This window comes from Anaerotignum faecicola, assembly GCF_003865035.1.
Taxonomy (GTDB): Bacteria; Bacillota; Clostridia; order Lachnospirales; family Anaerotignaceae; genus Anaerotignum_A; species Anaerotignum_A faecicola.
Genome location: NZ_BHVZ01000002.1, coordinates 169,220 through 339,559 on the forward strand (window position 1 = coordinate 169,220; position 170,340 = coordinate 339,559).

The 170,340-nt window shown below is 48.1% G+C and carries 156 protein-coding genes, 9 tRNA genes, 4 rRNA genes, 2 pseudogenes and 3 other annotated features (1 of these 174 running past the window's edge); of the genes and pseudogenes, 26 read left to right on the forward strand and 145 right to left on the reverse strand.

The window, feature by feature from the left end; genetic code table 11:
• The 8 genes and pseudogenes from EJE48_RS06625 to EJE48_RS06650 form a co-directional block, all read right to left on the reverse strand.
• A protein-coding gene (locus EJE48_RS06625; protein ID WP_243107977.1) for a glycyl-radical enzyme activating protein crosses the window boundary here: on the reverse strand, positions 1-259 show its 5' portion. 638 nt of this gene lie to the left of the window's left edge; the window shows 259 of its 897 coding nt (coding positions 1-259); its start codon is at positions 257-259; the stop codon falls past the left edge of the window.
• 61 nt (positions 260-320) lie between these two features.
• Entirely contained in the window at positions 321-770 is a 450-nt protein-coding gene (locus EJE48_RS12935; protein WP_408608185.1) for a glycine radical domain-containing protein, read from the reverse strand.
• A 30-nt stretch (positions 771-800) separates the two neighbouring features.
• A pseudogene (locus EJE48_RS06630) lies at positions 801-2,692 on the reverse strand (pyruvate formate lyase family protein); the annotation flags it as partial.
• 59 nt (positions 2,693-2,751) lie between these two features.
• Positions 2,752-2,910 (reverse strand): cupin domain-containing protein, encoded by a 159-nt coding sequence (locus tag EJE48_RS12550; protein WP_243107978.1) that lies wholly within the window; start codon positions 2,908-2,910, stop codon positions 2,752-2,754.
• The gene (locus tag EJE48_RS06635; RefSeq protein WP_243107979.1) at positions 2,900-3,307 is read right to left on the reverse strand and encodes a helix-turn-helix transcriptional regulator; all 408 of its coding nucleotides are present in this window, start codon (positions 3,305-3,307) and stop codon (positions 2,900-2,902) included. The genes EJE48_RS12550 and EJE48_RS06635 overlap by 11 nt, the downstream gene beginning before the upstream one ends.
• Before the next feature lie 257 nt (positions 3,308-3,564).
• Complete coding sequence (gene coaBC, locus EJE48_RS06640) at positions 3,565-4,767, reverse strand: bifunctional phosphopantothenoylcysteine decarboxylase/phosphopantothenate--cysteine ligase CoaBC (RefSeq protein ID WP_118579269.1); 1,203 nt, start codon at positions 4,765-4,767, stop codon at positions 3,565-3,567.
• Positions 4,768-4,890: 123 nt separating this feature from the next.
• The gene (locus tag EJE48_RS06645; RefSeq protein ID WP_124984429.1) at positions 4,891-5,670 is read right to left on the reverse strand and encodes a DUF4397 domain-containing protein; all 780 of its coding nucleotides are present in this window, start codon (positions 5,668-5,670) and stop codon (positions 4,891-4,893) included.
• Positions 5,671-5,803: 133 nt separating this feature from the next.
• Complete coding sequence (locus EJE48_RS06650; protein ID WP_160117329.1) at positions 5,804-6,730, reverse strand: hemolysin family protein; 927 nt, start codon at positions 6,728-6,730, stop codon at positions 5,804-5,806.
• Between the two features lie 183 nt (positions 6,731-6,913).
• On the opposite strand from EJE48_RS06650, the gene EJE48_RS06655 reads away from it, so the two are divergent.
• Positions 6,914-7,627 carry a beta/alpha barrel domain-containing protein gene (locus EJE48_RS06655; RefSeq protein WP_118579278.1) on the forward strand — a complete coding sequence of 238 codons (714 nt, stop codon included), beginning with the start codon at positions 6,914-6,916 and terminating at the stop codon, positions 7,625-7,627.
• Between the two features lie 51 nt (positions 7,628-7,678).
• Here the strand turns inward: EJE48_RS06655 and EJE48_RS06660 are convergent, their stop codons facing one another.
• The 4 genes from EJE48_RS06660 to EJE48_RS06675 form a co-directional block, all read right to left on the reverse strand.
• Positions 7,679-7,867, reverse strand: coding sequence for a FeoB-associated Cys-rich membrane protein (locus tag EJE48_RS06660; RefSeq protein ID WP_118579281.1), 189 nt, complete (start codon positions 7,865-7,867; stop codon positions 7,679-7,681).
• 12 nt (positions 7,868-7,879) lie between these two features.
• Positions 7,880-9,034, reverse strand: a complete 1,155-nt coding sequence (locus EJE48_RS06665; RefSeq protein ID WP_124984431.1) for a radical SAM protein — start codon at positions 9,032-9,034, stop codon at positions 7,880-7,882.
• Positions 9,035-9,099: 65 nt separating this feature from the next.
• Positions 9,100-9,279, reverse strand: a complete 180-nt coding sequence (locus EJE48_RS06670; protein WP_016408032.1) for a hypothetical protein — start codon at positions 9,277-9,279, stop codon at positions 9,100-9,102.
• Between the two features lie 80 nt (positions 9,280-9,359).
• Complete coding sequence (locus tag EJE48_RS06675) at positions 9,360-9,995, reverse strand: lactate utilization protein (RefSeq protein WP_118579290.1); 636 nt, start codon at positions 9,993-9,995, stop codon at positions 9,360-9,362.
• Positions 9,996-10,115: 120 nt separating this feature from the next.
• On the opposite strand from EJE48_RS06675, the gene EJE48_RS06680 reads away from it, so the two are divergent.
• The 3 genes from EJE48_RS06680 to EJE48_RS06690 all read left to right on the forward strand — a co-directional run bounded on the left by EJE48_RS06680 (position 10,116) and on the right by EJE48_RS06690 (position 12,664).
• Complete coding sequence (locus EJE48_RS06680; protein ID WP_118579293.1) at positions 10,116-10,901, forward strand: TrmH family RNA methyltransferase; 786 nt, start codon at positions 10,116-10,118, stop codon at positions 10,899-10,901.
• 84 nt (positions 10,902-10,985) lie between these two features.
• Positions 10,986-11,696 carry a copper amine oxidase N-terminal domain-containing protein gene (locus EJE48_RS06685; RefSeq protein WP_016408035.1) on the forward strand — a complete coding sequence of 237 codons (711 nt, stop codon included), beginning with the start codon at positions 10,986-10,988 and terminating at the stop codon, positions 11,694-11,696.
• A 386-nt stretch (positions 11,697-12,082) separates the two neighbouring features.
• Positions 12,083-12,664, forward strand: a complete 582-nt coding sequence (locus tag EJE48_RS06690; RefSeq protein WP_016408036.1) for a TetR/AcrR family transcriptional regulator — start codon at positions 12,083-12,085, stop codon at positions 12,662-12,664.
• A gap of 33 nt (positions 12,665-12,697) precedes the next feature.
• On the opposite strand, the gene EJE48_RS06695 is transcribed toward EJE48_RS06690, so the two are convergent.
• Entirely contained in the window at positions 12,698-14,050 is a 1,353-nt protein-coding gene (locus tag EJE48_RS06695; protein WP_016408037.1) for a radical SAM protein, read from the reverse strand.
• A 344-nt stretch (positions 14,051-14,394) separates the two neighbouring features.
• On the reverse strand, positions 14,395-15,186 hold the full coding sequence (locus EJE48_RS06700) for a polysaccharide deacetylase family protein (RefSeq protein ID WP_016408038.1): 792 nt from the start codon (positions 15,184-15,186) through the stop codon (positions 14,395-14,397).
• 184 nt (positions 15,187-15,370) lie between these two features.
• Between EJE48_RS06700 and EJE48_RS06705 the strand changes: the two genes are divergently transcribed.
• Positions 15,371-16,009 (forward strand): HAD family hydrolase, encoded by a 639-nt coding sequence (locus EJE48_RS06705; protein ID WP_118579434.1) that lies wholly within the window; start codon positions 15,371-15,373, stop codon positions 16,007-16,009.
• Between the two features lie 69 nt (positions 16,010-16,078).
• On the opposite strand, the gene EJE48_RS06710 is transcribed toward EJE48_RS06705, so the two are convergent.
• Genes EJE48_RS06710 through polA form a run of 5 tightly spaced genes read right to left on the reverse strand, consistent with a single transcriptional unit; the run spans position 16,079 to position 22,538 of the window.
• Entirely contained in the window at positions 16,079-17,038 is a 960-nt protein-coding gene (locus EJE48_RS06710; RefSeq protein WP_118579437.1) for a galactose-1-phosphate uridylyltransferase, read from the reverse strand.
• Between the two features lie 2 nt (positions 17,039-17,040).
• Positions 17,041-18,636, reverse strand: a complete 1,596-nt coding sequence (locus EJE48_RS06715; RefSeq protein ID WP_124984432.1) for an ABC transporter substrate-binding protein — start codon at positions 18,634-18,636, stop codon at positions 17,041-17,043.
• On the reverse strand, positions 18,633-19,256 hold the full coding sequence (locus EJE48_RS06720) for a lytic transglycosylase domain-containing protein (RefSeq protein ID WP_124984433.1): 624 nt from the start codon (positions 19,254-19,256) through the stop codon (positions 18,633-18,635). Before EJE48_RS06720 ends, EJE48_RS06715 begins: the two co-directional genes overlap by 4 nt.
• Positions 19,257-19,272: 16 nt before the next feature.
• Positions 19,273-19,863, reverse strand: coding sequence for a dephospho-CoA kinase (gene coaE / locus EJE48_RS06725; RefSeq protein ID WP_118579446.1), 591 nt, complete (start codon positions 19,861-19,863; stop codon positions 19,273-19,275).
• A 17-nt stretch (positions 19,864-19,880) separates the two neighbouring features.
• The gene (gene polA / locus EJE48_RS06730; RefSeq protein ID WP_124984434.1) at positions 19,881-22,538 is read right to left on the reverse strand and encodes a DNA polymerase I; all 2,658 of its coding nucleotides are present in this window, start codon (positions 22,536-22,538) and stop codon (positions 19,881-19,883) included.
• Positions 22,539-22,722: 184 nt separating this feature from the next.
• Between polA and EJE48_RS06735 the strand changes: the two genes are divergently transcribed.
• Positions 22,723-23,727, forward strand: coding sequence for an ABC transporter substrate-binding protein (locus EJE48_RS06735; protein ID WP_124984435.1), 1,005 nt, complete (start codon positions 22,723-22,725; stop codon positions 23,725-23,727).
• 186 nt (positions 23,728-23,913) lie between these two features.
• Here EJE48_RS06735 and EJE48_RS06740 read toward each other — a convergent pair whose 3' ends face one another.
• Together EJE48_RS06740 and EJE48_RS06745 are read right to left on the reverse strand one after the other, a co-directional pair.
• On the reverse strand, positions 23,914-25,392 hold the full coding sequence (locus tag EJE48_RS06740; protein WP_124984436.1) for a S1C family serine protease: 1,479 nt from the start codon (positions 25,390-25,392) through the stop codon (positions 23,914-23,916).
• Positions 25,393-25,568: 176 nt separating this feature from the next.
• Positions 25,569-25,652, reverse strand: a tRNA-Leu gene (locus tag EJE48_RS06745).
• Between the two features lie 138 nt (positions 25,653-25,790).
• Between EJE48_RS06745 and EJE48_RS06750 the strand changes: the two genes are divergently transcribed.
• Complete coding sequence (locus EJE48_RS06750; RefSeq protein ID WP_016408387.1) at positions 25,791-27,011, forward strand: DUF4317 domain-containing protein; 1,221 nt, start codon at positions 25,791-25,793, stop codon at positions 27,009-27,011.
• A 42-nt stretch (positions 27,012-27,053) separates the two neighbouring features.
• Here EJE48_RS06750 and rbr read toward each other — a convergent pair whose 3' ends face one another.
• The 13 genes from rbr to EJE48_RS06815 all read right to left on the reverse strand — a co-directional run bounded on the left by rbr (position 27,054) and on the right by EJE48_RS06815 (position 38,824).
• A complete protein-coding gene (rbr, locus tag EJE48_RS06755; protein ID WP_016408386.1) occupies positions 27,054-27,650 on the reverse strand; it encodes a rubrerythrin in 597 nt (198 codons plus the stop codon).
• 205 nt (positions 27,651-27,855) lie between these two features.
• Positions 27,856-29,820, reverse strand: coding sequence for a complex I subunit 5 family protein (locus EJE48_RS06760; protein ID WP_243107980.1), 1,965 nt, complete (start codon positions 29,818-29,820; stop codon positions 27,856-27,858).
• Between the two features lie 15 nt (positions 29,821-29,835).
• Positions 29,836-31,314 carry a complex I subunit 5 family protein gene (locus tag EJE48_RS06765; protein ID WP_016408384.1) on the reverse strand — a complete coding sequence of 493 codons (1,479 nt, stop codon included), beginning with the start codon at positions 31,312-31,314 and terminating at the stop codon, positions 29,836-29,838.
• Between the two features lie 19 nt (positions 31,315-31,333).
• On the reverse strand, positions 31,334-32,803 hold the full coding sequence (locus tag EJE48_RS06770) for a complex I subunit 5 family protein (RefSeq protein WP_016408383.1): 1,470 nt from the start codon (positions 32,801-32,803) through the stop codon (positions 31,334-31,336).
• A gap of 21 nt (positions 32,804-32,824) precedes the next feature.
• A complete protein-coding gene (locus tag EJE48_RS06775) occupies positions 32,825-34,342 on the reverse strand; it encodes a complex I subunit 5 family protein (RefSeq protein ID WP_118579470.1) in 1,518 nt (505 codons plus the stop codon).
• Between the two features lies 1 nt (position 34,343).
• On the reverse strand, positions 34,344-34,718 hold the full coding sequence (locus tag EJE48_RS06780; RefSeq protein ID WP_016408381.1) for a sodium:proton antiporter: 375 nt from the start codon (positions 34,716-34,718) through the stop codon (positions 34,344-34,346).
• A 2-nt stretch (positions 34,719-34,720) separates the two neighbouring features.
• Positions 34,721-35,626, reverse strand: coding sequence for a hydrogen gas-evolving membrane-bound hydrogenase subunit E (mbhE, locus tag EJE48_RS06785; RefSeq protein ID WP_118579473.1), 906 nt, complete (start codon positions 35,624-35,626; stop codon positions 34,721-34,723).
• Positions 35,627-35,630: 4 nt separating this feature from the next.
• A complete protein-coding gene (locus tag EJE48_RS06790; protein ID WP_016408379.1) occupies positions 35,631-35,894 on the reverse strand; it encodes a hydrogenase subunit MbhD domain-containing protein in 264 nt (87 codons plus the stop codon).
• Positions 35,891-36,202, reverse strand: coding sequence for a cation:proton antiporter (locus EJE48_RS06795; protein ID WP_016408378.1), 312 nt, complete (start codon positions 36,200-36,202; stop codon positions 35,891-35,893). Before EJE48_RS06795 ends, EJE48_RS06790 begins: the two co-directional genes overlap by 4 nt.
• Positions 36,193-36,519, reverse strand: a complete 327-nt coding sequence (locus tag EJE48_RS06800) for a monovalent cation/H+ antiporter complex subunit F (protein WP_016408377.1) — start codon at positions 36,517-36,519, stop codon at positions 36,193-36,195. The genes EJE48_RS06795 and EJE48_RS06800 overlap by 10 nt, the downstream gene beginning before the upstream one ends.
• Positions 36,520-36,523: 4 nt before the next feature.
• Positions 36,524-36,988: a Na+/H+ antiporter subunit E gene (locus tag EJE48_RS06805; RefSeq protein ID WP_118579476.1), complete on the reverse strand. Its 465-nt coding sequence runs from the start codon at positions 36,986-36,988 to the stop codon at positions 36,524-36,526.
• 25 nt (positions 36,989-37,013) lie between these two features.
• Positions 37,014-37,346: a hypothetical protein gene (locus tag EJE48_RS06810; protein WP_118579479.1), complete on the reverse strand. Its 333-nt coding sequence runs from the start codon at positions 37,344-37,346 to the stop codon at positions 37,014-37,016.
• A 149-nt stretch (positions 37,347-37,495) separates the two neighbouring features.
• Entirely contained in the window at positions 37,496-38,824 is a 1,329-nt protein-coding gene (locus EJE48_RS06815; protein WP_118579482.1) for an APC family permease, read from the reverse strand.
• 569 nt (positions 38,825-39,393) lie between these two features.
• On the opposite strand from EJE48_RS06815, the gene EJE48_RS06820 reads away from it, so the two are divergent.
• On the forward strand, positions 39,394-40,929 hold the full coding sequence (locus EJE48_RS06820; protein ID WP_016408374.1) for a putative polysaccharide biosynthesis protein: 1,536 nt from the start codon (positions 39,394-39,396) through the stop codon (positions 40,927-40,929).
• A gap of 24 nt (positions 40,930-40,953) precedes the next feature.
• Here the strand turns inward: EJE48_RS06820 and EJE48_RS06825 are convergent, their stop codons facing one another.
• Positions 40,954-42,228: a methionine gamma-lyase family protein gene (locus tag EJE48_RS06825; protein ID WP_016408373.1), complete on the reverse strand. Its 1,275-nt coding sequence runs from the start codon at positions 42,226-42,228 to the stop codon at positions 40,954-40,956.
• A gap of 115 nt (positions 42,229-42,343) precedes the next feature.
• The gene (locus EJE48_RS06830) at positions 42,344-44,491 is read right to left on the reverse strand and encodes a DNA topoisomerase III (protein ID WP_118579488.1); all 2,148 of its coding nucleotides are present in this window, start codon (positions 44,489-44,491) and stop codon (positions 42,344-42,346) included.
• Positions 44,492-44,731: 240 nt separating this feature from the next.
• On the opposite strand from EJE48_RS06830, the gene EJE48_RS06835 reads away from it, so the two are divergent.
• Positions 44,732-45,616 carry a DegV family protein gene (locus tag EJE48_RS06835; protein WP_118579491.1) on the forward strand — a complete coding sequence of 295 codons (885 nt, stop codon included), beginning with the start codon at positions 44,732-44,734 and terminating at the stop codon, positions 45,614-45,616.
• Positions 45,617-45,742: 126 nt separating this feature from the next.
• Here EJE48_RS06835 and EJE48_RS12365 read toward each other — a convergent pair whose 3' ends face one another.
• The 6 genes from EJE48_RS12365 to EJE48_RS06860 all read right to left on the reverse strand — a co-directional run bounded on the left by EJE48_RS12365 (position 45,743) and on the right by EJE48_RS06860 (position 52,608).
• Positions 45,743-45,910 (reverse strand): hypothetical protein, encoded by a 168-nt coding sequence (locus tag EJE48_RS12365; RefSeq protein WP_170158617.1) that lies wholly within the window; start codon positions 45,908-45,910, stop codon positions 45,743-45,745.
• A gap of 58 nt (positions 45,911-45,968) precedes the next feature.
• Complete coding sequence (locus EJE48_RS06840) at positions 45,969-46,286, reverse strand: hypothetical protein (RefSeq protein ID WP_118579497.1); 318 nt, start codon at positions 46,284-46,286, stop codon at positions 45,969-45,971.
• Positions 46,287-46,333: 47 nt separating this feature from the next.
• Complete coding sequence (locus EJE48_RS06845) at positions 46,334-47,074, reverse strand: DUF2089 domain-containing protein (RefSeq protein ID WP_118579500.1); 741 nt, start codon at positions 47,072-47,074, stop codon at positions 46,334-46,336.
• Positions 47,075-47,268: 194 nt separating this feature from the next.
• Positions 47,269-49,668: a phenylalanine--tRNA ligase subunit beta gene (gene pheT, locus EJE48_RS06850; protein WP_124984437.1), complete on the reverse strand. Its 2,400-nt coding sequence runs from the start codon at positions 49,666-49,668 to the stop codon at positions 47,269-47,271.
• A 228-nt stretch (positions 49,669-49,896) separates the two neighbouring features.
• Entirely contained in the window at positions 49,897-50,916 is a 1,020-nt protein-coding gene (pheS, locus tag EJE48_RS06855; protein ID WP_016408368.1) for a phenylalanine--tRNA ligase subunit alpha, read from the reverse strand.
• Positions 50,917-51,000: 84 nt separating this feature from the next.
• Positions 51,001-51,223: a binding site (T-box leader), on the reverse strand.
• Between the two features lie 65 nt (positions 51,224-51,288).
• Positions 51,289-52,608 (reverse strand): replication-associated recombination protein A, encoded by a 1,320-nt coding sequence (locus EJE48_RS06860; protein WP_124984438.1) that lies wholly within the window; start codon positions 52,606-52,608, stop codon positions 51,289-51,291.
• A 191-nt stretch (positions 52,609-52,799) separates the two neighbouring features.
• On the opposite strand from EJE48_RS06860, the gene EJE48_RS06865 reads away from it, so the two are divergent.
• The gene (locus EJE48_RS06865) at positions 52,800-54,122 is read left to right on the forward strand and encodes a sodium-dependent transporter (RefSeq protein ID WP_124984439.1); all 1,323 of its coding nucleotides are present in this window, start codon (positions 52,800-52,802) and stop codon (positions 54,120-54,122) included.
• A 53-nt stretch (positions 54,123-54,175) separates the two neighbouring features.
• Here the strand turns inward: EJE48_RS06865 and queA are convergent, their stop codons facing one another.
• The 5 genes from queA to EJE48_RS06890 are packed head-to-tail and all read right to left on the reverse strand — an operon-like array spanning position 54,176 to position 57,644.
• A complete protein-coding gene (gene queA, locus EJE48_RS06870; protein ID WP_118579512.1) occupies positions 54,176-55,213 on the reverse strand; it encodes a tRNA preQ1(34) S-adenosylmethionine ribosyltransferase-isomerase QueA in 1,038 nt (345 codons plus the stop codon).
• Between the two features lie 12 nt (positions 55,214-55,225).
• Positions 55,226-55,495 (reverse strand): hypothetical protein, encoded by a 270-nt coding sequence (locus tag EJE48_RS06875; RefSeq protein WP_016408364.1) that lies wholly within the window; start codon positions 55,493-55,495, stop codon positions 55,226-55,228.
• A gap of 12 nt (positions 55,496-55,507) precedes the next feature.
• Complete coding sequence (locus EJE48_RS06880) at positions 55,508-55,810, reverse strand: hypothetical protein (RefSeq protein WP_016408363.1); 303 nt, start codon at positions 55,808-55,810, stop codon at positions 55,508-55,510.
• Positions 55,811-55,812: 2 nt separating this feature from the next.
• Complete coding sequence (locus EJE48_RS06885; protein WP_118579514.1) at positions 55,813-56,073, reverse strand: hypothetical protein; 261 nt, start codon at positions 56,071-56,073, stop codon at positions 55,813-55,815.
• Between the two features lie 5 nt (positions 56,074-56,078).
• Positions 56,079-57,644 carry a SpoIID/LytB domain-containing protein gene (locus tag EJE48_RS06890; protein WP_118579517.1) on the reverse strand — a complete coding sequence of 522 codons (1,566 nt, stop codon included), beginning with the start codon at positions 57,642-57,644 and terminating at the stop codon, positions 56,079-56,081.
• Positions 57,645-57,838: 194 nt separating this feature from the next.
• Positions 57,839-58,095, forward strand: a binding site (T-box leader).
• 116 nt (positions 58,096-58,211) lie between these two features.
• Between EJE48_RS06890 and leuA the strand changes: the two genes are divergently transcribed.
• From leuA to EJE48_RS06920, 6 genes are all read left to right on the forward strand, one after another.
• The gene (gene leuA / locus EJE48_RS06895; protein ID WP_330548483.1) at positions 58,212-59,870 is read left to right on the forward strand and encodes a 2-isopropylmalate synthase; all 1,659 of its coding nucleotides are present in this window, start codon (positions 58,212-58,214) and stop codon (positions 59,868-59,870) included.
• A 45-nt stretch (positions 59,871-59,915) separates the two neighbouring features.
• The gene (gene leuC, locus EJE48_RS06900; protein WP_118579520.1) at positions 59,916-61,190 is read left to right on the forward strand and encodes a 3-isopropylmalate dehydratase large subunit; all 1,275 of its coding nucleotides are present in this window, start codon (positions 59,916-59,918) and stop codon (positions 61,188-61,190) included.
• Positions 61,190-61,687, forward strand: coding sequence for a 3-isopropylmalate dehydratase small subunit (gene leuD, locus EJE48_RS06905; protein WP_118579523.1), 498 nt, complete (start codon positions 61,190-61,192; stop codon positions 61,685-61,687). Before leuC ends, leuD begins: the two co-directional genes overlap by 1 nt.
• A 10-nt stretch (positions 61,688-61,697) precedes the next feature.
• Entirely contained in the window at positions 61,698-62,780 is a 1,083-nt protein-coding gene (leuB, locus tag EJE48_RS06910) for a 3-isopropylmalate dehydrogenase (RefSeq protein WP_016408357.1), read from the forward strand.
• A 196-nt stretch (positions 62,781-62,976) separates the two neighbouring features.
• Positions 62,977-63,417 (forward strand): MerR family transcriptional regulator, encoded by a 441-nt coding sequence (locus tag EJE48_RS06915; protein WP_118579526.1) that lies wholly within the window; start codon positions 62,977-62,979, stop codon positions 63,415-63,417.
• Positions 63,418-63,673: 256 nt separating this feature from the next.
• Entirely contained in the window at positions 63,674-65,080 is a 1,407-nt protein-coding gene (locus EJE48_RS06920) for a uracil-xanthine permease family protein (protein WP_016408355.1), read from the forward strand.
• Between the two features lie 198 nt (positions 65,081-65,278).
• Here EJE48_RS06920 and nudC read toward each other — a convergent pair whose 3' ends face one another.
• The 6 genes from nudC to EJE48_RS06950 form a co-directional block, all read right to left on the reverse strand.
• Entirely contained in the window at positions 65,279-66,148 is an 870-nt protein-coding gene (nudC, locus tag EJE48_RS06925) for an NAD(+) diphosphatase (RefSeq protein WP_124984440.1), read from the reverse strand.
• Between the two features lie 30 nt (positions 66,149-66,178).
• The gene (locus EJE48_RS06930) at positions 66,179-67,069 is read right to left on the reverse strand and encodes a LysR family transcriptional regulator (protein WP_160117330.1); all 891 of its coding nucleotides are present in this window, start codon (positions 67,067-67,069) and stop codon (positions 66,179-66,181) included.
• A 218-nt stretch (positions 67,070-67,287) separates the two neighbouring features.
• Complete coding sequence (gene ligA, locus EJE48_RS06935; RefSeq protein ID WP_124984442.1) at positions 67,288-69,240, reverse strand: NAD-dependent DNA ligase LigA; 1,953 nt, start codon at positions 69,238-69,240, stop codon at positions 67,288-67,290.
• 23 nt (positions 69,241-69,263) lie between these two features.
• Positions 69,264-71,507, reverse strand: coding sequence for a DNA helicase PcrA (pcrA, locus tag EJE48_RS06940; protein ID WP_124984457.1), 2,244 nt, complete (start codon positions 71,505-71,507; stop codon positions 69,264-69,266).
• A gap of 130 nt (positions 71,508-71,637) precedes the next feature.
• Positions 71,638-71,949, reverse strand: a complete 312-nt coding sequence (locus EJE48_RS06945) for a YerC/YecD family TrpR-related protein (protein ID WP_118579541.1) — start codon at positions 71,947-71,949, stop codon at positions 71,638-71,640.
• A 109-nt stretch (positions 71,950-72,058) separates the two neighbouring features.
• A complete protein-coding gene (locus EJE48_RS06950) occupies positions 72,059-72,778 on the reverse strand; it encodes a phosphatase (protein ID WP_118579544.1) in 720 nt (239 codons plus the stop codon).
• 162 nt (positions 72,779-72,940) lie between these two features.
• Here EJE48_RS06950 and EJE48_RS06955 point away from each other — a divergent pair, with 162 nt between their 5' ends.
• On the forward strand, positions 72,941-73,882 hold the full coding sequence (locus tag EJE48_RS06955) for a hypothetical protein (RefSeq protein WP_118579547.1): 942 nt from the start codon (positions 72,941-72,943) through the stop codon (positions 73,880-73,882).
• 94 nt (positions 73,883-73,976) lie between these two features.
• On the opposite strand, the gene EJE48_RS06960 is transcribed toward EJE48_RS06955, so the two are convergent.
• The 3 genes from EJE48_RS06960 to EJE48_RS06970 form a co-directional block, all read right to left on the reverse strand.
• Positions 73,977-75,419 (reverse strand): alanine/glycine:cation symporter family protein, encoded by a 1,443-nt coding sequence (locus EJE48_RS06960; RefSeq protein WP_118579550.1) that lies wholly within the window; start codon positions 75,417-75,419, stop codon positions 73,977-73,979.
• Positions 75,420-75,437: 18 nt separating this feature from the next.
• Positions 75,438-76,418 carry a homocysteine S-methyltransferase gene (mmuM, locus tag EJE48_RS06965; RefSeq protein WP_118579553.1) on the reverse strand — a complete coding sequence of 327 codons (981 nt, stop codon included), beginning with the start codon at positions 76,416-76,418 and terminating at the stop codon, positions 75,438-75,440.
• A 114-nt stretch (positions 76,419-76,532) separates the two neighbouring features.
• Positions 76,533-77,438, reverse strand: coding sequence for a LysR family transcriptional regulator (locus tag EJE48_RS06970; protein ID WP_118579556.1), 906 nt, complete (start codon positions 77,436-77,438; stop codon positions 76,533-76,535).
• A gap of 191 nt (positions 77,439-77,629) precedes the next feature.
• On the opposite strand from EJE48_RS06970, the gene EJE48_RS06975 reads away from it, so the two are divergent.
• Positions 77,630-78,964 carry a sodium-dependent transporter gene (locus tag EJE48_RS06975; protein WP_118580419.1) on the forward strand — a complete coding sequence of 445 codons (1,335 nt, stop codon included), beginning with the start codon at positions 77,630-77,632 and terminating at the stop codon, positions 78,962-78,964.
• Positions 78,965-79,229: 265 nt separating this feature from the next.
• On the opposite strand, the gene EJE48_RS06980 is transcribed toward EJE48_RS06975, so the two are convergent.
• The 8 genes from EJE48_RS06980 to EJE48_RS07015 form a co-directional block, all read right to left on the reverse strand.
• The gene (locus EJE48_RS06980) at positions 79,230-79,832 is read right to left on the reverse strand and encodes a hypothetical protein (RefSeq protein ID WP_118579559.1); all 603 of its coding nucleotides are present in this window, start codon (positions 79,830-79,832) and stop codon (positions 79,230-79,232) included.
• A gap of 56 nt (positions 79,833-79,888) precedes the next feature.
• Entirely contained in the window at positions 79,889-80,368 is a 480-nt protein-coding gene (locus EJE48_RS06985; RefSeq protein WP_118579562.1) for a hypothetical protein, read from the reverse strand.
• A 45-nt stretch (positions 80,369-80,413) separates the two neighbouring features.
• Positions 80,414-80,995, reverse strand: a complete 582-nt coding sequence (locus EJE48_RS06990; RefSeq protein ID WP_118579565.1) for a hypothetical protein — start codon at positions 80,993-80,995, stop codon at positions 80,414-80,416.
• Positions 80,996-81,020: 25 nt separating this feature from the next.
• A complete protein-coding gene (locus EJE48_RS06995; RefSeq protein ID WP_016408339.1) occupies positions 81,021-82,148 on the reverse strand; it encodes a M56 family metallopeptidase in 1,128 nt (375 codons plus the stop codon).
• Between the two features lie 13 nt (positions 82,149-82,161).
• Positions 82,162-82,569 (reverse strand): BlaI/MecI/CopY family transcriptional regulator, encoded by a 408-nt coding sequence (locus tag EJE48_RS07000; RefSeq protein ID WP_118579568.1) that lies wholly within the window; start codon positions 82,567-82,569, stop codon positions 82,162-82,164.
• A gap of 211 nt (positions 82,570-82,780) precedes the next feature.
• Positions 82,781-83,857, reverse strand: coding sequence for a M56 family metallopeptidase (locus EJE48_RS07005; RefSeq protein ID WP_016408337.1), 1,077 nt, complete (start codon positions 83,855-83,857; stop codon positions 82,781-82,783).
• Positions 83,841-84,221: a BlaI/MecI/CopY family transcriptional regulator gene (locus EJE48_RS07010; protein WP_016408336.1), complete on the reverse strand. Its 381-nt coding sequence runs from the start codon at positions 84,219-84,221 to the stop codon at positions 83,841-83,843. Before EJE48_RS07010 ends, EJE48_RS07005 begins: the two co-directional genes overlap by 17 nt.
• 137 nt (positions 84,222-84,358) lie before the next feature.
• Entirely contained in the window at positions 84,359-84,583 is a 225-nt protein-coding gene (locus EJE48_RS07015) for a hypothetical protein (RefSeq protein WP_118579571.1), read from the reverse strand.
• A 213-nt stretch (positions 84,584-84,796) separates the two neighbouring features.
• Here EJE48_RS07015 and EJE48_RS07020 point away from each other — a divergent pair, with 213 nt between their 5' ends.
• Together EJE48_RS07020 and EJE48_RS07025 are read left to right on the forward strand one after the other, a co-directional pair.
• Positions 84,797-85,750 carry a radical SAM protein gene (locus EJE48_RS07020; protein ID WP_243107981.1) on the forward strand — a complete coding sequence of 318 codons (954 nt, stop codon included), beginning with the start codon at positions 84,797-84,799 and terminating at the stop codon, positions 85,748-85,750.
• Positions 85,743-86,084 (forward strand): cupin domain-containing protein, encoded by a 342-nt coding sequence (locus EJE48_RS07025; protein WP_118579574.1) that lies wholly within the window; start codon positions 85,743-85,745, stop codon positions 86,082-86,084. The genes EJE48_RS07020 and EJE48_RS07025 overlap by 8 nt, the downstream gene beginning before the upstream one ends.
• A 36-nt stretch (positions 86,085-86,120) precedes the next feature.
• Here EJE48_RS07025 and EJE48_RS07030 read toward each other — a convergent pair whose 3' ends face one another.
• Together EJE48_RS07030 and EJE48_RS07035 are read right to left on the reverse strand one after the other, a co-directional pair.
• Positions 86,121-86,792 carry a hypothetical protein gene (locus EJE48_RS07030; protein WP_118579577.1) on the reverse strand — a complete coding sequence of 224 codons (672 nt, stop codon included), beginning with the start codon at positions 86,790-86,792 and terminating at the stop codon, positions 86,121-86,123.
• A gap of 125 nt (positions 86,793-86,917) precedes the next feature.
• Positions 86,918-88,216 carry a homoserine dehydrogenase gene (locus EJE48_RS07035; RefSeq protein ID WP_118579580.1) on the reverse strand — a complete coding sequence of 433 codons (1,299 nt, stop codon included), beginning with the start codon at positions 88,214-88,216 and terminating at the stop codon, positions 86,918-86,920.
• 287 nt (positions 88,217-88,503) lie between these two features.
• Here EJE48_RS07035 and EJE48_RS07040 point away from each other — a divergent pair, with 287 nt between their 5' ends.
• Positions 88,504-89,931 (forward strand): alanine/glycine:cation symporter family protein, encoded by a 1,428-nt coding sequence (locus EJE48_RS07040; protein ID WP_118579583.1) that lies wholly within the window; start codon positions 88,504-88,506, stop codon positions 89,929-89,931.
• An 88-nt stretch (positions 89,932-90,019) separates the two neighbouring features.
• Here the strand turns inward: EJE48_RS07040 and EJE48_RS07045 are convergent, their stop codons facing one another.
• From EJE48_RS07045 to EJE48_RS07055, 3 genes are all read right to left on the reverse strand, one after another.
• The gene (locus tag EJE48_RS07045; protein WP_016408329.1) at positions 90,020-91,366 is read right to left on the reverse strand and encodes an aminotransferase class III-fold pyridoxal phosphate-dependent enzyme; all 1,347 of its coding nucleotides are present in this window, start codon (positions 91,364-91,366) and stop codon (positions 90,020-90,022) included.
• Between the two features lie 133 nt (positions 91,367-91,499).
• Positions 91,500-92,600 (reverse strand): YkvI family membrane protein, encoded by a 1,101-nt coding sequence (locus EJE48_RS07050; protein WP_118579586.1) that lies wholly within the window; start codon positions 92,598-92,600, stop codon positions 91,500-91,502.
• Positions 92,601-92,822: 222 nt separating this feature from the next.
• The gene (locus EJE48_RS07055; RefSeq protein ID WP_016408327.1) at positions 92,823-93,380 is read right to left on the reverse strand and encodes a helix-turn-helix domain-containing protein; all 558 of its coding nucleotides are present in this window, start codon (positions 93,378-93,380) and stop codon (positions 92,823-92,825) included.
• 138 nt (positions 93,381-93,518) lie between these two features.
• Here EJE48_RS07055 and EJE48_RS07060 point away from each other — a divergent pair, with 138 nt between their 5' ends.
• Positions 93,519-94,424, forward strand: a complete 906-nt coding sequence (locus EJE48_RS07060; protein WP_118579592.1) for a LysR family transcriptional regulator — start codon at positions 93,519-93,521, stop codon at positions 94,422-94,424.
• Positions 94,425-94,470: 46 nt separating this feature from the next.
• On the opposite strand, the gene EJE48_RS12670 is transcribed toward EJE48_RS07060, so the two are convergent.
• The 34 genes and pseudogenes from EJE48_RS12670 to EJE48_RS07225 form a co-directional block, all read right to left on the reverse strand.
• Positions 94,471-94,599, reverse strand: coding sequence for a hypothetical protein (locus EJE48_RS12670; RefSeq protein ID WP_016408325.1), 129 nt, complete (start codon positions 94,597-94,599; stop codon positions 94,471-94,473).
• A gap of 153 nt (positions 94,600-94,752) precedes the next feature.
• Entirely contained in the window at positions 94,753-95,664 is a 912-nt protein-coding gene (locus tag EJE48_RS07065; RefSeq protein ID WP_118579595.1) for an AEC family transporter, read from the reverse strand.
• A gap of 82 nt (positions 95,665-95,746) precedes the next feature.
• Complete coding sequence (rplT, locus tag EJE48_RS07070; RefSeq protein ID WP_016408323.1) at positions 95,747-96,100, reverse strand: 50S ribosomal protein L20; 354 nt, start codon at positions 96,098-96,100, stop codon at positions 95,747-95,749.
• A gap of 56 nt (positions 96,101-96,156) precedes the next feature.
• A complete protein-coding gene (gene rpmI, locus EJE48_RS07075; RefSeq protein WP_016408322.1) occupies positions 96,157-96,357 on the reverse strand; it encodes a 50S ribosomal protein L35 in 201 nt (66 codons plus the stop codon).
• Positions 96,358-96,409: 52 nt separating this feature from the next.
• Positions 96,410-96,904 carry a translation initiation factor IF-3 gene (gene infC, locus EJE48_RS07080; protein WP_118579598.1) on the reverse strand — a complete coding sequence of 165 codons (495 nt, stop codon included), beginning with the start codon at positions 96,902-96,904 and terminating at the stop codon, positions 96,410-96,412.
• A gap of 297 nt (positions 96,905-97,201) precedes the next feature.
• Positions 97,202-99,109 (reverse strand): threonine--tRNA ligase, encoded by a 1,908-nt coding sequence (gene thrS, locus EJE48_RS07085; RefSeq protein ID WP_016408320.1) that lies wholly within the window; start codon positions 99,107-99,109, stop codon positions 97,202-97,204.
• Between the two features lie 83 nt (positions 99,110-99,192).
• Positions 99,193-99,398, reverse strand: a binding site (T-box leader).
• A 99-nt stretch (positions 99,399-99,497) separates the two neighbouring features.
• Positions 99,498-100,409 carry a magnesium transporter CorA family protein gene (locus EJE48_RS07090; protein WP_160117331.1) on the reverse strand — a complete coding sequence of 304 codons (912 nt, stop codon included), beginning with the start codon at positions 100,407-100,409 and terminating at the stop codon, positions 99,498-99,500.
• Between the two features lie 131 nt (positions 100,410-100,540).
• A complete protein-coding gene (locus EJE48_RS07095; RefSeq protein ID WP_016408318.1) occupies positions 100,541-101,224 on the reverse strand; it encodes a hypothetical protein in 684 nt (227 codons plus the stop codon).
• 14 nt (positions 101,225-101,238) lie between these two features.
• Positions 101,239-102,741, reverse strand: coding sequence for a DUF1538 domain-containing protein (locus EJE48_RS07100; protein ID WP_243107982.1), 1,503 nt, complete (start codon positions 102,739-102,741; stop codon positions 101,239-101,241).
• A gap of 523 nt (positions 102,742-103,264) precedes the next feature.
• Entirely contained in the window at positions 103,265-104,857 is a 1,593-nt protein-coding gene (locus EJE48_RS07105; RefSeq protein ID WP_124984443.1) for a WG repeat-containing protein, read from the reverse strand.
• Positions 104,858-105,058: 201 nt separating this feature from the next.
• Complete coding sequence (gene trpS, locus EJE48_RS07110; protein WP_124984444.1) at positions 105,059-106,060, reverse strand: tryptophan--tRNA ligase; 1,002 nt, start codon at positions 106,058-106,060, stop codon at positions 105,059-105,061.
• A 23-nt stretch (positions 106,061-106,083) separates the two neighbouring features.
• Positions 106,084-106,305, reverse strand: coding sequence for a PspC domain-containing protein (locus EJE48_RS07115; RefSeq protein WP_016408314.1), 222 nt, complete (start codon positions 106,303-106,305; stop codon positions 106,084-106,086).
• A gap of 33 nt (positions 106,306-106,338) precedes the next feature.
• Positions 106,339-107,013: a JAB domain-containing protein gene (locus EJE48_RS07120; RefSeq protein WP_243107985.1), complete on the reverse strand. Its 675-nt coding sequence runs from the start codon at positions 107,011-107,013 to the stop codon at positions 106,339-106,341.
• Between the two features lie 2 nt (positions 107,014-107,015).
• Complete coding sequence (locus tag EJE48_RS07125) at positions 107,016-107,486, reverse strand: DUF402 domain-containing protein (protein ID WP_118579610.1); 471 nt, start codon at positions 107,484-107,486, stop codon at positions 107,016-107,018.
• A 162-nt stretch (positions 107,487-107,648) separates the two neighbouring features.
• The gene (locus EJE48_RS07130; RefSeq protein ID WP_016408311.1) at positions 107,649-109,232 is read right to left on the reverse strand and encodes an acyl CoA:acetate/3-ketoacid CoA transferase; all 1,584 of its coding nucleotides are present in this window, start codon (positions 109,230-109,232) and stop codon (positions 107,649-107,651) included.
• 118 nt (positions 109,233-109,350) lie between these two features.
• Entirely contained in the window at positions 109,351-110,481 is a 1,131-nt protein-coding gene (locus EJE48_RS07135; RefSeq protein WP_118579613.1) for a 2-hydroxyacyl-CoA dehydratase subunit D, read from the reverse strand.
• A 20-nt stretch (positions 110,482-110,501) separates the two neighbouring features.
• The gene (locus tag EJE48_RS07140; RefSeq protein WP_016408309.1) at positions 110,502-111,767 is read right to left on the reverse strand and encodes a 2-hydroxyacyl-CoA dehydratase subunit D; all 1,266 of its coding nucleotides are present in this window, start codon (positions 111,765-111,767) and stop codon (positions 110,502-110,504) included.
• A gap of 18 nt (positions 111,768-111,785) precedes the next feature.
• A complete protein-coding gene (locus EJE48_RS07145) occupies positions 111,786-112,565 on the reverse strand; it encodes an acyl-CoA dehydratase activase (RefSeq protein WP_016408308.1) in 780 nt (259 codons plus the stop codon).
• 897 nt (positions 112,566-113,462) lie between these two features.
• Complete coding sequence (locus tag EJE48_RS07150; protein WP_118579616.1) at positions 113,463-114,554, reverse strand: patatin-like phospholipase family protein; 1,092 nt, start codon at positions 114,552-114,554, stop codon at positions 113,463-113,465.
• Between the two features lie 14 nt (positions 114,555-114,568).
• Positions 114,569-115,969, reverse strand: a complete 1,401-nt coding sequence (locus EJE48_RS07155) for a peptidoglycan D,D-transpeptidase FtsI family protein (RefSeq protein WP_118579619.1) — start codon at positions 115,967-115,969, stop codon at positions 114,569-114,571.
• A complete protein-coding gene (locus EJE48_RS07160; protein ID WP_118579622.1) occupies positions 115,962-117,350 on the reverse strand; it encodes an FtsW/RodA/SpoVE family cell cycle protein in 1,389 nt (462 codons plus the stop codon). The genes EJE48_RS07155 and EJE48_RS07160 overlap by 8 nt, the downstream gene beginning before the upstream one ends.
• Positions 117,351-117,355: 5 nt before the next feature.
• The gene (locus EJE48_RS07165) at positions 117,356-119,785 is read right to left on the reverse strand and encodes a U32 family peptidase (protein WP_124984446.1); all 2,430 of its coding nucleotides are present in this window, start codon (positions 119,783-119,785) and stop codon (positions 117,356-117,358) included.
• A gap of 128 nt (positions 119,786-119,913) precedes the next feature.
• Positions 119,914-120,327, reverse strand: coding sequence for a cell division protein ZapA (locus EJE48_RS07170; protein ID WP_124984447.1), 414 nt, complete (start codon positions 120,325-120,327; stop codon positions 119,914-119,916).
• A 138-nt stretch (positions 120,328-120,465) separates the two neighbouring features.
• A complete protein-coding gene (locus EJE48_RS07175; RefSeq protein ID WP_306307898.1) occupies positions 120,466-120,702 on the reverse strand; it encodes a hypothetical protein in 237 nt (78 codons plus the stop codon).
• Between the two features lie 180 nt (positions 120,703-120,882).
• Positions 120,883-122,121: a serine/threonine transporter SstT gene (gene sstT, locus EJE48_RS07180; RefSeq protein WP_118579631.1), complete on the reverse strand. Its 1,239-nt coding sequence runs from the start codon at positions 122,119-122,121 to the stop codon at positions 120,883-120,885.
• A 110-nt stretch (positions 122,122-122,231) separates the two neighbouring features.
• Positions 122,232-123,107 carry an L-serine ammonia-lyase, iron-sulfur-dependent, subunit alpha gene (gene sdaAA, locus EJE48_RS07185; protein ID WP_016408300.1) on the reverse strand — a complete coding sequence of 292 codons (876 nt, stop codon included), beginning with the start codon at positions 123,105-123,107 and terminating at the stop codon, positions 122,232-122,234.
• An 18-nt stretch (positions 123,108-123,125) separates the two neighbouring features.
• Positions 123,126-123,722 (reverse strand): annotated as a pseudogene (sdaAB, locus tag EJE48_RS07190) (L-serine ammonia-lyase, iron-sulfur-dependent subunit beta); the annotation flags it as partial.
• A 548-nt stretch (positions 123,723-124,270) separates the two neighbouring features.
• The gene (gene groL / locus EJE48_RS07195) at positions 124,271-125,893 is read right to left on the reverse strand and encodes a chaperonin GroEL (RefSeq protein WP_118579634.1); all 1,623 of its coding nucleotides are present in this window, start codon (positions 125,891-125,893) and stop codon (positions 124,271-124,273) included.
• Between the two features lie 54 nt (positions 125,894-125,947).
• Positions 125,948-126,235 (reverse strand): co-chaperone GroES, encoded by a 288-nt coding sequence (locus EJE48_RS07200; RefSeq protein WP_118579637.1) that lies wholly within the window; start codon positions 126,233-126,235, stop codon positions 125,948-125,950.
• A gap of 246 nt (positions 126,236-126,481) precedes the next feature.
• Positions 126,482-127,342, reverse strand: a complete 861-nt coding sequence (locus EJE48_RS07205; RefSeq protein ID WP_118579640.1) for an NAD(P)/FAD-dependent oxidoreductase — start codon at positions 127,340-127,342, stop codon at positions 126,482-126,484.
• A gap of 141 nt (positions 127,343-127,483) precedes the next feature.
• Positions 127,484-129,562, reverse strand: coding sequence for an elongation factor G (gene fusA, locus EJE48_RS07210; RefSeq protein ID WP_016408295.1), 2,079 nt, complete (start codon positions 129,560-129,562; stop codon positions 127,484-127,486).
• A gap of 274 nt (positions 129,563-129,836) precedes the next feature.
• Complete coding sequence (locus tag EJE48_RS07215) at positions 129,837-130,367, reverse strand: N-acetylmuramoyl-L-alanine amidase family protein (protein ID WP_118579643.1); 531 nt, start codon at positions 130,365-130,367, stop codon at positions 129,837-129,839.
• Positions 130,368-130,444: 77 nt separating this feature from the next.
• Positions 130,445-131,545 carry an iron-containing alcohol dehydrogenase family protein gene (locus EJE48_RS07220; RefSeq protein WP_118579646.1) on the reverse strand — a complete coding sequence of 367 codons (1,101 nt, stop codon included), beginning with the start codon at positions 131,543-131,545 and terminating at the stop codon, positions 130,445-130,447.
• 38 nt (positions 131,546-131,583) lie between these two features.
• Positions 131,584-131,838: a hypothetical protein gene (locus EJE48_RS07225; RefSeq protein WP_118579649.1), complete on the reverse strand. Its 255-nt coding sequence runs from the start codon at positions 131,836-131,838 to the stop codon at positions 131,584-131,586.
• 203 nt (positions 131,839-132,041) lie between these two features.
• Here EJE48_RS07225 and EJE48_RS07230 point away from each other — a divergent pair, with 203 nt between their 5' ends.
• Positions 132,042-132,818 (forward strand): 3'-5' exonuclease, encoded by a 777-nt coding sequence (locus tag EJE48_RS07230; RefSeq protein ID WP_118579652.1) that lies wholly within the window; start codon positions 132,042-132,044, stop codon positions 132,816-132,818.
• 300 nt (positions 132,819-133,118) lie between these two features.
• Here the strand turns inward: EJE48_RS07230 and EJE48_RS07235 are convergent, their stop codons facing one another.
• The 7 genes from EJE48_RS07235 to EJE48_RS07265 form a co-directional block, all read right to left on the reverse strand.
• Positions 133,119-133,712 carry a thiamine phosphate synthase gene (locus tag EJE48_RS07235; protein WP_118579655.1) on the reverse strand — a complete coding sequence of 198 codons (594 nt, stop codon included), beginning with the start codon at positions 133,710-133,712 and terminating at the stop codon, positions 133,119-133,121.
• Positions 133,705-134,958 carry a 2-iminoacetate synthase ThiH gene (gene thiH, locus EJE48_RS07240; RefSeq protein WP_016408289.1) on the reverse strand — a complete coding sequence of 418 codons (1,254 nt, stop codon included), beginning with the start codon at positions 134,956-134,958 and terminating at the stop codon, positions 133,705-133,707. Before thiH ends, EJE48_RS07235 begins: the two co-directional genes overlap by 8 nt.
• Positions 134,959-134,970: 12 nt before the next feature.
• On the reverse strand, positions 134,971-135,744 hold the full coding sequence (locus EJE48_RS07245; protein ID WP_016408288.1) for a thiazole synthase: 774 nt from the start codon (positions 135,742-135,744) through the stop codon (positions 134,971-134,973).
• A gap of 22 nt (positions 135,745-135,766) precedes the next feature.
• Positions 135,767-136,417, reverse strand: coding sequence for a thiamine biosynthesis protein ThiF (gene thiF / locus EJE48_RS07250; RefSeq protein WP_408608184.1), 651 nt, complete (start codon positions 136,415-136,417; stop codon positions 135,767-135,769).
• Positions 136,410-136,604 carry a sulfur carrier protein ThiS gene (gene thiS / locus EJE48_RS07255; RefSeq protein WP_016408286.1) on the reverse strand — a complete coding sequence of 65 codons (195 nt, stop codon included), beginning with the start codon at positions 136,602-136,604 and terminating at the stop codon, positions 136,410-136,412. Before thiS ends, thiF begins: the two co-directional genes overlap by 8 nt.
• 272 nt (positions 136,605-136,876) lie before the next feature.
• Positions 136,877-138,187, reverse strand: coding sequence for an SPFH domain-containing protein (locus tag EJE48_RS07260; protein ID WP_118579658.1), 1,311 nt, complete (start codon positions 138,185-138,187; stop codon positions 136,877-136,879).
• 12 nt (positions 138,188-138,199) lie between these two features.
• Positions 138,200-139,273 carry an FAD:protein FMN transferase gene (locus tag EJE48_RS07265; protein WP_118579661.1) on the reverse strand — a complete coding sequence of 358 codons (1,074 nt, stop codon included), beginning with the start codon at positions 139,271-139,273 and terminating at the stop codon, positions 138,200-138,202.
• A 252-nt stretch (positions 139,274-139,525) separates the two neighbouring features.
• Between EJE48_RS07265 and EJE48_RS07270 the strand changes: the two genes are divergently transcribed.
• A complete protein-coding gene (locus EJE48_RS07270) occupies positions 139,526-140,728 on the forward strand; it encodes an ATP-binding protein (RefSeq protein ID WP_118579663.1) in 1,203 nt (400 codons plus the stop codon).
• A 47-nt stretch (positions 140,729-140,775) separates the two neighbouring features.
• Here EJE48_RS07270 and ilvD read toward each other — a convergent pair whose 3' ends face one another.
• From ilvD to EJE48_RS07345, 15 genes are all read right to left on the reverse strand, one after another.
• Positions 140,776-142,434, reverse strand: a complete 1,659-nt coding sequence (gene ilvD, locus EJE48_RS07275; protein WP_243107986.1) for a dihydroxy-acid dehydratase — start codon at positions 142,432-142,434, stop codon at positions 140,776-140,778.
• Between the two features lie 86 nt (positions 142,435-142,520).
• Entirely contained in the window at positions 142,521-143,516 is a 996-nt protein-coding gene (gene ilvC, locus EJE48_RS07280) for a ketol-acid reductoisomerase (protein ID WP_118579669.1), read from the reverse strand.
• A gap of 80 nt (positions 143,517-143,596) precedes the next feature.
• Positions 143,597-144,133, reverse strand: coding sequence for an acetolactate synthase small subunit (gene ilvN / locus EJE48_RS07285; protein WP_016408280.1), 537 nt, complete (start codon positions 144,131-144,133; stop codon positions 143,597-143,599).
• A gap of 14 nt (positions 144,134-144,147) precedes the next feature.
• Positions 144,148-145,809, reverse strand: coding sequence for a biosynthetic-type acetolactate synthase large subunit (gene ilvB, locus EJE48_RS07290; RefSeq protein ID WP_124984449.1), 1,662 nt, complete (start codon positions 145,807-145,809; stop codon positions 144,148-144,150).
• A 382-nt stretch (positions 145,810-146,191) separates the two neighbouring features.
• Positions 146,192-146,404: a DUF3006 domain-containing protein gene (locus EJE48_RS07295; RefSeq protein ID WP_118579675.1), complete on the reverse strand. Its 213-nt coding sequence runs from the start codon at positions 146,402-146,404 to the stop codon at positions 146,192-146,194.
• A gap of 47 nt (positions 146,405-146,451) precedes the next feature.
• Positions 146,452-147,528 (reverse strand): ComEC/Rec2 family competence protein, encoded by a 1,077-nt coding sequence (locus EJE48_RS07300; RefSeq protein WP_118579678.1) that lies wholly within the window; start codon positions 147,526-147,528, stop codon positions 146,452-146,454.
• Positions 147,529-147,687: 159 nt separating this feature from the next.
• Positions 147,688-148,392: a ribonuclease III gene (gene rnc, locus EJE48_RS07305; protein ID WP_118579681.1), complete on the reverse strand. Its 705-nt coding sequence runs from the start codon at positions 148,390-148,392 to the stop codon at positions 147,688-147,690.
• A 2-nt stretch (positions 148,393-148,394) separates the two neighbouring features.
• Positions 148,395-148,637, reverse strand: coding sequence for an acyl carrier protein (locus EJE48_RS07310; protein WP_016408275.1), 243 nt, complete (start codon positions 148,635-148,637; stop codon positions 148,395-148,397).
• 129 nt (positions 148,638-148,766) lie between these two features.
• The gene (gene plsX / locus EJE48_RS07315) at positions 148,767-149,759 is read right to left on the reverse strand and encodes a phosphate acyltransferase PlsX (RefSeq protein ID WP_118579684.1); all 993 of its coding nucleotides are present in this window, start codon (positions 149,757-149,759) and stop codon (positions 148,767-148,769) included.
• 124 nt (positions 149,760-149,883) lie between these two features.
• Positions 149,884-150,063, reverse strand: a complete 180-nt coding sequence (gene rpmF, locus EJE48_RS07320; RefSeq protein WP_016408273.1) for a 50S ribosomal protein L32 — start codon at positions 150,061-150,063, stop codon at positions 149,884-149,886.
• Positions 150,064-150,065: 2 nt separating this feature from the next.
• The gene (locus EJE48_RS07325; RefSeq protein WP_016408272.1) at positions 150,066-150,572 is read right to left on the reverse strand and encodes a YceD family protein; all 507 of its coding nucleotides are present in this window, start codon (positions 150,570-150,572) and stop codon (positions 150,066-150,068) included.
• A gap of 48 nt (positions 150,573-150,620) precedes the next feature.
• Positions 150,621-151,817: an acetate/propionate family kinase gene (locus tag EJE48_RS07330; protein ID WP_016408271.1), complete on the reverse strand. Its 1,197-nt coding sequence runs from the start codon at positions 151,815-151,817 to the stop codon at positions 150,621-150,623.
• A 183-nt stretch (positions 151,818-152,000) separates the two neighbouring features.
• Positions 152,001-153,005, reverse strand: a complete 1,005-nt coding sequence (pta, locus tag EJE48_RS07335) for a phosphate acetyltransferase (RefSeq protein ID WP_124984450.1) — start codon at positions 153,003-153,005, stop codon at positions 152,001-152,003.
• A 185-nt stretch (positions 153,006-153,190) separates the two neighbouring features.
• Positions 153,191-153,544: a zinc ribbon domain-containing protein gene (locus EJE48_RS07340; RefSeq protein WP_124984451.1), complete on the reverse strand. Its 354-nt coding sequence runs from the start codon at positions 153,542-153,544 to the stop codon at positions 153,191-153,193.
• A 31-nt stretch (positions 153,545-153,575) separates the two neighbouring features.
• Positions 153,576-154,640: an ATP-binding protein gene (locus tag EJE48_RS07345; protein WP_124984452.1), complete on the reverse strand. Its 1,065-nt coding sequence runs from the start codon at positions 154,638-154,640 to the stop codon at positions 153,576-153,578.
• A 217-nt stretch (positions 154,641-154,857) separates the two neighbouring features.
• Between EJE48_RS07345 and EJE48_RS07350 the strand changes: the two genes are divergently transcribed.
• Together EJE48_RS07350 and EJE48_RS07355 are read left to right on the forward strand one after the other, a co-directional pair.
• Positions 154,858-156,081: a nucleotidyltransferase gene (locus EJE48_RS07350; protein ID WP_124984453.1), complete on the forward strand. Its 1,224-nt coding sequence runs from the start codon at positions 154,858-154,860 to the stop codon at positions 156,079-156,081.
• 86 nt (positions 156,082-156,167) lie between these two features.
• Complete coding sequence (locus EJE48_RS07355) at positions 156,168-157,262, forward strand: nucleoside recognition domain-containing protein (RefSeq protein WP_124984454.1); 1,095 nt, start codon at positions 156,168-156,170, stop codon at positions 157,260-157,262.
• 6 nt (positions 157,263-157,268) lie between these two features.
• On the opposite strand, the gene EJE48_RS07360 is transcribed toward EJE48_RS07355, so the two are convergent.
• The 20 genes from EJE48_RS07360 to EJE48_RS07455 form a co-directional block, all read right to left on the reverse strand.
• Positions 157,269-157,772: a hypothetical protein gene (locus tag EJE48_RS07360; protein ID WP_016408265.1), complete on the reverse strand. Its 504-nt coding sequence runs from the start codon at positions 157,770-157,772 to the stop codon at positions 157,269-157,271.
• Between the two features lie 10 nt (positions 157,773-157,782).
• Positions 157,783-158,262, reverse strand: a complete 480-nt coding sequence (gene coaD / locus EJE48_RS07365; RefSeq protein ID WP_016408264.1) for a pantetheine-phosphate adenylyltransferase — start codon at positions 158,260-158,262, stop codon at positions 157,783-157,785.
• Positions 158,259-158,819: a 16S rRNA (guanine(966)-N(2))-methyltransferase RsmD gene (rsmD, locus tag EJE48_RS07370; protein WP_118579699.1), complete on the reverse strand. Its 561-nt coding sequence runs from the start codon at positions 158,817-158,819 to the stop codon at positions 158,259-158,261. The genes coaD and rsmD overlap by 4 nt, the downstream gene beginning before the upstream one ends.
• A 103-nt stretch (positions 158,820-158,922) precedes the next feature.
• On the reverse strand, positions 158,923-160,965 hold the full coding sequence (recG, locus tag EJE48_RS07375) for an ATP-dependent DNA helicase RecG (protein ID WP_118580443.1): 2,043 nt from the start codon (positions 160,963-160,965) through the stop codon (positions 158,923-158,925).
• A 91-nt stretch (positions 160,966-161,056) separates the two neighbouring features.
• Complete coding sequence (locus tag EJE48_RS07380; protein WP_118580446.1) at positions 161,057-162,679, reverse strand: DAK2 domain-containing protein; 1,623 nt, start codon at positions 162,677-162,679, stop codon at positions 161,057-161,059.
• A gap of 61 nt (positions 162,680-162,740) precedes the next feature.
• Entirely contained in the window at positions 162,741-163,097 is a 357-nt protein-coding gene (locus tag EJE48_RS07385) for an Asp23/Gls24 family envelope stress response protein (RefSeq protein WP_016408260.1), read from the reverse strand.
• 159 nt (positions 163,098-163,256) lie between these two features.
• Positions 163,257-164,678 carry a DUF4179 domain-containing protein gene (locus EJE48_RS07390; RefSeq protein WP_118579702.1) on the reverse strand — a complete coding sequence of 474 codons (1,422 nt, stop codon included), beginning with the start codon at positions 164,676-164,678 and terminating at the stop codon, positions 163,257-163,259.
• Positions 164,662-165,198, reverse strand: a complete 537-nt coding sequence (locus tag EJE48_RS07395) for an RNA polymerase sigma factor (protein WP_118579705.1) — start codon at positions 165,196-165,198, stop codon at positions 164,662-164,664. Before EJE48_RS07395 ends, EJE48_RS07390 begins: the two co-directional genes overlap by 17 nt.
• Positions 165,199-165,367: 169 nt before the next feature.
• Positions 165,368-165,439 (reverse strand) — tRNA-Gln (locus tag EJE48_RS07400).
• Positions 165,440-165,468: 29 nt separating this feature from the next.
• Positions 165,469-165,540: transfer RNA gene (locus EJE48_RS07405), tRNA-Gln, on the reverse strand.
• A gap of 31 nt (positions 165,541-165,571) precedes the next feature.
• A tRNA-Gly gene (locus EJE48_RS07410) sits at positions 165,572-165,643 on the reverse strand.
• Positions 165,644-165,649: 6 nt separating this feature from the next.
• A tRNA-Leu gene (locus tag EJE48_RS07415) sits at positions 165,650-165,733 on the reverse strand.
• A gap of 12 nt (positions 165,734-165,745) precedes the next feature.
• Positions 165,746-165,818: transfer RNA gene (locus EJE48_RS07420), tRNA-Lys, on the reverse strand.
• A 7-nt stretch (positions 165,819-165,825) separates the two neighbouring features.
• A tRNA-His gene (locus EJE48_RS07425) sits at positions 165,826-165,899 on the reverse strand.
• A 33-nt stretch (positions 165,900-165,932) separates the two neighbouring features.
• Positions 165,933-166,050, reverse strand: a 5S ribosomal RNA gene (gene rrf, locus EJE48_RS07430).
• Positions 166,051-166,122: 72 nt separating this feature from the next.
• Positions 166,123-169,018: ribosomal RNA gene (locus EJE48_RS07435) — 23S ribosomal RNA — on the reverse strand.
• 158 nt (positions 169,019-169,176) lie between these two features.
• A tRNA-Ala gene (locus tag EJE48_RS07440) sits at positions 169,177-169,249 on the reverse strand.
• A 13-nt stretch (positions 169,250-169,262) separates the two neighbouring features.
• A tRNA-Ile gene (locus EJE48_RS07445) sits at positions 169,263-169,336 on the reverse strand.
• A gap of 6 nt (positions 169,337-169,342) precedes the next feature.
• Positions 169,343-169,460, reverse strand: a 5S ribosomal RNA gene (gene rrf / locus EJE48_RS07450).
• A gap of 231 nt (positions 169,461-169,691) precedes the next feature.
• Positions 169,692-170,340 (reverse strand): 16S ribosomal RNA (locus tag EJE48_RS07455); the annotation flags it as partial.

Below are 170,340 nucleotides of genomic sequence, written 5' to 3' on the forward strand. Positions count from 1 at the left end.
ATGCGCCGCAGCTGACGCATTTTTCCCGTTCTGCATTTAGGTCAATGCCGATTCCCTTGGGACAGACCGCCGCACACGCGCCGCAGCCGATGCACAGCCTTGCGTAAAAGCCGACAACAGGGTGCTGCCTCAGTCCCTCCGGATTCGCGCACCATTTGCAGTGCAGCGGACAGCCTGCCAGAAAAATCGTGGTACGAATCCCATCCCCGTCATTGACGGAAAACGGCTGCATCTGCATCAGATAACCCTTCATAGCCATTCCCTTTCTTTCTTTTTAATCGACAGCCGCAGACGCTTTGCATCTGCGGCAATTTTTTGTCTTAAAATTCCTCATGTGCGTTTCTTGCCATGATGGAATCCTGCATGGATTTCGACAGATTGACAAACTGTGTGCTGTATCCCGCAACACGCACAAGCAAATCTCTGTAATTTTCGGGGTGCGCCTGTGCATCCTTCAGCACCTCGTTGGAAATGGTGTTGAACTGTACATGGAATGCGCCCAGTGCGAAATAGGACTGGAGCATTGCGCCAAGGTTTGCACGCCCTCTCTTTGTTGCAACCAAATCGTGATTCAGACGCAGGTTCAGCAGTGTGCCGCCGCTGTGAATATCATGATTCAGCTTTGCGGAGGAACGCAGTGCCGCAAGGCAGGTAGAGGTATCTGTGCCGGTATAAGGAGAAACGCCCTCGTTGATAGGGTCCTTCGCCCTTCTGCCGTCTGGCGTTGCGCCAAGCACCTTACCGGTCGGCAGGTAGTTGGAAATACCCATGAACGCCGTTACGAAATGATGCCCGTAGATATCCTTATAGGATGTTACATCATGATAGAAATAATCTGCCAGCTTCTTCGCAATGCTGTCCACATAATCATCATCATTGCCGTATTTGGGTACCGCCTGCGCCTTTGCACGCAGGGCTTCATAGCCTTCCCAGTTGTTGTTCAGTGCATCAATCAATTCAGAAAGTGTTACGCTCTTTTCTTCAAACACCAGCTTTTTGATTACAGCCAGAGAGTTTGCCGTAACGGAAAGCCCAACGCCTGTGAATACAGGCCCGATGTTGTATTTTGCGCCGCCGTCCACCAGATCCTTGCCGTTTTTCACGCAATATTCATTGCAGGCGGACAGGAACGGACGGGGTGCCTGTTCCTTATGGATTTTCTGCGCAGTCAGCAGGCTGATCACGCCATGCTTTACCATATAGGAAAACTGTCTGAACAGTGCAGCCTCGATTTCCTCATAGGAGGTAAAGGTTTTCGGGTCTTTTTCGGGCAGTGCAACCTGTTCACCTGTCAGGCGGCTCTTGCCTTCATTCAGCGCAAATTCCAATGCCGCCGCAAAGCTGATATTGCAGGAGGAGGTCCATTCAAAGGTCTTTCTGGAATGAGGTACAACACAGCCGCAGTTATTCCAGTCTCTTGCGTCCTCAGGCTCATAGCCCAGATTGCGGAGCATTTCGTAGCCTGTTCTGTCGCTATGGATTGCAGGGAAGCCACTGCCTGTGGAAACAAGTTCTGTCACTGCCTCCATGAATGCGGGAGGACAATCCGCATGGATACGGCAGCTCAGGGTCGGCTGGTGGCATTTTGTTTCCTTCGTTGCCTGAATTGCCATATAGGAAATATCATTTGTGCCGTCCCTGCCGTCCTTTGTGGTGCCGCCGACGGTCAGATTTTCAAAGTTGGTATAGCCTGCGAAGAAGTCCGCTGTGTTTGCGGAAATCGTCCACGCCCATTCGCTGTATTTCAGCCACAGGCACTCTACCAGTTCCAGTGCGGTATCGTAATCAATTTTGCCTGCATCCAAATCTGTTTTATAATAAGGATAGATATACTGGTCGAAGCGTCCGGGGTTCAATGCCAGAGGGTTTTCGGAGATAATGCCGCCCAGCTGTACGAACCATGTGAACTGGATTGCCTCGCGGAAGGATTTCGGGGGATTTTCGGGAACGGCTTCACAGGTTGCCGCAATTTCCAGAAGCTCCGCCTTTCTCTCTTCGTCCTTTTCCTCTGCCGCCATTTCTCTTGCCTTTTCGGCATATCTGTTTGCCAGACGCACGATACCATCGCAAACCAGAACGATGGAACGATAGAAAATCAGCTTATCCTTTTCTTCGGGGATCGCTTCGTTCAGCTCTGCCATGTAGCCCTCTGCTTCCTTCTTAATGCCGCCGAAGCCCTTGGGGAACAGCTGATCCACATAGTCCGGGGACATTTCGCCGATGCCGTTGCGCCATTTGGAGTCGGTATCCACAAAGCCCGTATCTACGCCGATTTTCTTTGTTTCCGCGGAGGTGCGCGCCAGAAAAGCATCCTCAACGGATTTTCCCTTCCAATAAGGGAAGATATTTCTCTGATATAGGCTCTCTGCTCGTCCGTCATTTCATAGGGGTCCTGTGGACGGCTCGGAAAGTTATCCATTTCATCATCGACCCATTTCCACGCAAATTCGGGTGTCAAAATGCCGCATTTGCGATATTCGCCGCTTGCGCCGACAATCAGCTCGCCCTCAAAAATATTGACGCAAAGCTCATTACAGGTATCATAAAACGCCTGTGCGGTACGAATCTGCGCAGGCATGCCTTCCGTTCTTTTGAAGGATTCTGTCCAGATTCTTGCGCGTTCATAGGAAATGGACGGCTTGGTATTGATATAGTTCTGACGGATTTTCTCAATTCTGGGTGTAATGCTCATCTGATTCACCTAGCCCTTTCTTCGCTTCGGCGCAAAAAATCCGTTATAACGGTTATTTTTTATTTGTCATAATAAATGACCATACAGATTTTTGTCTTCTGCGTGCCGTGACATTCATAAATATGGGGCTTATTGGCAAGATAGCGAATCCCTTCGCCCGCCTCTACCACATATTCCACACCATCCACAGTCAGCCGCAGTGCGCCTTCAAAAAACAAGTACAAATTCCTCTGTTCCATCCTCATGGGGAACAGATTCCGAGCGAGTGCCCGGCTCCAGCTCAATGCTGAGCATTTCGAATCTTCTTTCTGCATCGTAGGGAAAAAAGGGAAACAGCCGAAACCGCCCCTCATCACTCAAAAGCGGGGAAACCTCACCCCTTCGGATGAGCTGGGTTTCTGTCTGCCTGCCCTCCAAAAGGGCGGTAAAGGAAATATGCAGCCCAGTCGCAATCTTCCAGAGCGTTGCCACCGTGGGGCTGGATTCCCCTCTTTCAATCTGCCCCAGCATGCTTTTGCTGACTCCCGTCTGCTCTGCCATGCTGTCAAGGCTGAGTTTCTTTTCCTTCCGAATCTGTCTGAGATTTTCCGAGATTCTGCTGCTCATCGCATCCATGTGTTTCCTCCTTGGTTCGAACCAACCGCCATCGAAGGTCAATGGCGCAAATGCGTGCGTTATGACGCATTTCTACTGTTACTGTATCATTTGCATTTGTCTTTGTCAATCCATTTTGACCGTTTTTACGAATAAAACAGACGTTATCGCATACAAAAATTCCGTCTCTTTTTTATGCAATCTGCCTATTTCGCAAGAAAAGCCCTGCCGCAGACCTTCCATGCGACAGAGCCATTCTATTTTCAGCCATTCTGTTTTCAGCCCTTTATTGCCTTCAATTTCAAAATTTCATCCAGAATCTTATGTGCAACCTCAGCCTTGCTCAGAAGCTCCAGCTGAATTTCCTCCTCCTTGGAAATCATCGTTACCACATTCGTATCCGTACCGAAACCACTGCCTGCAATCTTAAGGTTATTGGCAACCACCATATCAATATTCTTCTTATCCAGCTTCACGCGGGAATTTTCCAGCATATTCTGGGTTTCCATGGAGAAGCCGCAGTAGAACTGACCTTCTCTGCGATGCTCGCCCAGATATTTCAGAATATCCTGTGTTCTGTCCAATTCGATGGACATTTCGCCGTCCTTTTTCTTTGTTTTTTCATCACTGTAGCTTTTGGGCTTATAATCCGCAACCGCCGCCGCCTTGATGATGATATCATTATCCAGAAAACGAGACTTCATTGCCTCAAACATATCCCCTGCGCTCTTTACCTGCACATAATCCACAAACATAGGGGGCTCCAGATTTGTCACACCGCTGACAAGTGTTACCTCCGCGCCGCGCAGCATTGCCGCCTTCGCCAGCTCATAGCCCATTTTTCCTGTGGAGTGGTTTGTAATATAACGCACAGGGTCTACGCTTTCCTGTGTCGGCCCTGCGGTGACAATCACCTTCATGCCGGCAAGGTCTTTTTCATGCGCGATTTCACGCAGGATATGCCCCACCAGAACGTCCTCGGAGGGCATTTTTCCATCCCCGATATCCCGACAGGCAAGCAGTCCCTTTTCGGGCGCAATCACTGTAAAGCCATAGCCCTCCAGCTTTTTCAGATTATCCTGCAAAATGGGGTTATGATACATATTGGTATTCATGGCAGGCGCAACGATTTTTTGACAGGTGCAGGCCATAGCCGTTGTGGTCAGCATATCATCCGCAATGCCGTTTGCCAGCTTGCCAATCACATTTGCGGAAGCAGGCGCAACCAGAAGCACATCCGCCTTTTTCGCGATGGAAATATGCGCCACATGGAACTGGAAATTGCGGTCGAAGGTATCTACCATACATTTATTGCCGGTCAGTGTTTCAAAGGTAACAGGCGTAATAAACTGGCAGGCATTTTCCGTCATGATCACATGCACATCCGCATGCAGCTTCACGAGCATGCTTGCCACATTTGCCATTTTATACGCAGCGATGCTGCCTGTTACACCCAGAACAACAGTTTTCCCTTTTAACATGATGATTCTCCTTTATTCGGTTATACTGAAATTTATCGTGATTTTTCACGATAGGTATTGACAATAGTATAACAAAGGATAATCCATTCGTACAGGTTTTTTCAGAAAAAATCCATAAATTTCTCACTTCCCGAAGTCCAGATAGGTCACACCCTCAAGGGGAATCAGCACCTGCAGACCTGCCCTATCTGCACGGCTGCCAACCACATAAACCGTATACGCTTTGCCGCCCTTGAGGTTCACTTTGGGATGCTCCACAAGGATTTTGCCTGTGTCAGTCTCGCGCAGCTTGAGATTATGACTGCCGGGAGCCGTGGTGAGGTAGCGGCTGATTTCCTCATAGCGCAAATCGGAAAGCACCATGCGGTCATCCCAGTAAACATCCATAGCAGGAGCAGTCGGTGAAAGCTGCACAAAGCGGATATATGCCCGATTGGGGCTGAGGTAACGGTGGCTGTCCTCTATGGTCAGGGTAGAAATCGCATCTGCCAGACCTGTCACCGCAACGGTATAAATGCCGCCGGACTGCACCTGCAAGCGCAGAACGGTCAGAGGGTTTGTGGTGGTTCCTGCGCGGTAAATCGCAATGCGATACCACCCCGGAAACAGCTTCATATATTCCGTAAAATGCTGATAGCGCAAATCCGCAGCCACCATCCGCCCGTTGGCGTAGATATCCACGCGTGTTTCAACAGGGCTTGCATTCAGAAAGCGGATGTAGCCGAAAAGCGTAATCCCCGGAATAATGGGAATCACCGTCACATTTGCATTGCTCGGCAGAATCGGAAAGCGGCGTGCGGCGCTCTCCTCCTGCGTCAGCGTTTCCTGCATGGCTTCTTCCTTGGTCAGAGGCAGAGGCATTTGTAAAGCTTCACTTATTTCATACCGGTTATTGTTGGGCATCAGAAATTCATCCTTTCCTTGCGTTCTGCTTTTTATGTTCTACTTTAAGGTATGGATGGACAAAATCTTCTGTGCAGATTCTGTGCAGGCGCAAAAAAAGACACGACCGAAAAAATCAATCGTGTCCGTTTTTTTATTCCTCGTCAGCCTTTTCTTCTGATTCGGCTTCTTCCTTTTCCTCCTCCGGCAGCTTTGTTGCCAGAACCTTGAGGATACGCTTCTCCTCAAACAGCTCTACGCTAAAGAGCCAGCCGCAAAGCTTCATTTCTATCGTTTCACCCTCCTCAGGGATATGCCCCAGCTGCCCGATAAGATAGCCGCCAAGGGTATCGTAATCCTCATTTTCCTCGAAGGTAATCCCAAGCTGTTCCTCTACGTCCTGCAAATCGGTCGAGCCGTCAATGCGGTAAACACCCTCCGAAACCTCGGTGATGTCCTCTTCCTCTTCCTCATCATATTCATCGAAGATATTCCCGAAGATTTCCTCCATGATATCCTCCATGGTGACAATGCCTGCCGTGCCGCCGTATTCATCAATGACGATTGCCATGTGTACCTTCTTCACCTTCATTTCCGCAAGCAGCTCGTCCACCTTTTTGGAAAATGGAATAAAATAAGGCTTCATAAGGATTTCCTTCAGATGGAAATGCCCCTCCTCCACACGGGTTACGTCCGCAAGGATATATTTCACCATATCCTTCACATGGTACACCCCGACAATATTATCAATATTATCATCATACACCACGATACGGGAATATTTTTCCTCCGCCGTGACATTTTTGATTTCCTCCAGAGTTGCATCCACGGGAACAGCAACAATATCGGTTCTATGGGTGGCAATATCACCTGCGGAGCTGTTGCTCAGCTCAAAGATATTGTTAAGCATCTCCTTCACGTTTTCATCAATCGTACCGCTGTTGCCGCCTGCGTCCACCATCTGACGGATTTCCTCCTCCGTCACATCTTTTTCTTTTTTCTGTACGCGATACCTCCCAATCAGCACCAACGAAATGATGTTGAGCAAAGCGGAAAGTATCAGACCTATATAAGTCTCCAAGGTCATCCTCCTTTAAAAAAACTCTTATCCTTTTCTTTTTTACAGTTTAATGAAAAAGCGTCCTGCTGTCAAGTACGGCGACAGCCTTCCAGTTCCTTCCATATTTATTGACAAGTGTATTTTCTCTACCGTATAATATAGAAGAACGCTAGGAAAAATAAAATGCAGAAAGGAAGTGCCCCAATGAACCATATCAAGCTCGACCGTGAAAAAAAGATTCCCCACGTCAAGACAAAGCTGAGAAGCCACCATATCGTAACCATGCCGGATGAAATTTATGCCGCCAGTGGGATTGTGATTATGGGGCGACGCATCAAGTCCTTGATTTTTTCTACTGATATTGCCATCATTCGCAACTGCAACGCAGATGCTGTGCTTGCGGTGTATCCCTTTACGCCCCAGCAGATTATTGCAGATGCGATTGTTTCCACCTCCAGCCTGCCCGTTTTCTGCGGCGTAGGCGGCGGCACAACCACAGGTGCGCGCGTTGTCATGCTTGCAAAGGATGCCGAAGCCTTCGGGGCAATGGCAGTTGTGGTAAATGCGCCGACAACGAACGATGTCATCGCACAAATTGCAGATATCATTGATATTCCCATTGTTGTAACCGTTCTGGATGAAAATACGGACATCGATGCCCGTCTGGAAGCAGGTGCGACGATTTTCAATGTATCTGCCGCGGCACGCACGCCGGAGGTAGTGCGGATTCTGCGCGAACGCTACCCCGACCTGCCCATCATTGCAACAGGCGGTCCCTCGAAGGAAAGCATCCGCGAAACCGTAGCGGCAGGCGCAAATGCCATCAGCTTTACGCCCCCGACGGCAGAAGAGCTGTTCCACGGCTTAATGACGCGCTACCGCAACGAGCACGAAAGCAAAACAAAGGGAGAAGCATAAAAAAACACCTCAAGCTGACAGAAAAATCAGTTTGAGGTGATTCTTTTTTTCTTATAATTCTTTCTTCTCGGAATGACAGCTTTTGCTATGGGCGCAGCCTGCACAGCCTCCGCCGCATTTGCCTTCATGCTCCATTTTCATAATCTTCGCCTGCTTCTGCATTTTTCTGATGTTAAAGAAAACCAGAAAGAAGATTAAAATTGCAGGGATAATTGCCGTAAAAACTGTTTCTCTTGCCATTGCGGCACCTCCTTAAATATAATGATCCATGTAGGTATGGAGTTTCTTTTCCCAATCCTTTTCATCTACGATATTTTTCGCCAAATCCTCAACGATTTTCCGGTCGCTCTCGCGCATCCGCCAAAGCTGCTTCCAGTCCAGAGGGAAGCCCATGCGGCGCGCCATCTGATATTTTCTCTGCTCCAGCTTGGGCAGGGCAAGGAAGGAATCAATATATTCCAGCATCCAGGGCAGGTCTGTATCCATATCACCGTTGACCTCCTGTAAAAGGTTAATGATGTGGTCGCTTGTGATTCTGCCGTTTGCCTTTGTCGGGTCGATATGCGCTAAGAGCTTGCGAATTTCCAAAAGCTTATTCATATCGGTATCCTCCGTCCAGCCGCCGGCATCGCGCACCTCTTCCATCAGAGAGCCGGTACGCAGCACAAAGGTACGCAGGCGGACGAAATTCGGATTCACCGCATTGATAACCTTCGCCGTTTCAATGGCGTTGTCATCGGAAAGCTCTCTGCCGCCGACACCGGGCATAAAGTAGATAGAAAGCTCAATCCCTGCCTCTCTCACCTTTCTGCCGCCGATAATCTGTTCCTCCTGCGTGCAGCCCTTTTCAATCAGCGCAAGCACCTTATCGGAACCCGATTCGTAACCGGAATGGATACGGTCTAAGCCTGCCTCCTTGAGCATTTTATAATCCTCCGGGGTAATTTTCGCAAGCGTGTTTGCTCTGCCATAGGAGGTAATTCGCTTGATTTCGGGCAGCTTCACACGCACATAACGGATAATTTCCGCAAGCCAATCCGCACGCAGACACATCGTATTCGCATCCTGCAAAAAGATGGAATTGCAGTCTCCCTCCGTCATCCAGCGGAACACCATCTGATAGCACCAACGCTGATCGTCCGTTGTCAGGGTCTGATATTCGTTGTTAATCGCCTGAATATCCCAGCCGTTCGCCGTTTTATACTGCAAAATACGGTCACGCAGTTCCGCCATGGTGTCGATATCCTGCTTCACCTCCGCAACGGAACGGGTATGAAAATCGTATTTTTTATACAGCATACAGAATTTACATCTATTCCAAGGGCAGTTCACCGTCACGCGCAAAAGCAGGCTGTTTGCCTCACTGGGCGGACGAATGGGCCCAATCTGAAAAACCATTTCTTCCATTATTTTTTCTCCTTCGTAAATCGTACTCTCCTAACCTCATTATTGTAGCAGATTGGGGAGAAAAATCAAGGGTTCGGGCGTTCCAATTCGATTTCGCCCTGCTCCTTCTCAAATTCGCGAATACATTGATTGATGAGGTATAAAATCTGCCCGCTGGCGGAACGTCCGTTGTATCTGGAAACATAATGAAATTTTTTCAATACTTCTTCGTCTATACGAATACTGATATGCTTTTGCTTGTTCATTTGCAACCCTCTTTCCACTTAAAATGCCTTCCCACAAATGCGGAAAGGCTTAAAGGTGCGCCCGTTTTCAACTTAGCTTTTTAATATCCATATTCCTCGCCAATCAGAATCACCTTAATTCTGCCTGCCGGACGACAGACTCTTGTCACCAGAATCTGATTGCAGATACATTCCTCGGAAACGCAGTTATGGCAGGTGCCGTCCACCGCGCAGGGGGTTTTTCCCATGAAACGCATGCTGTTGACAGGTGCAACGTACCCTCTCACGCGCTTGATTGCCGCATCCACATCCTGTGCCACCTTGCTCAGGCTCGCCAGAACAATCACATTGTTCGGCCCGAAGCAGATGGACGCAACACGGTTGCCTGTCCCATCTATATTTACCAGAACGCCATCCTCGGAAATGGCATTGGTGCTGGTCAAATAGTAATCGCACAAGAGTCCCTGACGCATCATTTCGCGCATTTCTACAGGATTCGCCGCGGTATCTCTGTCAATCACGTTATAATTGCCTTCCTTTACCGCCTTTGTCAGCCCCATATCGCGAATGGTCATGGAGCCGCCCCATGTGATGCTGCTGCCTTCCGGAATGAGGGACAGCACCTTTTCGATGGCTTCTGTCGCTGTAGGACAGTAGTATGCTTCAAAATGGCGGCGTTCCAGCTTTTTCAACAGGGTTGCGCTCAAAAGCTCTTTTCTTTTTTCCTGTGGTGTCATAGGTAAAAACCTCCTTTTTCTGCTCTCTTTGCCCTGATTGTACCATATTTTCCCGTCGCTTGCATCCTTTTTCTTGCAAAGCAGGCGCTTCTCCTTTATCATAGAAAGCGAGGTGATACCATGAAACGAATCGAAAGCCGCGACAACAAATGGATCAAGCGGCTGAACGGCTTAAAAATAAAGAAAAATCGCGATAAGGAGGGGCTTTTCATTGCGGAGGGACTGCGCTTTATCCGCGAAATCCCGAAGAATTGGGAGGTGCTTGCGTATGCGGTCAGCAATGCCTTTGCCGCAGAAAACGACCTTTCCCTCTACGAAGAAAAGGCAGAGGTACTTTGTCTGACAGATGCACTCTTTGCCGCCGTCTGCGATACGGAAAACCCACAGGGAATTCTGGCGGTCTGCAAAAAGCTGGATTGGGATGCAGATGCGGTGCTTGCGAAAAAAACGCCCTTTCTCCTTCTGGCGGAAGAGCTGAATGACCCCGGCAATCTGGGGACGGTCATTCGTACGGCGGATGCCTGCGGCGCAGATGCCGTTTTTCTCAGCAAGGGCAGTGTTGATCTTTATAACCCGAAGGTACTGCGCGCCACCATGGGCAGTCTGTTCCATGTGCCTGTCTTCCAAAATATCGACCTGCATGCCCTTTCGGAAAAAATGCAGGCAAAGCAGATTCCGCTTTACGCCGCACATCTGAAGGGCAATCGCTATCCCTATGCTCTGCCCTTACAGGATGCCTGTGCCTTTCTCATTGGCAACGAGGCACGCGGTCTCAGTGAGGATGCCGCCGCACTCTGCGATGCGTGGGTGAAAATTCCCATGCCGGGGCAGGCAGAAAGCCTGAATGCTTCTGTTGCCGCAGGGGTACTGCTGTATGAGGTGGTGCGACAGAGACTGCCGAAATAAATCGACTTTCTCTGTTAAATTGTCATCTTTTGTGATATAATAAGGCTATATAGATTCGTTTTATCACAAAAAGAGGTGTTACACATGAAAAAATCAAAAAAATGGATTGCCCTGTTTCTGGCAGCGCTCTGTACCTTCACACCGTTGACTGCCTTTGCCGCCGATGTTAATATTGACCGCAAGCCCCTGCAAATGGATGTTTCCCCAACAGTAATCAATGGGCGCACCATGGTTCCTATGCGCTCTATTTTTGAAGGACTTGGTGCCGCTGTCGAATGGAACAACTACACCAGAGGCATCACCGCGCAGAAGGAGGATAAAACCATTACCCTCTATCTGAACGAAAAAAACGCCTTCATCAACGGTGTCAGCCACAGTCTGGATACGCCTGCCGTTGCCGTAAACGGGCGTACGATGGTGCCTGTCCGCTTTGTTGCGGAAAGTCTGGACTGCAAGGTGTATTGGGACAGCTATAATCAGTTGGTTTCCATCTTTACCGATAATGCGGATGCCGCCGCTTATGCCGCTGAACTGCAGAAACAGCAGGCAGCCAGAAAGGCAGAGGAAGAACGCCTTGCCGCGCAGAGGGCAGCACAAAAGGCGGAACAAGAACGCCTTGCTGCACAGAATAAAAACACACAGACGGTATCGAAAAAATCCACTACCGTCTATGTTACCCCCACGGGAAAACGGTACCACTATAGCGGCTCCTGCAATGGCGGTACCTATATTGCATCTACACTGGAGAAGGCACTCGCAAGAGGGCTGACCCCCTGTAAGAAATGCGTCGGATGATTTTTTATTTGAATGAAAACCACGATATTTAGTATGTACAAGAATGTTGAAAACTAAATATTGTGGTTCTTTCTCTTTTTTGGTACAATAATCCCATCTTCCTTTTCCACAGCAATAAATCTTCCCTATCTGCATACACAGGAAATGGAAATTGTCCTTCGTTTTACGGCTTCTCTTCATGCAGCCATGCAGCCGATTATCCATGCATCCGATTTTTCCTGTTTTTATCCCCCATACCATTTGCATTTCCCAATTCCAGCGATGTTTTCTTGTTTTCCAAAGCAATTTTTGTTATAATCCCATTATATTGTCTGCTATTGTAGAACGATGGAATAAAACAGGCAACTAATTTGGATGAACTCAAGCCGTATAGTCTGGAGGTTAATATGCGACGAACACGAGCTTCTATTATAGAGGCGTTTGCTCAGCTTTTAGAAGAACGCCCTATCAATAAAATTACAGTGAAAGATATCGTAAACCGTTGCGACATCAACCGGAACACCTTTTATTATCATTTTCCGGATATTCCCTCCCTGCTTTTGGAAATGATGGAGGAAAAGGTCAACGCTCTGATTGCGTACCATTACACACCGGGTCGCCCATTGGACTGCATTAAGCCTGTTCTGCAATATGGGGAGGCACATAAGCAAGCAATCCTTCATGTATACCGCGCAGTCCCCTTGGAAACCTTTCTGTTTTATATCAACCGACTGACACAGCACGCGGTCAATGCATATTTTGCCAGTATTTCCAAAACGATTTCCATTCCCGCAAGGGATGCCGAAATCCTGAATCACCATTATAAGTGTATCGTAGTCGGCTATTTACTGGATTGGCTGGATGCCGAAATGCAGTATGATCTGGAAACGGATATCGAACGAATCTGCTCCTTAATGGAGGGCGTAGAAACTCGCGCTCTACAAAAATCCATCGGGCAGACTGCCGTTAAGTCGGCTATAAAAGAATAAGCAAGCGCCGCAGTCTCCTGCGGCGCTCATCCTTTATATGTGCTTTTTTTCTTCCTGTTCAGCCCTCCAGAGCCGTTCAGCCTCCGGTGCCCAGCACTTCGCATAGGAATCACACTTCCCACACAGATGATCCGCCGTTTCCGGAGATTGCGGATCGGTGGAATGTGCGCCGGTTTCCGCAACCATTTTCCGCAGGCGTTCCGGGTTTTCCAGCATAGGGCAAGGTTGGAGCATATTATCATTAAAAGGCATATTATCATGATATGCCATAAAAATCGGGCTTTGCAGTGCCTCTAACAGCGTACATTCCCGAATGTTAGCGTTGGAATAATGCACGAACACGCAAGGATCTACATCCCCGTTTGCATTGATATGCAGATACCGCTTGCCTCCGGCAATACATCCGCCCACATATTCCGCATCATTTTGAAAGTCCATGGCGAACAAAGGCTTCGTGGCACGCAGATGGCGAATACGGTGATAAACGGTTTCACGCTGCTTGGGATTTGGCAGCAGTTCAGGCGCAGCATCATTGCCAACCGGCATATAATGGAAGTACCAGATGAAATAAGCACCCATGTCAATCAGACTGTTATAGTATGTATCCGATGTAATCTTCTCGTAATTCACGCTGGTATAACAAGAGGAAATGCCGTAGGGCAGCTTTTTCTCATGCAGCAACTTCATTGCCCGAACGACCTTCTGATAGGTTCCTTGTCCGCGGCGGCTGTCCGTGGAAACCTCGTCCCCCTCCAAAGAAATGGCAGGAATAAAGTTCTTCACGCGCAGCATTTCATCGGCAAACTTTTCATCAATCAATGTCGCATTCGTAAAGCAAAGGAATACACAATCATTATGCTTTTCGCACAGCCGAATCAGATCATTCTTTCTCGTCAGCGGCTCACCGCCGGTATAGATATACATATAGACACCCAATTTCTTGCCTTGCTGAATAATGCTGTCAATCTCATCAAAGGTAAGATTCAGCTTATTGCCATACTCGGCAGCCCAACATCCGGTGCAGTGCAGATTGCAGGCAGATGTAGGGTCCAAAAGAATCGCCCAGGGAACATTACAGTTATACTTTGCTCGGTTTTCTTCCTGCTTCGACCAGCCGATTAAGCTGGCATTGATGAAGAAATTAACAGCTAACGTTTTCATGACCTCCGGGTCGATATCATGGATGATATGCAGGATATAGTCATGGTAAGGGTGCGCAGGATTTTCTATTGCTTCCCGAATTGCCTTACGTTGGGATACAAATTCCCCATCGGAAAATTTGTCCGCCCAATTCATTAGCTTCAGCAGGTTGTTTTCCGGGTCTTTATACAGGTAATCAAACGCCTGTTCCAGACCCAATTTTTTGATGGTATTTGCAACGTTCATAGTCTTTCTTCCTTTCTTTCCGCTCTGTCCTCAGGTGATTTTATCCGCAGCAAATTGCTGTCGGAAGAATGCCGCCCCATTGGTACCGACCAAACCTCCGGGCTTCCCTCTGATGTTTTCATTTCAGAGAAACACTCCAACAGAGCCATCCATCCAAACCTCGGCATTGTAGGTGTGGACGAATTATTGTTTCATCATTTTTATCTTATAAAAAAAGTCCAAAGAGAACAATGGACAAACAAGGGGTGCAGTGTTCGAAATCGAACATTGCACCCCTGATTGCCTAAAAATACAGTATCGGAATACGCCTGTTGTTTATAACTTCTCTCGTATTCAGACTGATTTTATACATCTTTACCTTTCGGAATCTGCCGTCCCTCATGATCCATCTCGAAATTCTCCCGATGAATTAACTGGGAAATCGGCACAATCTCAAACCCCTTTTCCTTGATTCCCTTGAGAATCGTGTCCAATACCTTAGGGGTGTATTTCGCATCATTGTGGAACAGAATGATGGAGCCATTGCCCAGATGCTTATGCTCCAACACCTGCCTGATCTCCACCTCCGCTCCCTGTTCCTTCCAATCCAGACTGTCCACATCCCACTGAATGGTATAATACCCATTCTGCTCCGCTGTTTCAATCACATGGTTATCATATTCCCCAAAGGGCGGGCGAAACAGTTCCATCTCCACTCCCGTAAGCTTCTTCACATTTTCATGACACTTCTGCAATTCCTGTGCAATTTCCTCGGAGGAAATCCGGCTCATGTGCGGATGTGTAGCGGAATGGTTACCCAAATCGTGCCCTTCCGCGGCGATTTTCTTCACCTCCTCCGGATATTTTTCCACCCAATAGCCGCAAAGAAAAAATGTTGCCTTTACGTCATTTTCCTTCAGAATCCGCAGCAGCTCATCCGTATCATCGGCTCCCCAAGCCGCATCGAAGCTAACGGAAACCTGCGGCTTCTCCGTCTGCACGCAATAAATCGGCAGCCTTCTTTCCCCCTCTGCAACGGCAAAAACCTTCTCCGCCGCCCTTGGCACGCCCATATACGCCGCCGCAAGCAGCAAAAGCCCCAGCACGCCGCATGCCGCCCGTTTTTTTGTGATATGTATCCGTTTCCAAGCCTTCATACGAAATTCCCTCCGCGTTGTTTTTTCTAACAATATATTTCCAAAGGGAATAAATCAGAATCGCCATTTTTCGCCGCCCATCTCGCTCTTGTCAATTTCCACGAAAAATGCTAAAATTTTTGCAGGCGCATTGACCACCAACGAAAAAAATCGACAAATACAGATAAGAAAAGGAATTTTAAACATGAAGTATATTATTTTTGATTTAGACGGCACTCTTATTGATTCCATGCCCACATGGCACGGCACCGGCGCAGCTTTTCTGGAAAAACACGGCTTTGCAGTGCCGGAGGATATCCATGATGTTGTAAAAACACTGACGCTTTACCAGACGGCGGAATATTTCAGGAATGATTTAGGCGTTCCGTTTGACGCACAGCAGATTGTGGATGAAATTACATCCTATGTAACAGACGCATATAAATACACCATTCCCCTGCGTCCCTCCGCGAAGGAATATCTGGAGGCAATGGCAAAAAAGGGTGTGAAGATGTGCATCCTCACAGCATCCGAAGCAGGGTATATCCAGCCTGCGTTAGACCGTCTGGATATCCGCAAATATTTCGACTGCATCCTGACCTGCACAGAGCTGGGGGTTTACAAGGAGGACGGTAAGGCATTTCTGACCGCCATGGAAAAAATGGGTGGCACATTGGAGGAAACTGCCGTATTCGAGGATGCGCTCTATGCAGTAAGAGGCGCAAAGGCGGCAGGCTTCCGGGTATATGCCGTTCTGGATGAGGACTTTCGCGGACAGACGGATGTGGATAAAATCACCGCACTGGCAGACTGCTCCTTCCGCGATTACAAGGAATTACTGTAACAAAAATCACTCTAACCAAAAAGGACGCTTCTCTTTCTTTGAGAAACGCCCTTTTTCATTTTCTATTTTTTATTCTGCTTCCTCTTTCCGATAATACACCGCGGCATTTTCGGGGCTGACCATGCAGATATAGCAATCGGTCGCAAATTCAAACCCGGCAAAGCCGCCGATTCTTGGCAAAATCTCAATATGCCAATGGAAATCCGTATCTCTCGGGCCATCCATCACGCAAATGTTATAGCCAATATCCTCACGAATCCCCGTTACCCTTCCAAGCATCTTCCGCAAAAGTGCCGCAAGCTCCTGCCGTTCTTCCGCGCTCATTTCGCCAAAATCACGCTGATGTGCCTTCGGGGCAAGCCAGAGCTCATAGGCAAAGCGTCCGGCGTAGGGCGTAAGCGCAAGAAAATGCTCTGTTTCCGCCACAATACGCCTGTTCGTTTCCTTTTCGTAGGCAAGCATTTTGCAGAACAGGCAGTCCTCTCTGTGCATAGCCTCCGCCATGGTTGCCGCACGCTTCGGCACAACAGGCAGCCCCACCACCTGCCAATGCGAATGGTGCATGCTCATCCCTGCGGAGGGCCCGCAGTTTTTAAAAATCTGCACATACTGCGTATCTGCACGATTGCGAAAAAAATGCAGCCTATCCTGTAATACCTGCAAAATGCTTGCGATATGCGCCGCATCGAAGGTATCAATCGTAGCATCATGGTCAGGCGTATCCACCAGAATCTCATGCCTTCCCCTTCCTGCGGTCTGGGTATAAAACGGCTCCTCTGCCGCATCCGTGCAATCCTCTCGGACAGTCGGAAATTTATTCGGAAACACGCGCATCTGCCATGCCCCGTTGGGGCCATCCTGATAAATGGCATCCGGTGTCCATGCCTCATGTCCGCCGCAGAAGGGGCATTTCTCGCTGTTTGCATGTTTTCTTTCTGTATTATGGACAAATTCATAGGGGCGATTTCTTCTGTTCTCCGCATAAAGTGACATCTCGCCCGTAAAAGGATTTGTTCTGATTTCAGACATCCTTATTCCCCCTTCTGATACGTCCACGCTTCAATCCCACGGAACACATTGCTTTCCACAGGATGCACTTCTCCTCCGATATTTTTAGATGCAAAAACCGCCTGATTGCGGTAGGCAATGCTGATATAAGGCAGCTCCTCGGCAAGCTTTTTCTGCAAACTGCTATAAGCCAGGAGCGTCTGCCCTTCGCCGACTGCCGTCCTTGCCGCCGTCAGCAGGGTATCCATATCCGCGTCGCTGTAGCCGATATAATTCAAACTGCCGCCCGTGCCGAAAAACGGCGTTAAATCCGTCACCTCTGAGCATTTCCAGCCGCCCACCACAAGGTCAAACTGTCCGCTCTCCAATCTCTGCTGATAGGTTTCAAAGTCCACCTTGTCCAGTGTCACCTCAAAGCCGATTGCCGTCAGCTCCTCCTTCAGCTTCGAGGCAATCTGTACCCGCCCCGTATTTTCCTGATTTACCAGAATGGTCGCGCGCAGGCTCTGCCTTATGCCGCTGATTTCCTTTTCCAGCTTGCCATCCTTATCCGCATCCGTCCAGCCGCTGTTTTTCAGGAAGGTTGTCGCCATTGTGGGGTTATATTCATACGTCGCCACGTTTTCCTCGTAAAGCCAGCTTTTCGGGTTGATGGGCGTATTCGTCATGGCGGCATAATTCAGATACACGCTTTCCTTAAGGTTATCCCGCGGCACCGCATACGCAACCGCCTGTCTGACAGATTTATCCTTCCAAAGCTCCTTGCGGAAGTTGAAGCCGATAAAATCATACTGATTTGAGGTAAACTGGTGCATCCCCGAAACGCTTTCGTCTGCGTATTTGCCTGCATCCATGGCGTTTGTCACAAGCACATCCGTCATGCCCTGCTCAAACGCGTTGATATCCGTTTCCTCTCCGGCGGTCATCTTCACGCGAATTTCGGAAATCTGCGGCGTGCTCCCATAATAGGACGCACTTGCCTTCAGCTTCATTTCCGATGCCTGCTGATAGGATTCTATTTCATACGGGCCATCCCCGACAGGCTTCGTGCCCGTATCGCCCTGTCCGCTGTAATAGCCGGCAGGAATAACCGGAAATCGCAGCGCATCAATATTTGAGCTGAAGCTGTCGCGGAAGGTAATCACAACGGAATTCGTTCCCGTTTTGCTGCAGCCGCTCACATAATTCATCACCTGCTTATACACCGCATCCTCCGGAGCATTTCGCAGGGTATTGACGGAATAGACCACATCATCTGCCGTCAGTGCTGTTCCATCCTGCCATCTGATATTGCTGTTCAGATTCATGGAAAGGCTTCTGCCATCCGCCGAAAATTCCCAATCCTGCGCCACGGCAGGGCATGCCTTGCCGCTTTCGTCAAAATCAACCAGCGGAAGAAACAGCAGCTTGAGGATACGATCAACCGTTTCTTCTCTGTTCAGCAACGGATTCAGCGTTTCCGGAATCCGCATGGAAAGCGTCAGCATTGCCTCTTTGGATGCAACGCCCGTCTCCTCTGTTGCTGTCGTTTTCTTCTTCGTTTGCTCCTCCTTCTTGCCACAGCCGCCAAGCCCAAGGCAGAAAATCAGCAAAAGGAGAAAAATCCTTTTTTTCATCATTCTTCATTTCCTTCCAAATCCGCAGTTCTGTCTGCATACACACCAAGCGGAGTTTCCTCCAGATACGCTTGCAGGCGCAGCCGCAGCCGATATGCCTGCTCCGCCAGCTTCACTCGTTTCACATAGCTTTTCGTTTCCTCGTATGGAATTTCATCCAGCGTAATGCCGTCCCAGCTCATTTCCTCATCCGCAAGCCACCGCGCCACGCTGCCATGCCCTGCGTTATAGCCTGCCAGAACGGTTTCCGAAACACCGCCGAATTTTTCTGTCAGCCAGCTTAAATACCAGCAACCGATATGGATATTCGTATCCGGATCGGTCAGGTCAATGGTTGCGGGATCAAGTCCCATCTGTGCCGCCGCCCATTTTCCCGTTTCCTCCGTCACCTGCATCAGCCCAACGGCATCCGCAGAAGATATGACATCCGGCTCAAAATGGCTTTCGCAGAAAATCACACCATACACAAAGGCCTCCTCCAAGCCATATTCCGCCGCATACTGCTCCACAATATCCCGATACTGCAAAGGCAGCACACGCGGCAAAACCACACTATAGCCAAACGCCGCCAGCAGCACCAGAACCACCGCCAGCGTAAACAATTTCCTGATACATCGAATCATTGTTCCTTGCTTCCTTTTATATTGTTTTTAAAATTTCATCCAACTGCCCCTGTAAATAGGCAAGCTCTTTACTGTTATCAATCACAACCGATGCCGACTTCTTATATTCCTCCCAGCTTTTCTGGTTGGCAATGCGCGCCTTGGCAAGGTCATAGCTGACACCATCGCGTGCCATCACGCGTTTTGCGCGCACCTCCGGATCGGCATAGACCACCCAGACCATATCACAGCGGCTTTCCAGACCTGCCTCAAGCAGAAGCGGCGCATCCAGAATCACTGCCTTGGCGGTGTTTTCCTTCTCCGCCTTGGCAATCTGTCTGTCCACCTCCGCACAGATATATTTATGGGTGCATTGGTTCAAAAATGCCAGCTTTTCGGCATCATGGAATACAATTTCCCCCAGCCTTCTGCGGATGATATTTCCTTTTGCATCCAAAATTCCCGTTCCGTAATACTTCACAATTTCCTGATATGCGGGCTCGCCTTTTAAAATGATTTCATGTGCAATTTTATCCGCATCAATCACCACTGCGCCTGCCGCCGCAAGGCTTTTGCTGACAACGCTTTTGCCGCTGCCCGTGCCGCCTGTCAAACCGATTACCTTCATTTCGTTTCCCCTCTTTTTTATTTCGCCTCGAACCACGATGCGCCCTCATGCACATCCACATCCAAGGGAACCAGCAAATCCGCCGCATGCTCCATGTTTTCCTTCAGGATTTTTGCGACAGCATCCTTTTCTTCTTTATACGCTTCAATCAGCAGCTCATCGTGTACCTGCAAAATCAGACGAGAACGATAGCCGCCCTCCTGCAAGGCACGATGCACCTTTATCATGGCAAGCTTAATAATATCCGCAGCAGTGCCCTGAATGGGCATATTCATTGCCGCGCGTTCCCCTGCCGCCCTTTGCATGAAATTGCTGCTCTGCAATTCGGGCATATTTCTGCGGCGGTTCCAGAGCGTAGAGACATAGCCGTTTTTCGCCCCGTTTTTAATCGTATCCTCCATAAAGGTCTTGATTTTGGGATATCTCGCGAAGTAAGCATTGATGTACTCCTCCGCCTCCTTGCGGCTGATGCCTAAATCCTGCCCCAAGCTAAACGCGCCCTTGCCGTAGATAATGCCGAAGTTAACCGCCTTGGCATTGCTTCTCTGCAATGGTGTCACCTCGTCAAACGGCACATGGAACACCTGCGAAGCCGTCATGCGGTGAATATCCTGATTGCTTTTGAACGCTGCAATCAGGCTTTCATCTCCGGAGATATGCGCCAGTACGCGCAGCTCAATCTGCGAATAATCGGCATCCAGAAAGCAGAATTCCGCACTTTCGGGAATGAAAATTTTCCGAAGCTCTCTCCCCAGCTCCAGACGGACAGGAATATTCTGCAAATTCGGCTCTGTTGAGGAAATCCGTCCCGTTGCCGTAATGGTCTGGTTGAAGGTAGAATAAATCTTCTCCGTTTCGGCATCCATCACCGCCAGAAGTCCGTCCGCATAGGTGCTTTTCAGCTTCGCCAGCTGTCTGTAGTGCAGAATCCGCTCCACAATAGGATGCGCCGTCCGCAGCTTTTCCAGCACATCCGCCGCGGTGGAATAGCCCGTTTTGGTCTTTTTGCCGCCCTTCAGCCCCAGCCTTTCAAATAAAATCACGCCTAACTGCTTCGGGGAATTGATGTTGAATTTTTCCCCTGCCAATGCGTAAATTTCTTCTTCCATGCCGTCCAGACTTTCGCCCAGACGCTTCTGATACGCCAAAAGCGCCGCCTTATCCACCTTGATGCCGTATTTTTCCATATCCGCCAGAACATAAATCAGCGGCATTTCCATATCATAAAACAGGCTTTTCTGCTCATTTTCCGCAAGCCGCTCCTCCATCACTTTTCTCGCACGGAAGAAAATCTCCGCCTGCCTTGCGCCATAGGCGGTACGTTCTGCTTCGGGCAACGCCGCAAAGGCCTTTTTCGTTCTGCCCTTCCCGAAAACCTCTTCCTGCGAAGGATAGGTTTCATTCAGAAAGGTTGCCGCAATATCGTCATATTCGTAGGAGCTGCCTGTCGCATTGAGGATATACGCCCCGATAGCGGTATCAAATTCCGCCGTAAAGCCGTTATAGCCATAGCTGCGCAGAAAACGGATATCCTTCTTCACATCATGTCCGATTTTACGGTATGCGCTGTCCGCAAAAAACGGCTGAAATATCTCCAGAAGCTCCTGCATCAAAAATGCCATGGATGCTTCAATCCAGACACCGCCAAGCTGCTCCTGATAGAGCGCAAGCCCCTGTCCTTCCTCGTTTTCGTAAACAAAGGCATACCCGACCTCGCCCTTTTTGAGCGCGGCAAGCACCTCCTTCGCACCTTCCCTATCCGCAACAAAGCGATAGGTCTGCTCTGCCTGCTTTGGCGCGGAAGCACTCCCCTCAAAGTGGCTGAACATGCTCTTAAATTCCAGACGTTTTACCAATTCGTATGCCGTCTGGTTAAACATATCGCCGATTTTCAGGGACTCCTTATCCCATTCTAAAGGCATATCCCGCACAATCGTCGCCAGAAATTTACTCAATCTTGCCTGCTCCTGATACGCCGCAAGGTTTTCAGATGCCTTTTTCGGTTTGATTTCCGCCGCATGGGCAATCGCCGTTTCAATATCGTGATACTGCGTGATAATCTTCGCCGCAGTTTTTTCGCCAATGCCGGGCACGCCGGGGATATTATCGGAAGTATCCCCCATCAGCGCCTTCATATCAATAAATTCGGCAGGTGTCACGCCATATTTCGCCTGCACATCCGCCGCGTAATAATCCTCTGTTTCCGTGCGTCCGCCCTTCGTTTTTGGAATCCGCACCTTGAGGGTCTCCCCTGCCAGCTGCAAAAGGTCTCTGTCCCCCGAAACCACAACAGGCACAATGCCGTTTTTCTCCGCCAGAGCGGAAAGCGTCCCCAGAATATCGTCCGCCTCAAAGCCCTCCTGCTCGAAAATAGGGATGTGCATGGCCTGCAGCACCTCCTTCAAAAGGGGCATCTGTTCGCGCAGCTCCTCCGGCATGCCCTTTCTGGTTCCCTTGTAGCCGTCAAAGGTTCTGTGGCGGAAGGTAGGCGCGTGCAAATCAAACGCCACCGCCAGATAATCGGGCTGCTCCTCATCCAGAAGCTTAAATAAAATATTCAGAAATCCATATACCCCGTTGGTATAGCGACCCTCTCCGTTCGTCAGCAGCGGAACGCCGTAAAATGCGCGGTTCACAATACTGTTGCCGTCAATCAGCATGATTTTTTCAGCCATGAAAATAGCCTCCTGTCATCACAAAATTTATATACAAGGCGGTATAAGCCTAATTTTCCATATTAAAAATAATTATACTACAAAATCGCGAAAAAATATATCTGACACGAAAAAAAATACAGCACACCTTTTTCTGGGATATGGCATATCATAAATCAGAATCAGTCTCTTAGGAGGAACGGCTATGAAAAAGAAACTTTGCTTGGCTTTATCGGGGGTGCTCTGCCTATCCGCAGGAGTTGGCTGCGGCACAGAAACGGCAGAGGAAACGCTGACTCCCGTCCGTCTGAATGAGGTCGTCCATTCTGTTTTTTATGCGCCGCAGTATGTCGCACAGGAATTGGGCTTTTTCGAGGAGGAGGGCTTAGATGTGAGCGTTGCGGTCGGCAATGGCGCGGATAAATCCATGACTGCCCTGCTTTCCGATTCCGCGGATATTGCCCTGCTTGGCACAGAGGCAGGTCTGTATGTCTATGCCGAAGGGAAGGCAGATTACCCCAAAACCTTCGCCCAGCTGACCCAGCGCGCAGGCAATTTCCTTGTTTCCAGAGAGAAAGAACCCGATTTCCAATGGTCTGATTTGGAAGGAAAATCCGTCATCGGCGGCAGATTGGGCGGCATGCCGGAAATGGTTCTGGAATATGTCATCAAGGAAAACGGCATGACCATCGGTAAGGATATGGAAATCATCAACAACATTGATTTCACCTCCACCGCAGGCGCATTTCTGGGCGAGGTCGGCGATTATACCGTAGAATTTGAGCCTGCCGCAACCACGCTTGAACAGAGCGGCAAGGGGCATATTGTGGCATCTCTGGGTGAAGCAAGCGGCTATGTGCCTTACACCGTTTATATGGCACAGGATGCTTTCCTGCAGGCACATCCCGATGTCGTCGAAGCCTTCACCCGTGCCATTTATAAAGGGCAGCAATGGGTAGAAAGCCATTCTGCCGCAGAAATTGCAAAGGTAATTCAGCCGCAGTTTGCCGAAACCGACCTCGATACCCTCACCACCATCGTGGAGCGCTATCAGAAACAGGATACCTGGAAAACCGACCCGACCGTTTCCCCTGAAGGCTTTGTCCTCATCCAGAAAATCATGATGGAAGGAAAGGAGCTTTCGCAGGAAATCCCTTATGATTCCATTGTTGTGACGGAGTTTGCCGAAAAAGTCATGACAGGCAAATAAAAATATCCCCCCACAAAAAAACTCCTACTGCAAGCTGTCTACACTGTCTGCAATAGGAGTTTTTCTGATGCAAGTTTATCTATCTCATTCGATTTTTTCGGTCGTTGATAGGAAGAATCTATGTGAATGTATGTGAATCGGCATTTCAACCGCATTTTTTCTTAATTTTTATCTGTATGCACTGCTTTAGCTGTTTTTATCCGCAACGGTAAGCTGCAGCTTAATTTTATCCTTGTTATCTCTCACAACCGTCAGGTCAACCTTTTTGCCGATATCCGAGCTGTCCATTGCGTTCAGCAGGCTGTCCATATCCTTAATGGTCTTGCCATTGAACTGTGTGATAATGTCGCCGGATTGCAGCCCTGCCGCTGCCGCAGGGCTGTTGTTCTTTACCTCAAGCACCAGTGCGCCGACCTCAAGGTTATACAGAGATGCGTTTGTACCGGTAATGCCGATATAGGGCTGCGGCTGTGTGCCTGTTTCCAGCAGGCTTTCTACGGTTGGCTTAATCTGATTGCTGGGGATGGCATAGCCCATGCCCTCTGCCATAGAGGAATTATATTTTGCCGTATTGATCCCGATGACCTCGCCCTTGCTGTTTACCAGTGCGCCGCCGCTGTTGCCGCTGTTGATTGCCGCGCTGGTCTGCAAAACAGTCAGGGAATTGCCGTCTACGTTAATGGTCTGCTCCTTCATGCTGACAATGCCGTCCGTTGCGGAAAGCCCCATGCCCATGGCGTTGCCGATGGCAATGACACATTCGCCGACCTCAAGGTCATCCGAATCGCCGAAGGTTGCGGTTGTTACCTTTTTCACGCCTGCCTTTTTCAAATCAGACCAGGAAACAGAAAGCACCGCCAGGTCGGATTCGCTCTTTGTACCGACTACCTTCGCAGGTACGCTCTTATCGCCGTCCAGCGTCACATAAATGGAATTTGCACCCTCGATGACATGGTTATTTGTCGCAATGGCAATCTTATCATCATCCGAATAGAAGATCACCCCGCTGCCTGCGCCCTCTGCTTCGTATGGTACAGTGAAATGCCCCATATACTGTGTCACGCCTGTTGTGGTAGTGGAAACGCTGACAACAGAGGGCTTTACCTTCTTCACGATATCCACAGTGGAAAGCCCGTTCGTCAGATAGGATACACTTTCCGTATTGCTTGTGGATGCGGTCTTTGCACCGGTTTCCTTTCCGAAATGGCTCTGTGCCGCGCTGTAGCTGACCCCAATCGCAGAGCCGCCTGCGATGCTGCAAACCAGACAGGCTGCAATGAATTTCTTCCAGCCGTTTCCGCTCTGCTTTCTTTTCGGCTTTTTCACCTTTTCCTCATAATGATATTCTCTGACGCAGGGACCTGTATATTCCTGCTCTGCTTCTGCGGTTTCTTCCGCAAAGGCTTCTGCTTTCTCTGCGCCTTCCTCAGCAGTGGCTTCCGAAACGCTTTCCTGTTCAGAAAAGCCCTCCTCCTCGGAAAATTGCTCACCGGAAATTTCCTCTGTATATTCCTCGCCGGAAATCACCTCTGCCTCCATCTCTATGGATTCTCCGTCTACATGGGGTTCGTCTTCCATGCCGTCTGCGGAATAGTCAATGGATTCCTGCTCTGTTTCTTCATATTCATCTTTCTTTTTCGGATTGTACTCATCATATTCGTACATGCTCTATCCCTCCATATCTTTTATGGCTTTGTTTTATCTTATGCCGTTATTATACTGTTTGAATTTGAACGAAGTATGAACGTCAGGTGAATAATCCATGTTTTTCCTTAAAGAACGATTAAGATAAAATGAGAGCATAAAAAAAAGAACCTTGAAGCAATCAAGGCTCTAAAAAGTGCGGCTGGTGGGACTCGAACCCACACGCTGTCACCAGCGTCAGATTTTGAGTCTGATGCGTCTGCCAGTTCCGCCACAGCCGCAGAAATAAACTGCTTAAATATAATAGCATACCTTTTCCGAGATTGCAAGGGAAATTTTTCTTAATTTAAAAATTTGCTTTCCCCGAAAAAAGTATTTATAATAGCTTTTGAAATCAAAACGAAAGAAGGGAGCAACCCATGCAGAAAAAAGACATTTTGGAATTAAAGCGCCGCTTCAAAAAAGATGCCTGCACCTTTACGAAATTGCGCGGCTGTTATGTGGACAACCAAAAAAATATTCTCTTACATATCGACGAAACCTTTCTCAATCTGGAGGAGGATGAATTTTATAAATATCTGGAAATTGCAAAAAAGGCTCTTTCCGGCACAATCGGCAACAACCTTTTAGAGCTTTCCTTCCGCAGGGATGAAGCAGGAGAAGAAGCGCAGAAGTTCTTCCTTGCCCTGCGCGACAGTGCTTTGAAGCAGGATGGGCTGTTGGATTTGCTTTATGAGCGCATCATTCGCGAATATGATTTTGCAGGGAATTATCTGATTCTCCTGTTCCATGATGCTTATGATGTTATCACGAAAACAACCGACAACAATAAGCTGGACGAATCCGAAGAGGTTTATGAATATGTCCTCTGCGCCATCTGCCCTGTCGAGCTGACAAAGGCAGGCTTAGGCTATCATAAGGATAAAAACATCATCGCGCCTCGTATTCGTGATTGGGTGGTTTCCGTCCCCGAAACAGGGTTTCTCTTTCCTGCCTTTTCCGACCGCAGCAGTGATGTAAATGCCATGGGCTATTATGTGAAGGATGCCAAAAAGGCGCAGCCTGCGTTCATGCAGGAGGTTTTGGGCTGTGAAGCAAAGCGCACCGCCGCCGAGGAAAAAAAGACCTTCCATGGCATTTTAAAGGATGTTATTTCCGAGGAGGTGGAGGATGCGAAAACCGTCATTCTGGATATTCAGCAGGATTTGAATGATATGGTGGAGGAACACAAAAATGTGTTTGAAAACGAGCCTGTTCTCCTAACACCGCCTGCCATTCGGGAGGCTATGGCAGAAAAAGGTCTTTCCGAGGAAGTCATTTCCAAGGTGGAGGAAATTTGTGAGGAAGCCTTCGGCGATACCCCTCCCCTTGCGGAAAATCTGATTGACAGCAAGGCATTGCAAACGCACGCTGCCGCGAAAAAAGCGAATGTGCTGGCATTAGAGGTAGAAAGCCTGAAGCAAAAATTGGAGGAAAAGGAAGCCCTCCCTGAAAAAGAGGTCATTTTGCAGGTTTCTGCGGAAAAGCTGCCTGCCATCCAGACGGAATTTATCAATGGTAAAAAGTGCATTGTCATCCCCTTAGAAGAAGATGAACATGCCACCATCAACGGCAAGCATTGGGACAATGCGCCCTTTTAAAGGCTATGTATGGGATAAGGTAAATTTGCCTTATCCCCTTTTTTATGCCTTTGCCGTATAGGGTGCCAGCTCCAATCGAATGAAAAAGCCCCTGTCATGCTGACAAACAGGACATTCCTGCGGTGCCTCCTTCCCTTCAAAAATAAAGCCGCAATTTAAGCACATCCATTTACATTCCACAGAATTGATGAATAATTTATTTTCCTCCAATAAATCTGCAAGCTGTCCGAAACGGTCTCCATGTGTTTTTTCAATGCCTGCAATCTGATGAAAGGATGCTGCCACCTGCGGAAAGCCCTCCTCCAGCGCCTTATCCCCAAACGCCTGATACACCGGGTCAAATTCTTCATATTCGTTATGCTCTGCCGCACGCAAAAGCTCCGAAACGGATTCATAAATATCCACGGGATAGCCGCCGTCAATGTGAACCGTTTCCCCCGAAAGCTCCTTCAAATGCTGATAAAAAACCGCCGCATGCGCCTCCTCCTGCTTGGCAGTAAACCTGAATACAAATTCCACCACCTGCATTTTCTGTTCTTTCGCCTGCGCCGCAGCAAAGATATAACGGTTTCTCGCCTGACTTTCCCCTGCAAAGGCACGCATAAGGTTTTTCTTTGTTTCGCTCTGTTTAAAATCCATAGCTTTCCCTCTCCTTCTTTTTCTTTAGTATGGACGAAGATGAAGCAGCTATACCCTTCTTTTTTCACATTAAAAAAAGTCCCCATAAAAGGTGCGCCCGAATAAGAAGTCTTACATTCTGAAATGCTGAAAGCTACAGCTATTGCATTTTCTTCATGCTTTCTTATCGGAACACCCCTAATAGGGACTTTTCAAAATTTTTCCGTTAAACAATGATATAGATTACCGCAATCGTCAGACCCAGACCAATCAGCAGAATACTCTGCGCGAAGCCTTCGCGGTATACCTGATGGTCATTTTCATAATCCGTATAAGCAGAGAAATATTTATCCTCCGGCGGAACAATGCGTCCATTATCATTATTGAAGATAAAGATACGCAGCAATGCAATGATATCATCCATCAGATTTCCTGCGATACGGGCGAAGAAGCCACCCACATAAGGCAGAACGGTCAGCAGAATCGGGCGATATACCTTATCCTCCAGATTGCACCATGCAGGCCAGCGATCCACATAAACCAGATTGCCGTTTGCATCCTTCTGCATCAGCACCTTGCGGATGAACAGGAAATACACCACAATGCCCACACAGATGGAAATCACCGCACCCTTGAGGTTTACCCATGCGAAATAATGCACGGCATGCGCAGGGGTATGTGCATTCATGAAATGTGCGCCCATTGCCGCCAGAGCATCCTGTGTCTGGTGAGGGAAGATACCCAGAATCGGCAGGCAAATTGCAATCGCGCCCAGAATGACCGCCATCGGCTTGCTGATGTAAGGTGCGTTTTTGACAGGCTTCGGTGTGCCGTAGGGGTTATCCTCAAGGAAGATACATACGAAAATCTTCGTCATATAGGCCAGTGTCAGCCCACCGGAGAACAGGAACAGAATTTCCGCGCCCTTCATAAACGCGATGGACTGCCCTGCTTCCTTCAGCACCTCGATATATTCCACCATGCTCTCGTGAATCAGCGTTTTGGAGATATAACCGTTCCACAGAGGGATACCGCCGATACCCAGAATCGGCATCAGGAAAATCAGCTTCAGCAGCGGCTTATCCTTACCGTAGCCACGAATCTTATTCAGATTTAATTCTCTCAGGTTCATGAAAATCACACCTGCACCAAGGAACAGCAGCAGCTTGAACAGAGAGTGATTCAGGAAGTGCAGCAGTGTGCCGCTTGCCGCCAAGGCGTTATGCTCGCCCAGAAGTCCCTGCATCCCGATGGCGATGATGATAAAGCCAATCTGGGACATGGAGGAGCAAGCCAATGTGCGTTTCAGATTGACGGAGAATACCGCCAGAACCGCGCCAAGCACCATTGTGATAATGCCCAGAATCAGAATAAACTGCCCCCAAGCCGCATCATGCAGGAAAAGCTTGCAGCTGACGATAATCGTACCGAATACGCCTGTTTTTGTCAGCAGACAGCTGAGCAGCGCACTGGAGGGTGCCGGTGCAACGGTATACGCATTCGGCAGCCAGATATGCAGCGGAAACAGCCCTGCCTTCGCCGCAAAGCCAAACAGAATCAATACGCCGATGGCATAGAACTCCGCAGGGTTTTCCCTGCTCTGCATAAACGCGGTCAGCTCTGCCATGTTCAGCGTGCCTGCCTTCTGATACATCATAAACAGACCCATCAGTGTCACCAGACCGCCAATCACCGCTACCGCAAGGTAGGTCTTTGCGGAGCGAACCGTGAAGTCCTCCTCATCGTGCATAACCAGCACAAAAGAGGTAAAGGACATAATTTCAAAAAAGATAAAGGTGGTAAACAAATCAGCGGAAAGGAAAATCCCCATCGTTGCGCCCAATGTCAGGAACACAAAGAAATAATACCGATTTCTGTTCCGTTCAGCCGCCATGTATTCCTTGGAAAAGATGGTTGTAATCAGCCAGATTGCGCCCGTCAGCACGGCAAGAATCACGCCGAAGCCATCCGCCGCAAAGCTCAGCCCCAAGCCGCAGAAGCCGCGCAGGCTATAAACCGTTTCCTTCCCGATGAGCGTCAGACTCGCAATGAAAATCACCGCGGATAAAATCCAGCACCAGATATCCCTTGCGCCCTTATTGCTGCGCCCAATGATGTAGCTGATTACCGCACCCAGAAAAGGAAAGAACACCAGAAACGGTAAAATTATACTTGTTGTCATAGTTTCCATGCTTTCTCCTCTCCTTTACAGTATGCCCATAATCGCATCATTCATAATGCCCAGCAGTGTCGCAGGCATCAGACCCATCAGAATCGAAACAGCTGCCAGAACAATCAAAGGCACTGTCATATATTTATTCGGATCGGATACATGATCGTAATAGCCTGCAGGGTATTCCTTCTCCCGCGGGAAATATGCCCGAATGATGATGGAGAAGATATACAATGCCGTCAGCAGTGCAGACAAAATCAGCGCAACCACGCCGATATAGGTAACCGGGTTGCCGCTTGCGGTTGCCGCAGTTGCCAATGCCCATTTGCTGTGGAAGCCTGCAAAGGGCGGCACGCCAACCAGACCAATCCCCGTAATTGCCATTGTTGCAAAGGTAATCGGCATCAGCTTGCCGAAGCCCTCCACCTCGTAGAGATATTCTCTGTGGGTTTTATATAAAATCGCACCGGCAGTAAAGAACAGTGTAATTTTGATTACCGCATGATAAATCATGTGTAGCATCCCTGCCGCAAGCCCTATCGGTGTCATAATGGCAACGCCAAAAATGATATAGGACAGATTGGAGATGGTAGAATATGCAAATCTTCTTTTGATATGCGGTGTCCGCAGTGCAACGGTCGAGCCGAACACAATCGTAATCGAAGCTGCAATCAGCATCACATACTGCGCCCATGTGCCAATCAGAAATTCCGTACCGAAGGCGTAATACGTCAGACGGATGATGGCAAACACACCGGATTTTACGACTGCCACGGCATGCAGCAGAGCCGTAACGGGTGTGGGGGCAACGGATGCCTTCGGCAGCCAGCGATAAAACGGGAATACCGCCGCTTTTACACCAAAGCCGAAGAACGCCAGCACAAATACCAACCGCAGCATCTGTTCATTGCCTGCAATCAAATCGGGATTCAGCACACCACCGTAAACAAAATCTGTCGTTGTGCCGTAGAACAGCACAAACACGAACCCGATAAACGCCAGAGATGCACCGAACATCATATAAAGGACGTAGGTTTTCCCGGCGTGGCGCGCCTTATTATCGAACTGGTGCATAACGATAGGCAACGTCACCAATGTCAGAAATTCGTAGAACAGATACATCGTTAAGAAGTTATCCGCAAAGGCAATCCCGATAACTACGCCGAATGTCATGGTAAAGAAGGAGAAGAAACGGTCTTCATGTCCTTCATGTGTCATGTATTCAAAGGCATAAATCGTTGTGGGAATCCAAAGCAGAGATACCATCGTACCGAAAATCTTGGATAAGCCATCCACATGCAGTGCCAGAGACAATCTGTTGCTGAAGCGGAAAATTGTAATCGCGCCGCTGTCCGCAAAGAAGATGGCATACAATGCAAAAATCGCATTCAGCACAATAATCGGCAGAACCACCCTCTGGCGCGCCTTTCTGTCACTAAATTTTACCGGCAGCAGGCAGGCACCTGCAATGATCGGAAAGATCACCGGTAACAATATCGCAAATGCGTTCATAATGTTTCCTCCCTTTCCCTTAGAAAATCATTCCGCTGATACTGCGGATTGCCTGCATCAAAGGCGCAGGCATCATGCCAAAGCCGACTACAGCAATACTCAGCAGCACCAGAGGTACCGTCATTAAATAATTCGGCTCCTTCTTCTGCAAGGATGCGTAATCAAAATCCTTGCCGGGGAAGAACCCATTCACTACAATACTCATCAAATAGCCTGCCGTCAGCAGTGCGCTGACCATCAGCACCGCTACGCCAACCAGACCAAGCATCCCCGCCTGTGGCAGCAAGCCGCCCTGTGCCAGATACCATTTGCTCACAAAGCCGCTTGTGGGCGGAATCCCTATCAGCGAAAGTGCCGCAAGCGCAAATGTCCACATCACAATCGGCATTTCCTTGCCAATGCCCTTCAGCTCGGAAACGTAGGTCTTATGCGTCTTATAGATAATCGCACCTGCACAAAGGAAGAGGATATTCTTTGCAACCGCATGGAATACCACCTGCAGCAGCGCGCCCATAAATCCGGCAGGGCACATCAGCATCAGCCCGAACACAACATACGATACGTTTGAAACCGTGGAATACGCCAGCCGCTTTTTCAGCAGCTTTTCCTTATATGCCAGCATGGAGCCCATGAAAATCGTCACAATGGAAAGCACAAGCAAAGCCGTCTGCGCCCAAGTGCCGCGCAGAAAATCCACGCCAAACAGATAATATGTCACACGAATGATAGCAATGATACCGCCCTTCGTAATGATACCGGAAAGCACCGCGGATGCAGGAGAAGGTGCAACGGGGTGCGCCGTCGGCAGCCAAGCATGCAGGGGGAACATACCCGCCTTACAGCCAAAGCCAAGCGCCATCAGGAAGAACACAACCAGAAGCAGGTTTTCATGCCCTGCCACCATTGCCATATCCAGTGTGCCGCCGGGCATAAAAATGGTTGTTCTGCAATAGGTGTTCAGGAAGAAGAACCCCATCAGCCCTAAGCCTGCGCCGAAGAAGGAATACCCCAGATATTTCAAGCCCGCACGCGTTGCCTCAGGTGTACCCGTATGGATAACCAGTGGTGCTGTCAGAATTGTCATAAATTCATAGGACAGATACATCGTCATCATATTTTCGGAGAAGCAAAGACTCATCAATGCCGCCAGAGAAAACGTATAAAACATGAAGAACCGCGCCGGCTTATGCTCATGCTTCATATATTCCATGGAAAACACTGCCGCAATCAGCCAGATGGTACTGATGAGGCAGGCAAAGAATCTTGCCAATCCGTCCGTTTTGTAAACAAGTGCCAATCGGTCAGATATCCGCCAGAGCACGAAGGTTTGCATCTCTCCGCTGCAAAGATACCAGACCAGAGCCGCTTCCACAGCCATTGCAATAAATACCAAGATATTGCGCTGCTTTTCCTCCTTTTGGAAACCAATGATGAGACCAAAAATGAAGGGTAAAATCATCGGGAGCAGCAAAAGTACAGATCCGTTCATTTCTTTCACCTCATTCTCTCATCATAATGCAACCTGAATCAGCTCGATACCCATTTTCATGATTTCGATAATGGGACGATAGCCGATACCCAGCGCCAAATTGACTACAATAAACAGTACCATCGCCATTGCAAACAGCGGAGAGTTCTGCACTCTGACTGTTTTTTCCTTTGTCTCAGGGCGAGACCAGATTGCAATAACAGAGGGCAGGAAATACATCGCATTCAGAATCATGGAAATAGCCAGTGCCGCAAGAACCGGAACCAGACGTGTCCCCGTCATTTCCAATGCAGCCTCCGCAAAGTACAGCTTGGAGATGAACCCTGCAAACAGCGGCACACCAATCATGGACATAGCCCCAACGATGAAGGCAATCCCTGCCAGAGGGTTGCGGTAAGCCGCCCCCTTGAGGTTTTCCAGCTGCTCCTTGCCGCCGGCCTCCTCAATAAAGGTACCACAGCAAAGGAAAAGCATAGATTTTGTAACGGCGTGTGCCAGAACATGGAAGCAGGCTGCAAGCATCCCCGCCTCTGAGCCTAAGCCAATCCCCATAAAGATGTAGCCAATCTGTGCCACAGAGGAGTATGCCAGCATACGCTTCAGCCGGCTTTCCCGTACGGCATAGAAGGAGCCCATAATCATGCCCAGAACGCCCAGAACGAACAGAACGTCCGCAATTCTCAATTTAACCAGTGTTTCAATGGTAAATACTTCAAATACCAGCTTGATTGCCAGAATGATATATGCCTTCAGCACCAGACCGGACAAAATCCCGTTCGAGGTTGTCATCGTAGAGCCGTAAGCCGTAGGCAGTGCAGAATGGAACGGGAACAGACCGCTCTTGATGCCCAGACCCATAAACATCAGGCTGACTACAATCATCAGCGGGAAATGATACTGCCCTGTTTCCATCAGCATGGCAATCGTTTCCTTCATCTGCGGGAATAAGAGATGCCCTGTGATGCCATAAAGAATGCAAACACCCAGCAGAAACAGACCGGAGCCCATACAGCCGAACACCAGATAATGCGTTGTGCCGACAATCGCCTGCTTTGTCCCTCTTGCCAGAATCAGCGTGCAGGAGGCAATCGTCAGAATCTCAATGAAAACGTAGCCTGTAAACATATCGTTTGTATATGTCATTGCCAGCATTGCGCCATAGGTTGCATTCAGCATAATAAAGTAAAATTTTTGTTTTTCCGGAACAATTTCCTCAAAAATCTGCCTACTGCCTGCCGTGATGGTTAAAAACATAACCACACTGACCATAACCGCCAGCAACGCCTCCAGAGGCCCGATGCGCAATTCATTGCCCCAGGGTGCAGGAAAATGCCCCATCATAAAGGTATACGCTTCCTGATTTTTCACCACGCTCACCAGAAGCACAACAGAAAGCATGCCGACAAGCCCCACCATAAAGCCATGCAGATGGCGTGCCGCACGTCCGCTTTTGAGCAGAGGCGTAATGATGCCGCAGAACATCGCAAAAAAAACGCTGAAGAAAGGTATATTATGTACGAGATTTACATGATGTTCCATATTATTCCCCTTCCTCCTCTCTCATCATTCTCAGGATTTCATCCATATCCAACGAGCCGTAATGCTTATACAGCCGCAGAACCAGAGCAAGAGAGAACGCTGTTACAGATACCGATACAACAATACCCGTCAGAACCAGACCGGCAGGAATGGGGTTGATATAATAATCCGCATCAATAATGCCGTTTGTCAAAATCGGGGCAGTTCTGCCTGCCACATAGCCCTTCGCCGCCAGAAAAAGATAGGTAGCCGTATCCATAATATTCAGACCAATAAACTTTTTAATCAGATTTCTTTGCAGAAGCAGATTCATGAATCCAATGCCAAAAAGAATAACAGAAGCTGCTTCATAATAATTTGTCAACAGTTGACTCATAATCAGACTTCTCCTTTTGTAAATAACGCATAGAACCCATACATCGTACATGCAACAACCAGACCGACACAGATATTCAACGGCAAGATAAAGCCGGAGCTTAAAATTGCACCGGGTGTGCCCTTCGGTACCTCCCAGCCGACATGGTTTGCCCCTGTAAAGAAGGAATAGCTCTTACAGCCGCAATAGGTCAGCAGGCATGCCGCCGTTGTCACAGTCAGTGTTTTAATCGTAAAGAAGGTCTGCATCTTCTTATGTCCGAATGCCACGGAATACAGAATCAGACCTGCGCCGATGATAGACCCACCGGAAAAGCCGCCGCCGGGAGAAAGATGTCCGTTTAAAACAACATAGATTCCATACAGGATAACCACAGGAGCAAGGCATTTCGCACCCTTTTTCAGAATCAGCTTGGAATCCTCTGCATCCAGCATTTCGTCCTCCTGCATTTCCTGATCCTCTGCCGCATCAATGTTCTTTTTATCTCTTTGCAGCAGCATCAGCACCGCGATAACCGCCATAAACAGTACGTTGGATTCGCCAAAGGTATCAAAGGCACGGTAATCCAGAATCATGCCTGCAACAAAGTTGATTGCGCCTGTTTCCGCAATCCCTTTTTCCAAGTAGCGCGCCGCAACCTCGTTGTTGGTGATGCTGTTCGGGTCGCCAAACATCGGCAGCTCCATAACTACATGCAGCATAACTGTAATGAATACCACCGTAACGAAAACGGAAAGCACACAATACAGGGTTACATTGGAACGAATGTCTCCAATCGGGAAAAATCTTTCTTCATGAATAAACTCTTTTTTTTCTTTTTTGGAGATAATTTTATCTGCATCGAGAAGCACCTCGTCCCCGTCAATCCAGCGTTTCAATTTCTCCCAAAATGATTTTTCTTCTTTCATCTCATCACCCCTCCCTTGTGCCTTTCAGTGCGTGAACCTTCTTCAGCGTCAGGAAGAATAGTACCGTATCAATCCCTGCGCCAACAGCCGCCTCTGTAATAGCCAGGTCGGGAGATTCCAGAAAAAGCCACACAATTGCCATAACGGAGCTATACCCCATGAAAACGATAACCGCCATAAAAAGCTTTCTTGTTACAGAAACGCCGATGGCACTGGCAATGAGAAAAATAACCAAAATCATCTGAATGGTAACGCTAAAATCGCTCATCTGTCCTTCATCCTTTCTTCACAGTCTTTGTTTGTCAGAAGCTCTACCTTCGCAATCAGGTGTGTCGAAATGGGACTGGATAGCCAGAAAAACAGAATGATAAGGGCATATTTTGCCATGTGGAAAATATCCTGCCCTAAAATCAGAAGACCTAATACAACAAAGAAAATTCCCATGGTATCCCCTAAGGCTGCTGCGTGCATACGGTTCATCGCATATTTAAAGCGATAAATCCCCAGAATCGAACAAAGGAACACAAACAGCCCTATAAAAATGCAGATTGCTGCAATGATTTCTCTTATTGACATTTTTCCTCTGCCTCCTTTTCCTTTCTTGCCAGAAACAGCAGACGACCCTTATGATGCAGGGTAACGACGTGACACATCACCACTACCGCCAAGAAGCTCAGCAAGGAATAAACCAGAGAAACGTCCACCAGAGAGGTTTCACCCAGATAAGCGGAAAGAATCCCAATCATCACCGTCGTCATGGTACCAATCATGTTAATCGCCACAATACGATCCGTAAAACGAGGCCCTCTGACTGCACGGATAAACGCCAGAATCATGCCGCACGCCAGAACGAACATAGCGATTTCCAGTATAAAATGCATTGTATCGCTCATACGCTCATCCCTCCAACCTTCTCAACTGCTTTACAAAAACGGAATCCTCCAGACCCTCGCCGAATTTTTCCCGATCCAGTGCCTGCACAACATATTCTCCGTTTTCCAATTCCACCGTATAGGTGCCGGGGGTCAGTGTGATGGAGTTCGCCAGAGCAACCAAGGAGGCTTCACTTTTCAAATCCGTATGAAACCTTACAAGTGCAGGCTGAATCTCTGCTTTTTTCGGCGAAAAAATAATCTTGATGACATCCACATTCGCCTTGAAAATTTCCCAGAGCAAAACAAAGGCATATTTCAGATAAAGAGGAATGTTTTTCACAAGAACCTTCTCTCTCTGAAAGCTGTAGCCCATGTACTTGCAAATAAACCAATAAAGCCAGCCGCAGATCACTATCCCAAACAGGGCAACTTCCAACGTTACTCTGCCATTAAAAATAAACCACAGCAGTAACAATAATAAATACATTGAACCATCCTTCCCTCAAAAGCATTTACTTCCCTTCTGTTTCCATGAAAATGCCGTTTCCTTCTGCCGAAAAAGCCGAAATTCCTCCGGCTTTTGTTGAAAATTCAAGCTGAAACTGACATCTGCATTTACTCCAATACAATATATTATCAATGATTATCAAAAAATTGTCAAGACTGTTAGTGGTATCTGACGATATATTTTTTACCATTTTCTTAACATCCCCGTTTTTATTGTATATTTTGCATATTCTACCGCTCAATTTCACAGATAAGTCATACATTTTAGCAAAATTTTCAGCGTATTCTGTATTTGTGCAAAAGGGAAAAAGTTTTGGCTTCTTCGGTTTTATGGGCATTTCCTACCTTTTCCGTCTTCTCAGACAACTTTATTTTCACAAACAAAAGGCGTATCCCCTCCGAACCGTCTAGTTCAGAAAGAATACGCCTTTGAAGCCTTTCATAAGCAAATATTTTTAATTTATGGAACGAAATCGTTCAGACTGCCTTATGCCGCTTTCTTCTTTGTGAAGATTGCACGAACGGGCAAGCCAATCAGTACCAGAATGATACCGCCTACAGCAACCTTTCTTGCATCAGGACCTGCCATGAACAGCTGGTTCAGCAGAACATACAGACCGGAAATGATTGCGATGATAGGAATTACAGGGTATGCAGGTACCTTGTAAGTACGTTTCAGATCGGGAGCCTGTTTTCTGTAAGCCATAACTGCTGCAAATGTCAGTGTATAGAATACCCAGCCTACGAATGTACCAAGGTTTGTCAGCAGGTCGAACTGACCTGTCAGTGCATAAATTGCACCCAGAATACCAATCAGGAAAATGCAGTTGATGGGAACGCCTGTGCCGGAGATTTTGGACAGAGCCTTGCTGCCGGGCAGGTCACCCTGTTCTGCCATGTACAGTGCTGTACGGGAACCGGACAGGATAAAGCCGTTGCATGCGCCGCCGGCGGAAATCATAATACCAACGGATACGATTTTACCACCCATGTTGCCGAAGATCTGCATTGCTACTGCGGATGCAGGGGATTCCAGATTCATCATTACATCAGCAGGCAGTACCCACAGGTAAGCCAGGTTGATGATAATATAAACTGCCATAATCAGTGCTACGCCGCCAACAATCGCCTTAGGCAAATCTCTGCCGGGATCTTTCATTTCGCCCGCGATTGCACCTACGTTTGTCCAGCCTTCGTATGCGAACAGAACTGCAATCATCAGCTGCCCCAGAACGGAGCCGAATTTCAGCCCCTCACCCAGCATAGGGTCGAAGATGGGATTGCCGTTGCCTCTGATGAAGCCGAAAATCATAATCAGAACCAGAGGAATCAGCTTTGCTACGGTAAAGATCGTCTGTGCTGCACCGCCAACCTTAGCGCCCATGCAGTTCAGCGCAACCATGATGATGATACATACGATTGCCACAGGAACAACCATGCCGTCGCCCAGGAACAGCTTTGCCTGGTTTGCAACCGCTACTGCCAGTGCCGCAACCAGACCGGGATAGAATACAACAGTCTGCATCCAGCCGCAGAGATAACCAACCCTGTCACCGAATACCTTTTTCAGATATACGGGCATACCGCCTGTTTCGGGAATCAAGATTGCGATTTCGGCAAATGTCATTGCCGCACACAGGCAAACCAGAGAGGTTACCACCCATGCGATGATTGCCAGACCGGGCGCACCGCCTGTTGCTGTGTAGATTGCTGTGGGTTTGAAGAATACACCGGAACCGATTACGCAGCCGACTACTGTAGCCATAGCAGCGCCCATGCCGAGCTCCTTCTTCATTTCGTTGTTGTTGTTACTCATTTCTTCCTTCCTCCTTTTTAGGGTATGCGCTGAAACCATCGGTGCTTCTGTAACGCAGGCAATAAATAATACTGATAAAATAATTCCGTTTTTGCCTGCACAGAAATGCTTCCGTCAGTTTTCCAGCAAGTGAAGCACGTTCCGAAGCATCACACAAAAGCTTCTCTGCGGCAACCGGCTCTTGGGGAAAAACGGCTCTTTTTTCTCCCGTCCGCAGCAGAATTTCATTTGTTTTTGTAAAAAATGAATGAAATAAATTCACTTCTTCCTTCGGCTATATGCTCTTTGTGAGTAGATTATATCGCTCAAAGAAATTGTTGTCAATACATTTCAATGAATTTTTTTATCGCCCTTGCAAAATTGTTTATTATAACGTACGAAAATCATAAGAATATTTGTTTTTCAGTCTTTTTGACGGTTTATATGCGAAATATTCGTATCATTTTCTACCTTTTTCTTCCAAAAAAGCATTACTTTTGTTCAGTCAAATCCCCGTTTTCTCCTTGTTTCCCTTCTATTTCCTGTCCTCTTGTCATATAAGTAAAAGAACCCCCTTCGGAGGCTTTGCCATGAGCAGAAAAAATATCATCACCGGAACCCTTATCCTGACCTGTGCCAATCTCATCACAAAATGTATGGGTTTTTTCTATCGTGTTTTCATGTCAAACGCCATCGGCGCAGAGGGCATGGGGCTGTATCAGCTGATTCTGCCGCTGTATATGCTTGCATGGAGCATCACCTCTGCCGGCTTCACCACAACCATTTCCCACCTTGCCGCGCAGGAATACATCCGCGGACAGAATGGGAATATCGGGCGCATTGTCAAGCAGGCGGTCTGCCTTTCCCTCTGTGCAAGTGCGGCTGTCAGCTGTGTCCTGTTTTTCGGCGCGGATAGCATCGCCCTTTCTATGCTTAGGGATAGGCGCGCCGCTTTTTCCCTGCGCCTTTTGGCATTGGCTGTGCCGTTTATGGCAGCAAGCTCCTGCTTTCGCGGCTTCTTCCTCGGCATACAGGAAACACTCGTCCCTGCCTTTTCGCAGGTGCTGGAGCAAACCGTCCGTATCCTGACGATTTATTTTCTGGCAGGCATTTTTGTCCCGCGCGGGCTCAGCTATGCCTGCGGTGCCGCCGTCTGCGGCATCCTGTTCGGGGAGCTGCTTTCCTGCGGCTTTACCGTCTGGAATTATTTCCATTATAAAAGGAAACATAAATTCATACGCAAGCCCACGCTGTCCTCTCCTGCCGTCCTTGCCATGATTTTAAGCACCGCCCTGCCGCTTTCCGCAAGCCGCATTGCCGGCTCACTCCTTTCCACCGTTGAAAATCTCCTGATTCCCAGACAGCTGCAGCTCCACGGGCAGAATACCGTCCAAGCCCTCTCCACCTACGGTGAGCTGACAGGGATGGCAATGCCCCTTGTCCTTCTGCCCTCCGCCTGCCTGATGGCAGCATCCGTTTCCCTCGTGCCGGAAATTTCCGAGGCCTGCGCCGTCAAGCAGGATACCCGCATCAGCAAAACCGTTTCCGCCACCTTCCTTTTTACCTCTGTCATCGGGTTCGGGGCGGCGGCGCTGTTTGCCGTTTTTCCACACGAAATCTGCTATATCGTCTATGACCGCGCGGCATTGGGGCAGGTGCTGTTTCCGCTTGCCTTCCTCTGTCCCCTGCTCTATGCGCAGACCACCCTTCACGGACTTCTGAATGGCTTGGGAGAGCAGCTTTTCCTTTTCCGCAACAACATTCTTTCCTCCTGCATCAGCATTGCTGTCATCTGGTTCTGCATGCCTGCCTATGGCGTGGCGGCGTTTCTGGGCGGCTGGTTTCTCAGCCTGCTGTTTTCCGTCAGCTGCTCCCTGCACCGCCTCTGGAAGCGCACCGCCGTTCTGCCCTCCTGCCGCAGCTGCTTTTTCAAGCCTCTGCTTGCCGGTGCCGCCGCCGGGCTGATAACAAAATACTGTATCCGCATTTTTGCCCCGTCCAAGCTGCTGTTCCTCGGCTCGCTCTGCGGCATGGGCGTTCTGTATCTCCTGTTTCTTTTTCTGCTCGGCTGTCTGGATAAAAGGATGCTCTCCCTGCTTTTGGGCAAAAAAACAGGCGGTCGGTAAATCCGACCACCTTCTGATTTCGATTTATATCTTTACCAATCCTTTTTCGTACAGCTTCTGCAAGCTCATCAGAATCCCCGTTTTCGCATGGAACCATGTCAGTCCGCCCTGGAAATAAACGGAATAGGGCGCTCTGATTGGGCCATCCGCACTCAGTTCAATGGAAGAACCTTGGATAAATGCCCCTGCCGCCATGATAACATCGCAGTTATACCCCGGCATCGCATAGGGAATCGGCGTAACATAGCTGTCCACAGGTGCCGCCGCCTGAATCCCCTGACAGAATGCCTCCATTGCCTCTGCACTGCCCAGCTCCACCGCCTGAATGATATCATGACGGGACTCTGTGCCGTTGGGAATCACGCGGAAGCCCAGCTTTTCATACACATTCGCCGCAAAAACAGCCCCCTTCAATGCCCCTGCCGTAACCGTAGGGGAAAGGAAAAAGCCTTGATACAGCGCACGGTTCAGATCCAGAGAAGCACCGACCTCCTGCCCCAGACCGGGTGCGCTCAGACGGTATGCGCATCTGTCAATGCAGCTTTGCTTGCCGCAGATATAGCCGCCGATAGGAGCCAGACCGCCACCGGGATTTTTAATCAGCGAGCCGACAATCATATCTGCCCCCACGTTGGAAGGCTCAATCACATCCACAAATTCACCATAGCAGTTGTCCACCATACAAATCACATCAGGCTTTATTTCCTTAATAAATGCAATCAGCTCCCCAATCTGCTTCACAGAAAAGGTCGGGCGCATGGCATAGCCCTTGGAACGCTGAATCGTCACCAGCTTTGTCTTTTCATTGATGGCTTCTCTGATGGCAGGATAGTCAAATGTCCCATCCTCCATAAGCTCCACCTGTCTGTAGCTGACCCCGTATTCCATCAGAGAGCAGGCAGAGGGCACTGTCCCAATGACGTTTTCCAGTGTATCATACGGCTTGCCGACAGGGGAAAGCAGTTCATCTCCGGGCAGAAGGTTCGCACTCAGCGCGATTGCCAGTGCATGTGTGCCGCAGGTAATCTGGGGGCGCACCAGAGCCGCCTCTGTCCCAAAGCAGCGCGCATATACCTTTTCCAGCTTATCGCGCCCATTGTCATTGTAGCCATAGCCCGTCGAGCCCGCAAAGCAGGTACCATCCACGCGTTCCTCCTGCATGGCACGCAGCACCTTCGCCTGATTATATTCCGCCACCGCGTCAATTTTTTCAAAGCGTTCCTTTAAATCCTTTAAAACCGCATTGCCAAAGGCTTCTACCTCCGCAGAAATCCCCAGCATACTGTAAATCTGTTCCATGTTCTTCTCCAATCCTTACTATCTTTCCAATCTATTTCAGAAATTTTTTCTCACAATTTAAAATCATATCAAATCTTTTTTCTTCTTTCAACTCTTTCTTTCTCCTGATTTCGACTTAAGCGTTCTCTCTTGTAAAATCCATCAGCTCTATCTGTCCGCCCTTGTCCTTGTTCAGAATCAGAACCGCCGTTCCCTTCTCGCCCGTCTGCGGCAGTGTCACCGCCACGCGCTCGGATTTGTTCTTTTTCAGCAGCAGCTTCACCATACCGCCGTCCAGCTCCAGACCGTATGGCTTCAGGCTGTCCTTCCAGAGCGAAAATTTGCAGCCGCTTTTCCATCCTGCGCAATAAAAGGATTTTGAATTTTCCAGAATATCCCGTCCGCAGAAAGGGCATTTCCCAAAGGCATTTGTTTTGCGGCGTTTTCCGCGCACCTGCTCCTCAGGGAAGATAACATCCGCCCGTCTGCCCGATGCCGCATCCTGTATCAGAAACTGCACATAGCGGCGAATACTTGCCATAAAGCGTTCCTCCGTCATTTTGCCCTTTGCAATCGAGGAAAGTCCTTTTTCCCATTTGCCCGTGGTCTGCGGCGAGCGCATCTCCTGCGGCACAACCTCAATCAGCTTTCTGCCCTTTTCCGTCGGCAGAAGGGTTTTCCCCTTTCTCGTCAGATATCCCACCGTCAGCAGTCGCTCAATGATGGCAGCTCTTGTCGCAGGTGTGCCTAAGCCGCTGTCCTTCATCTGCTCCTTGAGTGCTTCGTCCTCCACAAACCGTCCTGCGTTTTCCATCGCAGAAAGCAGGCTGCTTTCCGTATAGGGTGCAGGCGGCTTCGTCTTTTTCCGCAGAAGCTCCATGCTGCGAATCGTCCGCACCTCGCCCTCCTGCAAGGACGGCAGCTTCTGCTCCTCCTCGTTCTTCGTCTTTTTCTTCTTCGTCGCAGTCGGCACCAGTGCCTTTTCCACTGCCTGCCAGCCCTCCTCCAGAACAACCGTCCCCTTGGAAAGAAAGCGTTCCTGCTCCGCCTCGGCGTAAACCTTCGTCACCTCATAGCGATAATACGGATAAAAAACCGCCAGAAAACGTGCCGCCACCAGAGAAAACACCTTTCTCTCATCCTCGGAAAGGCTTTCGGGACGCAGCTTCCCATCCGTCGGGATGATGGCATGGTGGTCTGTCACCTTCGCATTGTCAATGATACGCTTCGTGAATCGGATTTCCTGCATAAGCGGCTCCACATAGGGCGCGTATTCCTCCAACGCCTGCAAGCGGTGAATCGTACTTTTCACCTTTCCCTTCATGTCCTCGCTCAGGTAGCGGCTGTCCGTTCTGGGGTAGGTAATCATTTTTCGCTTTTCATACAGGCTCTGCGCGATATCCAGTGTCTTTTTCGCGGAAAAGCCGAACTTTTTGTTGCATTCCCTCTGCAATTCCGTCAAATCATAAAGCAGGGGCGGCGGCGTTTTCTTTTCTTCCTTTTCCACCTTTGTAATCGTGGCAGGCTTGCCGTTTGTTTTCGCAAGAATCGCCTGCGCCGCGTCCTCCCTGTCGATACGGGTATGCTCCTCCCTGTCAATCCAAAGCCCCGTATAGCCGCCGAAGTCTGCCTGTACTTCAAAATAATCCTCCGCCGTAAAGGCATCGATTTCCTTCTGCCGCTCCACAATCAACGCCAGTGTCGGTGTCTGCACACGCCCAATGCTCAGAAGCGCGTGATATTGCAGGGTATACGCCCGCGTGGCGTTCATCCCTACCAGCCAGTCCGCCTCACTCCTGCATTTCGCGGAGGTGTATAATAAATCGTATTCTCTGCCGTCCTTCAGCGCTCTGAAGCCTTCCTTGATGGCCTCCTCCGTCATGCTGCTGATCCAGAGCCGCTGAAACGGCTTTTTGCATTTCGTAATCTCATAAATATAGCGGAAAATCAGCTCCCCTTCTCTCCCACTATCCGTTGCACAGATTAAGCTGTCAATCTCCCTTTTGTGCATCCAGCTGTGCAGAATCTTTAGCTGGTCTCTCGTCTGTTTGATTGCTTTCAGCTGCATTTCCTCAGGAAGAATCGGCAGCGTGGAAAAATTCCATTTCTTGTATTTCTCGTCATATTCCTCCGGCTCCGCAAGCGTCACCAGATGCCCGACCGCCCAGGAAACCACATAGCGCTCCCCGATAAGACAGCCTTCTCCCTTCTGCTTTGCCTGCAAAACCTTTGCAATGTCCCTTGCCACAGAGGGCTTCTCGGCAATGACCAGAATCTTTCCCATCTCTGTTTCCTCCCTTCCGTTTTCTTCATGCCTACAAATGATACCATCTTCTTCGGAAATTGGCAAATCCTACAATAAAAACCACTTCCGCACAGCAGAATAACACAACATCTGGTATGCTTTACTACGTCAGTGTGACAGTGTTTTTTATTGACAACGCCCAAAATACAAAGTAAAATAAACCGATAGAAAGACTAATTCAAAATCGATTTTATAGATTTCAAATGGAGGAATAGCTCTATGTCTACATATAAAATACTTTCCGATACCTCCTGCGATATTCCTGCCGCCGTGCTGGAACAGCTGGATGTAACCTACGTCCCCTTTCATGTTTCCTTTGATACGGTAAATTACCTAAAGGAATTGCAGGATATTACCCCCGATGAATTTTACGATAAAATCAATGCCGATAAGCTCTATCCGAAAACCTCTCTGCCCTCTGTGCAGGATTACATGGATGCCATGGAACCCGTTTTAAAGGAAGGTAAGGATGTTTTCTGTATCTGTCTTACGGCAAATTTCAGCGGCTCCTATCAGAGCGGCGTAAATGCGGCAAATATCCTCAGCGAAGCCTATCCCGAGCGCAAAATCATCGTTTTGGATAGTGCCTGTGTCACAGGCTCGCAGGGGCTTCTGGTCTACGAAGCATGCCGCATGCGCGATGCCGGCTATTCTATGGAAGAACTGCTTGCCGTTCTGGATAAGCAAAAATATATGACAAAAATCAACTTCACCGTCGATTCTCTGGATTATCTCCAGAAGGGCGGCAGAATCGGCAAAGCCGCCGCTCTGGCAGGCGCGATTCTGAATATTAAGCCGATTATCGTCATGCGCGATGGCGAACTGTATCCCGAAAGCAAGGTGCGCGGGCATAAAAAAGCGCTCAAAACCATCATGGATATGACAAGAAACGAAATCGACAGCGAGAAGGAACACTATCGCGTGCTGTTGGTGCGTGGGGAAAAGGAACGCCACGCCACCGTAGAAGAAATGCGCCAGACCCTCTTGGCAGAAGGCTTCGATGTAATGGATGAAATCTGGCCCGTCGGCATCACCATCGGCACCCATACCGGCCCCACCCCCATCGGTATCTGCTATATTAAAAAATATGAATATGTAAAATAAAATAACAAAAGCCCTCGGAAAGCACTCTCCAAGGGCTGTTTTTTCGCTCTTTTTCATTTCTTCTCTCGTCAGTAAAAAATCCTCTCCAAAAAACGCTCTCCGCTTTTCAGAATCCTGTCGGCAATCTCATTTTTCCTGATTCTCTATCGTATAAATCACGCAGGCAATTCCGGCAATCACGGAAAATAAAACCGCACCGCCCATTGCCTCATCTATTCTAATGCCCACGAAAAAACCAATCAAGCCCGCAATCAGCATCACAAAAATAGAAACAATCATTCTAAATAAACGCATACCTGCACCCCCTGCCGCCATTCCATTTCCTTTTACTATAAACCTACTTCATCACGCTTCAGCTCTCGGTAATTCCTAATACCATTTCACAATACGCAATTTCATCCGCAGTAAATAAAGAGCGGTATTCCTCCTTACAAACAGAATTTTCCATTGTCAAATCCAACCTATCGCAAAGATAAAGCGTAGTAAATCCATCTGATGTATTTCCGGTTTTTTGCGCCTGTGCAATCAACCTTTTTGCCGTTTCAACACCGCCATGGTTGTTAATCATCTGATGAAAGCGAGTCGGATTATAGTTGCACTCTTTTTTTGCAAGAAACATCTTATCTCTGATTTCTTCTTCAAATTTCAACTCTAAAATTGATTTTATCATAATCATCCCCCCACGAAAACCCTAATCTGCATTACCCGCTAACAATTTTACAGCATACTCTTGTATTCATTCGTAAGAATCAATTCCCCTCGACCATTTTCCGCAATGCCTGCCCATTCCAGCACCGCCGCCATTACAAAAACAGGATCATAAACGGATGCACCCAATTCATATCCACGATATACCGCAATCGCACCAACCACTGTATCCGTTTCACACCCTTTTTCACCCAGTTTATAATTTCGCCCATTTCCTTTTCTTGCTCTGCCGCCCTGCTCAAGTAAAAGGTCTACAATCACATCAAAAACCTTGTAATCATATCTATCGCTCACAGGAAGCTTATTACTGCTAAAGGTTTTCCCATCCGGCTCTGCCGTGATTTCGCAGGGAAGTCCCCTTGCGGTATACACTGTAACATGACCGCCGTTTTCTTTGATTTTCCCCTTGATGATTTCAGATACTTCCGTACTGCCCTGCTCCACCTTTAAATTGCTCATATCTACCTCTCCCCTTTTCTCAGTTGTCTCACTCAAATCCAACGCAACTAATAATTCTTCCAGTTTCTTTTTCGCCGCAGGATAAGAAAGCTGTAATTCTGCCTGCACTTCCTTTAAACTCCCTCTGCTTTTCAAAAATGTCAGAAGAAATTCATACTGTGCATCATCCAACCGATCGAAACGGCTCAATGAAAAATCATTTTTTAATTCCATACCACAATCAGGGCATTGCAGCTTTGCAATATGCAGCGTTCCCTGACATCCGGGGCATTTCGTTATCATTCGCTTCATATCTACCACCTCTATCCCTATTCTATCATTAGTATTCCACTTTGTCAATATTAGTTTTAATAATATTTATACTATTATATGAATAGTTATTCCCAGTAAATCTTTTTATAGGCGCACCTACGCCGTTCCTCTCATCAAAAAACCGCCACAGCATCCCTGCCATGGCGGTTCTTTCTCTCGGAAATCCCGATTCCTTATTTATCTCTCAGCTGTGCGCCCAGCTCCTCTGCCAAGCCCTTCAAAATCTTATCCATTGCATCTGCAATATCGGCATCTGCCAGTGTCTTTTCCGCACTGCGGAAGGTGATGGAATATGCCACAGATTTATAGCCTGCTTCAATCTGCGCCCCCTGATATACGTCAAAGAGCTTTGCCTCCTCCAGATATGCGCCGCCGTTTTTCTTGATGATATCCGCAATTTCCTTCACGGTTACATCTTCCTTCACCAGCATCGCAATATCTCTCGTCAGTGCAGGGAATTTCGGCAATGCCTGATAAACCACATCTCTGTTTGCATTCGCAATTACCTTTTCCATATCCAGAACAGCCAGATATGCTCTTGTACCAATGCCGTAGTTTTTCAGCACCGCAGGATGCACTTCACCCAGATAGCCGATGCTTTCGCCGTTTACGATCACAGAAGCCGTTCTGCCGGGGTGCATCCAGGGCAGTGCCTTTTCTGTCACATATTCTGCCACCTTGCTCATGCCAAGAACGTGCATCAGATGCTCCACAATCCCCTTCAAATCATAGAAATCCATATTTCCATACATCCCCATCGTCAGTGTGGGAATTTCGTGAGGCAGTTCTGTCAAAGGCAGTGCCTTGGGAATATAAACCTTCGCCACCTCAAACAAGCCTGCGCTTTCGTTTCTTCTGTTGTAGTTTGTTGCCAAGGAAGTGAGGATACCATTGAAGGAAACCGTTCTCATGATGGAGAAATCCTCGCCCAAAGGGTTGGAAATCACGATTGCCTTTCTCAGGTCGCTGTCCGCAGGAATCAGTAGCTTATCGAACACCTTCGGGCTTTCAAAGCTGTATGTCATTGCCTCACACAGACCGTTTGCAATCACAGTATCCTTCACCAGTGCGGTAATGCTCTGCGCATAGGTTCTCTTGCCAACCGTAGGTGTGCCGGAGGCCAGTGTTGCTTCAATCTTATTATAGCCGTAGAAGCGTGCAATTTCCTCTGCCAAATCTGCCTGTGCCTCCAAATCGGGACGGAAGGTAGGAATCGTTACAATATGGTTGACAGGGTCTACCTTCAGCTCGATTTTTTCAAAAATCTTCTGCATTTCTTCTTCGGAAATGTTTGTCCCCAAGAATTTGTTAATCCATGCAGGGTTATAGGAAAGCTGCCAAGGCTCTCTCTTGTTGGGGTATTCATCCACAACGCCGGGCACAACCTCGCCGGCACCCAAAAGCTCAACCAGCTGCACCGCGCGGTTCACTGCCTCCAGTGCCAGATTGGGATCCAGTCCCTTTTCAAACTTGCTGGATGCGTCTGTACGCAGACCAACCTTTTTCGCTGTGATACGCACGTTCGGCCCGTCAAAGTTTGCGGATTCAAACAGCACCGCCTGAGAACCTTCCACAATCATGGAATTTTCGCCGCCCATTACGCCTGCAATCGCAACTGCCTTTTCGGGGTCGGCAATCACAAGCATGGAGGGGTCAAGGCTTCTCTCCTGTCCGTCCAGTGTTGTAATGGTTTCGCCCTCTTTTGCGTTTCTTACAATAATATGGCTGTCCTTGATGGTTTCGATGGAGAATGCATGCATCGGCTGACCCATTTCAATCATCACATAGTTTGTGATATCAACGATGTTGTTGATGGGGCGCACGCCTGCCATACGCAGTCTTTTTCTCATCCATCTGGGAGAAGGCCCGATTTTTACATTCTTTACCACTCTTGCAACGTATCTGGGGCAAAGGGTAGGGTTCTCAATCGTTACCTTAACATAATCCTCTGCCTTACCTTCCGCCTTTTCTGCCACCTTGATTTCAGGGTAATGGAAGGGAATGTCATAGGTTGCGGCAGCCTCTCTTGCAATCCCCAGAACGGAGAAGCAGTCGGGTCTGTTGGAGGTGATTTCGTATTCCACCACTTCATCCTTCAAATCCAGCACCTCAACAATATCCTTACCCAATTCTACGGGTTCGGGGAAAATATAGATGCCGTATTCGGGTGCTTCGGGGAAATCATGTCTGTCGCAGCCCAGCTCCTCCACAGAGCAAAGCATCCCTTCGGAAACAACTCCGCGCAGCTCGCCTGTGTGGATTTCCTTGCCGCCTGCGATAACAGAATTGTTCAGCGCAACAGGTACATAATCTCCCACTCTCACATTGGGTGCGCCGGTAACAATCGTTAAGTCCCTGCCCTGCCCTGCATCAATCGTGCAGATGACCAGCTTATCGGCATCAGGGTGCTTTACGATTTCCTTGATATAGCCTGTCACTACGTTTTTAATTTCACCGGCTACGGTTGTGTAGCCCTCTACTTTGGAACCGGACAACGTGATATCCTCAATAAAATCCTTGATATCCGCTGTAACGGGTGCATATTCTTTCATCCAAGACATAGGTACGTCCATGAAATTAACTCTCCTTTCTTCTATTGAGGACGCTGTCCTCAAACTCCTGCAAGAGATTCCCCTCTTTGCAGGCAGATATACTCAACTTGAATCCTGTTTTTGTTCTCATCCCTTTCCCCTCGTGGGGTGTGGGTACGCACCGCCGAACAGATGCGGCGGTTGCCCGAAGGGCAAGGTTTGCGAAGCAAAGCCTGCTTGAATCAACGCCCCGCAATCCTTTGCGGTCTATTAGAACTGCTTCAGGAATTTCGCATCGTTTTCAAACAGCAGACGCAGGTCTGTAATGCCGTATCTCTGCATTGCTACACGCTCCAGACCCATACCAAATGCAAATCCACTGTATTCCTCAGGGTCAATGCCGCTCATTTTCAGCACCTTTGGGTGTACCATACCACAGCCCAGCAGCTCAATGTAGCCCTCGCCCTTGCATACACGACAGCCCTCGCCGCCACAAGCAAAGCAGGTTACGTCCATTTCCGCACTGGGTTCTGTGAAGGGGAAGTGATGCGGGCGGAAACGAACCTTTGTATCCTCACCGAACAGCTCCTTCGCAAACACAGCCAATGCGCCCTTCAAATCGCCCATGGTTACGTTCTTATCAATTACCATGCCCTCTAACTGATGAAATACAGGGGAATGGGTTGCATCCACCTCATCGGAACGATATACCGCACCGGGGCAGACCATACGAATCGGCAGCTTGCCCTTTTCCATGGTACGCACCTGCACAGGAGAGGTCTGTGTACGCAGCAGAATATCCCCATTGATATAGAAGGTATCCTGCTCATCCTTTGCCGGATGGTTTGCAGGAATATTCAGTGCCTCAAAGTTATAATAATCCTTTTCCACCTCAGGGCCGTCAGCCACCTCGTAGCCCATGCCCTTGAAGATATCGCAAATTTCGTCGATTACAATGCTCATGGGGTGCTTATGCCCTTCGGGTCTTTCCTTACCGGGCATGGTTACGTCGATTTTTTCTGCCTCCAGTCTGTGTGCCAGCTCTGCCGCTTCCAGACGTTTCTTGCTTTCCTCCAGCATTTTTTCAATGCTCTGTCTCACTTCATTCGCCATCTGCCCGATGACAGGTCTTTCCTCTGCGGAAAGCTTGCCCATTTCCTTCAGAATGGCGGTCAATTCGCCCTTCTTGCCCAGAAATTTCACCTTTAAATCATCTACATCCTTGATTTCTCTTGCATCCTGGAATGCGCTCAGCGCTTTTTGCTGGATTTGTTTCAGCTTATCCTTCATTTTTGCTTTCTCCTCTCTTTTGCAAGGTTTTTTTCAGATTTTTACGGGGTGGGGCACACCCAAAAAGAAAAAGCCTCCGTCACACAAAGGGACGAAGGCTCGCGGTACCACCCAAATTCCTGCTATCACAGGCACTCTGATGCGTAACGAGCACGAAACGGGCTTTCCTACTGCTCTGTTCAGAAAGCCGACTCCGATGGGAACTTCCGCAGCTTCACAGGCTAAGGGCTCTTTCAGCTCAGGTTTCCCCGAAAGCCCTCTCTCTGGAGATGGTTCACTGCGTACTTTTCATCTTCACAGTCATTCAAATCATAATAAATTTATTTTAACATATCAAATCGGAAAGTCAAGAAATTTCCAAGAAAAATCCTGTTACTCCCCCTTCAGCCGCCTCAGATGCTCCTGCATGCGCCGCTCCACGCCGTTCTCCGTCATTGCATAATATACCGTGCCAACCAATTCATCCGGCAGATATTGCTGCTTCACATAATGTCCGGGATAATCATGTGCGTATTTGTAGCCTACGCCATGCTCCAATTCCTTCGCACCGCTGTAATGGCTGTCCTTCAGGTGCGGCGGCACCGTCCGAATCCGAATATTGCGTACATCGCTCAGCGCCTTGTCAATCCCAAGATAGGCGGCATTGCTTTTCGGCGCACAGGCAACGTATGTCACCGCCTGCGCCAAGGGAATCCGCCCCTCCGGCATCCCGATAAAATTGACCGCCTGCATGGCAGAAACCGCCACCTGCAAAGCGTGCGGATCTGCATTGCCGACATCCTCCGATGCACAGATAACAACCCGCCGCGCAATAAATTTCGGGTCTTCCCCTGCATAAATCATCTTCGCCAGATAATACAAAGCCGCATCTGGGTCAGATCCGCGCATGCTCTTGATGAACGCGGAAATCGTATCATAATGGTTGTCCCCATCCCTATCATAATTCAGCGCGCGCTTCTGGATACACTCCTGTGCCTCCTCCAAGGTAATGTGAATCGTTTTGTCCGTCTGCGGCTCCGTTGTCAGCACCGCAAGCTCCAAAGCGTTGAGCGCGGCTCTCGCGTCCCCGTTTGCCGTATTTGCAAGAAAATCCATCGCGTCCGCATCCATCCTCGCATGATAAACGCCCATGCCGTTTTTCTCATCCGTCAACGCCCGCTCCAGCAGCCTTTTGATGTCCCTGTCCTCAAGCTGCCGCAGCTCAAAGACAATCGAGCGGGAAACCAACGCCTTATTCACCTCAAAATAAGGATTTTCCGTTGTCGCCCCAATCAAAATCAGCGTCCCGTCCTCCACATGCGGCAGAAGGGCATCCTGCTGGCTTTTGTTAAACCTGTGAATCTCGTCAATAAACAAAATCGTCTTTTTGCCGTACATCCCAAGCTCCGCCTTGGCATCCTCCACCGTTTCCTTAATCTCCTTTATGCCTGCCGTTGTCGCGTTAATCTGGCAGAATTTGCTTTTCGTGGTGTTGGCAATGATTTTCGCCAGAGTGGTCTTGCCTGTCCCCGGCGGGCCATAAAAAATAACAGAGCTGAGCCTATCGCTCTGAATGGCTCTGTAAAGCAGCTTGCCCTTCCCGACAATATGCTCCTGTCCGACAAAATCCTCCAGGCAGCTTGGGCGCATCCTTGCCGCAAGCGGTGCCTCCTTGCCGCCCTGCAAGCTGCGGTTATATTCAAATAAGTCCATTTTTCTCACCGACTTTCCCTAAACACTCCTTCTATTTTATAGTAGATTTTCCTTTATTTCAAGGAAAAGAATCTGCCCGCTGTTCCTCAAAAAAATCATCCGATTCTGCACAATTTTCCGTTTTATTCTGTCCTTCTCCCGAAAAAAATGGTATACTACACAGGCATTTATCATTTATAAAGGAGAAACTTATGAAAAAACGTGATTCTTTTACCAACAGGCTCGGCTTCATCCTTGCCTGCGTGGGTTCCGCGGTCGGCATGGGCAATCTCTGGATGTTCCCGACAAGGGTCTCCCTTTACGGCGGCGGTTCCTTTCTGATTCCTTATTTTATCTTTGTTGTGCTGATTGGCGCAACAGGTGTCATCGGGGAAATGGCATTCGGGCGTGCGGCACGCTCCGGCCCTGTCAATGCCTTCGGTATGGCTCTGGAAAGCCGCGGCAAGCGCAAGCTGGGGGAGGCATTGGGGCTGATTCCCATGGTCGGCGCACTGGCAATGGCAATCGGCTACACCGTTGTCATGGGCTGGATTCTGAAATACGCCGTCGGCACATTTACCGGTGCAACCCTTGCCCCTGCGGATGTCGATTCCTATGCGGCAGCATTTGGCGGCATGGCAAGCGCCTTCGGCAATAACGGGTGGCAGATTGCGGCACTGCTCCTCTGCATCCTGATTATGATGATGGGCATTGGGCAGGGCATCGAAAAAGCAAATAAAATCATGATGCCGCTGTTTTTTCTGCTGTTTGTCGGGCTTGCTGTCTATATTGCATTACAGCCCGGTGCAGTTGCAGGCTATCGCTATATCTTTCGTGTAGACCCTGTCGCACTGAAAAGCCCTATGACATGGATTTACGCACTCGGACAGGCGTTCTTCTCCCTCTCCATCGCAGGCAACGGCACCATCATCTATGGCTCCTATCTCTCCGATGAAGAAAATATTCCTGCCTCTGCGGCGCGCGTTGCCTTCTTTGATACTCTGGCGGCATGCCTTGCGGCACTGGTCATCATTCCTGCCATGGCAACCACAGGCTCTCAGCTGGATCAGGGCGGTCCCGGGCTGATGTTCATCTTCCTGCCGCATCTGTTCCACAGCATGCCCGGCGGCTCTCTGTTCGCCATCATTTTCTTTGTGGCAGTGCTGTTCGCAGGGATGACCTCTCTCCTCAATCTGTATGAAACGCCCATCGCAACCCTACAGGAAAAATTCAACTTTGCCCGCGTGCCTGCCTGCCTTACCATCGGCATCATCGGCATCGTTGTTTCCATCTGTATCCAAGGCATTGTTTCCGGTTGGATGGATGTGCTGTCCATTTATATCTGCCCCCTCGGCGCAGGTCTGGCGGCAATCATGTTCTTCTGGTTCTGCAAGCGTGAATTTGTGGAAGCAGAGGTCAATAAGGGACGGGATAAGCCCCTGTTCCCTTGGTTCTATCCGCTCTGTAAATATGTCCTCTGCCCCGTCTGCGTTCTGGTGCTGATTCTCGGCGCACTGAACGGCGGCATCGGCTAAGCAATAAAAAAGCCCTACTGTAAGCTAAGCTTACAGTAGGGCTTTTTTATTGCTCATTTTTCTTTTGCCAGAAACAGACACGCATCCCCGAAGCTAAAGAACCGATACCGCTCCTTTACCGCCTCGGCATAGCTTTCCATCACAAGCTCCTTCCCCATCAGCGCAGAAACCAGCATAATCAGCGTAGATTCCGGCAGATGGAAATTTGTCACAAGGCAATCCACCGCCTTGAAGGTGTATCCGGGATAAATGAAAATCTTCGTCCAGCCGCTTTTGGGCTGAATCACGCCGTTTTCATCCGTTACGGATTCCAGTGTTCTTGTGCTTGTTGTGCCGACGGCAATGATGCGGCCGCCGTTTTTCTTCGTTTCATTCATAATCGCCGCCTGCTCCGGCTCTACCACATAATACTCAGAGTGCATTTCATGCTCCAGCACATCCTCCACCTTCACGGGGCGAAAGGTGCCCAGACCAACATGCAGGGTAACATGGGCAATCCTTACCCCCATGTCTTCAATTTCCTTTAATAATTCCGGCGTAAAATGCAGACCTGCCGTGGGTGCCGCCGCAGAGCCCTCATGCTCCGCATAAACCGTCTGATAACGGTTTTTGTCCTCCAGCTTATGCGTAATGTAGGGGGGCAGGGGCATTTCTCCCAGCTCCTCCAGAATATTTTCAAACACGCCCTCATATTCAAATTTGATAATACGATTGCCGCCTTCGATGACCTCTAAAACCTCCGCAATCAGCTTGCCGCCGCCAAAGGAAATCCTGTCACCGGGGCGCGCTTTTTTCCCCGGGCGCACCAGAACCTCCCATGTATCCATATCCTTTCTCACCAGCAAAAGAATCTCCATCGCCGCGCCTGTGCCGACTCTTTCGCCGTATAATCTGGCAGGCAAAACCTTGGTATTGTTGATAACCAGACAGTCCCCTGCGCGCAGATACTCTTTAATGTCCCGAAAATGCCGATGCTCACGCTTTCCGCTGTCCTTATGCACCACCATCAGACGGCTGGATGCTCTGTCCGCAAGCGGCTCCTGCGCAATCAATTCTTCAGGCAGGTCAAAGTAAAAATCACTTGTTTTCATTTCTGTTCCTCTTTATCTTCTCAACATATAATCCGCCGCATATTTCTCACCGAAAATCCTCAGCATTTCCTTACGGTACATCCGCGTGGAATCATCGGGCAGATAATCAAACCCTTCTATATCATAATCATGCAGCACATAGCGTTCCTCCATATCCTGCGAATTGATAACCACCTCAGGGTCTGTCACCTTGCGGAAAATGCTCACAATTTCGCAGTCGGGGTCGGAAATGACACGCATAATCTGCAAAATTTCATCATCCTTGAGTCTTTTTACATACATATCCGTTCCCCCTTAATATTCCATCAGATATTTTACAACATACGGCTCACCGAACCATTCATACATCATTTTTCTGTAAATATAATCGGAGCCTGCACCTGCGCGATTCTTTCCTCTGATGAAATAATCATGCAGCTGATAGGTTTCAATATCCTCCTGAAATTTCGCCGTTACCTCCGGCACAGCGGAAACCGCAACCGCATCCTCAAAGCTTTTATCATAGGTACGGATTTTCAGAATCGTCAGTGCGCCGTCATCGGAAATGACATTCATCACCTTTCTGATTTGTTCCTCCGTCAGCTTTTCACAAAACATTTTTATGCCTCCTTTGCCCAATCGGCTGCTATTTTCTCCCAAAGCAGCTCCTTCCCGACACCGCAGAGTGTCTCTCTGACTGCCGCTTCGCTTGCCGCAATCCTGCGGTGCATGCCGCCGCAGCGCAGCCCCTCATCCAGAAACAGCCAAAGCCCATCCCCTGCCGTTTCCCCTGTCAGGTTCGTTTCGGAAAAAACAACCGTATTGCCGTTTTCATCCTGCCAGCCCGTTCGGGAAAGCAGGAAGGCTCTGAATTCCTTCATAAATATCAGCCCTCAATCGTAATGCCTGTATAGTAATGGCACAGAATTTCCTTATAATCATAGCCCATCTGTGCCATGCCCTGTGCGCCCTTCTGGCTCAAGCCGACACCATGACCGCTGCCGCTGCCGGAAAATACGAATTTTCCATTCGCAACGGTGCTGATGCTCACGTTGTAAACCGCATAGGCTCCGTTATCGGTATTCTGCGCAGGCTGTGCTGCATCCACATCAACGGAAAGCTTTTTCCCATTCAGATAGGAAAGCGCACCCTCTGTTTTTGCAACAATGCCCTGCCTTGCTGCCGCAGAAAGCAGACCGCCCTTCGCGCTTGTGCTCGTGCCGCCCGTTACCGTGCCGCCCTTGCCGTTAATTGTAAACATCTTGCTCGGCAGTGTGCCGCAGGCAGAGGAAAAATAGGTCCGAATGGCTTCCTTCGTCAGCGTTTTTGTACCGCTTGTGCCGACGATTTGCAGCTCCTGCACCCGCCCGCCTGTGGAAAGCTTCGTAATCACAATATCCTTTGCTGTGCCGATATTCTCACCCTTCGCCTGCAAAAGCGCAGTCAGCTCATCCAGTGTCAAAGTCTTTGTCCAGCTGTTATCGCCATATTCCCCCGGTTCGGGAACCGCACGCAGATACGGCACCGCCGTATTCCATACGTTTTCACTGCTTTCGGTATAGCCGCCTGTAGATGCGGAGAACACCGCTTCAATCGGGCTGCCGTTGTAGCAGGCAACCTCGCCTGCCGTTGCATCTACCGCCGCTGTGGTGGCATCCGACTCATTGCTGTAGCCCTTATAAACCTGACAGGCTGTGGTGTCGCAGAGCTGATAGCCGCTGCCCGTATGCGCGCCCAGCTTCGTCATGGCATAGGTGCGCGCCGCAACCGCCTGCGCCTTCAGCGCTTCTGCGTCATAGCTTTTCGGCATTTCGGAAGGCACCACGCCGTAGAGATATTCCTCTAAGCCAATGATATTCACGCCCGTCATGCTGCTGCCATTCACGGAAAACGTCAGCATTCCGCGGTAGGGCATGCTGTTGAGCTTAAAGGTATCTGCCACATTGCCGCCCATCATGACGGCATTCTCCGGCACAAGCACAGGGGCTTCGCCGCCCGTAATCGCAACGCCCTCAAAGGAAACGCGGCTTGCATTTTCATCTGCCGCAGCCTCCACAGCGGAAACAGAGGCATCCTTCACATAGACCGTCCAGTCCCCTCCGCTCAGGTACGCCGCATAGGTGTCCAATCCGCTTTTTTTCATGTCATTTGCCATGTCCAATGCGTCCGCACAGTCCATCGTTTTGTCCACTGCGATATAGTCCCCCACGGCAGGCCTTGCCGTAAACAGACCGCTTGAGGTAATCACGCCGCCCCTTTGAAAGCCATCGCCCTTCTGCATGCCAATCTGCAATTCCCACACACCGATGCTTGCGGATGCCACGTTTTTACAAACCGATTCCAGCCCGACACGCACCGTATCGGGTACTGTATATGCCATTGCTTCTACGGGTGCCGCACTCAAAAGCATGGCACACGCCAGAATCGAAGCAATTTTCTTTTTTCCCTTCATATCTATCCCTCCTCATGATTTTTGGAGCTGTTTCCTTCTTTTGTATGCTATCGTTTCATTATAGCACAACTTTCTTCTTTCTTACAGGGGAAATTCCGATTTCTTGTTTTTATATGAATACAAAAAACTTTCAAATTTTGTATTGACAAAAAAGCAATTTGGTGATTAAATTGTATTCATTCCAATACAACACAACAAACACAGGGAAGAGGAGTAGTAAAACCTTTGGATGTTTTCAGAGAGTCTGCGGCTGGTGCGAGCAGATAACGGAAGAATGTTTGAACTGGCCTCGGAGTGGTTCGCTGAACTGAACACAAGTAGGCGCAACCGGCGAGTCGGCCGTTATACCGACAGGATATTGGTTCTTACAGCCTGTATCTGGGAAAGTGTATTCCTTTTCGGGAATAAAAAAGAGTGGTACCGCGGAGATTTCTGGTCTTTCGTCTCTTAATGAGGGAGATGAAGGGCTTTTTCTTTTGCTCATCGCTCATTCTAACCACGCATACAAACGAACCAAAGATAAAATCAAACAAAAAACACACGCAGAATTTTAAGGAGGAACTACCAATGATGAACTACACAAAATACAGACCCTACCCCACAATGGACATGCCCAACCGCAAATGGCCCAATAACACCATCACAAAAGCACCCGTATGGTGCAGCGTTGACATGAGAGACGGCAACCAGTCCTTGGAAATTCCCATGAACCTGCCCGAAAAACTGAAATTCTTCCAGTTTCTGGTGGATACAGGGTTTAAGGAAATCGAAATCGGCTTCCCTGCGGCAAGCGATACCGAATTTGAATTTGCAAGATGCCTGATTGACAACAACCTGATTCCCGATGATGTTACCGTACAGGTGCTGACACAGAGCAGACCCCACATCATCCATAAAACCTTCGAAGCATTGAAGGGTGCAAAAAAAGCAATCGTACATCTGTATAACTCCACCTCCACCCTGCAAAGAGATGTTGTTTTCGGCAATTCCATGCAGGAAACCATTGATCTGGCAGTTGCAGGCGCAAAGCAGATTAAGGAAGAAGCAGCAGCTATCCCCGAAACGGAGTTTTTCTTTGAATATTCTCCCGAAAGCTTCACAGGCACAGAAATGCCCTTTGCCGTAGAAATCTGCAATGCGGTTCTGGATGTCTGGGAGCCCACACCCGACCACAAGGCAATCATCAACCTGCCCTCTACCGTAGAAATGGCGACACCCAATATCTACGCCGACCAGATTGAATACTGCTGTGAAAACCTGAAATACAGAAACAGCATTTACGTCAGCCTGCATGCACACAACGACCGCGGCACAGCCGTAGCGGCAACCGAGCTGGCTATGCTGGCAGGGGCTGACCGTGTGGAAGGCACACTGTTCGGCAACGGCGAAAGAACCGGCAACACAGACATCATGAATGTAGCCATGAACATCTTCTCTCAGGGCATTGACCCCGAACTGGATTTCAGCCATATTGATGAAGCCGTAAAGATTTACGAGGAATCCACAAGAATGAGCATTTCCCCCAGACACCCCTATGCAGGCTCTCTGGTTTATACAGCCTTCTCCGGTTCTCATCAGGATGCCATCAGAAAGGGTATGGAAGCAATGAAGCAGCATCCCGACCACTGGGAGGTTCCTTATCTGCCCATCGACCCTATGGATGTCGGCAGAAACTACGACCCCATCGTTCGTATCAACAGCCAGAGCGGCAAGGGCGGCGTTGCCTTCGTTCTGGAACAGAATTTCGGTCTGTATCTGCCCAAGGCCTTCCAGCAGGATTTCAGCACTGTTACCACAAGCATGAGCGACAGACAGCATAAGGATCTGACACCTGCTGATATCTACGAAGCATTCATCGACCATTATGTAGACGGCAGAGCCCCTCTGGAGCTGGTTACATATAAGGAAATCGTTCTGAAAAATCATGAGGACGTTGCCATTGAGGCAGAATGTAACTTCAACGGCAAGCCCCTTACATTGAAAGGCACCGGCAACGGCATTATTTCCGCTCTTTGCCATGCCATCGAGGACTACTTCCATATCGTGATGGAGGTTGTGGACTACAGAGAACATTCCATGTCCCACGGCACAAAATCCCGTGCAATCTCCTACATCCAGATTGCCGATAACGAAGGCGGCATATATTTCGGCGCAGGCACATCCAGCAATATCACAAAATCCGGTCTGCGTGCGGTAGTGAGCACAACAAACAAGATTATCAGATAAGAAAAGAGTAAGAGAGTACAAAAGAAATTTTTGGAGGATAGCATCATGGGAATGACAATGACACAAAAGATTCTTGCAGCCCATGCGGGGGAAGCAAGCGTAAAAGCCGGACAGCTGATTCAGGCAAAATTGGATATTGTTATGGGCAACGACATCACAACCGCCGTTGCTTTGAAGGAATTTCAGAAAACAGGCGCAAAGGAGGTTTTTGATAAGGATAAGGTGGTTATCGTTCTGGATCACTTTACCCCCAACAAGGACATCAAGGCGGCAGAGCAGTGCAAGGCCTGCCGTACCTTTGCTTATGATATGGAAGTGAAGAACTTCTTCGACGTTGGACAGATGGGCATTGAGCACGCCCTTCTGCCCGAAAAAGGGATTGTTGTTCCCGGTCAGGTTATCATCGGCGCAGATTCCCATACCTGTACCTACGGCGCATTGGGTGCGTTCTCCACGGGCATCGGCAGCACCGATATGGCAATCGGCATGGCAACCGGCGAAGCATGGTTCAAGGTGCCCAGTGCCATCAAATTCGTGCTGACAGGCAAGCCTGCAAAATGGGTCAGCGGCAAGGATATCATCCTGCACATCATTGGCATGATTGGTGTGGACGGCGCACTGTACCGCAGCATGGAATTTGTCGGCGACGGAATTCAGTATCTGACGATGGATGACCGCTTCTCCATGGCGAATATGGCAATCGAGGCAGGCGCAAAAAATGGTATTTTCCCCGTGGATGAAAAAACAATGGAATATGTAAAGGAACATTCCGCAAAAGAGCCTGTTGTTTACGAGGCGGACCCCGATGCGGAATATGACGAGGTTTATACGATTGATTTAAGCAAATTAAGACCGACCGTTGCCTTCCCTCATCTGCCCGAAAACACAAAAACGATTGACGAAGCAGGCGAGATTGCCATCGATCAGGTTGTCATCGGCTCCTGCACCAACGGCAGACTGAACGATATGAGGATTGCGGCAGAAATTCTCAGAGGCAAACAGGTACACCCCAAGGTACGCACCATCGTTATTCCTGCCACACAGCAGATTTATCTGGACTGCATCCGTCTTGGCTATGTAGAGGATATCGTAAAAGCAGGCGCAATTTTCAGCACCCCTACCTGCGGCCCCTGCCTTGGCGGGCACATGGGGATTCTGGCAGCAGGCGAACGCTGCGTATCCACAACGAACAGAAACTTTGTCGGCAGAATGGGTCATACAGAAAGTGAAGTGTATCTGGCAAGCCCCGCAGTTGCAGCAGCATCTGCCATCGCAGGCTATATTGCAGACCCCGAAAAGATTGCAGGAGGGATGGAATAATGGAAACAGCAAAAGGGAAAGTCTTTAAATACGGGGATAACGTCGATACAGACGTTATCATCCCCGCAAGATATCTGAACGTATCCAGCGGCGAGGAGCTGGCAAAATACTGCATGATTGATATTGATGCGGATTTCGTAAACAATGTAAAGGAAGGCGACATTATCGTAGCCACAAAGAATTTCGGCTGTGGCTCCTCTCGTGAGCATGCCCCTCTGGCAATCAAATGCGCAGGCATTTCCTGCGTCATTGCGTCCACCTTCGCCAGAATTTTCTACCGCAATGCCATCAATATCGGCTTGCCGATTCTGGAATGTGAGGAAGCCACAAATGATATTGATGCAGGCGATACCGTATCTGTTGATTTCAATACAGGCGTGATTACAAACGAAACAAAGGGCAAAACCTATCAGGCTGAGCCGTTCCCTGCATTCATGCAGAGGATTATGGCTGCGGGCGGTCTGGTAACATATACAAAGGAAAAAATCGAAGGTTAAGGTGAAGAAAATGGGTTCTTATCATATTACAGTATTAAAGGGGGACGGCATCGGCCCCGATGTTGTGACTGAAGCCATGGGCGTATTGGAATGTGTCGGCAAAAAATACGGTCATGACTTTGTATTCAATGAAAAGCTGGCAGGCGGCTGTGCGTATGATGCGTATGGCGAGCCCCTGCCTGAGGAAACCTTAGAGGCCTGCAAAAACAGTGACGCCATTCTCTTGGGTGCGGTTGGCGGTCCGAAATGGGATCATCTGCCTGCTAATCTCCGCCCCGAAGCAGGCGCTTTGCTGAAGCTGCGCAGCAGTCTGGGGCTGTATGCAAACCTGCGCCCTGCCATCATCCATAAGGCTTTGAGCGACGCAAGCCCCATCAAGCCCGAAATCATCGGCGACAGTCTGGATATTCTGGTTGTCAGAGAGCTGACAGGCGGCATTTATTTCGGGGAGCGCGGCTATCGTGAAGGCAAGCACGGCGAAGAAGCGTATGATGTTGAAGCATATAGCGAATTTGAAATCAAACGCATTGCCGTACAGGCCTTTGAAGCCGCTATGAAGCGCAATAAGCACGTTACCAGCATTGATAAGGCAAACGTTCTGGAAAGCAGTAAGCTGTGGCGCAGAACCGTGACAGAGGTTGCAAAGGATTATCCTGAGGTGGAATTGGACCACATGTATGTGGATAATGCCGCAATGCAGCTGGTGAGAAATCCCAAGCATTTCGATGTTATCGTAACCTCTAATATTTTCGGGGATATTATTTCCGATGAAGCAAGCCAAATTACCGGCTCTATCGGGATGCTGCCCTCCGCAAGTCTGGCGGACGGCGCATTCGGGATGTATGAGCCCATCCATGGCTCCGCCCCCGATATCGCAGGCAAGGATATGGCAAACCCCATCGCAACTATTCTTTCCGCCGCTATGCTGCTGAAATTCTCCTTCGGTCTGGTTGCAGAATCGCAGGCGATTGAGGATGCTGTCACAAAGGTATTGGATGCAGGCTACAGAACCCCCGATATCTACAGCGAAGGCACCAAAAAAATCGGCACAAAGGAAATGGGCAAGCGCATCTGCGATGCCATTAACGCATAAAGCGAAAATAACAAATACTGAAAAAGGAAAACCTTCTCCTATAAAAGCAGGCTCGATTATGACCCATAACCGAGCCTGCTTTTTTGCGGTTTTCTTCGCTTGACAGTCTCCTGCTCCTATGCTACGATTGCTTTAACACCTAAACCTGACTTTAGGTAAATATCAAATTTTATTTTCATGAAAGAGGGCGATTCTTATGTATACCATCGGTCAGGTATCCGAACTGTTCCAATTACCCGTTTCCACCCTGCGCTATTATGATAAGGAGGGACTGTTCCCCGAAATCAAGCGCAGCGGCGGCATCCGCCATTTTGATACCAAGGAGCTGGAAGCCCTGCGGCTGGTGGAATGTCTGAAAAAAACCGGCATGGAAATCAAAAACATCAAGCAGTTTATGCAATGGTGTACCGAGGGCAGTGAAACCTATCCCAAGCGTCTGGAATTGATTCAGAAGCAGAAGCTGGAATGTGAAAAGGAAATCAAGCGCATGGAAAAGGCGCTCGCCATGCTGAAATTCAAATGCTGGTATTACGAAACGGCTCTTGCGGACGGCAATGAGGACAGAATCCAGGAGCTGCTGCCAGACCGCCTGCCGGAAGAAATTCAGGCATACTATGATGCCTCACATACAGACTGATTCTGACAGAAATTTCTAAAAATCGTTTGATTTTACATTGTGCTTTCTCCTATAGCTATGGTATAATACCCACGGTTTTGTCCGTGGGTTAGCCGCTTACAGCGTCTATCTGCTGTTTTCACAGCAAATTCTACGATTCGCAGGCATAGCCTGCTCATATACACGGCTCTGTCCGTGGGTTAGCCACTTACAGCGTCTATCTGCCCCGACAGTCTATTTTGTTATCATCCATTATCATAACAGGAGGAAGTTTTTTATGAACGAAAACAACGGAATCATCCGCAACGCCTCGGTCTTAGGCGTTCCGAAAATGTTACTTTTAGGCCTACAGCACATGTTTGCCATGTTCGGCGCAACAATTCTCGTTCCCATTCTGGTAAACAGCTATTTTGGCGAGGACGTTCTGCATGTACAGGTTACGCTTATCTGTGCCGGTGTCGGCACACTGCTGTTTCATTTCTGCTCTAAGGGCAAGGTTCCTGCCTTCCTCGGCTCGTCCTTTGCATTCCTTGGCGGCTTTGCTACCATCTCTAAGCTGAACACAGGTGCTTTTGCCAATATTTCCAATGCCGAAAAGCTTTCCTATGCCTGCGGCGGAATTCTGGTGGCAGGACTTCTGTATCTGGTGCTTGCTCTCATCATTCGCCTAATCGGTGTAAAAAAGGTTATGCGTTTTCTTCCCCCTGTTGTAACAGGCCCGATTATCATCTGTATCGGTCTGAGTCTGGCAGGCTCCGCTGTCAGCAATGCCTCCACAAACTGGCTGCTTGCCTTTATCGCACTTGCAACCATCGTTGTTTTCAATATCTGGGGCAAGGGCATGTTTAAGATTATCCCTATCCTGATGGGCGTTGTCATTTCCTATATTGCGGCTCTCATTTTCAATGCAATGGGTATGACAAATGCAGACGGCTCTGCGATTCTGAATTTTACAAATATCACGGCTGCCCCCATGGTAGGCGTGCCCGAATTTTCTCTGTGCAAATTCAACATCTCCGCCATTCTGGTAATGGCACCCATCGCGCTTGCATCCATGATGGAGCATATCGGTGACATGTCCGCCATTTCCGCAACGGTCGGCGAAAATCTGATTGAAGACCCCGGTCTGCACCGTACCCTAATCGGGGACGGGCTTGCGACCTCCCTGTCCGCACTGGTGGGCGGCCCTGCCAATACCACCTATGGTGAAAACACAGGCGTTCTGGAGCTGAGTAAGGTGCATGACCCCAAGGTAATCCGCATTGCTGCGGTTTATGCCATCATCCTGAGCTTTATCCCCAAAATGGCAGAGGTGATTGGCTCTATGCCCTCCGCAATTATCGGCGGTGTCAGCTTCATGCTGTATGGTATGATTTCCGCAATCGGCGTGCGCAACGTAGTAGAAAACCGCGTGGATTTCACAAAATCCCGCAATCTGATTATCGCAGGTGTAATTTTTGTCTGCGGTCTGGGCTTCTCCGATGGGCTGACCTTCAATGTTGCCAACACAGATATCACACTGACCTCCCTCGCCATTGCGGCAATCGCAGGCATTGTGCTGAATGCTATCCTGCCGGGGAATGATTATCACTTCGGCAAAAACGCAGGCGGCGATGCAAACCGCGGCATTGATATGATTCCTAACTTTAACGAGGATACCCGCTACGGCGATAACGAAGATTAACGAAAGCATGAAAAAAGAGACTCCTTTCAGAGTCTCTTTTTGATTGCTTATTCGCCTTCAAAGAAGTGCTTTTTGTAATATCGCGAGGACATGGCAAGCTGCTCCTCAAAGGCATCATAGCCCATTTCCTCGACCAATGTTTTCTTTCCGGAGAACAGATTCGTGCCTAAGCCTCTCGTTCATTCGGCCTTCTCCTCGTTATTTCGGCTCTCTGCCTTCCTCAAACATGCGCATCATTTCTCTTGTAAGGCTGATGCCGTCATCGTGTGCAGGGAGGTTATTTCTCGGAAAAAATTCAGCCATCGCCAGCTCCTCTCGGTCTAGCGTGATATCCTCACCCTCTCCGTCCAGATCGCAGAAATACCCCAACAGCAAGCCGCCCGTTACACCCCAGGGCTGTGTTTTATAATAACGAATATTTTTTACCTTCAGACCGACTTCCTCCATAACCTCCCTCTGCACGGTTTTTTCCACCGTTTCGCCAATCTCCGTAAAGCCTGCTATCATGCCGTATCGGGTATAGCTGCGGTTGGCATATTTGCTCAGAAGCAATCTATCCCCATGCGTCACGCCGACAATGACAGAGGGCGCAATTTTAGGAAAAATCATGTTATTACATTCCGGACAGCGCATCATGCGTTCCTTCTCGTCATGCTTTGTTTTCGCACCGCAGCGTCCGCAGAAACGATTGCTGCGATACCAGTCAAACAAATGCCACGCCGTCATCATGGCATAGCAGATATTTTTGGATTTCACCTGACGCAATGTCATGGCAGGCTCATAGCAGAAGGACGTATCCGCAGGCGCACCTGCTTCGCCCATCCAGATGAAGTAATCCTCCTCCTGCATGCGGAACACATACTGTACCTCGTTTTCATACCAATGCGTCCAGCCTTTTTCCTTCGCCCATGCCATTACCTCCGCATAGGTTGGCAGAACCAATGTATCATCTTCCTTACGTTTCACCAATAGCCGGCTGCCCTGTGCGCAGACCACCTTCGCCGTGGCAACAGGTGCCGTATGGCGAAACTCGTTTTCTAATCTTCCGTATTCTAAATCCTGCAGCATTTCTATTTCCTTCCCTTAAATCCCGTTTGCTTATTTCTTTGCCTTTGTCCGCTGAATGGTGTAATCCTTGAATTTTTCCACCGCAGGCGGCAGATACCGATTCAGTACATACGCCATATAAACCATTCTGCGAGAATATGGCGTATCCAACTCCAGCTTGGTGACGTTATAGTTATGCAGTGCTTGGCTGTCCGTTACAATGGCAATCCCCTGATTCTTCTCAACCAACCCCGCCATGGAATTGACATCCTCAAACTGGCAAAGAATATTCGGCATAATCTGCGCCTTCGTAAACATATCATCAATGATACGGCGCATGCCGCTTTCCTTCGTATAGCTGATGAGCGGATACGGGCAGATATCCTGAATCGTTACCTTCTTTCTATCCTCCAAGGGATGCCCCTCCGGCAAAATAACCACAAGGCTCTGCTCAAAAACGGGAATAAATTCCACATCGCCCTCCGCCTCCACCATGGAGCAGAAAACCAAATCATACTTTTCTCGTTTCAGATTATACAACAGCGTTTTCGTGTTGCCCTCATAGCAGGAAAAAGAGATATTCTTATTCTGCGGATCATCCAGAAAGCCTGCAATCAGTCCGGGGACAAAGTTCGTCCCGACCGATGTCATATACGCCAGTCCGACGTGTCCGCCTCCTTCGGAAACCAGACGTTCAATCTGATTTTTTCCCAGCTCCAGCTGTGTCAGGGCGTTTTCCACATAGAACATATAAATCCGCCCATATTTTGTCAAAACAACATTTCTGCCCTGCTTTTCAAACAAATTTGCCCCCAGTTCCTTTTCCATGGAAGAAATGGAGTGGCTGAGCGTCGGCTGAGAAATATTCAGCTTTTCCGCCGCCTTAGTGTAATGCTCCAATTCTGCCAGCGTTTTAAAATAATACAACTGGTTTAAATTCATTGTCTTCCCTCCTATTCTCATGCAAAAAAGCGCATAAGAAAGCAGCAAATCAGGAATCCTTATCGCTGCTATTAAAATCCTAATGTATTTTTAATGAGTATAGCAAAATAAATAGAAAAAATCTATAGATTTAATAAACAAAAAAACAGCCGGATTTCGTGACAAATGACGACAAAAAGCGACTTTTTCTCCAAAAGCCGCCTTTCTATCCTATCTCATTATTTTAAAAATTTATCTATAAAATCCTGCTCACTGAGAATGGGAATCCCCAGCTCTGCCGCCTTTTTATTCTTCGAGGATGCAGAATGAATATCATTATTGATAAGGAAATTCGTCTTTTTGGTGACACTTCCCGTCACCTTGCCGCCACCCTTTTCAATGAGTGCCTGCAATTCCTTTCTGTTGGTGAATTGCTCCAAATCCCCTGTCACAACAAAGGTCAGCCCTGCCAGAGGGCTTTCGCCGACCTCTGCCTGCTCTGCCGCTTGGAAGGAAAGATACTGCAAAACATCCGCAAGCAATGCCAGATGCGCTTCCTGTCTGAAATAATAGGCAATGCTGTGTGCGATGATTTCGCCGAAGCCCTCTACCTGCACCAATGCGTCCTCCGTTGCCGCCTTGATTTTCTCCAAATCATAATCAAATTCCCTGCAGAGCAGCTTTGCATTTCGCAGCCCTACATGGTTGATGCCCAGTGCATAGATGAAGTTCGGCAGTTCGGCGGATTTCGCCTTTTCCACAGATGCAATCAGATTCTGATAGGATTTCTCCCCAAAGCCCTCCATGGCTGTAATTTCCGCCTGATGCTTTTCCAAGCGGAACAAATCAGGATAATTTTCCACAAAGCCCTTTTCCAGAAACTTCTTCAGGGTTTCCTCCGAAAGCCCTTCCATATTCATGGCATCTCTGGAAACAAAATGGCTGAGTGCCTGTATCCGCTGCGCGGAACAGTTCGGATTAGTACAATAAAGCGCTTCGCCGTCACGCAGCTTACGGATTTCCGTTTCCTCGCCGCAGACAAAGCAATGCTTGGGAATTTCCGCCGTGGAAACCGTTCCCGTCAGATTTTCCGCAATCTGAGGGATAATCATATTCGCCTTATAGACCTTAATCGTATCCCCGATGCTCAGCCTCAATTCCTTCAAAATGCTGACATTATGCAGGCTTGCGCGGCTCACCGTTGAGCCCTCCAGCTCCACGGGGTCAAACACCGCAACAGGGTTCATCAACCCCGTACGAGAGGTGTTCCATTCAATCCGCCGCAGAGTGGTTTCCGCCATTTCGTCCGCCCATTTGAAGGCAATGGAATCCTTGGGGAATTTTGCCGTTCTGCCAAGGCTTTGGCTATAGGCAATGCTGTCAAAGGTCAGAACCAGTCCATCGGAGGCAATGTCGTTCTGCTCGATTTTATCGCGGAATTCCTCCACCGCAGCGGCAACCGTTTCCGCCGTCACCATGCAGTGCTCCACCACATCAAAGCCCATTTCGGCAAGCCAAGCCATATTTTCCGCCTTGCTGTCCGAAAGGGTTCTGCCTGCGGCATGCACCAAGGTAAAGGCAATGAATTTCACATTTCGCTTTGCGGCAATCTCGCTGTTTAACTGCCGCACCGTGCCGCTGCAAAGGTTACGAGGATTTTTATATTGCTCCTCCTCGCCCAGCTCCTCATTGATACGGTAAAATTCGCTGTAAGGAATGACCCCCTCGCCACGCAGCACCAGCTCCCCCTGAAAGGGAATGGAAAGCGGCACATTGCGGAACACACGGGCGTTATGCGTCACATCCTCGCCAATTTCGCCGTTTCCACGCGTGACTGCCTGCTCCAGCTTGCCATGATTATATTTCAGCACAATCGTCAGTCCATCCAGCTTCCATGATAAAATCCCTGCTTTATCCCCCAGAAAGCTGACAAGCTTCGCCGTTTCCTTCGTTTTGTCCAAGGAAAGGATCGGGCTTTCGTGCGCCACCTTCACCAGATTGCTCAGCACCGTATAGCCAACCTTCTGCGTGGGGCTGTTCGCAAGAATCGTGCCTGTTTTCTTCTCCAGTGCAGCCAATTCGTCATACAGCGCATCATATTCCTGATTGGAAAGAATTTCTCTGTCCTCCTGATAATATGCCTTCGCCGCCCGGTTCAACTGCTCCACCAGTTGCTTTATTCTCTCTGTCATATCGCATCCCTCACCGTCTCTGCTTATTCGCTTACCTTAATCAGCTTCGACAAGCGCGCCATGAATTTCTTCGTTCCCTTTGCGCCAAAGGAAACGGTAACCTCGAAATCTGCGCCGCCGTTATTGATGGAAACCACTGTGCCAATGCCGTATTTCGGCGCACGCACCTTATCCCCCACGCCGTAGCTCAGCTTGAAATCCTTGGGCGCAGGCATCTCCTTTTTCATGCCGACCCCGCCGAATTTTGCTGTCGGGGGCAACACATTCTTTCTGCCGAGAGCAGGCTTATTCTGCGTCATGGCATCATATTTTTTCGCCATATCGGAAATCTGTCTGGTCGGCATATCTACCAAATCCGCAGGAATTTCCTTCAGGAAGCGAGAAGGCGGATTATACTGCGTAATCCCATGCTGCATGCGGCTTTTTGCGTGCGTCAGGTAAAGCTCCTCCTTCGCACGGGTAATGCCCACATAGCAAAGTCTGCGTTCCTCCTCAATTTCCTTTTCACCGCCATACATCACCGCGCGGAAGCCGGGGAAAATCCCCTCCTCCATACCGATAATGAAAACATAGGGGAATTCCAGACCCTTCGCGCTGTGCAGTGTCATGAGGGCAACGGTTTCCTCCCCCTCCTCATAGCTGTCAATATCCGCAACGAGGGCAACCTCCTCCAGAAAGCCCTCCAGCTTGCCTTCGGGGTTAGCTTTATCATATTCCGCCGCTTTATTCACAAATTCATCAATATTCTGGATACGGTTCAGCGCGTCATCCGTCCCCTCCGCCATCAGAAGCTGCAAATAGCCCGTCCGCTTCATGATGGCATCAATCAATTCGGAAACGGAAAGTCCATCCGCATCGGCGCGCAACTGTTGAAACAGACCATAGAAATCCTTGAATTTTGCCACTCTTGTTTTCAGCGTAGTGATTTCATCCAGACGGCTCAGTGCGCCGTAAAGAGAAAGCCCGTTTTCATCCGCAAAAGCAGCCAGCTTATCCAGAGAGGTTTCGCCAATGCCGCGCTTAGGTACGTTGATGATTCTTCTGAGAGCGATCGTATCCGCAGGGTTCGCAAGCACCTTTAAATAAGAAAGAACATCTCGGATTTCCTTTCGTTCATAGAAGCGCACGCCGCCGAACAGGCGATAGGGAATTCCGCGCTTCACCATCTGATCCTCCACCGCGCGGCTCTGTGCATTGGTGCGATACAAAACAGCCATCTGGTTTCTGGTCTTGCCCTGCTTTTCCAGCTCCAGAATTTTTTCTGCCACAAAGCGACACTCATCATATTCGTTATCCGCCTTATAGATATGCAGGATACTGCCGCTGTCATTTTCTGTCCAAAGCGTCTTATCCTTTCTGGTCTGGTTATGATGGATGACAGCATTCGCCGCCTCCAGAATTTTCTTCGTGGAACGGTAATTCTGCTCCAGCTTAATTACGGTTGTATCGGGAAAATCCTTTTCAAAATCCAGAATATTGCGGATATTTGCCCCACGCCAGCCATAGATGCTCTGGTCGTCATCCCCGACCACGCAGAGATTTTTATATTTTGCCGCAAGCATTGCCACTAGCTCATACTGGCTTGTATTTGTATCCTGATATTCATCCACCATAATATAGCGGAATCTTTCCTGATATTTTTCCAGAACATCGGGAAACTGACGGAACAACAGAACGGTTTTATAAATCAGATCGTCAAAATCCAGCGCGTTGTTTTCCTTAAGCATTTTCTGATAGGTCTGATATACCTTTGCGATACGCACCGCCTTCAGGTCATTTTTATCCACATGCTGTGCGTAGTCCTCCCAGCTTGTCATTTCCTCCTTCAGATGGCTGATGATGCTCATTGCCCCCTTAACGGAAAAGGACTTATCCGTTGTGCTCATATTCAGCCGCTTGAAGGCCTCGCGCATGATTTTTTCCTGATCGTCGCTGTCATAGATGGAAAACTGATTTTCATAATCCAGATGCTGAATTTCTCTGCGCAAAATCCGCACACAGGTGGAATGGAAGGTACTGATCCACATATCTCTTGCTGTATCCCCCACAAGCTTTTCCACACGCTCGCGCATTTCCTTCGCAGCCTTATTCGTAAAGGTAATCGCAAGAATATTCCAAGGCTTTACACCCGTTTCCAGCAGATGTGCAATCCGCACCGTCAAGGCACCGGTCTTGCCGCTGCCCGCCCCTGCCAGAATCAGCACAGGTCCTTCTGTCTGCAAAACTGCTTTTTTCTGCATATCGTTCAGTTTATCAAATCCAATCATGTCATTCTCTCCCATTTCTTTTCTGTTTCCGCTTTTTCCGCAGGATGCCAACATAAGAAAGGCTGATTTGGCAAAATCATCTTGTCAAACCAGCCCTATAATCTCTCTCAAATAAATCGATTCAAAAAGATTATTCGCTATCTTCTTTTTCTTTTTTTGCCTTCACACGGTCAATCGCCAGCTTATAGCCATCCGTGCCGTAATGCAGGCAACGATTGACACGGCTGATGGTTGCTGTGGAAGCGCCTGTTTTTTCCGCAATTTCCACATAGGTCCGCTTGGCATCCAGCATTGCCGCCACTTCCATTCTCTGCGCGATTGCCTGAATTTCGTTGATGGTACAAAGGTCTTCAAAGAGCTGATAGCACTCTTCCACGGTTTCCATGCTGAGAATGCACTCAAACAATTTATCGGTCAATTCATTTTTGATCTTTTTATTCATTCGGAACGCCACCTTCTCCTGTTATTTTTCATATTTCTATTAAAAATATTGTAACACTTTCAAGCATTAAAGTAAAGAGATTTTCCACGTTCTTTTCCGCATACATTTTTTATTTTCTGCCATGTCTGAGTCCTGCAAGAAATTTTTCCGGCGTATTATTGAGAATCAGCTCCTCCGGAAATTGCAGCTCCTTCAGCAAATCCTCCGCATAGGAAAAATCCCCCACATTCCGGTAAAAATGCGCATCGCTGCCCAGAACCACAGGCTGACCCTCCTCCATGCTCATCAGAAGGATTTTCTTAATATTCTCCCTGCTGCCCTCCCGAAAGCCGCCCGGTGTTAAAGAAGCATTATTGATTTCCAGAAGCGTGCCCGTTTCTTTCGCCACGCGGAACAGCTCCCGATAATCCACCGCATAGCGAGGGTCTCCGGGGTGTCCGATGATGTCCACATAGGGATTTTCCATCACCTTTAAAAACGCCTGTGTATTCTCCTTTTTCGTGCCGGGCTTAATGCAGGGCATGTGCAGGCTTGCAATCGCAAGATCCAATCTCTGCAAAACCGCTTCATCCATATCTATCGTGCCGTCAAAATCCAGAATATTCAGTTCAATACCCTTCAGCAGCCGCACCCCATGCAGCATTTCGGGCAAAACGTGCAGATTTGCAAAATAGGCATGACAGGTGGTATCCTTCATAGCAGGCGCATGGTCTGTCAAAGCGACCAGCTGCAAGCCCTGCTCTGCCGCCCATCTCAAGTTTTCATCCACTGTGCTGTAGGCATGCCCGCTTGCAACGGCGTGGGTATGAATATCCATCAATCGTTTCATTTCGATTCCTCACACTTCTAAGTGAAATTTATATGATTCATTAAATTTCATTATAGCATTGTTTCCGCAAGAAAACAATCCTTCTTTCCTGCATACGGTCACGCTTTCCTTCGTCTTTCATACTATGTTAAAAGAAACCACAACTTTAAAGGAGGCTGTCTTATGGGCGCTTTTGAATTTGATTCCAAGGCTGATTTAAGTGCAAGAAGCTGCAATTTCTGCGGAAACGGCAGCAACGAAAGCAACGGGCGGAACGAGGAAACCTGTATCATCGTGCAGAAGATTTTCGACCAGTGCCGCATCCAGAAATGCTTGGGCAGCAGTATTCTGGGCCCCGCTCGTGCCGCAAGGAGCGAAACCCCCAGCTGCAACGATATGCTCTGCGAGGGTGATATCATCATTCCTCCCTGCAACGCCGCCGATGTAACCATCCGCGATTTAGACCTGACCCGCATTGAAATTCTGCGGAAACGGCCAAATCCGCTGCAAAAGGGCTGCTGGGATATCGAGCTGAAATATGTATTCAATTATACACTGGAGTTTCGCCGCGCCGACGGCTGTTTTATCGGGACGATTGATGCCACCAACAGCCATCATTTGCGCGTAACGCTCTTCGGCTCTACCGAGGCAGATGTGACCACCGTAACCGATCAGTTCGAGAATGCCGCATCCAAGGGCGGACCGTTCATCATTGCGGAGGGGAAAGCAGTTGCGCTGAATGCAGAGCTGCGTTTCCCCGGCTGTAACACCTGCAATCCCTGCCATTCCTGCAATCCCTGTCATTCCTGCGACTGCGATTCCTCCCAAAGCAGCGGCGATGCTGCTCTCGGCGCACCCATTGCAGTTAATGTAACCATCGGGCTGTTTACGATTGTAAAGCTGTTCCGTACAGTCAATATCATGGTAAATTCTTTGGGCAGATGTGTCCCCGAGCGCTGTACTACAAATGCCACAAACAGTGACCCCTGCAACGGCTTTGAGGATATCCGTTTCCCCTTAGACCTCTTTTCTCCCACCGCAAAGCCCCGTTCCTGCTGCGGCTTCGGCACGGTTTTCGGTGACGACTGCGATACACGCAGAAGCAGAGAGGACTGTGACGCATAAAAAGCATCCATTCCACACATTTTTGTCCCTGCCATGGCAGGGACTTTTTTTGCATAAAAAAAGGCGTGTATCAAACACGCCAAATTTTATCCTGTTATTTTGTTGCTTTTGCACCTTCTCCTTCCAGTGCGCAGTCGAAGGAAACAACAGGAGGATTTTCCCCTCTTTCCTTCGCAGGCAGGAATCTCTTCCAGAAATCATCAAAGAGTGCAAAAATAACCTTGTGCTTTGCATAAATAAAGAAGATAGTAAGTGCTACATAGCAGGCAGAAAGAATATCTGTCAGTGCCCAGAGCACATCCGCCTCAATGTTATAGAAAATCACACAGGGCAGCATATAGTAAATAATATAAATCGGTATTGCTTTTTTATTTCTTTCGGTATCGCCAAAGGCATAGTTTACAGATTTTTCACAGGTATAGTACATCCCGATGATGGTTGTCCATGCGAAAACAGCGATTGCAATCGCGGTCAGCTTCGCGCCGACATGCCCATACGCCATGCCGAAGGCAATCGTTGTCAGCGCGCCGGATGTCGCATCACTTTGGAAATAAGAGCCTGTGATAATGATGGTAAACGCCGTAATGGAGCAGATGATGAGTGTATCCAGTGTAATTTCACCCCAGCCCCATACAGACTGGCGCACCGGATGATCTGTGATTGCCGGTGCATGCGCAATGATACCGTAACCGGTACCTGCATCATTGGAATAAATCCCACGCGCCACGCCGTATTTCACCGCATCTCTTACCGTTGCGCCGGCAAAGCCGCCCACAGCCGCCGTAGGAGAAAATGCAGATTCAAACACAAGAGCAACCGCCGCAGGAACCTGCTTGATATTCAGAATGATTACGCCAAGCCCCATCAGAATATAAAGCACCGCCATAATAGGAACCGCCTTGCTCATAACCTCAGAAATTCTTTTCAGACCGCCGAAAATCGTAACAATACAGGTAACACCGATGATTGTCACGCTGATGAGAGGTGTCACGCCGAAGGCCTGCTGCATGGAGCTGGTTACTGCCTCTGTCTGTACGCAACAGGTCCAGGGGCCAAGCACAAAGGCAAAAACCGCAAGCACAATGGCACCCCTTTTCCAGCCAAACGCGTTTTTCATGACGAAGGAACGGTCGCAGACATATTCATCCATGGAGTTTTTGTAATGCTCTCTGTAGCGCTGACCAAGAATGATTTCGCATGCCTTTGTAGACATCCCGAAAAATGCGGAAACCCACATCCAGACAAGTGCGCCCGGGCCGCCGCTTACGATTGCCGTTGCAACGCCGCTGATATTCCCCGTGCCGACCGTATTCGCAAGCCCCGTACAAGCCGCGCGGAAGCTGGATACCGTACCCACGCCCTCGCCTGCGGAGGTCATATTGCCAAAGGTATTTTTTATGTTAAATTTCAGCTTTCGCTGATAGCTGAAGCCAAACCGAAGGGACAGGAAAATGCCCGTACCCAGAACGATAACAACCATGGGTGTTCCCCAGAGCATGTCATCCACCATATAAAGAAAATCTACAATTGACTGCATATTTATAATTCCTTTCTGTTATCTTTCGTTTTTATCTTTTGTTGATACTGCCTGCGCGCGAAACGCATCCCGCGCCTTCACAACCTGTTCGATGTGGGTGCAGGTTGTGGTACAGCAGCCGCCGACCGCATCTGCGCCTGCTTCAAAATAGGAAAGCGCATTTTCCTCAAAGCTCGCACCGCCGCCGACCTTTTCCCATGTTTTTGTGGTGGGATCATAAATATCGCCGCTGTTGGGATATACGCCGACAGGCAAATTCGTTTCCTGCTTGATATCCCGAATCAGGCTTACGATATGCTCCGGCTTGGAGCAGTTCACGCCAACCATTTTCAGTCCGGGATGGTTCTCGGAAAGCACCCTTGCACATTCCGCAATGGTGTTGCCCTCATGAATATGATGCCCGTCCTTGCAGGAAAAGCTAATCCAGTAATCCGCTCCCATCTCCTCTGCAATTTCCGCTTCAATCAGAGCCTCCTGCAAAGAGGGCTGTGTTTCAATCAGGAGAATATCTGCGCCTGCGTTCCAGAGAATCTCCATTCTTTCCTTATGAAATGTACGCAGGGCTTCATCGGATACGCCATAATTCCCGCGGTATTCCGAACCATCCGCAAGATATGCGCCGTAAGGCCCGATTCCTGCCAGACAAAGAGGATACACGCGCCCCTGCGCCTTGCCCTCCGCATTCCACCATTCCTCTCTTGCTTCTAAAAACAGCTTTACGCTGTTCGCAACAATTTCTGCCGCTTCGTCATGGGTAAAGCCGTTTTCCATCAAGCCGGGAATCGTTGCCTGATAGCTGCAGGTAATGCCGCAATCCGCACCCGCCTTGAAATAGTCCGTATGTACCTTTTTGACCAGCTCCGGTGTATCCACCAATGCGCGTGCCGTCCAAAGGTTACAGTTTAAATTTGCTCCCATTTGCTCCAGCGCCGTGGACATCGATCCGTCAATAATCATCTGTCCGTTTTTTTCCAATAATTCCTTAATTTTGTCTGCCATGTTTTTCCCCCTTTTTTCTTTTGTATTGTTCTTATTTTAAAGCATTTCAAAAGTTTTCTTGCCATTATATCACAGATAATTCGATTTTCCTACCTTTATTTCTCCGCTATTCTGCTATTTTTCAGTCAAAATGCTGTTCTTTTGCATGACATCCTTATAAAAATCAAGAAATGCGTGAATGGCAGGGGAACGCCACTTATTTTTATGAATCAGAAGCTGTGTCCAGACTGTCTCCATGGAGTCCTCCACCGGCAATCGTGTCACCTGCCCCGTCCGCACATAGTCCTCCGTAACGAAATCCGGCAGAAAGGAGAGCAGATTGCTTTTTTTCACCAACTCGCAAATCTGAATCGGATTCCCAATTTCCAGAATCGGACGAATTTCCATGGATTTGGACGCAAGTGCTTCATCCAGAATGGCACGATAGCTCATTTTTCGCTCCGTCAGCACAAATTCATTTCCGCATAATTCCTGCAACGTCAGCCGCCGCTTCGCAAGGGGATGATCTGTCGCCGCGATGAAGTGCGCCTGCTCCTCCTGCTCCGCGCAGATGATAAAATCGGAATCATAAATATGCCTGTCCAATGTGAATACAATATCCGCCTCATTTCTCCGCAGCATATCAAACATCTGCTCCGTACCGCCCTCCTTGATTTCCGCCCGTATCCCCGGATATTTACGGCGAAACTGCAAAAAATCCTCTTTAAAATAGCGATTGCAGATGGAGCTTGACATCGCAAGGCGAATCTCTCCCTCAATCCGTTCCCCGAATTTCAGGGATGCCAGCATTTTTTCCTGCGCATTGAGGATATTTCGCGCCTGTTGTAAGACCAGAATCCCCTCCTCTGTCAGGCTGACTCTGTGATAATAGCGGTCAAACAGCCGCACCTGCAATTCTGCCTCCAGCTGCTTAATCTGCGAGGAAACCGTAGACTGCGTATAGCCCAATTCCTTTGCTGCCGCAGAAAAGCCCGCATGCTCGCAAACGGCAATGAACGTTTTCAAGCTGTTGGTATTCATTGTAACACCCCTTTTGATATAAACGATTTTTTCGTTAGTATACAGCAAAACAATCAATTTTACAAATATTATGTTTTTTTATATAATATTCTTTATGGATGTATTATCAATTTTTCATGAAAACAAGAACAAAAAATGTCCTGTTCTTTGCAAAGCAGACAGGATCGTGTAAAGGAAAGGGGTATTCTCTCGTGAAACGTGAACAACTCGGAAGCCGTTTGGGCTTCATCATGCTTTCCGCAGGCTGTGCCATTGGCTGCGGGAATGTCTGGAAATTTCCATGGATGTGTGGACAAAATGGCGGCGGCAGCTTCATGCTGGTCTATATTCTCTGTCTGATTCTTCTGGGGATTCCCGCGCTTGTTCTGGAATTTTCCATCGGGAGAGCAGCGCAGGCAAGCCCTCTTTTCATGTATAAAAAGCTGGAAAAGCCCGGACAGAAATGGGGCATCTTCGGCTGGTTCTGTCTGGCAGGGAATATCGCTCTGATGGCATTTTACACCGTTGTCAGCGGTTGGATTATCTATTATTTCTTCCGATTCCTCACCGGGAACCATGCGAGCCTCGGCTTCGGTGCCATGATATCCTCACCATCGGTCAATGTGCTGTTCCTGCTGATTACATTGGTTGTTGCGTTCTTTATTCTTTCCTTCAATTTGCAGGGCGGTCTGGAACGTGTCACAAAATATATGATGTCTGCCCTTCTGGTGCTGATGCTCGCGCTGGCAGTACATAGCCTGCTTCTGGGCGGTGCCGGCAAAGGGATGAGCTTCTACCTCAAGCCCGATTTTTCCAAAATCAAAGGCTCCGTTGTGGTTGGTGCAATGAATCAGGCGTTCTTCACCCTGTCCACAGGTATGGGCGGCATGGCAATTTTCGGCAGCTATATCGGCAAGGAACGCTCCCTGATGGGCGAAGCAATCCATGTCATTCTTCTGGATTCTCTGGTTGCCTTCCTCGCAGGCGTAATCATCTTCCCTGCCTGCTTCACCTATAACCTCGAAGTAACCGCAGGACCCAGTCTGCTGTTTGATACCATGGCGGCTGTTTTCAATAACATGCCCGGCGGTCGTGTCTGGGGCTCCCTGTTCTTCCTGTTCATGGTATTCGCGGCATTGTCCACGGTACTCGGCGTATGCGAAAATATCCTCGCCATGATTCGTGAGCTGACAGGCTGGTCTCGTCCTAAGGGCAGCGTCATCTGCGGCATCGGCATCTTCCTGCTCGCGCTGACAACGGCGCTGGGCTTCAGCATCATTCATTTTCAGCCCTTCGCAGAAGGTACAACATGGCTGGATTTCTGGGACTTCTTTGTTTCCAATAATATTTTGCCGCTTGGCTCTCTGGTGCTTGCTCTCTTCTGCTGTAATAAGTTCGGCTGGGGCTGGGATAACTTCCTTGCAGAAGCAAATAGCGGTAAGGGTCTGAAGGTGCGCCCTTGGATGAAGCCGATTTTCCGCTTTGTCCTGCCGGGGCTGATTGCCTTCATCTATATCTACGGCATGGCTACCTTCAACTGGCGTTAAAGTACATAAAAAGGTGTTGGATTTCTCCAACACCTCAATAAAATTTATATTGCGGAAGGGTTTGGGAAACAATCCGTTCATTACTTGCTACGCAAAGCAGGCTTTGCCTGCCACCCCTTCTTGGGTGGTAAGCAGTTTCCCAAATGGAATCCGCAGGAGGAATTCATTTCCGACGAGGAAAACCGTAGGTTTCAAGGCTTTTAGCCGATGGAACCTACGGTTTATTCGTCTGTCTAAACAAGTCGAAATCCTGATTTCGACTTAACTATTCCAGATATAATAGAGACCGCAGTGTGCCATCCTTATAGAACGTCAGCATGTAAATATGCCCATCCTCCATCACAAGCGTCACATCCACGGAATTATGCGGTGCGCCTTCCTCCGTATTATCAAAATACGCATCTCTGATTTCCCTGTCATCCCCCAGCTGCTCCGCAACCAGTGCCTTGGCAGAATCCAGTATTTCCTCACTCTCGATGATTTCCTTCATCTCCTGCGCAGAAATAAACTCCAACGGATACGCTTCGCCGCCTCTGACAAAGTGGATGCGGTTCTTGTCCTCCGTAATCCAGACGGCATAATCCCAATCCTCGTCATAAAGCTGCACAAACCAACCATCCGGCTGAATACTGCTGTCCTGATTATAGGATGCGTCCCCTGCCAGAGCGTATTTGTTCGCCCCGAATATCTTCTCTATGCCGTTCTCCGCAACGAAAATTGCGCTTTCCTTGCTGTTGCATTTCGCAATCTGCTGAGAGAGACTCATGCGACCTTTGCTGTCAGAAAGTGCCTTCGCCTCTCCCGCCGCACAGCCCGTTGTGATAGATAATAGAAGCATCACGCTCAGAATCATTTTTCTTTTCTTCATATCCCTGTCCCCTTTTTCTTTATCAAAATTTACCTCATGCAATTTCGATCATCGTTTTAATTGATAAAAATCTCTCTGATAGAAATCACCCTGCCATCTTCAAGCGCCTGTATTTCAAAAGGTGTTTTCCCAAGCTCTCCATTTCCCGCATCAAATTTCTTCAGAAACTCAGATACCTCTTGTGTTGTATACATACGGGTTTCATTATCTTCCGAAATAAATAAAGCACCTGTATCATAAAAATCGTATCTTGTTTCGTCATTTAATGTGAATGTGAGTTTCTCATCCGAAGGATTATAGATATAGTATCCATTCAGCATATCTTCCTCTGTTAAGTTTAAAGAATCTATCCAATACTTATCTGCTAAATCAATATACTTAATCTCATCAACAATCAGCTGATTATCCTTAACCGTCAGATAGCCTTCATATACATTGTATGCCCCGGTCATGTCCTGCTTCTGCGGTTCCTTTCCGCACCCCGTTGCACCAATCAGCAGTAAAACTCCAAGAAGCAAACCAATCTGTTTTTTCATCTGCATTCCCTCCATTTCTATATAGCATTTCTCACCTGTCCACGCTTACGATTCCCCCAGTGACACCACCTTCCATGCCGCTTCTGCATCCTCCTTCACCATATAAGCATTCCAATGATAATCCCCCGAAGCCTCTTTATCCTGCTGATCCTCATAATAGAAGCTCACATTATAGTAACGCCAGTCATAATCCTGCGCATCATAGTAAGGCGCATCCGCAGAAGGATTCTGATAAAACGACCGCGGCACCTCTGTCAGATTCAGAAATAGCACCTTGCCGTCCATTTCCTCTTTGATATAGTCTTTCAGCACCGCCTTCACCTCTGCATCCTCATCCTTTGTCGCGGCACTGTTCCCCCACAGCCCCAGACTCGCAACTGCCAGAATCAGAAAAACGAAATTGCAGATTTGCACCTTTCCGATTCCCTTTTTGCAGAAAAAGCTGCCATAGAAAAACAAAACCACACAGCAAAGCAGCAAAACCACCGCCATAAGCAGCAATGTCCGGCTCCGATAAATGCCGTAGTCCCGCGCATAGCCGTCCTGATAAGATAACACGCAAAACCATACAACCAGAAGCACCATCAGCACACCTAAAATAACCTTGATGATTCGATTCCTGTTCATGTGATTCCACCTCCGTCATCGTTTCTCATTTCTCGTCATTCTGCGCATCGTAATGCAATCCCAGATGTTCGATTTCCTCCACAGACATAAATATCATTTCCGGTTCATCCTCTATATAAAGCGTGTATACGCCATCTTCTCCATGCTTTATGATATAATCTGTTGTATAGATATAATCAAGATTCAGCCCCGGCGGTCTATATTCCGGCTGCAGCACGATACTATAAGAAAGGAAAAGCAGTGCAAAAATCATAAAATAAATACATTTTTCAATTTTTCTGTCCCTTTCAAACTGCATCATCACCGCAAACCGCTGTTTCAGATTCGCCTGTCGGAAAAACTGACTGCCGAACGGGTAGCTACGGCAGACAGCGCGCTCCCGTTTCATTTCCTGCAGCAGACACCCCAGATAATCGACCTTCTCCTGTTTGTTCAGCTTTCTGCTCACGCAGGAGTCGCAGTATACCTCAAGCAGCTGCGCGCAGGCATCTCTGAACAGATACACCAACGGATTCCACCAGAAAATGCACTCCAATACCATAACAATCAGCTTCATCCAGTTTGTCTTATTTGCGAAATGCTCCAGTTCGTGCAGGAAAATGTACCGCAGCTCACCCTCGGTATATGCCGCCTTCGGCAGGAAGATAATCTGCCTGAAATAGCCGAATTCCAGTATCGTTCGGATATTTTTATCCACAATCACCGTTGTTTCAAATGCATACCCGTTCTCCCGCTTGACCTCCTCCAGAATTTTCAGATAGCTTTCGTCGCAGATGCTCGGCAGATGTCCAAACCTGCGAACCAGCTGTCTGTAAAAACGAATCCTGCTCCACGCAATGCAGACCGTCCCCGTCATCCAGACCGCAAGCAGCAGCCACCGCACCTGCACCACAAAGCCGCCAATCGTAAACAGCTTTTTTCCCAGAAACGCGATAATCGCAGGATAAATCTGAAAGGAACTGATTTCTATTGTGCTTTCCACCTCTATCGGGAATAGAAGCTTCACCAGCAACGCCGCCCCCAGCAACGCAAATACCCGTAACGGAATCCGCAGCAACACCCTGTTGCTTCTGGATAAGCCTATAAAAAACAGAAAAAACAGATTGCTGAGCAGAATTGCCGTAATGAATGAATATCTCGTAACGAAAATCATACGTCTCCCCTATTTATACACTCTTTTTGCTGTAATCGTCCAACCAGTTTTCCAGTTCGGAAATAATTTTCTCGTCCTTTTCCTCATCGCCGCCCATCAGTCCGGATAAAAAGGAGGAAACATTGAACTTGTTCGTCTCATTTTCAAAAACCTCCGAAACCTGATTCGTGATGTAATCGGAAAGGCTCACCTTCGCCTCATATAAACGGCTGTTCACCTTCGCCACCCTCTGCGAACCGCAGACCACAATATACCCGTTCTCCAACAGCTTATTCAGCAGAGGATGAATGGAATTCGCCGCCCATGTGCCCTCTTTTCTGTGCTGTAGGATTTCCGATGCCGTCAGCGGTTTGTCCATGCTCCAGAAAATCGTCATAATTTCATATTCCTTTGGAGATAAATAATTCTTTTGTACCTTCACTTCGCTTCACCCTTTTTCGACTATATTTTTTTCTACTGTATTTTTTTACATTATATAATCTGCGTTTTTCCGTGTCAATCTGCAATCCTTCACAATTCTTTCTCGATTTCGACGCTTGTTTGACATCGTTTTTCGGTAATCTGATAAATTTTTTCGCTTCCTCTTATTTTGCATCACAATACATATTTATTATTTTAAAAATGTTCACATATCATGATATTTTGTCTACTTTCACTACTTCAAACTGTCCCCTCTCTGCAAATTTGACATTCCTCGAAAACAGCATATTCACCGGTACATCCGCCTCCTTCGCAACCGCGTTGCTGAAAAGCAGTATCCCCAGTGCCACGGCAAGCACTGCCGTTCTTCCTGCCCTGCTGTTCCTGCTATTTCTTTTCATAATTTTTATCATTCTGCTTTTATAGCTGTTGATGCTTGCCCCCATAAACCCAACGCTACAGAGTTCCTCCCCGTATCTACTCTGCTCCAGTTCCAGTATCTTAATCATCAGTTCGCAGTATTTCCGCCTTTGTCCCTTCGTAAAATTCCTTGTGACTTCCTCGTCACAGGCTGCCTCCGTCCATTCTGAAAGATTCTTCCGCAGCAGATAATACAACGGGTTAAACCAGTTCAGGCAATTCAAAAACAATCCCAGCAGCTTACGCAGCAAATCCCGATGCACCACATGATACCATTCATGTGCAAGGATAAATCTGATTTCCTCTGCATCAAAACCGGTAAGCATATAGGCAGGAATCGCGATATATTTCTTTCTTACGCCAATCGTGCATGGCGTAGCAATATTGCAGCACCCGACAAGGCGCACATCTGCAATACGCCTTTCCCCTTTTATCTCGCAGAATATGCCATGCCATATATCCTCCTGCACCGCAAACATGGATTTTCTGACTACCCGCAGCAGACGAATATAGCTCCACGCATAATAAAGGAAGAAAATAATTCCCCCAATCAGCCAGATTGTCGCAAAGTATTCCATGTGTATGCGTTCGCGCACACCGAATACAAAGCTGTCAAAGCCACTGTTCTCCGGATACACCAGTAAATGCATCTCACGAAACGCCTTCTCACTGCCATCCTTGATAGAAACCACAAAATACAGCGGTATCACAAACGAAAGCAATGCGATTGTGTTGATTGTCGCCATCGTCCTTGCGGAAGTCCATCGATATGCCAGCCTCTCAAAGGGCAGGAATATCGCACAGAATACAAACCCGCTGACGGACAGCAGTAAAGCTATCATAAATGCACGCTCAATCATCAAGTTCATCCAACCACGCCCTCAAATCCTTCATGTCATTTTTGCCGATTTTATCACTGCCCCGAAAAGCAACCAGAAAATTCTTCAGAGAGCCGCCGAATTTACTCTCCACAAACCCCTCCGCTTCTTTTTTTTCATACTGTTCTTTGCTTACCAAAGGGAAATAACAAAGCTTGTTTCCCTTCTTCGTTACCCCTAAAATCTCCTTCGCCGTCAGCCGTCTTAAAAAGGTTGCTACGGTCGGATAGGTCCATTCCTCGCCCTCCTTCTTCAGAATTTCCAGCACCTCCGGCACCGTTACCATCTCCTCCGCTTTCCAGATTTGATTCATAACCTTCATTTCCGCATTGGAAATACGCATTTTCTCGTCCATCGTTTCTTCCCCTTTCTGTTACATTTTGTAATTTTATTTTATTACACACCGTAACACTTTGTCAACCTGAAAATTTCCCTGTTTTCTCCAAACAAAAAAGCGTCCATCCATCCGATGAACGCCAAAATCTGCTGTTGCTATTTTTCTTCTATTTTAATCCGAAACCCTTCCGTCATTTTCCGATAACATTCCTCGCAAAGATCAAAGGCATCCTGCCTGCCATCCTGCTCGGAAAAATATCCCCATGTTTTTTCCGCATGGAAATAGTCCGCCCCCCTCAAGGGGATTTCCCTGCCGCAGCCATTGCAAACAACCTTAGAAAGAACCCGTTCTTCTCTCATACCTGTCTGATATTCTCTCATGCTCGTTTCCTCCCCATGCTCCTTCGCTTCTGCTTATCTCCTATCACCTGTTACAGACCATAGGATAGCATCTTTTTGTCGAAAAAGCAAAGGGGAATCTCTGGCAATGTCGTTCTCAAAAAACATCTCTTTCGTTCTTCTGTCGAAAAACAGTTGTCTTTTTCCGTTCCCCTATGATACAATCACAATAAGAAAGACAGAGGTGTACTTGCTATGGAAAAAATGAAAACCGCGTTATCCCATTGCGAAATCTGCCCCAGAGGCTGCGGCATTAACCGCACCGCAGGCAAAGCAGGGTGGTGTCATGCCCCCCTCCTGCCGAAGGTTGCTCTTGTCAGCGGACATCTGTGGGAAGAACCGCCCATCAGCGGCACAAAAGGCTCCGGCACAATCTTTTTCAGCCATTGCAATCTAGGCTGTGTCTTCTGCCAGAATCATACCATCAGTCAGGAGGGCTTCGGGCAAGAAGTCAGCATCCTCCGTCTGGCGGAGATTTTTCTGGAACAGCAGGAAAGAGGCTTTCATAATATCAATCTGGTTTCCGCGGTGCAGTTTATTCCGCAGGTGGCAAAGGCTTTGGAATCGGCAAGAGCGCAGGGTCTGCGGATTCCCGTTGTCTATAATTCCAACGGCTACGAATCCCTGACAGGCTTACGCATGCTGGATGGCTTGGTGGATATCTATCTGCCCGATTTTAAATATTGGAACAATGACCTCGGCGTTTCCTATTCCCATGCGCCGCACTACAGAGAAACCGCCGCAGCTGCCATTTTGGAAATGCGCAGGCAGGTGCCGCAGGATGTTTTTGATGCAGAGGGTCTCCTGCAAAAGGGGCTGCTTCTGCGTCATCTGATATTGCCCGGGCAATATCGCGACAGCATGCGAATTCTCGACTGGGTGCGGGCATCCCTCGGCGAAGAAACTCTTGTTTCTCTCATGAGCCAGTATACGCCCCTGTATCGTGCAAAGGAAATCAAGGCACTTTCCCGCAAACTGACTACCTTTGAATATGAAAAGGTAATTGATTATTTTTTTGAAATCGGCTTAAAAAACGGTTTTATGCAAAAACGATCTTCGGCAACTGGGGAATATACCCCAACCTTTGATTTATCGGGCGTTGTCGCCGCCGAAAGCTTTATGAAAAGAGAGGAGAATCATCATGATTAAAAAAGAGAGAGTTGTTACCGTAGAAGGTCTGAGAGATGGCAAGGGCAGTGTAGAAATCCATCACATTCTGGAAGGCGAGGATCTGATGGGGCATGGCACCATGTTCGCCCGCGTCATCGTAAAGCCTCATAGCTCCATTGGCTGGCATCAGCATGTCGGCAATACAGAGCCCTATTACATCCTCAATGGTGTTGGTACCTTCGTGGATAACGACGGCACAAAAACAGAGGTACATCCCGGCGATGTCTGCTCCATCAAGGTTGGTCAATGGCATGCCATGGAAAACAATACCGATGAAGATATGGAAATGATTGCATTCGTTATGAACGAATAAAAATAAGGCGGACAGTTTGTCCGCCTTTTTCTGTCTTTATTTTAAAATTGTAAGCTGCTCCGCAAAAATCGTCAGATACCCAAGTGTACCGTTGCTTTTTCTGAGCAAGATATGGTATTCCTTGCCGCCCTCCACAGTATAAGCCTCCTCTTTCAGCCATTTTGCCCCCAGAAGATAGCCTTCCTGCTTCAGAATTTTATAATTTTTAAAAACAGCCTTTTTCACATTGCCCTTCAGCGTCAGCGTCAATGTCGTTTCCTTCATTTCCACCCCCGTCAGCTCGCAGCCTGCGAAGGTCTCACTGCTCTCCTTCGTGCTGTCTACGGCATATTCTGCCTCCTTTGCGTCTGCAAGCTTTTTCTGCTCCTCGCACCATGCTTTCAGCTGATGGCGCACCTCTTTTGTCGCAATGTCCAGTGCCAGCACGCGCATATCCGCAACCGCAGCCTTAATTTCGATGGGCAGAATCCTCTCCATGCGCTTTACGGTTTCCTCATGATGCTTCATAAATGCAACCTCAGCCGCAATTTTGTCAAAGGCTTCTCCTTCTTCTTCCTTCATCTGTTTCACAAAGGCACGGCGGCGGCGTGTATACAAATCCTTATAGTATTCCTCGGAAAATTCCTCCGCATTCTTGGAAACTGCCATATTCAAACACCAATCGGCAGCCTGACACGCTTCGTACCATTCTTTTGTAAAATACTTCATGTTTCTTTTTCCCCCTCTTTTCTTCACAGGTTATATCATAACATCCCAAGAAAAGAAATGCCATTCATCATTCTTAACAAATTCAGACAGAAAAAGACAGACTATTTGTCTGTCTTTTCTAAAAATTATACGTTTCCAAGTGCATACACGCGAATAATGGAAGAAATTTCCTTTACCATTTCCATAGAGGAGAATTTTTTGATGGCATCCATAAATTTCTTTTCCGCCACCTCATGTGTTACCACAACGATTTCCGCATCGTTTTCAATCGTTTCCTTCTGCAAAAGAATCGCAATGCTCGCATCATTTTCCGCAAAAACACCTGCCATTGCCGCCAATGTACCTGCTCTGTCCTCCAGTCTCATGCGGATGTAATATCTGCTGGTTGTATCGCCAATCTGCTTGATTGGCAGGTTCTTGTAGCAGCTGCACCCAATGCGTCCGTTGCAGTGGAACAGCATGTTGCGCGCCACATCCATAATATCGCCCACAACAGCACTGCCGGTCGGCAAGGCTCCTGCACCGCGTCCGTAAAACATCGCATCATCCACCGCATCCCCATGTACAAATACGGCATTAAAGGAATCATTGACCGCTGCCAAGGGGTGGTTCTCAGGAATCATGGTCGGATGTACCTTTACCTCAATGCCCGTTTCCGTATTCTTCGCAATCCCCAGAAGCTTGATGCTGCAGCCCATTTCCTTTGCATAGCGCATATCCTTCGCTGTAATTTTCGTAATCCCTTCCGTAAAAACATCATCAAAGGTAACCGATGTATGGAACGCGATAGAGGCCATAATAGCAAGCTTTCTGCCGGCATCGTAGCCCTCAATATCCGCCGTAGGGTCTGCCTCGGCATAGCCTAAATCCGTTGCCAGCTGCAAAGCCTCGCCGAAGTCCATGCCATCCTCCTTCATCTTTGTCAGAATGAAGTTTGTTGTCCCGTTGATAATACCCATGATTTCTGTAATATTATTGCCTGCCAGGCACTGCTTCAGCGGGCGAATAATGGGAATTCCGCCTGCCACTGCCGCTTCAAACAGCAAATCGCAGTGGTGCTCTCCTGCCAGCTCCAGCAGCTCATGTCCGTGCATTGCCATCAGGTCCTTATTGGCTGTCACAACATGCTTGCCCTTTTCCAATGCCGCCTTAATGTATGTACGCGCAGGCTCAATACCGCCCATCACCTCAACCACAATGTCAATGCTGTCATCGCCGATAACATCCTCCCAGACATCCGTCAGCTTTTCGGCAGGTATCCTGTCCGCATATTTTGCCTTATTCCGCACCAGAACCTTCACAACCTCCAGTGCCGCCCCAATTTTAAAGGGCATTTCCTCTTTCTGTCTTTCAATAATTTCATATACGCCACCGCCAACAGTGCCCATGCCCAGTAAGGCGATTTTTCTAACTGCTTGCTCCATATTTTGTATCCTCCGTACACAATTTACCTTTAAAACCTTCGTCACTATTTTTTCGTGATAATAAAGATTTTAACAGGAAAATTTTGCTTGTCAATAGTTTTTGTCTTTTTTCTGCAAACATTTTTCCGTATCACAAAAACATTTCGTATGCAAATGAATAAAATCACCCGCTTTCAGAGATATTAACCCCACCTCCTCTCCGGCTCTGTTCTTTTTTTCATACTTATTTGACGAAACGCCTTCTTTCCTTTAATATAGTAGGAGTATTTTTTTGAAAGGAGTATTCTATGGAAGCATTTGCAAATATTATCAGCTTAATCAGCAGCTTTTTGTATAGCTATATTTTGATTGCCCTGCTCATCGCAGCAGGTCTTTATTTCACCATAAAAACAGGCTTTATCCAGTTCCGCCTGTTTGGAGAATCGATTCGCGTCATCGCGGAAAAAAGGGAGGACAGAGAATCCATTTCCTCTTTTCAAGCGCTTATGGTCTCCACCGCCTCCCGTGTCGGAACCGGCAACGTGGTCGGCGTAACGGGTGCTATCATTGCAGGCGGCGCAGGTGCCGTGTTCTGGATGTGGCTCATCGCCATCATCGGCAGTGCCTCCGCCTTTATCGAATCCACCCTCGCACAGATTTATAAGAAAAAGGGCGAGCATGGCTCCTATGGCGGCCCGGCCTATTATATCAAACAGGGGCTTGGCTCTCCGCTTCTGGGCGGTGCCTTTGCCGTTGCCCTCATCCTCACCTATATGGGCGGCTTTAATGCCCTTGCTTCCTTCAATATGACCGATTTCATCAAGGTCTATGTACCGGGCGAGCGGTCGTCCCTCTATATCGGTGCCATCGTTGCCGTTCTGGCAGGCATCGTCATTCTGGGCGGCGGCAAGCGCATCTCTCAGGTAACAGAGGTGCTCGTCCCCATCATGGCAGGTATTTATATTCTTGCAGCAGTCATTATCGTGCTCCTGCATATTCAGACTCTGCCCCTCGTCTTTGTCCGCATCTTCCGCGAAGCCTTCAGCGCGAAATCCGTCTTCGGCGGTCTTCTTGGTGCGGCAATGATGAACGGCATCAAGCGCGGTCTGTATTCCAATGAAGCCGGCATCGGCTCTGCCCCGAATGCCGCCGCTTCTGCCGATGTTTCCCACCCTGCCAAGCAGGGTCTGGTGCAGATGCTCTCCGTCTTTATCGACACTATCCTCATCTGCTCCTCCACCGCCTTCATGATTCTCTGTACGAATCTGGATGCCTCCGCCTATGTGGATGCCGCAGGAAATACCATGAATGCCGCCTATATTCAGGATTCTCTGGTCGCAAATTTCGGCCCCGCCGGCAGCGTTTTCATCACCGTTGCCCTCACGCTTTTTGCCTTCACCACGCTGGTCGGCAATTATTTCTATGCCGAAATGAATATCAGCTATCTTTACCCCAAGGCAACCAAAAATAAGCCCTTCATGCTGTTTTATCGCCTCTTGGCAGCAGTCATCATCTTCATGGGCGCGCAGTTCTCCGCAGGGCTTGCTTGGGACTTAGCCGATGTTCTCATGGGCATCATGGCACTGATTAACGTCCCCTCCTGTCTCATCATGGGAAAAACCGCCTGCAAGGCTCTGGTGGATTATCGGAATCAGAAAAGCGAAGGCAAAAATCCCGTGTTCCACGCCGCCGATATCGGTCTAAGCGGCACAGATTACTGGATCGAAACCGAATAATATCAAAAAAAGAAGCATCCGAAATGAAGGAATTTCCTTCTTACGGATGCTTTTTTCGACTTTATTTTTTATTTTATTTTATTTCAGATTACCAGCCTGCACGGAATTCCATTACAGAATCGGGAATATCTCCATTTACATAATCCCGAATGGAATCCTTCAGAATTGCAAAGCCCTTTTTCAGATTTTCGGGTCTGATGTTCAGAGGGGGCTGTACACGCAGAATATTTTCGGACAGAGAAATAATCAGCAAGCCTCTTTCATACGCTCTGTACAGAATCTTGAATGTCCCGTCGCCATCGGGTACGTCATTGCCGTTTTCGTCCTTCTTTGTCACAACCAGTGCGCAGGACATATCAATGCCCCTTCTGCCCGTGATAACATCGGGGAATGTCGCACGCAGGTCAGCAACACATTCCTCCAGCAGCTTTGTATTATCTGCCAGAATTTTCTGAAATTCGTCAGACTGCAAATAATCAAATGCCGCTACGCCGGCTGCACAGGCAGTCGCATTGCCGCCCAGTGTGAACAGGTGTGCAGGCGCAGGCAGACAATCCATGATTTCTGCTTTTGCCATAAAGCCGCCCAGAGGGAAGCCTGCACCGATGGATTTGCCCATGATGATACCGTCGGGGATGATATCATAATGCTCAATGCCAAAGAATTTGCCGGTACGATAGAAGCCCTGCTGAACCTCCTCGGAAATAAACAGGATACCGTTCTTTTTGCACAGGTCATACAGCTTTTTCATAAAGATAGGATGCCCTGCCAACAGCCCTGCATCGCCCTGCACAGGCTCAATGATGACTGCCGCAACCTCCTCCGCAGGCAGATAGGTTGCAAATGCTCTTTCGATATCTGCGATACATTCCTTCTCGCAGGTTTCATCATCATAGGATACATCATAAAACGGGAAGCAGTAAATATCAGGCAGCATAGGACCCATCTTTGCACGCATACGCGTTGTTACCATGGACATGGAAATAGAACCGTATGTGCTGCCATGATATGCGTTGATAAATGTGATAATCTTGCTTCTGCCGGTGTAAGCTCTTGCAAATTTCACTGCCGCATCATTCGCATCGGAACCGCAGTTGCCGAAAACGATTTTTGCAGGCACACCACCGGGGTAAACAGAAGTCAGCCGTTCCGCATATTCAATGCTCTTTCTGCCGTAGGTATAAGCAATCGTATATTGAGAATAATTGTCCAGCTGTTCCTTTACCGCCGCCGTAATGATGGGATTGCAGCTGCCCAGATTCAGGGAAGATGCACTGGAAAGGAAATCGATATACTGGTTATCATCTTCATCGTAAATAACATCCTGGTCAACCTTTTTGATTACCATAGGATAATAGGACAAATGCTGGGTAGGCGCAAAAACCTTTTTATCTCTTTCCACCCACGCATTACATTTCTCTGTATTCAATGCCATAAATACCACTCCTTACTTTAGGCCAATTCACCAATTTTCTCTTTTGTTTTTTGTTCATGTTTTTTTACAGAAACAACATGAACTAATTATATAACTCCAAAAAAATTTGTCAACCGCTTTTCAGCATTTCACGTTAATTTTTTTTAGCTTTTGAAATTTTGTAAATACCCAATGTCAGAATGGGAATTACATATACAATGAACATTACCCAAGCCAATGTACCGTATCCCTTCGCAATCAGCCCCGTCAGACCAAAGGAAGAAATTGCTGTTGTGCCTACCAGCAAAATAACTGCTACCACAGGTGTGGACCATTTCGGCACCTCCTGCCCTTTGTTTTTAAACGCCTCCGCGATACGGTCAGTGATGGAATAAATCAGACCGGAGCCTGTTTCAATCAGCGTACCAAACAGTACAATCTGGAAAATATAACGCAGCCAAGGCATATTCATCTGTGTCAGAATATAGTCAACCGGCAGCTCCTGCTCGATAATCGTAGGATAGAATCCACACATTGCGATAAAGAGAATGATCCCGGGCAAAATACCAATAAAGCCGGAAAGAACACCGGCAATCGCTGCATCCTTTGGTGTATCACTATGTTTAATGGTATACAAAACCGCAATGATAATCGCAAGATTGTAGAAGGAATACTGGAAACCACCGATTGCCCAATTCCCCGTGACAGGAACGGATGCAATATTGTGACCAATCTGTCCGCTGAAATTTGCGAATACCAGAATCAGGAACAGAATGTATACACCGTATAATACAAAGGACCATAAGGATAAAACCTTTTCAATCAAGGAAGAACCATTCATAACCAATGCAAATACTGCTACAGACATCCCGATAATCCCGATCCATTTGTTCAGCCCAAATAATTCATGCAGAATCGAACCGGCTGAAGCAGATACAACCGCCAATACAATAACAATAAAGCAGATGTAAGCAATTTCAAAAACAACCCAGCCGGGGCCCATCAACTCCTTCATAAAGCTCTTATAATCATATTTTTTGAAAATTTGTGCAAACATGAAGGATATCGCACAGATAAGGGACCACACCAGCAGAGATACGATACACATGCCGAGCAAGCCACCCTTCGGGCCGTACCCCATAAAGTACTCTACCAGTTCACGCCCTGTTCCGTAGCCGCCGGCAATTACGCAAGACTGAAATACAATGCCGGGAACAAAATACTTTTGAAACCTTTTCGATGTTAAAATACTCATAGACCTTCCTCCTATCTTTTCTGTCAGGGGGTTCTTGTGCCTTTTCTGTTGCCTTTTTTCTTTTGTATCCGTCCTCATTAAATTATTTAGCTATATTATATATAGTTTAACGCTTATTGTCAATAAGAACTACTTAAATTTATTTAGAATAATTAAATTTTTATAAATGCTAAAAAAGACACATCTCATTTGAAATGTGTCTCCTGCTTCAAAATTATTTTTTTAATAATAGGCGGGCGAAATTGTTGCCACCGCTTCTACGTCTTCATCCGTAGGATTATACAGCTGATGATACGTCTTTGGCGGCACATAAATACTGTCTCCCTCATTCAGGGTATAAACGGTATCCCCGATATGATATTCCAATGTTCCCTTCAGCACCAGGGTACATTCTCCCGCTTCTTCGTGATATTGCACAATCGTACTGCCCCAGCTTTTCGGGCCAAGGCGCAAACAAATCATCTCCATCTGCGTGCAGATATTCTTATTCCTGCTGTAGGGTGTCGCAAACTGATACTCCATGTTGATATCAGCAAATTGTATTTTTGTGCGCTTATCCTTCCGGATGACAGTCACCTGCTCCTCCTCTTCCTCTGTAAATAAAGAAACCAAGGGGATTTCCAGCACCTCTGCAATCCGCATCAGTACGGAAAGCGACGGACTAATCAGATTACGCTCAATCTGTGAGATATATCCCGGTGTCACCTCTGCCTTTTCTGCCAGCTCTTTTCCGGTAATCCCCTTTTCCGTCCGGATAAATTTTATTTTTTCACCAATCATGTACCTGTCCCCTTTCTGTCCTTCCATTATACTACAAACGCCGATAAACTTTCAACGAAAACCTTTTGTCCTATAAAATATTCTGACCTTGTCTTTTTCCCGTTTTCCTTGTAAGATAGAAAAAAGGAGAAGATTACAATGGAACTGAGAAATATCAAATCATTTATCAAGGTAGCGGAATTTGAAAACTTTTCCAAGGCGGCGGAGGTTCTGGGCTATGCACAATCCACCATCACCCTGCAAATTCAACAGCTGGAGCAGGAATTGGGTGTCAATCTGTTCGACCGCATCGGCAAGCGTGTGCTGCTTTCCGAAAAGGGGCGCGCCTTTCTTTCCTATGCGAATGATATGGTACAGCTGGAAGCGGAAGCAATCGAAACCGTTTCCGAAAATACCACCCCTACAGGCACCCTGCGCATCGGCACGATTGAATCTATCGCCAGCTCCTTTCTGCCCCTGCTTCTGGAAGAATATTTGAAAAAATGTCCGCAGGTGCATCTGGATATTATCATCGGCGTGACGCTGGAATTATATGACCAACTGGAAAAGGGCAATCTCGATATCATTTTCCTTGCCGATCGTCCCGCCTATCACCCTACCCTGAAAACCGTATTTTCTCGCCCGGTTGCCGTTCCTTTTATCGCCTCTGCGGAGCATCCTCTGGCGAATCAAAAAAACGTACCACCTGAGCGGCTGACGGAAGAAACCATCCTTCTGACCGAGAAAAACAACAACTATCGTCAGATTTTCGATGAACTGGCAATCCAGCACGGTGCATCCTTTCATCATACGCAGGAGATTTCCAGCTTTGCCATCATTCTGCATTTCCTGCAAAAAAAGATGGGCATCTCCTTCCTGCCCAAATATGCAACCCTGCCTATCCTGCAAGAAAAAAATCTCGCTCTCTTTACCGTAGCAGGCTTTGATATCAAAATGGATCTGCTTATTTTTTATCACAGGCAGAAATGGGTTACCCCTGCCATGAAATATTTTACGGAAACCGCAGAGGAATTTTTCTCCCCTTCCGCAGAATCCGAGACATAAAAAAATCCGGTCACCTGATATCCTCAAATGACCGGATTTTCCTTCTTTAACATACAACGCTGAAAGGCACATAGCCTGTTCCGTTCATAAATGCACAAACTGCGCACAGCGCAACCACAAAAACGCCCACTGCTACAACTTCTCTTACATATTCCTGTTTTTCTGCTTTTTTCATAGATGATGCCTCCCTTTGTTTTCAATCTTTCTTTGAATCGGAGGTTCCGGAACCCATCTCTTTCTGATAATCTTATCATAGCACAGCTTTCTTTATTTGTAAAATTGATTGTTCCCATAACAACAATCAGTATAGCTGATAAACAAATTCCTTTTAATACACCTTCAAAAGCATCAGCAGAATCGTCATCACAACCATGCTAAAGGGCAGCATCAGCGAATTTAAAACCGCCGCCACCGAACGATTATAGCCGCAGCGTTCCGTATAAATCGGCGCAACACTCAAAATGGGCGAAAAAACAATAATCGCCAGCACCTGCCGATACCGCAGCGGCACAGGCAGGAAATGATAAATCAACAGGGAAAATGTAATTCCCAAAGCCATACGCAGCAGGAAAACACCTGCCATGTCCTTCCTCTCACTGCGGTTAATTTTCGGCTCAAACAAAATCCCGATTAAAAGCATTGCAAGAAAGGAGTTTGCCTGTCCAATCATCCCTGCAACCGTGTAGACGGGCTGTGGCAGATGGATTTGCGCCGCACAAAGCAAAATCATCACCAAATAGGTCACAAACGGCATAGAGGAAAAAAGCGTCCGCAAAATCTCCTTGCCGTTCACGCTCCCCTTGGAAATCACCATCGCAATCGAGAAGGTAATCCCAAAGCACATAATTGCGTTGCCGACATCAAACATGCAGACCAATGCCACCGCATCCGCCGCAAAAAAGCTGGACATATAGGGCAGTGTGCAAAGCCCGATATTAAACCCTGCCGTATTGATGATATAAAACGCCCGATGGGCGGGGGATTTTTTCCGCGTCAGCAGCATCACAACGGCAATCGCAATAAAGTTCACCGCAAAGCCAATGCCAATCGCCATCAGATAGCTTCTGTTCAGTTCCAGCCCTTGAAAGTTCTTGATAATCGCCATCGGCAGTGTAACCTTCAGCACGAGCTTGCTTAAAAAGCCGCTGTCATCCAGAGAAAAAAGCCCGATACGCTTCAGTACAAACCCCAGCGCAATCATAAACAGAAAGCCGCCCGCCTTTATCAATATTTCATCCATAAAACGCCTCCCATTTCCTGCGTATAAAAAAGGGCTTCCATCTATCATAGACGAAAGCCTTTTTTTAAATTCTGTTTTTCGATTACAGAGCTGCCTTTGCTGTTTCTGTCAGCTTTGTGAATGCAGCGGGATCGGATACAGCCAGTTCTGCCAGCATCTTTCTGTTGATGTTTACACCGGCAACCTTCAGACCATGAATCAGCTTGCTGTAGGAAATTTCGTTCATTCTTGCAGCTGCGTTGATTCTTACGATCCACAGGCTTCTGTATTCTCTCTTTGTCTGTTTTCTGCCTGCGAAAGCAAATGCCATTGCCTTCATTACAGACTGTTTTGCTACTCTGTACTGTTTGGATCTGGCACCACGGTAGCCTCTAGCCAGCTTCAGTACTTTTTTATGTTTTTTTCTAGCGTTCAGCGCGCCTTTTACTCTTGCCATTGTAAAGTCCTCCTAATAAATTATACTCGAAAAATAACTGTCCCAAGAATGCTTGATTATGCGTAAGGCAGCAGTGTCTTTTTAACCTTGTTTTCTACTGTTCTGTCTACGGTTGTAGCATGTCTCAGATTTCTTTTTCTCTTTCTGGACTTTTTACCAAGAATGTGCTGTGTGTTGGATTTGTTTCTTTTCAGCTTACCTGTGCCGGTAATTTTGAATCTTTTAGCAGCAGCTTTTTTTGTTTTCAACTTAGGCATTGTATTTTCCTCCTAAAAATGTTTTGTGATAGTTTCCTTCCGCCTTTGCGGATCAGTTCTTTGGTGCAAGGAACATAACCAGGCTCTTGCCCTCCATCTTCGGCTGCTTATCCACCGTGCCGAATTCCTCTGTTGCCTTTGCAAAATCCTCCATGATCTGCATGCCAACCTTGGAATGACCGATTTCACGTCCTCTGAAACGGATGCTGATTTTCACCTTGTCGCCGTCCTTCAAAAATTCGTTTGCTTTTTTGACTTTTACCTGAACATCATGTGTATCGATGCTGGGGGACAAACGCAGTTCCTTTACATCAACAGTTTTCTGCTTCTTTCTGGCTTCTTTTTCTTTCTTTGCCTGATCGAATTTGTATTTACCGTAGTCCATAATGCGGCATACGGGGGGTTTCGCTGTTGGTGCGATCTTTACCAGATCGAGCTTTCTTTCGTCAGCGATTTTCTGGGCTTCTCTGGAAGAAACGATACCAAGCTGTTCGCCGTTTTCGTCAATCAGTCTGATTTCCTTGTCCCTAATTTGTTCGTTAATCATCAATTCAGTAATTGTCAAGCACCTCCCAAATAAACTGTGTCCACAAGCGACCTTTCCAAAAAAGAAAAGCGCCGGAAGAATCCGCCGCACACAGAAAAACAGAGCAACCCTCTGTTTGGATACTGTATTAACCCTATTTGCCCATGCCATAAGGTGAGAAGCGGAACTTCTTCTTTGTTTTACTAAAGCAGTATATCATGTATATCCCCTATTGTCAAATATTTTTTGCCGATTTTACGGGATTTTTAAAAACAGGGTGGGGATTTTTCCCCACCCTTGTTTCTTTTCTTATAAAAATCAATCCAGAACCTTTGTATCGATTTCTTCCTTGATTCTTGCAATGAAATCTGCCAGAGCAACCTGACCTTCCTCGCCGTTCTTTCTGGAACGCAGGGAAACCATGTTTGCTTCCTGATCCTTTTCCCCCACAACGATGATGTAAGGTACTCTTTCGTTTCTTGCCTCTCTGATTTTGTAGCCAATCTTTTCTGCGCGGTTGTCTGTTTCCACACGAATACCTGCTGCATCCAGTGCATCCTCTACACTCTTTGCGTAGTCTGCAAATTTTTCGGAAATCGGCAGCACCTTAACCTGAACAGGAGACAGCCATACGGGGAACTGACCTGCGAAATGCTCAATCAGAATACCGATGAAACGCTCAATAGAGCCGAAGCATACGCGGTGAATCATAACAGGGCGTTTCTTTGTGCCGTCTGCTGCTGTGTATTCCAGCTCAAAGCGTTCGGGCATCTGCATATCCAGCTGAATTGTACCGCACTGCCATGTTCTGCCGATGGAGTCCTCCAGATGGAAGTCAATCTTAGGGCCGTAGAATGCACCATCGCCTTCATTGATGGTATATTCAATGCCGTTTTCATCCAGTGCGTTCTGCAGACCTGCTGTTGCAATTTCCCAAGCCTCGTCAGAGCCCATGCTGTCTTCGGGTCTTGTGGACAATTCAATGTGATATTTAAAGCCGAACAGCTTATATACACCGTCAATCAGGCTGATTACGCCGGAAATTTCATCCTTAATCTGTTCTTCTGTCATGAAGATATGTGCGTCATCCTGGTTGAAGCAGCGAACACGCATCAAGCCATGCAGTGCGCCGCTCTTTTCGTGTCTGTGTACCAGACCGATTTCAGCCACACGCATAGGCAAATCTCTGTAGGAGTGCATATCCTGCTTATAAACCAGCATCCCGCCGGGGCAGTTCATGGGTTTTACCGCATAATCCTCGCCGTCGATGACTGTTGTATACATGTTATCTTTGTAGTGTTCCCAGTGACCGGATCTGTACCAAAGCTCTCTGTTCAGAATGATGGGTGTGGAAATTTCCACATAGCCTGCTTTTTTGTGGATTTCTCTCCAGTAATCCAGCAGTGTGTTCTTCAGCACCATGCCCTTAGGCAGGAAGAAGGGGAAGCCGGGGCCTTCATCCAACAGTGCAAACAGCTTCAGTTCCTTGCCCAGCTTTCTGTGGTCACGCTTCTTTGCTTCCTCCATCATTGTCAGATATGCGTCCAGTTCGGATGCCTTGGGGTAAGCAGTACCGTAAATTCTGGAAAGCATTTTGTTCTTTTCGGAGCCTCTCCAGTAAGCGCCTGCAACAGAGGTCAGCTTGATTGCCTTTACTGTCTTTGTGCTCATCAGGTGAGGGCCTGCGCACAGGTCTGTGAAGTCCCCCTGTTTATAGAAGGAAATAACTGCATCCTCAGGCAAATCCTGAATCAGCTCTACCTTGTAGGGTTCTTCTCTTTCTTCCATATATTTGATTGCTTCTGCTCTGGGCAGCTCAAATCTTTCGATAGGAATATCTTCCTTCGCAATCTTCTTCATTTCAACTTCCAGTGCTTCCAGCTCTTCCTGTGTGAAGGCCTTTTCTCTGTCGAAGTCATAATAGAAGCCGTCTGCAATGGCAGGGCCGATTGCAATCTTTGCTTCGGGATACAGACGCTTTACTGCCTGTGCCAGAATATGAGATGCTGTGTGGCGGAATGCCATTTTCCCTGCTTCATCCTCAAATGTGCAAATAGAAACCTCTGCATCCTTATCCACAACAAAACGTAAATCCTTTACTTCGCCGTCAACGATACCTGCGCAGGCATTTCTTGCCAGACCCTCGCTGATGGATTTTGCAATCTCCAGAACGGAAACCGCATTGTCAAACTCTTTTACTACGCCGTCTTTCAGTGTAATCTTCATTGCTATCTCTCCTTTTTAGAACATTTTTCCTTGAAAGAGAATTTTGGGCAAAAGAAAAAGCCCATCATCCACTTTCCTCTACGAAAAGGGACGAGAGCATCTACTCCCGCGGTTCCACCCTAATTGTTCTGATTAAACCACTCATTTCCGACGATAACGGAGTCACCGGGCTGTATTAAAGCCGCTCAGAGGTGGTTTTCGTTCTCTTTCCAAAGCAGGATGCTCCCAGCAAAATACATCCCTCTCTGTGGCATTCGGAAAGGACTACTGTCCTCATCAACGCATTTACCATATCTTGTGTCTTCCACAAGAATCATTATAGCATGCAGAATCATTCTGTCAACAGTTTTTCGCAAATTTATTTACAAATGTCCGTTTTCGGTGTACATCAGAACCATTTCTTGCGCTTGAAAAAGATGATAATGCCCGCAATGCAGGCAACAGAAAGCAGGCATACGAAAAAATATCCGTATCGCCACGCATATTCCGGCATTTCAAAATTCATCCCGTACCATCCTACGATTAACGTCAGCGGCAAAAAAATCGTTGTCACAACCGTAAAAATCTTCATTGTTGTGTTCAGGCTGATGTCAACCTCCGCCTCATAGCTTTCTCTTACCTGCGTCACATATTCCCGCAGGTTCAGTACGTTCTGAAACCGCCGCTCCGTTCTTCTGTAAAGCATTTTAAAGGAGCGCAGGGTTTTCCCGTCAAAAATCCCGTTCTCGTTCTCCACCAGAATATCCAGTACATTCAGAAACTGCTCGTAATATTTTTTCAGCACCATCAGCCGTTTGCGCAGGCTGATGATCTCCGAAACACAATCCCGCTTCTCCGTTGCAATGAGTGCCTGCTCCAAGTCCATAATCTCTTTTTCAATGCTGTCAAAAATAATATCATCCTTCTTCGTCTGTAATTCAAAAAACGAATAAATCACGCGGTTCAGCGTCACCCTTTCGCCCAGTCCCTCCAGACATTCCTCCAGCAGTGCCGTCACAATATCCATTTTAGAGGTAAAGAAAAAGGCCTTCCCCTTTTCCAGATACAGAATGACACTGCCGATGCTCAGCAGGATATTCTCAAAATCAAGCATTTCCAGGCTCACGCAGTCAAAATTCTCAAAGGAGTCATATCTGGCATAGCTGAACCGTCTTGCCTCCTCCAGAATTTCCGCAGAAATCCCCCATTTTTTGCCACAGGCAAGCATTTTTTCATAAGGGAAAATGCCAAGCAGACCTTCCTCCTGCCCTGTCGGCTCTGCAATCCTCTGCCATCCGCCGCTTTTGATGCTGTAGTACATCTGCTTAACCTCCCCTCTGCCTTCTCTGTTTCCATCCTTCCCTGCATCCCTCTTTGTATGCAGAAAACCCTGCATCCGTCTTTTTTATGATAATTCGTTTTTCGCCTTTTGTCAATTTTTTAGCCGGACCCTTATCCCAGACGCACGATATCCTCAATCGCAAGCGAACAGACCGTACCGCGCGCCTCTGTTTTCATGCCATGGTTTCTGTTGATTGCCTCCATGATGTCCTTGCGCTTCGCAGCAGATGAAACAATCGCGATAACCTCCTTCTCCTGCTGTACCGTAATTCCGTAAAATTCCTCAACGCTTTCACTGCCTGCCCAGCGTGCATGAATAATCGTGCCGCCGCGCGCGCCTGCCTTTCTCGCAGTTTCCATCACTTCCTCCGTAAAGCCCTGATTCACCGTCACCAGAATCATGCTGTTTTCCATGCCTTCCTCCGTCATCGTATCCACCCTCCCCACTTCGTTCTGCACATTCATCTGTATTGCCAGCGCCGTTACATGCGCCATAGCCGTCAGCTTCATATCAAATACAATCCCACGGGAACGCGCCGCGCCGCGCAGCTCGTTATTCAAGTCTCGCATCACGCGGTTCACCATCGTTCCCCTGCCAACTGTAAATATAACATCCTTTTCCACGCCGTCTAAGCCGAGTAAATCTCTGATTTCAGAGGTCGCTGTTCCCTTTCCTGCGCACTGCAAATGGTGTGTCAGCCTTTGCCCGTTGAATAATTCAATCATATTTCTGCCCTGTCCACGCTCCACAATGGAAACAATCAGCTTCATCGGCTCTATTTTCAAATCCTTCATTTTTCCACCCCATTTCAGTCAAAATACAGAATGTCGTCCTCCAGCTGGTGCATCTGCACCTCGATATACCGCCGTTTTGCCTTCTCCTTCATCTGCGTGATAAAGCCCATCATCTGAATCGTAATCAGTGGTGTCATGGCTACCATCGCAACAATGCCAAACGCATCCGTCATCACATTGCCGCCCAGAGCCTCGCACGCCCCCATTGCAAAGGGCAATAAAAACGTAGCCGTCATCGGGCCGGAGGCAACGCCACCACTGTCGTATGCAATCCCCGTAAAAATCGGAGAAACGTAGCGTGTCAGCACCAGTGCGAACACATACCCCGGAATTAAGAACCAGAGAACCGAAATCCCCGTCAAAATCCGCAGCATCGCAATCCCGACAGAAATACATACCCCGACAGAAAGTGCCGTCTGCATCATTTTCGCCGTCACAAAGCCGTTGGAAATTTCCTCTACCTGCTTGGTCAGCACATGAACCGCAGGCTCTGCCGCAACAATGAAATACCCAATCACCATCCCAATGGGAATCAACAGCCACGCATACCCACAGTCCGCAATCCCTGCGCCGATAATCTGCCCAACCGGCATAAAGCCGACATTTACGCCGCAAAGAAACATTGCCAGACCGATATATGTAAACAAAAACCCAAAGCCAACACGCATCAGCTGATGCCTTTTATACCGCCGAAACAGTATCTGAAACATCGCAAATGCTGCCGCAATGGGAATCAGTGCCACTGCAACCTCCTTGAAATATTCGGGAATCGCATGCGTAAACAGCAGCGCCACATCCCTCGTTGTTTCCACCGCAGGCACCTCTGTCGGGCTGTATAACGCCTGATCAGGTTCATAAAAAATCCCCAACAGCAGCACCGCCAGAATCGGGCCGATGGAACAGAGCGAAATCAGACCAAAGCTGTCCTCTCTCGATTTTTTGTCGCTTCGCAGTGTTGCCAGACCAATCCCCAGTGCCATAATAAACGGTACCGTCACAGGCCCCGTTGTCACGCCGCCGCTATCAAAGGAAACGGGAATAAAGGAATCCGGTGCCAGAAATGCCAGAAGAAATACCAAAGGATAAAATACCCAAAGCATCTTCGCCAGAGGAATATGAAAAAAGATACGAATCTGCGCGATCATCAGGAATAGCCCAACCCCTGCCGCAACAGAGAGAATCAGAATTTTATTCGGAATCGCAGGCACCTGCTCCGCCAGAACCTGCAAATCCGGTTCTGCAATCGTAATCAGCATCCCCAGAATCAAACAAACCAATAATGGGCCACCTATATTTTTTGTACGGCTCATCTCCATACCAATGCCCTCGCCCATCGGCATCATGGACATATCCGCCCCCATCGTAAAAAAGCCCATGCCGATAATCAGCATCACCGCTCCGAATAAAAACAGCACCAATGCCCCTGAGGATAACGGCAAAAGCGTAATGCTCAGAATAAAAACAATTGCCGTTAATGGCAGTACGGAAGCCAGCGACTCCATAATTTTTTCTTTCAAACGAATATTTTCTAACAGAAAAATTCCTCCTTTCCGCGTCTTTCAGGAAATACCTGATTTTCCTAGTGTATTACTTTCAATTTTATCATCTCGGACTTTTCCGTGTCAATCCGTGTTAAGACTTCTTAACATAAAACATTCAGTTACTGCACTTTTGTTCATCCCTTGTTCATATTTCATATAAAAAAGCCTTTCCGCAGAAAGGCTCAGACTGTAGACAAAATAATTTTTGAGGTAGCGGAAGGGCTTGGGAAACAAACTGTTCATTACTTTGCTACGCAAAGCAGGCTTCGCCTGCCTCCCCTTCTTGGGCGGTAAGTAGTTTCCCAAATGGAATCCGCAGTCGGAATTCACTTCCGACGAGGAAAACAGTAATGCACGGGGAAGATATACCCCGCCGCCGTAGGCGGCTTTGCGAAGCAAAGTGCTGACAAGGTTTCAAGGCTTTTAAGCTGATGGAACTCGTCTGTTTATTCCTCTGTTTCAACAAGTCGAAAACCTGTTTTCGACTTAGGGTGTCGACTTATCTTTTTATAATCCCCAATTCCACATCTTCCTTTCCGTCTGTCCCCGTAATCGCCTTCCGAACCACTGCATAGCCGTCCAGAAATGCGTCCACTCCGTCAAACGTATCTGCAATGCACTGCTTGCCGCTTTCGTCAATATAAAACCGCTTGTGCGTCACCCAATCATACGCCACCGCAATGCCGTCAACCGCATCCAGCAGCGCAATCTCTGTCAGGTTCAGCTTCTCGCCCTTTTGGTTATAATATGGGCAACCGGTCATATCGTCCCCGTAGCCCCAGTCTGCAAGTGGCACCTGAATTACCACACTACTGTTCTCCCATGCCTGTATCACAGGCAGTCCCTCTGTGATAAACTGCACCTTTTTGCCGCTCTTGTCAATCAGCCACGTTTTCCCGTTCTTCTCCGTCACAAAGGCTTTGCCGTCCGTAAAATCTCCTGCCCATGCGTACTGCGGCGTAAGCATTTCCTTGCCCGTCTTGTCGATGTAGCCCCAGCCATCCGCCGTCTGCACTGCCGCCACGCCGTCATGGAAATCTCTGCTCTCTATATATTTGGGAGAAACAACCTCGTTTCCGTCCCTGTCAATAAAGCCATACCGCGGCACAGGCTTTCCTCCTGTTTCCTCATAAATTGCCACCTCAGCCATTCCTTCAGAGAAAATCCATACCGTGTCATAAAGAAACGGTGTGATTTCATTCCCCTGCAAATCCAGGAAGCCCATTTTATCCCGATTCGATACCCTGACATGTCCTTCCGAAACCTGATAAATCGAATATTCCGCAGTTCTGAATTGCTCCTTTCCGTTTCTGTCAATCAGAGCAGTCTCTCCGTTTTCATATTCTACCCTTAAATAGCCTTCTCCTGCATTGCCCAGATACTCGATTCCGTCCTTCTCATAGGATAACAGCCGTTCCCCCTTGCTGTCCAGAAGGTAATAGGATTTTATCCGTCCTCTTTCTTCTTTCATTGCAATAAAATATCCATCCCCGATATTCTCAATTTCATCGTATTCACTGCTCAAAGGCATGGTATAGCTCGCCTTTCTCCCCTCGCCCGTCATTCTCGGCGCATCCGCAGGAATCTCAATCACCTTGCTGTCATCCAGAAGCTGCACCGTTGCCGTTTTCTCCTCCGCGTCCCAGATGATATCCGTATCTGCCACCGTATAGCCGCAGCCATTCAGAATATTTTTCCAGTTCCGCAGTGGCACAAAAATCCGCCCGTCCCGAATGTCCATCCTTCCGCTTACTTCGATCGGCTCTCCGTTCACCGTAATGCTGTTCTTCTCGATGTCGCAGGCAACCGTATTCCCGCGCAGCATCATCCATGCCAGCTTCGTTTCCTTTTCCCAGTGCATCGTACCGTTGTCAATCGAGGTCAGAAAGGCACGCAGCGGCAGCATCGCATAGCCATCCTTGATATAAATTGCCGCATCCAGCGGAATCCTGCTCCGGTTTCGATAAAGCTCCTTTGTGCCAACCTTCGCGGTAAATGTAATCTGCTCCGCCTCTCCAATCGTTTCCGCCTGCGCAGGCACCGTCCCTGCCAGCATCAGCAGACTCATCGCCAGACATACTTTTTTCTTCATTCGGAACGCCTCCCTTTTGCCTTTAATTTGTATGACAAGTTTCTGCTTTTATCATAGCAGAAAGACATTCTTCCTTCAACCACAGCACGCCATTCTTAAGAAAGCCGTAAGAAAGTTGTTAGCATCCTGTAACATACAAGCATCCTATAACACAAAAAAGCACTACCCGAATTTTTCTCGGATAGTGCCTATTTTCAAATCTTATCTGATTCTGGGAGGAAAGCCAACCTTTTTCTGCACCTTCGTCAGTGTTCTGTCCGCCAGACGGCTTGCCTTTTCCGCGCCGCTCTTAATAATCGCATCCAGATAATCCTTGTTTGCCTCCAGCTCCTTCACGCGCTTCTGCACAGGCTCCAGCTCTGCAACAACCGCCTCACCGACCGCCGTTTTAAACGTACCATAGCCCGCACCCGCAAACTCCTTTTCCGCCTCGGCAATCGTTTTGCCTGTCACCGCACAGTAAATGCTCAGCAGGTTGGAAATGCCGGGCTTTTCTTCCGCAAAGCGTACCTCTGTATCAGAATCCGTCATCGCACGTTTCATCTTATTCATAATCACCTTGGGGTCATCCATCAAGGTGATGATATTGTTCTGATTTTCGTCAGATTTGGACATTTTTTTAGTAGGCTCCTGCAATGCCATCACACGCGCGCCAACCTTGCCGATATACGCATCCGGCACCTTGAATACATCCCCGTATATGCCATTGAACCGCTGCGCGATATCTCTCGTCAGCTCCAGATGCTGTCTCTGGTCTTCCCCAACAGGAACCAGATCCGTCTGATACAGCAGAATATCCGCCGCCATCAAAGAGGGATAGGTAAACAGACCTGCGTTGATGTTGTCCGCATGCTTTGCGCATTTATCCTTAAACTGCGTCATTCTGTTCAGCTCACCCATATAGGTGTAGCAGTTCAGAATCCAAGCCAGCTCTGCATGCTGTGGCACATGAGACTGATAATAAATGATATTCTTTTCAGGGTCTAAGCCAACCGCCAGATACTGCACCAGCAAATCTTTTGCCTGCTTGCGCAGCTTCACAGGGTCCTGACGCACCGTAATTGCGTGCATATCCACGATGCAGTATAAGCAGTCATATTCATCCTGCAGCTTTGTCCAGTTTTTCAGTGCCCCCAGATAGTTGCCCAGTGTAATCACACCGGAGGGCTGCATACCGCTGAAAATACGTTTTTTCTGTTCCATTTTCTAACACTCCTTGCTTCGTTTTATTTCTTTTCTTCAAAATCGGCATCAATGGTGTCCGGCTCTTCGGGAATGATAAATGCGCAGGCAATATAAGCCGCCACGCCAAGGAACAGGCTCATCAATGTCCCCAGTACCCAAAGCAGACGCACAATAACGGGATCAATCGCAAAATAGTCTGCCATGCCGCCGCATACGCCTGAAATTTTTTTATCTGTTTTGGAACGATATAATCTTTTCGTCATATTAAAATTCCTCCTCATCATCTTCTTCATTTTTCAACAGCCCATTCGCAAAAAACTGAAATGGGTTCCGTTTTCCCCTATGATGATATGGTCAAGCACCCTAACACCCAGAGAATCCAGTATTTTTTTAAGTGAAACAGTCAGTGTCAGGTCTGCATTGGATGGTGTCACCCTGCCGCCGGGATGGTTATGACAGAAAATCACGCCTGCACTTTTATACCGCAGCGCAACCTCTACCGCCTGCCGATTGGAAACAAATACACTGCCAACCGTGCCCTCCGCCAGCTTTGCCACATGAATCACCCTTCTGCGGCTGTCCGTGCAGATTATGTAAAATCTCTCTGTGCTGTAATGGCTGAGCAGCTGTCTGCAATACTCCACGCAGCGTGTAATCGAGGTCAACTCCGGCTTGCTGCCAAGCTTTTCCCTTTCATATCTGCGAATCACCTCATGCAGCTGTGTCAGAAAAACCGCACTTTTCAGCCCAACGCCCTCTGTCTTTGCAATTTCATGCGCATCGCTTTCCAGCAAATTGGAAAGGGAGCCGAATTCCTTTAGCAGCAGATGTGCAACGGGGTTTGTGTCCCCTCTGGGAATACAGCCATATAGGAGCATTTCCAGAAGCTCATGGTCGGCAAAGCCATCCGGACCTTCCTGCAAATAGCGGGAACGCATCCGATCCCTGTGCCCGCCGTGTATATTTTCCATCTTCACACCTTCTCCTCCATAAAGTGAATCATTTCCGGCAGACCGCCGCTATAAATCACTTGCAGAAGGGAGTCCAGATTTCGCAATGCCAGCTTGATTTCTCTCTCGGTAATGCTGCCGTCCTCCAGCGCATCAGAAAGCTCACCCAAATCAACCACCTCAACCGCACCGTCTGGATGAATAATCACATCCGCCAGCAGGTCTGTAAAAATATACGCATTTTCAGCCTTCAAGTATGCTGTTTCTATAATATCACAATAATAATAAACAAGTTCTTTCTTTTTGTTTAAGAATTTACTAATTTTCCAACCCTTATCCATGTAATAGCAGGAAATGCCATGGCTGAATTTTGCCTTCGGATGCAGCACATCCCATTCGGTAATCATAATATTTCCCTCATGATACACAATGCGGTCATCCTTCAACTCCACGATTTCATCGGGTATAAATCTTTTTCTATAAAGCTTCGGCATACCTTCACCCTTTTCCTGCCTTCCCAAACCAATGATTACTGCTTCTTATTATAAAGAATTATGCAGGAAATTACAACCGGAAAACAATATAAAAAAGACTCCTACCTTTTCAGGTAGGAGCCGAATTTTTATGAATCAAAACGAAGTTGTCCAATAATTAAATTATTTGCCTTCCTTCATTTCCTTCAGACCCATCAGACCGTCTGCAAACAGTTTTGCATCCATCAGAGTGATGCTGCCGTCAGCGTTTCTGTCGATGATAGGTTCAAATTCCATCTGATCCAGAATCTGAGTCTGCAGATCGATACCGGGTGCGATTTCTGTCAGGTGCAGACCATCTTCCTTCAGAACGAATACACATCTTTCTGTGATGTACATTACGTGCTGACCATTCTTGTTTGCGATATCGCCGTTGAATGTAACCTGTTCTACAGATTTAACGAACTTCTTGTTCTTACCTTCCTGTGCGATAACAACCTTGCCGTCTTCAACCTTAACCTTCAGACCGCCTGCTGTAAATGTACCGCAGAAGAATACCTTAGGTGTGCACTGTGTAATGTTGATGAAACCACCACAGCCGGCAATTCTGGGGCCAAATCTGGAAACGTTGATGGAGCCGTGAGGGTCACATTCAGCCAGACCCAGATAGCACAGATCCAGACCGCCGCCATCATAGAAGTCGAACTGATAGCCCTGATCCAGCAGTGCGTCTGCGTTGTAAGCAGAACCGAATCTGATGCCGCCTGCGGGTACACCACCAACAGCGCCGCCTTCTACTGTCAGAGTCATGAAGTCGCCGATACCTTCTTCGTTCGCTACAGATGCAACATATTCAGGAGCACCTACGCCCAGGTTAACTGCAACGTCTTTTTCCAGTTCTACAGCGCCACGACGACCGATGATCTTCTTTGCGCTCAGAGGCAGGGGTTCGGGAGCAACGTCGGGGTTTCTCATTTCGCCGGACAGAGCGGGATCGTAATCACAATCCAGTGTCTGCTGGTGATCCTTAGGGTCAGCAACTACTACATAGTCAACATAGATGCCGGGAACCTTAACCAGACGAGGATCCAGTGTGCCTGCTTTAACCAGTTTTTCTACCTGAACTACAACGATACCGCCGCTGTTTTTAACAGCCTGGCATACGGATGTGCCTTCCAGAGGAGAAACTTCCTTTTCAAAGGAGATGTTACCGGATTCATCAGCGTATGTACCTCTGATCAGAGCAACGTTGATGGGGAATGCGGGGTAGAACAGATAGTCCTGACCCTTGATGTTAACCAGCTCGATGATGTCTTCCTTGGTTACATCGTTTACTTTACCGCCGCCGTTTCTGGGGTCGATAAATGTACCCAGACCTACCTTTGTGAAGCAGCCGGGTCTATGTGCAGCGATATCTCTGAACAGGTGGCAAAGAGCACCCTGAGATACGTTGTAAGCTTCCATCTTATTTTCCAGAGCCATTTTCTGCAGAGCGGGTACTGTTGCCCAGTGACCTGCAATATATCTTTTCAGCAGACCTTCGTGTGCAAAGTGTTCTGCACCACGACCGTCTTTGTTACCCTGAGAACCGCAGTAAACATAAGTAATATCTCTGGGTTCGCCTGTTGCCAGGAATCTTTCTTCTACAGCTCTGTCCAGAGCTTCGGGGATAGCGGATGCTACGAAACCACTTGTTGTAACGGTATCGCCGTTTTTAATCAATGCAGCAGCTTCAGCAGCAGTAATAACTTTTACCTGTCTAGCCATTCTGTTAGACCTCCTATTAAAAAATTTGTAATTCTTAAAATATTACATGAACAAGAACAGGGGTAGTCACCTACCCCTGTTTATTTACATTTCCATCAAAGCAAATGCGGTAGGAAAATTACAGCATTTCTACGAAGGACTGCAGTCTTGTCTTAACCTGTTCGAAGGATGTCAGTTCCTGATCTACTTCAAACATCAGGTTCTTGATACCTTTTTCTTCGAATTCTCTGTACATTACAGGGTAATCCCATTCTTCGGGGTCACAGAATTTCATCATAGCAATGATAACTGCGTCTGCGCCTGTAGCAGCAACCTTGTTCATCAGCATCTTGCCACGGCCTTTCTTTGTATCTGTTGCAACGGAGCAACCATACATCTGCTGCCATGCCTTTGCCATTCTGTACAGAGGGCCTTCTTCGCCGTCCAGAACGTCAACACGAATCTGTCTGGATTCCTGAGCCAGATCGTCATCAACGATAGCCAGCTTGAATTCGTCGAAGATTTCCAGAACCTGGTTGGGCTCCAGCAGGATACCTGTAACAACAACCTTCTTACCATCCCAAGGCTGTACAGGCATAGCTTTGATTTCTTCGATCAGTTCTTTTACCAGAGCTGTGTGTTTTTCTTTCAGCATGAACTGTCTTGCTTTGAATACAGCATGACGGTCAACAGCGCTGATAACCTGAGGGTAGTCAGCTGCTACTTTAACGAATTCACGCATAACTGCTCTGTTTTCGTTGTAGATAGCAATGGAGTTTTCCAGAGCTGCGTTTGTGATCTTAACGCCCAGGTAAGCTTCCAGCTGTTTTTTAACCAGTTCATATTCTGTTACCAGGAACTGATTAGCTGCTTCCAGACCTCTGTTCTGAGGGTGTGTGAATACGATTACCTTGTCAGCGTTAGCGCCTTTCCATTTCTGGGACAGGCATTTCAGTGTATCACAAGGTACAGAGAACAGAACTGCTGCCAGATCATCGTAAGCGCCTTCGCACTGCAGTTCCATGATCTGCTGCATGATGGAACAAGCGAATGCGGGCAGATATGTACGTGCTTTGGAAATCTGTTTGCCCTGTGCGCCCCAGATACCCATAGGCAGGTAACCTGTTGCGTGTACCATTTCTTCGGGAGCGTAGATAGGCATAATACCTACAGCGCCTTTACCTGTTTCAGCTTTATAATCATCCATTGCTTTTTTGGGATTAGCTGCAACTTCTTTCAGTTGGGATAAGATAGCTTCTACTTTACTCATCGTTTTCTCCTCCTCCTATTTTACGCTTCTGCCAGGTTAGCTTCCATCATTTCAACCAGAGCCTGTACACGTGTTTCATACTGTGCTTCGGAGTATACGTTAGGGTCTGTCTGGTCGCCGTCGAAGGAAACGTAAGGTTTGCCGTTTGCTTCTTTGATGATTTCAGCTGTTTCAACGTTCAGGAAGCTCATCAGCTTACAAGATCTGTTCAGATGGTAGATTGTACCGTCGATTTTGCCTTTTTCCATGATGTTCAACAGAACTTCAACCTTGTTGGACAGGCATGTGTTGATGTAGATTCTTGTGTAAGCTTCTGCCATGGAGTGCAGAGATTCGTCGTTTGCATCATAGTGCAGATCCCACAGTGCGGGGTAAGCTGTACCTGTCATGATGGAGCCCAGGTTCTTCATTGTCTTGAATGTGTGACCCAGGTGAGGCCATACTGCGATACCTTCCCACTGGAAACGTGTTTTTTCTGCGCCCTTGAACGCATAAACGCCAGCCTTCAGGTTCTTTTCCAGTTCATCTGCAAATGCCTTGAATGTGATTTCAGCATAGTCCAGAGAACGGCAAGCTACGATCAGTGCCATGTAGTTGAACAGGTCGAAACCATTCAGAGGAGAAGGTTTGTACTGAGCCATGTCAGCGATTCTGTTCCAGTGGTATACGGAACGCTGTGTCTGGTCTTTTACTTCTTTGAATTTCTTCCAGTCAAAAGGTCTGCCGCAGATTACTTCCAGCTGAGAAATAGCGTTTCTGAACTGGTCTGCAATATATGCTTTTGCATATTCAGGAATAGGCATTGTGTGGTTGAAAGGTACATCGATAACGATGCAAGGAATATCCAGCTCTACAGCCAGGTTTTCATACCATTTCAGCAGTGTATTACAAATGTTGTTACATGTGATTACCAGATCGGGCAGAGGAACATCAGCTGCAGGAGAGTTAACCAGTACATCGGGTTTCTTACCTGTGATAGCTGTTTCTTTCAGACATTCCATGTAACCCATGTTTACTCTACCATAAGAACAGCAGTCGATGTTGTAGCCTTTTCTTGCTGCAACGTCCAGCATATCGATAGCACCTTTTCTTGCGCCGATACCTGCTGCGTGTGTTTCGGGGTAAATCATAGCGATACCCATTGTTACGCAGAATTCGGAAGGAGCTACGGATGCGGACCAACAAACAAGGTCGCCTCTTGCTTTAGCTTCTCTTGCGTCCTGGTCAGCTTTGTTCTGATAGTAGCCTAACAATTTCTTTGCTGTCATGCCTTGTGTTAAACTCATTCTAATCCCTCTTTCTTATTATTTTTTTGTTGCCGCTTCGTATGCGAAAAGTGCCGCACCGAGCGCGCCTGTTGTTTGTGGATTGGGCGCCACAATTACATCTGTTTTCAATACGCTAGAGACCGCTCTTACTACGCCTGCATTTTTTGCAACGCCGCCTGTAAAGACAATGTCCTTTTCCAGACCCGCTCTGTATGCAAGGCCGCACGCTCTGCTAGCTACGGACATGTGAACCCCTCTGGCAATGCTCTTTCTGTCAGTGCCTTTGGAGAGCTGAGAAATAACCTCGGATTCAGCGAATACAGTGCAAGTACTGCTGATTGGTGCGGTATCCTCTGCCTGTTCGTCCAGTGTTGCCATTTCATCCAGCGTTGTTTCCAATACTCTGGCCATAACCTCGATGAAACGACCTGTACCTGCTGCGCATTTATCATTCATAAAAAACTGCTTAATACCACCCTTGTTATCCAGTCGGATCGCTTTCGCATCCTGACCGCCGATATCAATGATGGTACGTGCAGTGGGTACCAAATGGTAAATACCTTTTGCATGGCAGCTGATTTCGGACATCTGCTTATCCGCATCCTCCAAGGAAAATCTGCCATAGCCTGTCGCAATGATGAAGTCGATTTCCTCCTCCTTCACACCGCTTTTTTCAAAGGCCATTTCCATAGCCTTCTTGGGACCTGTAGAGCCTGTACCTACCTGTACAACCTCTGCAGCAAGAACATCCTTCCCGTCCTTCAAAATAACTGCCTTTGAAGATGCGGAGCCGATGTCAACACCCATTGTGTACATCTTGTTTTACCTCCTCTGTTTCTATATTTTAACCATGCGATAAAACAATCATGAAACGTTTGGTGCCGCCCGTCGTCCCCGTATTCCCTAAAAGACAGGCTGCACATCGGATGACATTAGAAAAAACCTATATCCTTTCTATTCTTGAATATCGTGAATATAAGTTTTTAATCATTCCAAATACCCTAGGCTATATCCGCCTCTTGTATTTGTTTAGATTATAACATCATTGTTTCCGTATTTCAATAGAAATTGTTAAAAAATTGTTTTTATTTTAGAAAATCCTGCAAAAAAAGAAGAAAAATGCAGAAAATTCGTTTTTTTGTATACAGGATACTTAGTATGCTATCTAATTCCCATGTTTTTTTGAAAAAAAGTGTCGATTTTTGCACAAAATGACTATCTCCAAATGAAAAACCGCCGACAATTCCCATCTCTTTGTCGGTATTTCTTTCTTTCGTACCCTACTAAAAAAGGGGGATTTTTATTCCTACCGGTTCTACAGGGTTTTAAAACGCCTGCCCGAACCCCCTATATTGTTAAATTATATGCAAAAATATTTATTAGTATGTTTGCCTGTCCGTTTTCTTTGCAGAAAAGTTATCCTTTTTTCCTTTCTCTTTTTTAAGTATTTTCTGTGTTTTCCGTTGTTTTCTGCATAAAAAAGGCCCTCCGCCCCTTTTGGAGCGAAAAGCCCTTTCTTTCATTTCTATGAGTTTCTTCTATTATATTCGGAAAATCTTTTCTGAAAAAGGAAAAACACTTCGTATTTTAAATATTTCAGAAAAGAATTTCCTTCTATAACTTATCACTGTATCCGGAAAATCTTTTCCGAAAAAAGAAATCACTTCGTATTTTAAATATTTCAGAAAAGAATTTCCTTCATAGTTATATTTCCTATTTTTTCTTCATTTTCGCCGCAATCTCAAGCAGAAGCATTTCCTCCGTCCGCACCCGAAACGGCGAAATCCCCTGCCGCTCCGCCAGCCTTTCCAGAAGTGCCGTCAGCAGGTCATAATATCCCCCGTCCTTCACCTTTAAATGCTTCGCCAGCTTAGGCAGAATCGTTTCATTCATCTCCCGCAGGGAAGGTGTTTCTTCCTTTATAAAAAGTCTGCACAGCTCCTGCAGCGCAAAATACGCCTCTGTTTCGCTCCATTGCCTGTCGATGTAATATTTCTCCCCTGCCAGACCATATAGCATCCGCAGTCCGTCGAAATATCCTAGCTGCAATAGCCTTCTGCTCTGCGCCGCATCAAACTGCAATACGCCGCCAAGTCTTTCTCTCGGCGCAACTGTAATGATATTCGCATCTTCGGGAATCCGCGTCCGTTTTTCAAAGCCCACGCCGAAAATCCGAATCACGATAATATCCCGATAGCCGCGTTCCAGTAAGCTGCTGATTGGCACAAGATTATGCACACTCCCGTCTACATAATCCTTACCGTCCAGCTTTTTCCGCTGAAATAGCGGCACATACGCACTCGCCAGCAGCATATCCCGCAGCTTGCCTTCCTCCAGCTCGTCCGCATCAATGTCCAGTTCCCTTTTGTCCGTCAGAGAATATGTCACAAGAAACAGCTTTTTCGGCGAGCTTCTGATTTTTTCTTCATCCACCCATTCCGCAATCAGCCTCCGAAGCGGTTCAATATCCAGACCGCCCTCGTGGATGGCTTCCATCGCATCCTTGAAAAGCGTCCGGAAATCCACCTCCGAAAGCTTATGGTCATAAAGCTTCTTCAGCTGCACATCATCCGCATCAAATACCTGCGAAAAGCGAATGTTTTCCCAGAGCCGCAGCGCCTGCTCCAGTTCTCCCATCACCATCATCGCCCCGTTCAGTGCGCCGACAGAGGTGCCTGCCACCGCATCAAAGCGCACACCGGCCTCGTCCAATGCCCTCCAGACACCGACCTCATACGCACCCTTCGCGCCGCCGCCCTCCAAGGCAATGGCGTATGTCTTCGATGTATCCAATCGCAGCTTCATTTCGTCACCTCAGCTTATTTTTCCAGTTCCGCCAGAGCCGCCTGCATCACCTTGCCTGCAATCGGCGTTGCACTGCCGTAATTGGCATTTTCAATCACAACCGCAACCGCAACCTTCGGATTCTCCGCAGGCGCAAAGCCGATAAACCAGCTATGGTCATAGCCTGTGGCATTTTCCGCCGTACCCGTTTTGCCGGCAACCGTCACGCCATTGATTGCCGCAGCCGTACCCGTGCCGCCGGAAACAACCCCAACCATCATATCCCTGATGGTTGCCGCTTCCGCAGCCGTGCAGATTTCCGTCAGCTTTTCAGGAACGGTGTTTTTTGTTTCCGTCCCATCCGGATAAACCACATGGTCTACAATATATGGCCGCATCATCATGCCGTCATTCGCAAAGGCAGAGGCAAGCATTGCCATATACAGGGGCGTAACTCCCGTTCTGCCCTGCCCGATTGCGGTTTCCACCAGTTCGCTTTCCGTGGCACCCTTCGCCAGATAAATGCTGTTTCGGCTTGTTTCCAGTTCAAAGCGGCTGTCTGCATCCATGCCAACCTGTCGCATGGTCTTCGCCAGCTTGCCCGCACCGATTTCATCCGCCAGTGCCGCAAAATAGCAGTTGCATGAGTAGGCAAGCGCACTTTTCATATCCACCGTGCCATGCACCTTATTATTGTAGCAATGAATCACCTTATCCTGAAAAACTCTTTCCCCCGTACATTCCACCTGAAAGCTCTGCCAATCGGAAAGATACTCCATCCCTGCCAAAGCCGTTACGGTCTTAAATGTCGAGCCGGGCGGATAAAGCCCCTGCGTCGCACGGTTCACCAGTGGACTGTCCGCATCCTCCTTCAGTGTATCCCATTGCGCCTCCACGGTATTCGGGTCAAAGTCGGGATACGCCTGCAAGGCAAGAATCCGCCCCGTCGAAGGCTCCATCACAACAATCGCGCCCTTAGCGCTCCCCAGAAGATTGCCTGCCGTTGTCTGAATATCCATATCCATGGTCAAAGCAACGCTGTTGCCCTGCAGCTCCGTTTTCCGCACCACACTGCTCACGCGCTGAAATAATTCATTATGCAGCTTCATCAGCTCAAAGTTTTCTGCTGCCTCAACGCCGGTTTTCCCGACACTGCTGTAGCCTGTAATATGTGCCGCCATCCGTCCGCGCGGATATTCTCTCTTGTAGGTACCGTCCTCCTGCCTTGTGCTGGTCGCGATGACCTCGCCCTCTCTGTCCAGAATGTCTCCACGCTTGATGGTTTCATCCACATACCGCAGACGGCTGTTGTAGGCGTTGCCGGAAATTTCCTCTCTGTCTACAAAAACCAGCTTCCCCAGATAGCCCAATAGCAGGAAAAAGCATAACGCCAGCAGCCAGAATACGCGGCGCATGCTTCGCTTCATATTACTCATATCTGCCGCCTCCCATCTGCATTTCCTCCATCATCCGCTGCTCCTCCTGCTCCTGCTGGGCGCGCTGCTCGCAATATACGCATACCCACTGCAAAAGCCCAATCATCATCAGGCTGACCAGAACCGAGCTGCCGCCGTAGCTGACAAACGGCAGTGTTACCCCCGTCAGGGGAATCAGCTTCATCACGCCTCCCAGAATCACAAACGCCTGAAACGAAATCAGCGTGGTCACCCCTGCCGCCAGAATACTGTAATATCTTCTGTTGCAGTCCAGTGCAATACGCACCCCGCGGTACAGCAGCATAATGAAAATCCCAATCACGCCCGCACCGAAAATCACGCCGAATTCCTCGCAGATTGCCGAGAAAATCATATCACTTTCCACAACGGGAATACTTTTCGGCATCCCCTTCGTCAAGCCGCTGCCGAACAGCCCCCATGTCGTAATGGCAAACAGAGAGCTGACAATCTGATATCCCCCTGCATCAATATCCGCCCAGGGGTTGCGCCATGCCGCCACACGCACCTGCACATGAGAAAACAGCTTATACGCCCCCATTGCCGCCACGCTTGCCGCACCCATCCCCAGAAAGAACAGAAATTCATTCGAGGTCGCAATATACAGCATCACCATGTATGTCATAAAAAAGATAAGCGCACTGCCTAAGTCCTTCTGCAAAACCAACAGCATCACCAGTCCTGCGCTCAAAATCCCCGTTGTCAAAAATTGCTTCCATTCCACCCTCTTGCGGAATACACTCGCAAGGTAGAATACAAACAGAAACTTTGCAATCTCCGAGGGCTGAAAGGTAACCGGACCAATGGCAAGCCAGTTGGTAGAGCCGTATTTTGACACGCCGAAAAACCTTGTCGAAAGCAGCAGCAGATAGCACCCGATGATATACACCCATTCAAACATTTCAAATCTTGGAATCCACCGGAAGAAGGTCGGCAGAAAAGACATCCCTGCCAGCCCAATGCACATCCACATCAGCTGTCTGTGTGCCAGAGAAGGCTCCACCCTCTGTAAAATAATCAAGCTCACATCCATCAGAAACAGCATCCCCGTCCAGATGAGCGGACAGCCCTCGTAATAAAACCTGTCCAGAAGCTTCACCGCAAACAGCAGAAAAACCAACGAAACCGCCCCAAATAGCAGCGTCGTAATATCAAACATATATGTTTCCCTGTTGTATCCCAGAATCAGAAACGCCGTCATGTGCATCAATACCGTAATCCGTCTCTGCATGGAAACCGCCGTATAGGGGTTCCCCAGAAAGCCTCCCTGCTCATAGGCAACATAAACAATGCCCTGCCACAGGAACAAAACGATATAGAAAATGAACAGGTATCTGCTCAGCATTATGATTAAATCAAACATTTACATCACTCCACTCCGCGGAAGAAATGTCCCTTCGTGCTGCCCTTTTCGCTCATTTCTCCCAAAAGATTGCGTGTCGCGGGGCTCATCCGCTCCGCATCCGCCGTCATTTCCCCGTATGCCTTCGCAATCCGCTCTGCCCTGCCGGGGCCCTCCTTTGTAAAGTCCAGACGCACCAGACCCGTTGTGCTTTCCAGAATTTCATCATAAAATTTCAGCGTAAACAAAGGCTTGCCGTTCAGAATCGTGCAGACGCATCTCTCGCAGTCCGTCATCAGAGGGAATTTCACGCCCTTTCTGTCTCTGAGGAAATACAAATCCTCATTGCTGCGCTCCGTACAGAATTTATGTCCGTCCTTGCCGCCCACATAATTCCCGATGGGACATTGCTGTGTTTTCATCAACGGCAGATAGCCGTAAACCACCATTTCGCAGTCCTTGTCCCCCATGCGGTTAATTTCCTGCAAATTCGCCTCCACAGAAAGACAGACATTGTCCGCCCCCTGCTCCTTCCAGTATTCCACCGTCTGCCGGTTCATCGCATTCAGATTGTAATCAACAACAATTTTCTTGCCGCTTTTCTGCACCTGTGCAAACTGCCCTGCGGCACGCACCAGAAAGCCGTCAATCTCACTCGCAATCAGCCTGTCAATCATCGGCTGTTCTGCTTCCGCGTTCCATTCTCTTGCCACTCTCGGCAGTGCGGCATAAAGCGTCACGCCTGCCTTGCGGCATTTTGCCAGAATCTTGTCCAGATTTTTCTCCAAATCCGCCGCCGCTTCATAATACACCCTGCAAATGCCTCTCGCCTGCAAAACGGCATCCAGTTGCCCCATGTTCGTCACAACCGCTGTCAGCTTTTTCCGCAGCTGCATCGGCTGCTTCTCCGGTTTCGCATACACCGCGTCATCCTTCGCCTTCCGCTTGGATTTTTTCAGAATCGCCGCCTCCAGTGCCTCGCACGCCGCACGCCGCACACGGTTCACCTCGCTGATATTCACATAAATATATCGGTCGATATCGGTCTGCAAATCCGCCAGAACAAAGGGGGTTGCGCCCATCTTGCTGATGTTTTCCCGCAGCTTCATCGGGAGCATAGGCGAGCTGCCTGCCGGCTCTACGATACTGCCGCTGACAAAAACGCTGTTGCCGCCGTTATCCCAAAGCTGTAAGGAAATCGGTTCGCCCTCCTTCACGCGCAGCATCCCGTAAATCGGCAGCTTGCGTGTATCCTTTTCGTAGGTCTTTTTCAGCTCATCCTGCAATGCCTTCCCAAAGGTGCGGTAAACCACATCATTTTTGTTGATATCCCCCTCAAGGGTAATCGTAATCACCTCGCCCGCCTTGGAGTGCTTGGAAACATTTGTCCCAACGTGCGGCTCTGTCTGCGTCCAAATTTCCAGACCATCTCCGGGAACCAAGGGCTCTCTCGTGCGAATCGTCACCTTCTTATATTTCGGCAGATACTTGTCCACAATGCCGACCTTCAGCCCCCACGATTTCGGGCGTTCAATGCTCATCATCTCCCATCCGGCAAAGGAGGTGTAATATCCCTCCGTAAAGCCGCCACGGTTAAACAGCTGCTGCAGCGCCTTGATATCCGCGGGATCTACCTTGTATTCCTCCGGATTTTCAAAATACAGGTCAATATATTTGCGGTAAATCCGCGTTACCCCTGCCACATATTCAGGGCTTTTCATTCTGCCCTCAATTTTCAGCGATGCAATTCCTGCCTCAATCAGCTGCGGCAAAATTTCCACCGTCATCACGTCCTTCGGGGAAAGCAGATACCCCTCCGCCATGCTGTCATAGCCCTTATACAACGTATAGGGCAACCGGCAGGTCTGCGCGCAGCGTCCGCGGTTGCCGCTTCTGCCGCCCAGCATGCTGCTCATAATGCACTGCCCCGAATAGCAAACACAAAGCGCCCCATGCACAAAGGTTTCGATTTCCGCTTCGGTGTTTTCCGTAATATGCCTGATTTCCTCCAGAGAAAGCTCTCTGCTCAGCACGATTTTATCAAACCCACGGCCTTCCCAGTATTTCACATCCGCCAAGGAATTGCAGGTCATCTGCGTGCTTGCATGCAGGGGAAAATCAGGAAAATGCGCCTTTACCAGTCTTTCCGCGCCTGTATCCTGCATAATGAGCGCATCCACGCCCATTTCGTACAGGCTCCTGATGTAGGTCAAAAACCCTGCCAGCTCCTCATCCTTATATACCGTATTTACCGTTACATACACCTTTACGCCGCGCAGATGGCAATAATCACAGGCATCCTCCAATTCCTTCAAATCAAAATTTCCCGCATACTGCCTTGCGCTGAACTGCTTGCCACCCAGATAGACCGCATCACAGCCGCCGTTCACTGCCGCCTTCAGGCTCTCCATGGAACCCGCAGGGGAAAGCAGCTCCGGTCGATTCACTCCAGACATAATAGTCTCCTTTCTCTCTCATGCAAACCCGTTGTAAAAGAAAAGAGCAAACCTATGAAATTCTCTCAAATGCTTCATCGGCATGCTGCTTTTCGTTATTTCTTTCTTTTTTTCGTTAATTTTTATGGTTATTTCTTTCCTTTTTTATTTTTTCCTGCGGAATGGTATGTCTGGTGCATCTGCGTGCTGCCGTTGTCCTCCATCGCCAGAATATATTCATCCAGCTTGTTTTCCGCATTCTCTCTCGCCTTTTCCGCTTCCTCCAGCTTATGCGTCAATTCCTGCACGCGCGCCGTCATGCCGATGAGTCTGCCCTCCAGCTCAGCAGTATACGCCTTTTCCTTGAAGTAATCATCTGCCACATTCACAGAGGTCAGCACATAAGCAAGGCTGGAATCCAACGTAACAGCAACGGCCTTTTCACGGACTTCCGTCATTTTCTCATCAATATAAGCCGCCACACTGCGGATATGTTCCTCCGATTCCTCGCCAACCAGCGTAAAGCTTTTTCCGTCAATGGAAATCTTCACTCTGTTTTTCATGAACTGCACTCCCTCTCCTCTTTTTCATAATTACATACTTATCTGTAAGTATACCACAAATGCAATTTAGAAGGAATACCTTTCTTCCGAAACCCCTCGACAGAAAAGGCGTCCATCCTTCGATGAACGCCTCTATTCTTACCTACAAAGCAGTGTGATAATCCCAATCACAATCAGAATCGGGAATGCGATATAAAGCAAGCCTCCTACCACCATACCAATTAAAATCAGCGGCAATATTACAATCGTCAGTAAAAATTTGGAGATTCCCCAAGCCATTTGTATCCCGAAAAGCAGCAGCTTCCCGAATACTCCAATCATACAAATGATAAATAAAAACATCCACAGCATACTTTCCACCTCAATTTCGTCCACAAGCTGTTCCAACTGTGTTTTCAAGTCAATTATAGCAAAAAAATCATAGATTACAACTGGGAAAATATTAAATTTTCTTTAAGCCCTTCCTGCAAAAGAAAACCCCGTCGCGTAAGCGACGGGGGCTCGTACCAACCGTATTTTTTTATAAAATTTTGTTGCTTAAATTCCCTTTGAAAATTATTTCTTTCTCCAAGCCCAGATGTCCTTGCCTGCTTTCTTCATATCGTGGAAGTCAGCAGCAGCTGTGAACAGTGCGTCTGTAGAAGAGTTCAGACCTGTTTCGCAGGAGTCCTGAATTACGCCGATGATGAAGCCAACACCTACAACCTGCATTGCTACATCGTTGGGGATACCAAACAGAGAGCAAGCCAGAGGAATCAGCAGCAGGGAACCACCTGCAACACCGGAAGCACCGCAAGCGGAGATAGCTGCTACGAAGGACAGCAGAACCTTCATTGCAAGGGGAACTTCCATGCCCAGTGTGTTTACGCAAGCCAGTGTCATAACTGTGATTGTGATTGCAGCACCGCCCATGTTGATGGTTGCACCCAGAGGGATAGAGATGGAGTAGTTATCTTCATCCAGACCCAGTTCTTCACACAGAGTCATGTTAACAGGGATATTCGCTGCGGAAGATCTTGTGAAGAATGCTGTGATAAAGGAATCCTTCAGGCATTTGAATACCAGAGGATAAGGGTTGGATTTGATCTGTGTCCATACGATGATGGGGTTCAGAATCAGAGCTACGAAAGCCATGCAGCCAACCAGAACTGCCAGAACCTTACCGTATTCTGTGAAGATACCCAGACCGTTTTCGGATACTGTTGTGAATACCAGACCCAGGATACCGAAGGGAGCGCAGGAGATTACTGCTCTAACTGCTGCTGTAACTGCTTCGGAGAAATCGTTCAGTGCTTTCTTTGTTGTGTCACTTGCTTTTTTCAGTGCCAGACCAAAGATAACAGCCCAGAACAGAATACCCAGGTAGTTTGCGTTTACCATGGAACCGATGGGGTTGGAAACAATGTTGTTCAGCAGATTGGAGAATACTTCACCAATGCCGCCTGCTGCTGTGTAGCCATCTGTGGAAGCAGCGTTGCCCAGAGGCAGAACGATGTGGATGAAGTGGCAAGCCAATACAGCAACAACAGCCGCTGCGAATGTACCAATCAGGTACAGTGCAACTACACGGCCCATTGTTCTGCCGCCGCCCTCCTGACCGCAAGCCAGAGCTGCGATAACCAGGAAGAATACCAGAATAGGTGCTACAGCCTTCAGAGCACCAACGAACAGGGTACCCAGAACACCGATAACTTTTACTTGTGGAATCAGCAGACCAAGGATTGCACCAATGATCAGACCACAAACGATACGTTTTACTAAGGAAATGCTATTCCATTTCTGAATAATACTCATTTTGACCTTCTCCTATTAAATGATTGATTTGATAAATGTTTGTATAATTGCTTGTTTCTACGGTTTGTACGAAAACTAAATATGAAAAGTATTGAGGTTTGCCTTTTGCATCAACCAAATACCTTTTCGCAAAGCTTTTTCCCTGTCGGTGTCACAGCCAGACCGCCTTCTGCGGTTTCCTTCAGCGTAGAGGACATTGTATCACCGATTTTCTTCATCGCTACAATTACCTCATCCGCAGGAATATGACTTTCCACGCCTGCCAGTGCCAGCTCAGCCGCTACCAGCGCATTGCCTACGCCGCCGGCATTTCTTTTGATACAGGGAATCTCAACCAGACCTGCAACAGGGTCGCAAACCAGACCGAGAATATTTTTCAGCGCGATTGCACAAGCGTGCTCGCACTGCTTGGGTGTGCCGCCGCAAAGCTCTACCATTGCCGCCGCCGCCATTGCGCTTGCCGCGCCGCATTCCGCCTGACAGCCGCCTGCCGCCCCTGCCACGCTGGCATTCGTTGCAATCACGATACCAACTGCAGATGCAGTAAACAGTGCCATAACCAGATCCTTATCCGAAATATTTTTTTCCTCCTGCAATGTCAGCAGTGCAGAAGGAAGAATACCGCAGCTGCCCGCTGTCGGGGATGCTACGATTCTGCCCATGCAGGCGTTTGTCTGTGCAACCGCAACCGCTTTCATCATTGCATTGCCGAAGAAATGACCTGCAATATTCTTGCCTGCCTTCAATGCTTCATTCAGCTTGTAGGCATCGCCGCCTGTCAATCCGCTGGCAGAACGCTTGTCCTTATCCAACCCATCCTGTACGGATTCCTTCATGACCTGCAGGGATCGCTCCATGGTTGCGAACATTTCTTCTTCTGTCTTTTCCGTCATTGCCGCCTGTGTTTTCAGAACCAGCTCAGAAAGCTTCAAGCCTCTCTTTTCCGCTTCGTTTACCAATTCGGCAATAGAATCATATTTTAACAAGTTCTCCGCCTCTCCTTCTTAAATTGCTTTCAGAATCGTAGATGCGTGAATATGGGGACATTCCATGATTGCATCATTGATAGACTCGTCCACATGACCGTCAATCTCGATTGTCATAACAGCTGTACCGCCCTTATGGTCTCTGCCCAGAGAGAACCCATGTATGTTAACACCCTTGTCTGCCAGAATGTTTGTTACCACGGCAATCATACCGGGAACGTCATCATGGGGAATCACCAATGTATCGGATTTACCGGAAATCGATACCTCTGTATCATTGATTTTATTGATAATAATATTGCCGCCGCCGATGGATGCACCGCGAATCAGCGCGGTTCTTCCTGCTTCATCTGTCAGCGTAATTTCCGCCGTATTGGGGTGTGCGCCGTCAATATCTTCTTCGATAAAGGTAAAATCCAGACCTTCCTCTGTCGCAATCTGCATGCTGCTGCGGATACGGGCATCGTCTGTGTCCATCCCCAGAATCCCTGCAATCACAGCCTTATCCGTACCGTGACCCTTATAGGTCTTGGCAAAGGAGCCGCTGAACTGAATCACAGCCTTCACGGGCTTCTTGCCCAGAACAGAACGGGCATATTTCCCGATACGCACTGCACCTGCTGTATGAGAACTGGAAGGGCCAATCATAATAGGTCCGATGATATCAAATACCTGTAACACTAAAATCCCTCCTAACCTTATTTCAATTTTCTGTCGATAACCCAAGTATTTTTGACAAAAACCGCATAATTTATCGACCTTCCCAATTATATATGATTAAATTCAACAAAGTCAATAGGTATCCATAAAAAAGTTCCTTGTAGAAAGACATTTTTTTCTTATTCTCGGATATTTGTCCGTTCCACAAATACACCCGTGTGATTTTCCACAAAATTTCAAAAATTTTTGAATTTCTTTTCCATAAAAACGAAAAATTACAAGAAAAAAGCCCCACTCTTAGGTGTGTCCCAATAAGAAAACATGAAGAAAATGAAATAGCTAAAAGCCTGCGGATACAAGGAAGTTTCCCGCAGGCATCCTTTGACTTAGGCTGTCAAGGGGAACTGACGCAGTAGCCGTAGCTTTCAGCATTTCAGAATTCAAGTTTTCTTATTTGGGCGCACCTTTTAGAGTGGGGCGAAGTCTGCTTTCGACTTAATGCATTACATGTATCCGTTCATGCCGGGATCAGACATTGCGGGTGCGTTTTTCGCAGGCAGCTCCGCAACAACCGCTTCTGTTGTCAGGAAGGTGGAAGCAACGCTGGTTGCATTCTGCAATGCACTTCTTGTTACCTTTGCAGGGTCAAGGATACCTGCCTCAACCATTTCCACATATTCCTCTGTCAGCGCGTTGAAGCCCATGCTGTCATTCATCTCTTTTACCTTGTTTACAATCACAGACCCTTCCAGACCTGCATTTGCAACAATCTGACGCAGAGGTGCTTCCAGTGCCTTGATGACGATATCCGCACCTGTTTTTTCATCCCCTGCCAGCTCTGCGCAGGCTGCTTTTACCTTATCCATGGCATGAACCAGAGCAGTACCGCCGCCGGCTACAATACCTTCCTCCACTGCTGCCTTTGTTGCCGCCAGTGCATCCTCCATACGCAGCTTCTTTTCCTTCATTTCTGTTTCTGTTGCCGCACCAACCTTGATCACAGCTACGCCGCCGGAAAGCTTTGCCAGTCTTTCCTGATATTTTTCCTTATCAAATGCGGAATCTGTTTCTTCCATGCCCTTTTTGATCTGTGCGATACGCGCTTCGATGGCAGCCTTGTCACCCGCACCGTCTGCGATGATGGTTGCTTCCTTTTCCACACGAACCGTTTTCGCGGTACCCAACATATCCAAGGTTGCATCCTGCAGGGAAATGCCAACCTCCTCGGAGATAACCTGACCGCCTGTCAGTGCCGCGATATCTGCCAGCTGTGCTTTTCTTCTTTCGCCGTAGCCGGGTGCCTTTACCGCAACGCAGGTGAATACATTACGCAGCTTGTTCACAACCAGAGTTGCCAGAACCTCGCTTTCTACGTCCTCTGCAATCAAAAGCAGCTTTCTGCCTGTCTGCATTACCTGCTCCAGAATCGGCAGGATTTCCTGAATATTGGAAATTTTCTTATCTGTAATCAGAATCAGAGGCTCCTCCAGAACCGCTACCATCTTATCCATATCCGTAGACATGTATGCGGAAAGATACCCTCTGTCGAACTGCATCCCTTCTACCAGAGCCAGCTCTGTTTTCATGGTCTTGGATTCCTCAATGGTAATAACGCCGTCATTTGTAACCTTATCCATTGCTTCCGCAATCATCTTGCCGACTTCCTCATCCCCTGCGGAGATTGCCGCTACGTTTGCAATGTGCTTGCTTGTGGTAACGGACTGGCTCATTCCCTTGATTTCTGCAACAGCTGCTTCCGTTGCCTTCTGCATCCCGCGTCTGAGAATAATGGGGTTTGCGCCTGCCGCAATATTCTTCAGACCCTCCTGAATCATTGCCTGTGCCAGAACGGTCGCTGTTGTAGTACCGTCGCCGGCAACATCATTTGTCTGTGTCGCAACCTCTTTTACCAGCTGTGCGCCCATGTTTTCATAAGGGTCCTCCAGCTCAATATCCTTTGCAATTGTAACGCCGTCGTTTGTAATCAGGGGAGAAGTGAATTTTCTGTCCAGAACCACGTTTCTGCCCTTGGGCCCCAGTGTTACCTTTACTGTATTTGCCAGCTTATCCACACCTGCCGCCATTGCGTTTCTGGCATCGGTGCTGTATTTGATTTCTTTTGCCATAATGCTTTCCTCCAATCAAATTTTCAAATTTTTATTTTCAAAAATCAATTAAAATCAATCCTTGATGATTGCCAGAATATCATTCTGACGCATAATCAGGTATTCCTCGCCGTCATATTTCACTTCCATTGCGCCATATTTGGAATACAGCACATGGTCGCCCTCCTTCACTACCATCTCAATCTTGGTATCGCCAACCATGCCGCCGGGGCCGACAGCAACAACGATTGCTTCCTGCGGCTTTTCCTTCGCCTGACTTGTCAGCACAATGCCGGATTTTGTGGTTTCCTGTGCTTCTACCTGTTTCAATACGACTTTATCTCCTAATGGTGCAAGTTTCATTTTCATTACCTCCTATAATTTTCTATCTGTTAGCACTCATCTAATCCGAGTGCTAATTTACAATACCTATATTAACACCATATCCAGTTATATTCAAGACCCTTTTTGAAAATTCACAAATTGTTTAAAAAGTTCATAAAAAAAGAGACTGTATGCCTTCACATACAATCTCTGTCCATTTCCGCTGTCCGCTTTTGCTTTTTTTGCTGTCCTTTTCGTGTCCAATCTGTCCACACCTGTCCACTCTTATTTTCGGTTGCCTTCATCCAGATATGCCGCCGCGCTCAATGCCGCAACCAGTCCCTCGCCGACCGCCTTCGCAATCTGATACGGCGCACCGGTGCAGTCTCCTGCCGCAAAAACGCCGGGAAGATTCGTTTTCATCGCACGGTCAACCACGATATTCTTGCCATCCGTTTCCAGCCCAAACAGCAAACTTTCGGGGGCTGTGCTGTTTTTCGCAAAGAAAATCCCATCACAGGGAATCGCTTCTCCCCCCACCTCCAGCGCGGAAACCCTGCCATTCTCGCCAAGCACCGCCTGCGGTTTTCCTTCCTTTAAATGGATGTTTTCCTTTAAATACATCACCGGCTGATACAAAGGCAGATACGTCACGCGCGCGCAGACATCCGCAAGGAAGTTTGCCTCTGCCTCCCCCTCTGCATTTTCGCCCACAACCACAACATTTTTACCGCGATAAAGCATCCCATCGCAGGTCGCGCAATAGCTGACCCCCTTGCCGAGATACTCCGTTTCGCCCGCAATGCCGCGGCTTTTATTGATGCCCGTTGCCAGAATCAGCGTTTTTGCCTGCACGAAATTATTATCCGCATTGATAACAAAATACTCTCCCATGGGCATAATCTGCTTGATGCGCGATTCCACAAACTCCACGCCCTGCTTTCTGGCGTGGGCATAAAACTGATTCAGCAGCTCCTCGCCGCTTAAATCGGGCAGACCAAGGTAATTATCAACCTTCTCCGCCGCAAACAGCAGAGAGCTATCCAGACTTCTGCCGAAGATGCAAACGCTTTTATTCCGCTGCCTTGCGCTGACCGCCGCCGATAACGCCGCAGGGCCGCCGCCGATAATCCCGATATCGTACATAGAAAAGCCTCCTTCCGATTGACCTATCCAAGTATCGTCCAAAATCAAAATAAAAAACCACGAGAGGAAAAAATATCTTCTCGTGGTTCATTTTATCATATTATTTCAGAAAAATCTGTTGCATCTGCCACTTTTCGGAAATTATTTTTCTTTTTCAGCGGCGCGTGCTTCAATAATCTTTTTCTGTACCTCCATGGGTGCTTCCTCATATCTTTCAAAATGATGTCTGTATTCACCACGGCTCTGTGTCATGGAGCGCAGGTCGGTTGCGTATTTGTGCATTTCTGCGGTAGGAACCTCTGCAACAATGCACTTCTTCATGCCGACTGCATCCATGCTCAAAATGCGCCCACGGCGTTTTGTGATATCGCCCATGATGTCGCCCATGTATTTATCGGGAATCAGCACCTCAACGTGTTCGATGGGTTCCAGAATGACGGGCTTTGCCTGTGGAATCCCTTCCTTGAATGCAACAGAGGTTGCCATCTTGAACGCCATTTCGGAGGAGTCAACGGGATGGTAGGAGCCATCTGTCAGGGTAGCCTTCAGACCAACAACGGGATAGCCTGCCAGCACGCCGCTCTGTACACATTCCTGCAAGCCCTTTTCAACCGCAGGGAAATACTGCTTGGGAACGGAGCCGCCGAAGATTTTTTCTTCAAAGATAACAGGTGTTGTGGTATCATAGCTGGGCTCAAATTCCATCACAACGTCACCAAACTGACCATGACCGCCGGACTGCTTTTTATAACGACCGCGAACGGATGCTTTTGCCTTGATGGTTTCTCTGTAAGGGATGATGGGGTCTGTCAGATCAACCTCAATCTTATATTTTGCTTTCAGCTTCTGCACCATAACATCCAGCTGCTGTTCGCCAACGCCATAAACCAGCGTCTGTTTGGTTTCGGGGTTTACTTCCATCTTAATCGTGGGGTCTTCCTCACGAATCTTTGTCAGGGCTGCGGAAAGCTTATCCTCATCGCCCTTGCCCTTCGGTTTGATTGCCATGCAAAGCACGGAGCCAGGCAGCGCAATCTTGGGAATGATAATATTTGCATCCTTCAGAGAAAGGGTATCCTGTGTAGAGGTGTTGGAAAGCTTTGCCAGTGCGCCGATATCACCGGAGTGCAGCTCATCCACCTCAATCTGCTCCTTCCCCCGCATAACATACAAACGTCCAACCTTTTCGACGGTATCCTTTTCTTCATTATAGACACTCATGGTAGTATCCAGCTTACCTGTCATCACGCGGAACAGGTTCAGGCGGCCGATATAGGGGTCGGCAATGGTTTTGAATACATACGCAGAGAAGCGTTCGTCATCGGAGGAGCAATAAACAACGTCCTTCCCGTCATGGAAGGCATGGAAGTTTGCCTTTGCTTCGATTGCAGGAAGGGTGAAGCGAACGATTGTATTCATCAAAAGCTTAACGCCATAGCCCAGTGTTGCGGAACCGCACATAACGGGTGCAATGCTATGGTTTGCGATACCAACCTGCAAACCGTCATAGATTTCCTCTTCGGTCAGCTCTTCATCATTGAAGAATTTTTCCATCAGCTCTTCACTGGATTCTGCCGCTACCTCAATCAGCATGGAGCGCAGAACCTCAACCTGATCCTTTTTATCCTCCGGCATTTCGCATTTTTCCAGCTTGCCGTTTACCTTCTTTCTGGCATCTCTCTTAATCAGATTGATAAAGCCGATGAAGTTGCCGTTTTCATCATCAAAGGGAATTTGCAGGGGGGCAACGGCTTTGCCGAAGTTTTTACGCAAATCAGCCAGTGTTTTTTCAAAGTCTGCATTTTCATCATCCATCTGGTTAATGAAAATGATACGGGGCAGGTGCATTTCTTCGCAGTATTCCCATGCCTTTTCCGTACCGACCTCTACGCCGGATTTTGCGGAAACCATAATCAGCCCTGTATCTGCTACGTTCATTGCCAGCTTTACCTCGGCTGCAAAGTCAAAGTAACCGGGAGTATCCAGGAAGTTAATCTTTGTATCCTGCCATTCAACGGGAATTACAGATGTATTGATCGAAACCTTACGGCGAATTTCTTCTGCTTCATAGTCGGACACAGTGTTTCCGTCTTCCACCTTGCCGAATCTCTTCGTTGCACCGGAATAATACAACGCTGCTTCGGAATATGTGGTTTTACCGGAACCGCTGTGGCCCAAAAGAACTACGTTTCTCACTCTGTTAGATGCATAATTTTTCATAGAATCTTCCCTCCCATAGGTTTATTTTTGAACGGATTTGTGTCCGTCAAGGGGCTTGTTAACGTATACAGCGCACAAAATATGTACAATCTATACACTACATTAAATTCGACCATTATTTGAATTTCCCTTTATTTTTTTCCAAAAAAATTTCGTATTGACGGTTTTGCCGAAAGAAGTCGCATTTTCTCGTTCCGTTTTTGTGCAAAATAAAACCATACACCTCTGTGGACAGATGTATGGCTTTCTTTTTACATAAAAATTTTCAAGCTCCTTACCGCAAACCGAAATAGGCAGCGACCGCATTACTCAACGCTTTTCCGATTTCGTCAATATTCCCCCTAATCCACGCGGCATCCTCCGGATTATCATGATACGCAACCTCAACCAATGCAGAGGGGGCATTTGTCCGGCGCAGCTCACGCAGGGTTGTGGTCGGCAGCACCTGCACCTTGGATGGGTCGGGATAAATCTCACGCAGCTCATCGGCAATCAGCTCCGCCATCTGTCTGCCATAAGGGCTTGTGGCATAATAATAGACCACAGGGCCGCGCCTTGTGCCTGCGACAGGCGGAGGGGCGGCGTTGGAATGGATGGCAAGGTGAAAATCGACATTGCTGTTATTGGAATCGGCAATCGCCTGCCCCAGTGTCATTTCGGGGGCATTGCGGAGATATTCAATGCCATCCGCCGCAAGATATGGCTCCATGGCATCCGCAATCAGATTCATGACCTCCTCCTCCGAACCGCCGCCGTAGAAGGGATTATATTCCTGCAAGGAGGGACTGAGATAAATTCTGGGCATAGCATTTCTCCCCTTTTTCCCTCAATATATGAAAATACATAAAAAAAGTGCCGACAGGGTCGGCACTTCAGTCGAAATCATTTTAACAGGCTTTTTTTATACATATTGTAGATATCCGCTCTTTCCAGAGGATAAGGGAAGGTTGCCAGCTTGCCCTTCTGCTCCATGAAGCGGTCGGTATAGCTTGTGACATCTGCTTCGGTGTAGGTGGAATTATGCTCCAGAACGGCATCCAGAAAGGCACCCATCTCGGCTGTGCTTGCAAAGCCAAGATATTCCAGAACCTTCGCGACATTTTCATCCCCTGCGGGGAACAGCTCCAGATATGCCTGCGTCAGAACGCCATTTGCCATGCCATGAGGCAGCCCCTTCTCGTAGGTCAGGAAATAGCCCATGCCATGGGGCAGAGAGGTCATGGTCTGTGCGATTGCAACGCCGCCAAGGGCGGACATCAGCATCAGCTTATCCCTCGTTTCGGGGGAATAGACTCTTTCACGCAGGGCAGGCATACATTCCTTGAAAAGCAGCAGCCCCTGCTTGGCGATTTCTCTGCTGACCGCGGTTGCCTTTGCGGAAAGATAGCTTTCCACCAGATGCGTCAGCGCGTCTACAGCGGTATTGTTTGTGGTTCTTGCAGGCAGGGTATCCATATATTTCGGGTCGAGAAATGCCACTGTAGCAAAGATATGCGCGGCAATGCTCGATTTTGTTCTTTTTGCATGCAGGGTCACGATGGCATACTGCGTTACCTCCGAGCCTGTGCCTGCGGTTGTGGGTACGGCTACTACGGGCAATGCCTTATTTTCTGCATTCCAGAGGGCATCCGTCCCCTGTTCGGGATGCGCCGCCATGGTCGCAATCGCCTTAGAGGAATCCATCGGGGAACCGCCGCCAATACCGATGAAAAATTCCACGCCCTCCGCGATGGCAAGCTTTGCCGCCCGTTCTACGGTTTCTACGGAAGGGTTTTCCTCGATTTCATCAAACAGAATCCACGCAATGTCAAGGCTGTCCAGTGCATCGGTGATATCCTGCTGTGCGCCGTTTCTCTTGGCGGAGGTTTTCCCCGTGACAACCATTGCCTTTTTGCCGAGCTTCGCCATTGCCTCCTTATGCTCCGCTACGCAGCCTCTGCCGAAATAGCAATCTGTCGGCATAAAATAATGAAAGTTTCCCATTCACTCCACATCCTTTCTCTTTTCTCCGGAAAAAATAATCAACAAAGGAAATCGTACCATTCCCAATCAGTCTGCATAATCGCCTCAAGGGTTTCCTCCGCCGGCTCCTCTGTCAGCTCAAATTCAATTTCAAACTCATGATAGCGCTCACCCTCAATCGTTGCTACGCCTGTAATAATATAATTTTTGCCCTCTCCTGTGACAAATTCGCCCTCCATAAGAAGGTCATCCTCTTCGAGATAAATTTTGTGCAGTTCGTTTGCAATCTGCTCCTCTGTGAATGTCAGCTTCATTTCCGTCCTCCCTTTTTTTGTTTCGTTTTCTTCTCCTTATAGTATCATTTCTTTTAGAATCGGACAAGAAGGAAGTTCCTCTTTTCTTCCGACTGCTTTCATGGTAAGATAAAAAGGCGCACTTAAGTCGAAGGCAGAATTTCGACCTATTAAAACAGTCTACTGCTTCCCGGCGGAAGTTTTCTATAAAGGAGTTTTTTTCTATGAATTACATTGTTTTGGATTTGGAATTCAATCAGGCGTTCCCCTTCAAATCCGGAAAGAAGGTGGAGCCGAACCCGGAATGTCCCTTTGAGATTATTCAGATTGGGGCGGTGAAGCTGAATGAACACTTTGAGCAGCTGGATTCCTTTAATTGCATGATTTCGCCGCAGATTTATCCCCGTCTGCACCCCTTCGTGGAAAAAATTACGGGGATTCGTCCGAAGATGCTCGCCGGACAGCCCCATTTTCCTGAGGCATACCAAGCGTTTCTTACGTTTATCGGCAAGAAGCCTGCCGTTCTTTGCGCATGGGGCGGGGATGATATCAAATCCCTGTACCGCAACATCCTGTATTACAATCTGGATGCCGATGCAATGACAAATCAGTTTCTGAATGTACAGCCCTTTGCAGCGGAATATCTGCACCATGAAACAGGCAAGGCAATCGGTCTGAAAAATGCGGTTGAGGCACTGGAGCTGCCGCAGGAGGAAACATTCCACAATGCTCTGAACGATGCGACCTATACGGCAAAAATCTTTGCCCTTACGCATCCCGAACACATGCAGCCGGATACCTTTCAGCCACTGACTATGCTGACGAAAAAGCCGAAGCGTCTGCGTACAAACGTGAAGTCTCTGTTCCTGCATATTGAAGAACGATTGGAGCGACCGCTGACCGAGGAGGAAAAGGCACTTGTCAAGCTGGCCTATATGCTGGGGCGCAACCACACCTTTGATGCTGCACCCACAGTACGCAAAAAGGAATCTGCAAAATAAAAAATGCCTGTAAGAACAAAAAATCTCAAAGTCCCTTTGGGATTTTTTCTTTTTGCAGACAAAATAAAAAAAGCGGGAGAACGGCTCCCAATACAGCGTTCTCCCGAAATTTTTCGCAACCAAAAAAACATCCTTGGTTCTCTTCAAAAAATTCGGTCGAAACTTCATGGTCTCCTCTCACGCCGGAACACGGCTTCCCATCGCTGTTCATCTCTGCAAGGCCTAAGGCGCTCCCCTTCTGCCTTCCCGTTTTCGGGCTGTTCCTTTCGGATGCTGTCAGAAATTTTCATTGACATTCTTCTATTTTTCCAGTTTTTTCATTTGCTCTTCTACATTTTCGCATTGCATGAGCCCACTCATCACACAGATACCTGCCGCACCCGTTTTTCTGACCGATGCCGCATTTTCGCTGCCGATGCCGCCGATGGCATAAACAGGAATGGCTACGCTTTCCACAACCTCCTGCAAAAACGCCAGCCCTCTGGGGGCAAGTCCCTTCTTGCAATCCGTCACGAAAACGTGTCCTGCTGTGATATAGGTACAGCCAAGCCGAGCCGCCTCCTGTGCTTCCGCAACAGAATGGCAGGATGCGCCGATGCTTCGGAACTGTTTCTTTTTTTCTTCCTCCATGCCGCGCAAAATATGCAGGGGCAAATGGATCTGCTCCGCTCCCAGTAAAAGTGCTGCATCAATAAAGCTATGCAGGATGCAGGGAACGTCATTTTGCTTACAGATTTGCATTACATTTTCCGCCAGTGCCTTGTATGCCTCTTCACTGAAATCCTTTTCACGCAGGATGATGCCCTTCGGCTGACAGGCTGCGATTTTTCGGATACGCTGCAAAAAATCCTCATGACAAAGGCTGCGGTTTGTGACACACAAAATATCAGACATACAGATAATCATTCAGCACAGGCTGAAGTCCTTCCTCAGACATATCCTCATACATGGTTTCAAAGCTGCGTTCATCATTGATTTCAAACTGCTCATCGCCCTCTGCACCTTCGGCCTCCTTGCCGGTGTATTTGCTTTCATGGTCACCGATGCCTGTAGAAACACCTGCGGAAACCTTCGTTGCGGCAATTTTTACGATACCGTCACGGAAGGATTTGCTTTCTCTGGAGGATACCGTAATGCCGACAAAGGGCATGAAAATACGATAGGCACAAAGAACCTGACAAAGCTCCTTCTCACCGACATCCAGAGGGTTGATTTTATCATTATTGATAATCGGGCGCAGTCTGGGACAGGATAAGGACATTTCTGCATGAGGATATTTCCGCTGCAAATAATAAACATGCAGTGCGCTTGCCAGTGCGTCCTTTCTGAAATCGGACAGACCGAGCAGTGCAGAGAACGCTACCCCTCTCATGCCACCGCGCAGGGCTCTTTCCTGTGCATCAAAGCGGTAGGGCCAAACACGCTTATGTCCCATCAGATGCAGAGTTTCATACTTTACATTGTCATAGGTTTCCTGGAAAACAGTGACATAATCCACACCACATTCATGCAGATACCGATATTCATCCGTATTCACAGGATAAATTTCCACGCCGACCATGCGGAAATATTTTCTTGCCAGCTTACAAGCCTCACCAATGTATTTGACATCACTCATGGCACGGCTTTCGCCTGTCAGAATCAGGATTTCCTCCATGCCGCTGTCCGCGATGACCTGCATTTCCTTTTCAATCTGCTCCATATTCAGCTTCATGCGGTTGATGTGGTTATAGCAGTTGAAGCCGCAGTATACACAGTAATTCTCGCAGTAATTCGCAATATACAGGGGGGTGAAAAGATAAACGGTATTGCCGAAATGCTTGCCGGTTTCGATTCTTGCCTTCTGCGCCATTTCCTCTAAAAAGGGAGCCGCCGCAGGGGAAAGCAACGCCTTGAAATCCTCCACAGAGCAGGTTTCATGATCGAGCGCCGCGCGCACATCTCTTGCCGTATATTTATCGTAATCGTATTCCTCCACATGCGCCATAACCGTTTCACGGATATCGGATTTGATGATTTCCATTCCGGGCATATATTCCATGTGATTCTTTCTGGAAGCAGGGTTTGTTTCCAGCTCATGCTTACGCTTCAGCGCTTCGGGGGAAAGAAATTCAGAGTCTACAAAAAATTGATTTTCCATGCTTATCCCTCCTTAATCACGCAGGAAGCCTGTCAGCGGATCGGATGCGGATGCACCTCTGGTCAGCACTCTGCCCAAACCGGAAAGATACGCCTTTCTGCCTGCCTCAATCGCCTGACGGAATGCCGCTGCCATAAGGGGCAAATCGCCTGCGGTTGCCAGAGCGGTATTCGCCATGATTGCCGCTGCGCCCATTTCCATTGCTTCGCAAGCCTGAGAAGGTCTGCCGATGCCTGCATCTACGATGATGGGCAAATCAATTTCATCCACCAGAATCTGAATGAATTCCTTTGTTGCCAGACCCTTATTGGAGCCGATGGGAGAAGCCAGAGGCATAATGCTTGCCGCGCCTGCGTTCACCAAATCACGCGCCACATTCAAATCGGGGTACATATAGGGCATTACCACAAAGCCTTCCTTTGCAAGAATTTCGGTTGCCTTGATGGTTTCATAGTTATCAGGCAGGAGATATTTGCTGTCACGCATGATTTCTATCTTTACGAAATCACCACAGCCCAGCTCTCTTGCCAATCTTGCAATGCGGACTGCTTCCTCAGCATTTCTTGCGCCGGAGGTATTGGGCAGCAGGGTAACATTTTTAGGAATGAAATCCAGAATGTTTTCCTGATCCTTTGTATTCGCGCGGCGTACTGCCAATGTGATAATTTCCGCGCCGGCATCCTTTACAGCCGCTTCAATCAGCTTTAAGGAATATTTACCGGAGCCCAGAATAAATCTGGAATGAAATTCATGTCCGCCAATGATAAGTTTGTCTTCTTTCTGCATGAAAATCCCTTCTTTCTTTTACTTATGGTTCAAACTGACCGGAAAGGATTCTCAGAACCATGTGCGCCTCATGCGCACCACATATCATCACACGAGAGGATACCAAGCCAATGTCATCTGCAACATCGCTGATTCCGTCTCCGCAGAGATAAAAACGGTCTGTAATCCTTCTGGTTTGGATGCTGTTTGCAGAGCCGAACCCTGCCATGCCGGACGCAGCGATCAGATATTTCGTATGTAATTTTTCCAGCACGCCATTGACCAGCATTGCCTTTGCTTCTGCGTTATCAAATGCTTCGCAGATAACATCGGCAGGTGCAAGGATTTCTTCAAAATTTTCCTCGGTAATGGCAGTTGTATGCGTTTCTATCGTAAGATATGGTGCAATCTCACGCAGATTCGCCGCCAATGCCTCGGTTTTAAATTCTCCCAGCTGGGTTGCCTTATATTGCTGTCGATGCAGATTGGTGATATCCACCCTGTCAAAATCCGTCAGAATCAGCCTGCCAACGCCTGCTCTTGCCAAGGCAATCGCAATATTGGAGCCGAGACCGCCCAAACCGCAGATGGCAACCGTTGCCTGATTGAATTTTTCCTGCACAGCCCTTCCATGTCGTGCCGCTAATGCTCGCTGCAAGTCTTCCCTTTCAGGAATCCTGCTCAAATCAGCCACCTCCTACAAAATTAACAACCTCAATGACATCTCCGTCCTGCAAAATGGTTTCGCCATAGGCTGCCTTTGGCACAATTTCACCATTGCGCTCCACCGCAATCCGCTTGGGGTTATAGTCTGTGCCTGCCAGATATTCCGCCAGAGTTTTCCCTGCAACGGCAAGCGCTTCCCCATTGATTTTTACCACGCAGCTCTCACCTCCTTCTCTTAATCGCAATCAAACACAGGGCTTTTTATCAACAAAAAAAGGAAGCTACCATCATTTGATAACTCCCTTGTTTGTTCCTTCTGTTTTCAGGCATCCCTACGTTGGCATTATCCAAATCAGGTTATGGGTCGAAGGCGTATCCTTCCTCTCAGCCTGCCTGAGCAAGCTCCCCTCTGTGTGTTCGATTGTAGCTTCATTATACCGCCTGCATTTTTAAAAAGCAAGGATATTCTCAGAAACCTGCTCTCGACTTAGATTTTGTCCTCGTCCCCGAACGGATCCCCACATTCCGGACAGAAGCGAGGGGGCTTTGTGGGGTCTTCCGGCTCCCAGCCGCATTTATCACAGCGATACTGCGGCACGCCTGCCGGCTTTGGCTTGCCGCACTGCGGACAGAAGCGCCCCTTATTATGGCTGCCGCATGCACAAATCCAGACATTTTCCTCCGGCTTTTTCGCACCACATTCCGTACAGAAATTGCCCGTATTATCTGCTGCGCCACAGCTGCAGGTCCAGCCTGTCTGGGTGGGTGCCTGTGTCTGGGGCTGTTGCTGTGCCGCCATTTGAAAGAGCTGCCCTGCATTCATGCCGCCGGACTGATTTGCCAGATTCATCCCTGCAAAAGCCATCACGGGGCCTGCATTGGGGTTTGCCGCTGCCGCCTGCATAGCTTCTGCCTGTGCATTGACCAGATGCGCCGCCGCCATGGAGGGATTGCGGAGCGTTGCATTTCTTTGCAGCTCCTTAATCATGGCTTCATCCTCATCGGATGCCTTCACGCTGCTTACACCGATAGAGGTAATCTCAATGCCATATCTGCCGCCCCATTTTTCTGCAAGCACCTCATTCAGCGCCTGCGAAAGCTCCATGGTATGTGCAGGCAGGGCACTGTAACGGATACCCATGGCGGAAAGCTTGCCGAAGGCAGGCTGCAGGGCTGTCAGCATTTCGCTTTTCAGCTGAGATTCCATGCTGTCTCTGGTATATGTATCCGTAATATTGCCGCAGATGTTCTTATAGAAAAGAATAGGGTCGATGATATGATACGCATATTCGCCATGACAGCGAATTGCAATATCAATATCCAGACCGATATTCGTATCAACCACACGGAACGGCACAGGATTTGAGGTGCCGTATTTATTCCCAAGGATTTCCTTTGTATTGAAATAGTAGATTCTCTGATCGCCCGCAGGGTCGCCGCCGAAGCCGACACGCTTGCCGAACTGGCGGAAACTTTCCTTGATGCTTTCCTTCAAATCTCCATAGAACAGGCTGGGTTCTGTTGCGGAATCGTAAAGAAATTCGCCTGCTTCGGCGCAGACCTCGACCACCTTGCCCTGCTCTACAATCATCATGCACTGCCCCTCATTGATGACAATGATAGAGCCATTGGAGATGATATTTTCGCTCTTTTTTGTATTGAAGCCCCGTTTGGACTGCCGCTGCTCGCCTTTTTTTGCCAGCACATCCACATCCATGGCATCACAGTAGAAATATTCTCTCCAGCTATCTGCCAGAACGCCCTGTGCCGCACCGACACCAACCTTTAAAATGCCCATTGTGCATCCTCCTTATCTTTTCGCTACGCGGTAGGTGTAATCATTGCCCTTGCCATCGAAGGTGAAGCTGTCCTTCAGACCTTCGGTTGCAACAACCTCACCATCCTCTGTTACGAAGATTACCTCAAAATCATCCTGTGTTTTCCAATAGGCAAGCGCATCATCCAGACCCATGACATACAGCGCCGTGGAAAGAGCATCCGCCTTTGTACCGTCCTTGCAGATAATCGTGACGGAGGTTAAGCCGCTTTCCGCAGGCTTGCCCGTTGCAGGGTCGATGATATGATGATATTTCTTGCCGTTTTCTTCAAAGTATCTCTGATAGCCGCCGGACGTAACCGCGCAGGCATCACTGATTTCGACCACGCCGACATAATCATTCTCATCAGCAGGATTCTGCACGGCAATTCTCCAAGGACTGCCGTCCGGCTTTGTACCAATGGCACAAACATTGCCGCCCAGAGAAAGCCATGCGGATTTCACGCCCTTTTTCTTTAACAATTCTGCCAGCTTATCGGAGGCATAGCCCTTCGCAATGCCGCCTAAGTCTACCGCCATTCCTTCCTTTTCCAGATAAACCGTAGAGGCATCCTCATCAATGGTGACATTGCTTACCTTTGTCAGCGGCAGAAGCTCATCCAGTGTTTCCTGCGTGGGAATGGTATACTCATTTTCCGTAAAGCCCCACGCCTTCACAATGGGGTAAATCGCCATATCAAAGGCATTGTTCGTTGCCTTGCCCAGCTGCTTGCCGGCCTTCAGCAGGGCAAGCGTATCTGCCGAAACGGTAACCGCCTTATCCCCTGCGTTATCGTTAATCTGTTCAATATCACTGTCTTCATCTGTGACGGAAAACAGCTTTTCCAGACGCTTAACCTCCTGCTCCGCATCAATCAGAAGGTCTTCCCCATCAGGGGCAACTATATGGAAGGTCATAACAGTATCCATGGCGAAGGTTGTGGATTCGTAGCTGTCCTCCTGCGTGCCTTCCTCGCCCATCTTCTGTGCATTCTGTCGCTGTTCGGCACAGCCGCTGAACAGAAAGCATCCCGTCAATCCGATTGCTATTATTTTTTTCCAATTCATCCTTTTAGCTCCTTTAATTTTCAAAATTCCTTATACTGATTTTACCTTGCGTTCTCGGCTTTGTCAAACCCTAGCAGTTTACTTGCAAATAAAAATCTATAGGCTTCTTTCTTTGACGGAACGGCTTCATATTTTGTGATATTTCATGTCATAATTCTTTTTTCTGCGTGTATTGTATTGTTTTTTGTACAATATCATGCTATACTTTACTATTATTTTTATTGTACAAAAGAAAAAGAAAGGATGAATCCGATGCAGACAAATTTATATCAGCTTTACAACCGAAAATTAAACGGACTGACGGTATTCCGTGCTCTGTTAGAGGATGTCCTCATACAGCGCTTGCAGAAGCTTCTGCGCGCCTGCGAGGAAAGCGATGCGGAAACGCTCACCTGCACCTATGGTGCGTTTACCTCTGCTTTATTTGAGAAAAATGTGAATTTTTCCGAAGCTCTTTTGGAACTGGTGCTTGCCGATGAAAATCGTTTTCTGCTTTCCGCAGCGAGAAAAGAGGTCTGTCCGCCCGCTATCTGCGATGCCGCAAAGCGAGAATTGGATTTCTTTACGGAGCTGGCAGGGCTTTCCGCAAAGGCAATAAAGACGATTCTGCCTGAGGAAATTGCCGCCTTCCTGCCTGATTGGGAAACAACCGCTTTGGATTTTTATACCGCTTACACAAAGCACATTGCCGATGCGCCGAAAAAAGGCTATGGTATTTTTGCGAAATATCACGCATTTTCCTTCGGGGATAACGGCTTGCAGCCTGTGCAGCACCCCGATCCGCAGTCGCTCTCTCAGCTGAGCGGCTATGAACGGGAGGTTGGTATCGTCATGCGGAATACCGAGGCACTTCTGGCAGGCATACCTGCAAGCAATCTTCTGCTTTACGGCGATGCCGGCACAGGCAAAAGCTCCACGATTAAGGCTGTGGCAAATGCGTTGCAGGAGGAAGGTCTGCGGTTGATTGAGGTCAAGAAAAATCAGCTGTTCCGCCTGCCCTCTCTGCTGGAGCAGCTTGCGGAAAATCCGTTGAAATTCATTATTTTTATTGATGATTTAAGCTTTGCAGGCAATGATGAGCATTTTGCCGCACTGAAAGCAACACTGGAGGGCAGTGTCACCGCCTGTGCGAAAAATACGGTGATTTATGCCACAAGCAACCGCCGCCATCTGGTGAAGGAAACCATGGAAGAACGCAGCGGTGATGATATCCATCTGAATGATACCTTGCAGGAGCTGATGAGCCTTTCCGCTCGCTTCGGCATGACGATTACCTTCCAGAAGCCGGATAAGGACGGCTACCTTGCCATTGTGAAGCATCTGGCGAAGGAATATAATCTAAAAATGCCGGAGGAGGAGCTTTGTACCAAGGCAGAAGGCTTTGCCATTCGCCAGAACGGCAGAAGCCCCCGAACTGCAAAGCATTTTGTGGAAACGCAGCTTGCAAAATTGTAAAAAGGCAGCAAAAAAGGAAGTCCTTCGACTTCCTTTTTTCTTTTTATTTATTTCATTACCGCGCCGGTATTTGCGGAGGAAACCAGCTTTGCATATCTGGAAAGCCAGCCTGTTGTTACCTTCGGTGCAGGGGCAACATAAGCCGCTCTTCTTGCCGCGAATTCTTCCTCGCTTACCTGTGCGTTTACCTTATGGTTCGGGATATCGATTTCGATGATATCGCCTTCCTGCAGCAGACCAAAGGTGCCTCCTGCCGCCGCTTCGGGGCTGACATGACCGATGGATGCGCCACGGCTTGCGCCGCTGAAACGCCCGTCTGTAATCAATGCAACGCATTTATCCAGCTTCATCCCTGCCAAAGCACTCGTCGGATTCAGCATTTCACGCATACCGGGACCGCCCTTGGGACCTTCGTATCTGATGACAACAACATCTCCGGGATGGATGCCGCCTGCGTAGATGGTTGCGATGGCATCCTCTTCGCTGTCAAACACACGCGCTGGGCCTGTATGGCACAGCATTTCGGGGTCAACTGCGCTTCTCTTTACCACACAGCCATCCTCTGCGATATTCCCCCACAGAACCGCAATGCCGCCTGTTTCGCTATAGGGGTGATCAATGGGGCGAATCAAATCGTAGTCCTTAACGTATGCACCCTTGATATTTTCGCCCAGCGTTTTGCCTGTTGCTGTCATAGCATCCAAATCCAGCAGACCATTTTTCGCAAGCTCTGCCTGTACCGCAGGGATACCGCCTGCTCTGTTCAGGTCGGAGATATGGGTGGAGCCGGCAGGTGCCAAATGGCACAGGTTGGGTACCTTTGCGGAAATTTCATTGAAGATATCCATATTCAAATCTACACCTGCTTCGTTTGCAATCGCCAGCAGATGCAGTACGCTGTTGGAGGAGCAGCCCAATGCCATATCACAGGCAACTGCATTATAAATGCTTCTGGTGTTGATGATATCTCTTGCCTTGATATCCCTTTCCACCAATTCCATGATTGCCATGCCTGCGTGCTTTGCCAGCTGCATACGTCCACTGGAAACATTGGGCAGTGTGCCATTGCCGGGCAGAGCGATACCAACCGCTTCACACAGACAGTTCATGCTGTTTGCGGTATACATTCCTGCACAGGAGCCACAGCCGGGACAGGTATTGGTTTCATATTCAAACAGCTTTGCATCATCAATTATATTTGCTTTTCTTGCGCCGACTGCCTCGAACATCTTGGACAGGCTGACCTCCTCATTATCCACCAGACCGGGCATCATTGCACCGCCGGAGCAAACCACAGCAGGGATATTCATACGCACTGCCGCCATTACCATACCGGGAACAATTTTATCGCAGTTGGGTACGAGAACCAGACCATCCAGCGCATGCGCCATTGTCATTGTTTCCACGCTGTCCGCAATCAGCTCACGGCTTGCAAGGCTATATTTCATGCCGGCATGCCCCATTGCGATACCATCGCAAACGCCGATGGCAGGAATCATGATGGGTGTGCCGCCCGCCATGCGTACGCCCGCCTTGACGGCTTCTGTAATCTTATCCAAATTGAAATGTCCGGGAACAATTTCGCTGTGTGCGGAAACTACGCCAATCAAAGGTCTGTCCAATTCTTCCTTCGTATATCCCATTGCATAAAACAGGCTTCTTGCAGGTGCTCTCTCTACGCCCTGTGTTACCTGCGCACTTCTCAGTTGTCTCATAAAAGCTCCTCCTTTTTTCCTCCTCTTGCAAGAAAGGCGAGCCTCTATGCTTAGAGACTCGCCGTATCTGTCAAATCTTATTTTTTCAGCCAGCTCATCATTTCTCTCAGTTCCTTGCCTACATGGCACAGCTGATGATCTGCCGCTTTTTTGCGGGATGTCAGGAATTTTGCTTTGCCGCCTGCGTTCATTTCCTGAACGAATGTGCTTGCAAATGTACCATCCTGAATTTCAGCCAGTACCTGCTTCATGCCTTCTCTGGATTCTTTTGTGATGATACGTTTACCTGTTACATAGTCGCCGTATTCTGCTGTATTGGAGATGGAATATCTCATCTTATCGAAGCCGCCTTCGTAGATCAGGTCTACAATCAGCTTCATTTCATGGATACATTCAAAGTATGCCATTTCGGGTTCATAGCCTGCTGCTACCAGTGTTTCAAAGCCTGCTGTCATCAGCTCACAAACACCGCCGCACAGAACTGCCTGTTCCCCAAACAGGTCTGTTTCTGTTTCTTCCTTGAAGGTTGTTTCCAGAATGCCTGCTCTGCCTGCACCGATTGCTGCTGCATAAGCCAGTGCAAATTCTTTTGCCTTGCCGGATTTATCCTGTTCTACTGCAATCAGGCAGGGAACGCCGCTGCCCTGTGTATACAGGCTTCTTACAATATGACCGGGGCCCTTAGGTGCTACCATGGATACATCCAGATAATCTGCGGGCTGAATCTGGCTGTAATGGATGTTGAAGCCATGCGCGAACATCAGTGTGTCGCCTTCCTTCATGTGCTTTGCAATCTGGTTTTTGTAGATAGCGGGAGCCAATTCATCGGGAACCAGCATCATAACTACGTTACCTGCTTCCGCTGCTTCTTCAATACCCAAAACCTTCAGACCTGCTGCTTCTGCCTTTGCAACATGTGCAGAGCCGGGTCTCAGACCTACAACAACATCTACGCCGCTTTCCTTCAGGTTCATAGCATGAGCATGACCCTGGCTGCCGAAGCCGATGATAGCGACTGTTTTGCCGTCCAGCATACCTAAGTTACAATCCTGATCATAATACTTGTTAATCATTTGAATCTCTCCTTTTTTGTCTTATCTTTGGTGTGTATATGTTTAATCCGTATGGATTAAATGTCCTATTAAATTAAATATTAAATGCCTGTCAAGTGCTTTTCTTCGCTGGAATCTCTTGCCATGCCGGTTACGCCTGTACGGGAAACCTCAATGATATCATACTCCTCCAGCATACCCATAAAGCCGTCAATCTTTTTGGGAGAGCCTGTCAGCTCGATAATCATGCTTTCCTTATTCAGACCAACTACCTTGCCGCGGTAAATTTCCGTCATTTCATGCAGGGCAGAGCGTTCCTCCTGTGTTGCTTTAATCTTGACCAGAAGCAACTCTCTGTAAAGGCTGTTGGTATCGGGCAGAACATATGCTTCATTGACATTTTCCAGCTTTTTCATCTGTGCGATAATCTGATACAGCACATTTTCATCATCCCCATTGACCACCAGCGTAATCTTTGTGATGCCGGAAACATTCGTTTCGGATGCGGTAATGGTGCTGATATTAAAGCTTCTGCGGCCAACCAGACTGGAAATGCGTGCAAGTACATTCGGCTGGTTTTCTACCATCAGGCAAATCACAGTTTTATTGACTGCTTTTTTCTCCATAATTGCTTTCATTCCCCTGCACCTCCTTATTCCAGAATCATATCATCTACGGTGCCGCCGTTGGGAATCATAGGCAATACCTTGATTTCTCTGTCGATATCACAGCAAATCCAGACAGGGCCTTTTTCCTGCAAGGCCTGCTTGAATGCTTCCTTGAAGCCTTCCTCTGTATCCACATGGAAGCCCTTGCCGCCAAAGCCCTCGATGACCTTTACGAAATCTGTCTTTCTTTCGGGTGTTGTGGATGAATAGCGTCTGCCATAGAAGGCTGTCTGCCACTGATACACCATCCCCAGAACCTGATTATTCAGGATGACAGTGATGATTGGCATTTCCTCGCTGACTGCTGTGCAAGCCTCATTCAAATTCATGTGGAAGGAGGCATCTCCTGTAAAATGAACCACTCTCTTTTTCGGAAAAGCCGCCTGTGCGCCGATGGCTGCGCCATAGCCATAGCCCATCGTTCCCAGACCGCCGCTGGAAAGAAAATGTCTTGTTTCCTTATGCTTGATGTACTGTGCCGCCCACATCTGATGCTGACCGACATCGGTAACAAAGATTGTGTCCTTATCCACCATATCGCAGACATCCCGAATCAATCTGACGGGATGCAGTCCTTCGCCGCGATAGGCAACCTTTTCCTGCTCCTTCTGCCATTCTGCAATTTTTCCGCGCCATGCAGGATGCTCTCTCTTTTCGAGCAGGGGCAGCAGTCTTTCCATAAAATCCTTGACATCGCCTACGATATACTGATCTACGGGTACGTTTTTATTGACCTCACAGGGGTCGATATCTACCTGAATTTTTACTGCTTCAGGGGAAAATTTTTCAATATTCAGAGCAACACGATCGCTGAATCTGGTTCCCAGTGCGAGCACCAGATCTGCATGGAAAAGCGCCTCATTCGCTGTGACACTGCCATGCATCCCAATCATGCCGAGGGCTCTTTCATCATCATAAGGCACCAGACCTGCCGCCATCATGGTATGTGCCGCAGGAATATCCGATGTTTCCATCAGTGCATGCAGCTCCTTTTCCACCTGACGCGCCGCAGCGCCGCCGCCGCAATAAATAACGGGACATTCTGCCCTGTTGATTGCATCCGCAACCTCCTGCAGCTCTGCATCTGTTGCCTTGGGCATTTCCTTTAAGGGAAGGGGTCTTTCTGGCACATAATCCACCAGTGCCGCCGTTACGTCTTTTGTTACATCCACAAGCACAGGTCCCTTGCGACCGCTCTGGGCAATGCGAAATGCCTGTCTCAGGGCATTTGCCAAATCCTCAATACGGTTTACAAAAAAATTGTGCTTCGTAATTGGCATCGTAATGCCGGTAATATATACTTCCTGAAACGCATCTCTGCCAATCAGGTCATTTGTCACATTGCTGGTAATGGCAACCATGGGAACGCTGTCCATGTAAGCTGTTGCAATCCCGGTTACCAGATTTGTTGCACCGGGGCCGCTTGTTGCGAAAACAACGCCCGTTTTGCCTGTTGCTCTGGCATAGCCGTCCGCCGCATGAGACGCGCCCTGTTCATGGGCTGTTAAGATGTGCTTGATACGATCCTGATATTCATACAGCGCATCATATACATTCAGTGCTGCGCCGCCGGGATACCCGAAAACCGTATCCACGCCGTGTTCCAACAGAACCTCCAGAATCAGTTGGGCACCTGTTTTTTTCATACGTGGTCCCTCCTCATTTGAAACTCATTAAACTCTTTTTATCTTTTGTATGTTGTAAATAAGAATGATGTATCATTCATTATACCCCTTATCTGTATCCTGTCAATTCAGAAAAAGCGAAGGCAAACGATAATCCATCTGTACAAAAATTGATACAAAAAATCCCATTATGTATACATGCAGGTAAATTCATACAAAAAAATCACCACAAGAACCAGCTACATTTTCTATTTTTCATCATTTCACCCATACTGAAATACATTTGTACGCACAGGCAGAAAATTGTGTAAATTCTTGTATAAAAACCTTGTGCGACTTGAAATTTCTTTTGCGCAGAGTGTTTGCTTTGCATACAGTTTACTGCATCCGAAATTATACTGCTTTATTCCCATAATGCGTCCATCTTTTTTGCTATCTGAGATTTTCTTTTTTCCGTTGCCGCTGTATCCTTTTTCCAGATGCCGTCCGTATCCGGAAAAACAACATCTCCCTCCCGAATGTCTGCGGCAAGTGCCTGCTTCGGGACATCCCTTGTCTGATTTTCTTCCAGAAGAACCGCATAGTCCCCCTCAAATCGATCTACGATAATAAGCATCTTCTTCCGCTCCTTTTTCTCTCCTTCTATGGCTTGCTCCGGCTTGTTTATGGCTTGCAGGTGCCGCAGGGCGTATAGCCAAGGGAAATGGCTTCCTCTCTATCCTCAAGATAAATACGGTTTTCCTCATCCGGCAAGGAGGCACAGCTTTCCAGATGAAATTTCTTCGATTTCTTGTTCGCGATATAAACAACCTCCTCCGCAGGGGTGTTGTTTCTTGCCGCATCTGCATAAACCTCTGTGCCGCTGACGCTGTTGCAGTTGAAGGCAATATTTTTCCCGTCTGTGGTGCAGACAATATTCCCCTGCAAATCGGTACGGTAAATCTCTGCACCAATGCTTTGCAGCCGCTGCAGGGCTTCTTCCTCCGGATGATGATAGCTGTTGCCTACGCCGACGCTGATGACGGCATATTTCGGCTTTACCGCCTGCAAAAATGCCTGACTGCTTGAGGTGCTGCTGCCATGATGCCCAACCTTCAGCACATCCGCCTGCAAATCGTAGTCAGCCTGCAAAATATCCTTTTCCGCCGTTTCCTCTGCATCCCCCGTGAAAAGGAAGGCAGTCTCGCCTGCGTTTACCTTCAACACAATGGAATTATTGTTGAAATCCTTATATTCCCTCTGTGGGCCGAGCACCTCAATTTCCAGACCGTTGAAATCAATCGTATCCCCGGGGCTGGGCGATTTGATTTTCAGCCCCTTATTCGCAACGGCATCCAATACATCCTCAAAGGTTTTACTGGTGTGCATGATTTTCGGCATATAAACCGCGTCCACATCAAAATGATTGATAATAGCATCCAGTGAGCCGATATGATCCTCATGCGGGTGCGTCCCCACAACAGCATCCAGCTTTTCTACCCCCTGCCCCTCTAAATAGGAAAGAATCGTGTCGGCATCGCCGTTATTCCCCCCATCAATCACCATATAATGCCCATTTGTGCTTAATAGGGCGCAGTCCGCCTGCCCGACATTCAGAAAATCCACCCGCAGGAGAACATCCTCCGTCTGAATGGTATCGACCGCCATGCCATGCTGTGTTGCCTCCGAAACCGAACAGCCCGTCAGCGCAAAGAGCATACTGAACAGCAATAAAATTTCCTTAAATCCTTTTCGTTTCATCTTCTTCTCTCCCTTCTTTTCCCCATTTTACCATCCCCAAAGGCGAACACAACATTAAAATTTTTTCTGCACAAAAAATGACCTCCAAAAGCCAGATTCCTTCATCTGCCCTTTCGAGGTCATTTTCATTTTTTAAAATTTATTTTTTTACGGAATTTCTTATTTTTTCGCCTGATTCATGCGCTCCAAGGCATCATTCGCCGCATTCTGCTCCGCTTCCTTCTTGCTTTTGCCACTGCCCTTGCCCAGCACTGCGCCGTCGTGCGTGACCTCTGCCACAAAAACCTTATTGTGATCGGGGCCATGCTCATCCACAATGGCATATTTCAAAGGCACCTTACTGTTTTTTTGAATAACCTCCTGCAAATGTGTTTTGCAGTCCAAGTTGCGGAAGTTGCTTTTGGTGCTTTCAATGCGTTCTTCCATGAAACCCATGATATATTTCGTCACGGCTTCCATGCCGCCATCCATGCAGATGGCCCCGATAATCGCCTCAAAGGCATCCGCCAGAATGGAATCTCTGCTTCTGCCGCCGGTGCTTTCTTCCCCCTTGCCAAGCAGCAAGCAGCGTCCCACACCAAGCTTTCTGGAAAGCTCCGCCAAGGAGCCTTCGCAGACCACCGCCGCGCGCAGCTTTGTCAGCTCGCCCTCCGGCATCTTCGGGAAATGGCGATACATATATTCGCTCACAACCATATCCAGCACCGCATCCCCCAGAAATTCCAGACGCTCGTTGTTTTCATGGCTGCCTTTTTTCGTTTCGTTGGCATAGGAGCTGTGTGTCAAGGCCAGAATCAGCAGATTTTTATCCGAAAACGTATATGCAATTTTCCGTTCAAATTCTTCCAGATTCAGATGGTTCATATTTATTCTTCTTCCTTTGCCGCAACCAGCTCTGCAATATAATCCAATACATCGCCAACCAGTTTGATGCTTTCTGCTCTATCATTATCAAATTCGATGTCAAATTTTTCTTCCAATGCAACAATAATCTGGAACAGCTCCAGAGAGTCTGCATTCAGATCTGCAAATGCTGTTTCAGCAGAAAGGCTGTCTACGGGTACGCCCAGCTGCTCCGCAATTACGCCCAGTGCTAAAGATTCATCCATGTTCATTACCTCCAATGTTCTCTTTTTTTACCTTCCTACTATACTCTATTTCCCTGTTTTTGTCAGCAGGAAATTATGAAAATTCACAAAAATTTAAGAATATAGGAGTACGTCTCTGCGGTAAATTTCTCAGATTTTATCCTTGATTTTGCCGATGATATCCGCTTCGGCAAACAGCACGCACTGCCGCACCGCATTCTTAAATGCCTTGGCATTTGAACTGCCATGCGCCTTTACCACCAGAGATTTCAGACCGATAAAGGGTGCGCCGCCGATTTCATCGGAATCCATGAATTTCTTCATATTTTTAAATGGCGTTTTCAAAATCAGCGCGCCTACCTTGTAAAAGCCCTGCATGATTTCACCCTTCAGGATTTCAAAAATCGTCTTTGCCAGACCCTCGGAAAGCTTCAGAATCGTATTGCCGACAAAGCCATCACAGACAATGACATCCGCCTCACCATAGGGAATGTTTCTCGGCTCAATGTTTCCTGTAAAATGAATGGTGTCCGTCTGTTCCAGAAGCTCGTAGGTTTCCTTTGTCAGTGCGTTGCCCTTTTCCTTTTCCGCGCCGATATTCACCAATGCCACCTTCGGATTTTTGATACCGAAAACATTTTCTACATAGACAGAGCCCATCTTCGCAAACTGTTCCAGATATTTGGGCTTGCAATCCACATTTGCGCCGCTGTCCAGCAGGAAGGTAAAGCCTGTTTTTGTCGGCAGGCAGGTTCCCAGAGCAGGACGCTCTACGCCGGGCAAGCGCCCGACAATCAAAAGTGCGCCTGTCAGCAATGCGCCTGTGCTGCCCGCGGAAACGATTGCATCCGCTTCGCCGTTTTTCACCAGATTCAGCGCAACCACCAGAGAGGAATCCTTTTTGCGGCGAATCGCCATCGTAGGGGATTCATCCGTACCGATGACCTCGGAGGCGTGTACGATTTCAATTCGTTCCTTATCATATTGATATTTTGCCAGTTCCGCGTGAAGCTGCTCCGCAGGACCGACCAGCTTAATATTTACATCCAGTTCCTTCACTGCATCCACTGCACCCTTGACGGTTTCCAGGGGCGCATAATCGCCGCCCATTGCGTCCAGTGCTACTGTAATTCTTTTTCCCATATTTTTTCCACCCTTCTGTGGTTTTTTATACATATTTTTCAGTATACCTATTTCAGCAGAAAAAAACAATCTTTTTTCACAATAACAAAAGGGCGGTCAAAGACCGCCCTCAATCAAAATCGAATTAGTCAACTTTGATGATTGTTTTCTTGTTGTAAGCACCGCAAGCCTTGCATACCTGATGAGGAACCATCAGTTCGCCGCATTTGCTGCATTTTACCAGATTGGGTGTTGCAATTTTCCAGCTCTGTGCTTTTCTCTTGTCTCTTTTGGATTTAGACACTCTACCTTTGGGTACAGCCATTTCTACACCTCCTCGTCATCACTGAAAAGAGCCCTCAAACTTTCGAACCTAGGATCTCTAATTGTACGGTCGCATCCGCAATCGCCTTCATTCAAATCCTTGCCGCAGACAGGACAGAGCCCCTTGCAGTCCTCCCTACAAAGCACTTTCATAGGAAGTTCTCCAATGATACCTCTTTTCACAAAATCCGCAAGATCGATCTGATCTCCCGTAAAAGTTTCTGTCTCTTCGTTTTCTCTGCCTGTATGAGCAAAACGTTCCTTAATTTCGAAGCAAAGCTCTTTTCTGACCGGTGCAAGGCAACAGCTGCATTCCATCAGCACTGCCGTTTCACCCTTTGCATCCAGAACGAAAACATCGTCCTCATTTTTAAGAGTTCCCTCAATTTTTACAGGCTCTGCAAATTCCACGACATCGGGATAATCCTTCGCATCATCAATCTGTTCTACCAGCTCTACAGGAAGGGTTGCCCCGTTTCTATTGAACAAATATCCCATTTCGATAATCATGAAATCACCCCTAAATAGTCATACCATAGTATTATACTAAAGCGAATCTTATTTGTCAAGCAATTCCTTTGTATCTCTTGCGATAACCAGTTCTTCGTTTGTAGGGATAACAAATACTCTTACTCTGGAATCTGTAGCAGAAATTTCCAGTGCTTTGCCTCTCAGAGAGTTATTGTAGGAGTCAATATGAACACCCAGGAAGCCCAGATAATCACAAATTGCTCTTCTGGTTGTGCCGGAGTTTTCACCCAGACCTGCTGTGAATACGATTGCGTCAACGCCGTTCATAGCTGCTGCATAAGCGCCGATTCTCTTAGCTACTTTGTAAGCGAATACGTCCAGAGCTGTTTCTGCTCTGTCATTGCCGTGTTCTGCTGCTTCTTCGATATCACGGAAGTCGGAGGATACGCCGGAGATACCCAGTACGCCGGATTTCTTGTTCAGGATATTATCCATTTCGTCTACGGTCAGGTTTTCCTTCTTCATGATATAGGTTACAGCTGCAACGTCAACGTCACCTGCTCTTGTACCCATTACCAGACCCTCCAGAGGTGTGAAGCCCATGGTAGTATCAATGGATTTACCGTTTCTTACTGCACAAACGGAACCGCCGTTGCCCAGATGGCAAGTGATTGTCTTTGTCTGGTCATAGGGTCTGTCCATCATTTTTGCAGCTTCTTCGGATACGAATCTATGGGATGTACCGTGGAAGCCATATCTTCTTACTTTATATTTTTCATAGTATTCGTAAGGCAGAGCGTACATATAAGCTCTTTCGGGCATTGTCTGATGGAAAGCTGTATCGAATACTGCTACCTGAGGTACGCCGGGCATGATTTCTTCGCAAGCATGGATACCGATCAGGTTTGCGGGGTTGTGCAGAGGTGCCAGATCGCAGCATTTTTCGATTGCTTCGATAACCTCGGGTGTAATGATTACGGAGTTTGCGAAATATTCACCGCCGTGTACTACACGATGACCAACTGCGTTGATTTCCTTCATGGATTTCACAACACCGTATTCGGGGTTTGTCAGTGCATCCAGAACCATTTTAACGGATACGCTGTGGTTTTCCTGATAATCATCGAAGATAACGGCTTCTTTGCCGGCAGGCTGATGTTTCAGTCTGGAGCCTTCGATACCGATTCTTTCACACAAGCCTTTTGCCAGTACGTTTTCTGTTTCCATGTCGATCAGCTGATACTTCAGGGAAGAGCTGCCGCAGTTCAGTACAAGAATTTTCATTTTTTTCTCTCCTTTGATCTCTACCTTTATTCTTAAAAACCGTGGGACGCTGTCCCACACCCTGCTAGGGGAATGATTCCCCTAGAACCCCCAGTTGCAACACCATGTACATGGTATTGCGGTATCGGGTGCAGGGGCTGAGCTCCTGCTGGGGGTATTGGGGGTAAAGCCCCCAAGGTCTTTTTATTTGTTAGCCATTACCTGTGCCTGTACGCTTGTCAGAGCAACAACTGCAACGATATCGTTTGCGGAGCAGCCTCTGGACAGGTCGTTTACGGGCTTTGCAATCCCCTGCAGGATAGGACCGAAGGCTTCTGCATTACCGAATCTCTGTACCAGCTTATAGCCGATGTTACCTGCATCAATATCGGGGAATACCAGAACGTTTGCCTTACCTGCAACTGTGCTGTTGGGAGCCTTCAGTTCGCCAACCTCCTTCACGATAGCAGCATCCAGCTGAATTTCGCCATCCAGCTTCAGTTCGGGATATTTTTCCTTCGCAATCTTCACTGCATCTACAACCTTTGTTACATCAGCATGCTTTGCGGAACCCATTGTGGAGTGGCTCAGCATAGCAACTCTTGCTTCCTTGCCGATGAAAGCATTGTAGGATTTTGCGGAATCGCCTGCGATGCAAGCCAGCTCTGCGGGGTTGGGGTTCTGGTTCAGCGCACAGTCAGCGAACAGCAGGATACCGTCATCGCCATACTGAGGTGTCTTTGTAACCATGATGAAGAAAGAGGATACCAGCTCTGTGCCGGGTGCAGTTTTCAGAATCTGCAGCGCGGGTCTCAGTGTATCTGCTGTGGAATGGATTGCGCCGGAAACCATACCGTCTGCAACACCCATCTTAACCAGCATAACTGCAACAAACAGGGAATCATCCATCAGGATTTTTCTTGCTTCTTCCAGTGTCATGCCTTTGCTCTTTCTTGCTTCTGCAAGGCCTGCAACCATTTCGTCCATTCTGTCGTAGGTTTCGGGGTCTACGAAAATTGCCTTGGAAACATCAAAGGAGCCGGCAGCCTCCATGATTTTATCCTTCTTACCAATCAGAACGATATCTGCCAGTTCTTCCTTCAGGCATTCAGCCGCTGCCTCCAGGTTTCTTTTTTCATAGGACTCGGGCAGAACGATTACCTTCTTGTCTGCCTTTGCTTTTGCTTTCATTGTGCTTAAAAAGTCCACAGGTATTACCTCCTATTTTTTATAAAATATTTTTTTACTTTTTCTTTTATCGAGCAGTCCGATTCTTTCAAACGGACATACCAAACTACTTTATTATAAACAAAACAATCCCTGTATACAAGGGTCTGCCGCCAAAAAATCATATTTTTTTGAAAAATTCCCTCTGTTTTTCCCGTCAGAAAACCTCAGGAAATCCTTCTGCCACAGATTTTGCAGGAAAACTGTCCCGGCTGCAGCTGCGCGCCGCAATGCGGACAGGCAGACGGACTTCCGTCCTTATGACCGGAAAACATGCTGCTGATATCCATCTGAAATGCCTTCCCTCTGAGCCCTCGGTACAGATTAAAGCCGCCCAAAAGAACCAGAAGCACCGGCAGTAAAGCCGCATAGCCTTTTCGTTTCGCAGGTCTTGCACTATGTGCGTCATACCATCCGCTTTTGATGCCTTCTGTGACAAGCATCAGCATTGCAATCCCAACCACAATCAAAAGCACCGAAATTACGATATTCCTTACAGAAACTCTTTTTCCGCCATCCATAAGCAAGTCCCCTTCCAAAAAAAGCTTTTTCTCAGCCTTCTGCGTGCATTTCATCCACTACGGGAAACTCCATAAAGAAGGTTGTTCCCATATATTCGCGGCTTTCGATACGGATACTGCCGCCAAGAGAGGCCACCGCCGCATTCACCACATCCAGACCGACCCCTCTGCCGGAAAACAGCGTCGCGCTTGCCTTTGTGGTGAAGCCGGGGCGCAGCAGAAATGCGTAAATCTCGCTGTCCTCATATTCGCTTTCAGGCTTTTTCAGAAGTCCTTTTTCCTTCGCCTTCTGCAAAATCTGGTCGCGGTTCAGACCACGCCCATCATCGCGGAATGCAACAAAAACCTTCTGCGCCGCCTTGCTGATTTCCACAGAAATCTCCCCGACAGGGGTTTTCCCCATCTGCTCGCGGTCTGCCTTGGATTCCAGACCATGATCCATGCTGTTTTTCATCATCTGCAAAACCGCCATGGAAACCTTATCGTAAATATCTCTTGGCACCTCCGTATCCGCGCCGGAAATTTTTACGGTAAACTCCTTTTTTAATTCTCTGCCCATTACCTTTGCCAGCCGATCCATCTGCGGCAGAAGTGCCTCAAAATTCGTATAGGGAATCCGCTTTTTCCCCTTTCTGGTATAGGCAATCTGATAGCTTGGGCCCTCCGGCTCATTTTCACTGTCCACATGGGAAAGGAAATTCTTAATGCGGCGCACCACCGCCCATCCGAAATCCGTTACCTCGTCATCCGTTTCCAGACGGCGCAGCTCCCGCTTCAAAAAGCCGGAAACCATCCGCAAAAGCTGCAAAATCGTCTGCAAATCCTTCTGCGCCGGCGCGGATTCCTCTCGCAGGTAGGAAAATAAATCCTCCGCCGCGTGCGCTGTTTCGGAAATGGCAGGATAGCCCATCATTGCCGCAGAGCCCTTGATGCTGTGCATCGTGCGGTATAGGCTGTTGACCTCCTCCGCCGTCACCTCAAATTCCTCTGTATTTGCCTTGAATTCAATAAATCCATCAATTTTATCTACATTTTTCCACGCTTCCTCCAGAAAAAGCTCCTGCAGGAAATCCGGATTTTCAACAAACCGCTCCACCTAATCATCCTCTTATCATAAAAGAATTCTCATCCTGTTTTTGATTTTACCCCTACGCATGGAGACGCAGAAACAAGAAATCCCATTTCTCCGCCCATGTTATCACAAGTATAGACCTAAATTGAGAAAATTGCCATACGATTTTTTTAAAAAAACAGAAAAAATATGGTATACTTTATTTTAATCAGAAATTGAACATCAGAAAGGAGACTTTCTTATGAAAACCCTTGGTATCATTACCGAATATAACCCCTTTCATCAGGGGCATGCCTATATGCTGGAGCGAGCAAAACGAAAGGCCGATGCCGACCGCGTGGTTGTCATCATGAGCGGCAGCTTTGTGCAGCGGGGGGAGCCTGCCATTTTCGATAAATGGACAAGAACCGCCGCCGCGCTGAAAAACGGCGCAGATTTAGTATTGGAGCTGCCTGTGCTTTTTGCCGCAGCCAATGCGGAAACCTTTGCCAGAGGGGCAGTGCGCCTGCTGACAGAAAGCGGCATTGTGGATACGCTTGCCTTTGGCTCCGAAAACGGCAACCTGCAAGAGCTGCAGGAGGCGGCGAAAATTCTTGCAAACGAAACAGAGGAATTTCAACGGCTATTAAAGGAGCTGCTCAGCGAGGGGCTTTCCTATCCTGCCGCGCGCGCAAAGGTTCTGGAAACGCTTTCGCAGATTAACAGCGCCATCCTTTCCAAACCAAATGACATTTTAGGCTTGGAATATCTCAAGGCGTTGGACTATTATTCCTCTCCCATTGCACCGCTGACCATCCGCCGCAAGGGCGATTACAACAGCCTTTCTCTTTCAAGCGGCTATGCGTCCGCAAGCGCAGTGCGGAAGGCTTTGACAGAGGAAAACAGCACCGAAGCCATGCTGCATCTGCCCGAAAATACGCATGACCTCTATAATAAAGCACTTTCCATCGGCACAGCACCCGTTTTCTGGGATACACTCATGCCTGCCCTGCATTATAAGCTGCGCACCACCTCGATTGAGGAGCTGAAGGAGATTGCAGAGGTGACAGAGGGTCTGGAAAATCGGATTCTCCATTCCATTGACAGCTGCTATTCCTTTGAGGAAATGATGGATTTCATCAAAACAAAGCGCTACACACGCACGAAAATTCAGCGTATCCTGCTTCATATTCTTCTGGATATCAAGGAATCCGAGGTTTCGTATTTCCTCAATCTGCCGAAAATGCCCTATGTGCGTGTATTGGGCTTTCAGAAGGATCATTCCGATATTCTCGCAGATTTAACGGAGCAGGCAAAATGTCCCGTTCTGACAAATCTGAAAAAAGCCCCTGCGCTTCTGAATGAGGATGGGCTTGCCATGCTTGCTCTGGAAAAAACAGCGACCGATTTGCACGCTCTGGCATACCCCAACCCGATTTATCGCGCGCCAAATCAGGATTTCACAAAGCCCCTTGTCATTCTCTGACCGGCAGCGGCATAAAATAGAATCAAACAGGAAAAGCCGAAGAATTCAGATTTCCTCGGCTTTTTTTATTTTATGGGAGGGATTGCATGAAAAAGGGGACTTTGCTGTTGGGCGGCTGTGCCTGCTTTCTGATTTTTGCCCTGCTTTGCTTTCCAGAAGAAATGCTTGCCGCTTCCGCGGAAGGGGTGCAGCTCTGGCTGACGAAGGTATTCCCCTCCTTGTTTCCGTTTCTGGTTGCCTGCGGTATCCTGCTGCGCATTGGTGCGGCGCAGCGGATGGGCGCGGCTCTGCGCCCTCTGATGCAGCCCTTGTTTCACCTGCCTGGCATTGCCGCCTTCCCCTTCTTTTTCGGACTTCTTTCCGGATACCCCATGGGAGCAAAGCTGACCGCGCAGCTTTATGAGCAAAGGCAGCTTTCCCTCGCCGATGCACAGCAGCTTCTTGCCTTTTCCAACTGCCCCGGGCCCTTGTTTCTGATTGGCACGGTTGGCGTTGGCTTTTTCGGCATGCCTGCCTTTGGGTATCTGCTCTGGCTCTCCGCTTTTCTCGGCGCAGTCGCCACAGGTATTCTCTTTCGCAGAAAAAAATCCGTTGCACCCCTCCCTTCCGCTTCTGCTTCCCCCTATCAACCTCTGACGGAGGTGCTTTCCGCTTCTGTTGCAGATGCACTCCGCACCATTTTGCTAATTGGAGGGTATCTCATTTTGTTTGCGGTGCTTTCCGCGGCAATGGAGCAGGCAGGGCTATTTTCTCTGCTCGCCCGTCTGCTGTTTTTTCTGCCGCTTTCCACGGAAACACTGCGCGGCCTTTGCAGCGGTATTCTGGAAATGACAAACGGAGCGCATCTCCTAAGCCTCTCCCCCGATAGTCTGCGTCTGCGGCTGACGCTGGTCGCATTTCTCGTTTCCTTCGGCGGTCTTTCCATTCTGGGACAGACCTTCGGCGTGCTTGCCGCCATGCCCATATCAAAAAAAGACTACCTCAAAGGGAAATGCACAAATGCCCTTTTCAGCAGTCTTTCTTTCTTTTTGCTCTATCCGTTTTTTTATCCATACGCACAAAAAGAAGTTCCTGCGTTTTTTTCGCTCACAGAAACCTCTTTTACGCTCTCTTTTCTCTGGCTTTTGCCAAGCCTGTTTTTCCTCGCGGTGCTTTGCTATGCAATTTTTGACAGAGGATAAGGGAAATCACTTGCCCATACGCAGCTCCTGAATATTTTCCGCCAGAACATCCAGTGTCTGTGCGAAGTAATCATCTGTCTTGATGCTTTCGCTGTAAACAACGGATTTCAGCTCCTTCAGCTTGCCTTCCGCATCCGCCAGCACGCTTTCCGCATATTCCATTGCGCCCAAACGCATATCCTTGGAAGTCTTCTTTGCAGAATCAATGATTGCCGCCGCCTGTTCATAAGCCTTCTTTGTTACTTCGTTTTCATCCACAAGGCGCACCATACGGTCTTCCGCATTCTTTACGATTTCATCCGCTTCTCTCTGCGCATCAATCAGGATTTTATTTCTTTCCTCGATAACCCATTTGGACTGCTTCAGCTCATTGGGCAGCTTCATGCGGATTTCGCTGATAATATCATAAATTTCCTCTTTATTTACAGTAACCTTACTGCTGAACGGCACAGCCTTGCTGCTGTCCATAACATCTTCCAATTCATCTAATAACTGCAATACAGAATCCATTCTATCTCCCTCACTTCTGATATTTTTCTATAATAAAAGGTTTAATTTCAGCGGGTACCATAAAGCTGATATCTCCGCCAAACACAGCAACTTCCTTCACATTCGTGGAGCTTAGAGCAAGATGCTCCTCATCCGCCGCCAGATAAACCGTTTCGATTTTATCATACAGCTTGCGATTGATAAGAAACATGGGATATTCCGCGGAAAAATCCAGTGTGTTACGCAGCCCTCTGACTGCGATATTCGCGCCGATTTCCTTTGCAAAATCCACCAGAAGCCCCTGAAAGGAAGCGACCTCTACGTTTTCAATATGCTTTGTTGCCAATTCCAGATGATGCTTTCTCTCCTCTACCGTGAAAAGAGATTTTTTGTTGGGATTTTCCAACACTGCCACCACAAGACAGTCAAATAAATTTGCGGCTCTTTCAATGATATCCATGTGCCCTAAGGTAACAGGATCAAAGCTGCCTGCATAAATTGCTTTTTTCATACGTTTTCTTCCTCCGCGCACAGGAACGTCAGGGTTGTTGTCTTATACACCTTTTCACGCAAAATTTTCATACCCTTCGGAATTGTGAGCGCAATCTGCGAGGAGCCTTCTGCAATGAGATACCCCTCCGCCTTTAACAAACCAGTTTCCGCAATTCTTTCCAGTACGGACGTATACAGCCCCGCTTCATAGGGCGGATCCATGAAAATAATGTCGAATTTCTTTCCTTCCGCCGCAAGCCTGTCCAACGCAGAAAGCACATCCGTTTGCAAAAGCCTTGCTCTTTCCTGCAGCTTGGTATGCACAAGGTTTGCCTGAATAACCTTCTGACATTCTGCCGCATTTTCCACAAAAACAGCCTCCGCCGCTCCTCTGGAAAGTGCCTCAATCCCAATCGCACCGCTGCCGGAAAATAAATCCAGAAAGCTTGCCTCGGGCAAATCGAACGCTATGATATTAAAGAGGGTTTCCTTTATTCTGTCCGTCGTCGGTCTGGTTGCCAGCCCTTCGATGGTTTGCAGATTATGACCCTTTGCTGCTCCTGCGATGACACGCATACTGTCTGCACCACCCAAAAAACCTGATTTTACATGATATCGTTTAGAGTATAGCAAAAAAATTTTCAGTTGACAACCAAAAAGAGAAAAAACACAGAAAAACTCACATTTCCAGACGTTTTCCGTCCAAATATCCCGCGATTCTCACTTTCAGGGGCTGATGCTCCATCTGCTCCAGATTCCTGTCCTTCCGCAAAAGCTCTGCCGCTGCTGCCTGCGCCTCCTTCAGAATCGGCAAATCCCGACAGAGGTCTGCAATCTTCAGCTCCGGCAGACCATGCTGACGGATGCCGAAAAATTCCCCCGGTCCGCGCAGCTTTAAGTCCTTCTCGGAAATGACAAAGCCATCCTCCGATTCCGTCATGGTTTTCATGCGCTCCTTCGCGACCTTTGTTTTTGTATCGCTCACCAGAATACAGTACGATTTTTCCGCACCACGCCCAACGCGCCCGCGCAGCTGATGCAGCTGTGCCAAGCCGAACCGCTCCGCATTTTCAATCAGCATAATGGTTGCATTCGGCACATTGATGCCAACCTCAACGACTGTTGTGGATACAAGAACATCAATCTCCCCTGCCGCAAAGCTGTCCATGATTGTCTGCTTTTCCTTCGCCTTCATTTTTCCATGCACACAGGCAACGCGGCAATGCGGCAGTTCCTCTGTCAGCTCCGCGGTATACTCCAGAACGGACTGCACCTCTAATTTCTCATTTTCCTCAATCATCGGGCAGATGACATACGCCTGTCTGCCTGCCGCAACGTGCTTTTCGATAAAGGCATAAATCCGCGGATGATATCTGCTGTCTACCGCCGAGGTATCAATTTTCTGTCTGCCGGGCGGCAGCTCATCAATAATAGAAATATCCAAATCGCCATATAGAATCAGTGCCAGGGTGCGTGGAATCGGCGTTGCCGTCATGACAAGGGTATGCACATTTTCGCCCTTTTCCGCCAAGGTGCTTCTCTGGCGTACACCAAAGCGATGCTGTTCATCCGTAATCGCCAGACCTAATTTTTGAAATTCGACTCCCTTTTGAATCACGGCATGGGTGCCAATCACCATCTGCGCCGTACCATCAGCGACCTGCGCCAGACGTTCCCGTTTTTCCTTCGCCGTCAGGCTGCCCGTCAGCAAAACAACCGTAATCCCTGCCGGCTCCAGCAGATCACGGAAGGATGCCGCATGCTGCCTTGCCAGAACCTCTGTCGGTGCCATCATTGCCGCCTGATAGCCATTCTGTATTGTCCAATACGCCGCAAGCAACGCCACCGCCGTTTTGCCGCTGCCGACATCCCCCTGCACCAGACGGTTCATGATTTTGCCCGAGGTCATGTCCTGCACGATTTCCGCAAGAACGCGCTTCTGCGCATCTGTCAGGGCAAAGGGAAGAAGCGTTTCACCATCCTGCAAGGCTTTTTTCTTTTTCAGCCGAATCCCTTCGCCCCTCTCCTCAAGCGTGCTTTTCAGCTGATAAAGTGCCGTCTGCAACAAAAACAGCTCCTCAAAAACAAGCCTTTTCCTTGCATCATAAAAGCCCTGCTCCGTTTTGGGAAAATGGATGTTTTCTATTGCAAAATTGCGCTCCGCCAGATGGTATTCCTTTCTCAGCCAGAGGGGCAGCTCCTCCTGCATGCCGCCGCTCATTTCCTTCAAGGCCTCCTCCATCAGATTGCGGAGCATTTTCTGCGAAAGCCCCTCCACGGAAGGATAAACCGGAAGGATGCGCCCCCCTGCGAAATTCTCCCCAATCCGCTCACACTCAGGGGAAACCACCTCTGTTCTGCCGTATTTTTTTTGCAGTCTGCCGGAAAAAAGATACCATTCGCCGATTTTCAGACTGCTTTTCATGTAGGGCTGATTATACCACAGCACCCCAACCGCGCCCGTTTCATCGTAGACCTTCATTCTGGTATACACAAGCCTGCCGTGGCGGCTGTTTTGTCCCTCCTCCTTTATCTGCGCCAGAAAGGTTGCAGGTTCATCCGGCGGCAGGTCTGCAATTTTCAGTATTTCGCTTCTGTCCTTGTATTCTCTGGGGTAATGCGTCAGCAAATCCTCCACTGTCACAATGCCCAGCCTATGCAGCCTTTTTTCTCTCTGCTCGCCAACGCCCTTGAGCACGGAAACCGCATCCTGTCCTCGCATGAGACACACCTCCCTTCTTTTTTCCGCAAAGATTTCTACAAAGAAACAGGGAGATTTCATCTAAGAATCTCCCCATTTTGTTTTGTTATTTTTATTCAATAGAAATAATGTAGTAATACAAAGGCTGCCCGCCGTCCTGCACCTCTACCTCGCAATCGGGGAATTCTTCCTCGATAAAGGCAGACAATTCCTTCGCGTCCTCCTCTGCTGTGTCCGCACCGTAATAAATGCTGACAACCTCGCTTTCCTCTGTGATGGCATTGCGCAAAAGCTCCTTCGTGCCCTCCATCACATCCTCTGCGACTACCTCGATTTCATCATTCAGCATCCCAAGGATATTACCTTCCTTGATTTGCTTATCACCGATGGAGGTATCTCTGACCGCAAAGGTTACGGTTGCGGTATCCACCTGCTGAATGGCATCCTTCATTGCCGCTTCCATTTCATCGGGGTCTGCGTCATGCTCATAGCAGAACATCGCGCTAATCCCTTCGGGAACGGAACGGGAAGGAATGACATGCAGCTTTTTCTCCTCGCTCAGCTTTGCCGCCTGCTCTGCCGCCAAAATGATGTTTTTATTATTCGGCAGAATAAAGATATGCTCTGCATTGATTTTATCCACCGCATTGAGGATATCCTCTGTGCTGGGGTTCATGGTCTGTCCGCCCTCAATGACCTCATCCACACCAAGGTTTTTGAAAATCTTCGTCAGCCCCTCGCCTGCGGAAATAGAAACAAAGCCGACATCCTTCTTAGGCTGCTCCGCCTTGGGTGCTTCTACCTTGGGTGCTTCTGCGCTGAAATTGATTTTATTTGTATGCTGTTCTCTCATGTTATCAATCTTCAGGCCACTCAGACTGCCGATGGTCAATGCTTTTTCAATCGCCAAGCCGGGATGGTCTGTATGCACATGAATCTTAATGATATCATCATCCGCAACGCAAACAATGGAATCCCCAATTGTGCCAAGATATGCTTTCAGTGCTGTTGTCACGCCTTCATCCGCATGGTCTACGTTGATGAAAAACTCTGTGCAGTACCCAAAGGTAATGCTTTCATTTTCCACAGAAGCCAAGGATGCAAAATTCATTTCGGGTGCCGCTGTGTTTTGGTTCTCCTGCAACACAACGGGCAAATCGCCGCCCATCTGCTTGAGTGCGCCCTCCAGAATATACAGCAGACCTCTGCCGCCTGCATCCACAACGCCTGCCTGCTTCAACACAGGGAGCATTTCGGGTGTCTGCGCCAGAACCTTGTGTCCGTCCTCGATAATGCCCTTCAGGAATACCTCGATTTCGTCTGTTTCCTCTGCCAGCCTTACCGCAGCCTCCGCACAGCCTCTTGCAACTGTCAGAATCGTACCTTCCTTCGGCTTCATCACTGCCTTATATGCTGTTTTCACTGCCTGCTCTGCCGCCGCAGCCAGCTCCTGCACACCTGCTTCCTCCATGCCCTCCAATGCCTTTGCAAAGCCACGGAAGATCTGAGAAGTAATTACGCCGGAGTTCCCTCTTGCGCCTCTCAGGGCTCCGCCGGATGCCGCCTTTGCGATATCCGCCACCTGTAAGGAGCCGTTTTTCTCTGCTTCTCTTGCCGCCGCCATAACGGTCAGAGACATATTTGTGCCGGTATCCCCATCTGGTACGGGGAATACATTCATTGCGTCTACCAGCTGTTTATTTGATGCCAATTCATTCGCACCGGCAATTATCATTCTGCCTAAGCGAACACCGTTCAATTTCGTTGTACTGCTCACCAATAGTTCCTCCTCTTGCTCAGTTGTCGACCCTTACGCCGTCAACAAAAATATTTACATCCTCAACCTCAACCCCTGTAAATTCTTCCACGGAATATTTCACAGTGCTGATGATATTATCTGCAATGGCGGAAATATTGGTACCATATTCCACAATAATATGCAAATCAATACTTACCTTATTTGCATCAATGCGCATTTTGATTCCCTTTGTCAGGCTTTCCAGCTTCAAAAGCTGCACCAAGCCATCCTTCACATTTTTTGCAGCCATGCCGACAATGCCGTAACATTCAATCGCCGCATAGCCTGCAATCCTTGCAATCACTTCGCGATCAATACTGATAACGCCATATTCGTTTTCTAACTTTGCTGCCATACTGATCAGCCTCCTATTCTAAAAACCTTCGGCTATTTTTTTACAGATGTATAGATGTTAATAGTATACCATTGTATATGCAATTTTGAAAGCTATTTTTCTCTTTTCCATAAAAAAGAAGAAGAATCTGCATGCAAATTCTTCCTCTCTCCAAGCTATTTATTTTTTGCTCCGCGGCTTTTCAATCACCACATCATAGGAGCCGCCAACCCAATAGGAAGGGTTTTCAAGCGAAAAGGTCAGTTTTTCGCGTTTTCCTCTGGGCAGATAAACACTTCTCTCCTGTATCAGAAATTCATTTGTCTGTTTCCAATCACGTTCCACGCCGAAATCATCCTCTTTCAGATAACGCAGATTTGCCGCGTACATCTTTCGGATTCCCTTTGCAGGCACCGTTTTGTATCTCACCGTCACCTTTGTTGCCTCCTCCGTCCGTTCGGAATCCTCATCCTCCCAGATGACATCCTCCTGCATAGCGGATAAAAATTCAACTGTTCCGTAATGGAATTTCATCTGCGGCAGCTCTGCTCCTTCTGTCAATGGAATTTCAACCTCTTGCTTTTCTCTGTCTGTTCCTGTATAGGCTGAATGGTGCAGTGTCAGAGGGAAATCCTTTTCCGTTCCCTTTAACGTATACCTTCCGCCGTTTTCCAACGATTCCAAATGTCCCCGCATTCGTTCTCCTGCCGCATTCTGAATATACGCATAGTCCTCTAAAGGCGCAAACCGATACGGACAAAGGATAATCCCCGTTTGATAATAATCCTCCATCGCCTGCGCCACCTCAGCAGAGGGAATCTGATAATATTCCAACTGAATGGTATCCCCATCCAGATTGGCTTTCGCAATTAAGGATGTACCGTTTTTCGTTACCGAATACCCAAGGTCTTCAGGGTTTTCCGTCGTTTTCGCCTTCACGACCTTCAAATGAATTTTCTCATCAAAACCTTTAATCGAAAACGCGTAATCATAACAGCCATCCTTCAGGTAAAGCCGTTCCGAGCAGTGCGGCGTATACTGCAGCACCTTGCCTTCATTGCTTATATGCCAGCCGCAACCGGAAAACCAAATCACCCTGCTTTTTTCTCCATAATAATAGGTGACTTCATATTTTTCAGACAATTCATCGACAATTTCATCTTTGCCATTTTTTTCTGTCGGCAAGCCCTCTCCGGTGAATACAAAATCTCCCTTGAGCATATTGTTTTCACAATAGAACCCTTTCAGCTCCACACGCACGCCGTCCTTCTCCTGCACAGGGTTATCAATCTGCACCTCATAAATTTCCGCGTCTGTATCGTTGATATAAACCCCAACACCGGGCAGATAATGCAGGATACGCTGGAAATATGCTGCAATCGGCTTGCGTGCAAATACCCCGACCGCAACCAGGCAGCAGACCGCCGCAATCAAAATACGCCTTTTCTGCCATTTTTTCTGCTGCTTCGCTTCCGCTTGCATCCGTTCCGATACAAGATTCTCAATCCGCTTTGCCGCTGTTTCGTCCTCCATCTGCGGCAGTGCTTCCGGCAAATTCCGCAGGAGATCTTCCTCCTCCAGATAATCAAATACATCCTTCATAAAATCCCCCTCCTTCCAATGCTTTTCTCAGCTTTTCCAAGCCACGCCGCACCTTCTGGTCCACTGTGTTCTCCTTTAACCCTAACGCAGACGCAATCGTTTTTGTCGGATAGCCATAATAAAATTTCCAAATCAATATTTTTTCATCCGGTTCTCCCAAGGAACGAATTGCTTGAAGCAGCACCTCCCTGTCCTCAAAGGATACCTCCTTCGGACTCTCCTGTATTTCTTCGTGCAGAGGCAGATTTTCTGCCTTTTTCCTGTAGCAATCTGCCGCCCTCCGCCGCGCAAGCGTTGCTAAAAATACACGAAATCCGCCTTTTTCCAAATCAATCTTTTCCCGATAACGATACGCGTCCACAAAAACATCACTCACACATTCCTCGATGTCCTCCTGCGGAAATTCCGCCAGCTTGTTTCTCACAATGTAATAGCAATACCCCATATATTGCCGCATCAATTCCTTCATGCCCTCATTCGGTCTTTTCTGTAATAAGGTCAGCAGACTTCTTTCGTCCATGCAATCCCTCCTCCCTTTATCTATCTATTCTCCGAAAAATAATGAAATCTGACAACCGTTTTGAAAAAAGTTTTGGAAAAAACGCAAAAAATCGTCGAAATTTCTTCTGACGATTCCATAAATCTGTTTTTATGCAAAGAAAAAGAGAGCCTTTTCAGACTCTCTTAAACTAGGGTAGCAGGATTCGAACCTGCGAATGACGGAATCAGAATCCGTTGCCTTACCGCTTGGCGATACCCCATTATACCAACCATCAGCTGGATTTGAGACCTGGGCTAGCTGGATTCGAACCAGCGAATGCAGGAGTCAAAGTCCTGTGCCTTACCGCTTGGCGATAGCCCAATATACGATAATGCAAACTGCTGAAAGAAAAAGCGCGAGACGAGATTCGAACTCGCGACCCTCGCCTTGGCAAGGCGATGCTCTACCACTGAGCCACTCGCGCATACGCTGCAGCCGAGGGGACTTGAACCCCTACCCAGAAACCCGGACTAGATCCTTAGTCTAGCGCGTATGCCAATTCCGCCACGGCTGCACAAATGAAAAATGAGTCATCCGGGACTCGAACCCGGGACACCTGGATTAAAAGTCCAGTGCTCTACCAACTGAGCTAATGACCCACAAAAGGGTGGATAGTGGGATTCGAACCCACGGCCTCCAGAGCCACAATCTGGCGCGCTAACCAACTGCGCCATACCCACCATAACAGATTTGACATGAAAAAAGAAATTGGATTCCGGCGACCATCTACTCTCCCAGGCAGCTGCCCACCAAGTACCATCGACCGCCTAGGTCTTAACCGTCGTGTTCGGAATGGGAACGGGTGTGTCCCCTAGGCGCATCATCACCGGAAATCTTTCTTTTATTAAGGTGTTACACCTTCAAAACTGAATACAAACTTAGCAATCCTTGAGTAATCTTTTTTTGGTCAAGCCCTCGATCTATTAGTATTGGTCAGCTGAACATGTTACCATGCTTACACCTCCAACCTATCAACCTCATTATCTTTAAGGGATCTTACTTCCGAAGAATGGGAAATCTTATCTTGAGGGCGGCTTCACGCTTAGATGCCTTCAGCGTTTATCCGTTCCATACATAGCTACCCGGCTGTGCAGTTGGTCTGCAACCGGTACACCAGAGGTACGTCCATCCCGGTCCTCTCGTACTAAGGACAGCTCCTCTCAAATTTCCTGCGCCCACAACGGATAGGGACCGAACTGTCTCACGACGTTCTGAACCCAGCTCGCGTACCGCTTTAATGGGCGAACAGCCCAACCCTTGGGACCTACTTCAGCCCCAGGATGCGATGAGCCGACATCGAGGTGCCAAACCTCCCCGTCGATGTGAACTCTTGGGGGAGATAAGCCTGTTATCCCCAGGGTAGCTTTTATCCGTTGAGCGATGGCATTCCCACTTATTACCACCGGATCACTAAGTCCTACTTTCGTACCTGCTCGAGCCGTCGCTCTCGCAGTCAAGCCACCTTTTGCCTTTACACTCTTTGAATGGTTTCCAATCATTCTGAGGTGACCTTCGAGCGCCTCCGTTACCTTTTAGGAGGCGACCGCCCCAGTCAAACTGCCCGCCTGACATTGTCCCTCACCCGGATTACGGATGCAGGTTAGAAATTCAATGACATAAGAGTGGTATCCCACCGGCGGCTCCACGAAAACTAGCGTTCTCGCTTCTTAGCCTCCCACCTATCCTGTACATATATCATCGAATCCCAGTATCAGGCTGCAGTAAAGCTCCATGGGGTCTTTCCGTCCTGTTGCGGGTAACCAGTATCTTCACTGGTTCTTCAATTTCACCGGGCGTGTTGTCGAGACAGTGCACAAATCATTACGCCTTTCGTGCGGGTCAGAACTTACCTGACAAGGAATTTCGCTACCTTAGGACCGTTATAGTTACGGCCGCCGTTTACTGGGGCTTGAATTCAAAGCTTCGCTTGCGCTGACCTCTCCTTTTAACCTTCCAGCACCGGGCAGGCGTCAGCCCATATACTTCACCTTACGGTTTCGCATAGACCTATGTTTTTGCTAAACAGTTGCTTGTGCCTCTTTTCTGCGGCCTCTTGCGAGGCTCCCCTTATCCCGAAGTTACGGGGTCATTTTGCCGAGTTCCTTAACAACACTTCTCCCGTCGGCCTGTGGATTTTCTCCTCATCTACCTGTGTCGGTTTACGGTACGGGTACACATAACGCAATAGCGGCTTTTCTCGGCAGTGTGGATTCGGAAACTTCCTTACTTTTTTTCAGTCCTCATCACGTTTCACTTACAGGAGACGGATTTGCCTATCTCCCACAGCTTTACGCTTGACCGGGTCTTTCCATTCCCCGGTTTCCCTATCCTCCTGCGTCCCCACAGTTCTGATTATGTGTAGTACAGGAATATCAACCTGTTATCCATCGACTACGACTTTCGTCCTCGCCTTAGGCCCCGACTAACCCTGGGAAGATTAGCTTTACCCAGGAATCCTTAGATATTCGGCCTACATGTTTCTCACATGTATCTCGCTACTCATTCCGGCATTCTCTCTCCTGTTTCGTCCACCATCGCTCTCACTTTGGCTTCGTCCTTGCAGGATGCTCCTCTACCACTCCTTACTTTGTAAGGAATCCGTAGCTTCGGTGTCGTGTTTTAGCCCCGTTACATTTTCGGCGCAGGTTTTCTCGACTAGTGAGCTATTACGCACTCTTTAAATGTATGGCTGCTTCTAAGCCAACATCCTAGTTGTCTATGAAATCCCACATCCTTTTCCACTTAACACGTACTTTGGGACCTTAGCTGTCGGTCTGGGCTCTTTCCCTTTTGTCCACGCGACTTATCTCACGCAGACTGACTCCCGAGGGTATCTTGACGGCATTCTTAGTTTGATATGAGTTGGTAACCTTTTTGGGCCCCGCGTCAGTTCAGTGCTTTACCTCCGTTAGACTCCAGCTCGAGGCTAGCCCTAAAGCTATTTCGAGGAGAACCAGCTATCTCCGAGTTCGATTGGAATTTCTCCGCTATCCACACCTCATCACCACGTTTTTCAACACATGTGTGTTCGGTCCTCCAAAACCTTTTACGGTTCCTTCAACCTGGACATGGATAGGTCACCCGGTTTCGGGTCTACTAATACCAACTCTACGCCCTATTCAGACTTGGTTTCCCTTCGGCTCCGTGGCTTCTGACCACTTAACCTCGCTGGCATTAGTAACTCGCCGGACCGTTCTACAAAAAGTACGCCATCAGACTTGCGTCCTTTGACTGTTTGTAAGCACAAGGTTTCAGGTTCTCTTTCACTCCCCTCCCGGGGTCCTTTTCACCTTTCCTTCACAGTACTGCTTCACTATCGGTCACTAGGGAGTATTTAGGCTTGGGGGGTGGTCCCCCCGGCTTCCCACAAGGTTTCTCGTGTCTCGTGGTACTCTGGATCCTGCTCGCTGCTTCAAGATTTCGTCTACCGGGCTTTCACCGTCTACGGCTGGCTTTCCCAAAACCATTCGTCTATCTCTCAGCAATGCTAATTGCAGTCCGCAACCCCGAAGAACCAGGTCCTTCGGTTTGGCCTCTTTCCCGTTCGCTCGCCGCTACTTAGGAAATCGAGTTTTCTTTCTCCTCCTACTGCTACTTAGATGTTTCAGTTCACAGCGTTCCCTTCCATACGCTATGGATTCACGCATGGATACTTGAGGTTTGCTCAAGTAGGTTTCCCCATTCAGATATCTCCGGATCGATGGCTGTTTGCGCCTCCCCGAAGCTTTTCGCAGCTTACCACGTCTTTCATCGGCTCCTAGTGCCAAGGCATTCTCCTTGTGCTCTTTCTTGCTTGACCAGTTTAATATAATAGCTATTTCTCTGGAATGTTTCGTTGTAGCGATACAACTTTTGTTACATTTGAAAATAGAAAATTTTGTTTTCTCGATTGACTCTATTTTTGCTTTACTTGTATTCAGTTTTCAAGGTGCATCCCGACTTCTTTAAGCCGGTAAGTGGAGATAACGAGATTCGAACTCGTGACCCCCTGCTTGCAAGGCAGGTGCTCTCCCAGCTGAGCTATATCCCCAGACCACACAAAATGGGCTCAAGTGGACTCGAACCACCGACCTCACGCTTATCAGGCGTGCGCTCTAACCAGCTGAGCTATGAGCCCATAGGACTTCGGCGACCATCTACTCTCCCAGGCAGCTGCCCACCAAGTACCATCGACCGCTTGGGTCTTAACCGTCGTGTTCGGAATGGGAACGGGTGTGTCCCCCAAGCGCATCATCACCGAAGATGTTTTGTGTGTTTCCTATTTTGTTTGAAGGTTTGATCCTTCAAAACCGAACAATGAATATCTTTCACAACCTTGCGTTGAAAAATGTTTACGAAAACCATTCGTAATGCTTCGCATTACTCATGTATTTGCTCCGCAAACCTACCTAAAACCTCTTTGTCAGCCTGTCTTGCAAGCAATCCATTCTGACAAAAGCTTTTATGCAGCTTTTCTCCGCTTTTCTCCATAGAAAGGAGGTGATCCAGCCGCACCTTCCGATACGGCTACCTTGTTACGACTTCACCCCAGTCACTGGCTTCACCTTCGGCGGCTCCTTCCTTACGGTTAGGTCACCGACTTCGGGTGCTTCCAACTCCCATGGTGTGACGGGCGGTGTGTACAAGGCCCGGGAACGTATTCACCGCGACATTCTGATTCGCGATTACTAGCGATTCCAGCTTCATGTAGTCGAGTTGCAGACTACAATCCGAACTGGGACTGGGTTTTTGTGATTTGCTTAACGTCGCCGTCTCGCTTCACTCTGTTACCAGCCATTGTAGCAACGTGTGTAGCCCAAGACATAAGGGGCATGATGATTTGACGTCATCCCCACCTTCCTCCGTGTTATCCACGGCAGTCTCCCTAGAGTGCCCAACTGAATGATGGCTACTAAGGATAAGGGTTGCGCTCGTTGCGGGACTTAACCCAACATCTCACGACACGAGCTGACGACAACCATGCACCACCTGTCACCGATGCTCCGAAGAGAAGCTCTATCTCTAGAGCGGTCATCGGGATGTCAAGCCTTGGTAAGGTTCTTCGCGTTGCTTCGAATTAAACCACATGCTCCACCGCTTGTGCGGGCCCCGTCAATTCTTTGAGTTTCAAACTTGCGGTCG

Coding starts and splice junctions, on each gene's coding strand:
- EJE48_RS12935 (WP_408608185.1), bottom strand. CDS start 770: ATGGGTATTTCCAACTACCTGCCGACCGGTAAGGTGCTTGGCGCAACG.
- EJE48_RS06635 (WP_243107979.1), bottom strand. CDS start 3,307: ATGGATGCGATGAGCAGCAGAATCTCGGAAAATCTCAGACAGATTCGG.
- coaBC (WP_118579269.1), bottom strand. CDS start 4,767: ATGTTAAAAGGGAAAACTGTTGTTCTGGGTGTAACAGGCAGCATCGCT.
- EJE48_RS06645 (WP_124984429.1), bottom strand. CDS start 5,670: ATGCCCAACAATAACCGGTATGAAATAAGTGAAGCTTTACAAATGCCT.
- EJE48_RS06655 (WP_118579278.1), top strand. CDS start 6,914: ATGAACCATATCAAGCTCGACCGTGAAAAAAAGATTCCCCACGTCAAG.
- EJE48_RS06660 (WP_118579281.1), bottom strand. CDS start 7,867: ATGGCAAGAGAAACAGTTTTTACGGCAATTATCCCTGCAATTTTAATC.
- EJE48_RS06665 (WP_124984431.1), bottom strand. CDS start 9,034: ATGGAAGAAATGGTTTTTCAGATTGGGCCCATTCGTCCGCCCAGTGAG.
- EJE48_RS06670 (WP_016408032.1), bottom strand. CDS start 9,279: ATGAACAAGCAAAAGCATATCAGTATTCGTATAGACGAAGAAGTATTG.
- EJE48_RS06675 (WP_118579290.1), bottom strand. CDS start 9,995: ATGACACCACAGGAAAAAAGAAAAGAGCTTTTGAGCGCAACCCTGTTG.
- EJE48_RS06680 (WP_118579293.1), top strand. CDS start 10,116: ATGAAACGAATCGAAAGCCGCGACAACAAATGGATCAAGCGGCTGAAC.
- EJE48_RS06685 (WP_016408035.1), top strand. CDS start 10,986: ATGAAAAAATCAAAAAAATGGATTGCCCTGTTTCTGGCAGCGCTCTGT.
- EJE48_RS06690 (WP_016408036.1), top strand. CDS start 12,083: ATGCGACGAACACGAGCTTCTATTATAGAGGCGTTTGCTCAGCTTTTA.
- EJE48_RS06695 (WP_016408037.1), bottom strand. CDS start 14,050: ATGAACGTTGCAAATACCATCAAAAAATTGGGTCTGGAACAGGCGTTT.
- EJE48_RS06700 (WP_016408038.1), bottom strand. CDS start 15,186: ATGAAGGCTTGGAAACGGATACATATCACAAAAAAACGGGCGGCATGC.
- EJE48_RS06705 (WP_118579434.1), top strand. CDS start 15,371: ATGAAGTATATTATTTTTGATTTAGACGGCACTCTTATTGATTCCATG.
- EJE48_RS06710 (WP_118579437.1), bottom strand. CDS start 17,038: ATGTCTGAAATCAGAACAAATCCTTTTACGGGCGAGATGTCACTTTAT.
- EJE48_RS06715 (WP_124984432.1), bottom strand. CDS start 18,636: ATGATGAAAAAAAGGATTTTTCTCCTTTTGCTGATTTTCTGCCTTGGG.
- EJE48_RS06720 (WP_124984433.1), bottom strand. CDS start 19,256: ATGATTCGATGTATCAGGAAATTGTTTACGCTGGCGGTGGTTCTGGTG.
- coaE (WP_118579446.1), bottom strand. CDS start 19,863: ATGAAGGTAATCGGTTTGACAGGCGGCACGGGCAGCGGCAAAAGCGTT.
- polA (WP_124984434.1), bottom strand. CDS start 22,538: ATGGCTGAAAAAATCATGCTGATTGACGGCAACAGTATTGTGAACCGC.
- EJE48_RS06735 (WP_124984435.1), top strand. CDS start 22,723: ATGAAAAAGAAACTTTGCTTGGCTTTATCGGGGGTGCTCTGCCTATCC.
- EJE48_RS06740 (WP_124984436.1), bottom strand. CDS start 25,392: ATGTACGAATATGATGAGTACAATCCGAAAAAGAAAGATGAATATGAA.
- EJE48_RS06750 (WP_016408387.1), top strand. CDS start 25,791: ATGCAGAAAAAAGACATTTTGGAATTAAAGCGCCGCTTCAAAAAAGAT.
- rbr (WP_016408386.1), bottom strand. CDS start 27,650: ATGGATTTTAAACAGAGCGAAACAAAGAAAAACCTTATGCGTGCCTTT.
- EJE48_RS06760 (WP_243107980.1), bottom strand. CDS start 29,820: ATGGAAACTATGACAACAAGTATAATTTTACCGTTTCTGGTGTTCTTT.
- EJE48_RS06765 (WP_016408384.1), bottom strand. CDS start 31,314: ATGAACGCATTTGCGATATTGTTACCGGTGATCTTTCCGATCATTGCA.
- EJE48_RS06770 (WP_016408383.1), bottom strand. CDS start 32,803: ATGAACGGATCTGTACTTTTGCTGCTCCCGATGATTTTACCCTTCATT.
- EJE48_RS06775 (WP_118579470.1), bottom strand. CDS start 34,342: ATGGAACATCATGTAAATCTCGTACATAATATACCTTTCTTCAGCGTT.
- EJE48_RS06780 (WP_016408381.1), bottom strand. CDS start 34,718: ATGAGTCAACTGTTGACAAATTATTATGAAGCAGCTTCTGTTATTCTT.
- mbhE (WP_118579473.1), bottom strand. CDS start 35,626: ATGAAAGAAGAAAAATCATTTTGGGAGAAATTGAAACGCTGGATTGAC.
- EJE48_RS06790 (WP_016408379.1), bottom strand. CDS start 35,894: ATGAGCGATTTTAGCGTTACCATTCAGATGATTTTGGTTATTTTTCTC.
- EJE48_RS06795 (WP_016408378.1), bottom strand. CDS start 36,202: ATGTCAATAAGAGAAATCATTGCAGCAATCTGCATTTTTATAGGGCTG.
- EJE48_RS06800 (WP_016408377.1), bottom strand. CDS start 36,519: ATGAGCGATACAATGCATTTTATACTGGAAATCGCTATGTTCGTTCTG.
- EJE48_RS06805 (WP_118579476.1), bottom strand. CDS start 36,988: ATGTATTTATTATTGTTACTGCTGTGGTTTATTTTTAATGGCAGAGTA.
- EJE48_RS06810 (WP_118579479.1), bottom strand. CDS start 37,346: ATGCCCATAAAACCGAAGAAGCCAAAACTTTTTCCCTTTTGCACAAAT.
- EJE48_RS06815 (WP_118579482.1), bottom strand. CDS start 38,824: ATGAGTAACAACAACAACGAAATGAAGAAGGAGCTCGGCATGGGCGCT.
- EJE48_RS06820 (WP_016408374.1), top strand. CDS start 39,394: ATGAGCAGAAAAAATATCATCACCGGAACCCTTATCCTGACCTGTGCC.
- EJE48_RS06825 (WP_016408373.1), bottom strand. CDS start 42,228: ATGGAACAGATTTACAGTATGCTGGGGATTTCTGCGGAGGTAGAAGCC.
- EJE48_RS06830 (WP_118579488.1), bottom strand. CDS start 44,491: ATGGGAAAGATTCTGGTCATTGCCGAGAAGCCCTCTGTGGCAAGGGAC.
- EJE48_RS06835 (WP_118579491.1), top strand. CDS start 44,732: ATGTCTACATATAAAATACTTTCCGATACCTCCTGCGATATTCCTGCC.
- EJE48_RS12365 (WP_170158617.1), bottom strand. CDS start 45,910: ATGCGTTTATTTAGAATGATTGTTTCTATTTTTGTGATGCTGATTGCG.
- EJE48_RS06840 (WP_118579497.1), bottom strand. CDS start 46,286: ATGATAAAATCAATTTTAGAGTTGAAATTTGAAGAAGAAATCAGAGAT.
- EJE48_RS06845 (WP_118579500.1), bottom strand. CDS start 47,074: ATGAAGCGAATGATAACGAAATGCCCCGGATGTCAGGGAACGCTGCAT.
- pheT (WP_124984437.1), bottom strand. CDS start 49,668: ATGGACGTACCTATGTCTTGGATGAAAGAATATGCACCCGTTACAGCG.
- pheS (WP_016408368.1), bottom strand. CDS start 50,916: ATGAAGGATAAGCTGAAACAAATCCAGCAAAAAGCGCTGAGCGCATTC.
- EJE48_RS06860 (WP_124984438.1), bottom strand. CDS start 52,608: ATGGACTTATTTGAATATAACCGCAGCTTGCAGGGCGGCAAGGAGGCA.
- EJE48_RS06865 (WP_124984439.1), top strand. CDS start 52,800: ATGAAAAAACGTGATTCTTTTACCAACAGGCTCGGCTTCATCCTTGCC.
- queA (WP_118579512.1), bottom strand. CDS start 55,213: ATGAAAACAAGTGATTTTTACTTTGACCTGCCTGAAGAATTGATTGCG.
- EJE48_RS06875 (WP_016408364.1), bottom strand. CDS start 55,495: ATGTATGTAAAAAGACTCAAGGATGATGAAATTTTGCAGATTATGCGT.
- EJE48_RS06880 (WP_016408363.1), bottom strand. CDS start 55,810: ATGTTTTGTGAAAAGCTGACGGAGGAACAAATCAGAAAGGTGATGAAT.
- EJE48_RS06885 (WP_118579514.1), bottom strand. CDS start 56,073: ATGAAGGAATTCAGAGCCTTCCTGCTTTCCCGAACGGGCTGGCAGGAT.
- EJE48_RS06890 (WP_118579517.1), bottom strand. CDS start 57,644: ATGAAGGGAAAAAAGAAAATTGCTTCGATTCTGGCGTGTGCCATGCTT.
- leuA (WP_330548483.1), top strand. CDS start 58,212: ATGATGAACTACACAAAATACAGACCCTACCCCACAATGGACATGCCC.
- leuC (WP_118579520.1), top strand. CDS start 59,916: ATGGGAATGACAATGACACAAAAGATTCTTGCAGCCCATGCGGGGGAA.
- leuD (WP_118579523.1), top strand. CDS start 61,190: ATGGAAACAGCAAAAGGGAAAGTCTTTAAATACGGGGATAACGTCGAT.
- leuB (WP_016408357.1), top strand. CDS start 61,698: ATGGGTTCTTATCATATTACAGTATTAAAGGGGGACGGCATCGGCCCC.
- EJE48_RS06915 (WP_118579526.1), top strand. CDS start 62,977: ATGTATACCATCGGTCAGGTATCCGAACTGTTCCAATTACCCGTTTCC.
- EJE48_RS06920 (WP_016408355.1), top strand. CDS start 63,674: ATGAACGAAAACAACGGAATCATCCGCAACGCCTCGGTCTTAGGCGTT.
- nudC (WP_124984440.1), bottom strand. CDS start 66,148: ATGCTGCAGGATTTAGAATACGGAAGATTAGAAAACGAGTTTCGCCAT.
- EJE48_RS06930 (WP_160117330.1), bottom strand. CDS start 67,069: ATGAATTTAAACCAGTTGTATTATTTTAAAACGCTGGCAGAATTGGAG.
- ligA (WP_124984442.1), bottom strand. CDS start 69,240: ATGACAGAGAGAATAAAGCAACTGGTGGAGCAGTTGAACCGGGCGGCG.
- pcrA (WP_124984457.1), bottom strand. CDS start 71,507: ATGATTGGATTTGATAAACTGAACGATATGCAGAAAAAAGCAGTTTTG.
- EJE48_RS06945 (WP_118579541.1), bottom strand. CDS start 71,949: ATGAATAAAAAGATCAAAAATGAATTGACCGATAAATTGTTTGAGTGC.
- EJE48_RS06950 (WP_118579544.1), bottom strand. CDS start 72,778: ATGAAACGATTGATGGATATTCATACCCACGCCGTTGCAAGCGGGCAT.
- EJE48_RS06955 (WP_118579547.1), top strand. CDS start 72,941: ATGGGCGCTTTTGAATTTGATTCCAAGGCTGATTTAAGTGCAAGAAGC.
- EJE48_RS06960 (WP_118579550.1), bottom strand. CDS start 75,419: ATGCAGTCAATTGTAGATTTTCTTTATATGGTGGATGACATGCTCTGG.
- mmuM (WP_118579553.1), bottom strand. CDS start 76,418: ATGGCAGACAAAATTAAGGAATTATTGGAAAAAAACGGACAGATGATT.
- EJE48_RS06970 (WP_118579556.1), bottom strand. CDS start 77,438: ATGAATACCAACAGCTTGAAAACGTTCATTGCCGTTTGCGAGCATGCG.
- EJE48_RS06980 (WP_118579559.1), bottom strand. CDS start 79,832: ATGAAGAAAAGAAAAATGATTCTGAGCGTGATGCTTCTATTATCTATC.
- EJE48_RS06985 (WP_118579562.1), bottom strand. CDS start 80,368: ATGAAAAAACAGATTGGTTTGCTTCTTGGAGTTTTACTGCTGATTGGT.
- EJE48_RS06990 (WP_118579565.1), bottom strand. CDS start 80,995: ATGAACAGGAATCGAATCATCAAGGTTATTTTAGGTGTGCTGATGGTG.
- EJE48_RS06995 (WP_016408339.1), bottom strand. CDS start 82,148: ATGATTTTCGTTACGAGATATTCATTCATTACGGCAATTCTGCTCAGC.
- EJE48_RS07005 (WP_016408337.1), bottom strand. CDS start 83,857: ATGAACTTGATGATTGAGCGTGCATTTATGATAGCTTTACTGCTGTCC.
- EJE48_RS07010 (WP_016408336.1), bottom strand. CDS start 84,221: ATGGACGAGAAAATGCGTATTTCCAATGCGGAAATGAAGGTTATGAAT.
- EJE48_RS07015 (WP_118579571.1), bottom strand. CDS start 84,583: ATGAGAGAATATCAGACAGGTATGAGAGAAGAACGGGTTCTTTCTAAG.
- EJE48_RS07020 (WP_243107981.1), top strand. CDS start 84,797: ATGGAAAAAATGAAAACCGCGTTATCCCATTGCGAAATCTGCCCCAGA.
- EJE48_RS07025 (WP_118579574.1), top strand. CDS start 85,743: ATGATTAAAAAAGAGAGAGTTGTTACCGTAGAAGGTCTGAGAGATGGC.
- EJE48_RS07030 (WP_118579577.1), bottom strand. CDS start 86,792: ATGAAGTATTTTACAAAAGAATGGTACGAAGCGTGTCAGGCTGCCGAT.
- EJE48_RS07035 (WP_118579580.1), bottom strand. CDS start 88,216: ATGGAGCAAGCAGTTAGAAAAATCGCCTTACTGGGCATGGGCACTGTT.
- EJE48_RS07040 (WP_118579583.1), top strand. CDS start 88,504: ATGGAAGCATTTGCAAATATTATCAGCTTAATCAGCAGCTTTTTGTAT.
- EJE48_RS07045 (WP_016408329.1), bottom strand. CDS start 91,366: ATGGCATTGAATACAGAGAAATGTAATGCGTGGGTGGAAAGAGATAAA.
- EJE48_RS07050 (WP_118579586.1), bottom strand. CDS start 92,600: ATGAGTATTTTAACATCGAAAAGGTTTCAAAAGTATTTTGTTCCCGGC.
- EJE48_RS07055 (WP_016408327.1), bottom strand. CDS start 93,380: ATGATTGGTGAAAAAATAAAATTTATCCGGACGGAAAAGGGGATTACC.
- EJE48_RS07060 (WP_118579592.1), top strand. CDS start 93,519: ATGGAACTGAGAAATATCAAATCATTTATCAAGGTAGCGGAATTTGAA.
- EJE48_RS12670 (WP_016408325.1), bottom strand. CDS start 94,599: ATGAAAAAAGCAGAAAAACAGGAATATGTAAGAGAAGTTGTAGCAGTG.
- EJE48_RS07065 (WP_118579595.1), bottom strand. CDS start 95,664: ATGGATGAAATATTGATAAAGGCGGGCGGCTTTCTGTTTATGATTGCG.
- rplT (WP_016408323.1), bottom strand. CDS start 96,100: ATGGCAAGAGTAAAAGGCGCGCTGAACGCTAGAAAAAAACATAAAAAA.
- rpmI (WP_016408322.1), bottom strand. CDS start 96,357: ATGCCTAAGTTGAAAACAAAAAAAGCTGCTGCTAAAAGATTCAAAATT.
- infC (WP_118579598.1), bottom strand. CDS start 96,904: ATGATTAACGAACAAATTAGGGACAAGGAAATCAGACTGATTGACGAA.
- thrS (WP_016408320.1), bottom strand. CDS start 99,109: ATGAAGATTACACTGAAAGACGGCGTAGTAAAAGAGTTTGACAATGCG.
- EJE48_RS07090 (WP_160117331.1), bottom strand. CDS start 100,409: ATGTACTACAGCATCAAAAGCGGCGGATGGCAGAGGATTGCAGAGCCG.
- EJE48_RS07095 (WP_016408318.1), bottom strand. CDS start 101,224: ATGAAGGATTTGAAAATAGAGCCGATGAAGCTGATTGTTTCCATTGTG.
- EJE48_RS07105 (WP_124984443.1), bottom strand. CDS start 104,857: ATGAAGAAAAAAGTATGTCTGGCGATGAGTCTGCTGATGCTGGCAGGG.
- trpS (WP_124984444.1), bottom strand. CDS start 106,060: ATGGAACAGAAAAAACGTATTTTCAGCGGTATGCAGCCCTCCGGTGTG.
- EJE48_RS07115 (WP_016408314.1), bottom strand. CDS start 106,305: ATGACGAAAAGATTATATCGTTCCAAAACAGATAAAAAAATTTCAGGC.
- EJE48_RS07120 (WP_243107985.1), bottom strand. CDS start 107,013: ATGGAAAATATACACGGCGGGCACAGGGATCGGATGCGTTCCCGCTAT.
- EJE48_RS07125 (WP_118579610.1), bottom strand. CDS start 107,486: ATGCCGAAGCTTTATAGAAAAAGATTTATACCCGATGAAATCGTGGAG.
- EJE48_RS07130 (WP_016408311.1), bottom strand. CDS start 109,232: ATGGCTAGACAGGTAAAAGTTATTACTGCTGCTGAAGCTGCTGCATTG.
- EJE48_RS07135 (WP_118579613.1), bottom strand. CDS start 110,481: ATGAGTAAAGTAGAAGCTATCTTATCCCAACTGAAAGAAGTTGCAGCT.
- EJE48_RS07140 (WP_016408309.1), bottom strand. CDS start 111,767: ATGAGTTTAACACAAGGCATGACAGCAAAGAAATTGTTAGGCTACTAT.
- EJE48_RS07145 (WP_016408308.1), bottom strand. CDS start 112,565: ATGTACACAATGGGTGTTGACATCGGCTCCGCATCTTCAAAGGCAGTT.
- EJE48_RS07150 (WP_118579616.1), bottom strand. CDS start 114,554: ATGAAGCTGCGATTGGATACATCGAAGACATACGCCATTGCCTTGGAG.
- EJE48_RS07155 (WP_118579619.1), bottom strand. CDS start 115,969: ATGAGTAATATGAAGCGAAGCATGCGCCGCGTATTCTGGCTGCTGGCG.
- EJE48_RS07160 (WP_118579622.1), bottom strand. CDS start 117,350: ATGTTTGATTTAATCATAATGCTGAGCAGATACCTGTTCATTTTCTAT.
- EJE48_RS07165 (WP_124984446.1), bottom strand. CDS start 119,785: ATGTCTGGAGTGAATCGACCGGAGCTGCTTTCCCCTGCGGGTTCCATG.
- EJE48_RS07170 (WP_124984447.1), bottom strand. CDS start 120,327: ATGAAAAACAGAGTGAAGATTTCCATTGACGGAAAAAGCTTTACGCTG.
- sstT (WP_118579631.1), bottom strand. CDS start 122,121: ATGAGTATTATTCAGAAATGGAATAGCATTTCCTTAGTAAAACGTATC.
- groL (WP_118579634.1), bottom strand. CDS start 125,893: ATGGCAAAAGAAATCAAATACAGCACCGATGCCAGAAACGCAATGGCG.
- EJE48_RS07200 (WP_118579637.1), bottom strand. CDS start 126,235: ATGAAACTTGCACCATTAGGAGATAAAGTCGTATTGAAACAGGTAGAA.
- EJE48_RS07205 (WP_118579640.1), bottom strand. CDS start 127,342: ATGTACGATATCGGGATTATCGGCGGCGGCCCTGCGGCGTTATCGGCG.
- fusA (WP_016408295.1), bottom strand. CDS start 129,562: ATGAAAAATTATGCATCTAACAGAGTGAGAAACGTAGTTCTTTTGGGC.
- EJE48_RS07215 (WP_118579643.1), bottom strand. CDS start 130,367: ATGCCCAGAATTTATCTCAGTCCCTCCTTGCAGGAATATAATCCCTTC.
- EJE48_RS07220 (WP_118579646.1), bottom strand. CDS start 131,545: ATGGGAAACTTTCATTATTTTATGCCGACAGATTGCTATTTCGGCAGA.
- EJE48_RS07225 (WP_118579649.1), bottom strand. CDS start 131,838: ATGAAGCTGACATTCACAGAGGAGCAGATTGCAAACGAACTGCACAAA.
- EJE48_RS07230 (WP_118579652.1), top strand. CDS start 132,042: ATGAATTACATTGTTTTGGATTTGGAATTCAATCAGGCGTTCCCCTTC.
- EJE48_RS07235 (WP_118579655.1), bottom strand. CDS start 133,712: ATGTCTGATATTTTGTGTGTCACAAACCGCAGCCTTTGTCATGAGGAT.
- thiH (WP_016408289.1), bottom strand. CDS start 134,958: ATGGAAAATCAATTTTTTGTAGACTCTGAATTTCTTTCCCCCGAAGCG.
- EJE48_RS07245 (WP_016408288.1), bottom strand. CDS start 135,744: ATGCAGAAAGAAGACAAACTTATCATTGGCGGACATGAATTTCATTCC.
- EJE48_RS07260 (WP_118579658.1), bottom strand. CDS start 138,187: ATGGGCATTTTAAAGGTTGGTGTCGGTGCGGCACAGGGCGTTCTGGCA.
- EJE48_RS07265 (WP_118579661.1), bottom strand. CDS start 139,273: ATGAATTGGAAAAAAATAATAGCAATCGGATTGACGGGATGCTTTCTG.
- EJE48_RS07270 (WP_118579663.1), top strand. CDS start 139,526: ATGCAGACAAATTTATATCAGCTTTACAACCGAAAATTAAACGGACTG.
- ilvC (WP_118579669.1), bottom strand. CDS start 143,516: ATGATTAACAAGTATTATGATCAGGATTGTAACTTAGGTATGCTGGAC.
- ilvN (WP_016408280.1), bottom strand. CDS start 144,133: ATGAAAGCAATTATGGAGAAAAAAGCAGTCAATAAAACTGTGATTTGC.
- ilvB (WP_124984449.1), bottom strand. CDS start 145,809: ATGAAAAAAACAGGTGCCCAACTGATTCTGGAGGTTCTGTTGGAACAC.
- EJE48_RS07295 (WP_118579675.1), bottom strand. CDS start 146,404: ATGCTTATTATCGTAGATCGATTTGAGGGGGACTATGCGGTTCTTCTG.
- EJE48_RS07300 (WP_118579678.1), bottom strand. CDS start 147,528: ATGAAACGAAAAGGATTTAAGGAAATTTTATTGCTGTTCAGTATGCTC.
- rnc (WP_118579681.1), bottom strand. CDS start 148,392: ATGAACCATCTGAATCTGGAAGAATTTGAACGGAAAATTGCATATACG.
- EJE48_RS07310 (WP_016408275.1), bottom strand. CDS start 148,637: ATGGATGAATCTTTAGCACTGGGCGTAATTGCGGAGCAGCTGGGCGTA.
- plsX (WP_118579684.1), bottom strand. CDS start 149,759: ATGGGAAAAAGAATTACAGTAGCACTGGACGCAATGGGCGGCGATTAT.
- rpmF (WP_016408273.1), bottom strand. CDS start 150,063: ATGGCTGTACCCAAAGGTAGAGTGTCTAAATCCAAAAGAGACAAGAGA.
- EJE48_RS07325 (WP_016408272.1), bottom strand. CDS start 150,572: ATGATTATCGAAATGGGATATTTGTTCAATAGAAACGGGGCAACCCTT.
- EJE48_RS07330 (WP_016408271.1), bottom strand. CDS start 151,817: ATGAAAATTCTTGTACTGAACTGCGGCAGCTCTTCCCTGAAGTATCAG.
- EJE48_RS07340 (WP_124984451.1), bottom strand. CDS start 153,544: ATGGATGGCGGAAAAAGAGTTTCTGTAAGGAATATCGTAATTTCGGTG.
- EJE48_RS07350 (WP_124984453.1), top strand. CDS start 154,858: ATGAAAACCCTTGGTATCATTACCGAATATAACCCCTTTCATCAGGGG.
- EJE48_RS07355 (WP_124984454.1), top strand. CDS start 156,168: ATGAAAAAGGGGACTTTGCTGTTGGGCGGCTGTGCCTGCTTTCTGATT.
- EJE48_RS07360 (WP_016408265.1), bottom strand. CDS start 157,772: ATGGATTCTGTATTGCAGTTATTAGATGAATTGGAAGATGTTATGGAC.
- coaD (WP_016408264.1), bottom strand. CDS start 158,262: ATGAAAAAAGCAATTTATGCAGGCAGCTTTGATCCTGTTACCTTAGGG.
- rsmD (WP_118579699.1), bottom strand. CDS start 158,819: ATGCGTGTCATCGCAGGAGCAGCAAAGGGTCATAATCTGCAAACCATC.
- recG (WP_118580443.1), bottom strand. CDS start 160,965: ATGCGAGGACAGGATGCGGTTTCCGTGCTCAAGGGCGTTGGCGAGCAG.
- EJE48_RS07380 (WP_118580446.1), bottom strand. CDS start 162,679: ATGATAATTGCCGGTGCGAATGAATTGGCATCAAATAAACAGCTGGTA.
- EJE48_RS07385 (WP_016408260.1), bottom strand. CDS start 163,097: ATGGCAGCAAAGTTAGAAAACGAATATGGCGTTATCAGTATTGATCGC.
- EJE48_RS07390 (WP_118579702.1), bottom strand. CDS start 164,678: ATGAAGGATGTATTTGATTATCTGGAGGAGGAAGATCTCCTGCGGAAT.
- EJE48_RS07395 (WP_118579705.1), bottom strand. CDS start 165,198: ATGGACGAAAGAAGTCTGCTGACCTTATTACAGAAAAGACCGAATGAG.